Raw genomic sequence first — 229,770 nt, 5'->3', positions numbered from 1 at the left:
GGCTTGCTGACCGATCGCCAGCCGGATCTCTATGATTTCCAGCAGCGTCTGGCGCATTCCAGCGAGTCTCTGGCGCAGTGGGACTTCGACGCAGACTGGCCGTCGTTGCAGGACGTGGTGAGCAATGCCAGACCCACGGTGTTGATTGGCGTGTCAGGCAAAGCCGGTTTGTTCACCCAGCCGATCATCCAGACCATGCATGCGCATTGTGCGCAACCGATCATCATGCCGTTGTCCAACCCGACTTCGCAGATTGAAGCCCATCCCAAAGACATCCTGCAATGGACCGACGGGCAGGCGCTGGTGGCTACCGGCAGCCCGTTTCTGCCCATCGAGCTGTTCGGTAAAACCTTCCCCATCGCTCAGTGCAACAACTCCTACATCTTCCCCGGCATCGGCCTGGGCGCGATTGCCAGCAAGGCGACGCGGATTACCGACGGCATGCTCATGGCCTCGGCCCAGGCGCTGGCCGACAGTGCCGGGGCAGGGCAGATGTTGCCGCCGTTGCGGGATGTTCAGGCGGTGAGCAAGCGAATCGCCTTGGCGGTGGGCCTGGCTGCGCAGCGCGATCTGGTCGCCGAGCCAGGCTCTGAACAAGCCCTGCGGGAGGCCATCGACGAGCATTTCTGGTATCCGGTTTACCGGAACTACGAACGTCGCCCGGAATAAATCCCCGCGACAGAAAAATCCCGCCAGATCGGCGGGATTTTTTTGCGGCTCAAAAGCTCAGGTTTTGCGTTCCGGGTACAGCTATACAAGTGTCAGCGAGATCGCCGGTAAGCCCTGAATCCTACCTTGCACTTGCCCGGCACTTTCAGCCAGAAATATCCCGGTGTAAGAACCGGTGGTGATCACGAACTCCCTGGGCACTGTCAGCCCTTGGCCGGTGTGATGGTTAACCAGCCAAGGCAGCAGGCGACGCGGGTCACCCGCCGGATTGGCCACCGCCGACGGCACGATGCTGACGCCGTTCAGTGTCAGCTCAAGGGTTGGATTGACGAAATCGAAGCTGTCGTCGTAAGGCACAAATTCGCCAACGATCAACGCGCCGTGATTGAGCAGGTCGGCCAGTTGCGTCAGCGGTTCGATTTTCGGCCAGGCGGCAAAACGGCTGGAGACCAGTTCGATGGTGGTGGCCATTTCGCCGATGCCGGCCATGACCTCATCATCGCTGTAGGCCTCTTCGCGCGGGGTGAATGCGCGATTGAAGCGGAAGGCGATTTCCAGTTCCACACCCGGTGGCGGGTAAGCTGCGCGAGCAAACTCGCTGGCCGAAGCAAACAGGCAGTCCTGTGGCAGCGGCGAGCCCTGAATCGGGCCGGTAGGTGATTTGGAACCAATCTTCCAGCCGCCAGGCGTCACGCCGCGCAGGCGCAGGATGTCCTGCTGGATCTGGTACGCAGCGTTCTTGTCGGTTGGTTGTAAATCAGCGTTGAGTTCGCCCAGTGGGCTGCGTTCTCGGTGTGCATCGACTAGCAATTGCGCCAGGCGCGAAGGTGAAGTTGCTGAGTTCAAGGGGTCGCTCCATTTGCGTCCAGCCCCCGCCCGCAGGCGGAGGCTGGCTACCGGTTATTTGCTGATGATGGTCGAAGCTTGCGGATCGGGCGTCAGCGGGGTCGAAGGTTTCGCATACTCGAATTTGTTCTGCGGTTTCATGCGGAACGACAGAATCACCCCAATCGCCAGCAGAACGATGCTGACCAGGAAGGGTAGCTGCCAGTTGCCGAACTTGTCGATCAACAAGCCTGCTGCCACGGGGCTGACAATAGCAGCCATGGCCGAACCGGTGTTCATCATGCCGCTGGCCGTACCGCAATGGTCAGGCGCAATGTCCATCGGGATAGCCCACATTGGCCCAATCGTCATCTCGGAGAAGAAAAAGCCCATGGCCAGACAAGCCAGGGACACGTGCATGTCCTTGGTGAACATCAACGGGATCAGGGAAATCAGCGTTAGCGTCAGGCAGATGGCGACCATCCGACTGCGCGCCTTGTTGAGGTCTTTGGTGCGAGCGTAGATGCGATCGCTGACGATGCCGCCCAAGGTATCGCCCACCACGCCGCCGAAGAACACCGTCGAGGAGAAAATCGCGGTATTTTTCAGATCCAGGCCCATGTTCATGAAGTACATCGGTACCCAACTGAGCAGCAACCACAAGGTCCAGCCATAGCAGAAATACACGATCGTCACGGGTGCCATGCGCTTGAACAGTCGTCCCCAGGCCAGCGGAACCGTGCTTTTCACCTTGGGGGCCGGCAACACATCCAGCTCTTGTTTCGAAATGCGTGGATGGTCCTTTGGCAGTTCAGTGAAGACCACGGCCCAGAGGATTACCCAGACAAAGCTGATCCCGGCGCACACATAAAACGATTCCCGCCAGCCATAAGTCGCCATGACCGCGATCATTGCCGCCGGCGCCACGGCATTGCCAAGACGGGCGAATGCATGCGTGATGCCTTGGGCAAATCCGCGTTTCTCCTTGGGCACCCAGCGTGACATTGCTGCGGTGGCGGCGGGGAAAGTCGCACCCTCGCCGAGGCCCAACAGCACGCGGGCCACGATCAGCGAGATGAAACCACCGGCCAGTCCGGTCAGAACCGTGGCTCCGGCCCAGATCAAACCGCAGAAAATCAGCGTCCGTTTCGCGCCGAAACGGTCACTGACCCAGCCGCCGATGATTTGAAACACCAGGTAGGGGTAGGCAAACGCGGAGAAGACAATGCCAATCTCCGTTTTGGTGAGGTTGAATTCCTTGCCGAAACCGACCGCCGCCGTACTGACGTTGACGCGGTCCAGGTAAGTAATGAAGTACATGGCGCACAGCATGAACAGCACCACCGTGGTGGGGCGCAGACGTAAAAACTTCATGATCTATCTCCAGTTTCTTATTGTTATCGCTGACTAACGCGATGATTCGGGATAGTTGAGTCATATCGAGGAGCTGCGGCGTTTAAGTGACCGCAGCCCCTTTCACATCATTCGCGCCGCAACGGTACGGATTGCCCTCCGAGATAATCCATGGCCGCCAATACACCACTGGATTGCAGCTTGATCCCGGCCATTTGCAGGCCCATTTCGCAGCCGGTGAGGGTTGCCATCAGCATCAGATCATTGCAGTCGCCCAAGTGACCAATACGGAACATGCGGCCTTTCATCTTGCCCAGACCCGTTCCCAGCGACATATCGAAGCGCTCGTAGATGATCTTGCGCACGACGTCGGCATCGATGCCTTCCGGGGTCATCACGCCGGTGAGCACCGGGCTGTACACCGCTGGATCGGCGCACTGGATTTCCAGGCCCCAGGCATTCACGGCAGTGCGGCACGCCTGGGCCAGCCGGTTGTGGCGGATGAATACGTTTTCCAGGCCTTCACCCAGGATCATGTCCAAGGCTTCGGACAAGCCATACAACAGGTTGGTGTTGGGGGTGTACGGCCAGTAGCCGGTTTTGTTCATCTCGATGATTTCGTCCCAGGCCCAGAAGCTGCGGGGCAAGCCTGCAGTTTTGCTGGCTTCCAGTGCTTTGGGGGAGACCGCATTGAAACTGATGCCCGGCGGCAGCATCAGGCCTTTTTGCGATCCGGACACGGTGACATCGACGCCCCATTCATCGTGGCGGTAGTCGACCGAGCCAAGGCCGGAAATGGTGTCCACCAACAGCAGCGCCGGGTGCCCGGCGGCGTCAATGGCCTTGCGCACGGCGGCGATATCGGAGGTAACGCCGGTGCTGGTTTCGTTATGCACGACGCAAACCGCCTTGATGGCGTGACTGCTGTCCGCGCGCAGGTGCGTCTCGATCATTTGCGCATCGACACCGCCGCGCCAGCCTTCGATGCCCGGATGCCCGATGAATTGCGGTTTGAGGCCCAGACTCAACGCCATTTTCTGCCAGAGCGTCGCGAAGTGACCGGTTTCGAACATCAACACCTGATCGCCTGCGCTCAGCGTATTGCACAGCGCGGCTTCCCAGGCGCCGGTACCGGACGCGGGGTAAATCACCACCGGTTGACGAGTCTTGAAAATCTGTTTGATGCCGTCCAGCACTTTAAGACCCAGCTCGCCGAATTCCGGGCCGCGATGGTCGATAGTGGGATAGCTCATGGCGCGCAGAATGCGATCCGGGACCGGGCTGGGCCCAGGGATTTGCAGGAAGTGACGGCCGGCGGGATGGTAATCAAGCTTCAGCATGAATGACTCCTTCTTGTTTTTGTATTTTGAATTCAAAATACGTTAGCACGCCTTCCTGCTGTGTCAAACGCGATATTTGGGCTAATATTCGCCATTAGTCGCGCTGATATCGAATAAGGCGTCGCGCTCAAGCGATGCAGATGAGGATTTTGCATGCAAAATATTGAGGGTCTGGTCGAGCTTGGCAGTCCTCGGCCGATGGTCAAGGTCGAACGCCAACGCTTGCACGACACAGTCGTGGAGCACCTGCGCAGTTTCATCACTGAGGGCGTGCTACCACCCGGCAGAAAACTCAATGAGCGCGAACTGTGCGAAACCCTGGGCATTTCCCGGACGCCGTTACGTGAGGCGCTCAAGGTGCTCGCGGTGGAAGGCCTTATCGAGATCAATCCGAATCGCGGTGCCAGTGTCGCGCGCATGTCGGAACTGGAGATTCGCGAAACCTTCGAGTTGATGAGCGGCATCGAAGCCTTCGCCGGTGAGCTGGCCTGTGAGCGCATCACACCTGAAGAACTGGATGAGATCAAAGCGCTGCATTACGCCATGGTGGTCAGCAAGAACCAGAATGACCTGCCGGGCTACTATCAGCGCAATCGTGCGATTCACGATCTGATCAACCTCGCGGCACGCAATTCGGCGCTGCGTCAGGTGTACCTGTCCTTGAACCGTCGCATCCATGCGCTGCGTTTTCTGTCCAACCAACAGGCGCCGAAGTGGGAAAGGGCATTGCACGATCACGAAGAAATGATCGAGGCCTTGCAAGTGCGCGATGGCAAACGCCTGAGTAGCATTCTGCGTCACCATCTCCTGGAGAAACGCGACGCTCTGATGCTGATGGTGCGCGACGATTCCGAACATCCGGACTCTATTCGCCGTTAACGTTGGGCAGATTTCATCTGCACTGCGGGATAAATCATTTCAAAACATCAAACAGTCATGGACTATAGGCGTCTTTTTCTCGCCCCCTCCCGGTAGGGGGTGAGCGCAGGCCGCTCGAGGAGCCCATGAATGAGCATCAAGATTGAGGCGCTGATCGCCCGCAAGATCGGCTTCGCCTCCCACCAGAACGCCGTGCCGCTGGTACGTGAACTGAGCCTCTGGAACCAGAGCGAACAACCTTTTGAGGATCTGGTGCTGAGCCTCGGCACTGATCCGGCTTTTGTCGAGACCCGGACCTGGAACATCGATCGCTTGAATCCCGGCGATCGTCTGAGCATCAACGAACGCGATATCAAGCTCAACGCCGGTTACCTGGCTGGCCTAACGGAAAGCCTTGGCGCCGAAGTCGTGCTGCGCTTGTCGCGGGGCGACGAACTGGTCGTCGAACAACGCTTTGCCACTGAACTGCTGGCGCGCACCGAGTGGGGCGGTCTCAGCGCCATGCCTGAGTTGCTGGCCGCGTTCTGCATGCCCAATGATCCGGCGGTCGACCGGGTGCTCAAAGCCGCTTCGCAGGTATTGCGCCGCGCCGGCAAGAAAGACGGCATCGACGGCTATGAAAGCAAGTCGCGTACCCGGACCTGGGAACTGGCCTCTGCAATATGGTCTGCAGTCTGCGGGTTCAAGCTGAGCTACGCGCTGCCTCCCGCCAGTTTCGAGCAGCAGGGCCAAAGAATCCGGCCGCCGGGCATGATCCTCGAAAATGGCGTGGCGACCTGTCTGGACACCGCGTTGCTGTTTGCCGCCGCTTTGGAACAGGCCGGGTTGAATGCCTTGCTGATCCTGACCAAAGGCCACGCTTTCGCGGGTGTCTGGCTGCAGCCTCAGGAATTTTCGCAGTTGTTGACCGACGAGGCGTCGGCGGTGCGCAAACGTCTGGACTTGAAAGAACTGGTGGTGTTCGAAACCACTCTGGCGACTCAGGCTCCGGCGCCGGGTTTCAGTCAGGCAGTCGCCGCTGCTGAGCGGCAACTGGATGATGAACAGTTCATCATGGCCATCGACCTGCATCGCGCGCGGATGCAGAAGATTCGCCCGATAGCCCTGGCCCCCGGCCCGCATTCGCCAGCAGAGGCGGATGAGGCGCCCCCGGCTGTTGAAAGCCTGGAAGAAGCGCCGCTATTGCCTGGTTTCGATGTGGAAATCAACGACAGCAGCGATGGGCCAGCTGGCAAGCTGACGCTCTGGCAGCGCAAGCTGCTCGACCTCACCACCCGCAATCGCTTGCTGCACCTGCCGGACAGCGCCAAAGGCGTGCGTTTGTTATGCCCTGATCCGGCGGCTCTGGAAGATTTGCTGTCCAGCGGGCAGCGCATTCGCGTCCTGGCCGTGCCGGACCTGAACAGCAGTGGCCGTGATACCGCGCTGTACGAACAGCAGAATCATGCAAGTCTGGTCGACGAAGTCGCACGTCAGGCGCTGGCCCGTGGTGAAGTGCTCGCCAGTCTGGAAAAACCCAGGCTCGAAGCGACCTTGATTGATCTGTTCCGCAAAGCGCGCAGCGATCTGGAGGAGGGCGGTGCCAACACGCTGTTTCTGGCAATCGGTTTTCTCAAGTGGAAAAAAAGTGCCGACGACCCGAAAACCTACTCCGCGCCGCTGATTTTGCTGCCGGTCAAACTGGAACGCAAAAGCGCCTTGTCGGGGGTCACCCTGAGCTTGCTGGACGAAGAACCGCGCTTCAACCTGACGTTGCTGGAGCTGCTGCGCCACGATTTCGAGCTGGTCATTGCGGGGCTGGACGGTGATTTACCGAGCGACGACAGCGGCATCGATGTCGAGGGCATCTGGAATAAAGTGCGCCGCGCCGTGCGCGATGTGCCAGGGTTTGAAGTCAGTACTGAACTGGTGCTTGGCACCTTTTCGTTCGCCAAATACCTGATGTGGAAAGACCTCAACGCCAATGCCGCACAACTGCTGCAAAGCCCGCTGGTCCGGCACTTGCTGGAGCGCGATGCGGGCGGCGAAGCGTTTGCCGGCGCCGATGAGTTTCCGCGTCCCGAGCAGCTCGACGCGACCGTGACACCGGCACAGCTGTTTACCCCGCTGGCGGCAGACTCGTCGCAGCTCTCGGCAGTGGTGGCTTCTGCGGGTCAACACAGCTTCGTGCTCGACGGCCCGCCCGGTACCGGCAAATCCCAGACCATTGCCAACATGATCGCCCACAACCTGGCCCTCGGTCGCCGCGTGTTATTCGTGGCGGAAAAGCGTGCAGCGCTCGACGTGGTGTATCGCCGGCTGGCCGAGAAAGGTCTGGGCGAGTTTTGCCTGGAGCTGCATTCAAGCAAAGCGTCGAAGGTCGAGGTGCTCAAGCAACTGGACCGCGCCTGGGATGTACGCGACGCCTTGAGCGCCGAGGAGTGGCAACGTGAGGCCGACCGATTGCAGACGCTGCGTTCGCGACTCAATCAAATGGTCGAAGTGTTGCATCGACGCTGGTCGAACGGCCTGTCCCTGCATCAGGCTATCGGTCGTGTCGTGCGCGACCATAGCCCCGCAACGCCGCACCTTGGATGGTCGGCAGGTATTGAACACGATGCTGACCAGTATGCTGGCTTGCTGGATCTCGCCCGCCGTCTGGGGCTGAATGGCGCCGCTGCGCGAGACTTGTCGGGCAAATTCGGCGTGCTGAAGCAGACTCAATGGTCGAACGCCTGGCAAGCGCAGATCGTCAGCGCTGCCCGCGAACTGCCCCAGGCGCTTGATGCACTGATCAGCGCTGCTGAAAGAGTGCTGGCGCTGATGCACTTGCCGCTGCCGGTGACCGAAGTGGCGGACCTGCAACAGCTTAATGAGCTGACCGGTCTGCTCGTTGAGTGCCATGGCCTGAACCTTTCCTTCGCCTTTGCTCCAGACGCCACTGCGCGAATCGAAGCGGCCCGGCATGCCTGCCAGCTGCTCGCCGATTACCGCGAGCTGGAGGAGAGTCTGTCGTTGAACTACGCCGACGAAGCCTGTCGCCGGGTGCCGGTCGAGTCGCTGCGCAGGGACTGGCACGAGGCTGAGGGCAAGTTCTGGTTCTTTGCCAATCTCGCCAGGAAGAAGGTCGCTACGCAGCTGGCCTCGGTGGGTGGTGCTGCGGGTTTGCCGGACGTCCCGGGCGATCTGCTGATCCTGGAACGTTTGCAGGCGCAACTGCTGGAGCTGGACGGTCTGGCGCCCGAATTACAATCGATTCCCGGCTGGAACGGACTGGCCAGCGACAGCGCCCGCACGCTCAAGGCCGTGGTGCTGGCGGAAAGTTTGCGTGCCCGGCTCAGGGCGCTGGTGGAATCACCCGAGCAGTTGATCGCGTTGCGCAGTGCCGTCGCACGGCTGGTGATCGAGGCCAATGACATGCTCGGCGTGGGCGGCCAGATCGCTGCGGCGCTGGCGACATTGCAGCAAGCCGTGGCCCGTTATGATGCCGCCGCTCGGCTATTTGCCGAACTGGCTGCCACCGGTAGCGAAATGCTGCCGAACGTTGCCGAGCTTCGTGCGACCTGCGCCGCTATTGCGCAGCTGGAAGGACAGCTCAAGGCGTGGTGCGACTGGTGCCGGGTCCGCGAGCAGGCGGGCGGAGCAGGTCTGGCACCGTTGGCTCAGGCGCTGGAGCAGGGCAGTCTGCCGCCGTCGACCATCGAGGAGACATTTGTTACGGCGTATTCCCGCTGGTTCGCCACCGTGGGCATCGACGCCGAACCCTTGCTGAGAACCTTCGTCGCTGCCGAGCACATGAGCGATATCGCCACTTTCAATCGTCTGGACGACGAGCTGGCAACGCTCACCGTACGTTACATTCGCGCAAAGCTGTGCGGCCTCATTCCGTCGAAGAACGACATTGCCAAGAACAGTGGTTTTGCCATTCTCAAGCATGAGCTGCAGAAATCCCGGCGGCATAAACCAGTGCGTCAGCTGGCCATCGAGATGGGCGATGCGCTGAACCGTCTGGCGCCGTGCATGCTCATGAGTCCGCTGTCGATTGCCCAGTTCCTGCCGGCCGATCAGCCGCCGTTTGATCTGGTGATCTTTGACGAAGCGTCGCAGATCGCGCCTTGGGACGCTATCGGCTCCATCGCGCGGGGCAAACAGGTGATCATTGCTGGTGACCCGCGCCAGATGCCGCCCACCAACTTCTTCAACCGCAGTGCCAATGCCGAAGACGACGACACGGCCGAAGATATGGAAAGCATTCTCGACGAATGCCTGGGTGCCGGCGTGCCGAGTCACAGTCTCAGCTGGCACTACCGCAGTCGCCATGAAAGCCTGATCGCGTTTTCCAATCACCGGTATTACGACAGCAGCCTGATCACCTTTCCGGCCGCTGAAACCCGGGCCAGCGCGGTCGAATGGCGGCGTGTCGAAGGCGTTTACGCCAAGGGAAAAGGGCGTTGCAATCAGGTGGAAGCCGAGGCCATTGTTCAGGAAACGGTCAAGCGTCTGACTGATCCGGCGTTCATTGCCGCAGGTTATTCAATCGGCATCATTACCCTTAACTCCGATCAGCAGAAGCTCATCAACGACCTGATGGACGCGGCCCGTCAGCAATACCCGCAGATCGAACCCTTCTTTCAGGACAGCCAGACTGAGCCGGTTGTGGTGAAGAATCTGGAAACCGTGCAGGGCGACGAGCGCGATTTGATCATGCTCGGCATCGGTTACGGGCCTACCGAACCGGGTGCGCCAGTGATGTCGATGAACTTCGGGCCTCTGAACAAGGACGGCGGCTGGCGTCGGCTTAACGTCGCCATTACCCGTTCACGTCGCGAGATGCTGGTGTTTTCGTCGTTCGATCCGTCGATGATCGATCTCAACCGCACCAACGCTCGCGCGGTGCGTGATCTCAAGCACTTCATTGAATTCGCCCAGCGTGGTCCGAGGGCGTTGGCCGAGGCAGTGCAGGGTTCGGTGGGCGGTTACGATTCGCCTTTCGAGGAGGCAGTGGCGCAAGGGTTACGCAGGATGGGCTGGCAAGTGGTGCCACAGATCGGCGTGTCACGTTTCCGCATTGATCTGGGGATTGTTCATCCCGACCGTCCGGGCGATTACCTGGCGGGTGTCGAATGCGACGGGGCGACCTATCACAGCGCCGCGACTGCCCGCGACCGCGACAAGGTGCGCGGGGCGATTCTGCGCGGTTTGGGCTGGAGTCTGCTGCGTTTGTGGTCCACCGATTGGTGGGTCGACAAGGAAGGCGCTTTGCAACGGTTGCATGCGGAGTTGAGCGATCTGCTGGAGCAATCGAGGGCGGTGCCGGTCGCGCAGCACGTTGATTTTCCTGAGCCACTGGAGGTCAACGTGGAACCCGCCGGAACGCTATGATTTGCGCAGGACCGGCGTTAGCCGGGAGATCAATCTCCCGGCTAAAGCCGGTCCTGCGCAGTCTGCACGGATCGGGTGAATCAGAAGTCGATAGTGCCCGAGAATTTCACCAGACGCGGTTCGCCCTGAGTCAGATAACCGCCGTTGGCGGAAGCCCAGTAGTTCTTGTCGGTGATGTTTTCCACGTTCACGCGCAAGGTCAGGTCTTTTTGTTCAACCCGCATCTTGTAACGTGCACCCGCGTCGAAGCGGTTCCAGGTTGGCAAGCTCAGGTTGTTGGCCTGATCCGCGTACTGGCCGCCAGTGCGCAGCATCCGGGCGTTAAGCGCTGCGCCCTCCAGGCCGGGGATATCCCAGTCTGCGCTGGCGTTGAGCTGGAAGGTCGGCACGCCAATCGCGTGGTTGCCGTCGTTGAGGCCGCCGGAGGTGTTTTTCAGCTCGGAGGTCATCCGCGTGCCGCCAGCCATCAAACGCAGGCCTTCAATCGGCTCGCCAAACACGCTCAACTCAATGCCTTTGTTGACCTGCTCTCCGTCACGCACATACAGGCGGCTGGCGGCATCGACGAAGCCGTCGGTAGGGCGCTCGATGCGGAACACACCCAGATTGGCGCCGAAGGTCTGCATGTCCAGCTTGATGCCGGCTTCCAGTTGCTTGGTGCGACCCGGCGGGAAGGCTTCTCCCAGGTTGGTGATGTTGGTGCCGGATGCGACGGGCCCTTTGGCCAGACCTTCGATGCGGTTGGCGTACAGCGAAATGATATCGGTAGGCTTGTAGACAATGCCGTACACCGGCGTGGTGATGGCCTCGTCATAGATCGAGCTGCGGCTGCCGTCGTTGGCGGGGTTGGCCACGCCGTTAAAGGTGCTGCCGTCGTACAGGTAGTTTTCCACGCGCAGTTGCTGGCGACGCACGCCGTAGGTGAGCAGCAGGCTGTCGTCGAACAGGCCCAGAGTATCGGAGACCGCGAAGCTGCGGTTGCGGGTTTTGCCCGTGACGCCAGGATCGCCCATGTCGCCGCCGGTCAAGTAGCCGTCGGTGGGCTTCGCCAGTTTGTTCGCGTTGTAGATATTGGTATTGCCAACGGTAGGTCGATAAAACGTGTAGGCGTTTTCCTGCTCGGTCCAGATAGTCGAAGCGCCAATCGCGATCTGATGGCTGATCGGGCCCGTCTGGAATCGGCCATTCAGGCCAGTGCTAAAGCTGGTGTTGTTTTCATTGTGCGGAATTTCCGAGCCGCTGATGGTAGCGGTGCCGGTATTGCCCACCAGCGCTGGCGTGCCGTAAACCCCGGTTTCGCGGGTGTGCTTGACGCCACCGGCGAGGTAGGCCGTCCAGCTGTCGTTCAGATCCCAGTCGCCGCGCATCATGCCGAAGGTGTCTTCGGTTTCGGTGTAGGTCCAGCTTTGGCCATAGTTATGGCTGGCGTCAGGCGCGGTCGGAATACTGGTCGCAGTGCCCAGCTGCACGGTGTTGCGCAAATGGTTGACGCGCTGTTTTTGATAACCGAAATCTGAAGACACACGGAACTTGTCGCCGCGATAGTCCAGGCCGGCGACGAACAGCTTGGTGCGTTGATCCTGATCGTTGACCGCCGTTTCACCTTCACGCTGGCTGAGGTTGACGCGTGCGCCGAAGCGGTTGTCATCGCCGAAGCGCTGGCCGAGGTCCAGATGCTCGCCGATCCGACCGTCGGAGCTGATGTCCTGGGTATAACGACGAGTAGGTGTGTCGCCAGCGCGCTTGGGTTGCAGATTGACGCCGCCGCCCAGGCCGCTGCCGGTCGGGCTCACACCATTGATGAAGGCATTCGGGCCTTTGAACACTTCAACGCGTTCGATGGCGTCGGTGGAGAGAATCTGGCGTGGCAGTACGCCATACAGCCCGTTGTAGGAAATATCATCGCCATTCAGCGGCAGGCCGCGAATCACGAAGACCTGAGCCTGGTTACCGAAACCATAGGATTGGCGCACCGACGGATCGTTGAGCAGTACGTCGCCCACGTCTTCAGCTTGTTGGTCTTCGATCAGCTTCGAGGTGTAGCTGGTCATGACAAACGGCACATTCATGTTGTCCTGGTTGCCCAGCACACCCATTTGCCCGCCTCGTGCTACCTGACCGCCAGCGAAGGTTTCAGGCAGCGTGTTCGAATTGGCCTTGACCGCTTCGGCGTTGACATCAGTAGCGCCGAGTTCCACCGGAGCGGCGGCGTGGGCCATGAAGCTGACGGAACAGCAGAGTGCGAGCAGGGTTGGGCGCGACGGAAATGCGAAGACCATGGGGCGAATACCTGAAGTGCAGGAAAATGGTGAAGTGCCTCCATGGCAATACGACTGATTCTTAGGCGCAAATACTATCAGGCGTGATTGCAAATTGTTATCAGTCAATAACGAAATTTTCACATTTCTCAAACAACGCTCGTTGGAGCGAGGCTCGCCCGCGAAGAACGAACGCGGTAGAGCAGGGCTACCGAGACGTCTGATTCGCGGGCAAGTCGGAACGCCGCCCGCTGCAACGGGTGTCGGTTAGAGGTGGGGGAATCTTGCCCGCTTACTTCGCGAACGCGTACTCGCCGCCCCGGCTGATCGCCTTTTTGTAGGCCGGTCGCGCCTGAAACCGCTCTACCCAAGCCGCCAGATGCGGGTACGGGCCAACTTTGCCCTGGGCTTTGGCGAACTCGCCGATGAAGCTCATCTGGATGTCGGCGCCGCTCAGTGCTTCACCGACCAGATACGGCGTCAGGCCCAGGGCGGTGTTCAGGTAGCCGAGGTAATTATCCAGTTCCGAGTTGATGCGCGGCAGCAGCGGCGCACCCGCATCACCCAGGCGACCGACGTAGAGGTTGAGCATCAGCGGCAATATTGCCGAGCCTTCGGCAAAGTGCAGCCACTGAACGTACTCGTCGTAGGTGGCGGACGCAGGGTCCGGTTGCAATGCGCCATTGCCGTGACGGCGGATCAGGTAGTCGACGATGGCACCTGACTCGATCAGTACATGGGGACCGTCTTCGAGCACCGGGGACTTGCCGAGCGGGTTAATGGCCTTGAGTTCCGGCGGGGCGAGATTGGTTTTCGGATCACGCTGGTAGCGTTTGATCTCGTAGGGCAGGCCCAACTCCTCCAGTAACCAGAGAATGCGTTGCGAGCGGGAGTTGTTGAGGTGGTGGACGGTGATCATGAGGTCTCCAGCGACAAGTTTTAAGTGTCTTAAGCAGACTGCACGAGTGGCGACGAGTGCCCGGTATTTTTTGAACGGTTGCGTCTGCGCGCGCAGCAGTGGGTGGCATTGAGGGGATCGATGGGTAAAGATGGGGCTTCAATTCGCAATGATCTGAAGGAACCAGCATGCTTATTCGACGCTCACCCATCGCCGCCGCGCTCGCGTTTTCATTGTTGTCCTGTACGGCGTTCGCTAACGACCTGGCGCCGGCTCAATTGCTGAAAAAAGCCGAGGCTGAACAAAAGTCTTATCTTGCGACCGTCAAACAGCTGGTGGACATTGATACCGGAACCGGCCAGGCGCCGGGCTTGAAAACCGTCAGCGCAGTGTTGGTCGAGCGGCTCAAAGCCTTGGGAGCTGAAGTCACCACGACGCCTGCGACTCCATCCGCGGGTGACAACATCGTCGGCACCCTCAAAGGCACGGGCAACAAGAACTTTCTGCTGATGGTCCACTACGACACGGTGTTCGGGCCCGGTACGGCTGCGAAACGTCCGTTCAAAGTTGACGGCGAGCGGGCCTACGGTCCTGGCGTAGCTGACGCCAAAGGCGGGGTGGCGATGATTCTGCATTCATTGCGACTGCTGCAGGAGCAGAAATTCACGGATTTCGGCACCCTCACGGTGCTGTTCAACCCGGATGAGGAAACGGGGTCCGCCGGTTCGAAGAAAATAATCGCCGAACTGGCCCGCCAGCACGACTATGTGTTCTCGTACGAGCCGCCGGACCGAGACGCGGTCACCGTCGCCACCAACGGCATCAACGGTCTGATTCTCGACGTGAAGGGCAAGTCATCTCACGCCGGTTCCGCGCCTGAAGCCGGGCACAATGCGGCCATGGAACTGGCGCACCAGATGTTGCAGCTCAAGGATCTGGGCGATCCGGCCAAAGGCACCACGGTCAACTGGACGCTGATCAAAGGCGGTGAGAAACGCAACATCATTCCATCCAGCGCCGCGGCCGAGGCTGATATGCGTTACTCCGACCTGAGTGAAACCGACCGGGTACTTGCCGACGCCCAACGCATCGTGGCAAAAAAACTCATTGATGGCACTGAAGTGACGTTGCGCCTGGAAAAAGGCCGCCCACCTCTGGCGAAAAATCCGGGCTCCGAGCAGCTGGCAAAAACCGCCCAGGCGCTTTATGGCGAAATCGGTCACAACATTGAGCCGATCGCCATGCGTTTTGGCACCGATGCAGGCTATGCCTACGTGCCGGACAGCGCCAAACCGGCTGTGCTGGAAACCATGGGCGTCGTCGGTGCCGGCTTGCACGCCGATGATGAATACATCGAACTGTCGAGCATTGCTCCGAGGCTTTACCTGACCGTGGCGTTGATTACGCAGTTGTCTCAGGAAGATGCCGCGCCGTAATTTCGAGGGTTTCATCAGGTGTGGAACGCTTGAGCCTGGTCAGCCCCACGCGGCTGGCTGGGCCTTGGCCACTATGTCTCAGGTCGACGAGACTTTTCTGTGATCGCTTAAAAGCTCATGAAGTGAGCTGGCCATGCTGTTTAGCTGAGCCTCCAGTGCTTCAACTTCACGGCGATTGAAAGCGGTCACGCTCAATTCCTCCCCCGTACTCAGCAGGCGTTTTTCTGTTGCCTCATGTTTGCTATCAACCTTCAACATCTGCCGTAACAATCCATTGATCAGTGTCTGGTAGCCGATACCTTGCTCGTCGGCACGTTCCCGCGCCGCCTGAAGCACCACATCGTCCAGCATAATCGTGATGCGGCGCTTGCCCTTGACGGGTGCAACCGGTCCGCGTTTGGCGTTGCTAAAGTCGTAATGCTCTTTCATCAGTCATTGCCTTTGTAAAGATTGATTTCGTGGGCGCTAGCCTTCCTGGCTGAGATCAATCTGATGAAGTTCGGATCTCGATAGGTGTACGCCACCACCAGAATCTGCCCCGTACCGCTGTCTCCAATGGTGATCCAGCGCGGTTCGTCGTGATCGTTGTCTTCTACTGTCAGTGCATGCTCGTCGTACAAAACGGTTTCTGCATCAGCGAGGCGAACCTTGTGTTTAAGCAGGTTTTTTCGGGCTTTGGCAGGGTCAAACTGGATTCTGAAAATCATTATGCATATTCGATATGTATATTCAAAGTGTGCGGCGTGAGCAGGAAGAATGAAGGCCTGGGCCGATGAGCAGGCAGTAAGTATGTAGCGACTGCGACGGGCGTAGCAGCGGGCTTTCGGTTCGAAAGTCGATCCGGATCAGGCTTGGCAGCAGCATGAGTCCGACTGTAATAATTCCGTTACATACCGGGAGTAATTTGGCGCTTTCTCGCGGCTGGAAGAATCGTAGTGATGCGCCTGTTTTCTTCCTCGCTGAGCCTGTTGCGACTGCTCCTGGTGATGCTGTGTGTGGCCACGCTGGTATTTCTGTGGGGGCTGTTTTTCCAGCAGAAAGCTACTTCCCGTGACGAAGCGCTGGCAGCCAAGGCCGCCGAACATTTGAACCTGGCCACGATAGCCGCAGAAAACCTGCGCCAGTTGGTCGACCGCGCCCAGGCCATCGGCAAGGTTGCGCGCAGCGATATTGAAGACCGGGACCAACGCAGTTGGGGTTTGGTGCGCATGCTTGCCGAAGACCCTGTGCTTAAACGCATGAGCCTGTACAGCCGCGATGGCCGCCTGCTTTCCGGCACTCATGTTGACGAGCCACAGCAACTGTCCGGGGATTGGCTGGCGCAACTGCAACGTCACATTGATCGCAACGGCCTCAAGCCCTACCTGCCGGGCTTGTCCGACTCACCCAACGAATCCGCACCGCCGAGCTGGCGCCTGCCGTTCCTGTTGCCATTGGCCGATCCTTCGATGCGGGAGCTCGACAGCATCCTCCTGGTACAGCTGGATATCGGCTATTTGGCGGCACTCTTCGAGCACATTGATCTGGGACGCAGCGGCATGATGCGTCTGCTCGATAGCGGCGGCCACGAGCGCTTGCGGCTGACCAGCAGCGGCGTTGTGGTTTCCGGCGCGGTCCTCAGCCCGCAATTGCCGAGCAGCGGCAGTGAATCCGGGGAAATCAGCCAATATTCCTCCAGCGCGCAATTCCAGAGCCTGTATCGGCGCACTTCACAGCGCGGTTTCAGCGTCATCGTCAGTCAAGAGCGCGACGAAATCCTTGCTCCAGCGCAACTCACCTATGAGCGGCAGCTCTGGCTGAATCTCTGTATGACGCTGTTCATTCTGGGCAGCCTGATCTGGACCCTGCGCGTTTTGAACAGACGTCAGGAAGCGTTCGCGGCATTGGAACAGGCCCAGCAGATCAACCAGGACCTGATTACCCGGCTGGAGGAAGAGCACCGGCGCAGCAGCCATGCTGCCGCCACAGACCACTTGAGCGGTCTGCACAACCGGCGCCAGTTCATGGAGGTTGCCACACAGGTGCTGACCCGACAGCGTGGCAAACGGCAGTTGCTGGCGATTCTGTTCATCGATATGGACCGCTTCAAATCGATCAATGATTCCCTCGGTCATCGAACCGGTGATTTGCTGTTGCAGGCGATTGCCGGACGCATCAGTCGCTTGCTGGAGCCATGCGACGCAGCGGCGCGCTTTGGTGGCGACGAATTTGTCGTACTGTTGGCCGGAGAGCGAAGCGAAGAACAGATCGACGCCTGGGCTCGCATGCTGGTGGACAAGCTTTCAGCAGTATATTCCCTGGAAGAACATGAGCTCAGCACCAGTCCCAGTGTCGGCGTGAGTATTTGTCCACGCGACGGTCAGGACGTCGAGGGCATGATCCGCTGCGCTGATGCGGCGATGTATTCGGCGAAAAGAGCGGGGCGCGGACAATATCGGTACTTTGATCCTTCGCTCAACGTCGCAGACATCAAGGAGTTCACCCTGGAGCAGGCCTTCGCCGGGGCGTTGAGCGAGCGCCAGTTTGTGCTTCACTACCAGCCGCAGATCCGCCTGGACTCCATGCTCGTGGAAAGCTACGAGGCATTGGTGCGCTGGCAGCACCCCGACTTTGGATTGCTCTATCCGGATCGGTTTATCTCCCTGGCTGAACGCAGCGGTTTCATCATCGCCCTCGGCTGGGAAGTGCTGCGTCTGGCGTGTGAAGATCTGGAGCGCTGGCAGGCACAGGGCAATCGCGCACGACTGGCAATCAATATCTCGGCGCTACAACTGCGCCAGGCTGACTTCAGCCAAAAGCTCCTCAGCGAACTTGAACGCTACGACATCGAGCCGCAGCAACTGGAGCTGGAAATTACCGAGACCTCGGTGCTGGATCATGAAGGGCAGGGCATCGAGCACCTGAGATCCCTGCGTGCCGCAGGCCTGGCCATCAGCCTGGACGACTTTGGCCAGGGTTATGCCGGTTTCGCCCATCTGCAATCGCTGCCGCTGACCAAGTTGAAGATTGATCGCGCGGTGATTGCGCCGCTGTCCAACAGCCCGGACGACAATCCCATCGTCGCCTCGACCATCATTCTGGCCAAACGCCTGGGGCTGGAAGTGGTTGCCGAAGGCGTGGAAACCCGCGAGCAGGTCATTTGCCTGAAGCTGGCCGGCTGCGACATGGTTCAGGGCTATCACTTCAGTCGACCGCTGTCTTCGGCCCAGCTCGATGAATATCCCCCCTTTACCAATGCGATGGAAAAAGCATGCGCGCAGTAATTGCTTTAAGTGTTCTGCTGATATCGCTGCTGTCCGGCACCCTGGCTCATGCCGAGTGCGATCAACAGAGTCTGCGCTTCGCAATCATCCCCAAGACCAACAAGACCGTGGACGTCCTGGTGCTGGAGTATCAGCCGTTGCTGACGCGGCTGAGCACTGCGCTGGGCATTCCGGTGGAAATCGTCCCGGCTTCTTCCTATGAAAGCGTGATCGATGCAATTGTCTCCGGTGGCGTCGACATTGCCTGGCTTGGACCGGCGTCCTACATCCTCGCGCGCCAGCGCGACCCGCGCATCGAGCCGTTTGCCAGCCTGACCATAAGCCCCGGCTACTTCACCCCTGCCGGGCATCATTATCAGTCGCTGCTGCTGACGCGTCGCCAGGACGCCAGCAGCCTTGAGGGATTGCGCGGCACTCAGGTTGCCCTGAGCGACCCGGCGAGCACTTCAGGCAGTGTCGTGCCCAACGCCGAATTTTCGGCCCAAGCGGGGCTGCCGCTGACCCGGTTTTTCAGCTCTGTGGTGTATTCAGGCTCCCACGACAAATCTCTGGATGCGCTGCTGGACGGCAGGGTAGACGCGGCATTTGTGGCCAGCGTGCGGGTTGACGCATACCTCAACAGCGGGCGAATCACGCGCGACACGTTCAACGTGCTGTGGCGCTCGACGCCGATCTACTACGATCCGTACGTGTTCGGCGGCAGCCTGTGTCCGTTGCTGAAAGAGCGAATTCGCGCCGCGATGCTGAACGATCAGCAGGGCCTTGCAGCTTTTCTGAAAGCTCAGGACGCTTCCGGTATCGTCCCTGCCAGCCATGCGGAATACGAACCACTGCTGCAGTTGATGCGACAGAAGCCGATTACTCCATGAGGTAAAACGTTGGCAGTGGCTGTGTTTCAGATGATCGCGATCACCTTTGTTTAGACGTCTCTACAGGTTTCACGATAATCTTTGCCACCCCGTTCACTTTACCCGCTGACCGATGCCCAGATCTGAATTCTCCGTTGATATTGAAGCCGTCGGCTCTATTGAGGCTGTTCCGGTCATTTTGAGCATGGTCAAACACCTGACCGGCATGCGTTTCGCCGCTGTCGCCAGGGTCACCGAAAAAAGCTGGGTGGCGTGTGCCGTCGATGACTCAATCAATTTCGGCTTGGAACCCGGTGGCGAACTGGTGCTGGAGTCGACCATTTGTCATGAAATCCGGCAGCACCAAAAGCCGGTGATCTTCGGACATGCCAGCGCGCATCCGATTTTCTCGTCACACCACACCCCCAAGCTGTATGGGCTGGAGAGTTATATTTCCATCCCGATCATCAAAGGCAACGGTGAGTTCTTCGGTACGTTATGTGCGATTGATTCGGTGCCGGCAAATCTTGAATCGCCCGCCATCGTCAAGACCCTCACACTGTTCGCTCAGTTGATTGCCATGAGCCTCGATACCCAGAGCAACCTGGAAGCGACCCAGGCGGCATTGGTCAACGCCAATGAAACCGGCATGCTGCGCGACCAGTTCATTGCTGTGCTGGGCCACGACTTGCGCACGCCCTTGAGCGCAATCCGGATGAGCGCGGACCTGTTGCAAAGCAAAACAACGGAAAAGCGCTCACTCAATCTGATTTCAGCCATCCGCAACAGCTCGGTACGCATGGGCGTCCTGATCGAGAATGTCCTGGATTTCGCCCGTGGACGGATGGGTGGTGGCATTCCCGTCAAGCGCCAACTGGTCGACGATCTGGGGCACATACTCAAGTTGACGCTGGATGAAGTCCAGGCCTCGCACCCATTGGCAATCCTGGATCATTCACTGGACCTGCCCGCGGGTATCTACTGTGACGCGTTGCGTATCACGCAATTGCTGTCAAACCTGCTCGGCAACGCAGTGACTCATGGGGCAAACGGAACATCCGTCGAGGTTCGGGCCTATTCGGATAATGATGAGGTCGTGATCTGCGTGGTCAACCAAGGGCCGCCGATTCCAACGCAACTGATGCCGTTGCTGTTCGAACCGTTTACCCGTTCGCAAGCAGGCCAGCGCGGGGAAGGGCTGGGCCTGGGGCTGTACATCGCCTCGCAGATTGTCAGCGCACACGGCGGCAGCCTCAGCGTGACGTCGACTGTGGAGGCGGGAACAGCATTTGTCGCCCGATTCCCGGCGAAGATCAGGTGGGTGGTTTAAAACCCGCCTGATTGAAACATTTAGCTAGTTTCCCGGCGAGTTCAGATTCATCGAGCGCACCGCCCATTGTTCCGCTGTTTGCTGATCCACCGGCAGGGAGAAACGGAACGTCGCGCCGCGTCCGGGCACATCGACCAACTGAATATCACGTCCGTGCAATTGCAGGATGCGGTGCACGATACGCAACCCCAGACCGCCATCGCGACGTGAGCCGCCGATGTTGAACGGGCGCAGGAACAGGCCTTCGCGCAGCTCAGCGGCAATACCGGGGCCGGTGTCGCTGACGGTGACTTCGATAAAGGCGCCTTGCGGGCGCAGGCTGAGCTCGATCTCCCCACCTTCAGGCGTGTGGCGCAGGGCGTTGTCGACCAGGTTGGTCAGGACTCGCTCGATCAGCCCCAGGTCAGCGCAGGCCGCAGCGACGTTGGGGGCAAAGGAAGCCTTGAGTTCGACGCGCCGCGCCTCGGCGTTCAGTTCGAATTTCTGGAAAATGTCCTGCACCAGATCGGTCAGCGGGAAACGTTCCAGCACTGGCTGCACAAAACCATGCTCCAGCCGCACCAGTTCCAGCAACGATTGCGCCAGGCCGCCGACCTTGCGGCTCTGATCCAGGGCAATGCCCAGATAGCGTCGGCGATCAGCGGGAGACAAGGTTGCATCCTTGAGCGACAAGGTTTCCAGATAGCCATGCAGCGAAGCCAGCGGGGTGCGCAGGTCGTGGGAGATATTTGCAACCAATTCGCGGCGTTCCTGATCCTGGCGAGTCAACGAACTCCATTGCGCACTGAGGCGTGCCTGCATTTGCCGGAACGCGGCGTCGAGCACCGCTATTTCATCGTGACTGGCGGCGTGGTCGACGGGTGCTGCTACCGGCGGTGCGGCCGGAGCGCCATCGATATCGAACTGGCTGACGGTTTCGGTGAGGCGCCGCAACGGTCGGGTGATCAGAGCGAACGCCGTGAGGCCGGCGATCAGGCACAACAGCGCGACCAGTCCGATGGACAGCAAAGCGGTATTGAGCGCCGCGCTGGTGGCGCCGCGCTCGGCCAGGCGGTCATGTTCTTCACTGAGCAGCACCACGTAGAGATAGCCTGCCGGTTTGCCATCCACGGTCAGCGGCGCGGCGCTGAACACCTTGCGCGCCTGATCACTGCGCGGGTCGTCACCGAGTATGGGCAGGGCATCGCCTTGCAGTAAACGGTGGACGGGGGCCAGATCGATCCTGTCCCGGCGAATCCGGCCCTCGGGCGATGCGCTGCCGACGACCCGCCCGGCCGTATCAAGCAGATAGACTTCGACACTGGGGTTGACCAGCATCAGCTTGCTGAACAGGTCGCGGACCGCGCCCGGCATCATGCCTTTGCTGTCCATCAGCACGGTATCGCGGGCAATGTGTTGCGCCAGATCTCGCGACAGCCCTTGCACCACTTCCAGTTCATGCATCCGGTTGGCGCGCACCTGCATCCACGCGGACGTGCCGCAGCACACCAGCAGCAATACGGCGAACACCAACGACAGGCGTTTGGTCAGCGTCAGCCTCATGGCTGTTCCTCCGCAGCGGCAAATTTATAGCCTCGGCCCCATACCGTCAGGATGCGCGCCGGTTGTGCGGGATCGGCTTCGATTTTCGCGCGCAGGCGATTGATGTGGGTATTGACCGTGTGTTCGTAGCCTTCGTGGCTATAGCCCCATACCGCGTTGAGCAGGTCCATGCGCGAGAACACCTTGCCGGGCTGACGGGCGAAGAAATACAACAAGTCGAACTCCCGAGGGGTGAGTTCCAGACGCCGACCGTCCAGGGATACATCACGGGTAATCGGGTCGATATTGAGCCCGCCAGTGATCAGGCTGCCGGCGTCCATCTTCAGGTTGCGAGCCATGGCGTCCACGCGCCGCAGCAGCGCTTTGACCCGCGCCACCAGTTCGAGCATGGAAAACGGTTTGGCCAGGTAATCGTCGGCGCCCAGCTCCAGGCCGAGAATCCGATGCAGCTCGCTGGACCGCGCGCTGGTGATGATGATCGGCGTGTAGCGGGCCATGGCGCGGGCGCGGCGGCAGATTTCCAGGCCATCGACGCCGGGCAGCATCAGGTCGAGGATCAACGCGTCCCAGTTGCCTTGCTGCACTAGACGCATGCCTTCATCGCCATCGGCGCAGTGCACGACTTCAAACTGCTCATCGCGTAGATGCAGGCAAATCAGGTCGGCGATATGCACGTCGTCCTCGACCACGAGAACCCGCTTGGTCTGTTCCATTGAATTCAATCCTTCAGCGCAATGGCCCCATTGTGCGGGTTTTCCACGGCGCGAGTTATCACGAATTGTTTAACTTCGCGTGAGGATTTGGCGATCACTGCGCCCCTAAGCTGGGTTCCATGCCATCCACCTGGATGTTTCGGAGAAGATTATGTTTTCACGGCGGCGGTTTCTGATAGTGAGCGGCGGGGCAGGCCTTGCAGCATTGGCGGTCGGCGTGTCGAGCCGCTTCCCGATGCTGGTCGATGACGCCAGCGCAGCCCAGGTGTTCGAGGTAACCCGCAGCGATGCGCAATGGCGCGCCTTGCTCAGCGCCGAGCAATATCAAGTGCTGCGCGAACAGGACACCGAGCGACCTTACAGCAGCCCGCTGAACGACGAGCATCGTGACGGTGTTTTTGTCTGTGCCGGTTGCGATCTGCCGTTGTTTTCCTCCGCGACCAAGTTCGACAGCCATACCGGCTGGCCTAGTTTCTGGCAGCCACTGGACAAGGCTGTGGCGGTTCAGACCGACCGGTCTTTCGGGGTATCACGCGATGAAGTGCATTGCGCGCGTTGCGGCGGCCATTTGGGTCACGTGTTCCGCGACGGACCCAAACCCACCGGCTTGCGCTACTGCATGAACGGCGTGGCGATGAACTTCAAACCCCAGGCGGTTTGAATCGTTTTTTCATTCATTTTATGCAGGTCGAACTTATGTGGCTCCTGATCCTTGCTTATCTCGGCGGCGTGCTGACGATTGTCAGTCCGTGCATTCTGCCGGTACTGCCGTTTGTGTTCGCCCGCACCGGGCAGCCGTTCATGAAAAGCGGCTTGCCGTTGCTGGCCGGCATGGCGCTGACCTTCGCCCTGGTTGCCACGCTGGCAGCGGTAGGCGGCGGTTGGGTGGTGCAGGTCAATCAATACGGGCGCTGGCTGGCGCTGCTGTTCGTCGCCTTGTTCGGCCTGACGCTGGTGCTGCCAAAACTGGCCGAACGCCTGACCCGGCCACTGGTGGCGGTCGGCGGTCGGCTGTCCGAAGCTGCGGGCAACGATCCCCGGCCGCGTCCCGGTGCGTCATTTCTGATTGGTGTGGCGACCGGCTTGCTCTGGGCACCGTGCGCCGGGCCGATTCTGGGCCTGGTGCTGACCGGCGCGGCGCTGCAAGGCGCGAGTGTCGGCACGACCTTGTTATTGCTGGCTTACGCCGCAGGTGCCTGCACTTCACTGGCGGTTGCATTGCTGCTGGGCGGTAAGGTGTTCGCGGCGATGAAGCGTTCCATCGGTGCTGGCGAGTGGGTACGACGAGGCTTGGGTGTCGCCATGCTGGCTGGCGTGGCAGCGATTGCACTGGGGCTGGACACCGGAATTCTGGCCAAGGTATCGACGGCCTCTACCGGCGGCATCGAACAGGCACTGGTTGGCCGTCTGGCGGGTCAATCGCCGGGCAGCAGCGGGGCGATGATGGCGCAGAACCCGGCCAGCGGGAGCCTGATGAAAGCCGCCAGTCAGGCGTCGGACAGCTTGCCGATCGAGGGCAATCTACCCGCGCTGGACGGTGCCGTGCAGTGGCTCAATTCGCCGCCGCTGACCGCCGAGGCGTTGAAAGGCAAAGTCGTGCTGGTGGATTTCTGGACGTACTCCTGCATCAACTGTTTGCGCACGCTGCCTTATGTCAAAGCCTGGGCCGAGAAGTACCGCGATCAGGGGCTGGTAGTGATTGGCGTGCACGCGCCGGAATTTGCCTTTGAACGCAATGTCGGCAACGTCAGCAAAGCGATGAAAGATTTGGGTATCAATTACCCGGTGGCCGTCGATAACGACTACAAGATCTGGCGTGCTTTCAACAACCAATACTGGCCGGCGCACTATTTTGCCGATGCCCAGGGCCGCATTCGTTATCACCATTTTGGCGAAGGCGATTACGCAGAATCGGAACGGGTCATCCAGCAGTTGCTGCGTGAAGCGGGTGCCACCAAGGTTGCCGATGGCCTGATTACTGCCAACGCCCAGGGTGTGCAACAGGCGGCGGACATGCACGACGTGCAATCCCCGGAAACCTATGTCGGTTACCAGCGCGCGGAGCAGTTCGTCCCTGCCAAAGGCCTGCTGCCGGATACCGGGAAGACCTACAGCCCGGCGCCGCAACTGGCGCTCAACGACTGGAGCCTGGAAGGCAAGTGGAATGTCGGCGCCGAGCAGGCCACTGCTGACGCCCCGGCCAGTCGCATTGTTTACCGCTTTCATGCGCGAGACCTGCATCTGGTACTCGGGCCTGGAGCCGATGGCAAGCCGGTGCGCTTCAAGGTGCTGATCGACGGCAAGGCACCCGGTGACGCTCACGGTAGCGACGTCGCCTCCGACGGCAGCGGCAGCGTGACCGAACAACGTTTGTACCAGTTGGTGCGTCAGCCCGGCACCGTGCAGGACCGGACTTTCAGCATCGAATTTCTGGATCCGGGTGTGTCGGCGTATGCGTTTACTTTCGGTTGATCATCATTCATTGATTCAGGAGTCAGTCTCATGAAAACCCCATTTACGTTGCGCCGGATTGTGTTGCAACTGGCCGCCGCCGGCTTTATCGGCCAATGCTCCATCGCCGCCTTTGCCGCTGAGGAAGCGGTGCGTCTGGCCCCGCCGGCCGTGGACGAAGCCACCCAGGCCCACAGTGAAACGGCCGTGTTTGCCGGCGGCTGCTTCTGGGGTGTGCAGGGTGTGTTCGAGCATGTCAAAGGCGTCAAGCAGGCCGTTTCCGGCTATGCCGGCGGCGCGGCCGACACCGCACACTATGAGCAGGTCAGCGATGGCGATACCGGCCATGCGGAATCCGTCGAAGTCACTTTCGATCCCGCTCAGGTCAGTTACGGCACCTTGCTGCAAATCTACTTTTCGGTGGCCCACAACCCCACCGAACTCAATCGCCAAGGGCCGGATCGCGGCACCCAATATCGCTCGGCACTGTTCACCAAAAGCGGCGAACAGCAACGTGTTGCCCAGGCTTACATCGCTCAGCTGGACGCCGCGCATTCGTTCAACAAGCCGATTGTGACCCGACTGGAATCGTTCAACGGCTTCTACCCGGCCGAGGAGGAACACCAGGATTTCCTGACCCTTCATCCCATGCATCCGTACATCGTGATCAACGATTTACCTAAAGTGGCGCAGTTGAAGCAGTTGTATCCAGACCGTTATCAAGATGAGCCTGTGCTGGTCAAGGCGGGAATGTAGCCGGCGATAGCACGGCAATTCTTTGCAAAATGTATCGGGCCTGGGCGGTAAGAAACTCACCGCTGCCAGCCCCGAAAATGCCCGATTCAACTCCGCCAACCCCCGATTGATGATTTCCCCTCATAAGTCTATGTGGTTCGTGCCACGTAGTTACCTCTGCTGCCCTGGGTTACCGTCGCTCCGTTCTTGGCGCTGGTGCACAGGTTTCGATTGAATCCGTAGCGCTGGCGTCATGGACGTCTTTTCATCATCAGTCCAGGTGCCTACGCATGAAACTAGCCGGAGCCGCGCTCGCCACTTTATGTTTTGCCGCTGTTGCCGAGGGCAATCAGGGCGGCGGCAAACCCGACCCCAAGCCGTCGCCCGATGTTCTCGCGGTCACGCCGCAGTTGTATCAGTACACGACTGAATTGCTGTTTGGCGAAGTCTGGAAGCGCCAGGAGCTGGCGCCCCGGGATCGCAGCCTGATCACCCTTGCAGCGCTGGTGAGTGGCGGGCAAACCGCGCAGATGACCGGGCATCTCAATATCGGCCTGGACAACGGCCTCAAACCCAGCGAAATCAGCGCATTGATCACTCACCTGGCGTTTTATTCGGGTTGGCCCAACGCGATGTCGGCAGTCGGTGTGGCGAAAAAAGTCTTTACCGAGCGGGGCATACCTGCGGAACAGATCGTCCCGCCACCGACTGAACCGTTGACGCTGGATCCCGCCAGCGAGGTCAAGCGCAAAGCCGCAGTCGAGGCTGCTACCGGTGACGTGGCGCCTGCGCTCGGGCGCTACACCAACGAAGTGCTGTTCGCCGAGCTATGGCGACAGACCGACCTGACGGCGCGCGACCGCAGCTTGATCACCGTCGCCGCTCTGATTACGCAAGGGCAGGTCGCCCAATTGCCATTCCACCTGAACCGCGCGATGGACAATGGCCTGACCGAAATCCAGGCCGCCGAGGTGGTGACTCATCTGGCGTTTTACGTTGGATGGCCAAAGGCGATGTCGGCAGTCCCGGTACTCAAAGCCGTGTTTGAGTCGCGCCGCAATCAAGGCTGAACCCGGCTCGCTGAACTTGAGATAGCCGGTAACGATCAGTTTCTGTAGCGCAACGCGTCCACCAGCAAGGCAAACGCCGGCGAAGCCTGGCGTCGGCTGGGGTAGTAAAGATGGAAACCGGCGAATAATGGCGACCAGTCTTCCAGCACATGAATCAGGCTGCCGTCCTTGACGTAAGGGGCGATCAAATCGTTGGGAATGTAGCTGAGGCCGAAACCGTCCAGCGCCGCATGCAGCAGTTGGTACACGCCGTTGTAGGTGATCTGGCCGGTGACGCGGGCCTTGAGGCTTTCGCCGTCTTTGGCGAACTCCCAGGCGTACAGGCCGCCATTGGTGGGCAGGCGCAGGTTGTTGCATTGATGGTCGGTGAGGTCCCGGGGTGTCCGGGGCAAGGTTCGGTTGGCAAAGTAAGCGGGGGAGCCGACCACCGACATGCGCATGTCAGGGCCAATGCGCGTGGCGATCATTCCTTCGGCGACGTCTTCGCCCAATCGCACGCCCGCGTCAAAACCGTGGGCGGCAATGTCGACGAAGCCGTAGTCGCAACAGACCTCCACCGAGATGTCCGGATATTTGGGGAGGAATTGGTTGAGCACTGGCCGAATGATCATCTGCAGCACGTGATCGATGGCATTGATGCGGATGCTACCGGTCGGGGTGTCACGCAGGTCGCTGAGGCCCGCCAGCTCCATTTCGATTTCCTCGAAATGCGGGCCGACCTTTTTAATCAGGCGTTCGCCAGCTTCGGTGGGCGACACGCTGCGGGTGGTGCGGGTCAGCAGGCGCAAGCCGAGGCGTGCCTCCAGCCCGCGAATGGTGTGACTCAGCGCCGATTGGGAGACGCCCAGTTTGCCGGCGGCCTTGGTGAAGCTCCGCTCCCGTGCAACAGCGAGAAAGGCGAGCAGATCAGTGGCGTTTTCTCGGAGCATTGATGAGCACCTTGCATAAATATTTTAAGATTCTAGCGTCTAATCAACTCAATATGCAGCTGTTAAATTTGCGGTCCATGCTCGGTTAGCCATGGACCGAGGATGCGACCTGCCGGCTCCTAACCCTTGCATTGTTCAAGTGAGAACCCTTATGAAAAGCCTCGCCGCCACTGCGTTATTGCTGTCATTACTCGCTTTCGATTTACCTGCCGAGGAGAAATCCATGCTTGTCGTCAATACCAATGGCTCTCAGCCTTCAGCCAAGGGGCCGGCTGATTATTTCACCGGAACCGTACGTGTCGACGCGCCGTTCAAAGGCACGGACGGCGCCCGGGTCAGTGGCGCAACGGTGACGTTCGAGCCCGGTGCGCGTACGGCGTGGCACACTCATCCGCTGGGTCAGACCCTGATTGTCACGGCAGGCTCGGGTCTGGTGCAAGAATCGGGTAAGCCGGTGCGTTCGATCAAGCCGGGCGACACCGTGTGGATCCCGCCCAACGTCAAGCATTGGCATGGCGCTACCGCAACCACCGCGATGAGCCACATTGCCGTCGCCGAAGTGCTGGATGGCAAAGTGGTTGACTGGATGGAACAGGTCAGCGATGACCAGTATGCAGAGGCGCTCTGATTGTAGCCTTGCGGCCAGAGTCCCGGGTTTAGCGTTTGCTGCTGCTCAGGACTTTATGCAGCTTGGCCTGCAGATCGCTTTCGTTGAACGGCTTTTGGACCACCAGCGAGCCTTCCAGGCCCAGTACGTCGGTGTCGGCGTAGCCCGTCACAAACAGCACCGGGATTTCAGGATGGTTCTCATAGACAAGTGCCGCCAACTCACCACCGGTCATGCCGGGCATGGCGAAATCGGTCAGCACCAGGTCGATTGAATGATTCAGCATTTCCAGGGCTTCGACTCCGTCCTGCGCCTGTTTCACGGTGTAACCCATGGCATCGAGCATCTGCACGGTAACGGAGCGCACATCCGGGTCGTCGTCCACCAGCAGGATGGTGTGCGAACCTGCTTCGTGTGCCGGATCCGGTACTTCTGGCATTTCATTGCGGATGATCTCGGGCTTGGCCACACTGGGCAGATAGACCATCACTTTGGTGCCCACCCCCAGCTGACTCTCAATCATGACGCCGCCGCCTGACTGTTTGGCAAACCCGAACACCTGCGCCAGGCCCAGCCCTGAACCTTTGCCGACATCCTTGGTGGTATAGAACGGCTCGAATGCGCGCTTCAACGTCTCCGCGCTCATCCCGCTGCCCGAATCGCTGATGGCCAGAACGGCGTACTTACCCGGTTCCGGATCTTCGGGGCGCACGGCAGGCTCGGTGATTTCTGCGTTGAACGTCGAGAAGGCCAGCGGGCCGCCTTTTGTCATCGCATCCCGCGCGTTGATGGCCAGGTTGAGGATGATCATTTCGGTCTGCGTCGGGTCACCCATGGCGTACCAGAGATCGGTGGCCAGATCGGTTTCAATCCAGACACTGCCTCCCAATGCCCGGACCAGCAAAGTCCCCATACTGCGGATGGTGTCGTTCAGGCTGATCGCCACAGGTTGCAGCCGTTGCCGGCGCGAAAACGAGAGCAATTGAGCGGTGAGCCGCGCGCCGCGTTCCCCGGCATCCTTGACGTTCTGCAAACGGTTGACGGTCTTGTCCAGGGTGCCGCGCTCGATGTCGCGAATGGCGAAGGCGGTACTGGTCAGGATGACGGTCAAAAGGTTGTTGAAATCGTGGGCAACACCTGCGGTCAATTGACCGACCACTTCGAGTCGCTGCATCTGTTGCAGGTCGGCCTCTATGCGCTCTTTCTCGCTGATTTGCGCGCGAAGCAGTTTGTTGGCAGCGGCAAGCTCATCGATGACCGCGCGCTCTTCGGTGATATCGCGAACGGCGGCATACATCAGTCCGTCCTCGGGCACGATGGTCCAGGACAACCAGCGATAGTCACCGGATCGGTGTTTCATGCGATTGACGAAACGGGTCGAAATATTGCCGCGAGCAATGCTCTCGACTTCCTGGACCGTAGCGTCCAGATCCAGCGGGTGAATCAATTCCCATAGCCGCATCTGGCTGATCTGCTGATTGGACCAGCCCAAGGCCGCTTCCCACGCCGGGTTCAAGGATATGGGCGTCATGTCGAGCTGCAACACGGCCAGCAACTCCCGGGACAACTCCCAGGTGCGATCACGTTCACGGGTGCGCAGCTCGATGCGTGCGCCCAGCAGTTGGTTGAGTTCCACCAGTTCCCTGGTCGCCTGTTTACGCTCGCTGATGTCCTGCATCACACCGGTGAAACGCACACATTGGCCATTTTCAAAGACCGAGCGTCCATTGGAAAACAACCACCGCGACCGACCATTGGGCATCAGCGCCCGGTATTCGATCTGGTAGTCGGCTTCCTTTGACATGGCCTCGTTGATTTTCAGCTCAAGCAGCGCTCGGTCTTTCGGATGGCAGCGGGCCAGAAGAAAAGGCAGGTCGACCGGGCTATTGGGCAAGAGTTCGTACAAGGCGTTGCAGCGTTCATCCCACAGCAGCCGTCCGGTCAACGGCTCAAGCTCCCAGACGCCCATCATTGCCGCCTCGATGGCGAGCCGGGCACGAACTTCGACGTCTTGCAACGCTGATTCGGCAGCCTTGCGTTGCGCGCGTTCACGGACCTCCGAGACCGCGCGTTTGACGGCCTTGGGCAGCATTTTCAGGTTTTGCTTGAGGACGTAATCCACCGCCCCCAGACGCATCATCTCCACCGCCTGCTGCTCGCCGAAAATCCCCGACAGAAAAATGAACGGAGTCTTGGGTGTCAGCTGCTGAGCGATTTTCAGCACGTCTGCGCCGGAAGATCCAGGCAGCAGGAAGTCGCACAGAACGACGTCAAATACCTGTTGGCTCAGGGCTTGAGCCGCGCCGTGGTGATTGTGAACCAGCGTTGAGTCGACTTCGATGCCGCTGGCTTCCAATGCCAAAAGTGTCAGCTCCGCATCGTGCGGGCTGTCTTCAATCAGGAGAATTCTCAGTGTTTTAAATGGCATTAAGTCGACTGCGCTTATCAATAAAGGTCAGGAACCGGGACGACGTTGAGCTCTGACCGATCCGGGTGGCGGCTCGTTCAGCACGGCCCAGAAAATACCCAGGTCCGAAATGGCGCTGACGAACTCCTTGAACTCCACCGGCTTGACGACGTAGGCGTTGACGCCCAATTGATAGGCTCGCGACAAATCAGGCTCTTCACGGGATGAGGTCAGCATGACCACCGGGATACTGCGCAGCTCTTCCGACTGGCGCACGGCTTCGAGCACTTGCAGTCCATCGACCTTGGGCAGTTTCAGGTCCAGCAGCAGTACTGCGGGATTTCCATCGAGCCGTTGGGCGTAGCTGTCGCGGCGAAACAGGTAGTCAAGCGCTTCCGCGCCGTCACGGACAACGATCACTTCATTGGCAAGCTGGCTACGTTCCAGAGCGATCAGGGTCAGCTCCAGATCCTGAGGATTGTCCTCGACCAGCAATATGGGTTTGAGCATCGTGTTTTTCCTCAATCAGGCAACTGGACTCAAGGTTTGAATGGGTAAGGTGAAGGAGAAGACCGCGCCTTGGTCGAGGACACCTTGCGCCCGGACGGTGCCACCCTGACGTTCGATAATCCGTCTGACGTTGGCCAGGCCGATACCGGTGCCTTCGAATTCTTCCATGCGGTGCAGGCGCTGGAAGACTCCGAACAGCTTGTCTGCGTATTGCATGTCAAAGCCCACGCCGTTATCACGAATGCTGACTTCGACGAATTTTTCGCCCTTGATTGCATCGATCTCAATAGTGGCAATCGCTTTGGTGCGGGTGTACTTGATGGCGTTGGCGATAAGGTTGCGCATGGCCAGGTGCAGGAACGCAGGGTCGGCAATGATGACGGGCAGGTCGCGAACCACCCACTCGATCGTCCGGCCTTCATAGTCGGGTTTCATTTCAGCCCGAATCGATTCCACCATGGCAGTCAGATTGACCTCTGACTGACGCATGGCCGATCGACCCATCTGGGAGAAGCTGAGCAGGTTGTCCACCAGGGTGCCGGCAAATTTTGCCGACTCGCCAATGGTGCCCAGGAAGCGCTGGCCACGCTCGGTAAGGTTTCCCTGTTCCATATCCGTGAGCAACTCGGCATAGCCGGCAATGTGGCGCAGCGGGGCGCGCAGATCATGGGACACACTGTAGGAAAACGCTTCAAGCTCTTTGTTGCTGCGCTTGAGTTCGGTCGCCAGTTGGGCCATTTCCTCCGCTTTGCGCAACACAATCCCGAGCACGGCCAGGCGTAATTCGGCGACACCTTCCAGTTCGGTTGCATCCCAGCCCGTGGAGAAGCCTTCGACCTTCTGTTTCCAGAGATCAAAGCTCTGGCGGGGGCTCAACGATCCGCTTTGATCAACGGCTTTTTCCGGTTTCCCTGCCCACTGAACGGTACGGGCCTGCTCGCATTTGAACCAGATCAGGAAGTTCGAATGCAGCTCGGAGATGGAAACGGACAAAACGCCGCTCACTGATTTCGCAAGCCCGGGCAACTGAGGGATTTCCAGGCCGACATTGTCGGTGTGAAAGACATCCGGGCCATTGCGCCTGGTCAGCCACGCGGCGAGCGCTCGAACCTGTCCTTCCGGTGGCGTCTGGCCGTACAGGTCGCATTCGTTGTCAGAGACGACCGCCGCGCCGGTGGCACCGACAAAACGGATAAACGTGTCAGGCAGGGCTTTCAGCCCGTTGAATACGCTGTCTTGATCGGCCATGGCCGCGAGCATCTGGACGATGTCTCGTCGCAGGCCCAGCATGCGCTGATTGCGCAGGTGAGCTTCCTTGGTTTCCACCTGCAATGACAGAACTCGCCCCAGCAGTTCGCAGGCCGAGCGGGTCTGGAAGCTGACAGAGCGGGGTTCTGAGTTATGGCAGGAAATCAGCCCCCACAGTTGACCATCAACCACAATCGAGATGGACATGGATGCGCCGGTGCCCATGTTGCGCATGTACTGCAGATGTACGGGCGAAACACTGCGCAGGGTCGCATAGCTCAAATCCAGGGGGCGCTGCGTTCTGGGATTGATCGCCGGGATAATCGCGGAGGGCACGTAGTTGGCATCGGCAATGATCCGGATGCGATTGGCGCAGTAAAGCTCGCGCGCTTGCCGGGGAATGTCCGACGCCGGGAAACATAGCCCCAGATAACTGGGGTAGCCCTCGTTGGCCAGCTCGGCGTTGACCACGCCGTTGCCGTCTTTGTCGAATCGATAACTATTGACTCGCCCGAAGCCCGTAATGCGCTTGATGAAGCAGACAGAGCGATTGCACAGTTCGTCAACGCTTTCGTCTTCGCGCATCTGACTGATGAACGAACGCACCAACGGATACAGGCGACCGTGCGCCGCAGCGCTATCACCGGCGGGTTCAAATTCGGCAATCAAGACGTCGTCATTGCGATGGAGCAACATCGCGACGGGCTGGCCGGATTGATCGCCCTGAAGAAAAGTGACATCGCCGACATGGCAGGGCAGCGACGCATCGTCGTCCAGTTCGCCCAGTTGGTCCAGATACGCAGAGCCATTCTCGACGAGTGCATCCAGCTCCATGCCCAAGAGGGACGCCTGCTCGATATTCAGCCATTGCGCAATGTTTTCGCTGATCTGGACGATCTTCATCGTCGGTTCATCAATCACGATCAGGAAGCCTTGCGGCTGGATGCTGCCCGGGATGCGAATAGGTTCCCGAGCGCAATTATCGATGGCGGCTTGCAGGGATGCTTCAGTGTCGATAGCGGTCAAAATTTTTCCCTTTGAAGGCTTTTGTGACGGGTGAAGCAGGCTCAAGTGATGAGCGGAAAATCACCGCAATGCATTGGCGTCGAAAAATCCGATGACACAGTATCAAATTACTCAGGCTCGGTTTGTTTGAATGACGCCGAGTGCGGTGGTTCCCGATGACAGGATCAATCACTGATTTAAAGCCGAATGAGTGTTTACGACCGCAGAGTGTTATGAATGTTCTTCTGGAAACAGGCGCAACCCGGTCCCCAACGGGCAGGCGAATAAGTGTGCTGCACAAACCAAGGTGGAATTTGTCTCGATGGATTTACGCGACCTCTACTATTTCGAAACCATCGCCGATCTGGGCAATCTCGGTCGCGCCGGTGACAAGTTGCATCGTACCCAGCCTGCGCTGTCCAAAAGCATCCAGCGTCTGGAACAAACCCTCGGCACCGCGTTGTTTTTCCGCGAGGGGCGTCGGATGCGCCTGACTCCCGCCGGTGAATTGCTCTTGATGCGGGCGCGACACTTGCGTCAGGGCGTACAGGAAACCCGTCGGGAGATTCAGGATTTCGCCAAAGGCACGGTAGGCAATGTCCGCCTTGGCTGCGGGCCGACTGCTGCCGAATACCTGTTGCCAAGCCTGGTTTCACTGTTGCTGGAGACCGCGCCGGACCTGACCCTGGAACTGGTCACCGGACAGAACGACATGCTGCTCAACGCATTGCGTACGGGACAACTGGACCTGTTGATCTGTCCGTTATCGGCGGTGGACGTTGCGCAATTCGAGACGTTCGCGTTGTTGCAGGATGAAGTGGTGGTGGTCGCCAGCGTCGACCACGCGTTGTTCAAACAACCGATCAGCATGGCCGACCTGTGTAATTGGCGCTGGGTGTTGGCCGCGCCGACTGTGGCAACCCGCCGCTGGATCGATAACGCCTTTTTCAATCATCAACTGGATATGCCGCAGATCCAGATTCAGACCAACTCCATCAATATGATGCCGCGCCTGATCGCTCACACGCCGCTGTTGAGCTTCATTTCCAGGCATAACCTGGGTGTCGGCAAGATCGGCGCAACCTTGCGTGAAGTCCCGCTCGCAGAAACCACCATGAAACGAAGTTTCGGCCTGGTGATGCGCCGCGAGGCTTACGTTTCGCCGCCTGCCGCCTACATCGTTGACCTGCTCAAGCGGGAAGGCACGGCGTTGTTCACCGATCACTCCGATCACGATTGACTGTCCCGGCAAGTGTTACCCATTTCCCCAGCGTGGCCGAAGCATGGGTATTTCTATCAATAATATTCATAGTTGAATAACAAAGCGGAAATAGATTTATACGAAAAATAGGTTAAACATGGGTGCCATGGCGGTAGGCGACGGTCAATGAAGTCGATACCGATGCCAATAATCAAAACAAGGCGTCCACTATGACCTACACCATTCTCGTCACTGCAGAGCGCCTGGCCCCTGCTGGACTGAATGTCCTCAGCCAGCAGGATTGCCGCGTCTTGTTCGTCCGTCAGGGGCAGGAAGTCGCTGATATCGAGCGGCTGATGGCGACTGAGCCGGTGGACGCCGTGATCTCTCGCACCTTCGAGCTGAGTGAACAGGCGATTGCTTCGTGCCCGAGCCTGAAAGTCATCTCCAAACACGGTGTTGGCGTGAGCAATATCGATGTCGCGGCGGCCAGCGCCCGAGGCATTCCGGTGTATGTCACGCCGGGCGCCAACGCGCAGTCGGTGTGCGAAATGACCCTGGCTCTGCTGTTTGGCGCTGCACGCAAAGTCAGCTGGATGGACCGCGAAATCCGCGCCGGTCGCTGGTCCCGCGCCCAGGACGGCCTGCAGTTGCAAGGTCGCACTCTGGGGTTGGTGGGTTTCGGACAGGTCGCGCGCAAAGTGACCACGGTGTGTCAGGCGCTGGGCATGTCGGTAAAAGTCTACGATCCATTCCTCACCGCCGACAGCGACTTGATGGGCGCCGAACGCATGGGCTCGTTGGCGACTCTTTTGGCTGTCAGTGGTGTTCTGAGCCTGCACGTGCCGCTCACCGCGCAAACCCGAGACCTGATCGGCGCTGCCGAACTCGCGTTGCTTCCGGAACACGCCGTGCTGATCAATACCGCACGAGGTGAAGTCGTCAACGAAACGGCACTGGTCGACGCCTTGCGCAGCGGTCGGCTGTTCGCCGCCGGCCTGGACACCATGGCCATCGAACCACTGCCTGCCGACAGCCCGCTGTTGAGCCTGGACAACGTGCTGCTCACGCCCCATGTCGGCGGTTCGACGCCAGCAGCGCTGGCCGCCATGGCGCGTGACGCGGCAACCAACGTGACTGATTTTCTGCGCGGCAAACCCGTGCCGCGTACGTCCTGTGTCAACGCCGACATCCTTCCCCTCTGACCGGAGATATTCCATGACCGCTTCTGCTCTCAATGACTGGCCAACGGGCTACCGCATCAACCCGCGCAATGATGGCCTGGGCAGTGAACTGATTGAAGCGTTTCGCGCTATTCCGGTTGCTGTCGCCGGGGATTGTCTGGGTCGCAACATCGGCGCCCGGGGCTTGCGCATCTACCACGGCGACCTGGCGCTCAAGCTGTGCGGCCCGGCGTTTACCCTGCGTGTGCGGCCCGGTGACAACCTGATGGTGCACAAGGCGCTGATGATGGTGCAGCCCGGCGATGTGCTGGTCATCGACGGCGCTGGCGATGTCAGTCAGGCGGTGATTGGCGGTCTGGTGCGCACCACCGCATTGCGCGTGAAACTGGGCGGGATCGTTATTGATGGCGCCGTTCGTGATCTTGAGGAATTGGCCGAAGGTATCCTGCCGGTGTTCGCAGCGGGGCATACCCATCGGGGTCCAAGCAAGGACGGTCCCGGTGAAATCAACGTGCCGATTGCCTGCGCCGGTTTGTGCGTGATGCCGGGCGATCTGATGCTCGGCGACGCAGATGGCGTGCTGGCAGTGCCGCAGGCCGACGTTGCCGCGCTGCTGCCCAAAGCCCTTGCCCATCTGGATCGGGAAGCGGCCATCCGCGAAACCAACCGCCTCGGCACCGCCAACCCTGAACGATTCGACGCGCTGCTGCGAGCCAAGGGCTTGCCGGTCTGAGTTCATTGCACTGATACCCCGCACTCAACACGCTGTCGGTCATCGCCGCTGATGGCTGCCGGGTTGCACCCGCAAAACGTCACCCAGATAAAACTAAAAAAAAGAGGGAACCCATGCTGACGATCCTCAGCTATACGATGATCACCTGCTTCATGTACCTGGTCATGAGCCGCCGGCTCTCGCCCCTGGTGGCGCTGATGCTGGTGCCGGTGGTCTTCGCCTGCATCGGCGGTTTTGCCGCAGGGCTCGGCCCGATGATGATCGACGGGGTGAAGATGCTCGCACCCACCGGCATCATGCTCACCTTCGCGATTCTGTACTTTTCGATGATGACCGATGCCGGCTTGTTCAATCCGCTGGTCAAGCTGATCCTCAAGGTGGTCAAGGGCGATCCGCAGAAAATCGTGATCGGCAGCGCCATTCTCGGTATCTGCGTCGGCCTCGATGGCGACGGCGCGACCACCTACATCATCACCACCGCCGCGTTGTTGCCGTTGTACCGGCGCACCGGTATTCGCCTGCAAGTCATGGCGACCGTGTTGCTGCTGAGCAACGGCGTGATGAACATGCTGCCCTGGGCCGGGCCGTTTTCCCGGGCCGCGAGTGCCATGCATGTGGACGTCGCCAGTCTGTTCATGGAAATGCTGCCAATGATGCTCGCCGCGCTGGCGTGGGTGGTGTTCGTGGCGTTTTTGCTGGGCCGCATGGAGAAGCGTCGTCTGGGCGTGATCGAACTGCGTGAAGGCGAGGGCATGGATCATTTCAAGGAATCCAGACCTGGCGATTGGCGCTTCGCCTTCAATGCCGTGCTGACCATCACATTGATTGCCTGCATGGTCATGAGCGTGTTGCCGCTGCCGATTCTGTTCATGCTGGCTTTCGGCCTCGGCGCGGTGGTCAACTTCCCGAAAATCGAAGAACAGAAAGCCCTGATCGCCCGCCACGCGGATAACGTGATGCTGGTGTCGCTGCTGATTTTCGCGGCAGGGATCTTCGTCGGCATCATGACCGGCACGGGCATGATCAAAGCCATCTCGGAAAGCCTGATCTACATCATTCCGCAGTGGGCCGGGCAGTACATGTCGCTGATTACCGCACTGTTGAGCATGCCGGGCACCTACGTGCTGACCAACGATGCGTTCTATTTCGGCATCTTGCCGATCCTCGCCGACACCGCCAGCCACTACGGCATTGGTCCCATGGAAATGGCCGTCGCGGGGCTGATCGGTCAGCCGGTTCATGTGCTGAGTCCACTGGTGGCATCAACTTATCTGTTGTGCGGATTGCTGGATGTCGATTATGCGGACAACCAGCGTATCTCCCTGAAATGGTCACTGGGCACGGTCGGCGTGATGTTCGTGATGTCGCTGATGATCGGCGCGCTGTCCTTCCTGCACTGAGCGGCTGCGCCAACGCCCTGAACCCAGAAGAGGCTACACCATGCAAAACAATCCCGACATTGATGTGCTGATCAGCGAAGTAGGGCCACGGGACGGCCTGCAAAGCGTGGCGGCGACGATGCCGACAGCCCTGAAAATCAACTGGATTTCGGCTCTGGCGGCGTCCGGCCTGCGCGAGATCGAGATTGGCTCGTTCGTCCCGGCAAAGTTGCTGCCACAAATGGCCGATGCCGCACAGCTGGTGGCCCATGGCCGCACGCTGCCGGGGCTGTTCGTCACCGCGCTGGTGCCCAATCTCAGAGGCGCCCAGGCAGCGTTTGAAGCCGGCGTGCAGAAGATAACCCTGCCGATTTCGGTGAGCGAGCCGCACTCGCTGGCCAACATTCGCAAGACGCATGCGCAAGTGATCGAGGAAGTTCGCTCGGTCGTTGCCTGGCGCGACCAGAACTTTCCTCATGTGCAAATTGAAGCCGGACTCTCCACGGTATTTGGCTGCACCCTGCAAGGCGTCGTGCCCGCAGATGACGTGATCCGCATGGCACTGAAGATGGCCGAACTCGGCGTGGAGGAGGTGGGTCTGGCCGATACGGTCGGTTATGCCAATCCCACGCAGGTGCGTAGCCTGTTTACCCGCTTGCGCAATGAACTGGGGCCTGTGGCGGGCAGCGCGCACTTTCACAACACCCGTGGCCAGGGTCTGGCGAATGTGGTGGCGGCGCTGGACGCCGGCGTGACCACCATCGACGCGTCCCAAGGTGGCCTGGGCGGCTGTCCTTATGCGCCGGGAGCGTCGGGCAATATCGTCACCGAGGATCTGGTTTACCTGCTCGAATCCATGGGCCTGCGCACTGGCGTCGACATTGATCGGCTGGTTGCCGCACGGGAATGGCTGCGCCAAGGCCTGCCGGGCGAGCCGCTTTACGGCTTCATCCCGGACGCCGGGGTAGGCAAGAATTTTCGTTACGCAGGCAAGGATCTATGACTATGCAGCAAACTTCCGACAAGGCCCTGCCACTGGCGGGCATTCGTGTCATTGAATTCGTGCATATGGTCATGGGGCCGACTTGCGGTCTGGTCCTGGCGGATCTTGGCGCCGAAGTGATCAAGGTCGAACCGGCTCCGGCGGGCGATAACACTCGGCGTTTGCGGGGTTCGGGCGCGGGATACTGGATGACCTATAACCGCAACAAAAAAAGTTTCGCCGTGGACATGAAAACCGAGGAAGGCATGCAGGCGGTCCGTAAACTGATCGCCAGCGCGGACGTGGTCACCGAAAACTTTCGCCCTGGCGCCATGGAAAAACTCGCGCTGGGTTATGAGCAGGTCAAAGCGATCAACCCGTCGATCATCTACAGCTCGATGAAAGGATTTCTGCCCGGCCCCTACGACCAGCGCACAGCACTGGATGAAGTGGTGCAGATGATGACCGGCCTGGCCTACATGACCGGGCCGGTGGGGCGTCCGCTGCGGGCTGGCGCGTCGGTGAATGACGTCATGGGCGGCATGTTCAGTGCCATTTCAATCCTGGCCGCCTTGCACCAGCGTAATTCCACCGGCCTGGGCCAGTTCGTGCAGACCGGCCTGTTCGAAAACTCGGCCTTCCTCGTCGCGCAACACATGATGCAGAAAGTCGTAACTGGCAAGGCCGCCGCACCCATGCCCAATCGCATCTCGGCCTGGGCCATCTACGACGTGTTCACGACGGCCGATGATGAACAGGTGTTTCTGGGCGTCGTGAGCGACGGCCAATGGCAAAGCTTCTGCAAGGCCTTTGACTTCAGTGACTGGGCTGTTGACCCCACTTTGGCGCAGAATAACCAGCGGGTGCAGGCCCGTGAGCAGATCCTGCCTTTTGTCAGCCAGCGTCTGGGCGACATGAGCAAGGTTGAGGTCATGGCGCGCTGCGAAGCGGCAGGGCTGCCGTTCTCGCCAATCCAGCGCCCCGAGGATCTGTTCGAAGACCGCCACTTGAATGCTTCGGGTGGCATGGCGGCGCTGACGCTGCCTGACGGTGAAAACGTCAAGGTGCCTATGTTGCCCTTCGAAATGAATGGCCAACGCTTCGGCACACGTCTGAACGTTCCTGAGCTCGGCAGTCACTCCACTGAACTGCTGGCGCAGATGGGTTATTCCGACGCACAGATTCAGGCGTTACACGCTGCTGGAGTGGTCAAAGGCTAATGCTTGCACTTGGCCAACACCACTTCGCAGGTACTGGGTGTGCCACCGGATTGCCCGGCATAGCGCTTGCAATTAGCCAACGATTTTTTGCGCGCCATATTCATGGACGAGCCCCAGGCCAGGCCACCTGTGCCCGCCGTGGGCAATGCCTTTGCGTAGCAGTTCGAACCTTGGGTCGGCGTGGTGCCTGAGCATCCCGCGATCAGCGCCAGGTTGATGGCGAGCAAAGAGAGCAGGGCCCATGCCGAGCAGCGGCGCATTGTCATACCGGTCATTGCAGTTCCTGTGCATCGAGAGGTCGAGCCGTTTTTGAGGCCGTTTTATGCAGGTTAGACCGAGTCGCGGGGTCAAGGCGCTCGCTGAACCGTCGCCGCCATTGTGCGCCGTAAACGAACTGCTTCGATCACGTCTGCTTTGAGCTTGCCCGGTTTAGAGCGTTTCTAAAAAAGGCACTTGGCCAGCAAACGTGCATCTGACACTGGAAACATTTTTAAATACTTCACTTCAAGAATGGTTGTACGACGTCGTACCTACTATGTTCGACTGCGCCGGTTCCTACAAAAAAAATAACGGAGATCCACACATGCCGAGCACTCCTTCCGCTGAAGCGCAAGTCGCAGCGCCTTCAAAAAGCCCCATCTCGCGAATTTTGAAACTGTTGGGCCCCGGTATCATCGCCGTTCTTTCCTGGCTGGGCGCCGGTGACTTGATCACTTCGTCTGTAGCAGGGGCGAACTACGGATACGCAATGATGTGGGTGTTGGCGGTATCTCTGCTCTTGAGATATTTGATCGTCAACATCATTGCGCGCTTCCAGCTCTGCAATAACCAAGGGATGACCATCCTGCAAGGCTATGCCCAGTTGAACCCGTTTTTCGGCTGGTTCTTGCTGGTGTATGCCTTGCTCATGGGGCATTTGATGAATGCCTACATGATCAAAGGCGCTGGCGAAGCCTTGGCCATGCTCTTGAAGATTGATTACCCACTGTTGTGTTCTGTCGCTGTGGTGCTGGCCGTCTGGATGCTGGTCGGTCGTAATATTTACTCGATGATCGAAGGCGTCATGAAGGTCCTGCTGGCGATCATGACCTTGGCGTTTATCGCGCTGGCAGTGATGTCCGGACCGGATGTCATGGGCATTGTCAAAGGCACCATCGGTTTCAGCATTCCCCCGGATGAAGGCGTGCATGGCGCGCTGCTGGTCGCCGTTTCGGTCATCGGTGCGGTTGCCGGCTCGGTCGCCAACTTTGTTCACCCGTATGTCATGCGGCAGAAGGGCTGGACCGGTCCCGAACACAAGCGTGTTCAGCGTAACGATCTACTGTTCGCCGTGTTTATCGGCATCATCATTAACCTGGCGATCTGGATCGTGGGCGCGGAAATCCTGCGGCCGAACGGGATTGAAGTTAAAACCTTGAGCGACCTGGGCAAGGCTCTGGAAATCGTCTTCGGCCCGATTGGCTGGTACGTGTTCTTCATCGGCGTATTTGCCACGCTGTTTGCCAGTATCTCCGGCAAGACCACTGCTTTCCCGATGTTGATTACCGACGCCTTCCAGCACGTGAGCCCGAAACGTCGTGAGCGTTACGGCAAGGAATTCCATCATGACCCGATGCACAAGTGGTTCATGCTGTTCATTCTGGTAACCCCGTTGGTTTGGTCTCTGCCAGGCATGCCGGACTTCGTGACACTGACCATTGGTGTCAGCGCGTTGAACATTATCGGGCTGCCGGTCATTTCCCTGGGCCTGCTGATCATGTCCAACCAGAAATCACTGCTGGACAAGAAGTATCGCAACAACCTGTTCGAGAATATCGCTCTGCTGTTCGCAACAGGTCTGGCGCTGTGGGTAGCGTTCCAGTTGGGTGTTGATCTGTTCACCTGATCAATCATCCCGTCGTTCGCCGGCCGCAACGGACACACTGTTCGTTGCGGCCGCTTCGTTTCTGGCCTTTACATCTTGTTTCGGCGGGCGCTGTCAGTGATCGCCGCGCCGTCACCGCGCAGCGTGTTCAGGACCAGCGAAAAGGCCGGGGTCTGCAGACGACGGCTTGGGTAATACAGGTGATAGCCCGAGAACGAAGGGCACCAATCCTCCAGAACGCGTATCAAACGCCCCTCTTCAATATGCGGCGCAAATTCCTCCTCCGGTAAATAGGCGATGCCTAAACCATTGACTGCTGCGGCAGGCACGTGGGCACTGGTGTTGAGAATTATCTGTCCTGCGACACGCACGTTGACCTTGCGACCACGTTTTTCGAACTCCCAGGCATCCACTCCGCCACGAGTCGGGAAGCGAATGTCGATGCATGGGTGATCAAGCAGATCCTGCGGGGTTTTCGGTATTGGCTTGGTCGCGAAATAAGCGGGCGATGCCACGGCCGCCATCCGCACCTTGGGCCCGATGGGAACGGCGATCATGTCTTTATCGACTGTCGCGCCAAATCGTATCCCCGCATCGAAGCGGTCGGCGACGATGTCCCGAAAGCCGTAATTGATATCGAACTCGATGTTGATGTCGGGGTATTCGAGGAGCATGGGCGTGAGTCGGGGAAGCAGCACGGTCCTCAGGACGAAATCGCCGCAGGTAATACGGACCGTGCCCGCGGGCTTATCCCTGAGCGCTGTCAAGGCATCCAGTTCGGTCTCTATCTCGTCGAAGCGATGGCCGATGGCCTGCATCAGGCGCTCCCCCGCGCTGGTGGGGGAAACGCTACGCGTGGTGCGCGCCAACAGCCTTATTTCGAGTCGCTTCTCAAGGCCAGAAACCGTTTGACTGAGCGCTGACTGTGTGACGCCCAAATGGGCCGCCGCACGGGTAAAACTGCCCTCTCTGGCGACTGTTACAAAGGCCAGAAGATCGTTCAGATTGTATCGTGGCATCGAATTACGCCCGCGTTATTGATTAGCACTGCTTATTAGCACGAGAAGAGTTCATTAGATTATCAAACATGTCTTGCTGCCGGATAATAGCCCGAGCGCCAACTGTAGTCACAGGCTCGGTGCACACCTTCCTCTGATCCAGGCCGCAAACACGGGTTGATCAGTACCATCTACCGAATCGGGAGTATTGCATGAGACAACTCGTTGTGTTGCTCGGCCTTTTGATGGCGTCGCTCTCGGCACTGGGCGCAGACATGTCCAACGGAGCCGATAATTTCTACAAGAGTGAGAAGGTCAAGGTCCAAAAAGTGACCTTCAAAAATCAGTATCAGATGAACACAGTGGGGAATCTGTATATCCCTGAAGGCGTGAGCGCAAACAGCAAAAATCCGGCAATCATCGTTGGCCATCCCATGGGGGCGGTCAAAGAGCAGAGCTCCAACCTGTATGCGCAAAAGCTGGCGGAGCAGGGCTTTGTGACCCTGGCCGTGGACCTGTCGTTTTGGGGTGAAAGCGCAGGCCATCCACGCAATGCGGTGTCAGCTGAAATCTACGCTGAAGACTTCAGCGCGGCGGTGGACTACCTGGGTTCCCAGACATTCGTGGACCGAAACAGGATCGGCGTCCTGGGTATTTGCGGCAGCGGAAGCTTTGTGATCAGCGCGGCAAAAATTGATCCCCGCATGAAAGCCGTTGCCACCGTCAGCATGTATGACATGGGTGCGGTTAACCGTAACGGCTTGAAGCATTCGTTCACCGTCGAGCAGAGAAAGCAAGCCATCGCAGCGGCTGCCGAGCAGCGCTATGTGGAATTCACTGGTGGGGAAACGAAATACACCAGCGGCACGGTTCAGGCGCTGACGGACAAATCCACTGCTATCGAACGCGAATTCTATGATTTTTACCGCACGCCTCGCGGCGAGTTCACGCCCAAAGGGCAGTCGTCATTGCTGACCACTCACCCAACTTTGACCAGCAACGCGAAGTTCATGAACTTCTACCCGTTCAACGATATCGAGACCATATCCCCGCGCCCAATGCTGTTCATCGCCGGGGAAAATGCTCACTCGCGCGAGTTCAGTGAAGAGGCCTATCGCCTGGCTGGCCAGCCGAAAGAGCTGGTTATCATTCCGGGTGCGGGGCATGTGGACCTCTATGATCGGGTCGACCTTATCCCGTTTGCCAAGCTGACCGCATTCTTTCAAACCAACCTCAAGTGACATAACGCGCTGACCGCTCCGGCGACGGTGCCGGGCCCTGCTGTTGCGCAGGGTCTTGCGATTTGAGCCGGCTGCACAGTTCCGAACCTGTAAAACCCCCTGTAATCGCCTCTCAGGCCTGCACGCTGTGCAGGTGGTGGAGCTTTACGCGTTGGAGAAAATTTGATGAACAGCACCGCTTTTCCTGTTCAGGCTGCAAGTCGGCAGGTATGGGGAGCCGTCCTGGCGATGTCGTTGTGTGCCTTTGCCCTGGTGACTTCGGAATTCCTGCCTGTAAGTTTGCTCACCCCGATTGCGAGCGATCTTGCACTTACCGAAGGGCAGGCCGGACAAGCGATTTCAATTTCCGGCATTTTCGCTGTCCTCACCAGCCTGTTCATCTCCTCCGCAACGCGTCGGCTCGACCGAAGACCCGTGCTGCTGTTCCTGACCCTGCTGATGATTGGTTCTGGAACGCTCGTGGCGTTAGCGCCGAACTACTTCACCCTGATGGTGGGTCGGGCGATATTGGGCATTGCGATTGGTGGCAGCTGGGCCATGTCAACCGCTGTCATGATGCGGATTGCGCCGCAGAACTTTGTCCCCAAGGCAATCGCGGTCATGCAGGGTGGCACTGCGTTGGCAACTGCAGTTGCCGCGCCCATTGGTAGCCTCATGGGCGGACTGATTGGCTGGCGTGGCGCGTTCTTTTGTGTGGTACCGCTTGCCGCGGTAGCGCTGTGTTGGCAAGCGTTTACGCTGCCGAAAATGCCGGCCGACAATAAATCGGGATCCGCAACTGATGTGTTCCGGCTATTGGGCAGCGCCAAAGTTGCCTTGGGTATGGCCGCAGTGGCGTTTCTGTTCATGGGGCAGTTCACGCTGTTCACCTATCTGCGTCCGTTTCTCGAATCGGTCACCCGCGTCGATGTTTCCGGGCTATCCCTGTTGTTGCTGATTATCGGCATGGCCGGATTAGTTGGGACGATGGTGATTGGCTCGGTGTTGAACCGAAGTCTTTACCGAGTGCTGATGATCATCCCGTTTTTGATGGCGGTAATTGCCATCGCTCTGCTGGGTTATGGCAGCTCAATGTGGCTGACAGCGGTCCTGCTCGGGGCGTGGGGCTTGATCGCGACGTGTGCGCCGGTGGGTTGGTTTACCTGGCTGTCACGAATACTGCCACGGGATGCGGAGGCCGGCGGCGGGTTGATGGTGGCGGTGATTCAGCTGGCAATTACCCTCGGCGCAACGGTGGGCGGGTTGCTGTATGACGGCGTTGGCTACCAGGCGACGTTCATCGCCAGCGGGGTATTTCTCCTGGTAGCAGCCGTGCTGGCATTGCTTGTATCCCGCACGGCTATGCCGGTTGCACGATGAGCTGACAAGGCGTCATCGTGCGTCTGCGATGGGGTTCAGAAATCCCAACGAGTAGTGAGCATGAAGTTGCGCGGCTCGCCGTATGCCGCAGAATTGTAGAAGCCGATGTTGGTGTAGTAGGACTTGTCAAAGATGTTATTGGCGTTCAGCGTCGTCGAGAGATTTTCGCTGAACTGATAACGGGCCATGGCGTCCACCAGCCAGTAGGCTTTCTGGGAAAACTCCTCGTAGCCGCCATGCGGGGAGTTGTAGATATCCTGCCACGCAACGCTCTGCCAGCGGGTGCCGCCGCCGAGGGTGAGCCGGTCAAGATTGCCTTTGAGCTTGTAGGAGGTATACAGGCTGATTTGATCTTCGGGCTCGAAGGTGGAGATTTTTATGTCGTTGTCGTCACGCACGATCTTGTGCGTGTAGCCGGCCTGCAGCTGCCAGCCAGGCGCCAGCTCGCCGGACATCTCGATTTCATAACCCTTGGTGACGGCTTGGGTACCTTTGAACGCATAGTTGTCAGGGGTCGGCTGGCGATTGTTGTACTCGTCATCGGACACCGAACGATTGTCTTCATGAATTTCGAAGTAGGCAGCGCTGGCGTTCAAGCGTTTGTCGAAGAACTCGGCCTTGATGCCAAGTTCATAGTTCTGGCCTTCGTCCGGATCAAGGATCTTGTTATCGCGGTCGCGGTTGTAGTTTTCCTGCGGCATGAAAATGTCCGTGTAGCTGGCGTACACCGAATAGGTGTCGTTCAGGTCATAGACCGCGCCAGCGTAAGGCACAAAGCGCCCGGTTTCCTTGTAGGACGGGGTGATGCCAGTCAGCTGGTAGTTAACGACGCGCCCGCCGAGCAACACCTTCAAGTCGTCGGTGATGTTCAGGCGTGTGGTGACGTAGGCACCTGTCTGGCGCACGGTATCGTCGATCCACTGCGTCTGCGAGCCCCAATCAGGTTCGCGGAAGTTGCCGTGCCAATTGTTGAAATCGACGACATTCGGGCCGTAGGTGGTGTAATCCCAGTAGCCTTTGCCTTTCCAGGTAGACGTGGCAATGGAGCCGCCCACCACCAGTTCATGTTCACGCCCCAGCAGGCTGAAGGGTCCGGTGACGTACAGGTCGGCTGAGTCGCTGACGGTTTCACCGGTGTATTTGCCGGCTGTGATGGATGAGGTGCCATCGGCATTTGGCGTGCTGCCCTGAATGGAGCCCACGAGCGCGTGGTAGCCATTGATCTTGTGATCCAGCTGCAGCTTGCCGACCCAACCGTTATCGAAGTTGTGCTCGAGCATGGCGAATACGGTGCGCGTGTATTGCTCCCAGCTGCTCCAGTCGGCGCCGTTGTTGAACGAGCGCGAGATGTGATTGCGATCACCGTTGGCATCGATCAGCGGGAAACTCCCCGACCATGTGGACGCCTTGGGCAGGCTGTCCTGGTAGTCGCCGCCGACTGTGAGCATGGTGTCCGGTGACAGATCGAATTCCATGATCCCGTAGTACACCGGACTCTTGCGCGAATAGCGGTCCATGAACGAGTTTTTGTCCTGATAAGCGGCAACGGCGCGGCCACGCACATTGCCGGTTTCGGTCAGCGGGCCACTCACGTCCAGCTCACTGCGATAGTTGTCCCAGGAACCGACACCCAGGCTGGCATGCCCCTGAAAGTCGGCGGTGGGCTTTTTGCGCACCAGGTTGATGGTGGCGCCCAGCGATCCGGCGCCCGTCAACAGCCCGGTCGCGCCCTTGAGCACCTCGACCCGGTCGTAGATGGCCATGTCGCTCAGAGTGTTACCTGCGGAATAGCCGACGTTGCGGGACGTGGAGGGAATACCGTCGTACTGGAAATTATTGATGGAAAACCCGCGGGCATAGTAGTTGCTGCGCTCGGTGTCGAACGCCGACACGGTGATGCCCGGCGTATGGCGCATCACATCGTCGACGTTATTCAGGCCGAAGTCATTCATGTGCTGACGCGTGACGACGGTGATCGATTGCGGTGTCTCGCGCGGGGACAGGACCAGGCGCGTCGAGGTGGCGATGGTGCCCGGCGTATAGGACCCAGAGCCCTCGGTGATGGTCCCCAGTTCATTGGAGACGATCTCCGTGCGGCCCAATTCTATTGCCGAGGTCTGGGAACTTCCGGGGCTCAGGGAATAGCGCCCGTCGCTCTCCTGAATCGCCCGCAAGCCTGAACCAGCCAGCAAACGCTCAAGCCCATCAGTCATGGCGAATTTCCCGTCCAGCCCTGTCGAACTGAGCCCTCGCGTGAGCGCCGGGTCAAACGACAAGACCACACCGGCCTCGGCTGCAAAGCGGGTCAGGGCCGTGCCCAGATCGCCGGCGCTGATGTGGTACTCGCGCACGCTGCCTTCGGCGGCGTAAGCCGGCAACGAAGCGCCGATTCCCAGCAACGTAGAACACAGCAGGGCGCCGCGCAGACTCGTCGTGAGGCGGCCGGTCTTGAAGGGTATTTTCATCTTTGCATGTCTCGTCGTCTTGATTGGCAGGCGGGCTGTTTACCCTTCTGCTCTATGAGTCGAACGAGAATGAGAAAACCTATCATCAACAGTGAATTTTTTTAACGCGGCAATACGGTTACCCAATAGCGGGTCTTTGCTTCTACACGCACCGGCAAGCTGGTGGTCAGCGCCTGCAAGGCCTGATCAGTGTCGTTCAAGGCAAAGGCACCGCTGATGCGCAGGCCGGCAATGGCGGGATCACAGCGCAGCCAGCCGGAGCGGTAGCGGCCCAGTTCCGCGAGAAAACTGTCGAGGCGTTGCTCGTTGGCGACCAGCACGCCCTTGCTCCAGCTATCCTGGCCGGGCGTCACGGGGGAGGGGATTTGTGTCTGGCGACTATCGAACGCGCACTGCATCCCGGCATCCACTACCAGCGGTAAGCCCGCGAGCGGAGTAATGCGGACCTGATGCTCGAACACCGCAACGCGTGCAGCGCCGTTTTCACTGCGCACCGAGAATCGTGTGCCGAGCGCCTGGACGACACCTTGCGGGGTTTGCACGAAAAACGGTTGACCCGCCGGATCCGGGGCAGTCGTGACCAGAATCTCGCCCTCGCGCAGCATCAGCCGGCGACTGTTGGCGTCGTAGGCGACATCCACAGCGCTTGCGGTATCGAGTTGCAGCAGGGTGCCATCCGCCAGTACGGTTCTGAGTTGTTCGCCGGTCGCCGTACGATAATCGGCGGTCCAGCCCGCTGTGTGTGCGTGTCGATAGCCGCCATAGCTGAGCATGCCGCCACCGACCGCCAGGACCAGGCCCTTGAGTAACGTGCGGCGACCGCTCTGTTCCGGTTGATCGGCCAGACTGAACGCGCGTCCCGTCACACCTGTCGGCAGACCTTGCAGGCGCTGCTGCAACTGCTGCGCCTGATCCCAGGCCCAACGGTTTTCGCCGCAGCTGGCGAGCCATTCGCTCCAGACACCTTGATCCGCGCAGGTAACATCCTCGCTTTGCAGCTTGGTGAACCAGTTTGCGGCTTGCTCAAGCGCCAGTCTTTGCTGAGGGGTCAGGGTGGTCATTGTGATCAGCGCTCCACACCCAGGCTGTACAGCATGCAGTGCTGCGTCGCTTTGGCGATGTAGCGGTTGATGGTCACGACGGAGACGCCCAATTGGGCGGCGATGGCTTTGTAATTCATACCGTCGATCTGGGAAAGCAGAAACGCGCGCCGCACATTGGCGCCCAGGCCCGCGAGCATCGCATCCAGTTCGTAAAGGCTTTCAAGCAGAATCGCTTTGGATTCTTCGCTGATGGTCACCGCTTCGGGCTGTTCGGCCATAGCCTGCAACCAGGCCCGCTCAAGGCGCGCCCGGCGAAAATGATCAATCATCAGCCGCCGCGCGATAGTCGCCAGATAGCCCTTTGGCTCACGCACGGCTTCAAGCTGGACAGCGGCATCCTTGGCGGTCAGCACGCGGATAAAAACGTCTTGCACCAGATCAGCTGCCAGATCACGGCACTCGACGCGCGGGCGTAACCAGCCAAATAGCCAACGATGATGATCGCGATAAAAAACGCTGACCTGCTGCTTGAAAGGGGAAGGGCTGGGCATAGGGGCAAACTAATAATGCAATTAGGATTGATTATCATTCTAGGGTTGGCGGCGTTTGTTCTGCAAGCCTGTAGCGTGCGTTCGGCGTTTTCACCGGCGGGATCCACTGTCGCTTATGCATTGACAGACCTTTAGACGTATCCTTCGGGCGACGTATCGGGCTCGCGGTTCGTCGATACGATCCTCACCCTCTGCCCACGCCAACAGGAGTTTTGCGTGCAAAAGGATTACCTGGCGTTTTTCACTTCCTTGTTTCTGTCGCGGCTGGCGGATCAGATTCTGTTGTTCATCGTGCCATTGGTTGTATTCCAGACCACCAATAGCGCCGCCTGGGCCGGTTTGGCGTTCTTCGTCGAATCGCTGCCGCGCTTTCTGGCGTTTCCGGTCTGCGGGGCACTGTGCGACAGGTTCTCCCCGATCAGAATCCTGCACATCAGCCAGGTGTATCGAGCGCTGATCTGCGTTCTGGCGGTGATTCTGCACGCTGTTTTCGGCGGCATTTTCTGGCTTGTCGCGCTTTCGGCCTTGTGCGGTGTGTTGACAACTCAGGGCATCATGGCTCGCGAGGTTCTGCTGCCGTATATTTTCCAGCGCTACAGCTATACCAAGACCCTGTCGTACTCGCAGATTGCCGACCAGACAGGCCTGGTGCTCGGGCCTCTGGTTGCGGCTCTGCTGCTGGAAGTCTGGGCATGGTATTGGGTGGCGTTGTGCAGCGCCGGCCTGTTTTTGCTGGCGGATCTGGCCATGCTGGTGTGGCAGCGCAACTGCCGGATCACCCTGGAACTCCACCCGCAGCACGGCGACATCTGGTGGCGTCCGTTCAAGATCGCGGTCGGGCACATCTTCAAGCTGACGGAGCTGAAAAAAGTCATCACGCTGGCGGTGGGGGTGAACCTGATCGTGGGTGTCACGGCGGCGACTTCTGCAGCAATGATCATTGGTGAATTTGCCGCCGACAAGGCCACTTACGCAGGCCTGCAGATGGCCGGCGCGGTGACCACGATCCTGATTCTGTTCTGCCTCGCGAGATGGGTCCTGCCGTTACGGGTCCTGGGCAGCGTTGCCTACGTGATGATTGCTGGCGGGGCGTTTATCAGTGCCTTGAGTCCCAACCTGGGGGGCTATGTGTTGGGCTTCCTGCTGATTGTGGGCTTCGACAAAATGTTTAACGTCTATATGCGCAGCATTCGCCAGCGGGTAATTCCCGCCCAGGATTTCGGCAAGACGGTGGGCGTGATCACGCTGCTTAACAATCTGTCGCAGCCGCTGGCCGGACTGTTGGTCGCGGTGCTGGCGGCTCCGTTGGGTACGCAGCGGGTGATTCTGATTCTTGCCGCGTTGACCGCACTGCTGGGGGCGATGGCGTTACTGCTGTTCTCAGGCAAGACGGTTGTGTTGCAGTCGGGCGAGCTGAACGCGGACCCAGCCATCAAGGATCGATAACGCAGCGTCAAAGACCGGTCGAGTCGGTCACTTCAGCTATTTCGCAGAACGCTGTCGCCGGCATTCACCGGCAGCCGCATGACATCGACCAGCCCCAGAAGCCCCAAGGCGGCTACGCCCAGAAACGCAACGCGAAAGTCGAACGTCTGGGCGACTATATCCCCACCGCGCAGGGACATTGAGAAACGCAGCAGCAATGCGGCCACTGTCACGCCGATGCCCATCGCCAACTGGAAGAACATGCTGAACAGTGCAGACGCTTCGCTCATGCGACTTTTTTCAACATCAGCGAAGCCGATTGAGTTGTAGCAGGTGAACTGCATGGAGCGGGACAGCCCGCCGACGAACAGAATGACAGCGATCAACCACAAGGGTGTGGTCGCCGTGAAGCATGCACACGCTGCTATGGACAGGACGCCGATGATCCCGTTGAGCAACAGCACCCGCCGAAAACCGTAGCGCTGCATGATGGCGGTCGTGAACGGCTTCATCGCCAGGTTTCCGGCGAAGACGGCCAGCACCAGGGTTCCGGCTTCAACCGGAGATAGCCCGAAGGCAACCTGAAACAGCAGCGGCAGCAGGAAGGGTAACGCGCTGATCGCCATCCTGAACATCGATCCGCCGAAGACGCTGACCCTGAAGGTCTGGATGGACAGGGTGTCGAGGGCGAGGAGCGGGTTCGCGTGAGTACGACAGTGATGGATTGCCAGGACGGCAAACACTATCCCAGACGCCAGAACTCCCGCCCCGACCAATAACCCATCGCCGCTATGACTGCCGAGCCATTCCAGCCCGCCAAGAATCGTCGCGCAGGCTCCTGACAGCAGCACAAATCCTCTGCCGTCGAACTTGCGCACGTTCTCTTCCTTGCCGGCGGGCACCAGCCATAACGCGGCAATCAAGGCCAGCACACCCAAGGGCAAATTGAGGTAGAAAATCCATGGCCAGTCAAAATGGGTGACGATCAAGCCACCTGCGACCGGCCCGAGAATCGGCGCGACCAGGCCGGGCCAGGTGATCACCGCGATCATCTTGACCAGGTCCTTCTTGTCGGTATTGCGCAACACCGCAAGACGGCCAACCGGCACCATCAGCGCCCCGCCAATACCTTGCAGCACCCGGGATGCGACGAAGGCTTCAAAGCTTGTGCTCATGGCGCACAGCAGCGACGCGACCGTAAACGTCACGATGGCTGCGGTGAAGACCCGGCGCGCGCCGAACCGATCCGCCACCCAGCCTGACAGAGGTATGAAGATTGCCACAGCGAGCAGGTACGCGGTGATTCCGAGATTCATGTCGACCGGGCTCACCGCAAAATCAGCCGCCATTTTCGGCAACGCGGTCGCAATGACAGTCGCGTCCAGATTTTCCATGAAGAACGTGACTGCCACGACAATGGCGATGAGTCGGGTCTGCAGGCTGATGCCCGCGCCGACCTTCGCCGCTGACTCTTGAACCGGAGCAATCACCGTCGATGTCCTTTTAAGCGTTGAGAGCGATGGCTGTCCTTTTAGCAGAGAGCGGGCCTTGCTGCGACCACTAACCCGCCCAGGCCCGATCAATCCGCTGGTTCAGCTGTTGAGACTTGTGCGGCGAAGCAGGTCGTCGATGGCCCGCAGCGCCAGTGGATAACCGTCGGCGCCCATGCCGCAGATCACTGCATCGACAACGCCGGACATGATCGAATGACGATGAAGCTCATCTCGTGCATGGATGTTCGACAGGTGCAATTCAATCAACGGCCTGTCGATCATCTTCAAGGCATCCAGTACCGGGATCGAATGAAAGGACAGGCCTGCCGGGTTGATGATCAGTGCGGCGCCTTGTTCGAAGGCTTCTTGAATCCAGTCGACCATCACACCCTCGTGATTGGTCTGGCGAAACTCACAGGCCAGGCCCAGTTCCTCGGCCAGCATCACGCTGCTTTGGCGAATCTGCTCAAGCGTGGTGTGGCCATAGATGTGCGGTTCGCGACGACCCAGGAGGTTCAGGTTCGGGCCGTTGAGGATAAAGACGGTGCGGTTCATGGTCGTCCTGCTGATTTATTTGGAAAGGATGGCGCTGGAGGCGGTGTCGACCGGGTCTTGTGCGGCGACGGCGTTGAGGTCAACGCCTCGGGTTTCCGGGCCAATGACGATCATGGCCAGCGAGATCAGGTTGATGACGGCGCACAACGAGACCAATGGCCAAGGCGAGTTGCCGGACTGGCTCATTAACCAGACGGCGATCATCGGCATGGGCCCGCCGACCAGCAGGTTGGCGCCGGTATACGCCAGGGCCGAGCCGGAGTAACGCACCTCGGTCGGAAACGCTTCAGCGAAGGCCACTGGCTGGATCCCGCTCTGGAACTGGGTGAACCCCAAGAACAAGCCCATGATGGCCATGATCGCGGAAACGTTTTGCGTGTTCAGAATCGGGAAGTACACCATCAGGATCAGCAGCGTCATGCACGAGCCAAGGATCAAGGCCTTTTTGCGACCCCAGCGATCTGACAGATAGCCGCCCGCCAGTGCGCCGAAAATCGCACAGATGTTGGCGACCATCAGTGACATGAAACCCATCGACTGGCTCATGCCAAGGTGCTTGGTCAGGTAGCTCAGCGAGAAAATCACGATCAGATAAAACAGCGCGGCAGGGGAGCAGAAGAACAGCATCAGCCGCAGAATGGTTTTGTAATGGCTGCCCAGTGCGGATTTCAGCGGGCTGGTTGTCTGCTTGATCGGCGCTTTTTTCAGGGCAATGAACGCGGGTGTTTCAGAGACCTTGAGGCGGATGAAAATCGCCACGATCACCAATATGAAGCTCATCACAAATGGAATTCGCCAGCCGAAGCTTTCGAACTGTTCGCTGGAAAGCGTGGCGGCGAGCCCCAAAAGCACGGCATTGGCCAATATCTGGCTGAGCGGCGAGCACAAACCCAACAGGCCCGAGTAACGTCCGCGACGGTCAGGCGCGGCATGTTCCAGCGCCATGAGCTGCGCGCCCGTGGACTCACCGCCCAGGGCGAATCCCTGGATGATGCGCAGCAGCACCAGGAGAATCGGCGCCCAGACCCCGATCTGACCGTAAGTGGGCAACAGGCCCATCAGCACCGAAGCCAGGCCCATCATGGTGACGGTCGCCAGCATCAGATTGCGCCGACCCAACTTGTCGCCGAGGTAACCGCAAGTAATGGCGCCCAATGGGCGCGCCGCCAGGCCGACACCGAACGTTGCCAGCGAGGCGAGGAGGCCGGCTGTTGGCTCCATCGCCGGGAAAAACAGCTTGGGCAGAATCGTCGCCGATATCGCGCCATAAAGGGTGAAATCGAACCACTCCAGGGCGGTGCCGATGGTGGCGGCCGTTACCGCTTTGCGAGGCATGCGCAGGTCATGACTCTCGTTGCTGATCGTGCTCATAAGAGGTGCTCGTCATTGTTTTTATGGTTATGAGGTGCTCACACGATTCCGTTCGGACCACAAGATTGGCAGGAAGCGTCGAAGTCGGTAGACGTTAACGCATCCTGCTTGCAAAATAATTATCGAAATCTATACAAATGCATAAGCTGAACTTATGAGAGCGAGCTATGGAACTGCGGCACCTGAAGGCCTTCGTCGTGGCCGCCGACTTGCAACACTTCAGTCGGGCGGCCGAGCAGCTGGGAATCGCGCAACCCGCGCTAAGTCAATTGATGCGCACCCTGGAAACCGAGCTGGGCTTGGCACTGTTCAGACGCGAGAACCGCGGCGTGGTCCTGACCGCTGCGGGCATGGCGTTCCTGCCCCATGCGCGGCAATCCATCGAGTCCAGCGAATTGGCCAGTGCGGCGGCACGGCGTGCCAGAAGAGGAGAGGTGGGCGAAATCAACATCGGTTATCACTCGGCGCTGTTCGAGGCTAACTTGCCGCAATTGCTGCGGCATTACTTCAGCACCTTTCCCGAGGTCAAGTTGAGCCTGGTGGACGCCGGCATTCGCGAGCAACTTGAGATGCTGCTCGACCACAAGCTGGATCTGGCCTTTGCCAGGGTGTTCAAGGACCATCTGCCGGACCGCCTGCGCACCCATCCTTTCAGTCAGTCCAACCTTGTCCTGCTGCTGCCGGACAACCATGAGCTGGTGCAAAGTTTTACCGGCGACCTGGCGACGCTGCGGCACGAGAAGTTCGTTTTCCTCCAGGACCCGGCTGGCATCGGTCTGACTTCCCACACGCTTCAGGCATGCCGACAAAATCAACTGCATCCCGAGAACATCATGCACGTGCCTTCGCTGATGAGCATCCCGGGATTGGTGGCAGCGGGTATTGGTTTGAGCATCGTGCCCGAAGCGATGACCCGACTGACCATGCCTGGGGTGCGGGTCATACCGCTGGCCCAGACGGAAATGGTCAGCGAGCTTTCGCTGATTTCGCGCATCGATGAGCGCTCCAGTGCAGTGCTGCACTTCATTGAGGAGGCTCATGGTTGGGGATAGAGAATCATCCGGCTTTTTTCAGCGACCAGGTTGCGGCCGTCTCACAGCCGGAAGCGGCTGACCAGCGCATTGAATGAAATGGCCAGGCTGGATAGCTCCTGGGTCGAGGCGTTGGTCTGATGGGCGCCGGCCGCTGTCTGGGTCGACAGGTCCTGGATGTTGACCAGATTGCGATCAACTTCCCGAGCGACGTTGGCCTGCTCTTCGGAGGCGGTGGCGATGACCAGGTTGCGATCGTTGATCTGCGAAATGCCTTCGGCAATCAGCTCCAGCGCCTCGCCGGTGGCCAGGGCCAGCGACTGGGTATCGGTTACCAGCGACTGGCTTTTACCCATGGAGCTTACCGCCTGATCCGCACTGGCTTGCACGCTGTTGATCATGCCTTCGATTTCGCCGGTCGAGGCCTGGGTGCGTGCCGCCAGGGCACGAACTTCATCGGCGACCACGGCAAATCCACGACCCTGTTCGCCCGCCCTTGCGGCTTCGATGGCGGCGTTCAAGGCCAGCAGGTTGGTTTGTTCGGCGATCCCGCGGATCACATCCAATACTTTGCCAATGTCACGCACCTGGACGGCCAGCTCCTTGACCATGTTGGTGGACGCAGCAATTTCAGTGGTTGCGCTGTTGATCGAGGCGACGGCGCTGCGGGCCTGGTCGCGACCATTGCTGGCTTGCTCGCTGGTGGTTCGGGACGCTTCAGAAGTGGAGACCGCATTGCGCGCAACTTCTTCGACGGCCGAGGTCATTTGCGTGACGGCGGTGGCCGCCTGCTGGATCTCGTCGTTCTGGCGAACCAGGCCACGGCTGCCGTTGTCAGTGACCGCAGTCAGCTCCTCGGCAGCCGACGCCAGTTGGTCCGATGCGCTGGCAATCTGTTGAATCGTGCTTTTCAGGCTGCTCTGCATGTCGGCCAACGCCGTCAACAACTGGCCGGCCTCATCGCGGCCGGTACTGATGATGTGCTGGGTCAGATCGCCGTCGGCAATGCTGCGGGCGCTCGCGACGGCATTGGCAATGGGGCGGCTGATCAGGCGGCTGATAAACAGTCCGAGCAGGATGGCGGCAATGAACGCCACCGCGATACCGACATACAGCGAAGTCTTCGACGATGACTCCAGCCGGCTTGCTTCTTCGGCGCCTTCACCCACTTGTCGGTCGTTGGAATCGACCATGACGGTCAACCCGTCCATGACTGTGCGATAAGTCTTTTGCAGATCGCCCAACAGCAGGGCGCGGCCATTCTCCAGATCGCCGGCCTGCATCAGGCTGACGAACTTTTGTACCATCGCCTGATAAACGGGCCAGTCTTGCTGCATTTTGTCGCCAGCGGCACGTTCGTCGTCGGCCAGCGGCGTTTTTCGGTAGTCGGCGAATGCTTTCTCGCTGGCCAGTCGGTTGGCGTTCATCGATGCGATGAATTCATCTTTCACGCTTTGTGGCAAACCGGCGGCAGTGGCCAGGTACAACCTGTACAGATCGCGGCTTTGTCCGACGGCCTTGGTTTTGGTTTGCGCAGTGTTGGAGACAGACACCAGGTTGTTGGTGAACACCAGTTTCAGGCTCTCCGAAAGCCTGGAAACCCCCTGGCTGCCCAGGACGCCTACGCCCAGGGTGATGAACGCACACAGCGCGAAGGCTGTTATCAGTTTGGTCGAGAGTTTTGCGTCATTGATCCAGCTCATCGGGCATCCTGCTGACATATTTAGGGAAGAGGAAACTGAGCGGTCTCTTGGCGAGAAGTGGCTAGTTACCGGTTTCTCTATCGGCCATACTGTCAATGACTTTAATGTTACTTGAGATGTTTAGTGGTTGCGATGGCTCTGGAACGGGCTTTCCGGAGGGGTCGCTGCGTTGGCTCATGTACATAGGGGATCGCTGGACATGACAGTTGTGCATAAGGCTGCTCAATCAGGTTTCTCAAAAGAAGCAAGTACCTACACCCAAGGGCGCCCGGACTATCCCGGCGAAATACAGGCATGGCTTAGAGATACATTGGCTATCAGCCCTGGCGCTACCGTTATTGATTTAGGCGCCGGTACCGGGAAGCTCACGCGCCTGCTGGAAGCAATGGACATTGATGTCATTGCCGTCGAGCCGGTCGAGGCCATGCGAATCGAGTTTGCCAAACACTTGCCGAACACCAGGATTGTGCAGGGGACGGCCGAAGCTCTTCCACTTCAGGCGGGTACGGCTCAGGCACTGGTATGCGCCCAGGCGTTCCACTGGTTTGCCAATGAAACGGCGCTCGGCGAAATTCATCGAGTGCTTGAACCGGGTGGCCGGCTCGGACTGATCTGGAATGTGCGCGATGAGTCAGTGGACTGGGTGGCAGCCATCACCAAAATCATCACTCCCTACGAAGGCGATACCCCTCGTTTTCATACCGGAAACTGGCGACTGCCGTTCAAGGGGCGCTATTTCTCGGCGCCCGAACTGACCTGCTTCAAGTACACCCATGCCGGCACGGCCGAGACCGTCATCCTGGATCGTTTTCTGTCGGTGAGTTTCATCGCGGCCTTGCCATCAGCACAGAAAGAGGCGGTGGCTGATCAGCTGCGGACGTTGATCAGCACTCATCCGGCACTGCGCGGGCGTGAAACCATTGAATTCCCCTATCAAACCCAGGCTTATCTCTGTCGCCGGCTGGACTGAATCAATCCGTTTCGCGGAGCAAAGCCCGGCCATTCAAGCGGCGGTCGCCAGCCGCCGCCGCACCATCCGGGTCAGGCGTTCGCCCACTTTCTCGATCCCCTTGTTTTGCGCCACCACCTGGGCGCCTTCCATCAGCAGGGTAAGTTCTTCGGCAACCTGCTCCGGCTCGTTCAGCCCCAGCTGAGTGCAAAGGGCGACTAACCGGCGAAATTGCCGCTGTTTGTGGGTGTGAATCAGCTCTCGGGCCGGGTGCTCGGCATCTGGCAGTTCGGCCAGGGCATTGGTAAATGGGCAGCCCCGATAACCTGCGCGATCCAGGTCTGCAACCACGAAGTCGAGAAAACCCAGCAGTTGCTCGCGAGGGGATTCTGGATACTGCAGCGCCAGGCTGTCGAGCACATCGCTGTAGCTTTCCGTCAAGCGTTCGAGCCATTCCAGAACCAGCGAATCCTTGTTCTCAAAGTGGCGATACACGGTCATTTTCGTCGATGCCGCATGCGCTGCGATGGCGTCCACGCTGACGCGGGTGATGCCTTGTTCCATGAACAACGCCTGCGCGGCATCAACAATGCGCTCGCGAGGCGGCAACTGGGGTGTCCGTTCCGGACGCATGGGTAATCTCCGCTTGACAGCGATACTGGTAAGTATCGCATGATACTCATAGGTATCGTGTGATACCGAATAGTATCGATCATACCCATCTGGAGAACATCATGCACCTGTCCGAATACGCCGCCCAAGATGCGACGGCTCTGGCTCAACTGATCCGCGACAAGCAGGTCAGCGCCGAAGAAGTTCGTTCCGCAGCTGTTCAGGCTATGGAAGCACTGAATCCGCAGATCAACGCGTTGGTGGAAGTCTGGTCTGATGAGCCGGATTGCAGTGCCGGTGCGTTTCATGGCGTGCCGGTCTTGATCAAGGATCTGGGTATCACCGCTGCCGGACGTCGCAATGAATTGGGCAGTGCCCTGGCCTTGGGCTGCACCGCGCCAGGCGACTCGGAGCTGATGAGCCGTTTACGCCGTGCCGGGCTGTTGCCGCTGGGCCGAACCACCACACCTGAGTTCGCGGCGAGCACCACCACCGAAAGTCGGCTGTGTGGGCCCACACGTAATCCCTGGGATGTCGGTCGCAGCGCCGGGGGTTCCAGTGGTGGTTCGGGAGCGGCAGTGGCGGCGGGGATGGTGCCGGTAGCCCACGCCACGGATGGCGGTGGCTCGATCCGTGTGCCGGCGTCGATCTGTGGACTGTTCGGCTTGAAGCCCAGTCGCGGGCGAGTGCCCATGGGACCGGATGTCGACGAAGTGTGGAGCGGCCTTGCGGTTCATGGCGTGCTGACGCGTTCGGTACGTGACAGCGCGGCATTGCTGGACGCCATCCATGGCGGCGCACCCGGTGATCCGTTTCGTATTCCGTCCCCGGAAACCACTTTTCTGGAGCAATCCCTGCTTCAACCCGGTGCATTGCGTATCGGCGTGCAGACTCGCCCGCTGAACGGTCAAGCGCTGCATCCTGCCGTAGAGGACGCCTTGATGCAGACGGTGCGTAATCTTGAACTGCTGGGTCACCGGGTCGAAGAAGTGCAGCCGGACATCGGTCTGAGCTGGGATGCGTTCGTCGAGCTCAATGGCCGCTTCTGGTCCTCGAATACGGCCGCCTGGATCGACGCCATTGCCGCCGCTACAGGGCGCAGCATCGATTCCGACTATCTGGAGCCGGCGACGCTGGCGCTCTATCGGCTCGGGAAAACGCTGCGTGCCACCGAACTGCTGGGAGCACTGTTCGAGCGCAATATCGTTGCCCGAAAAGTCGGCGGTTTCTTCGAGCATTATGACCTGCTGCTGTCGCCGACCTTGCCGGGGCTCGCGCCGCTGATCGGTGCCTACAATGCCGGGCAGGAACATCTGGACGGGCGTGGCTGGATGAACCGGGTGTTCAATCAGTCGCCCTTCACCGCGCTGGCAAACGTGGTCGGCGCTCCGGCGATGTCGGTGCCTTTGGGCCACGACCCGCAGAGTGGATTGCCCATCGGCATGCAGTTCATGGGCACGTTCGGCGCTGAAGGCCTGTTGCTGGGATTGGCCGGGCAGCTGGAGCGCGAATTGCCTTGGGCAGGCCGTCGCCCAGCTGTTTGGGCGGGTCATCTCTGACAGGTCTGGCCGGGCTGAAAGCGGCGATCGCACAACGATCGTCGCGCCAGCAGACGATTTCCCCCGGCTATCACACTGGAGGCGTGAGCAGCGTGTTCACTTGCGACGCACTCGCGGTGCGATGCCGGTGAGCTGTTCGCGCATGCACGCCCACGCGGTGTAGAGGTTGTTGCGCAACGCTACGGCATCGACGGCCATGATTCGCAGCGAAACCCCACAATCGTTGGGCAATGCACTTACTCCCAGATAATTGTCGGGCAGCGCGGTCAAGGCATTGCGCAAGGCGGCTTTGAGTTGTTCGACAGGCAAGCCCTGACCGACAAACATGAAGGTCGCCAGTGCCTGGTAGCGACCACTGACGCCCGGTAATTGTCGCGACATGTCTTGCCCACACAGCGCCAGGCGATCTCCAGCCAACAGCCGACCGGAAGGGCAGCGCACTTCCAGATCCGCGCGGTAGAAATCGAAGATGCCATGGTTGTCCTGCGGGGCGTGCAGACAAAATGCATCACAGAGCATCACTCTGGCGCCGGGATGCAACGTCACCCTCACCTGACTGTGCAGTTTTGCCTGGGGAAACAGAATCGTTGCCATCGGCAGGTACTCCAGCAACGCTCCGCTTTCGGCAGTGAGGCTCACGGACTGCCGCGCCGATTGCTCAAGCATGCTGTGGGCGACGGTCGCCGCCCCGGTGCTGACATGGACCTGGCTGTCCGGCCCAGCATGCAAATTCACCTGCAAATCCTCCCCGGCGAAAATTCCGCCTGAGCATGACTGCAGATAGACGGCCGCCATGCCTTGGGGATCATCCGGCAGTTTCAGGGTTCGGCCCAGGTGAAAGGGATACCCCACGTGCTGCGCGCTGATATAGCTGGCCCCGGACGGCGCTTTACTGAAGACAATCCGCGCCTGTACGCGTGGGAATTCCTGAGGCGGAACGATCAAGGGTTGCAACAGCTCTTGCGGCGCGCTCATGGTTGGTCGAACAACACGGCGCGGCTGATCGCTTCGACCACTGCATCGACCCCTTCACCAGTGGCACAGTTGGTGAACAGCACGGGGCGTCCGTTGCGGGCTTCGGCGGATTCACGCCGCATGCGCGGCAAATCAACACCCACATAGGGCGCCAGATCGTATTTGTTGACCACCAGCAGGTCACAGCTCAACACCCCCGGGCCGCGTTTGCGCGGGATATCGTCGCCTCCCGCCACATCGATGACGAAGATCCAGTAGTCCACCAGATCCAGCGAGAACGTCGAAGCCAGGTTGTCGCCGCCGGACTCGATCAGGATCAGGTCCAGATTGGCGAAGCGTCCTTCCAGCTCATCGGCCATTTGCAGGTTCAACGTCGGGTCTTCACGGATCGCCGTGTGCGGGCAGGCGCCGGTTTCCACCGCGCAAACGCGCTGCGGGTCGATCAGGCCACTGCGGCGCACGCGTTCGGCGTCTTCACGGGTGGCCAGATCGTTGGTGATGATCGCCAACTCAGTGCCCCGAGCCAGAAAGCGCGGGATCAGTTGTTCCAGCAGGCGGGTCTTGCCTGATCCCACCGGGCCGCCGATCCCGACCCGCGCGGCGCCGGGATGGGGCTGTGGCTCGGAAAGAGGCAGTGCGGTCGCAGGTATGTTCATCTCGGAATCCTCGGGGAACAGGGTTCAGCGCAGCATGTAGCGCTGGGCCAGGGGTACTTCGCTGACGGGCTCGCACGTCAGGCGCTCGCCGTCGGCGTACACGTCAAAGGTCTGCGGGTCGACGCGAATGTCCGGGCAGGCATCGTTGTGCAACATGTCGGATTTACGCAGCGTTCGCGTGCCGAAGGCCGGCAGCAAGGCTTTCTTCAGGCCAAGCCTGGCCCCCGTGTCGGCCTCCACGGCCAGGCGATTGACGAAATTTACCGACAACGCTTGCTTGGCCTCGCCGAATGCGCCCCATTGCGGGCGCATGATCAGCGGCTCGCAGGTGTACAACGAGGCTGCGGAGTCGCCCATTACGCCATGCACGATGAAGCCGCCCTTGACCACCAGCTCCGGTTTGATGCCGAAGAACGCCGGCCGCCACAGCACCAGATCGGCGATCTTGCCCGGTTCCAGTGAGCCGATGTAGCTGTCGATGCCGAACACCCGTGCCGCATTGATGGTGTATTTGGCGATGTAGCGCTTGATGCGTTCGTTGTCGCCAAGGGCAGTGCTTTCTTCCGGCAGGCGACCGCGTTGATCCTTCATCTTTGACGCCAGCTGCCAGGTGCGACAGATCACCTCGTTGATGCGGCCCATGCCCTGGCTGTCGGAACCGAGAATGGAAATCGCGCCGGTGTCGTGAAGAATATCCTCGGCGGCAATCGTCTGCGGGCGCACCCGGGACTCAGCGAAAGCGACGTCTTCCGGCACATCCGGATTGAGGTGGTGGCAGACCATGATCATGTCCAGGTGTTCGTCGAAGGTGTTGACGGTGTAGGGGTTGGTCGGGTTGGTGGAGGAGGGGATGCAGTTGGATTTGCCCGCCACGCTGATGATGTCCGGAGCATGACCGCCGCCTGCGCCCTCGGTGTGGTACATGTGGATGGTTCGGTCGCCGATGGCGGCCAGGGTGTCTTCGAGGAAACCCGATTCATTCAGCGTGTCGGTGTGCAGCTGGACCTGGAAGTCATACTCGTCCGCCACTTTCAGGCAAGTGTCGATCACCGCAGGCATGGCGCCCCAGTCCTCATGAATCTTCAGGCCCAGGCAGCCGCCGCGCAGTTGGCCGAGCAGCGATTCAGGCTTGCTGGAATTGCCGCGCCCCAGAAAACCGAAGTTGATCGGCCAGGCTTCAGCGGCTTGCAGCATCTTGCCGACATTCCATTCACCGCCGCAGTCGATGCCCACGGTGATCGGGCCGAGTGAACCGCCGATCAGTGTGGTCAGGCCCGCCGCCAGGGCGTGGTCGCACAGCTGCGCCGAGTCGAAGTGCACGTGCACGTCAATACCGCCGGGGGTGACGATGAGTCCTTCGGCGTCGCGCACGGTGGTCGCCACGCCACAGATCAACTGGGGATGCACGCCGTCCATGACCTGGGGATTGCCAGCCTTGCCAATGGCGACGATCTTGCCGTCCTTGATGCCGATGTCACCTTTGACGATACCGATCACCGGGTCGATGATCAGCGCGTTGCAGATCAGCATGTCCAGGGCACCGTCTGCGCTGTCGTGACCGGGCATCAGGCCCATGCCGTCGCGCAGGGTCTTGCCGCCGCCGTGCAGGCACTCATCGCCAGGCACCGAATGGTCGAACTCGACTTGCGCCAACAGCGAGGTATCGCCCAGGCGCACCGCGTCACCGGTGGTTGGGCCATACATCGCCGCGTATTCCTTGCGTGTCATCGTTGCCATGCTTCAGGCCCCCTTGAAGAGTTGTGCGCGGGCACGTTCGAGTGCGATGGCCTTGCAGCCCGGATCGTGCAGGTTGCCGTTGGTCAAACCGCTGAAGCCGTGAATGTCGCCAGTGCCGCCAAACTGCACCAGTTGCACCTCGCGCAGTTCGCCGGGTTCAAAGCGCACGGCAGTGCCGGCCGGAATGTCCAGGTGCATGCCGAATGCGCGCTCACGAGGGAAATCCAGGGCTTTATTGACTTCGAAGAAGTGGTAATGACTGCCGATCTGAACCGGCCGGTCGCCGGTGTTGATGGCCCGCAAAGTCGTGGTTGGCCGCCCCGTATTGAGCTGGATATCACTGTCCGGCGAGATGATTTCACCGGGTGTCGGCAGTGCTGCCACAAGCAACAGACCGGGGCGTATCGGTTGGTGCACCGTCACCAGCTTGGTGCCGTCGGGGAAGGTGCCTTCCACTTGCAGCACCGGCAGCAAATCGGCGACGCCAGGCATCACGTCGTCGGTATTGAGGATGGTTGAACCAAAGCCAATCAGCTCAGCCACACTGCGGCCTTCACGCGCACCTTCGAGAATTTCGTCGGCAATCAGTGCCGACGCTTCGGGGAAGTTCAGGCGCAGGCCTTTGGCGCGACGTTTGCGCGACAGTTCTGCGGCGGTGTACAGCGTGAGCCGCTCCAGTTCAGTGGGGGTCAGCAGCATCGTGTAGCTCCTGTGACGGCGGCCGGGTTTTGGTCGGCCGGTTCAATTGGCAAAAAGACGCAGGGCCTGGGTTTCATGGCGCATCACCGCAATCTCGGCCAGGGGTGTAAAACCGCTGGCAGCGTCGGGTTCGGGCGGTGCGTGGGCGAGCAGTTCCAGGAGCAGTGGCTGGAGGTCGGTGAGCACCCGTTGCGCGTCCACATGACCCATCACGCCCAGGCGCACAGCGGCGCTGACCAATCCGGTGCACAGCCCGTGGGCGGCGGCGAGTTGGCAATGATCGCGTTGCATGCCCAATCGCTGCCAAAGCAAGCCCTGCACCACGGGCAGGTGCCCTGGGGTTTGCGCGGTCAGTACCTGTTGCTGATAAGCGCAGGCGCCCGGCGTGCCTAGCGCGACATGCACACCCAGCAACGACTGGCCAACGCGACGCGAGCCTTGGCGCAGCTCTTCGGCCAGGGTCAGTGCTTCAATCTGGTTGTCCAGTTCGACGAGCGTGGGCTGGTCGTTGGCGGCCTGCCAGGCGGCGCATAGAAAGGCCCGGTCAAAACTGTTCCAGCGATGGCGCAGCTGGCCTTCGACGAATGCCCGCACCGGAGCGCTTCGGTCACGATGAACACCCCGTTGCCGACGCTTGAGGGTGGTCACGTCGGTCAGGCCCAGGTGCCCATCGGCTACCAGTGTCTCGAGCCCCCATGACCAGGCCACGGCGCCGCCCGGGAAAAAACTGTCGGCCTGCTGCAGCGCCAGCAGACTGCTGCCCAGTTCGTTCATAGGCGCTGCACCCGACCGTCCAGCAACATCGGCGCCAGGCGTTCGAGATAATCGGCTTCGGGGCCGTTGAGCGGGATCTGCAACGTGCCTTCAGCAAAACGCACGGCCCAGTGCATGTTGCCGGCGAAATAGCCCAGTTCCAGTGCGGCTGCGGTATCGCGGGGTTGCAGGTCGAGGTAGCGAATATCCTGCATCTGCACGACGATGGCCCGCTGGCCGTCAAGCATCAGCACCGATCCATTGCGCAACTGTTGATGGCGCTCCAGGCGAATGGCGCAATCGGTGCCACGATCACTGGCCAGGCGCAGGCGATGGCGCTGAATATCGCTGGCCGACAGGCTGAGGATTTCCACCTGGCCGGCGTGGCTCAGGTCGTGCAGGCGATCGGCGAGGGCCGGGTCACTGACCTGGCCGACAATGCGGTCGAGTATCAACATGGCGATGTCTCCTGTGGCCGGGTTCAGATGGTCAGATAACGCAGGATGCGTTCGCGGTCGACGGTTGCGTGGACCTCGCTGTGCACGAACTCGCCTTTCTCGATGATCAGATAACGATCCGCCACCGCCATGGCGAACGACAGCACCTGCTCGGACACAATCAGCGAAAACCCCCGTTCTTTTTTCAGCAGATTCAAGGCCTTGGCGATGTCCTTGATGATCGACGGCTGAATGCCTTCGGTGGGTTCGTCGAGGATCAACACCTTTGGGTTGGAGACCAGCGCACGGGCGATGGCGAGCTGTTGTTGCTGCCCGCCGGAGAGGTTGCCGCCCTTGCGCCGGCGCATCTCAAACAGCACCGGGAAGTATTCGAAAATGTAATCGGGGATGGGCGCGGCAGGTGCCCCTTGCATCCCGGTGAGGATGTTTTCTTCGACGCTGAGGTACGGAAAGATCATCCGGCCCTGAGGCACGAACCCGACGCCTGCCGCGACCCGGTCGTAGCTCTTGCGCGATGTCAGTTCTTCTCCGGCCAGATTGATACTGCCGCTGCGCGCGGGCAGCATGCCGACCAGGCTTTTCAGCAGGGTGGTCTTGCCCATGCCGTTGCGGCCCATGATCGCCAGGGATTCGGCGGGTGCCAGTTCCAGGTCGAGGTTGCGCAGCACGTGGCTGTCGCCGTAATACACGTTGAGTTGATTGACGGTCAGCATGCTCAGTGCCCCAGATAGACGTCGATGACACGAGGATCGTTTTGCACCTGATCCATCGAGCCATAGGCCAGGGTCTTGCCCTGGTGCAGAACGGTGACCTTGTCGGCCACCGATTTCACGAATTCCATGTCGTGTTCAATGATCACCATGGCGCGGCCCTTGGCGATGCGTTTAAGCAGGCCGGCGGTTTTTTCCCGCTCGCCAGCGCTCATGCCCGCTACCGGCTCATCCAGCAATAACAGCTCCGGACGCTGCATCAGCAACATGCCGATTTCCAGCCACTGCTTCTGGCCGTGGGACAGCAGTCCGGCCTTGCGCTCCAGTTGGTCCTGAAGAAAGATCATCTCGGCGGTCTGCTCGATCTCTGCCTGAAGCGTCTTGTCCTTGCGGGCAAACAGGCAATTGAAGATCCCGCGTTTATCCGGAGAAGAAATGTCGAGGTTCTCGCGCACCGTGAGGTCTTCGTACACCGACGGGTTCTGGAACTTGCGGCCCACGCCAGCGCGGGTGATCTGGTACTCGATCATGTTGGCCAGTTGCAGATCCTTGAAGCGGATGCTGCCGGAGCTGGGCCGGGTCTTGCCGCAGATCATGTCGAGCAGCGTGGTCTTCCCCGCGCCATTGGGGCCAATCACCACGTGCACCTGGTTTTCCTCGACATAGAAATTAAGGTTGTCTACGGCTTTGAAACCATCGAACGACACGGTCAGGTCTTCGACACTCAGCAATATGGCGCTCATGACTGCACTTCCTTTTTGCTCAAGCGTTGCAGCAAGCCGGCAAGGCCCGTGGGCAAAAACAACACCACGCCCATGAACAGGAAGCCGATGAAGTACTGCCAGAAATTGACGAAGTTTTCCGACAGGTAGGTTTTTGCGACACCGATCAGCAACGTGCCGTAGACCGCGCCAACCAGTGAAAGACGGCCGCCCAGCGCGGCGTAGATGACGATTTCGGTCGAGGGGATAATCCCCACCAGCGACGGCGACGCCAGACCCACTTGCAGCGTGAACATCACCCCGCCCAGCGCGGAAATCAGCGCGGCCACGGCAAAGATAAACGCCTTGAACAGTGCGGTGTTGTAGCCGGAAAAGCGCACGCGGTCTTCGCGGTCACGGATCGCCACCACCACCTTGCCCAGCCGGCTGCGCAGGATGAATCCACACAGCGCCACGCAGGCCAGCAGCATCAGCGCAGTGATCAGGTAGAGGATCCAGGGCGTTTGCGGGGTTTGCAGGCTCAGGCCGAATGCCGTCTTGAAGTCGGTCAGACCGTTGACACCTCCGGTGTAGCCCTGTTGACCGATGATCATGATCGACATGATCGCCGCCAGCGACAACGTGATGATCGAGAAATACACGCCGCCCACGCGTTTCTTGAAATACGCATAGCTGAACAGGAATGCCAGCAGCGCCGGAAGGATGATGATCGCGGCAAAGGTAAAGGTTGCTGACTCGAACGGCTTCCACCACCAGGGCAGAGCGTCAACGCTGTTCCAGATCATGAAGTCCGGCAGCGCGGAGCCGTAGAAAGCAGCGAGGGCGCTGGCGGCTTCATCGGTGGCCGTTGCTTCGAGCTTGAGGTACATCGCCATCATGTAGCTGCCCAGACCGAAGAAGATCCCCTGGCCAAGGCTGAGGATCCCGCCGTAACCCCAGATCATCACCATGCCCACGGCGCAGAACGCCAGGCTCAGGTATTTGCCCGCCAGTCCCAGGCGGAAGTCGCCAAGGCCCAGCGGCAGCACCACCAACAGCAGGATCGACAGCCAGATCAGGCTGTAGCGCTCGATCATCGATAGCCAACCGCTCTTCAGCCAGCGCGGGGCACGCGCGGCGACCTCGGGCCGGGAAAAGGGCTTTTCAGTCATGTCATTCATTTCAGCGTCTCACTTTCGCGGCAAACAAGCCGTTGGGGCGGAAGAACAGCAGCACGATCACCACCAGCAGGGTGATGGCCTTGGCCATGGAGCCCGTGGTGAGGTATTCAAGCGAGATCTGCGTCTGGCCAATGGCGAAGGCCGAGAGGAACGTGCCCAGAAGACTCTCGACACCGCCAAACACAACCACGATGAAGGTGTCCACCAGGTACTGCTGGCCGCTGACGGGACCAGTGGAAGCCAGCATGGTGAACGAACTGCCAGCGATCCCGGCCAGGCCGCAGCCAAGAGCAAACGTCACCGCATCGACCCGTGCGGTATTGATCCCGGCAGCACCGGCCATGGCGCGGTTCTGAGTCACGGCGCGAATGCGCAGGCCCCAGCGGCTGCGGTACAGAAACAGAAACACAGCAGCGGCAATCACCAGCGTCAGGCCGATGATGAAAATCCGGTTGAGGGGCAGTTCAAGTCCTTCACTGATCTTCCAGGCGCCTTGAAGCCATTGCACCGTGGGCACGCTGACCTCCTTGGGGCCAAAGACCTGGCGAAACAATTGTTGCAGCACGATGGATAAACCCCAGGTCGCCAGCAACGTGTCCAGTGGGCGGTTGTACATGAAGCGGATAAAGCAGCGTTCGAGCAGGAAACCAAAGGCGAACGTCACCACAAAGGCGACGCCGATACCGACGATGAAGTACCAGCCCATGAGTTCGGGAAAATAGCGTTGGAATACCAGCGAAGTGACGTAGGTCATGTACGACCCCATCGCCATCAGTTCGCCGTGAGCCATGTTGATCACGCCCATCAAGCCGAAGACGATGGTCAGCCCGAGCGCCATCAGCACCAACACCGAGAACAGCGAGAACCCGCTGAAGACCTGCATCACCAAAATATCGAAAGTCATTGCGTCGCTACCTGTTGTTGCACGTTGGCGGGCCACGTGGGTGGAAAAGGGCGCGCAACCAGACGCGCCCGACCCTGCATCACAGTTTTGGAAATGGATTCGGCTCGATTGGCGCGGACTCATAGATCACGTCGACCTGGCCCTGGGCATTGATGGTGCCGATGCGGGCACGCTTCCACAGGTGATGGTTGTCCTTGTGAATCCTGATCTCGCCTTCGGGTGCGTCCAGGGTCAATTCGGAAGATGCGGCGATCACTGCCGGCACGTCGAAGCTGCCCGCTTTTTCCACCGCTTTCTTCCACAGATAAACCGCGGTGTAGGCCGCCGCCATCGGGTCGCCGACGACGCGTTTTTCGCCGTAACGCGCCTTGAAAGCGGCGACGAATTTCTCGTTGACCGGGTTTTTCAGGCTCTGGAAATAGCTCATGCAGGTCAGGAAACCCGTGAGGTTTTCCGCGCCAATGCCAGTCACTTCCTCTTCAGTCACCGCCAGGGCCATCAGCGTCTGGTTGCTGCTGTCGATGCCTGCGGCCTTGAGCTGTTTGTAGAACGCCACATTGGACCCGCCGACGATGGTCGACAGAACGATGTCCGGCTTGGCGGCCTTGATCTTGTTGATCACCGAGGAGAACTCGATATTGCCCAACGGCAGGTAATCCTCACCGACAATCGAGCCGCCCTGCTTGGTCACCGATGCCCGAGCGAGCTTGTTGGTGGTGCGCGGCCAGATGTAGTCCGAGCCCACCAGGTACACGCTCTTGCCCTTGTTGGCCATTAACCAGCTGACCGCTGCCAGGGTTTGCTGTGAGGCTTCGGCGCCGGTGTAAATGATGGCCGGAGACTTCTCCAGACCCTCGTAGAAAGTCGGGTAATAGAGCAAGCCCTTGTTGCGCTCGAACACCGGCAACACCGCTTTGCGCGACGCCGAGGTATAGGCGCCGAACGTCGCGACCACGTGATCGTTTTCCAGCAGCTTGCGCGCCTTCTCAGCGAAGGTCGGCCAATCACTGGCGCCGTCCTCGACGATAGGTTCGATGGTTTTGCCGAGCACGCCACCGCTGGCATTGATTTCGTCGATGGCGAGTTTTTCTGCGTCCACTACCGACGCTTCACTCATGGCCATGGTGCCGGTCAACGAGTGGATGATGCCGACCTTGACGGCTTCAGCTGCCTGCACCTGACTGGTCAGCGAAAACGGCAGCAGGCTGAAAGCACCCAGCATCAGGGCATGCTTGATCAAACGGCGTTTGTCGTTGTGCATTCACTTCTCTCCAGAAATTAAAAAAGCCCGACGTCCCGGTCAAATGAATAACCGGGAGGTCAGGCTTCTTGTGCCGAATCTGGCGGGACAACAGTGTCCGATCCAGTCGTACGCCGGGTGTTTCCCTACCTGCCAAGAGGGGCGTAGGGCAAACAGCTGGCGCGATGTCTCAGAAGGGTTATAGCAAGGGCGGTGCCAATGTCGGCGAAAGCGGTTTCACGGTGCCTGGAGGAGGGCGCACGGGATTTCTCTGCATCTATTGCACCCTTGCCAATGGTTGCGCTGCTTTGGCGCGACAGATCCGTGAATGCACCAAAATCGTGAATATTGGCGGGGTAAATCAGGCAGTGCAGCGGGACTGATCATGCCTCGCAACTTTTGGCAGATGGCCGCGAGCGCGTGACGACGAGCATGCAGGCGTTATACGAATGGGCGCATGGCCCGCTATCTGCATGAAGCTCGTATGACACCCTCGCAGGGTGCCTTGTCACACGCCCGTCCTCGGCAAGTGTGGAAGGCCCCTCGCATGACTGGCCCCGACAGCGTCGTCGCGCCAGCCCCAGGCACAATCGGCCTGAGAGCAACCGTTGCGATACACGGTATTTCGCTCAGTTATTCTCTGCACGGACTTTCAGACCCCCAGCCTTGAGCGGGCGTCTCATCTCACGCTGAACAAGGTTTATAGGCATGGCTGACCAGTCGATCCGCATAGGCGGTCTGTTTTCCGACACCGGCGTCACCGCTGCTGCCGAGTGCTCCACAATGCGCGGCGCGCAATTCGCCATCCAGCAGATCAACGCCGCCGGTGGCGTCGATGGCCGGCTTCTGGAACTGATCACCCGCAACCCCGATTCGACGCCTGCGCTCTATGCCATGCACATCGAGTCACTGATCCGCGAAGAGCACCTGCGTTTTTTCTTCGGCTGCTACACCTCTGCCGCGCGCAAGGCCGCATTGCCCATCGTCGAACGCTATGACGCGCTGCTGCTGTATCCGGTGTATTACGAAGGTTTCGAATATTCACGCAACATCATTTATACCGGCGCCACGCCGAACCATAACGCGTTGCCGCTGGGCAATTACATGCTGGATAACTTCGGCAACCGCGTGTTGATGATCGGCTCGGAATACGTTTACCCCTACGAAACCAATCGCCTGATGAGCGACCTGCTGTACGAGCGCGGCGGCACCAAACTGGGCGAATATTACCTGCCGCTGAAAAACGCCCGGCCGGAAGATTTCGCCAAGTTGATGGTCAAGGCCAGGGAACTGAAGCCGTCGTTCATCTTCTCGACGGTGGTTGGCGAAACCATGGGGCATTTGTACCAAGCCTACGCCGACGCGGGCTTTGACCCCGCCGTGATGCCCATCGCCAGCCTGACCACCAGCGAAACGGATATTCGGCAAATGGGCGCTCATCTGGGCGCCGGGCACATCTCGGCGGCCACCTATTTCCAGTCGGTCGACACGCCGAACAATCGCCAATGCATCGCTCAGTACCGCGAGCTGTTCGGTCAGCATCAGGTCACCGACCGATGCTGGGAAGCCGCGTACTTTCAGGTCCATCTGTTGGCTAAGGCCATCGTGCGGGCTGGCAGCACCGAAGTGGAGGACGTGTTGCAAGCCATGCGCGGCCTGGAATTCGAAGCGCCTCAAGGGCGCATTCGGGTCGATGCGGACAACCACCACACCTACCTGTTTTCACGCATCGGCCGGGCCAACGCCGAGGGCCAGTTCGATATCCTGTACGAGAGCCAGAGTGCCCTCAAGCCCGATCCCTATGCTATCGCGCCCAATTTCAATGATTGGTCCAGCTCTGCCGGGAGTCGACCATGACCTTGCGTGCCGCCAAAAAACGCCTGCGCAACGACAGCGCCAGCGGCATCAAGGATTTGCGCGATGTCAGTGTGCTGGTGATGCATCCGGATGACGAAGACGGCCGTAACCTGATCGAGCAGTTGCAGCGCATCGGCTGTCAGGTGCGCGTGCAGTGGCCGATCCCGGAACGGCTGGCCATCGAGGCGGACGTGATCGTGTTGGCGGTGTCGCCGGAAAGCCTCTCGACCAATACACCCTGGCTGCTGCACGCCAGCACACCGCCGATCATTCCGGTGATCGCCTACGAGAACCCGATCATCGTTGAAGCGTTGGTGCAGCTGAACGCCTGCTCGGTGATCCCGTCGCCTGTGAAATCCTTCGGCCTGCTGACGGCGCTGGCGATTACCTTGAGTCAGTCGCGCAAGGCACGCGAGCGTGAGAAACACGTCAAGCGTCTGGAAGGTCGCATGGCAGTCATGCGTACCGTGCAGCAGGCGAAAATCATTTTGATCGAAACCAAGGGCATGTCGGAAATCGACGCCTATAACGCCTTGCGTGATCAAGCCATGGCCAAGCGCGAACCGGTGGAGAAAATTGCCGAGGCGCTGGTCAAGGCCCATGAATTGTTTCAACGAGCCTGTTCCTGAACAGCCTTTGAGCATCAAGCCCCAGGCGGCTTGGTCCTCTTCTGCGTGGACGTTTGCCATACGCCCTTACCCGGCAGGTATGGAACACCGCGTGGCGACCGGCGTGGACAACGAAGTCCTCCGGAGCGAACCGCAGCCTGTGCATCGCGCATGGCCGGTTCGAGTCGATGATCGCCCGATTCCGGGCCATCCTTAACGTTATCTGGAGAACACCATGTCCGTAAAACGCCCCAGCAAAGCCGACTTTCTGATTGCCGCTGAAGACCACGGCTACCATCTTTCCGATAGCCAGATGGAGTCCTTCCTCAATCTGGCCGACGAAACCCTGAACTCTTACGAAGCCATCGACGCGCTGTATGCCGCCAACGTCGCCCAGCAACCGCCAACGCGCGAATACAGCAAGGCGGCGGACGCCGACAATGTGCACGGCGCGTGGTACGTAAAAACCCATATCGCCGGTGCAGCGCAAGGCCCGTTGGTCGGCCGGACGGTGGTGATCAAGGACAACGTCTCGGTGGCGGGTGTGCCGATGGCCAACGGTTCGTTGAGTCTGGACGGCTACGTCCCGTCCGAGGATGCCACGGTGGTCAAGCGCCTGCTGGCAGCGGGCGCAACGGTGGTTGGCAAATCGGTCTGTGAAGACCTGTGTTTCTCCGGCGCCAGTTTCACTTCAGCCAGCGGTCCGGTGAAAAATCCATGGGACCCGACGCGCAATGCCGGCGGTTCGTCCAGTGGCAGTGCGGTGTTGGTTGCCCTCGAAGAAGTCGATATGGCCATCGGCGGCGATCAGGGCGGTTCGATTCGCATGCCCTCGGCCTGGAGCGGTATCGTCGGCCATAAACCGACTTACGGCCTGGTGCCCTACACCGGCGCTTTCCCGATTGAACGGACCATCGATCACGTCGGGCCGATGGCCAATAACGTGCGCGATGTTGCCGTGATGCTTGACGTTATCGCCGGTGCCGACGGTCTCGATTCACGGCAAAAAAATCCGCCCTCGGTCAACTGCGTTGCGACTCTGGATGAAGGCGTGATCGGCCTGAAAATCGGCTTGTTGCGTGAAGGTTTTGCCATTCCCGGCATGTCCGAGCCTCAGGTTGATGCGCTGGTCAAGGCGGCCGTTGAGCAACTGGAAAAACTCGGTGCCACAGTTGGCGAAGCCAGCGCCCCATGGCACTCAGGGGTTGCCCTGGATCTGTGGAACGTCATCGCCACTGACGGCGCTGCATACCAGATGCTGCAAGGCAACGGCTATGGCATGAACGTCGACGGTTATTACGATCCGGACATCATGAGTTATTTCGGCGAGAAGCGTCGCGAACACGCCGATGCACTGTCCAGCAGCGTGCAGGCGGTTGCGTTGACGGGTCACTACAGTCTGAAAAACCTGCATGGCGCCTACTATGCCAAGGCGCGGATGCTGGTCCCGGAATTGACCCGCCAGTATGACGAAGCGTTCAAGGACTTCGATGTGCTGGTGATGCCAACCATGCCCTTTGTAGCGACCCCGCTTACCGCGCCAGATGCGCCCGTGGAAGAGTACGTCCACAGCGCCCTGAACATGCTTGCCAACACGGCGCCGTTCGACCTGACCGGACACCCGGCGACGTCGATTCCTGCCGGTCTGGCAGACGGCCTGCCGGTGGCGATGATGATTGTCGCGCCGCGCTTCAAGGACGCCCTGGCGTTGCGCGTTGCGCGAGCTTACGAACAGGCTCGCGGCGCATTCCCTAAACCACCGCGCGCGTAAGCGAATACCCCGGACGTGGCGCTGGCGACGGGTTCGCTGGCGCTTGCGTCGACTCAGAATACAGGAGCCTTTCATGCTGATGACTCGATCTACCCGCGTGGCCCTGTGCTGCGCATTGTCTGTGCTGCCGATGTTTGCTTTTGCCCATCCCGGACATGATCAATCAGGACTGCTGGCTGGGGTGGTTCACCCCCTGAGCGGGATGGATCACCTGTTGGCGATGTTTGCGGTAGGTCTTTGGGCGGCGCAGCAACAAGCCAACGCCCGCTGGATGCTTCCTGCGGTATTTGTCGGCTGTATGTTGTTGGGCGGATTGCTGGGTTTCACCGGATTTGCGCTGCCGCATCTGGAAAGCGGAATTGCAGCCTCGGTACTTGCCCTGGGTTTGCTGGTGGCCGTGGCGGCCCGTCCGCCGCTGGCCATGAGTATCGTGATCACAGGGCTTTTTGGTGTGTTCCACGGGATTGCCCATGGTCTGGAATTACCGGAGATGAGCAGCCCCATGGGATTTGCCGCAGGCTTTGTCATCGCAACATCCGCCTTGCACGCCGCCGGCTATGCGCTGTCGCGCTGGACGCCCGTCGCTGGCGTGCCCGTCATTCGCAGCATCGGCTTGGTCTCGGCTGGCATCGGCGGTCTGTTATTGGTGGGATAAAGTGCAATGCGTGGCGAGCTGGCCTCGGCTCATCCAGATGGGCGGTCGAGAGCCAGCCCCTTATCCACTTCCAGCCTACGGCGAATCCACTGCGTTTCTGGCGGCGTGACGTCGACTGAAAACGCTGAGGTTGTCGTCCCAAAGGCAGCTCAGTCCATTCGCGCTCCGCTGGCTTTGTCGAACACATGAATGTGCTCGCATCGCCCCCCCAAACGCACGGCTTGTCCTAGCTGCAGATCATCCCTTCGCGACAGCGCAGCCACGATTGCGGTGTCGCCGGAGCGGCCGTAGACATGACTTTCCGCGCCAGTGGGCTCGATCAGGTCCACGCTGAACGGCAGAGAGAATGCCGGACAGAGGATCGGCGCCAGGGTCAAATGTTCCGGGCGAATACCCATCACCACCGGCGTTGCTGCAGGCAGTTCGATGCGCCGTCCCAACGCGATTCGCTGGCCATTCACGCGGATGAGGGATGAGCCGTCTTCCTGTTCCAGCACGCCTTCTATCAGGTTCATCGCCGGCGAACCGATGAAAGTGGCCACGAACAGATTGGCCGGTCGGTCATAGACTTCGATGGGTGCGCCGACTTGCTCGATGCGCCCGGCATTCATGACGACGATCAGGTCGGACATGGTCATGGCTTCCATCTGGTCGTGGGTCACGTAGATGGCGGTGGTGCCCAGCCTGCGTTGCAAGGTGCGGATTTCGATGCGCATCTGCACCCGAAGCTTGGCGTCCAGGTTCGACAAAGGCTCATCGAAGAGAAACACCTGGGGATGACGCACGATTGCGCGACCCATGGCGACCCGCTGACGCTGCCCGCCGGACAACGCTTTGGGGTAGCGATCCAGATAGTTCGACAGACCGAGCATGGCCGCGGTTTCCAGCACCGCTTTCTTTATGCGTTCAGGCGAATCCTTGCGCAGCTGCAAACTGAAGCCCATGTTCTGCGCGACGGTCATGTGCGGATAAAGCGCGTAGTTCTGGAACACCATGGCAATGTCCCGGTCCTTGGGCGACAGGTCATTGATCACGCGCCCATTGAGTTCTATCGAACCGGAGGTGACCGATTCCAGGCCCGCGATCATGCGCAAAAGCGTCGACTTGCCGCAGCCGGAGGCGCCCACCAGCGAAACAAACTGGCCATCGGCGATGGCCAGGTCGATGCCGTGCAGCACCGGAATCGCGCCGTAGTTTTTACGAAGTTGCTGAATATTGACGGTTGCCATATCGGGAGAACTACCTATGCCGGACCCACTGAATCAGGAAAGACGCACAACCTTGGTGAGGTGGCGTGGCGCAGTGCTGTCCAGGTTTTTATGCTGGGCCAGACGTTCGCCAAACAGCTGCAACGCCGGCAGGATTTCCAGGCTCTGGTCAAGGCCGGTCTGGCTCACTTCAACGTACAGATCACCCGGTCCGCCGAAGCCGATGACCAGCGCGCCTTTTTCCTTGAGTTCGGCATACAGTTTTGCTTCTTCATCGCGGGTCTGCGGGCTGTAGATCAGCACCACGCACGTCTTGTCGTCCACCAGGCTGATCGGGCCGTGACGGTATTCCATCGGGTGGAACACCTGGGTGTAGGTCAGGCTCATCTCTTGCAGTTTCAACGCACCTTCGCTGGCCAGCCCGTAGTGCGCGCCACCGCCCAGATAGACAAAGTGCGAGCGCGACAGAATTGCGCTGGTCAGTTGCCGATCAAGTGCGTGCATGGCTTGCTCGGCCTGGTCGGGGAGGGCGGCATTCACATCGACAGCGGCCAGTCGCAGTCCCAACAGCAGCATGAGGCTGGCGGAGCTGCTCATCACGATGCCTTCCATCGTGTGGGTCGGGGCAAAGAGCACCTCATCGCTGCAGCGGGCCAGACTGCTGGCGCTTTCGCAGGTGATGCCCAGCGTCTTCAGGCCGCGCGCTCGACTGGCTTCTACGGCCTGCACGGTTTCGGTGGATTCGCCGCTGCGCGACAGGGCAATGACCTGCACATCGCGGATATCAGCCAGATAGGCCTCAGGACGCCGTGCCCATTCACCGCCGGGCACCGCTATGGCACGTTTGCCGTTCAGATTCAGCGCACTGGCAACGACCTGCGCCAGGTAGTAGGAAGTGCCGCATCCGACCACGACGAGGGTTGCAGCGTCGAGGGTTGGCAGCGGCTGGGTCAATGCGGGCCCCCAGAACGGGAACTGTTCGACGATGACTTGTTCAGTGGCGTTCATAAATAGGTTCCTTCAGAGGTTATTTGGTCGCGCCGGCAATCAGGCCGCGTACGAGGAAACGGTTGAGGAAAATCACCAGCAAGACAGGTGGCAGCATTGCGATGACGCCGGCGGCGTTCATCAGGCCGTAGTCGACGTAGTTGCGGGTCACGAATTCAGGGATCAGCACCGTCAGCGACTTGGTCGCCAGGGACGGCGAGAACACTAGCGGCACCATGAATTGCCCCCAGGCGCTGAGGAAGGTGAGGATTGCCGTGGCGATCAAGCCGGGCGCGGCCAGTGGCAGGACGATGCGCACCAGGGTGTAGGTGCGTCCCGCGCCATCCAGCCAGGCCGCTTCTTCCAGGGACACTGGCAGGGATTGATACACACTGCGCATCAACCACAGCGCCAGGGGCAGGAACGCCGATACGTAGATGAGCGTCACGCCCAGATAGGTATCGATCAGGTGCAGGGAAATCATCAGGCGGTACAACGGGATCATCACGGTGTACGCCGGAACCGCCATGCTTGCGACGACCAGCCCGAACAACAGATCCCGGCCCGGGAAGCGCAGCCTGACGAAGGCGTATCCGCCAAAAGCGGCGGCGACCAAAGTGACCAGAGTTGCGGCGACGGAAGTCACCAGGCTGTTGAGGAACGCCCTGGAAAACTGCGGCCAGACCGATTGCACTTCATTGCCTTGCGAGGAGCTGCTGGCACCGAACAACTTGGCGAAATGCTCAAGTGTCGGATGCTCCGGCCACAGGCTCAACTGTTCGCTAAGCATGTCCCGCGGGTCGGTGAAACTGGTGATTACCGCCCAGTACACCGGTCCGAGCGACCAAAGCAACAAGGCGAGCACGGCGAGGGCGAATCCTAGCTTGCCCAGATAATGCAGCGTGAGTTTGCGCATCAGTCGAACCTCGTTTCGCGGTAGACCTTGAGCACATAGATCAGCGAGACCACCAGCGAAGCGATCATCGCCAGCACCGACAAGGCCATGCCATAGGAGAACTTCAGGTTCTGGAACGCAGACATGTACACCTGAATGATCAGGCTGCGGGTGTCCAGGCTCGAACCATTGAGAATCCAGGCTTCATCGAACAGGTTGAAGGCAAACACCGTCGACTGGCTGAGGGCAATCGCCAGGCCACCGGCAATCAGCGGCAGGGTGATCATCCGAAAACACTTGATGCGCCCGGCACCATCAAGCTTGGCGGCCTCGTAGAGATCGGCGGGAATCGCCTGCAACGCGGCCAGCAAAATGATCGCGGTGAGCGGCAACATGCGCCAGACATGGACCAATGCCACCAGTAACAGCGCCGTATTGTGATCGTTGAACCACACCACATTCTCGTCGAGCAGTCCGACCGCCTTGAGCAGGTTGTTCAGCAAGCCGTAGCTCGGGTTGTAGATCCACAACCAGACCAGCGCATTAACCACGGGCGGCAGGCACCAGGGCAGCACCAGAACCGCCAGCAGCCATTGGCGGCCGCGCCGAACCTTGTTCAGCAACAAGGCGGCGCCCAGCCCGCCGCCGGTCTCCAGCAGCACGGCGATCACCACGTAAATCAGGGTATTCCAGGTGGCGTGCTGAACATTGCTGTCGGCTGCCAGATTCTGATAATTGAGCATGCCAATGAAGGGCGTGCCCGGCCGCATGGGGTCAATCCGGTACAGGCTGTCAAGCACCGTGGTGACCAAGGGTACGAAGACCAGACTGGCCATCACCAAAATGATCGGCAGCACATAGGCAAGCCCCAACCAGGTCTCACCCGGGACGGGCCGCAGCCGTTCCCTGATCGAGGATAGATTGATCACGGCTGCATGGCGCTCTGAGCTTGTTCGGCGATCTGCGCCACGGCCTGGGCCACGGTCAGCTGACCCTTGGCCGCCTGATTCAGGGCACTGGAAACGGCACTGGTAAATTGCGGATACCAGACGGGCGTGCCTTGTTTGAACAGCGGGTCGACCAGCCCGGCCTGCTGAAGAATGACGTCGCCGCTCTTGAGCTTGCCTTCACTGTTGAGCTGTTTGAGCACCGAAGTGCGCGTCGGCAGGTTGCCCAGCGTTGCATAGCTGTCGATCTGGTTCTGCGGCTTGATGAACCAGTTGATGAAGGCCTTGGCGCCTTCTTTGTTCTTGGCGGTGGCGGGAATACCGACGGCTTCCGGTAGACCAATAGTGCGTGCCGTGCCCGTGGTGGTCAGCATCAATGCGGCGGCGACATGTTCGGCAACCTGTGATTTGGCCGGGTCACTGTAAACCGCCACGTTGCCTGCCCAACCGGCGAGGTCGAACGAGGCATCACCCTTTTTGAACAGCTCCTGAACTTCGACATCTTTAAGACCTGTGGCCGCCGGGCTGATCAACCCCGCCTTGAGCGCTGCTATTTCAAACGCCATGGCCTTGTAACCGGCGGAATCGGGTTTGATGAATTGCGGCTCGTATTGGTCATTGAACAGCTCGCCGCCGAATACCTTGGTCAACAGATACCAGGCGGTGGCGCTGCCTTCGCTGGCCGACAACGGCAAGGCGATAGGGTATTGGCTGATGTTTTTGGCCTTGATCGCCTTGGCGTCCGTCAGCAGTTGTTCCGGGGTGGTCGGTGCCGCAGCGATACCGGCACGCTTGAGGTGGTCGCGGTTATAAATCAGCACCCGAAAATCGTTGGCGTAGGGCACTGCCAATAAATGGCCATTGAACATGAACAGCTTCGCCGAAGGGATATCCGCAATCGTGGCGGCATCCACTGCGCTCTCAAGCGGCTGATACCAATTGGCCGCTCCGAACTGCCCGACCCACGACCAATCGACCTCCGTTGTATCAGCGGGCGGGCTGCCGGCAATCATCGAAGTCGCAATCTTGGTCAGGATCTGATCCCAGCCCAATGTCTGGGTTTCCAGCGTCATGCCTGTCTCGGCCGTCAGACGGTCAGTCATTGCCTTGGGCAGGGTGCCCCAGGGTGGCAGCAGGACTTCAGTAACACTGGCGGTGGCGGCGCTGGCCATGGGAGCGAACGCCGGGAGGGCGAACGACAAGGGCAATAGCGCGAGCGAAGCGATCAAGTGGCGTCGGAGCATGGCAAAACCTCTACGTTGGGAAGGGGGAGGTTGATGGCAGTGCAAGAGTGCTGCGTAGGCTTGATGACAGGTGTTCAATCCAGCTGTTGTCGGGGTTCCATCCCGCGTTATGTGCAGCACGCCAGAGTGCTCCGCCAATCGGCGGCAAGCGTGGCGTTCGAGGCGCTGTGCCGAGGTGCCCGGCTACCCGGGCGGTGATCGAAGGGTTGGCAAATACACCGCCGGCATAACTCCAGGAAGGCGAACCTTGCTGACCGATTGCACGCCAGGCAGCGCTGATATGTTCGGCCAGGTGCCCGGCAGCGGCGTCCAATATGGTAATGGCGGCGCTGTCGCCTGCATCGGCCCATGCCGAAACCTGCAGGGCCAGCGCAGCAATGCTGGCGCGGCGGTTTGTCAGTCCGTAAACCCAACCGGCGAGTTGTTCGGGAGCCAGGCGCAGATGGTTCAACAAAGCGTTTGTCAGCCGATGTTGGGTGTCTCGTCCGTCGAGGCTGCGACTGGCAACGACTAATGCTTGCGCGCCGATCCAGTAAGCGCTGCCTTCATCGCCGAAGACGTCGCCCCAGCCACCGACGCGCACCTGCTGTGCCCCAGGATCGTTGCGGCTGGCCCAGGCCATCGACCCGGTGCCGGCCAATATCAGGACGCCGGCCGACGTCCCGATGAATGCGCCGTCGAAGGCGATCCGCACGTCGTTTTCCACTGTTACCGGACACCGCAGCGACTGCTGGGCAATGTCGTGCTGGACGATTGAGCATTCGCTCAGTTCGCCATGCAATGGCAATCCCAGTACCGCAGCCACCAGCGGCAGCTCAGCGGCGGACTGCAACAGCGCGCTCAATTGAGCTTGCCAGTCGTTATTGGCAATCGGGTCGAGCCCGTTGGCCGTTTCAAGTTTCAGCACCTGGCCCTGGCGATTGGCGATTGCCAAAAGTGTTTTCGAGCCCCCGCTGTCCAGTCCCAGAATGCAATCGTTCATGCCTTGAGATCCTCAACGGCAACCGTCTGGCTGGAGGCCTTCAACAGCGTGCAACCCAATTCCTTGAGCTTCGCTCGCCAGCTGGTCGGCAGCAGCTCATCACTGATGACTGTGAGTGAAGGGCTCAGCGGGGCCACGCGATAAGTGAGGCGTTGATCGAACTTGCTCGAATCGGCCAACAGCAAGGTGCTACCGGCCCGGGCCAACATCTTCTGATTCAGCTGCGCTTCGCTGGCGTCGAGACTGTAGATGCAAGCATCCGGAGCGATGGCGCCAGCACCCAGAAACAGCTGGTCGAACCACAGGTTCTCAATCATCGCTTCAGCCAGCGCACCTACCATCGAGGCATTTTCGGCACGCAATTGCCCACCGAGCAGAACGATGGTGATGCCCGGAGTATTCATCAGCAGCTGCGCAACATTCAGGCAATTGGTGAACACCGACAGTGGCAGCGGATCCAGGCGCAGGCGCCGGGCGAGCTGCAATACGGTGGTGCCGGCGTCGAGGAAGATGGTCGAGCCCGGGACAATCTGCTCGTAAGCCACTTCGGCAATGGCGCGTTTGGCGAACAGATTCTGGTTTTCCCGCAGGTCAAACGCCACTTCAACGCCAGCACTTTTGGCAATGCGCGCACCACCGTGGGTGCGATGGATCGTGCCGTCTGCTTCCAGGCTCAGCAAGTCGCGGCGAACCGTCGCCAGAGAGGCGTCCGCAATATCGGCAATGGTCTGGATGGTGCTTTCACCATGGCTGTAGAGGTGCTGACAGATCAGCGAGAGTCGCTCGTCTTTGGTCACTGTTGGTGCTCACTAGTGATTCATTGAATGGAAATATAGCGTCTAAAAAATCACTGTCAATCAAAAATATGATTGATCTTGATCGTTTCGTTCTCGTAAGGTTGCCTTTCAACGTCAATCGAGAGGCAGGCCATGCAGACGCATTATCTTCAGAAACTGGCGCAGGCTCACGCACAAGGTGTGCCGTCAGGCATCACCTCCCTATGCTCGGCGCACGCTTTGGTCATCGAAGCGGCTTTGCGCGAAGCGCAGGCATACTCAGGCCCGGTGTTGATCGAGGCAACCTGTAATCAAGTCAATCATGAGGGCGGCTACACCGGCATGACCCCGGCGGACTTTCGCCAGTTTGTTTCCGGCATCGTCGAGAAGGTGGGGTTTGCTCCTGAGCGTCTGATTCTGGGCGGAGATCATCTGGGGCCCAACCCCTGGAAAGATCTGCCTGCCGATCAAGCGATGAGCAACGCGGAGAAAATGCTGGAGGCGTACGCACGGGCGGGCTTTTCCAAGATCCATCTCGACGCCAGCATGGCGTGTGCGGGTGAAACCGATCCTTTGCCGGGCTCGTTGATCGCTGAGCGCGCAGCACGCCTGGCAGCCGTGGTCGAACAAACGGTGAGTAACGCCGGCCTGCCGCTGCCGGTTTATGTCATCGGCACTGAAGTGCCAGTGCCGGGTGGCGCGCTGGAAAAGGTCGAGGACTTGCAGGTCACCACGCCTGAAGCGGCACGCGAAACGCTTGAGTTGCATCGTACGGCCTTCAGCGCCCTCGGCCTGGAGAGCGCCTTCGCACGGGTGGTCGGGTTGGTGGTTCAGCCTGGCGTCGAGTTCGGCAATGAAAATGTGGTGACCTACGAACCGGAGAAGGCGCGCATCCTCAGCGCGGTTTTGCAGCTTGAGCCGCAGGTCGTATTCGAGGCTCATTCCACCGATTACCAGCCGGCCTCGGCACTGACTCACCTGGTCCGTGACGGTTTTGCAATCCTCAAGGTTGGCCCCGGCCTGACGTTCGCGTTACGCGAGGCGCTGTATGCACTTGATCAAATCGCAGTCACGATGAATTTGCTGCCGGAGCAGCAACAATTGCCTCGCGTCATGGAAACGCTGATGCAGGCGCAACCGCATTACTGGAACAAGTATTACCGGGGCGATGAGTCAGCGCTGGGTCTGCAACGCCACTTCAGCTACAGCGACCGGATTCGCTATTACTGGCCCTTCGAGGCTGCCACCAAAGCGGTCGACGCGCTGTTTCTGGCGTTGGGCGACAAATCCATCCCCGATACGCTGGTGAGCCAATACTTGCCGCATTTATATCCGCAAGTGGCGAACGGTCTGGGGGATAGCTCGGCGAGGGGATTGGTCATGGCGGCGATAGCCCATGTTTTACAACACTATCGTGCCGCCTGTAGAGCCACAGATTTTTAACGCCAGCTCGGGGTCAAGGATGACCTTTATTCAAGCCGTGTGAAGACCACTGCGTTCGAGCGATTTCCTGTCGCAACCTGAAAATCAAAAATTATTTATTGAAAAAATCCGCATGAGGACTACTCTCTGTAAAACGGTTTAGTAAAACGTTTTACTAAAAATAAAAAAACCATCGAGAACATTATGAATCTGACCCGTCGTCGTTTCGTTCAGTCGGCAGCCCTGGGCGCCGCTGCGTTATCTCTGCCAACCTTTAGCCGCGCTGCGACTCCCGTGCTGCGACTGTCTTCCACCATGCCGTCCGATCAGAACTCGGCGCATTTTCTGTTTTACCAGCGCTTTGCCGAGAATCTCCAACAAGCCTTGGGCGACAAAGTGCGCATCGATTTCTTTGCCAATGGCCAGTTGGGCAAGGAAGCCGACGTGGTGCAGCAGGTGCGTCTGGGGTCGATCGACATGATGGTCACCGGCAGTTCGATCTGGGCGACAGCGTTGCCTGAGTTAGCGTTGCTCGACCTTGGCTTTCTGTTCGACAGCTATGCCCATGTGGCCAAGGCAGTGGATAACGGCGTCGGCGACATCTACAACAAGTTGCTGCAGGAACGGACCGGTTGTTCGGTCATCGGCTGGGGCTCGCATTTCAGCGCGCGCAGTGTCTACACCAAGCCGCCGATCAAGGACCTGGCGGCCATGAAGAACGTCAAGCTGCGGGTATTGCCGACTCAGGCGTTCATCGAGACCTTCAAGCTGCTGGGCGCGATTCCTACCCCGATTGCGTTCAACGAGGTTTACACCGCCGTGCAGACCGGTGTCGTGGAAGGCTTCGAACACGATGCCGCCAGCGTGCTGGCCAACAAACTCGATGAAGTGGTGCGCAATTGCTGGCAAACCAATCACTTGTTCAGCCCGTGCATCGCCGTGATCGGCAAGCGTGGCCTGGCCAAGATTCCTGCTGACCTGCAACCGGCGTTTATCGCCGCCGCCCGGGACGCCAGCATCCACCAGCGCGAAACCGCGAAAATCAAGGGCGTTGAAGCGGTTGCCGCACTGGCCAAATCGGGCATGACTTTCTTCCCGATGGCGGACAGCGAGCGTGACGTCACCCGGCAGCTGATGCGCGAAAAACTCTGGGTGCCGTTCACTCAAAGTAACCCCGTCACGGCCCCGGTTCTGGCGGCCATCGAAGCGTCACGGAGTTGATCGCGGCTCACACAGGGTGCCGCGACTTCCATTGCGCAGCTATCGACAATAACAATCAGAGATACCCGTGATGAACCCATCCTTGAGCGTCACCGCTGCAGCGGATCAACCTGGGCAGGAAAGCCCGCTGGACGCTGCGGGCCTGCTCGTACCCACTCAGGAGTGGGGATTCAATAACCGGGCGGCCAGCGGTCGACTGCTCGCCACGCTGTGCACCTTCACCGAACGTCTCTGCGCCGTGGTGTTGGCGGTGGACGTGGCGGTGGTGTTCGCCTCGGTGATTCTGCGTTACTTCGTCCACCAGCCAGTGGATTGGGCAGAGGAGGTCGCACGTGGCTTGATGGTCATGCTGGTGTTCCTCGGCGGTGCCACGGTGCTCGCCCGAGGCAAGCACGTGCATGTCGATTTCTTTCGCGCCTTGTTGCCCGCTGGCTGGCAGCAAGTCGCGTTGCAGATCGGCGGCTGGGCGGTCGCGGGAACAGCGGCGGGGCTGGCATTCTCTTCCTGGTTGCTGCTTGAGGACTCGGCCAATGTTTCCACGCCGATGGGGCTGCCGCAGTGGCTGAATGTGTTGCCGGTGTTCGTCGGCGCGCTGCTGATGACCGTCGTCGGCGTTGCCAATGCCGTCAATGGCGCAACGCGCAGTACATGGTTGAGCCTGTTGGGTTGCATTGTCGTCAGCGCCGCCGTCTGGGGCTGGAACAGCCAATTTGAAGCCTTCGCCCTGCAACCCTGGACGCTGCTGCTGTTGGGCTTCGTCGGCGGATTGCTGGTCGGCGTGCCAATCGCCTTTGTTTTGGCCATGTGCGCGCTGTTGTATTTCATGGGCGACCCGTCGTTGCCGATGGTCATCTACTCCCAGCAAGTCATGGCGGGCATGGATCACTTCGTGTTGCTGGCGATTCCGTTCTTCGTCCTGGCAGGGCTGGTGATGGAGGTCAACGGGATGTCCGCACGCCTGATCGAGTTGCTCGTCAGGGTCTTTGGACGCGTGCGCGGCTCGATGAACCTGATCACTATTCTGGCGACGGCGTTCTTTTCCGGCGTGTCCGGCTCGAAGCTGGCGGATATCGCAGCCGTGGGCGGCATCGTCGTTCCCGCCGTGCGCCGCACGCGTCAGGATCCAAACGAAACCGCAGCCGTCTTGGCGGCCTCCGGGGTGATGGCAGAAACCATTCCACCGTGCATCAACATGATCATCATGGGCTTTGTCGCCAATATCTCCATTGGTGGGCTGTTCCTGGCCGGGATCGTGCCTGCTGTGGTGCTGGCCATGGGCTTGGCGACCCTGGCGGTGATCTTCGGGCGCAAGGTGGATCCCAACGAAGCGTTTCCCCTGCGTACGCCGTTGCTACGGCTGATGGGCGGCGCGCTGGTGGCGCTGATCATGGTGGCAATGATCGGCAAGGGCGTGACGTCCGGTGTCGCGACCTCCACTGAAGTGTCGGCCTTCGCCGTGGTCTACGCGCTGCTGGTCGGTGGCGTGACCTTCCGCGAGCTGACGCCTCGGGCAATTGTCGCGCTGTTCGTGCGTTCGGCAGCGATGGCCGCCGGCATTCTGTTCATTATTGCTGCTGCGTCCAGCGTGGCGTTCGCGCTGACAATCCTGCAGATACCGGCGATCATCTCCGATTTCATGCTCGCATTGGCACATGACTATGGTCCGCTGGCGTTTCTCTTCGCGTCGGTCATCATCATGGTGGTCTTCGGCGCGGTGCTCGAAGGCGCGCCCGCGCTGATCATTTTCGGCCCGTTGCTGGTGCCGATTGCGGTTCAAGTGGGTATTCATCCGTTGCACTTCGGGACCGTGTCAGTGATTGCCATGGGCCTGGGGCTGTTTTCACCGCCGTTCGGCCTGGGATTGTTCGCCACCTGTGCGATGACCGGGACCAAGGTCGAAGACGTGTCGCGGCGCATGCTCAAGTACTTGCTCTTGTTGGCGATGATGTTGGTTCTGATTGTTCTGGTGCCCTCGATTTCGTTGTGGCTGCCACGCACTTTTAATATGGGTTAAGGCAAAAAGATGGCAACGATTCATGATGTAGCAGCCTTGGCAGGCGTATCGGTCAGTTCGGTATCCAACGTCCTGAGCGGCCGAACCGACAAGTTGGGCGCAGAAACCTATCGCCGGGTCGAGGCGGCGATCAGCACCCTGAATTACCGGCCCAACCGGGCGGCGCGACAGCTCAAGACCGGCCATACACCGATGCTTGGCCTGCTGGTCCCGTCGACCGCCAACCCCATGTACGGGCAACTGGCCCTGAAAATCGAAGCCGCTGCGCAGGAGCGTTACGGCTACCGCCTGTTGTTGGCCAATACCCATCGTGACAAGCAGCACGAAGCACGGATGTTCGAAGACTTGCTTTCGTTTGGCGTGCAGTCAGTGATTGTGGTCTCGTCGATGGATGACGAGCGCCACCTTGAAGATGCGGTTTCGCGGGGGCTGGCGGTGGTCAGCTATGACCGCAGCATTGACCTGGCAGAGCATTCCCAGGTCGATCATATTTCGCCGGATAATTTTCGGGCCGGTTATATCGCCGCCGATCATTTGATTGCTCATGGGCATTCGCGCCTGGCATTTCTGGTTCCCGGCGGCAAAACCGTGAGTCGTTCCAATAAAATTGCCGGTTTCTTCAAGCGGGTCGCCGAGGCGGGATTGCAGGACAGCAGCGAAGTGATCGAAGGCCAGGTGGCCGAGATTTTCGGCGATTCCGAGCTGGCCAGCCTGGGCTTTGCCATGGCCAGCCAGATCAAGGCCATGCGCCCGATGCCCACTGGCATTGTCACTGTCAACGACCTGCTCGCCATCGGCCTGATGTCAGGCTTGCATCAAGCCGGCCTGCGCGTGCCACAGGATATTTCGGTGGTGGGCATGGACGGCTTGTCCATCGCGTCGTTCACCAACCCCGGCCTGACCTCGGTAGCGATGCCGGTCGATGCAATGGCCGATGCCATGGTTCAACGCGTGGTGGAGCGCTCCCGCCAGATGGAGCAAACCCCGGTCAACCTGATTTTCCAACCCGACCTGGTGTGCCGGCAGTCGGTAGCCGCTCCGGCCAATTCGTAAAGGGACTGAATGACATGACCACGATATTCCTGACGCACTCACCGCAAACCCTGGAAAACTATTACAGCAAGCGTGCACTTGACCAGCTGCGCGAGTGCGCGACGGTCAAGCTCAATACGTCGCGCCACCTGTTGCAGATTGATGAACTGGTTGAGGCGGCGCAAGGGTGCCAGATCATTGTGTCCAGCCGCGAAACGGCTGCGCCCGCCCAGTTGTTCGAACAGTTGCCGGGCCTGGCGGCGTTTTGTCGGGTGGCGGTGGATATCCGCAACATCGACGTCGCGGCCGCGAGTGCCCATGGCGTTCTGGTGACCCGTGCCACCCCCGGTTTCGATACTTCCGTGAGTGAATGGGTCATGGGCGTGATGATCGATCTGAGTCGCGGCATCAGTCGCGCCGCCGCGAGTTATTGGCAAGGCAAGATTCCCGCAGTCACCATGGGCCGGGAACTGCGTGGCTCGACCCTGGGCATCGTCGGCTACGGTTTCATCGGCAGGAAACTGGCAACCATGGCGCGGGCTTTTGACATGAATGTGCTGGTCTGCGATCCGTTTGTCTCGGCTCATGAACCGGGGATCAGACAGGCGTCGTTCGAAGAGGTGATAGCTGCCTCGGACTACGTCGTCTGCCTGGCGCCGGCCACCGCTGAAACTGCGAACCTGTTCGGTCGCAGGGCATTCCAGACCATGCAACCCCACGCCTTTTTCATCAATGCATCCCGTGGCGAACTGGTCGACGAGCAAGCGCTGGTCGCTGCCCTCGACCAGCAGGTCATTGCCGGTTGCGCGCTGGATGTCGGCCGCGCCGAAGATCAGATGCCCACGCCGGCAATCGCCGCTCACCCGAAAGTCATCGCCAATCCGCACATCGGCGGCCTGACCCCCGAGGCCAGCGAGCACCAGGCAATGGACACCGTTCGCCAGGTCCAGGCCCTGCTGGGCGGCAAAGTCCCGGCCGATGCAGTCAACCTTGAACACGCCAGCCGGGCCTCGCGCCTGTTCGGCGTTCGAAGCAACCCAAGTGTGGAGCTGTCCCATGAGTGAATCTGCTTTGAGCCCGATGCCGGGCGCTTGCGATTGCCACGTGCATATTTACGAGCCCGAACGTTTTACCCTGACGCAACGTATCGCTCGCGCGAGCTGGAGTGATTACCAGCAGGTGCAACGGCGCCTGGGTCTGGAGCGTGCGTTACTGGTCCAGGCTAACGGTTACGGCTTCGATATGGGTTGCCTGCTTGATGCCTTGGCACAAGCGGGGGACGCGGCGCGCGGGATTGCTGTGATTGCGCCTGATACCAGCGACGAAACCCTGGCCAGACTCCACCGCGCAGGCGTGCGTGGCGTGCGCTTCATGCTGATTCCCGATGCCCAGGGCGCTTTGGGTTGGGACGCGCTGGAGCCGATATCCGCGCGGATCGCCGAGCTGGGTTGGGTGATCAACCTTCAGGTTGACGGTCGACAGTTGCCCGACTTCGAGGCGCGTATCCGTGCATTGCCAAGCCTGGTGAGCATCGACCACACCGGCAAGTTTCTCGAACCGGTCGGCATTGACCACACGGGATTCAAAAGCCTGTTGAGCCTGCTGGATTCGGGCAAGGTCTGGGTCAAAGTGTCCGCGCCCTACGAGACGTCGAAATCAGGGCCACCCCATTACCAAGACGTGAGCGTGCTGGCGCGGACCCTAGTGCAAGCATTTCCTGAGCGCTGTCTTTGGGCGAGCAATTGGCCGCATCCGGGCCGCAGTCCCGCGCCTGATGACCTGGCCATGCTGGATTTGCTCAGCGAGTGGGCCCTTGATGACAGCGTTCGCCGGCGAATTCTGGTGGACAATCCAGCGCGATTGTATGGATTCAAACCGGTGTAACTCAGCAATGGGTCAGGCAGACAGCGCTTGAAAGCTATAGGATCTTGCGCACCTATAGCTTTGACGTACCTCTTAATGACTGCCTTTTACCTCAAGTTATTCATCACCCCGGCGCTGATGCTGGCCATCTCGCTGGCCGCCAAGCGCTGGGGCACGCAAATCGGCGGACTGCTATCCGGACTGCCCATCACCTCGGCTTTGGTCATGCTGTTTCTCAGCCTGGAGCAGGGCGCGCAATTTGCGTTGGCGGCAGTACCGGGTGCACTGGCCGGGCTGGCGGCGATCCAGGCGACTTATCTGTTTTACCTCCTGCTGACCCTGAGAGTTTCCACGTTTACTGGATGCATAACCGCCTTGGCGTTTTATGCCGCAATTGCCTTATTGATGAGCCGTTTGGGGCTGCTGGCACTTTCAATCACTGCAACGCTGCTGCTGGTCATCCTGATAATAGTCGCCACCTCCAAACAAACGCAGGCCAGCGCTGCGCCCTATGTCCCGGTGCCACGTTGGGTCATCCCCATGCGCATGTTGACGGCCACATTGCTGCTATTGGCTATCACCACAAGCGCAACGTGGCTCGGGCCTGTATTCAGCGGTTTGCTGGCGCCGATCCCGGTGATCGCCTGGCCTCTGGCGGTGTTCGCCCACGTCCAGGGCGGACGCCACGAATTGAGTGCAATCGTACGCGGCAACGCCATTGGCGCTGTTGGCGTAGTCGGGTTTTACCTGACCCTCAAACACGCGATTTTGCAGTGGGGCGTGGTTCCGTCCATCACTGCCGCCGTGGTGCTGGCTGTCGTGACGACTTTTGTGCTTGCGAGGGTGTTGAACAGACGGTCATCAAGGCGCGGCAATCAAGCCTGAAGAAATGACTTCAGCTCAATTGCCGGAGCAAGGCTGGCCCAAGAACCGGGCGCCTCGGTCGGCCTTTTTGTGGGAGAGGACTTGTCCTCGAGAGGTAGCCAACGACCGCGAACTGCCTGATCCCACTGCGTTGCTACAAACACCGCTATCGAGGACAAGTCCTCTCCCACAGGGTGTACGAGTAGTCATTCTTCGCGGGCAAGCCCCGCTCCAGAATCAGGGCGGTGATTAGCGCTTCGTGATGGGCTCCTGCTCTGCATCTCGCGCATCGCATGTCTTTTCAATTAATGGGCGACAGTAGTTTTAATAATTTTCAGCAACGGACCGCTACAGGTAACGTAATATGCTCGCGCTCTCACCTGGCTGCGGCCGGGTAACAGGCTCGGTTCAACTTGGATGTAGAACTTTCCGTCAGGTGCGCACTTGAAAAATGGTATCCGTCTTGCTGTCACTCTCGTTTCTGTCGTTTGTTTCTCCCTGGCGTTACTGACGGCGTGGACGGTATGGACGTCCAGAGCGCGCGTGCTGAATGAGGTAAAAGTCAATAGCCTTAACCTGACCCAGGCTTTGGATACCTATTCCGAGAGTGTCATCAAACAGAGTTCGATGCTATTGCTTGGCCTGGTAGAGCGCTTGGAGAACGAAGAAGTCGATGTGGCGCAAATCGAACGCATTCGCAAGTTGGTGAGCGAACAACAATATCTGCTGGCCCAGATTAATGGCATTACTATTTACGGCCGGAGCGGCGAATGGCTCATGGCATCCAGCGGCGAAGAAAAGGGCGCGTTTGCCAATAGCGGTGATCGGGCGTTTTTCATCCATCATCAAAACGACCCTTCAAGGGAGGCTTTTATCGGTCCGCCCATTCGCAGCCGCTCTACGCATAACTGGGTAATTACTGTCAGCAGGCGCATTGACAATCGACAAGGCCAGTTCGCAGGCGTAGTGGCAGTTACTCTGGGGATCAGAAACTTCCTGGATTTGTTCGGAAAAATCGACGTAGGGCAAGACGGTGCCATCGGGCTGACTTATACGGATGGCCAGATGCTGGTGCGTTATCCATTTAGAGAGCAGGACATGGAGCGCAACTTCTCCACCTCGCCGTTATATACGCAGTACCTGGTTGATCGCTCGGTCGGAACTGCATCTTATGTTTCCAGTCTCGATGGTGTAGCGCGGCTCTATGCATTCCGTCGAAATGAAAGTCTGCCGCTGGTGACGACTGTGGCAATTGGAAAGAACGAGGCACTGACTGCATGGCGGAGCGAGTCTCTGCTTTCAGCGGGAGTGGTTTTGGTCTTGTTGTTTGCGGTAAGCGGCATCGGTTGGCTTTTGATTAAAGATATTAAACGCAGGATCGAGGCTGAAGCTGATTTGGTGGATGCCCGTGAGGCGCTTCTTGAAATCAACAAACAACTTAAAGTACTTGCCTCCAAGGACCAACTGACAGGCATCGCCAACCGCAGAACCTTTGACGAAACCTTGGCCTCCGAATCCCATCGTGCTCACCGTGAAGGCAGCATGCTTGCGTTGTTGATGATTGATATCGATTATTTCAAACGCTTTAATGATACTTACGGGCATGTCGCCGGTGATGAGTGCATCAAGGCAGTAAGCGAGGCAATCAGGGGTTGCCTGAAGCGCACTTCGGATTTCGTCGCACGTTATGGCGGCGAAGAACTGGCGGTCATCCTGCCCAATACGGATGCTTCAGGCGCCGTTACTGTTGCAGAGCATATTTTGCAGACGCTAGCGGGGCTAAATATCCCGCATGCTGAAAGTCAGTTCGCAAGAGTTACGGCCAGTATTGGTGTGGCGTCGATGCCGGGGGCGCAGCTTCCGGGTCGACAACTTGAATTGATCGAAGCAGCAGACCAGGCCCTGTATAGAGCCAAGGCCGCCGGTCGCAATCAGTTGATGGTTGATACTGCTTACGGGGCGTAATAAAAGCTTCGGGCCCGGCGTAGAGCGTTATTACACCCATCTACCTGCTGCGTGGTTTCGCCGGGACTTTGCTCCTGAAAGATTATTGTCCGCTCTTCAGTGGCGCCATGATCCGTGGGGCAATTCGACCTGCCGCTGGGCTGCAGCCAGCGCGACCTTCAGGCCCTCCTTATCCAGCGGGATGCAGTAGGCGGGTTTAGCGCGTTCGAATCGCCAGCTTTCATCCAGACTACCCGCGTCGACTGAGTCGAAGCCAATGTCGTCCAGCAACTTGATCACCAGCGCCTTCGCCGCCGGATCATCCGCGGCCACCGGCAGTGCGCGTCGATCGGGCGCCGCTGTCGGGCGCGAGTGCTGCAGCAGGTCATCGGCGAGGATCGCATTGAACACCTTGACCACCCGGGAGTGGGGCAGGTGCTCGGCGAGCAGGCGGCTGGTGGTGCTTTCGAAGCGGTCGAGAGCGGCGATATGCCCGTCGCGGTCGGGGTAGTAGTTGTTGGCGTCCAGCACGATTTTGCCGTTTAGCCAGTCGGCGGGAATGCTTTTGTACTGCTCAAAGGGAATGGCCAGAAGTACAACTTCGCCAAAGTTTGCTGCGTCCTCGATAGTGCCAGCCTGACTGCCAGGAAGGTCACTGACCACGCTGCTCAGCGTCTGTGGCCCACGTGAATTGCTGAGCATCGCCTCGTGCCCGGCGGCGATAACCAATTGCGCCACTGCCCGCCCGATGAAGCCTGCTCCAATAATTCCGATGTGCATGTCATTGCTCCGTTGTTGGTAAGGAGCAGCGATGATGATTGCCCACCCGGCATGGATAAATAGTCACCGGTTACTGAGTCTCTCTACCAGCAGTGGTGAATGCCCAATCTTGCAGGGTAACGGGCGAAGGCCGATCAACTTTTGGCGTAGCTGTCCACCACGCGCTGGTACTGGCTCGGTGAAGCGCCGATGTGCTGGCGAAAGAAGCGCGTGAAATGGCCTTGCTCAGAGAACCCGAGACTGTCCGACAGCAGCCCGAGGGTGCCGCTGCGCTCGCGCTCCAGCCAGGTGAACGCGCGGCGCATGCGGGCGTCGTTGACCATCAGCGTCGGGGTCATGCCGGTGTCTTTCTTGAACAGCGCGAAGAAGTGCGCTCTGGACAAGCCACTGGCACGCGCCGCGTTGTCGATCAGGTCGGGTTCTTCAAGATGTTCGAGCAAGTAAGCCGTGCCACGGCGAATGCGTGCATCGCGAAATTCGCCATGGCTCGGCGCACCCTGGCGCCATAGTTGCCGCCACTGGGAAAAGTCTTCGATCAGCTGGATCAGGAAATCGAACAGCAGGAACTCGATGCGCTCCTTGGGCACCAACCCGTAGCCGTGCATCTCGGCAATCAGGATGTCGGCCAGGGTGCGGATCTGCAGTGACAGGTCAATGCATGGCTGCGGGAAGAAGTCCGGGCGTGCACTCAGCGCCAGGGATTGCTGGGCGGTGGCCAGCCATGCCGGTTCGATGTACAGCGCCAGAATCAGGGTATTGCCGGCCCCGGGTTGCGGGTCATAGAAGTGCGGCTCCCAGGCATTGACCAGCACTGCGCTGCGGTCGGCCAACGGGACTCGGCGTCCATTGACGTTGAAAAAGGTGTCTTCCCCGGAAACCTTGACCAACACGTGGCATTCGGAATGGGTGTGAGTCACCAAGGCCCGATCCATGTTGAGCAACGCAACACGGCCAAACTTGCCGTGAAACACTCGTTGGGCAATCGACATTGGGTAACTCCCTCGCTCGCTTGCAGCGGCTGTTATTTTGCGACTGCACCGCAGGAGTAGGGCAGTCGTTGTGCTGTTTGGTATGGCGTTGTCTTGTGCAGCTCTATTAGTGCAGATCGACAGCGCGGCCAGGGGTTCAATATCCCGTAGACCAAGGCCGACGTCCAGATCGATTTGGTTGGCAGGACGATCTTCTGCTCAATGGCCTGCACATCCTGAAGTTGCATGCCGGCTCACCTGACCCAAAGCGACTGCGGTAATCTTCATCTCTCGTTTTCAGTGTCAGTCCTCTCATGTCTTGTGAATCCATTACCTGCATCGGCCGCCTCGCACTTGGCGACATCAACCTTGAATACCGGCACTTGCCGGGAATCCCTGGCGGACGACCCACCCTGGTGCTGCTGCACGAAGGCTTGGGTTGCGCCGCTCAGTGGCGCGATTTTCCCGAGCGTTTGCGCAGCGCCACCGGTTGCGGCGTGCTGGTTTACAGTCGCCAGGGCTATGGCCGATCCAGTCCGGTGACGCGGCCTCGCGGCCTTGACTATCTGAGTCATGACGGTCCGGCGGAACTGGCCTGTCTGCTGGATGCGCTGGCGCTGCACGATGTGGTGTTGCTGGGCCACAGCGATGGAGCGTCCATTGTGTTGTATTACGCCGCGCTCAATGATCCCCGCGTGCGGGGCAGCATCGCGCTGGCGCCCCACGTGCTGGTCGAAGCGCAGACCCTCGCGGGCGTGCGCCAGACCACGGCGCTGTGGCAGGCGGGCTCGTTGCGCGAGCCACTGACGCGTCACCACGGTGACAACGCAACGGCTGCATTCCATGGCTGGAGCGACAACTGGCTGCACCCGGATTTCACTCTTGAACCGCTGGTGGCACGGCTCAAGGAGATTGCCCGGCCCTTGCTGGTCATCCAGGGCCGTGACGATCAATACGCCACGGCCGAGCAATTGGCGATCATCGAACGTCACGTGGGCGCAGCGGGTTGTTGCGTGCTGTTGGACGATTGCCAGCACTTTCCCCAGCGCGAAGCCACTGAACAGACCTTGCAGCTGATCAGCGACTTCGTTCTGGCCTTGCCGGATTGGCCAGCCCTCAATTGAAGTTGCCCTTGGTTTCCGGCACCACGAGGCTGCCGACCAGATAGATCAGCGATAGCACCACAGCGAAAATCGCCAGTACCTGAGGAATCTGCGCCGGGCTGCTGCTGGCCAGAGAAACGAAGGTCGGCATAGTCCCGCCCAGGGCGAAGCCGATATTCCACGACAGCCCGGTGCCGCTGGCGCGCAGCTCGGTTGCGAAGCGTTCGTTGAGGAAGATCAGGATCGGCGCAATGATCGCCCCGCCCATGAAGGCGATCCCTGCGCAATACAGCCCGGTTCGCAGCAGCGAGCCGGGTTCGGCGACGTGCAGAAACATCAGCGGCAGGCAGACCAGATTGAGCACGCCCAGGACAATGAAGGTCTTTTTGCGACCTATCAAGTCGCTGACATAGCCGAACACGAGTGAGCCGACGATGGTGCTCAGGGAGCCGTACATCAACAGTTGCGAGGTTTCCGTGTGGGGCACTTTGGCGACTACGTTGAGCAGCGTCGGCAAGTAACCGCAGGCCAGGTAATAAGTGGCGCCGCCACCAAACGTGATCAACAGGTTGATGAGCATGACCTTGCGGTATTCCAGGCCGAACAGGCGTTTGAGCGGCGACTGTGTCGGTTTCGCCGGGGCGTTCTTACGCGTTTCCTGCAATTGGCGCCATACCGGCGTTTCTTCCAGATAGCGAAACATCAGCAGGCCGAAGACGGTGCTGATCAACCCGCAGAAAAACATGCAGCGCCAGCCCCATACGTCGAACTCGGCACCCGGAAAGACTTCGGAAAGCACCAGGTACGCGAACGACGCCAGCAATGAACCCATGCCTGCACCGGCCCCGCCGATCAGGCCGGACATCAGACCCCGGTAACGCGGCGAGATGGATTCGGTGCCAATGGTATGAGTCGAGGCCACGATGCCGCCGACGAAAATGCCCTGGACGATGCGCAGGATCAGAAACAGCACCGGCGCTATAACGCCCACTTGAGCCAGGGTCGGCAGCACGCCGAACAGCGCTGTGGAAATACCGACGCCCACCATCGACACCATCAGCGCGCGCTTGCGCCCGTGCTTGTCCGCATAGGCACCAAAAATCGCCGAACCCAGCGGTCGCACCAGCAGCGCCACGGCAAAGGAGGCATAGACGGCGGCCAGAGAAAGGGTTGGCGTGTCCGATGGGAAAAACAGTCGGCCAATGATGGGTGCCACGTACAGCAGGATAAACAGGTCAAACAGGTCCAGCGCCCAGCCGAAGGTGGAAGCGAAGCCGGCCAGCAACGCCTTGCGTGCGGGCAGATAACCCGCGGCGGGCGCATCCTGCGGTGAGGCGCTTGAGTGTGTAGGAGGGCTGGTATCGATTGTTGCCATGACAGTGACTCCGATTTTTATAGTTATCAGGGAGAAACATACTCAAACATGCACTGACAAACGACGGTGGTGCAGGAGCCTCGCTGCTGCACCAGTATCGCCTGCGCCGGATCGGTCATTCGCCCTTGAACACGGCTGCTCGCTTAGCGTGAAACGCCTCGACGCCTTCCTTGAAATCCAGGGAGCTGCGCAGGCGGCTGTAGCAATGGCCTTCCATCTCGATGGCCACGGTCAGCGGCGAGTTTTCGTTGTCGTTGATCAGGCGCTTGGCGGTGCGCTGGGCCAGGGGCGAGAAGCGACACAGTTCCTCCACCAGGGCGTCCACCGTGTTTTCCAGCTCGTTATCCGGGACGCATTCAGTGGCGATACCCCAGTTGTAGGCCTGTTGCCCGCTGATGCGCTTGGCACGCATGACCATGTGTTTGGTGCGGGTGATACCGATCATTTTCTGCAGGCGGGCAGAGCCGCCCGAACCGGGAATCTGCCCCAGGTTCTGTTCCGGCAGTGCATAGCGGGTGGTCTCCGAGGCGACGCGGAAATCACAGGCCAGGGACAGCTCGAAACCCACGCCAAAGGTGTAGCCGCGATTGGCGACAATCACCGGTTTCTCACAGCGGGCAGGTGCTGCAACGTTCCAGGCCAGCTTGGAGACATGCTCCGGCGAGGCCTCCAGGAAACCCTTGATGTCACCGCCGCTGGAGAAGTGCTCGCCCTCGGCGCGCAGGACGATCACCCGGACTTGCGGATGTTCGTCGAGGGCCTCGAATACCTGGCGCAGCGCATCGCGCTGTGGCATGGCGATCACGTTCAGCGGTGGGCGGTTGAGAATGATGTCGGCGCGCTGCCGGGCGGTGTCGACCACAACCTGGAAGCCGTCGAATTCGGTGTCGAGAAATTGCTGGATCGATTGCAGTTGCATGTGAATGTCCTCCTGGGGATTAGCACGCGGTCTTCAAGGTTTTTGCCTGATGCTCTTCGAGCAGCACGCGACGCAACACCTTGCCGACTGGCGATTTCGGGATTTGATCGATGAACTGGTAATGACGCGGACGCTTGAATTTGGCCAGGCCCGAGGCGATGCAATGAGCATCGAGTTCGGCATGACTGACATCGCTGCGCAGTTTGATAAAGGCGGCGATGATCTTGCCCCACTGCTCGTCCGGCAGGCCGACCACCACCACCTCTTCAACGGCGGGGTGCAGCGACAGCAGGCTTTCGATTTCCACCGGGCTGACATTTTCGCCGCCGGTGATGATCAGGTCGTCGACCCGGCCGGTGACGAACAGGTCGCCGTCTGCATCGAAGTAGCCAATATCACCGGTGAAATACCAGCCATCGTGCAGCGCCTTGGCGGTGGCCTCCGGGCGATTGAGGTAGCCCTCGAACGCCTCGTCACTGGCCAGGTCGGCAATGATCTGGCCTTCTTCACCCTGGCGGGTCGCAATGCTTGGGTCAGTGCTATCCATCGGCACGATGCGGATGCGCTGATTGAGCGCGCCCCGACCTGATGAACCCGGTTTGTGATGGGCGTGCTGGTCGATGGTGAAGGTGTAGATTTCCGAACAGCCGTAATGATTGACGAACAACTCCGGCTCGAACGCTTGCTCGACACGTTTCATCAACCCGTCACTCATGGGCGCACCGGCAAAACCGATTTTTTTCACGCTGGCGACTCGTTCCTTGCGAAAGCCAGGATGCTCGATGAGCATGTGATACAGGGTCGGCACCAGGTACAGGTTGCTGACCTGCTGCTGCTCGATGGCTTGCAGGGTCGCCTCCACATCGAAGCGCGGCACACAGACGAAATGTCCGTCGATCAACGCCATGGACAGCAGCGAGCGCACGCCCATGGTGTGATACAGGGGCATTACGCCCAGCGTGCATTCGTCATGCCGGTACAGATTCTGCGCGACATGGGCTACGGCGGCCGCGCGCTCGGCACGGTGGCGGCGGGGCACGCCCTTGGGTTTGCTGGTGGTCCCGGAGGTATACAGCAGCAGGGAAAAATCCTCGGCCGTTGCGCGCAGGATGGTAGACGCCGGGGCTTCGGCGCACAGCTCCTCAAAGCTCAGGTCATCCGCTGCCACACGCTCGCCACTGGCGATACGGGGTAGCCCGTTGGCGCTGGGGCAGGCCGCCAATGCCGCAGCGGTGGCGTCGTCATAGGCGATAGCCTTGACTTGCGCATCGGCGATGCAATGGGCCAGTTCTTCGCCGGTGGAGCGCCAGTTCAGCGGAGTCACGACGATCCCGGAGAATTGGCAAGCCCAGTGCAAGGTTGCCATCTGCCAGCGGTTTTGCATCGCCACCAGCATCCGGTCGCCACGTTTCAGGCCCAGGCGTTCCAGGCCGTGGGCGGCGCGTTGAATGTCGTTGAACCACTGCTGGTAAGTTTTTTTCAGGGCTGCATCGCTGACCGCCACCGCATCGGGACGGCGTTCGACGGCAGCGAGGAAGCTGCGTCCGAGATCGAACATTATTGTTTTACCTCCTGGTTCGTTTGACGTTGTGATGCCACTTCAAGGACAGCCCGGACCATGCCGGTATAACCGGTGCAACGGCACAGATGCCCGGAGAGCATGTCGCGCACCTGGGTTTCATCCGGGGCGGGTACCCGTTCCAGGAAGTCCACGCAGGACATGAGAATGCCCGCCGTGCAAAAGCCGCATTGCAGGGCGTGATGACGACGGAATGCCTGCTGCAGATCACTGAGCACATCGTCCTCGGCCAGTGATTCCACGGTGTCGATGCGTCGCTCATGGCTCTGCACCGCCAGCATCAGGCACGAACGCATGGCCACGCCGTCCACCAGCACCGTGCAGGCGCCGCAGACGCCATGTTCGCAGCCGACATGCACGCCGGTGGCGCCCAGATCGTGGCGCAGGAAATCACACAGCTGGGTACGCGGTTCGGTGCTTGCCTGGCGGTCGCGACCATTGAGTTTCAGGTTGACGAGAAAAGCTTGGTCGGCATTGACGCGCATGATCAGACTCCTTCAATGAGGCGCTGCCCCAGTTCGCGAACCAGCTGGCGGCGATAGGCGGCGCTGGCGTGTACATCGTCCTGGGCGTCCAGCGACCAGGCCACTTCGTTCAACGCATCCTTGAGCGTGGCGTCACGGGCGAGACGTCGATGCTGCGGGCGGTCACTGACGCCCCCGATGCCGAACTCCACCTGTTCTTCCCCAATGGCTGCCGCAAGGGCGACCATGGCGAAGTCGCCGTGACGCATGGCGATTTCCTGGAAGCGGTAGGTAATGCCTTCACGCTTGAGGGGGAAGCGCACCTCGACTACCAGCTCGTCCGCACGCTTGTCGGTGGTCAGGATGCCCTGGAAGAAATCCCCGGCTTTGACGCTGCGCTGGCCTTTTTTCGATTGCAGAACGATTTCCCCGCCCAGGGTGACCAGGCACAGCGGCAATTCGGCGCTGGGGTCGGCGTGGGCGACGGAGCCGCACACCGTGCCGCGATTGCGGGTCTGGAAATGCCCGATCCACGGCATGGCCAGGGCCAGCAGCGGCACTTCATCGTTCAATGACGGGCGCTCCAGCAATTGCGCCTGGCGTATCGCCGCGCCGACTGCCAGGCAATCCTGGCGCCGCTCGATGAAATTCAGGTCGGGCACATGGTTGATGTCGATCAGCAGCTTTGGCTGGGCCAGGCGCATGTTCAGCACCGCCATCAATGACTGGCCGCCAGCAATGATCCGGGCCTCCTGGCCATATTCGGCGAGCAGGTCGAGCACCTCGCGACGGCTGCTGGCGCGTACGTAATCGAACGAGGCCGGTTTCATTGCGCACCTCCCTTGCCCAGCAGCGCGGCGACGGTGGCTTTCAGGCGTGTCCACCAATTGTCGCTGATTGCCTGGCCAGTAACCCGCTGGGACAGGCGGGTGAATATCTGCCCGATGATGACTTTCGAAGCACCTTGCAGCATGCGTCCGCCTACCGCTGCGACCTTGCCGCTGACCGATACCTGATAATGGTATTCCAGGCGTGTATGACCATTTTCCAGTTCGACGAAACGCACTTTGGCGTGGCCGATGGCCGAGCCCATCGAACTGTTGCCCGAGCCGGACAGACGCAGGGCGTGCGGCGGGTCCAGATCACTGAGGGCGACCTTGGCTTCGAAACGGGCGCGGATCATGCCCACCCCGACTGTGACATCGGCGCTGTAGCGGTTTTCGCCTTCCAGTTCCAGTGCATGGCAACCGGGGATGATCGCTTTGAGGGTTTGCGGATCCAGCAGGGTGTCGAACACCTGCTGCGGCGTGGCTGGAATCACCACTGAATCGCTGGCGCGCAGGGCTGAGCCACCGGCAGGTTCGGCCGGGAAACTGTCGTCCTGTTGCATGCCGGCGGGCCGTGGCGGCTCATCGATGCCGATGAGGGTGCGAACCCGTGACGGCGTCAGCGGCAAACGGATGTCGTCACGACTCAACGCATCGGCGACGGCATTGGCGATGCACACCGGCGTGCTCATGTTGTTGCCTTCGCCAACCCCCTTGGCCCCCAACGGGGTGAAAGGAGAGGGCGTTTCCATGTGCAGGATCAGCGGCTCGATGACTTCCGGGGCGGTGGGCACCAGATAGTCGGCGAAGGTGCCGGACAGGAAGCTGCCATCGGCGCCATAGGCGAACTCTTCCATCAACGCAGCGCCCAGGCCTTGGGTAAATCCGCCACGAATCTGGCCGTCCACCAAATCCGGGTTGAGCATGCGTCCGGCGTCGTGACTGGTGACGTAGCGATCAATATGAATGGCGCCGGTGACCGGATCGATTTCCAGGGCGCAGATATCGAAGACAAAGCCGTAGCACAGCGAGCTGTTGACCAGGTCCGCATCATCTGGCGCGGTCAGCTGCGGCGGCGACCAGAAGGCTGTTTCACGCATGCCGCCGGACTCGCCCTCGGGCAGCAAGCCTGGCGCCCAGTGCGCCGCACCGGCAATCCGGTGAAAGGGCGCGGATGGACCGTCCGCCACGAAGATTTTGCCACCGGCAAAGCGCACGTCCCCGGCGTCAACCTTGAGCTGCACTGCGGCGAGCCTGGCCAGACGATCACGAATCTTGATCGCCGCCTGATACACCACGCCGGCAACGGCCCCGGCAAAGCGACTGGAATAGTTACCCGAGGCAATCGACCAGGCGTCTTTCTGGGTATCAAGCTCGACGTTGACGATGATCGATTCCAGGGTCACGCCCAGCACTTCAGCCACCACTTGCGCGACGGCGGTCTGATGACCCTGGCCTTGAGGCGTGGAAGACACATGCACCGTCACGTCGCCCAGCGGCCCGACCGTGATGGTGGCGGTGCTCACCGCGCCGTTTTTCGGACCGGCTTTGCCGCGCTCTTCGACGGTCATGGCGGTGGTGATATAGCCCATGTTGGAAATCGACGGTTCGACCACAGCGGCATAACCAATGCCGTAGATCCGGCCTTCGGCGCGCGCCTTGTCGCGGCGCTGGATCAGTTCGCCCAGCCCGCCATCGTTGACCGCCAGGGCGATGCCCGCCTGGTAATCACCGGAATCCAGTAAAGCGCCGGCGGCGGCCCGGTAGGGGAAGGCGTCGGCAGGCACCAGATTGCGGCGAATGACTTCCAGAGGATCGAGCTTGAGCTGCACGGCGATGTGCTGCATCAGCCGCTCCAGGGCGAAATACACTTGCGGCCCACCGAAACCACGGTTCAAGCCGGTGGGCGTCTTGTTGGTCAGTACCACCCGGTTGCGCACCAGCAGATTGCGTATGGCGTAGGCCCCGGTGAGATTGCCGTGCATGCGATAGAACGTGGCCGGCTCCGGGGCGCGCAGGTAGGCTCCGCAGTCGTCAATCTGGTCATAGCGCAACGCCATCACCCGGCCATCGGCGTCCACCGCTGCTTCGATTTCAGTGACGCGGTTGGTGGCCGATGACGCGCCCTGCAAGTGTTCCAGGCGATCTTCGACCCATTTCACCGGCGCGCCGACCTTGCGTGCCGCCAGGCCCATCATCACCACATAGGGAAACACGCCTTGCTTGATGCCAAAGCTGCCGCCGGAGTCCTTGGGGGTGCGCAGGCGCAGGCGATTGCCGGGCACGTTCAACGCCCGCGCCATGACCGTATGCAGCGCGTACGGCCCCTGGAAATTGGCCATCACGTCGTACACGCCTGTGGTCCGCTCAAATTGCGCGAGGACCACATAACATTCGATGGGCGTGCAGGAACTGCGCGGGTACTGAACCTTCAGCGCGATCCGATGGGTTGCGGACTCGAAAGCCTGCTCGGGCTCGCCGTAGCGAAAATGCCGTTCATTGACAACGTTGCTGCCGACCGCTTCGTGGAGCAACGGCGCCTGTTCACGGGTCGCTGCCTCCGGATCGATGATCGGCGGCAGCGGCTCATAGTCAACGCGTACCGCTTCGATAGCGTCTTCGGCCAGATAACGATTTTCGGCAATCACCACCGCAACCGGCTCGCCGACGTAGCGCACCTTGTCGACCGCAATGCACCAATGCTCCATGGGTTGGCGCACGCCCACCGGAAACGGCAGCGCCCAACGTTTGACGTCGGCGCCGACCAATACGCCGTGCACACCTTGCATGGTCAGGGCTTTGGCGAAATCGATGGCGGTGATACGCGCATGGGCATGGGGCGAACGCACGATTGCCGCATGCAAGGTGCCGGGCGGGATAGCCGCATCATCGGCGAATCGACCCAAACCGCGCAGCAGGGCGGCGTCTTCGACACGTGCTTGCCGCGCACCGATATGGCCGGTGTTGGCGTGGGTATCAGGCAAATGACTGTTCATGTTTCGGGCTCTTGTTTTTATGCATCGCAGTCGTTGAACGTGCGATTGCTTTAGAGCCGAGTGTGAACAATGGGACCGAACAATGCCTTGCCTTGGCTGACGGAGTTCCGCGCAGGAGTCGGAAAATTTGCCCTGGAGTCTGATTAATCGTCAGCGCGGACTTCGTCAGCGGCAAGTCAAAGCGTTATTTCCTCCCTAGAGATCCAGGACCAAAGGCTGGATGCCGCTTTCGCTTTCGGCAGGCACTGCGCAGCAGATCAGCACCATGTCGTCTTCGGGCATTTCTGCCGGTGGGTTGGGATAGTGGACCTGACCGCTGATCCGCCGCGTTCTGCAGGTGCCGCACGACCCGCCGCGACAGCTGAAATCAGGGTTCAGGCCACGGCTTTCCGCCAGTTCCAGCAAACTGCCGTCTTGCGGGGTCCAGCGCGCTTCCTTGGCGGAAGTCGCGAAGTAAACCGGCACCGGCGAGCTGGCGGGTGGCGGCTGAATCAGCGCTGGACGCTGTGTATCGCCGTGGCGCTGTAGTGTCGAGGGTCCAAAAGCTTCGGCATGGATGCGCAGGTCCGGGATCTTCAGGCTGCGCAAGCCGTCGTACATGTCTTGAGTGAAACTTGCCGGGCCGCACAGGTAGAAGTCGTAATCGTCGAGCGGCAGGTTGGCCTTGATGTGCTTGAGGGTCAGGCGTCCCGGTATCTCGAAATCCACGCCCGGCTGTGTATTCTCGCCTGCGCTGCTCAGCGCGCGCCACAGGTGCAGCAGGCCCGAGGCCCGCTGCTTGAGTTGCTGGAGCTCGCTCTGAAAAGGCAGGTCGTGCAGGGTTTTGCCACCTTGAAACAGGTAGACGGGCTGACTCCGTTGCTGTTTGTCGATCTGCGCCACCAACTCCCGTGCCATGGATAACAGCGGGGTAATGCCTACGCCCGCGCCAATCAGCACGGCGGGCCGTTCGCTGTCAGTCTTCAGGGTAAAACTGCCCAGTGGATGGCGAATGTCCAGAACGTCGCCGACGTGCAGCTGCTCATGCAAATAGCGCGAAGCTGGGCCCTGAGCCTTGACGCTGAAACGCAGATAGTTATCGGAAGGAGCGCTGGACACGCTGTAGGTCCTGATCAGTACGTCACTGCCATTTGGCTGCAGGCGAACCGGTATGTGTTGCCCAGGCAGAAAGGCCACCGCCGCGCCATCCAGTGGCTCGATATACAGCGAACGGATGTCCATGGCTTCCTGTTCAACGCGCACCACGCGCCATTGATGCCATTGCCGACGTCGCTCGATGTCCCGCAGGCGCTGGTCGGCATCGGCCCAGGTCCCGGTCATCAGGCTGGTGGGTGAAAACTCCTCAAACTGCCACCGCAGCGACACCGCCTGCGGGCGATGCACGACCTGCTCCACATCGAAGGTCCACAGGCGCTCGGCGCCCTCGAAAGCGTTGATCATTGGACTCTCCAGGATCAACTCGGTCCGTCCGCTGAGCTGCAGCACGTCGCCGGTGCTGAAGTCGACGAACAGCAAACCTGCTTGGGGGTTGAGCTGCAGATTGCCCAAGGTATTGAAGTGCAGGTTGCCGGCGTAGTCGGGAATGATCAGACGATTGCCTTGCACCTTGATGAATCCGGGCCTGCCGCCGCGATGTGAAACGTCGACCGAGCGCTGCTGGTCGTCGTGCACCACGTAGCTGGCGACGAAGAAGGTGTCGGCGTTGTCGATCATCGCGACAGCGTGCGGGTCCAGCAAAGTCAGGTCCTGGCGTCGCGGCTTGGCCGCCATCTCACTTGAAACTCGCGCATAGGTACGACGCTGGATGTACTGCGGGCAGTTGCCGAATGCATGTTCGACGGCGATTTCCAGCTGTCGCTCTGAGGCCTGGGTGATTATCCCGTTGATACGGTTTCTGCGCCGCGTGTGCAGCTCGATGCCGAGCATGCCGATGGCATCGCCGGCTCGCAGCCCGGGCGCGGCCGGGTCTTGCGAGTCTGGCGCAATATCGAGCGTCAGGTGCTTCGGGTCGGGAGAGGAGACAAAGCCTTCCGGGCCCTCAAGCAGCGTTGCCCAGGGACGATTCTCGGCGTCCACCGCGCCCACGATCATGAACGGCAGTTGGTGATAGAAATCCCGGTGCTGATCGGGGAGGTAGTCGCGGATGAACTTCTGGCCAGCGGCCTCCATGCGTTCCGATGCGCCGATTTTTTGTTGCAGCGCGCGCTCACCGGCATGCCAGGGCGAACGGCGGTGTTTCGGGAGGGTTTCCATGAGCGGGTACTCCTTGTGGCTGCCGGAGCATGCCGGCAGCCTTGGTCCGGATTCAGCCCGCCAGCAGGCCGGCGGCGGTGGACTGCATGGGTACGAATCCAGGAAGCGCTTCGATCCTCGCCAGCCAGGCGCGCAGGTTCGGGTAGTCCTGCAGCGACACATTGCCTTCTGGCGCATGGGCGATGTAGGCGTAGTTGGCGACATCGGCGATGGTGGGTGCGTCGCCGGTGAGGAACTTTGTGGTGCCCAGCTCCGTTTCCATCATCTTGAATAACGAGTGGGCGCGGTTAATGACGTCATCGGCGTTGAGCGACGCACCAAACACAGTGATCAGCCGCGCGGCAGCGGGACCGAATGCCACCTGACCCGCAGCCACCGACAGCCAGCGCTGCACGCGCGCCGCCGCGACCGGATCTTCCGGCAGCCAGCGACCGTCGCCGTAGGTTTTCGCCAGATAGACCAGAATCGCGTTGGAGTCGCTGAGCACGGTGCCGTCGTCATCGATCACCGGCACCTGGCCGAAGGGGTTCAGTTTGAGAAACTCGACTTGCTTGTGGGCGCCTGTGGCGAGGTCGACGAACACCAGTTCGGTCGGCAGCTCAAGCAGCGAGAGCAGCAGTTCCACACGATGGGCGTGGCCGGAAAGTGGGTGGCGGTACAGTTTGATCGCGTGTTGAGGCATGTCGGAAACTCCGTATCCAGTGAGTGAGGCTTGACGCAGCAAGCCGGTCGGTGGTGATACGGCATGCTGCGCCCGGATGCGGCAGAGCAGAATCGCCATGACGGGCAATCCATGATTTCAGTTTCCGCAACAAAGGCGCTCGGGCCTCTGGCGATAGTCAGGCCTGCAAAGCCGGATGAAGGCGTAGGCGCGGCACTGCAAAGTCGATAAAGGTGCGCACCCGTGCGCTGGCTTTACGTCCTTCACGATAAATCATGTGCGCTGGCAGATCCGGCGCCTTGAAGTCTTGAAACAGGGGTTCAAGCTTGCCGGATTGCAGCTCCTGATGGACCTCGTAGCTCATGCAGCGAATCAGCCCCAGCCCGCAGGCTGCGGCGTGGATCGCACCTTGCTGAGTCGTGCAGGTCAGGACTTGCGTGGTCCTGACCGTGTGCATGGCGGTGTCGCCGTGCAAGCGCCAGTCGGGCCCGTGACCTGTGGATGTCGCAAGGAGGGTCCGATGCGCGCGCAGATCGTCGGCCGTTTCGGGTCGTCCCCATTGAGCAAGATAGGCGGGGGAGGCGCAGATGATCGGCCTGACGGTGCCGATCGATACGGCAAAATTGGATGAGTCGGGAAGGTGACCGACCACCAGCGCGACATCAATGGCTTCTTCCAGAAGCTTGGGCATGCTTTCCCGTGCGAGGGTCAGCAGTTGCACGTCGGGGAAGGTGTCCAGGTATTGCACGGCCAATGCAGTGAATACCTGGTTGGCCATCAACAAGGGCAAGGCGACCGTCAATTGGCCGTTGGGCTGGCTATGCAGGCCGGCGGCCGAGCGCTCAGCCTCGGCGGTTTCCTCCAGGATGAGTCGGCAACTGGCAGCGAACTGTTCACCCGCACGGCTCAGGCTTATCCCTCGGGGTCCGCGCAATAGCAGTACGGTTCCCAGGCGTGTCTCCAGTGCAGTCACGGTGCGCATGACAGTGGCCGGTGACAGCGCGAGGGCACGCGCCGCCGATGCCAGGCTGCCCGCCTGGACCACGGCGGCAAAGACTTCCATCTGGCGGTAGCGGGCCATCAGTTACGGCGTTCCCGGTTGCTGCAGTGCCGAATCGTCCAGCAGTCTGCTGTAACAATGGTCGACAAAGGTCCGCTCCCTGGCGGAAACCTGCCTGCCGCTCTGGTAAAGGATATGCACCGGCAGCGGCGGGGTGCCAAAGTCTGCAAGCACAATCTCCAGCTCACCCTTGGCCACGGCTTGCGCTACCTGATAGGAAAGCACACGGGTAAAGCCCCATCCCATGCGGGCGGCGTTGATGGCCGCCTGATTGGAGCTGACCACCAGACGAGGGTGCGGAGTGAACACGATGGCCTCATCCGGGCCGCCGAATTGCCAGTGGGTCAGCAAACTGCTGGCCGAGGACATGACAATCTGCGCGCCCTGAATATCCTGAGGGTGAGCAGGGCGGCCGACGCGATCAAGAAACGCGGGTGCGGCACAGATCACCGAGCGGATTTCCCCCACCTTCAGCGCATGGAAACTCCCTTCGGGGAGCTGTCCGATGCGTATGGCGACATCAACGCCTTCATCGGCCATGTTCACCAGCCGGTCCACCAGCAGCGCATTGACAGCCACTTCGGTGTGCGCCGTCAGGTATTGCGCAATCAGCGGGATCAGGAACAGTTCGCCGAACATCACCGGCGCAGTCACCGTCAAACTGCCCCGGGCGCGCAGGCTGCTGCCGGCTGCCAGCTCTTCGGCCTCTTCGAGCTCCAGCAAAATGCGCTTGCAGTCCTCGACGTAACGCTGGCCGGCTTCGGTTAGCCGAAGGGTGCGCGAATTGCGTGCGAGCAGCAGCGTGCCGAGGCGGCTCTCCAACGCGGCGATGGCGCGCGTCACACTGGACGGCGACATACCCAATACCTTGCCGCCCCCACCGAAACTCTTCGCTTCGGTAACGGCCAGCAGTACTTTCATTTCCTGGAACCTGTCCACGGCCATCTCCGCATTAAGTGTCAGCAGGAACAGAAGATTAGTGTGTCTGCCTGATGACGGTGTGCATTTCGCAGCGCTCAAGAGATTGAGCGCTGCGAGGGCTGCTGCTCATTGCCGCCAAGGCGGCTGTGGGATGAACTGATCCTGGAGGAAACGCAAGAAGTTGCGGGCTCGCGCGGGCAACCCCTCGCGTTGATGGGTCAGCGCCACGACGTTGGCATCCGGCAGCTTCCAGCCGGGCAGCAGTCTTACCAATGTCCCGTCCGCCAGCGCACCGGCAACGTCCCATTCAGAGCGCATGATGATGCCGTGACCTTCGCACGCCCACTGGCGAATGACACTGCCTTCATTGCAGCTCAAGGCAGGGCGGACGCGTACGCTGATAGTTTTACGCGAGCGTGTGAAATGCCAGAGCGTCACGTCTTCGTTGTTTTCGCGCAGTGCAATGCACGGCAGGCTTGCCAACTGCTCGGGATGTTCAGGCAGATCGTGTTGCTCAATGAAGGCGGGTGACGCGCATACGTAGCGGCGGTTCGGCGCAATGGAATGGCACACCAGGTTGGACGCGTGCAGTTCACCAATATGGATGACGACATCAAACCGATCGGCCACTTCGACCATTGGCCGTTCAGACAAACTCAAGGCTATCTCGACTTCCGGGTGCAGGCGTTGAAACGCTGCCACCGCCGGCGCCACATACTGGCGTCCGAAGCCGAAAGGCGCGTTGATTTTCAGTTTGCCAACAAAGCCACTGCGCCGCTCATGCAAATCCGCCAGCAGGTTATCGAATTGCTCGACCAGCTCTGCGCCCCGCAGGCACAAAAGCTCGCCTTCATCGGTAAAGCGCAGTTGCCGGGCCGACCGATCCAGCAAGCGGATGGACAGTTTCTTTTCCATTTGCTGCAGCCGCTGGGTGACTGCCGAGGGTGTCAATCCCAGCTTGCGCGAGGCGGCCAGCAAACTGTCACTTTCCCGGATGACCAGCAGAAAACGGATGTCGAGCGTTTCATTCATTAAGTTTCACTGAATATAAGAGTTAGCAAAGCTAAATTCTATTCCGAATTTGGCGGCTTACAATAGCGCCATTCCAGGAGCCCACTCATGTCAGCACTCAACTCTCTTCTCGAAACCCTCGAAACGCCCGCCTTGTTGCTGGACCGCGAACGTCTGGACGCCAACATTCAACGGATGCGCAATAAACTGGCGCCGTTCAATGTGGTATTGCGTCCCCACGTGAAGACCAACAAGTCGTTGGAGGTCACCGAGCGCCTGTTTGCCGGTGGGCGGGGGCCGATTACCGTTTCTACCCTGCGCGAGGCGGACTTCTTCTTTGACGCGGGGTTTAGCGACATCCTGTATGGGGTTGGCATTGCGCCCAACAAATTTGCACACGCTGCCGCGTTGATCGACAAAGGTGCGGCGCTCAAGCTGGTGCTCGACAATCTGCAGACCGCCAGGCAACTGGCCGAATTCGCCAGAACCACGGGGCATGTCTTTGATGTCCTGCTGGAAATCGACTGCGACGGTCATCGTTCCGGCCTGGGCCCGCAAGCACCCTTGCTGGTTGAAATCGCGCAGTTGTTGAGCGCCAGTGGCATCCGGGTCAGCGGCTTGATGACGCACGCCGGCAAGTCCTACGACAGCCAGTCAATCGCGCAAATCGAGGCCTGCGCCCGACAGGAGCGCGCGGCAATTGTCCAGAGCCGCCAGATGCTGGCCCATGCAGGTTTCGACCTGACGATCATCAGTATCGGTTCAACGCCCACGGCGCTGTTTACTCAGGATTTATCAGACGTAACCGAAGTTCGCGCGGGGGTGTTCGCGTTCTTCGATCTGGTCATGGCGGGGCTGGGTGTGTGTCAGGTGCAGGATATTGCCGTCTCGGTCCTGACGTCCGTCATCGGTTATCAAGCTGAAAAAGGCTGGATCATCACCGATGCGGGGTGGATGGCACTTTCGCGTGATCGGGGCACCGCCAAACAGGCGGTTGATCAAGGCTACGGCATTGTGTGCGACGTCGCCGGCCAGCCGATGGGCGACTGGATCGTCAGCGCAACCAACCAGGAACACGGAATCATTTCATCGCGATCCGGCAAGCTCGATCCCGCAAGTTTCCCGCCTTTGGGCACGCTGCTGCGAATCCTGCCGAACCATGCTTGCGCGACCTCGGCGCAGCATGCCGGATACCACGTGCTGAGCGAAGGAAACCCCCTGGGTTTCTGGCCGCGCATTTCGGGTTGGTGATTTCTTGCGTTTGAGTTCAGCACTTGCATCGCGATAGGAGGGCACATGAAGTTGATTACAGCAGAAAAACTGCCTGCGCCAGGTGGGCATTACTCACACGGGGTACAGGCAGGAAAGCTTCTATTCATTTCCGGCCAGTTGCCGTTTCTGCCAGGCGCGCAGGGATTCCCCGACGGCATACAAGCCCAGATCATACAAGCGATGGCCAATGTTGAGGCGGTGCTCCAGGCGGCGGGAGCTGCTTTGCATCACCTGGTCAATGTGCAGATTTACATCGTTGATGTGGATGACTGGCCTATCGTCAATTCGACTTATTCGGCGCTTATGGGCGCCCATCGACCTGCACGGGCGATCATCCCCTGTGGACCCCTCCATCATGGAGCCTTGGTGGAAGTTTCAGCGGTGGCGGAAATTGAATAACTTTGAAGAAGGGCAGTCGTTATGAACTCAACTGAAAGCACTATCCGGCAAGCTCCTGTCGAGCTCGTCCTGTTCGACTTGCTCACCGCGTTGCTGGATTCGTGGACGCTGTGGAACTCCGTCGCCGGCTCCGAGGAAATGGGGCGCACCTGGCGTATGGCTTATTTGAAAGCTACTTACGGCTGTGGCACCTATCGGCCCTATGAAACGCTGGTCGAGGAGGCCGCCATCAGTGTAGGGCTGGGAAAAGATGCCGCCGCACAGCTGGAGGCGCGCTGGACAGAGTTGCAGCCGTGGCCTGAGGCCAGGCGTGTGCTGAGCGAATTGGCCCCGCACTACAAACTGGGGGTCGTCACTAACTGTTCGGAGAAGTTGGGACGCATTGCGGCGGATCTTCTGGGCGTGCCGTTCGATGTGATTGTCACTTCTGAACAGGCTGGTTTCTACAAGCCTGATCCAGAACCTTACCGGCTCGCGCTGCAACTTGCGGGTGTCGAGCCGGCTCGCGCTGTATTCGTCGCCGGTTCAGCCTACGATCTGTTTGGCACACAGAAAGTCGGCTTGCCGACCCTCTGGCATAACCGGATAGGACTTGACGCTCCGGCAGGGGCGCCTGCTCCGTTATTCATGCGTCCGACACTCGATAGCCTGGTAGAGGACATTGCAGCCCTGAACGGGCAATACGCTGAACGGCACGACTGACCATGTGACGGGCTTTGGCATGCTCAGCGCTGGTTGAGCACTGTCACATAGGCGCTGAACATATCGGCCATGGCATCAGCGTAGGCAGTGATTTCTGCAGCAGTACGAGGGCTTTCCGAGAAGTGCTTGCCCACTGTACTGAAGGTCGTGGCAATCAAGTCGCAGGCTAGGGCGCGGGTTGCTTCAGGGGCTTGAGGGAGCAATTCAAGCATGAAGGTCTGAAAGATCTGCTCCCCCGTCGCCCGAACCTCATGCGCTTCGGGCGCGTCCCGGTAGAGCGGCGCGGCGTCGTTGAGTGCAACCCGCATCTGCGCTTCTTCGCACTCCGAATGAATAAAGGTATGCACCAGCGTCTGCAGCCGCTCAAGGGGCGGCTTGTCCCTGTCACTGAGGATCGCGCAAAGCATTTGCGTGGTTTGCTGCCATTCATCGCTCTGGAGCCGAAACAGAATGGCCGCCTTGTTGGGGAAGTATTGATACACCGAGCCGATACTGACGCCGGCCTTTTCCGCGACGCGGGCCGTGGTGAAACGTGCCGCACCTTCTTTGCCCAAAACCTGAATAGCCGCTTCGAGGATGGTCGCCACCAGCTCGGTCGATCGCGCCTGTTTGGGCTGTTTGCGTGAGGAAATCTGCGAGGTCTGGCGACTGGTCATAGGGCGTTCCTGCCTGGGTGCTAATGCGAATAGCGAATGTGACGAATTGCTCGCATAATTTTAATGCGACGAATTAGTCGCATATTAGCCCGGCGCCTTGAGGCGCTCAACCTTGAAACGGGAAGCGACCATGAACACCCTTACCGCAGCGCCAATGGCGCTGCTGATTGAACGTCTGTACGCCCGCGCCAACGCCACCACCAGTGACGTATTCAGCACGATGGCCGCTGATGAACGCGAACGCCTCATGCGCAGCAAGGCGGACTATCGAGAACTCTACGGACTGTTGAAAGACCTCTGGCTACCGATCTCGCGAGATACCGGCAAGCTGTTGTACATGCTGGCGCGCAGCGCAAAAGCGCGTTCCATCGTCGAGTTCGGCACCTCGTTCGGGCTCTCGACCTTGCACCTGGCCGCCGCCCTGCGGGACAACGGCGGCGGTGTGTTGATCACCAGTGAGTTCGAAGCGTCGAAAATCGCCCTGGCCCGCGAGCACTTGATTGAAGGCGGGGTGAGCGACCTGGTGGACATTCGCGAGGGTGATGCGCTTGTCACTCTGGCCACTGATCTGCCTGATGTCGTCGACCTGTTGCTGCTTGACGGCGCGAAGGCTCTTTATCGCGATGTGCTGAGCCTGGTCGAAAGCCGACTCAAGCCAGGAGCTGTGGTGGTGGCCGACAACACCGATTACTGCCCGGATTACCTGGCCTACGTTCGCTCGCCGAAAAACGGTTACCTGTCCGTGCCGGTCGGTGAGGACGTCGAGCTTTCCGTCCGGCTGAGCTGATGCCCTGACGATGGCGGGTTGAACCGTGGATCTCGATCAACCTGCCTATTCCACTTTCTGAAAGCACGCTTTTCATGACACAACACAGTAGCTAGCATGTTTCGGCTCGTGGCGTAGGTATTGCTTTTCAATACGCCGGGAGGAATGCGTCAGGCTTGAAATACGCGGCGTTGCTCGACAGAATCGCCCCCCGATCCGGTCGAACTTGCCGGACGTTAGTGAAAAGGGCTGCAGGTGAACCAACAGACATTGTCCAGGCGCCTGGAACGCGTGGCGGCGCATGTGCCGGCCGGTGCGCGCCTGGCCGATATCGGCTCCGATCATGGTTATCTGCCGGTGGCGTTGATGCATCGAGGCGCGATCGTGACAGCGGTGGCCGGTGAGGTGGCGTTGACGCCATTCCACGCGGCGCTACGCACCGTGCACGAGAGCGGCCTGGGTCAGCGGATCGCCGTGCGCCTGGCCGATGGCCTGGCGGCAATCGAACCGGACGATGCAATCACCGCGATCAGCCTGTGTGGCATGGGTGGCGAGACGATCCGCGACATACTCGACAGCGGCAAGGCGCATCTGAACGGCCAGGAACGCCTGATCCTGCAGCCCAACGGCGGCGAGCAGCCACTGCGTCACTGGCTGATGGAAAACGGCTACCGCATCCTTTGCGAAGAAGTGCTGCGGGAGAATCGCTTCGACTACGAAATCATCGTCGCCGAGCGTACCGGGCCGGCGGCATACACCGCCGAAGAACTGTACTTCGGCCCGTTGCAGATGCAGGCACGCAGCCCGGCGTTCCTGTTCAAGTGGCAGCGCATGCTGCGCTTGAAACAGCGAACCCTGACCCAATTCGCCCGGGCGCAGCAGGCCGTGCCCGAGGAGAAAGCACTGGAGGTCGCCCGGCATGTCCGGTGGATCACCGAGCTGTTGGCGTGAGCCGGGGCGAAGTAACGAGTAATTGGAACCGACCTTGATTCCCAGCCCTATCTGACTCGGATTGAGCCGGGGCGCTGCCAGTGTTCAAACGATGGGATAGCGTCGGAACAGTTCAGTCTGTTCCAGACTCTCGGCCAATGCGCGGATCGCGGGGAAGTCCTCAGGCCGCCAATGCCAGCCCCACGGTACGCAGGGCCGTGCCTAGAGCCTGTGGTTGCTGCGGCAACAGCTTGGCGGCCGGGGCGCTGGTGGCTTCGAAGTAGTCAATGATCAGCGTCGAATCCATCAGTACCGTACCGTCGTCGAGGGACAGTGTCGGCGCTTTGACCACCGGATTGATTTGGGCAAACGCCTCGAACGTGCTGAACACGGACAATGGCTCATGTTCAAATTCGATCCCGAACACGTCCAGGGAAATGGCGACTCGGCGAACATAGGGTGAATCCAGCATGCCCCAAAGCTTCATTTGTTACTCTCCGTCTCGTATGACCAAGTATTTACAACACCTTACCCTTATCCTTATTGGCTCGTCGTGCCCAATCAGGCGCGCTCGACATCGCGGCAACGTGATTTTTCCGAATGGTTGATCACAGAGGTTGATGAATACCTGAAGCCTGGGTCATCGACATATCATTGCCCGACCGGCTGCTGATACTGACGCTGGATACGCTCCAGTTCGCCCGAGTGACGCAGTTGCGCCAAAGCGTTGGCCCAGGCAGCGACCCGTTCGTCTTCACAGTCGCGGCTGAAGGCGATGTACAACGATGAGCGATAGAGCTCGATGGGAATCTGCCGTAACGTACCGGGCGCGATGTTCAACTGACGGCTGTAAAAAACCACCCCGGCATCGGTATCGCCGATGATGATGCTGGTGCGTCCGGCGAGAAGCATGCGGTAGAGCTGCAGGTTTTCCGTAGCACTTCTGTCGAGGTTGTTGAAACCCAGAGACTGCAGCATATCGGGCACCAGGCCGGCATGCCGGGTAGTGATTCGCGGCGCGTGCAGCAGTTGCTCCAGGGAATTCACCGGCGGCGCCTTGGCCAATTGATAGGCGTGGATGGATTCCTCGACGATTGGTCCAACCCACTTATATAACGGCTCGCGCTCGGCCGTGCGGAACATGGAATACATGATCGTCCGGGGCCGGTTTTGTAAGACACGGGTAGCTCGCATGCTGGGCAGCAGCACCACTTCAAAGTTATCCCCGGTCAGCGCCATGATGGCCCGGACGATTTCGGTGGTCATGCCGGTTAGCTGATTGTTCTCTTCGTAGTTGTACGGTGCCCATTCTTCGGTAACGACCTGATAGGGTTCGGCCCTGACACAAGTGCCGAGCAATACCCACAACGATGCTGCGGCGAGTGTCCAATGTTTCACGTTTTCTGCCTGATGGGCTGTTCGGTGTTCCAGGACGGAACGAACAGGCAAGACAAGCATAGACCGGGATGCTCGTCCTATGTCGGTGATGTAACGTAGCGGGGCAGCACTGATAGCGCCCCGTTTGTTCTGCGTTCGTACAATCGGCGGCTATTCTCGATAGACCCGACTATCCAGGAGCCCTGATCATGACCCACTCCGAACCACTGACCATCGCCGTATTGCTTGGCTCGGTACGCTCCGATCGGCAAGGGATAAAAGCCGCGCGCCTGCTTCTGGCGGCGCTTGAACAGCGCGGGCATGAGGCGGTGCTGGTCGACCCGATGGTGACTCGCTTGCCGTTGCTGGACCGCATGTACAAGGAATACCCGAAAGGCTCGGCACCGGCCGAACTGGAGCAGCTGGCGACGCTGTACCGTCGAGCCGATGGTTTTCTGTTGGTCAGCGCTGAATACAATCACGGTGTACCGCCAGCGTTGAAAAACCTGCTGGATCATTTTCTGGAAGAGTATTTCTGGCGGCCTTCGGCAATTACCTGTTACTCCGCCGGCAGATACGGGGGCGTGCGGGCGGCAATGCAGTTGCGGATGATCCTGGGGGAATTGGGCATGCCGAGCATTCCCAGCCTGTTTGCCATTCCCCGGATTGGTGACGCCCTGAGTGACGATGGGCAAGCCAAAGAGGAGCGCACCACCAGGCAGATGAATGGTTTTCTGGATGAGTTTGAATGGTATGCGCAGGCGCTAAGGCGTCAGCGAGCGAGCGGCACGCCTTATTAAGGTGGGCGGCATTGCCGACTGGCGATAGTGCTGGCGAATAACCTCTGCCATTTCCAGTGCTCCGGTGCCTGCGTGTTGCGAGACGTGCAGCTCGATGGCGAAATCCGGCAATAACGGCAGCCCGCAATCCGCTCCCAGCTCCCGGAAATCTTCGGGCACCAGCGAGCGCAGCCACGGCGTCAGCGCCAGGCCGCTGCGGACAGTGGAGAGCGTGGCATCGACCGAGGCATTTTCGAATACCACACGCCAACTGATGTGCGCCTGGCCGAGCATGGCAAAAACCGTGCGGCGAAAGGTGCAGGTTGGCGTCACGAAACACAGCGGCAATGGCCTTTGGCGAAACAGTTCGTCCGCAGTGCCGATCCACACCAACGGCTCCAGGCTCAGGCGTTCGCCAACGGCCTCGCTCTCAGGGCATTGGCTAATGGTCAGATCAACCAGACCTCGGGAAAAATCCTGCATCAGGTCAACCGAGGAGCCGGTCACAATCGTGACCTTTACGTTTGGATGGCGATGGGCATAGGCTTTCAGAATGGGGGCGAAATGCGCTCCGGCCATGTCGTAGGGTACGCCGACCCGCACTGTTTCTCCGCTGTGCGGCCCGGTCATTTCCTCGCACACACGGTCGTTGAGTTCGAGGAGACGGCGGGCTTTGGGCAGAAAGTCCGCCCCTCGATCAGTCAACTGCGTGCCCTGAGGATCGCGTTCCAGCAACAGACAGTCGAAAAACGTCTCCAGCCGCTTGACCTGTTGGCTGATACCGCCCTGGGTGAGGTGCAGCTGACGTGCGGCAGCGCTGATGCTGCCGGTCTGCGCAACCACGACGAAGGTGCGGATCAGAGCAAGATCAATGGTGCGAGATCTGGACATTGTGTGGGCCATTACAGTTGCTAATGGCAGCATTATAAACATTCGATACTGCCCGTCATTCCTGCCACGTAAATTGGTGATCCCTTATACGGAGTTCTGCTCATGATGCTCAGCGGCCACACCACAAACATCGAATCGGCCTTGGCCAGGATCAGCCAATACTGGTCGCCACAGGTCATCGGTCAGGTCAACGACCAGTACATCAAGGTTGCCAAACTCAAAGGCGAACTGATGTGGCATGCCCATGCGGATGAAGACGAGATGTTCATGGTGGTCTATGGAACCCTCAAGATTCAGCTGGAAGATCGGGACATCGTCCTCCAGCCCGGTGAGTTCTGCGTCATCCCCCGAGGCGTCCGGCACAATCCGGTGGCGACGGATGAATGCGGTATTGTGCTGATTGAGACGGTCACCACCCTGCATACCGGGGCTGAAATCAGCCCGAGAAGCGTGCCTGTCGAGCAACAGCTGCGCTAGAGGCCGACATTAAAGCGTGAGGGCGGGCTCAGATAGATTTCAACGCGGTAACAAAACTACAGGCGCGGCATAAAGCAGACATCTTCAGGCAAAAAAGCGCAGGCAGGATCGCCAGCAGTCCTTGCCGAGATGCCTTGCATGCCAATTATCAAATACGCTTCACCTGTTGTTCGCTCCACGCTTGCCGGTTTTGTTGCAGTGCTCGCCGCTGGTTGCGCAAGTGCGCCCTCTGCACCGGCTGGCCCCTGCGACGATGTGAGCTACACCCTGCATGACCCGGCAGAGCCGGTCAATCGTGGCATCTTCGCCTTTAACCGCACTGTCGACGACTACGCGCTGGCGCCGGTTGCCCGTGGTTATCTGCACTTGCCGGACTTCTTCCAGACGGGCGTTCACAACTTCGTCGCCAACTTTGGCGAGCCCAAGGTCTTTATCAACGACTTGCTGCAAGGCAATGGCGAACGTTCGGTGGCTACCTTCGGCCGGTTCGTGATCAACACCACCGCAGGCCTGGTCGGTTTGATCGACGTCTCCGGCAAGATGGGCATCGAGCGCCACAAGGCCGACTTCGGCCAGACCTTCGGCGTGTGGAACATCGCCAGTGGGCCTATCGTCGAGCTGCCGCTGTTTGGCACCAGCAATCTCAGGGATGCGACCGGCAAAGTGTTGAGCTTCGCGGTCGATCCTCTGGGCAGCAACAGCGACACCGTCAATACGTTGGGTACCATCAATACCGTTGGCGGCATTGTCGATGGCCGCGCCGGACTGTTGCCCGTCACTGACGCACTGCGCAAACAGCCGGATTATTACCTGGCATTGCGTGACACCGTGGCCCAGAAGCGCGCCAACTTTGTGGTGGAAGGCAAGAAAGGCAGCGTCGTCCAGCCCCTCGTGAGCTGCCCCGGCGTTGAGTCCGATGATGAATAGAAACGACGCCTTGGTACTGCATCGCAGAACGCGAGCGCCCAATCAGGTTTCAGTGCACTGCCGGGAAATCGAACTGCGCCTCGCCGACGACGGCCGCCACGTGATGCTTAGCCGCTACGTCGAACTGTACAGCGACGAGTGCGCTGCCTGGTGCTCGGTCCGCCACCATCGCATCCCGTTGATCAGCATGATCCGCTGGATAATCAGCAATGGAGAAGGGGTGCAGGTTTAGCGGCGTGGCGTGCTGGCTAGCGGCAAAAATAGTTCGAATCTGGCGCCGCCGAGTGGCGATGAGCCGAGGATGATTCGGCCGCCCTGGCATTCTATCGCGCGCCGGCTAATCGCCAGACCCAGGCCGAAGCCTCCGGTGTCGCGATCCCGGCTTCTGTCCATGCGATAAAACGGTTCGAATACACGCTCGCGCTCATCGACAGGTATCCCGATGCCGTCGTCCTCAATACTCAACATCAGGCCCTTGTCGGCGTGCTTTTGTGCGATGACCCGGACCTGGCGCTCACAATACCGAATCGCGTTGTTGATCAGGTTCTGGATTGCGCGCGCGGTCAGGCGCGGGTCAAGCACGAAACGCTCGGGCGTCTCGTCAAACTGCAGGATCAAGGTGAATTGTCGGCTGTCCTGTTCGTCGATAAATCCGCCCAGCACGCTGTCGAGGTAAGCCTGCATCGGCACTTCCTGTAACTCGGGGAGCTGATACGGGGATTGCAGGCGAGTGTAAGAGAGCAACTCGTCAATCAAGGCATCCAGCTCCCGAACATGTCCGAGCATCTGTTCGAGTCGCAGCCGGGTTGGCGCCTCCAGCGGGTCGGCCATGACCAGCGCCATACCGAATTCCAGCCTCGATAGAGGCGTGCGCAGTTCATGTGACACCGCATTGAGCAGCTCTTGTTGCTGGTTGAGCAGTCCTTCAATGTCCTGTGCCATTTTGTCGAACACCTGGGCCAGCTCGCCAATGTTCGAGCGTGGTGAAATCCGGGTGCGCTCTGTCAGATTGCCGTTGCCCAACATCATCGCGGTGCGCTTGAGCCGTTGCAGATCACGCCAGTGCGGCCATACCCAGATCAGCAGGCAAGCGAGTAGCGCTGCGCCAACCAGAATGTTCATCAGCCAGTAGATGATATTGATGTCGATCGGCGGATCCGGTGCCACCAGTTCGATCACATGATCATCGGGAAGTCGCGTCAGGGCGGTTCCCAATTCGCCGAAGTAGCCGCTGCGCACAGCATTCTTGCCCTGTTTGAGCGCCTGGCGTTCGCTGTCGGTCAAGCTGGGGTCCGCCAGCGAGATGACCCGCAGCTGCAGCGGTGCGAAGTCTGCTTGCAGCTCACGTTCCAGCGCCGGCCAGGCGTCTTGCGGCGTCTGACTGAAGCGCACCTGGATCAGCCGCAAGGTGCCCTTGGCCTGCTGTTGGTTGTAAGTGACAGTGCGCTCGTCGAACAGGCTCAATACCAGCCCCGGAACGGTGTAGAGCGCAACGCCGTAGGTTACCAGCATGATCAGGTACAGCCGAGCGAGCATTTTGAACATGGGGATTGATCAACCAGTGGAGTCGGAAGGGGAGCGTAACGTGCAGGAGAGCGAGCTATTCATCCCACTCGGAGCGGCTTAACAGGTAACCCTTGCCCCACACGGTTTTGATCTTGCGCGGTTCGCCGGGGTCGTCTTCGAATTTGCGGCGCAGCTTGGAGATGGCAACATCCACCGAGCGGTCAATTCCGTTGAATTCAATGCCGCGCAGCTGCTGGATCAACTGGTCGCGACTCAGGACTTCGCCCACGTGAGCCGCAAGCACCAGGAGCAGGTTGTATTCACCGGACGACAGGTCCACGTCCTGCTTTCGCCATCGCACCTGGCGCTCGGTCAAGTCGATGACCAGCTGGCCCAGCACGATTTGCCGAGGATCGCTGCGCTGGGTGGCGGCGGGTGTGCTGCGTCGCAATAGCGTGCGAATCCGTGCCAGCAGTACTCGAGGCTCGCAGGGTTTGGCCACGTAATCATCAGCGCCGGTTTCCAGGCCGAGTATCTGGTCGTCGCTCTGGTCACGGGCAGTGAGCATGATGATTGGCAGGCCGGGTTGTTCGTCCCGCAATTGCCGACAGACATGCAAGCCATCCAGCCCAGGCAGCATCAGATCGAGAATGACCAGATCAGGCCGCAGTTGATGCAGTCCTTCAAGCGCCCGGTCGCCACGGTTGATCACCGCGACATCGTATTCAAAGCGCTGCAGGTAGCTGGCAATCAGCTCAGAGAGAGCCGCGTCATCCTCGACAAGCATAATCCTGGTCATTGTTCAGGCCATTTCAAAAGTGGGCAGCATAACCAAGGCACACCCTGTTGGTGCGAAGCCTTAACACTTCTTCACATCTTCCCAACACTTGTTTACATGCACTTTAGAGAGTGTCTCTAGCATGGCGTGATCTTTGGGGGAACGCCATCATGCTGTCTTTTTTTCGTCTCGATCCATACCGTTTGCTGTTGTGTGTTGGTTTTGCCGGGCTGAGCGCCTGCGGTAAGCCGCCCGCACCACAGCAAATGCCGCCGCCTCAGGTCAGTGTGGAAACGGTAACGACCCAGCCCCTGACGATTACCACTGAACTCAATGGCCGTCTGGTGTCTCCGCGTACCGCTGAGGTTCGCGCACGAGTGGCCGGTATCGTGTTGCAACGGGTCTATCGCGAAGGCACTGACGTCAAGCAAGGTGATGTTCTGTTTCGCATCGATCCCGCGCCATTTCAGGCCGATGTCGAGAGCGCCGAAGCGGCTCTGCGCAAGGCCCAGGCCAACCAGTATCAAACCCGATTGCAGGCAGAGCGCTATGCCGAGCTGGTGACGATAAACGCCGTGAGCCGGCAAGAATCCGAGAACGCCCAAGCCGGTTTTTTGCAAGCCCAGGCGGATGTGGCATCGACCAAGGCTGCCCTGAAACGCTCGCGGCTGAACCTTGGCTACGCAACCGTAACCGCGCCGATTTCCGGGCGAATCAGTAGAGCCATGGTCACCGAAGGCGCGCTGGTCGGGCAGGGCGATGCCACGGCCCTGGCGACCATCCAGCAATTACAGCCGATTTACGCCGACATCAATCAATCGACCCGGCAAATCAGCGAACTGCGTAGCGCGTTACGCCAAGGCCGGTTGCAGCAGCTTGAGCGCGGACAGATCACCGCGACGCTGATTCAGGAAGATGGCAGCCCTTATCCACTGAAAGGCCAGTTGCTGTTTTCCGACCTGACGGTCGATCAGAGCACCGGCCAGATCGTGCTGCGCAGCGAGTTCCCCAATCCGCAAAACGAGTTGCTGCCCGGTAGCTTCATTCGCGTGCAACTGGATCAGGCTCGTTCGGCAGAGGGCATCACCATTGCCCAGCGCGCGGTGCAACGCGATGCCGGCGGCAAGCCTCTGGTCATGATTGTGGACGCAGAGGGGAAAACCCGAGAGCGCGCTGTCGAGCTGGGCGCCGTGCAGAACAATCGCTGGATTGTGAAAGCCGGGCTTGATGCCGGTGATCGTGTGGTGGTGTCGGGCCTGCAGCATGTGCAGCCGGGTAGCGCAGTAACCGCCGAAGAAGAGGGCATGCAATCGGCTGCTCAGGAGCAGAAGTAATGCCGCAATTCTTTATTGATCGGCCGATATTCGCCTGGGTCATCGCGTTGTTTATTGTTCTGGCGGGCTTATTGGCGATACCCAACCTGCCTGTTGCTCAGTATCCCAGCGTCGCGCCGCCACAAATCGAGTTGACCGCCACCTATCCCGGCGCGTCCACCCAGACCATCGACGAAAGCGTGGTGAGCCTGATCGAACAGGAGCTCAATGGCGTCAACCATCTGCTGTACTTCAGCTCCAGCAGCAGCCAGGGCCAGGCCACCATGACCGTTACCTTTCAGCCGGGCACTGATCCCGAGCTGGCCAAGGTCGACGTGCAGAACCGGTTGAAAGTTGTCGAACCCCGCTTGCCGCGTGCGGTCAGCCAGCAGGGTTTGCAGATCGAAGAAACCTCTGCCGGCTTCCTGATGATTGCGACGCTGACTTCAACTGATGGGCGTCTGGATGAAATTGCCCTGAGTGATTACCTGACCCGCAACGTGGTCAACGAACTGAAGCGGCTTGATGGTGTAGGTAAGGCGCAGTTGTTTGGTTCCGAGCGCGCCATGCGTGTCTGGATCGATCCGCAAAAGCTGGTGGCTTTCAATCTGACACCTGCCGATGTCAGCCAGGCTATTGCCGAGCAGAACGTTCAGGTCTCTGCCGGCAGTATCGGTGACTTGCCCTCTTCAACGGATCAGGAGCTGACCGCAACGGTCATGGTCAAAGGCCAACTGAGCAGCCCTGAAGAGTTCGCCGCCATCGTCCTCAAGGCCAATCAGAATGGGTCCAACGTGACTGTCGGCGACGTGGCCAGGGTTGAAGTCGGCGGCCAGAGCTACAACTTCGCGACTCGCCTGAACGGTAAGCAATCGGTCGCGTTGGGCGTCCAGCTGGCACCGGCGGGTAACGCGATGAGCACTGCCACACACGTGCGGGAAAAGCTCGACGAGTTGTCCAAATATTTTCCGGCAGGAGTCAAATACGACATCCCGTACGATACGTCGCCGTTCGTGAAAGTCTCGATCACCAAGGTCATTCACACATTGCTTGAAGCAATGGTGCTGGTGTTCATCGTCATGTTCGTGTTCCTGCAGAACGTTCGGTACACCTTGATCCCGGCCCTTGTGGTACCCGTTGCATTGATGGGTACGTTTGCAGTCATGTATGTACTGGGATTCTCCATCAACGTGCTGACGCTGTTTGGCATGGTATTGGCCATCGGTATTCTGGTGGATGACGCCATTGTGGTGGTGGAAAACGTCGAGCGGCTGATGGTCAAGGAAGGTCTTTCGCCCAAAGATGCCACGCGCAAGGCCATGACCGAAATCAGCAGTGCGATCATCGGCATCACGTTGGTGCTGACCGCAGTGTTTATCCCGATGGCGTTCATGTCCGGCTCGGTCGGTGTGATCTACAAGCAGTTTTCGATTTCCATGGCGGTTTCCATCGTGTTCTCGGCGTTCCTGGCCCTGAGCCTGACACCGGCCCTGTGCGCAACCTTGCTCAAGCCGATCCCGGCGAATTCGCATCACGAGAAAAAAGGTTTTTTTGGCTGGTTCAACCGTCGATTCGAGCAAATGAGCGACCGCTATGAAGGCTGGGTGAGTAAAGCGGTGCGCCAACTGGGCCGCTATATGCTGGTGTTTCTGGTATTGGTGGGCATCATGGCGCTGTTGTTCAGCCGTCTACCGTCTTCGTTCCTGCCGGTGGAGGATCAGGGTTACACCATCACGGATATACAACTGCCGCCGGGTGCCAGTCAGAACCGCACCATCGAAATCGCCAGACAGATCGAGGCGCACAACGCCCAGGAACCCGGTATTGCCAATACCGTGATGATTCTGGGCTTCAGTTTTTCCGGGAGCGGGCAAAACGCTGCACTGGCGTTCACCACCTTGACGGACTGGGCGGACCGAGGCGCAGAAGACTCTGCGCAATCCATTGCGGATCGTGCCAGCGCTGTATTTTCCGCCTTCAAGGACGCCATGGTGTTCAGTCTGCTGCCGCCTCCGGTAGAAGGTCTGGGCACCTCGGGTGGTTTTGAGGTGCGCTTGCAGGATCGCAGTGCGCAAGGTTATGAAGCATTGCGCCAGGCCCGTGACGAGCTGCTGAGTAAAGTCAGCGCAAGCCCGCTCCTGCAAAACGTGCACGAAGCCGCCCTGGCTGAAACACCTCAAGTCAACATCGAGGTGGATCGTCAGCAAGCAAACGCCATGGGTGTTTCGTTCGCCGCGATTGCCAACGTGCTGTCCACTTCATTGGGCTCGGCCTACGTCAATGACTTCCCGAATCTGGGCCGCATGCAACAAGTGATCGTGCAGAGCGAGGGTGATCGTCGCCAGCAGGTCGATGACATCATGAAGCTGGAAGTCAAAAATAACCAGGGACGCATGGTGCCGGTTTCAGCGTTCTCCAAAGTCAAATGGGAGAGAGGGCCGGCGCAGCTCAATCGTTACAACGGTTATCCCTCGGTGAGCCTGTCTGGCGAACCTTCCCCGGGGCACAGCACCGGTGAAGCGATGGATGAGATGCAACGTCTGGCGTCCGGCCTGCCAGCCGGTTTCGCTCTGCAATGGACGGGGCTGTCATTGCAGGAAAGCATTTCGGGTGGCCAGGCGCCGTTGCTGTTCGGCTTGTCGATGCTGGTGGTGTTTTTATGCCTCGCGGCCTTGTATGAAAGCTGGGCTATTCCAGCGGCAGTGTTGTTGGTCGTGCCGTTGGGAGTTATCGGTGCGGTGCTGGCGGTGACGCTACGCGGCATGCCCAACGATGTGTTCTTCAAAGTCGGGCTGATCACCATCATTGGTCTGTCGGCCAAGAATGCGATCCTGATCATCGAATTTGCCAAGAGTCTGCACGATCAAGGCATGGGCTGTGTCGAGGCCAGTATTCAGGCTGCACGTTTGCGCTTGCGCCCGATCATCATGACGTCGCTGGCATTCATTCTCGGCGTGGTGCCGCTGGTTTTCGCCTCGGGTGCCAGTTCGGCCAGCCAGCAGGCCATCGGTACCGGTGTGATCGGCGGCATGCTGACGGCAACGCTGGCGGTGGTTTTTGTGCCGGTATTCTTCGTAATGGTCATGGGGGGCGTGGAAAGGCTGAGGCCGGGTAAAACGTCCAAAGCTCAGGCTGAGAAGGGACCGGTTCATGAGTAAGTTGTCCTTGCCGATCCTGTCTCGCAGTGCTCCAAATCGTTGGCTGGTTCTGATGTCGGTCATGATGGCTTTTCTGCCGATTGTCCTGGATGTCACCATTCTGCATGTTGCGGTTCCTTCGCTGACCCTGGCGTTGCAAGCGACTGGCACTGAAGTGCTGTGGATCATCGATATCTATCCGCTGTTGATGGCCAGTTTGCTGATTCCCATGGGTACACTCGCTGATCGGGTTGGCCACCGCTGCATGCTGCTGATCGGCCTGGCCATCTTCTGCACCGGATCGATTCTGGCGGCATTTGCGCCGAGTGCTGTGGCGCTGATTGGCGCGCGTGCGTTCATGGCGGTCGGCGCTGCGATGGTCATGCCGTGCACCCTGGCCATCGTTCGTCAGACATTCGCCGACGAGGGCGAGCGGGCGATAGCGCTCGGTATCTGGGGCGCGGTCGCCTCTGCGGGTGCTGCCATAGGCCCACTGGCGGGCGGGGCGCTGCTTGAGCATTTCTGGTGGGGTTCGGTGTTCCTGGTCAACGTGCCGGTCATGCTTGCGGTCATTCCATTGGTCGTCGCCTACATCCCGCGCCGACCTGCCGTCGAAGGCGGGAATTGGACGATAGGGCAAGCGCTGATGCTGATCCTCGGCATCATGGCGAGTGTGTATGCCCTGAAATCAGCCTTTAAAACCGGTGGTTCACTTGCGCAAACCATGGCCTGCTTTTCGTTCGGGCTATTGATGCTGGGCTGGTTCGTTCGAAAACAGCTTCGCGCGCCAAATCCCATGCTTGATCTGAGCCTGTTTGCGATACCGGCAATCAGTGCGGGAGTAACCATGGCTATCGTGGTGATGGGGGCGCTGGCGGGGGTCGAACTGATGCTGGCCCAGGAGCTGCAGTTTGTCCTGGGCCGCACGCCGCTTGAGGCGGGAATATTCATGCTGCCGTTAATGGTTGCGTCCGCAATCGGTGGGCCGCTCTCAGGCATGATTCTGGGTGCCGTTGGCTTGAGATGGGTGGCGTGTGGTTCTCTGATGCTGTCTGCCTCCAGTCTTGTCGGCCTGGCGCTCACGGGTCTGGATAACGCCGGCGTCAGTGTTGTTTTAATGCTGGCCACGTTGGGACTCTCACTGAGTGTTGGCTTGACTGCCTCCTCAGTCGCAATCATGAGCAGCACGCCCGTGGAAAAGGCGGGTGCTGCCGGAGCGCTTGAGGCGACCAGCTACGACCTGGGTTCAGGGCTGGGCATCACCGCGTTCGGCATCCTTTTGGCCTCCACTTACGAACGCTCAATCCAGCTGCCCGGCGATATTCCTGCCGCGATGGCCGAAGCGGCAACCCGATCAATCGGCGAAACCATGATTGCGGCCAGCGCTCTTGGCGGGGATCGGGGCCAGCAATTGATGGCGGCTGGGCAAGCGGCTTTCAGTACGTCGCACAGCATGGTTCTACTTTCCGCCGCCGCGCTGATGGGGGTGTTGAGCCTGGTATTAGTCTTCGTATTGCGCCGCCAATGACAGCAAGCCAGGTGCCCGTCAAACGGTGTGCTGATTCGAGAATCAGGTTCTGTGCTTCAACGAACGTCAGCCCGTGGATGTCATCCCTTCTTAACACTAAGCCGTTCTAATCGAACTCAATCGCGGGAGCCTGGTATCAAGCCCGGCCCCCGTGTTTCTGCCGTTACGGCCCGGTTTGCACCAGTCTGACCAGTAGCGGAGCTTGCCCCAATCTGCGCAAGCCCGGTTGTCGCTGGACTTTTCTGGTGACCAATGGAAGGAACAGTCGATGAGCTCTGTCAGCAAGATCACTACCGAGAAACCTCAGGATCCGGTGGACATCAAAGCCTGGGAGCAGGCGGTCCAGCAATCGAAGGAGGCCGGCATCCAATGGGAGCGGCCTGCGGACGACAAGCGCACCGCGCAGGAAATTATCGACGATAACCCGTTGCTCAAGAGCGTGGGCGGGCGGGGTGACAGGGGCGAAGCCAGGGACAATCTAATCGCGCAGGTCGGTGATTACACCAAGGACCCGGACGCTGCATTCCGTGCCGTCCAGGTCCTCGAACACATTGAGACCTTTGACGCCAACGGTGATCGCCTGGCCAGTAACGACATCGGTAATGAGCGCATCGACGGCTATACCAGCAGCAGCGACGCCAGGCATGGTAGCGAGGCCGGGCGTCTGAAGGATTTTGGCAGGTCCGGTTTTTCCAACCTCAAGGGTGAGCTGCACGAGGTTCGATCCGCCGCTGATGACCCTGCCACTAAAGAGCAGGCCGAAAAGCTGGGCATTGAGTGGCAACGCCCGGAGGGTGATGATCGGTCGGCCAAGGACATCATCGAAAGCGACCCGTTGCTCAAGAACCTGGGCAATCAAAGTGACGTCAAGGACATGCTCAAGGAGCAGGTCGGCGATTTCGAAACCGATCCTGACGCCGCCTACCGTGCCACTCAGGTCCTGGCTCACATCGAGCAGTTCGACGGCAACGGCTCGCGCATCGTCGGTAATGACGTGGCCAACGGCAGTGTCGACGGTTTCACCAAAAGCGGCGAGGCGAAGAACGGCACCGAAGCGGGCCGCCTGCAGGATTTCGGCAAGGACGGTTTCGCCAGCCTCAAGGGCCAGATGACCAATGTGTCGGCCGCTGGCGACAACAAAGAAGCCCGCGAGCAGGCTGAGAAACTCGGCATCATGTGGGCGCTACCCAAGGATGACAAACGCTCGGCTCAGGACATCATTGACGACAATCCGCTGCTCAAGAACCTGGGTAACCAGAGCGGCGTCAAGGACATGCTCAAGGAGCAGGTCGGCGATTACGAGAAGGACGCGAACGCTGCCTTCCGCGCTGCTCAGGTGCTCGACCGGGTGACGATGTACGACGAAAAGGGTAACGCGCAGTCCGGCGGTCACGTTTTCAACAGCAGCGTCGATGGCTTCACCAAAAGCGGTGAGGCAAAACACGGCACTGAAGCCGGCCGACTGCAAGACTTCGGAAAACTGGGCTTTGAGGCTCTGCCAGAGCTGAAGAAGACCGAGGAAATCAGTAGCTACAAGGACTACCTCAAGGCCAATCCCGACGCCGACGACGCCTCGAAAAAAATCGCCAGATACACGGCGATCCTTGACGAAAACTACGAAGCAATCAAAGGCAAGACCGGCTCGGCCGACATGACCGCCGAGGCGCTATCCGACTACAAGAACAAGAATCCCCAGCTGGGTGACGAGGTTAAAGAAGCCCTGGACTTCTGGTCGCAATCCGGTGCCTTTACGCTGCTCGATAACGCCAAGAGCCCGCTGGAGCAGGGCGTTGACGGCAAGGCCAGCCGTGGCGACGTGCAAGCCTTTCTGAAGAATACGGCCCCGAAAGATGTTGGCGCAGTGGGCACGCTGCTGGAGGCCGTCGCTGAAGGCAACCTGCTCAATAAGGTCAACACCGACCCACTCAACAAGGACGTATTCGAACACCCGGAAAACTACACGGCAGAACAGAAGGCTGCGGTGCTTCAGGAACTCAAGGCCGCGCAACAATTGATCGTCCAGGGCAGCGGCGCCGGCATGTGGAAAGACGACAAATCGAAAGTCGCGATCGCCAACAATGTGCGCAGTCATCCCGACCCGCAAAAGCTGCTCGATGACGTCAACAAGCACGTCTCGGCCCTTGAGAAAGACCCCGAAGTGGTCAAGTTCTACAACGAGAATGCGACCAGTGAACTGGCCAGGGTGCTGGAGGGTAGCGACGGGCTCAAGGAAGCGTTGCAGAGCAGCTACGACAACAGCATCAAGACCGGCGATGCGCTGGATAAATTCTGGAAAGCCAATACCAAGGACGGCAAAACAGATCAGCAGACCGCGCTCGCCCAGTTCTACAGCTCGGCGCAGAGCGCGCAGGAGGCTCTGGGCATCAGCAACCCCGGCGAAATCCAGCAGGCTGTGCAGAAGTCCGAACACAACAAGGACTTCGAGTCGTTCTACGAAAATTCCCTGGTGACCGGTGATCGCCTGAAGGAGTTGCTCAAGACTGAAGGGTTCGAAAAGGCGGCCAGCCAGTTCAGCATGGAAGTGGCGATGTACAACGCCGCGCTGAACCCGGAATTCACCGGCAAGTTCGACGACAAGCTGACCGAAAACTACACGGCCATCGCTCAGGAGAATGTCTTCAAGGACGCCACATTCGAAGACCTGGAAAAGGCCTTCGGCAAGAATGGCGGCAAGGATCTGGATGAGGATAAGGTCAAGGCACTGATTGACGAGATCGGCAAGAGTAACCCTGAGTTATTGACCAATGCCGATGGCAAGGTCGCCACTTCTGACCAGATCCTGGCTGTGTTCAGAGGCAATTGGGACGTCCTGCGTCAAGGCACCAAGTCCATTTCCGAACTGGGCCTGTTTAGCGAGAATTCCTCGATCAAGGGCGCTTCCAATGCCGGTGTTCTGCATGGCGTCAGCGGCTTGTTCATGGCCGGTATTACCATCGCCAAGGGCGCAAGCGGCTCCGGCGCGCTGACCGATCGGCAGATCGTCGACATCAGTACCGGCTCGGTGCAAAGCGCGACGCTGCTGGTCGAAGGCGGGATCAAGAATTTCGCCAACAACTTCAAGGGCGCCGAAGACGTTATCGATCCGGACGTCTACAAAGACATTACGACCAATCTGTCGAAACTGGAAAACGGCGCCAAGGGCCTCGGCGGGCTGGCTGGCGTAGCAGCGGGCGCTTACGGCATTTTCGACGGCGTGCAGTCGATTCGCAAAGGCGAGCTGGTCGCCGGAGGCATGAACATCACTGCAGGTTCATTGGGTGCGATGGCTGGCCTGGCTTCAGCGGCTGAAGGTGCGGCCGGGGTATTCCAGCTGGCCGGTAGCGTCGTCCGCGCCTTGCCCCTGATTGCCGGGAGCCTGGGCATTGCGGCGGCCGGTATTGGCGCCTTGGCCCTGCTGATTCCTGGCTTGATCGAGGAAGGCAAGCAGGAAACCCGGGTCGCCCGCTTCTCCGACCACCTCAGCGACTACCTGACCCAGTACGAAATCGATGGCGTCGAGAACGGTGACCTCTCGGATGTGCCGTACGAAGAGTGGCCGGGCCCGGAGGAAAGCACCATCGCATCGTGATGGGTCCAGGCTGGGTTTCTACCCAGCCTGGCGTGTCTGGAAACGCCTTGCGGTCGGCACAGAGTCACTGCGGTGCTGTCAGAACGTCGGCGTGTATTTCACGCTGAACATCACATTACGCGGATCGCCGAAGTTGTTGTTGCCATTGAGCTGGTTGTAGCCTGCTGTGTAGTAATGCTTGTCGAACAGATTGTTGGCGTTCAGTGCCACGCCGATTTCCTTCGTCAGCTGGTAGCCGACACGGGCATTCCACACGGTATAGCCCGGTACGTTGAAGGTATGTTCGTAGCCCAGCGTGTGGCTTTGCGTGGTGAAGCCCAAGCCAGTGCTGACACGGTTCCAGTCGCCGCTGAACTGGTAATTGCCCCAGACCCGCAGCATATGTTTAGGCGTCCAGGTGCTGAAGACTTTGCCTTCGCTGTCCGGGTCTTCCAGGTATTTGGTGGTGTTGTAGGTGTAACCGGCAAACAGTTGCAGACCGGTGAGCACTTCGCCGCTGATTTCTGCTTCGACCCCCTGGCTGCGAACCTTCCCTGAAGGCGTTGAGCAGTACCAACCGTCGCAGGCAAAACCCGAAGCCAGGTCGTTGACGGGGCGGTTTTCCTGGTCATAACGGAACATCGCCAGGGACGTGTTGATCCGGCCATCCAGCAGCTCGCCCTTGAGGCCGATTTCGTAGTTGCTGCCGATCACCGGTTTGAGCATCGAACCGGCCGCGTCACGGGCGGTTTGTGGTTCGAATACGTCTGTGTAGCTGGCATAAACCGCCCATTCGCGGTTCAGGTCATAAACGATGCCGGCATAAGGCGTGACTTCCCCGGTTTCGTGGGTGGTGCTGTCCGCTTGCGGGATGGCCACGTTGCTGAATGCGTCCTGGGTCGATGACGTGTAGCTGTAGTCGTACCAGCTGACCCGGGAGCCGAGCACCAGCGTCAACGACTCGATTGGCTTGATCCGCCAGCTTCCGTACAGGCCTTTCTGCCGGACGTCGTATTTGCTCGGTGTCGCACGACCCCCAGGTGTATTGAGCAAACCGTCGTAGCTGATGTCCGGGCGGTTGTGATCAATGCCGAAGATCGTGTCGCTGCTGTTATTGAAGGTTCGGGCGAAGCGGTCGTCTGATTTCAATTTGGCGTAGTTGCCGCCCAGCATGACTTCCTGCTGCATGGACAGTGCTTCGAAGCGTCCGACGAGGTTCATGTCCAGACCGATTTTGGTGGCGTCGAAATCCGTCACGAAGTCGGCGTATTGCACGCCGCTGCCGTCCGCTGCGAGTCCAGAGCCGCTGGTTTGCAACCGCTGGTTTTTCGCCTTGTTGTCTTCCGTCATGCGTACGGCGCCGATCTTGAAGGCCCAGTCGTCATTGAAACGGTGCTCCAGATCCGCATACACAGTGGTGACATCAATCTCGGAATGATTCCAGCGAGCGCCGCTGTAGGTCGAACGCGACAGATCGACAGGTTTACCGTCGGCGTAGCGCGGCAGGCCACGGATCATCGGTCGTGATTCGCTATCGGAGCGGCTCACCGCCAGGCCCAGGGTCGTGTCCTCGCGCAGATCAAAATCCAGCGCGCCGTAGAGCGAGTGAGTCTTGCTCCATTCGTAGTCGATGAATGAATTGCTCTGATCTTCGTCGGCGACGAAACGGCCACGCACGGTGCCGGTCTGGTTCAAAGGCCCACCGGCATCCAGTTGCAGCCCGTAGTGATCCCAGGAACCGGCCTTGCCGGTCATGGTCACGGTTGGCGCGTTCTGGCCGCGCTTGCGCACCAGATTGATCGCGCCGCCGGGGCTGCCGGTGCCCTGAAGCAGGCCGGACGCGCCCCGCAGCACTTCCATGCGATCAAAGAAAATCAGGTCCTGGGTGGCCCAATTGCCCAGGGCATAGGTGTTGCGCGGGATCGGCACGCCGTCGTACTGCCAGTCATCGATCTGAAAACCCCGCGAGGTGAGGATCATGCCCTTGCCCACACCTTGAACGCCAACCAGTCCGGTGGTCTTGTTGGCGGCATCCTTGAGGTCGGTGAGATCCTGGTCATCCATTTGCTTGCGAGTCATCACGGTGATCGACTGCGGGATTTCCTTGAGTGTGTGCGTGCCTTTGCCGATGGTCACTGCCCGCGCGGCATAGGAGCCGGAGCCTTCGGTGGTGGCGTCGGTGCTGCGCTCAACAATGTTGGTGGCATCCAGTTGCAGCGCGTTGCTGTCGGCGACTGGCTCGACACTGAAATTGCCTTGGTCCGTCACCCGTAACTGCAAGCCGCTGCCCGACAGCGCCCTGATCATCGCTTGCTCGGCCGGCATCTGGCCGATCACCGCTGGCGCTTGTTTACCCTGCACCAGCGAAGGTTTCAGCGAAATGATGTGCCCACTCTGGCCGGCAATCGCATTGAGCGTACTGGCGAGCGGGCCGGCTGGCAGATTGAAGGTCAGGTTTTGCGCCAGGGCAGGGCTCGCCAGAGTTGCCAGGGCAACGGCGACGGAAAGGGCTTGGGGCCAGGTGTTGAACACAAAATTTCTCCTGTTTGTATGGAAGTGTCAGGAGATAGGTGGGGTGAGAAATGAAAACCAGACACAAACAAGATCGATTTTCAGAAAATAACGTTCGCCGCATTTTTCTGGTCGATCACTTCGAGCCAATCAGCGTCAGCCAGGGGCTGTAGCGATCCACGCGTATCGGCAGGGTTTCCGTTAAAGCACGCAAGGCCCGGTCGGGGTCGTCGAGCGGAAACACGCCCTGGACGCGCAAGCCGCGAACCTCCGGCGCCACGCGCACAAAACCTCGACTGTAAGGCCGCAGCGCATCCACCACGTGTTCAAGGGGTTCGTCCAGCACATTCAGCCTGCCGCTCAGCCAGTCGGCGCGTTGGCGCTGATCACCGCTGACGAGGTCAATCCGCCGGGCATGCAGCAGCGCCGACTGACCTTCTTTCATCACCTGTAGCGTGCCGTCGAATAACCGTGCTTCGACCGAGTGCTGCAACACCACGAGGCGGCTGGCATCCTGTTCCTGGGCAACGAGGAAGCGGGTACCCAGCGCGCGCACTTCACCTTGGGCAGTGCGCACCAGCAGCGGACGGCGCGGGTCTGGCGCGACCTCGATCACCAGTTCGCCATGGCGCAGAATCACCAGCCGTTGCCGGTCATCGAAGCGCAGATCCACTGCGCTGTTGGCGTTCAGGCTCAGGCGACTGCCATCGGCCAGATCAAAGTTCTGGCGCTGGCCGCGCCCGGTGTGCAGGTCCGCCAGCAGCGTGTCAGCCAGCTGCGTCCCGGCCCCCAGCCAGACACCGCCGCCAAGCAGACCCAGGCCAGCCATCACGCGCAGGGCATCGCGGCGTGAACCATGAGGGTGCAACAGCAATTGGCGAGCCTCGCCAGCGTGACCGGGCAAGCGTCGATCAAGAGCGAGAACCGTATCGAACGAACCGCCGAGCCGATCCTGCAATCTGGCCCAGGCCTGGCTGTGTGTCTGGTCCAACGCCAACCATGCGTCAAAGCGTTTCTGCAGCGCGGCATCAGGCGTAGCGGCGCGCAGTTTGACCATCCAGTCGATGGCCTGCTCGCTTGCCGGGTCCAGTCGCGGCTGCTTCATGGTGTCATTTCGCACAGATAGCACTGACGCAGTGCCTGTTTCATATAACGGCTGACAGTACGCTCCGACAAGCCCAGCTTCTGTGCAATCGCCACGTAGCTCAGGCCATCCAGCTGGCTGTAGAGGAAAGTAGCCTTGACGACCATCGGCAAGCCGTCGATAGCCCGGTCGATGGCCACCAGGGCTTCAATCAGCAGCAACTGTTCTTCAGGGGAGGGCGCCAGCGCCTCGGGCAGGACCGACAAACGCTCCAGGTAAGCCAGCTCCAGTTTGCGCCGACGATGGCGATCAAAGATCAGCCGGCGGGCGATGGTCGACAGGTAGGCACGAGGTTGTTCGATGCTGTCGGGATCGACGCGCGCCGCCAATATCTGACAAAACGTATCGGCTGCGGTGTCCTCGGCGTCCGCCCGATTGCGTAGATGCCGATGAATATGCGACAGCAGCCAACGATGATGATCGCTGAAAAAGAATCCCAGTTTGCTGGACGAAGGAGATTGCACTGGTTGGTTTTCCAGATCTTATTGAAAATCGTTCGCAATAATACCTGCGTGACGAGAGACAGTGCAATCCTGAGTAAAGCGCGGCCGCGCGCTGTGGGTCAGCTACCGCGCATGCCAGCCCAACTGGCGGGAAATCTGTTGTGTGGCTTCCATCAGCCGCTTGACGTAGTCCTGCTTGAGTTCTTCGCGAAAGCGAAAGCAGGGGAATGACACGCTCATGCCACCGATCACATGACCGAAGCGGTCGCGGATGGGAGCGGCCAGGCAGCGCATATTGTCTTCGAATTCTTCATGGTCCTCGGCATAACCCTGGGCACGAACCACTTCCAGTTCCTGCAGATAGGCCTCAATGCTGGTCAGAGTGTTGGCCGTGCGACGCTCGAAGCTTTCTTCCTGCAAATGGGCGATCAGCTCGGGCTGCTCCAGCCACGCCATCAGGACTTTGCCGATACCGGTGCAGTACAGCGGCGCACGTCGGCCGATGCGCGAGTACATGCGCAGGTTGTATTTGGAGTCGATCTTGTGCACGTAAACGATGTCGCCTTCGTCGAGAATGCCCAGGTGCACGGTCTCGCCGGTCAATTCATTGATACGCCGCATGCCCGGTTCAGCTTCACGGATGATGTCCAGATGGGGCAAGGCTTGCGCGCCCAGTTCAAACAGCCGAACGCTGAGCCGATAGCGATCTTCGGCATCCTGCACCACATAACCACGGGCCTTGAGCGACTGCAAAAACCGGTAAACCGTGCTTTTGGACATGTCCAGTTTCTGCGCGATTTCCGACACACCGCTTTCCTCGGGATGCTCGGCCAGGGCCTCAAGTACGGCCATGGTCCGGGCGACGGCGGAGACCAGTTCGTTGTTCTGAAGGGTGCTGTTGTCCATGAAGGCTCCAACGGGAACGGAAAACCCAAGGATATACGCTCGCGAATCAAAACGCTGTTTCATTTTTCTTGACGGTCCAGAAAATCTGACTAAACTCGGCCTCAAGCTTTTAAAATGAAACGCCGTTTTAAAAATAACAAAGGCGCGCAGTAATGAACGTAATTTCCGGGCAACGCCCGCAAACCGTTTCACCCCGTCCACTCAACGTGGCGCTGGTGGGCGAGTGCATGATCGAGATGCGCGGCGAACCAGCCTCAGGTTTCAGCCAGACCTTCGGCGGCGACACGCTCAACGCCGCGGTTTATCTTTCCCGACTGAATCCCGACTCGCAGATTGTCGCGGACTACATCACGGCCGTTGGCGCTGATAGCTTCAGTGACGCCATGCGTCAGTTGTGGCGCGAAGAAGGCGTCGGCGACCAACATGTGCGCGTCATCAAGGATGCGCTGCCGGGGTTGTATTTCATCCAGACCGATTCACAAGGCGAAAGGCGCTTTCTGTATTGGCGGGGCGAAGCCGCAGCGCGGAGCATGTTCGACGGCCCTGAAGCCGACGCCGTGTTGCATGCCTTGGCGGATTACGACTACGTCTATCTGAGCGGCATTAGCCTGGCGATCCTCACCGGCAATGGCCGCGAGCGGCTGATGCAGGCTTTGCGCCTGGCCCGTGAATCCGGCACGCGCATCGTCTTCGACAATAACTACCGTCCCCACTTGTGGCCCGATGCCCAGGCTGCGCGCCAGGCCTATGGCGCCATGCTGCGCCTGACTGACCTGGCGCTGATTACCTGGGAGGACGACGCCGCACTGTTCGGTTATGCCGATCCCGAGGCGTTGTTCCAGGCCTACGCAGATTTTGGCGTGGCCGAAGTAGCCCTCAAGCGTGGCGTCGCTTCGTGCTTGATCCAGTGCGCCTCAGGTCGTTTTGAAGTGCCCGCCGAGCAGGTGCGGCAGATCGTCGACACCACGGCGGCGGGCGACTCCTTCAGCGCGGCTTATCTTTCGTGTCGCCTGCAAGGCGGTGATCCACAACTGGCTGCGCGTTGGGGCCATCGACTGGCGGCCCAGGTCGTCCAGCATCGCGGTGCGCTGATCCCCTGCGCCGTCATGCCCAGCCTGCACATGCCTTCATTTTCTTCTGCCGCAGAGGCCTGATCTTATGAAAATCATTGACGCCCGCGTCATTGTTACCTGCCCGGGTCGCAACCTGATCACCCTGAAAATCGTTACTGATTCCGGTATCTACGGCATCGGGGATGCAACCTTGAACGGCCGGGAACTGGCGGTGGTCGCCTACCTGGAAGAACACGTGCTGCCAGCACTGATCGGTCGCGATGCCCAGCGCATCGAAGACATCTGGCAATACCTGTATCGCGGGGCCTACTGGCGCCGTGGTCCGGTGACCATGACCGCGATTGCCGCTGTGGATGTTGCGTTGTGGGACATCAAGGCCAAGGCCGCGCAAATGCCGTTGTACCAGTTGCTCGGAGGCAAAAGCCGCGAGCGGGTGATGGTCTACGGGCATGCCACGGGCAAGGACATCGAAGGTTGCCTGGACGAAGTCGCCCGGCATGTCGAGCTGGGCTACAAAGCGGTGCGCGTGCAATGCGGGATTCCCGGCATCGCCACCACCTACGGCGTGGCCAAGCGCAGCGGGGAACGTTATGAGCCGGCCGACAGCGACCTGCCCGCCGAACATGTGTGGGACACCGCCAAGTACCTGAACCATGTGCCCAAGCTGTTTGCCGCAGTGCGTGAACGCTTCGGCGATGACTTGCACATCCTGCACGACGTGCATCACCGCCTGACGCCTATTGAAGCGGGCCGCCTGGGCAAGTCGGTCGAGCCATTCAACCTGTTCTGGCTCGAAGACTGCACCCCGGCCGAGAATCAGGAAGCCTTCCGCCTGATCCGCCAGCACACCACCACGCCGCTGGCGGTGGGTGAGGTATTCAACTCCATTCATGACTGCCGCGAGCTGATCCAGGAACAGTTGATCGACTACATCCGCGCCACGCTGGTCCACGCCGGTGGCATCACCCATGTGCGACGTATTGCCGACTTCGCTGCGCTCTATCAGGTGCGCACCGGCTTTCATGGCGCCACCGACCTGTCGCCGGTGTGCATGGGCGCGGCGCTGCATTTCGATACCTGGGTGCCCAATTTTGGCATCCAGGAGCACATGCCCCACGACGAACGTATCGACGAAGTGTTTCCCCACGCCTATCGCTTTGAAGACGGCCACTTCACCCCCGGCGAAGTCCCGGGTCATGGCGTCGACATCGACGAGAACCTGGCGGCGAAATACCCCTACAAACGCGCCAGCCTGCCAGTCAATCGCCTGGAAGACGGCACGCTCTGGCACTGGTAAACGCTGTTTCGACTGATCAATAACGACAAGAACACAGGGCGTCACCGGCCCTGGCAGGAGTGACCCGATGAAAGCTTTTCAAGTAAGAGCACCTTTTGAGTTCGGCCTGGCGCAAGTCGACATGCCCCAAGTGGCGCCTGGCGAAGTCAAGGTCGACGTCGCCTACGCCGGCATTTGTGGGTCGGACATGCACATCATCCACGGGCAAAACGCCTTTGTGCGTTTTCCGCGAGTGACTGGCCATGAGTTCTCGGGCGTGGTGCGCGAAGTGGGCGAGGGCGTCGAGAGCCTCAAGGTCGGCGACCGCGTGTGCATCGACCCGGTCATCAGCTGTGGCACTTGCTACCCGTGCCGGATCAACCGGCCGAACGTCTGCACGCAACTGCAAGTGATTGGCGTGCATCGCGACGGCGGGTTCAGCGAGCAAGTCTGTGTGCCGGCCGAGAATGCCCACCGCTTGCCTGACTCGATGTCCCTGAGCCACGCGGCGCTGGTGGAGCCTTACACCATTGCTCTCAACGTGCTTGATCGCATGCAGCCCCACCCGGGCGACAGCCTGTTGATCTACGGTGCGGGCGTAATTGGCTTGACGCTGGTGCAGATGGCCCGGGCGCTGGGGATGACCGATATCACCGTGACCGACGTCCTTGATACACGACTGGAGGCGGCAAGGGCTCTCGGGGCCAGCCGCACCCTCAACGGCAAGGACGTCGACGTCGAAGCAACGATGCGCGAATTGACCCAGGGCGAAGGCGTTCCGCTGATAGTCGACGCCGCCTGCATCCCCGCGCTGATGCCGCAGATGGTGCGCCTGGCCTCGCCTGCGGGACGTATCGGCCTGCTGGGTTTCAATACCGTGCCGAGCGATCTGGTGCAACTGGAAATGATCAAGAAAGAACTGACGCTGGTGGGATCGCGCCTGAACAATCGCAAATTCCCAAAAGTGATCGAGCTGATCGCCAGCGGCAAATTGCAGGTGCGGGAACTGATCAGTCACCGCATTAGTTTCGACGAAATGCCGTCGGCCATCGACCTGATCGAAAGCCATCCCGAACAGACCCGCAAGGTCCTCGTGGAGCTGAACGGCGCTCTTCAATAGTCCGTTGTAGATACGCGTGCCCATCCGGGCACCCTCACCGAATAACCACAAAAAAGCGGGAGGTTCCAATGTTTGGTCAAGGTCGCACGTTAATCATCATCATGCTGTTCCTGGCAGGCGTCATTAATTACCTGGATCGCTCGGCATTGTCCGTTGCGGCTCCTTTCATCCAGAAAGACTACGGTCTGACGACGGGTGAAATGGGCATGATCTTCAGTAGTTTCTTCGTCGGCTATGCGGTGTTCAACTTTATCGGCGGCTGGGCGGCCGACCGCTACGGGGCGAAAACCACGCTGTTGCTGGCGATGGTGCTGTGGTCGCTATTCAGCGGTCTCACAGTGCTGACCATAGGTTTCGCGTCGCTGGTGTTCATCCGCATCCTGTTCGGTATGGGTGAAGGGCCGTTGAGCGTCACCACCAGCAAGATGGTCAACAACTGGTACACCCCGAAACAACGGGCGCGGGCGCTGGGGACTTCGATGTCCGGCACGCCCTTGGGCGGCGCGATTTCCGGGCCAGTGGTGGGTTTTATCGCCATCAGCTACGGCTGGAAGGTGTCGTTCATCATCATTATGGCGTTGGGCCTGATCTGGGCGCTGGTGTGGTTCAAGTTCGTCAAGGACAAGCCTAAAGGCAAGGTCGCCGAGGAGATTCTGCAGGCCGAGGGCAAGAGCGAAGTGGCGGCGCTGCCGGTTCATCCGCTGCGTTACTACCTCAAGCAACCAACCGTGCTGTTTACCGCGCTGGCGTTCTTTTCCTATAACTACACGCTGTTCTTTTTCCTGACCTGGTTCCCTAGCTACCTGACCATGGCCCACGGCCTGAACGTCAAGGACATGAGCATCGCGACGGTCATTCCCTGGCTGCTGGGTTTCCTCGGCCTGGCCCTGGGCGGTTTCATTTCCGACTTCGTGTTCAAGAAAACCGGGCGAATGATGTTTTCCCGCAAAGTGGTGCTGGTGACATGCCTGTTGGCCTGCGCCGCCTGTATCGCCCTTGCCGGGATCGTCAAAACCCTGTATCCGGCGGTGATTCTCGTTGCCCTTGCGGTGTTCTTCCTGTACCTCACCGGTGCCATCTACTGGGCGATCATCCAGGACACCGTGCCTGCGGCGCGTGTCGGTGGTGTCAGCGGCTTCATGCACTTTCTGGCGAACACCTCGGGCATCATTGGCCCGACCCTCACCGGTTTCCTGGTGGAATTCACCGGTTCGTTCACCAGCGCGTTCCTGTTGGCGGGGCTGTTAACCGTGATCGGCGCGGTGTGCGTGGCACGCTATGTCAAACCCCTTTCGGCGGCGGACACCGGTAGCGCGCAGGCAGCAAGCCCGCAACCAGGTTCGGCCTTGAGCCGTCCATAACCTGTCATGAACAGAAGGAGCGTGTCGATGCCTGTTGTGAAACGTGTGCCCTCTACCAGCCCTGTCGGTGAGATCGGCATCGTGCATCTCGGCCTGGGGGCGTTTCATCGCGCCCACCAGGCGGTCTATCTGCAACGCCATCTCAATCGCCATGGCGCAAGTGACTGGGGATTGTGCAGCGCCAACCTGCGCTCGAATCGCACATTGGTTGATCAATTGCGCGAGCAGGACGGCCGCTACCATGTGGCCGAGTATCGCGACCGCGAGCAGGTGACGCTGCGTGAGATCGGTGTATTGCGCCAGGCCTTGTATGTAGGCGAGGGCGGCCACGAGCTGGAGTTGCTGTTGCAGCGCATGGCCGCGCCGCAAACACGGATTGTCACGCTCACCGTCACCGAGAAAGGTTACTGCCTGAGTCCTGCCACCGGGCAGTTGCGCATCGAAGATCCGGCAATTGCCCACGACATCGCTCATCCGCAAGCGCCGCGCACTGCGCCCGGCATTGTCCTCGAAGCACTGCGTCGCCGCCGTGCCGCAGGCATTGCGGCGTTTACCGTGTTGTGCTGCGACAACATGCCGGACAACGGCCAGCGCACTCGCCAGGCGGTGAGCGCCTTGGCAGCGCTGCAGGACGAAGGCTTGACGCAGTGGGTCAACGAGCACGTGGCGTTCCCTGGCTGCATGGTTGACCGGATCGTGCCTGCCATGGATGGCGAGTCCTTCACCCGGCTGGAACAGCAACTGGACTGCCACGACCGTGCGGCGGTGGTCTGTGAAAGCTTCAGTCAGTGGGTGATCGAGGATCACTTTCCGCTCGGGCGTCCGGACTGGGAGGTGGAAGGCGTGCAGATGGTGGACGACGTGCGTCCGTTCGAAACGATGAAACTGCGCATGCTCAACGGCAGCCATTCGTTGCTGGCCTACGTGGGTTTGCTGATCGGCCACGAATCGGTATTCGACGCCATCAACGATGCGGATCTGGCGCAGTTCATCGAGCGCTACATGACCGAAGAAGCGGCGCCTACGCTGGACATGCCGGCGGGCATTGATCTTGCGGTCTATGCCCAGGATCTGAAGGCGCGCTTTGCCAATGACAGCCTGCAGCATCGCCTGCGCCAGATCGCCATGGACGGTTCGCAAAAACTGCCGCAACGCTGGCTGCTCGGCGCACAGCAGCTGCTCGGCGAGGGACGCGGGCTGGCCTGTACCGCGTTGGGTATCGCAGCATGGATCCACTATTGCACGCAGCCGCTGCCGGACGGTTCGGCGCGGGTTATTGACGACCCCTTGAGCGCAACCTTTGCCGATCTTGGCGGAAGATTTGCAGGCGCATCGTTGGTGGATGCCTTTCTCGATCTGGGCGAAGTGTTCCCGGCCGCGCTTTCCGATCGACCGGATTTTCGCGACGCCGTGCAACGCGCCTATGGCGCCCTGATTCGCGACGGCATGGGTAGCCTTTTACACACTTTTGCTGCACACAACTAACAAGAAAGGAGAACAACATGGAACAGACATGGCGCTGGTTTGGCCCCAAAGACCCGATCTCCCTGGCGGACGTCCGCCAAACCGGTGCGACCGGAATCGTCACCGCGTTGCACGACATCCCCAATGGCCAGGTCTGGCCGGTGGACGCCATTGCGGCGCGCAAACAGCTGATCGAGTCCGCAGGCTTGAGCTGGTCGGTGGTGGAAAGCATTCCGGTACATGAAGACATCAAGCGCGGCTGCGGTCGACGTGACGAATACATCGCCAACTACCAGCAAAGCGTGCGCAATCTGGCGAGCTGCGGCATCGATATCGTCTGCTACAACTTCATGCCGGTACTGGACTGGACCCGCACTGACCTGGCCTGGGAGCTGGCCGACGGCGGCTGGGCGTTGCGATTCGATCAAACCGCGTTTGCCGCGTTCGACCTGTTCATCCTCCAGCGCCCGGATGCGCAAGCCGAATACAGCGCCGAGGATATCCAGCAGGCCAAGGCCTACTTCGAGCAACTGACGCCAGCCCAGAGCGAAACCCTGGTCAACACCTTGATCGCCGGGTTGCCTGGCGCCGAGGAACACTACAGCCTGGAAGACTTCCGGGCCTTGCTGCGCACCTACTCGGAAATCGACGAAGCCAGGCTGCGTGAACACTTGGGCTACTTTTTACGTGCGGTGATTCCGGTTGCCGAAGAAGTGGGCGTGCGCATGGCGATCCACCCGGACGATCCACCCCGGGCGCTGCTTGGCTTGCCGCGCATCCTGTCCACCGCCGAAGACGCCCAATGGTTGCTGGACGCCGCCCCAAGCCCGGCCAATGGCCTGACGTTCTGCACCGGTTCTTATGGCGTACGTGAAGACAATGACCTGGTGGCGATGGCCAAACACTTCGCGCCGTTCATCTACTTCACCCACCTGCGCTCAACCCGCCGCGAAGCGGATCCGCGCAGCTTCCATGAAGCCCATCATCTGGACGGCGATGTCGATATGGTCGGGGTTATCGGTGCGTTAGTGGCAGAAGAGCGCCGGCGTGAACGCGAAGGCGGCCCACGCTTGCCGCTGCGTCCGGACCATGGGCATCAGCTGCTCGACGATCAGCACCGCAAAAGCAACCCCGGCTATTCGCTGATCGGGCGACTCAAGGGCCTGGCAGAAATTCGCGGTGTGGAATTGGCCGTGCGTCAACAGCTGGATTGAGACTCGGATTTTTTCTGCGAGATCTCTTCTTCCGGCTCCAGCGTTTTGAGCCAACGATTCTCCGAACGGCTCAAATGCTGGCGCATTGAGGTTTGCGCGCCGAGCACGTCTTTGCTGGCCACGGCGCGAAGTATCGCCTCATGCTCGACGACTGCAGCTTCCCAGGTCAGAGCGTTCTCGGAATGCTGGCTAAGGTGAGCCGAAATAGGGCTGTGTCGTTCATCGAAGAGGGCGGTGATGATTCGCACCAACGCGGAGTTGCCGGTCATTTTCGCCAGGCGATGATGAAACTTTCGGTCGTCCTCCAGCGGCGGCAGGCCGTTGGCGATGCTGGCGCGCATGGCGTCAATACATTCCTGCAAATAGCGATAGTCGCTTTTTTTGCCATGCAGACAGGCCAGAATCACCGACTCACCTTCGATCAATGCTCTGGCCTGCATCAGTTCCGATGGGCTCTCACCCAGGGTTGAAGCCTGATTTTTTCCGTCCAGGGTCAGGGCGCGGACGTACACGCCCGAGCCCATCTTGATTTCAACGCCGCCTTCAATTTCCAGAGCAATGAGCGCCTCACGAAGCGAAGGTCTGGAAACACCGAGAATTTGGGTCAAATCGCGTTCGGGAGGAAGTCTGGAACCCGGTTTGAAATCCCCCTGAAAGATGTAATCCCGCAGTTGATCAGCGATTTTCTGGTACGGCTTTCGCTCGGCAGAATGTGTCAGTGAAGCCATCGGCACGGCGTCCATCAGAGAGTTGGCGAAGGCTACCACAGTGACTGGCAGGGCGTTTCACATCACTGCGCCGATCTGCCAGGGCAGGAACTCGTTATCGCCCAGGCCGTTTTCTTCGCTGCAGGTCTGTCGTCCGGACGCGGTGTCCAGCATCAACTGGAATAACCGCTGACCGGCTTCGGCGACTGACTCCAGACCATCGACAATACCGCCGGCATTGAAATCCATATCCAGCTCCATGCGTTGGAACAAGCCGGTGTTGGTGGCGATCTTTAATGATGGCGTGGGCTTGCAACCGTAGGTCGAGCCACGGCCAGTGGTGAAGCAGATGAGATTCGCGCCTCCCGCGACCTGGCCGGTTGCCGATACGGGGTCGTAGCCGGGCGTATCCATGAACACCAGGCCGTGGGCATCGATCGTTTCAGCGTAGTGGTAAACGCCCATCAACCCGGTAGTTCCGGCTTTTGCCACGGCGCCCAGGGATTTTTCCAGAATGGTGGTAATGCCGCCAGCCTTGTTGCCCGGCGAGGGGTTGTTATTCATGTCACCGTCGTTGTGGTGTACGTAGGCTTCCCACCAATGGATCCGCTCCATCAGTTTCGCCGAAATATCGGCCGATGCGGCGCGGGCAGTCAGCAGGTGTTCGGCACCGTAGATTTCCGGCGTTTCCGAAAGAATTGCGGTGCCGCCATGCCGCACAAGCAGGTCGACCGCAGCCCCGAGTGCCGGATTGGCGGTAATGCCCGAATAACCATCCGAGCCGCCGCACTGCAAGCCTACGCTGAGATGGCTGGCCGCAACGGTGGTGCGCCGGAAATGGTTGATGACCGGCAGCATCTCTTCAATATGCGCTATGCCACGTCGTACGGCTTCGCGAGTACCGCCTGCTTCCTGAATGATCAGACTGGCCTTGAGCAGCGCTGAGCGATCCCCCAGTTCATTCATCAGCGGGGTCAGCTGGTTGACCTCGCAGCCCAGGCCGATCAACAGGACACCGGCAAAGTTGGCGTGATCGGCATAGCCGCGCAAGGTGCGTTTGAGGATGTCGATGCCTTCACCTTTCGCACCCATGCCACAGCCGCTGCCGTGGGTGATTGCGACAACGCCATCGACATTGGGAAAGTCTTTGAGGCGCTCGGAAGAGAATGCGTTGGCGATGTGCTTGCAGACGGTTGCCGAGCAATTGACGCTGGAGATCACCCCGATGTAGTTGCGCGTGCCGACGCGCCCGTCATCGCGGACATAGCCCTCGAAGGTCGCCGGTTCACTGCTGAACGATGTGGGTACGTAGATATTCTGCACGCTGTGTTCGGCGTTGGTTGTCGGCATGTCCAGGTTGTGGACGTGGACGTGATCACCGGGCTCGATGCCTTGGGTCGCCAGGCCGATGGTCTGGCCATACTTGAGCACCTGTTGACCTGCCGACACCGGGCGCAGGGCGATCTTGTGACCGGATGGAATCTGTTGCCCGGCGATCAGCGTGATGCCGTCGGCGCTGAGCTGTTGTCCTGCGGCGATGTCGCCTCGGGCCACGGCGACATCGTCACCGGGTGTCAATACAAGCAAGGATTGCGAATCGCTCATCACGCTGCTCCTAACACTCGATGATTGCTTTGACGACGCCTTGTTTCGGGTCGAGCAATGTAGTGAATGAGTGGGCGACAGCGCTTAGGGTCAGGCGGTGGGTATTGAGGGCGGCATCCGGAATCAACCCGTTGCGCAAGCATTCCTCCACATGACGGAAGTCTTCCTGGGTGGCGTTGCGGCTACCCATCAACGTGGCTTCACGCTTGTGGAATTCGGGGTCGGAGAAGGTGATCGAGTCCCGAACCACCGAAATCATCACGTAAGTGCCGCCGTGGGCGATGAATTCGAAGCCGCGCTCCATGGCCCGGGCATTGCCGGTGGCATCAAACACCACGTCGAAAAAATCACCCTTTGTGAGCTCAGCGAGGGTTTCCTTGTCGCCTTCGCCGATTTTTACCGAGGCGTGAATCTTCAGGTGTTCCTTACAGAACAAAAGACGATCGTCGCGGGTATCCAGAACGGTGACTTTCGCACCGCGCAAACCGGCAAAGATCGCTGCCGCCATGCCAATCGGACCGGTGCCGACCACCAATGCATGTTTGTCCGCCTGGACATTTGAACGACGTACGGCGTGAGCACCGATGGACAGAAATTCGATCATCGCCGCCTGATCAAGGGAAATGCCCACTGCCTTATGGACAAATTCGTGGGGAATGCTCAGGTACTCGGTAAAAGCACCGTCGCAGTGAACCCCCAACACTTGAATGCGGGTGCAGCAGTTGGTCTTACCCTGGCGGCAGGCGATGCATGTGCCGCAGGAAAGATAAGGCATCACATACACGACATCACCCGTGTCGAGATCGCTGGCGCTGTCGGTTTCCTCTACAAGCCCGGAAAACTCATGGCCCATCACCCGAGGGTATTCGAGGAACGGCTGATTGCCGCTGAAAATATGCAGATCGGTGCCGCAAACCCCGACGCGCTTGATGCGGATGAGGATCTCTCCTGGCTTTCTGACCGGTTTTTCACGCTCGATGGCGGTTAACGAACCGGGTTCGTTACAGATGACAGTCAGCATGTTGATGCTCCCTGGCTGTCGCAGACGATGTATGACGATAAGCGGGAGAGGGCACCGAGCGCCCGGCTGGCGGGGAATCTGAACATTCTGAGGATCTCTTTTTTGTTGTGAGCGAACAGTTGCCCGCCTGGAGGATCGAGAGCTCAAAAACTACACTTCAGGGAAAATATTGGCAAGACCAATCTATATAAAATCTTATTGGACAAACCAATCTGTCGAAATCGCCCATGGCTTGAAAAGCGGCTGCTGGCCTGAATGGCTTGTTCACTCGGTAACTACGCCTGGCGACCGTCATCTGCGGATTTGACGCCGCTCCGACTTCAGCATAGATTGCTCGCTTGTGATTGTTAATGCTCGTTCATGCAGGATTAATGGTTGATGACTTCTCCACACGAAGCGTTCCCTGGTGAACGCCAGCAGTTGATTCGCGAACGTCTTACCCGTTTCGGCCGGGTGATTGCCGCTGATCTGGCCGTTGAGTTCAATGTGTCCGAGCATTCGATACGGCGCGATTTGAGTGCCCTGGCAGTTGCGGGGTTGTGCAAGCGCGTCTACGGCGGCGCCATTCTGTTGCGCGCCGATGACGGACCGATTGCCGTCAGGGTGATGCAAGGCTCTTCGCGCAAAGACAATCTGGCCAGAGCGGCGGCCGCGCTTCTGAGCGCAGGGCAGCACGTCTTCATTGATGCCGGGTCGACGAATCTGGCAATCGCCTGCAGCATTGATCCGCAACTTCCATTGACCTTCAGCACCAACTCGCCGTTGATTGCCACGCAATTGATGAAGCTACCTTGTGTCGAGGTCATCATGTTGGGCGGGCGCGTGAACCCGGTGACTGGCGGTGTGAGTGGTCTGAGGGCCGTGCAGGAATTGCGGCAGTTCAACTTTGATCTGTGCTTTCTCGGCGCTTGTGCCATCGATCCGGACAACGGCGTGACGGCCTTCGGTCTCGAGGACGCCGACTTCAAACGCGCGATAGTGGCGGCAAGCGGTCAGGTAGTGGTGGCCGCAACCAACGAAAAACTGTCCAGCGTTGCGCACTATCAGGTCGCGCCCTGTGAAGAAGTCGCCACGCTGGTCGTTGAGCACGACGCGCCCCAGGAGCGACTGGCGCCCTTTTTCGAGCGGATAGCCAATGTCGTGAGCGCGACCGCCGGGCAGTGATCGCAGTGCGTGATTTGATGCGCCCCCGCGGGAAATACTTTCAGCGCCATTAACGGATGTGTACTATCGCCGCTGGCCGATGCTGCCCGCCGCTCGCTCCTGAAAGGAAAGGTGAAAGCATAGTTTTTCCAAACCCTATCGCATCTCTCTTGATAGTCGAGGTTTGGCAACGCGAGCACCAAAAGGCTTCGACTCCAGGAGAAGTAATGTTTTCAATCCAGAAAGCCAAGCAGATGGCCAAGAACCTGCGTGCTTCGTTAGAGAAGCGCGAGCAGGAAGTGTCTCACTCCACTGCACTCGAACTGGTCGCGCAGCAACTGGGCTACAAGGACTGGAACGTCGCAGCAGCGATGCTTGCAGATGAAAGTAGCCAGCCCGTGATTACGTTTGACAAAGCCATTCCGATATTGCGAATTTTTGACGAAGCCAAGGCACGCGAGTTCTATATCGATTTCCTGGGTTTCAGCGTCGAGTTCGAGCACCGGTTTGAAGCGGATCTACCGCTGTACCTGGGGATCAGTCGCAACGGGTTGCAGTTCCACCTCTCCGAACATCATGGCGATGCGAGCCCGGGGTCGACGATATTTGTCCCGATGCAGAATATCGAGATGCTGCGGGACGAGTTACTTGCCAAGCGCTACGGTTACGGACGTCCAGACATTGTTCAGCAAGGTTGGGGGCAAGTGCTGGAAGTCTACGACCCATTCGGCAATCGGATCCGGTTCTGCCAGAGCTGATTCTGCTATGAAACGGGGTCGACCGGTCCGCGTCGGACTGGCCGGCCCCGTCCAGGCTTCAAACGCCGTGGCTGCGGTCATACCCATTGACCGCAGGTGCAATCCAGCCTTGAGGTTGACGAACTGCCTCGTAGATTTCCACAAGGAGGGGATAGCACTTGGCTGTGTCAGATGAGTGTTCCGAGGAGCAATCCCCGCCGGGACAGGCTGAAAGGCAGCCGAGCAGATCCACTTCGGCAAAAAACTCCAGGTAATCGCCAGGTCGCACCGGGCTCGCTTTCATGAAGTATTGTCCCGTGTCCCTGGTGAAACCGGTGCACATGAAAACATTCAGCACATCGTGAATGTGGGCTTCAGCCTCATGCAGGGCGATCCCGGTGGCCCTGGACAATGCTCGGGTAAGGTTGGAGTGGCAACAGTGATGATACTGCCCGCCATCACTCAGTAGGTTATGGGTGTAAGGATCACAACGAGTCCCGATCACGTCATGTACCGACCCACCGAACTCATCAAAGCCATACCAGTCCAGGGAGTCATGCGTAATCGTGGCAATCGGGCGCAGGTAAGGGAAACTCGAATACAACTGATCGCCGAGGCCAAGATGGGTGCCATTCAGCGCGCGGGTTTTACCGGTATAAAGACGCTCATTCAAGTCGTGCAGATTGAACAGATTCAAGTCGCCCACCTGCGAGCCTTCAGTCGAGACAATACGAAAGAAATGTCCGGCGGGCACGGTAAATGTCGCGGCGTCGCGAGCAGGAACTGTCACGGTCTCGATCAGCCTCAAGTCGTCTCGAACCTTACGATAGCTGGCGATGTCCGGGCGCGGTAAACCGTCAACCGGGTAGCAAATGACGGGCTTTACGGCTTTGCGTTGAGCCGCATCTACCGGCGCTTCTGTAATAGGGGTTGGCTTCATTCCAGTCTCCGTTAATATGGCCCGGCTTACGCCGCTGGTTATCCGGTACAGCTACGATGGCTAGGTGCGAGAGAGCAATAGCTTTATTCCTGCGGCTCCAAAGACCAGTGCCAACGTTCCTTCTATCCATCGTCGGGCCTGACTATATGCCCGAATCATAGGTGCGGTGGAGAAGACGATCGCGTACCCACAAAAGATAGTGACGCTAAGCACCGCGCAACCAGCCAGGATAATGACGACGGTTGCCGATGATGCTTGCGGCCCTAGTCCAAGGGTCATGGTAGCGACCCAGCCGAGCAGCGCCTTGGGATTGGTGAGATGCATGAGCAGGCCGCGCTGGTAGAGTTTGAAGCCGGAAGCGTAGGGTGCCGCGGCAAGCGCTTTGGCGATCTGCTCGTTGGAATTAAGTGCCGAGCGGCCCGCTTTAATGGCCAGGAACAATAGATAAACACCCCCCACGACCTTGAGAACGCCCAGCGCTTGCGCATATTGCGTAAGGATGGCCGAGACACCCGTGGCTGCCATCGATCCCCAGAAAAACGAACCGCTTATGACGCCTGCCGCCAGCAATAGCGCAGGACGTCTGCCTTGGTGCATGGCGACGCCCATGATCCGCATATTGCTCGGGCCAGGACTCGCCGCCCCCACGATATACGCGGTAAATACCAAGAGCAGGTGATGGAAGTCGAATGACATTGATAGCCCTTCACTGGAATAAAGCGCCAGTCAGTGGCTCGAATTGCAGCGACTGCACGGCGAAAGGATTGACGCCGTAGAATGCCTCAGGCAAGTGGAATACGTCACGGTCCTGCTTGCAAAAAACGTCGGCTGTGGTCTGCGCTGGGAAGCTGGCAAGCGTCATACCTGCCAAACAGCCGGTAACGATTCTGGGCGATCCTGTCATACATCCAGTCGCGCATCCTTTCCGGCACAATGCGCCCGCTCCTCATCCAGCGCCAAGGCGCAGGCAAGCGTTCCATGATCTTGAACATCGCTTGCGAGCGGACGAAGAACCGGTTATCGCTGACCAGAACGATGGTGTTGAAATCGTCGGTGGGCAGGCCGGCCCAGGCCAGGAGTGCCTGGCCTTCCGGTGACTGAACTGCAGCAAGCTGGATACGATGCGCCTGGTCATGGTCAATGATGAATTTCGCCCAGCCATTACACAATTTGCAGGTGCCATCGAAGAGAACGACGGCTTCGCCTGGATGCAAAAATGGCGCAGGGCGGTGTGCATCGATATTCATAACGGCGGCCTAACCACCTAACGCTGGCGTACGGGGCGGAATCAAACGCTTGCTCCCTACCGACTCGTAAGCCGAGGCAAAGCGCAACAGATTCGAATCGTCATACGCGCGCCCCGCAAAGGTGAGTCCGACCGGCATGCCAATGTCGGCCACCACACCCATTGGTACCGTAACGGTTGGCACGCCCAAATGGCGGATGGCGAGATTGCCGTTGGCAACCCACACGCCATTACTCCAGGCGATATCGGCAGCTTGCGGATCGACATCGGCATTCGCCGGACCGACGTCGGCCACGGTCGGGAAAAGCACGGCGTCCAGGCCAAGTGTTTCCATCCAGTCTTCCAGGTCGATCCGTCGCGTCTGCTCCAGGCCACGAAGGCCATCAGGCAGGGTCGGGATCTGATCCCAGGGTGTAATGCCGCGCTCGGCCATGCGCACGTATTCGTCCATACCGGCGGCGAGGTCGTCCTCACGATTGGGTAACGTTCCGGGATCGTGAGGGAAGATCTTCGACCCCTCGACGTCAGCCAGGCGATTCAAGGCCGGATCCCCATTGGCCTGCAGGAAGTCATCAAAAGCCCAGGCCGACAAATCCCACAGTTCGTGATGCAGAAATTCCTTCGATACCAGTCCGCGAGTAAACACGGTTGGCGCGCCGGGACGATCCCCTTCGCAATTGGAGACCAGCGGGAAATCCACCTCAAGCACTTCGGCGCCAGCCGCTTCGAGCGCCTGGCGTGCGTCCTGCCACAGATCGATGACCGAGGCGCGGGTGATGATGCGTTGTCCGGTCGGACCTCCGATGCCTGGCTTGTCTGCCGTGCCCGCTTCCGGATCGGCGTTGATGTACATGCGCGGCACGCCGAAGCGTTTGCCGGCCAGAGCATCGCGACTTACCGCCAGTTCGGCATAGGCAGCGGGGCGTACCGAGGCAACGCTCGGGATCGGCACCCAAGGCTGCAGTCGCCACAAATCGCCGCGCGTGTCGGGATCTTGTGCAACAACGACATCCAGCACTTCGAGCAAATCTGCCATGGTTCTGGCGTAGGGGACGACAACGTCCATGGTCGGCGTCAACGGCCAGTTGCCGCGCACCGAGATCACGCCGCGCGAAGGGGTGTAAGCGCATAGGCCATTGTTCGAGGCAGGGCCTCGGCCGCTCGACCATGTTTCTTCCGCCATGCCGAACGCCGCGAAGCTTGCGGCGGTTGCAGTCCCGGCACCATTGGATGAACCCGATGCGAAGGGCGCCGTCAGGAAGTCAGCGTTATACGGACTTTCCGCGCGGCCATAAACGCCACGCTGCATACCGCCGTTGGCCATGGGCGGCATATTGGTCTTGCCCAGACAGATTGCCCCGGCAGCACGCAGGCGGCTGATCGTGAACGCGTCGCGCTGAGCGACCAGATTGACGAAAGCAGGACTGCCCGAAGCAGCGGTCAGACCTTTGACCAGATAGCTGTCCTTGGCCGTGTAGGGAATCCCGTCGAGCGGGCCGAGAATCTCACCTTTGGCCCGACGACTATCGGATGCCCGAGCTTCTTCAATCGCATCCGGGTTGCGAACCACCACGGCATTCAGCGCCGTAGATGTAGCGGCCCCGTCGTAAGCATCAATCCTGGCCAGATAGGCCTGCACCAGCTCGACTGCGGTTGCCTGCCCCGACTCAAGCGCGGCGCGCAGCTCGGCTATGGATACCTCTGTGACTTCGATCATCAGAATTCCTCTATCTTCCACACCGTCAACATTGCGTCCATCTTGCACCACCAACATCTTTTGCATAAAGCCGCATTGCGCGTTTCTCATCTGCAGTTCCCGGCTCTGCGATAGCCTGCTGCCCGGGCGTCAGACTCGGATTCAAACGACATCTGGTTTTTCGCAGCCACTTTGTCGTAGCTCGCGCAGCCGTGAGGCAAGTGATACACATGGCTGTTGCGGTTGCCAATAATCAGGCCGGTTGACGTTGAACGAGTGACAGGCGCTTGTGCTGCTGGCGGCGTAGCTCGGTCCGGGATCGGGCTGACTATCCCGTCGCCGACGGTCTTGTAACCTGCTGTCCAGGTGCGGTCATTGGTAACGAACGGGTTAGGGTGGCCCATGATTGCCGCAATCCTGGCATTGCGTTCCTTTTCCCAGGGCGTTACCGGGAACTGTCTGGCCCAGGCCATGAACAGCTGTTGCTGCTGACGTGACATGGTCAGGTTGTACCGGTCGAACATGTAGAATGTCGTCCTCGCCACGAGGCCTTTCACTTCGTCGCGTGGCTCGGCTGCGCGCTGCTCGAAGTCGACTTTGGTCTTGCATTGACCATATTGCGGAGCAACTCCAGCCGCCATTCCGTAGTTGAAATTGCTCCGGTCGCCATTGACTTCACCCACCGACGGGTAAAGGTTGAACAGGTCAGCTTCCATGGCTTGAAACACCGGATCGTCACTTACACAGTGTTCGCGACCACCATTCTGCCAGCACTGCCGCTGATGGCCGAATGTCCACGCTGGAACGATGTGTTCCCATTCGGTTCTGTCGGCACGGGTTTCTTGCTTTCGAGCTTTAAGGCCGCAGGAAGCCGCATCGATACGGCCACCCGATTTCCCCACCCAGGTCCATTTGCAGCCGCAATACAGGTCACCCTGCGCGCTGTTGGCCTGGTCGAGATAGACCTTCTGCCTGGCAATGACCTTGGCTTCGGAAAAGTTGGAGGGTGGGCTGGAGAAGGCGGGGCTGATGACTGCGATGGACAGCAATAAAACGTAAAGCAACGATTTCATGAGTGAGCAAATTCAGGTTTCAGGTGCGCCATTGTACTCATGTTCTGGCTGCGGGTTGACTCACAGCCGTTTTAGCAGTCGTTCAAGTGTCCCGTGTTCCCAGGTCGAGAGCAGGGCGATTGGGTCTGTACCGTATCGGTCGCCATTGTCGAACGACCACCGCCGACCCTCCGGGCAGACGCACGCTTCACAATAGTCGAGCACATCGCAGTCGTTGTAGATCGTGATACGCCACCCGTCGACGATAACGACGAACAAGCCGGCATGGATCTCATCCCAGGACTGATCGCCTGCCTTGGCCATGACGCGGCGCTCGAACGTGACCTCGCGCAGGATATGGCAAACCTCCCTTGCGGTCAGCGCCGCGCCGCAGTCATCAGTACGGTTGTCTGCATTCATGGTTTTTTCGAACCGCGGTCAGGCACGCGGGGCTGCTGTATGCCCCAGTACTTCTGCATCTCGATGAACAGGAAGGAGGCCGTCCAGGTAATCAGCACCAGGCCGGTAAGCGCTTCGAGACCGGTCAGGAATTTGAGCGGGCCAATCGGCGAGATATCACCAAAGCCGATGGTTGTGTAGGTGGTGAATGAAAAGTACACCGAGTCGATGAAACTCCCGTCAAAATTGCCGGTGAGCTTGCCCAGTCTTTCGGTTTTGTTCATCAGGTAATAGCCCAACGCAAAGACCCACACTTCAATGGCATGGGCGATCAGCGCGCCCATGACACCGAACACGATTCTGAACCGATGCCAGATGTTCAGCCGGGGCAGGAGCAGATTCAGGCGCAACAGGCACTCGTAGTGGATGACCACTGCGGTGGTGATGATCAGCATATTGATCAAGGTGACGAAGATCATGTGCGGCACTCGGCTGGGTGTTCTTGCATAACCATCTCATCAAAGATGCAGTTCAACCACGACGGCTATCAACGAGCTTGTTCCAGGCTGTCACGGTTGGCTGCCGCCCATCGGTTGCGACCCTTGCTCTTTGCCATGTAGAGGAAGGCATCGGCCGCTTTTATGAGTCCGTCGGCAGTGGCGTCTTCTGATGCCGGCAAGAAGGTAGCAATGCCGGCACTGGCGGTGACATTCCCAAGCGGGTGATCGCTGTGCTCAATCCCCAGCAGGCGGATACTGTCCAGGATCGTCTGCGTTACGCGGTAGGCTCCGCTGCTGTCGGTGTCGGGTAGCAGCACTGTGAATTCTTCTCCACCATATCGAACTGCCAGATCCGCCGGCCTGTTGAGAGACTGGCGAATGGCCTGCGCTACTCGACGCAGGCAGTCGTCGCCGGCGGAGTGACCATATTTGTCGTTGAAGCGCTTGAAATAGTCTACGTCCAGCATGACCAACGCCAGCGGCTTTCCCTCTCGTTTGGCGCGGCTGATTTCCTTGGCCAACACCAGGTCCAGCATCCTGCGATTGCCCAGGCCCGTCAGACTGTCTGTCAGCGCCATGTTTCGCACGGTTTGGTGGGCGCGCCGGATTTCACGCTCCATCGCCGTCCGTTGCCGTAAATGGCCGAGCACCACGAAGCCAAAGACCGCTAAACCCGCAATCAGCACCAGCAGGACTATGCCGGTTTTCATCAGATCACGACGCCATGGCCCGACGAAGGACTCCCTCGACAGGCCGGCTTCGACCACGAGAGGGTAACTGCTCAAGGCGCGATAGCCGTAGAGGCGATAAGTGCCATCAACCACGGCCTTGACCTCTGCAACACCCTGGTCGGAAACCGGAAGGTACTTCTTGAATATTTCGCTTTCAGCGAGGCTCTGGCCAATGACTGCGGCATTGTATGGACGCCGCACCAGGATCGTCCCGTCACGCATGGTCAAGACCAGCGCGCCTTTGTCATCGATTTTGAAGTCGCCGTAATAATCAACGAAGTAGCTGACTTTGATGGTGCCCAGCAGGACTCCGGCGAACGATCCGTCGGGGTTGTCCAGCCGACGAGAGATGGGAATGATGGGCTCACCGGTTGAGCGACTGTTCACGACCTTGCCGATGCGGACGTTTTGGTCTTTGTGGGTGCGATGGTAGATGAAGTAGTCGCGGTCGGCGTTGTTCGCGGCTTCAGGGTTGACCGGCTTATCCGTAACGATCCACTCACCATCAGGGCCGTAAATGAACAGCCCGTGTAGCTGGGGCATTATCCTGGCCTGCTGGATCATCAGCGCGTGTATTCGGGGCACGTCGATGTTCGCAATGCCATCGCCCTCTACGCGTTCACCGAGCGCAACGGTCAGAAGATCAACTTGCCGTACCGCGTCCTCAGCATGCTGGGCCGTAGCGCGTGCCAGGTTGGACGCTGAGTCGCGCGCTACGGCGAACGCCTGGCGATAATCTCTCCATGCCCGCCACCCTTCGACAGACAGAAAAGTGATGATCACCAAGGCAATGAAACATACCGTCAGACGAAATCCGGACGCAGCGCGACCTGCACCTAACGTCAAGGGCTCGGTGGACGTGTCCGATGGTGTTGCTCTCTCTTTGCGTCCCGGCATCGAGATACCTCAATGGAAAAACTGCGAACCGCCACACAAGGGCATGCGGACAATGGTATGACCAGCTTAGAGCCGATTAGCTCTTCATGGTTAAGAAAGCGAGCTCAGCGCCGCTGACCTTTCGCCAAATTGGCACACCCTTGCCGACTTGGGGCGTGTGGTCAATGGACAATCCAGGCCGCAGCAAGCGAGAAGGGGTCTTTTAAGTGACCGCTTTTACAGCATCACATCAACTTCCTGCTGAATTTAGTCTCCATCACGATGTGGGATGAGGTATGCGCCACGCCCTTGATCATGTTGATCCGCGTTAACTCGGCGTTGAGCTCGCTCAAGGTCGAGGTGGCGAGGTGGATGATGAAATCGGATTCACCGGACACCGCATATACCGCTTGCACCGCATCCATCTTGCGCAGCGAGGTCATGACATCGGTGTAGCTCTTGTTTGTGCAGGAGGTCATGGTGAAACAGTTGATGGTCTGTTGCAGCCGGTCCTGGTCGATACGCACGCTGTACCCGGTGATGACGCCAGCCTTTTCCAGGCGGCTGATGCGCTCCTGTACCGAAGACCGCGACACCCCGAGCTTGCGGGCCAGCGAGGCCGTGGGCTCGCGTGCGTTGGCCTGCAGCAGACTGAGCAGCTGCCTGTCCTTGTCGGTCAGGTTGAACAGTGGGCCGGGGTTCTGGGTCTCGATGGGCACTTCCTTGACCTCGCTCTGATTCAGTTGTGATGAGCCGCCTTGCGTTGCGAGCGCGTTTCCTGAAAGTAATCCATGATCTTCAGGCCCGCGTACACGGTTTGCGCTGCGGCAGGACCGAGGGGGCCGCCGTTCCATTCCAGGCCGTAGGCATCGAAGAGTCTGTAGCGATCAGTGACGCCGCAAATGGCTTCCGCGATCACGCGCCCGCCGATGGGCGCGGTGTTCATACCATGGCCGCCAAACGATGTGCAAGCCCACAGCCCGGTCCCGAGCGAGGCAATGTGGGGCATTTTGTGCCGTGCGTAGCCCATCAGCCCGGACCAGGCTTTGTCGATCCTGATACCCCGTAATTGCGGGTAGACGTCGAGGATGTCGGCGGTCAGCAATTGTCCCAGGCGCTTCTCGTCTTGCAGATTTTTGGTGGTGATTCGGCCGCCCCAGAGCAGGCGGTCGCCATCGACGATTCGGTAGTAGTCAGACGCCCTACGATTGTCGCCCACCGCGTCGGTGGTGTTCACCGCATCTGCCAGGCGTGGTCCCAGGCGTTCGGTCAGCACCGCGTAGGTCGCGATGGGCAGAAATGCCTGGCGTAGAGGGCCGAACTCAGGCCCTCCATAACCGCCGCAGCAATACACCACATCGCGGCAATCCACCGAGCCCTGATGAGTCACGACCCGATGCCCCCCGTCTCGATGCTCGACCCGGACCATGGGCGACTGTTCATGGATCTTGCCGCCGCCGCGCTCGATGAGCCCGGCCAGGCCGAGGCAATAATTCAAGGGATGGAAGTGAAAGCCATGATTATCGCGCAGCCCCTGGAAATACCGGTCGGTTTTCAGTCGCTCGCGTACCTCATGGCGATCCAGATAATCAAGATCAAAATCGAAGTCCGCTGCCATTTTGTCGCGCAGTCGCTTGAGGCTGTCGGCATCATCGTAGCGAATCACGCTCAGCTTTCCGGGCGTGGGTGCGCAGCCTGGCAACGCGTGGCGTGCGATGGTGTCGCGAACCATGTCGACGCCTTCGAGTGACAGCTTGAAAAGCGCGGCAGCAGTCGCTTTCCCACAGCGTTGTTCGATGGCAGATATTCCTTCGGACCAGCCTTGCAGCACGAACCCGCCGTTACGACCGGATGCGCCCCAGGCCACCCGGCCAGCGTCGAGCAACACAATGGACTTCCCCCGCGACAGCAACTCCCAGGCAGTGCTCAACCCCGCCAGTCCTGCGCCGACGATGCAGACATCTGCGCGAACGTTGCCCGACAGCGCGGCCCGCTGCGCAGTGTCCTGCATCGTGGCCGTGTAGTAGTTGTTGGTATAGGTGAACATTTAAACCGTTGTCCTTTTTTAGGGCGCAGGCGGGCAGGACGCCGCGTCAAGGACGGGCGCCTGCACTGCATGGGGGGGTTATTGCACTTTGGTGAGGTCGGCGCCGTACCATTTTTCGGAGAGCCGCTTGAGTGTCCCGTCGGCTTTCATGTCGGCAACGATTTTGGTCAGCGCGCTGTTGAACGCTTCATCGCCTTTATCCACCGCGATGGCCAGGGGTTCGTAATAGGCGGGGTTGCCTTCCACTCGCACGATGGGGTAGCCGTTCTTGATCGCCGCCACGATGGTCGGAAGCGCGGACAACGTGGCGTTCAGCCTCACGCCGTTACCCATGCGCAGATCGTCCAGCGGGCCCATGCTGTCGCCGTAGGTCTGTACCTGACCGGGAGTGATGTCGTAGGTGAAGGGAGGCACATCCGCAGCGTCGATCTTGAGTCGACGATTAATGTAGTCCTCCGAGGTCGTACCGGCTTCGACGCCGATGGTCTTGCCGTTCAGATCCGCCGGTTTGGCGCCGGCAGCATCCTTGTGTACCGCAAAGACGTACGGGGTGTAGTAGTAAATCGCGGGGAAATCGAGCACTCGGGCGCGCTCGGTGGTAGGGGTCATGGAGCCCACCGACAAGTCCCAGCGACTGGACCAGCGTCCTGCGGTAATGATCCCGTACTCCGGCGTTACGAATTCGGGCTTGCTGCCCAGACGCTGGCCTATCTCGTTCGCCACATCGATGTCGAAACCTTGCAGCTTATTGTCCGGACCGAGGAACGATTGCGGCGGCCAGTTGGCCGAGGTGGCCACCTTGATCACTTTCGTTTGGTGGATGCGGTCGAGGGTCGCGCCCGCCCAGGCGGCCCCGGTGGCAATCGTGACAGCGGTGGCGACGGCGGCAGTAGCGAAGAAACGCGTGAACGGGATCATGAGTAAGCTCCAGATGTCGTGCATATGGTTTTGTTTTTATCGGTGACGTTGCAAGGTACGACGATGCATCTCAGTGGCTGAGAATCTGCGACAGAAACTCCCGGGCACGTTCGTGTTGCGGGTTGTCGAAAAAATCGTTGGGTCTGGCCTGCTCGATGATGCAGCCGTGATCCATGAAGATGATTCGGTCAGCCACCCGTCGGGCGAAACCCATCTCATGGGTCACGCACACCATGGTGATGCCGTCCTGAGCCAGTTCGCCCATCACATCCAGCACTTCCTTGACCATCTCAGGATCGAGCGCCGATGTGGGTTCGTCGAACAGCATGATGCGAGGCCGCATGCACAGGGCGCGAGCGATAGCCACGCGCTGCTGTTGTCCGCCGGAGAGCTGACCGGGGTATTTGTCGGCCTGATTCCTGATCCGCACGCGGTCGAGGTACTCGTAAGCCAGTTCGCGGGCTTTGGACTCGCTGAGCTTGCTCACCAGACGCGGTCCCAGCATGAGGTTTTCCAGGACCGTCATGTGCGGGAACAGATTGAACTGTTGAAAGACCATGCCGATCTGGCGTCGAATGCCCGCCACGCAAGCGGCTTCACGGGTCAGCTCGACACCGTCAATGAACACGTGACCCTGCTGAAAGTCTTCCAGCAGGTTCAGGCAGCGAATCAATGTGGATTTGCCAGAGCCCGAGGGGCCGCACACAACCAGAATTTCGCCAGCGGCAATGTGCAGGTCGATGCCTTTGAGCACATGAAAATCGCCGTACCATTTATGCATCTCTTGAATCGATACGGCGGGGTACGAAGCCGGTGCCGGTGAACCTGAAGGCTGATTCATCGTAGTGCTCCTGATCAGCGATGGGCGCGGTTGAAGTGCTTTTCCAGACGTGCCTGAACGGTTTCCAGCACGATGGACAACAGCCAATACAGCACGGCTGCGGTGATGAGCATTTCCAGATGACGGAACTCGGCGCGGCCTTGGGTTCGCGCCAGAAACATCAGCTCCCAGACCCCGATCACTGACACCAGGGAACTGTCCTTGAGCATCGAAATGAACTGGTTACCTGTCGGCGGAATGATCAGTCGCATCGACTGCGGAAGAATGACCCGCGTCATCGTCTGGAAGGGTGTCAGGCCAATGGCCCGCGAGGCCTCCCACTGCCCGTTCGATATGCTGCTGATCCCGGCGCGAAAAATTTCCGTCATGTAGGCGCCATAACACAGCGACAGCGCCAGAATCCCCGCTGGAACCGCCCCGACGACATAACCAAGTTGGGGGATGCCCAGGTAAATCAGGTAAATCTGGATGAGCAGCGGCACGCCACGAAAAAACGAGGTGTAGAAGCTGGCGATGGCAATCGCGAAGCCGTTGGAGGACAGCCGGGCCGTTGCGCCCAACAAGGCCAGGACGAATGCGATAGCTATGGAAATGGCGGATACGTAGACGGTGGTGAAAACCCCTTGGGTGATCATGAAGCCGACTTTGGTCGCGATGAAGCTGTAGGACAGATTGAATGTGTCGAAGAACAGCAGGAACAGCACAAGCAATTCGCACCAGACCGTGATGATCTGCGCCCGTAGCGGGAAACGGCCCAGCATGAATAAGTTCAGCATGGCCGTGAGGGTGAATGTACCGCCCACCGCGATGTTGCGCGCCAGAGGCGATTCCAGATCAAGAACGATAGGCCCCATCAGGGCCGAAAGGCGGCCTTCGCCCACGCCGCAGATCAACGTGAGACTGAAAATGAGAACGGCGATCACGCCCATGACCACGACGCTGTCAGTGAAACGAGCCTTGACGATATGGTCTCTGTACATCGCTTGCATGCCTCCGGGTGAGCCCCGTTTATCGTTGTGAGGCCATTATGGTCTGGCGAAACGCCTGGAGACAGCCTGCGATACGTCGGTTTTCAGGGTTTTATTTTTAACATCGGCGGGTTTGAGCCCTACATCTGTCAAAAAGTGCTGAGCATTGTGCTCAGTGCATGATTTTCAGCCCTGGCGATAGTCCCTGGTGGTTTTACCTGTCCAGCGTTTGAATGCACGGCGGAAATTGGTCGGTTCGGAGAAGCCCAGCAGATGCGCGATATCGTCGGTGCTCATGATCGTTGTTCGAAGGTATTCGATAGCCAGCGAGCAGCGTACGTCATCGGTGATTGCCACGAACGATGTGTCTTCCTCCAACAGTTTTCGGCGCAGGCTGCGGGTGGTCATGTGCAGCCGTTCGGCGGTCATCTCCATACTCGGAAACTCACCCGGGGTCTGCATCATGATCTGATACACCTCGCCCGAAATCCCCGACGATACCTTCGCCTGCCCGATCAATCGATCACAGGTCTCTTGCAGCAACGTCGCTGTCAGGCGATGGGCCAGATGGGGTTTTTGCTCAAGGATCGAACTGTCGTAATGCAGTTCGCATTGGTCGTGATCAAAAATGCACGGGCAGCCCAGATAGAGCGAATAGATTTGCGCGTGCGCCGGGGCAGGGTAAGAGAAGCAGGCCTTGGTCGGCGGGCAACTCCTTCCAAAAACGTCCTGAAGATGGGTGACGTGCTGGGTAAACTGCTGCTCGATCCAGAACTGTTTGATTTCCCTGGACGGGCTTGGGTTGGAGGCATCCGGGAACGTCCATACAGCCTCATCCTCATGTTCGTGCCATTCGATGGTCAAGGTTGGCGTCGCCAATGAATGGTACTTAACGCCGAGCCTGAAGTAGTCGCGCAGTGACAGGCAGGACATCAGCGCGTAGCCATACATCCCGTAGGCGGACAAGTGCAGGCGGGCACCGGTTTTGAACGGCGTGGCGGGATCCTGCGAAAGCGCCACTGCGTTGCCGCACACGGCAGCGTATTGCCGAACCGAGGTCAGCACCGTCGCGTCGTAGATCTGATGCTCTTGTACGCCGCTGCCGCGCAAGCTGTCGGCCGCTGCAATGCCCTGTTCGCCGAGAACTTCAACCAGCGCCGCAATCTTGTAAGGGGCATAGATACGCTCATTGAAAAGCGGGATTTTTGGTGCCATCGGATGACTCCTTTCGATGTCCCTTAGAGATTCTTTACTGTCCGTTAATGATCTTACCGTTGTTTTGAAACTTCAATAAGCTTGATGGCACAAGAAGCGCCTGCACCCTCAGTCGATTTCGCACCGCGCTTGCCAAGTCCAATAACAATACAGGTCATCCCAATGAGTCTGCCGAGCCGAAAAATCATCATTTCCTGTGCGATCACGGGTGCGACTCACACGCCGTCAATGTCCGAGTACCTTCCACTGACACCCGTAGACATTGCGCAACAGTCCATTGAAGCGGCGCAAGCGGGGGCCGCCATCCTGCATCTGCACGCACGCGATCCTCACGATGGCCGGCCGACTCCGGACCCGGAAGTTTTCAGGCAGTTCGTCCCGGTAATCGCCCAGGAGACGGATGCAATCATCAATATCACTACCGGCGGCAGCACGCGCATGACGCTGGCTCAGCGGCTCGCTTATCCGCTGATTGCCAGGCCGGAGCTCTGTTCGCTGAATATGGGCTCGATGAATTTTTCGATTCATCCTGTCGCGCGGAAAATCTCCAGCTGGAACCATGAGTGGGAGAAGGACCACGTCGAAGGGATGGAAGATGTCGTTTTCAAGAATACCTTCAAGGACATCAAGGACATCATGCTGGAGCTCGGTGCGCACGGTACTCGTTTCGAGTTTGAATGCTACGACGTAGGCCACCTCTACAACCTTGCGTATTTCGTCGAGCAAGGCCTGGTCAAACCACCGCTGTTCATCCAGTCCTGCTTCGGCATTCTCGGTGGTCTGGGTGCTGACCCTGAGAACCTGACGATCATGCGGACCACGGCTGACCGCCTTTTTGGCCGACAGAACTACGAGTTCTCCATTCTCGGTGCCGGGCGGCATCAACTGCCCTTTGTAACCATGGGCGCGATCATGGGCGGTAACGTGCGAGTCGGCCTGGAAGACAGCATCTACCTGGCAAAAGGGGTGAAGGCCAAAACCAATGCTGAACAGGTAAGAAAAATTCGCCACATTCTCGAAGAATTGTCCTTTGAAATCGCAACACCTGATGAAGCCCGGCAGATGCTGGGTCTCAAAGGCAGACAGAACGTGCAACTGTAGGTTCTGCCTGGAACTGACCCAGAAAAATAACAAGAAGAGGTTCGCTATGACGATCATGCTCAGTACTCAGGAGACGCACATTCTGGCCACCCGGCGAGCGATGGCTCGACTCATTCCGCTGATGTGCGCCATTTACTTCATGTCCTATCTGGACCGCACCAACGTCGCCCTGGCCAAGGCGGCTTTGAGTGCCGATCTGGGAATCAGTGCCGCGGCCTATGGCTTGGGGGCGGGGATCTTCTTTCTCGGTTACGCGCTGCTGGAAGTGCCCAGCAACCTCTTGGCTCATCGCATCGGGCCGCGTCGCTGGATTGCGAGGATCGCCGTGACCTGGGGCACGCTGTCGTCGGCCATGATGTTCGTCCAGGGTGAATGGTCTTTTTACTTGCTGCGGGTTCTTCTAGGCATCGCCGAAGCCGGGCTGTTTCCCGCACTCATGTACATGGTCACGCTGTGGTTTGCGCCCAAGGACCGAGCCATTGCGATTGGCTGGATATACCTGGCACCGGCATTGGCGCTGGTCATTGGCAATCCCATCGGAGGTGCGCTGATGAAGATGGACGGAATCGGCGGGCTGCATGGCTGGCAGTGGATGTTTTTGCTGGAAGGCCTGCCCAGCATCATCGTCGGAGTGATTCTGTGGTTCAAACTGCCTGAGCGTCCTCGGGATGCGCGCTGGCTGACCAAGGAAGAGGCACAATCTCTGGAGACTCACGCGCTGCTTGCGGGACACGCTGACTCCCATGAATATTCGGGGCACTGGGTCAAGGCGCTGAAACGACCGACGACGATTCTCATCGGCTTGATCTATTTCTTGAACCAGGTCGCGTTCGTGGGCCTGGTGTTCTTTACCCCTTCGATCATTCAGCAGATGCAGATAACCTCGCCACTGACCGTCGGGTTGCTGTCCAGTAGCGTCGGAATCGGCTTTCTTGCCGGGGTGTTGGTCCTGCCCAGAATTCACCGCAAAATCGCCCGGGATTGCTATTGCCTGGGTCTGTTCACCTGTGGATTGATCGCCAGTTCCGTAGCGTTCACGTTAATCAGCGACGCCTCGGCGCGCATCGCATTATTCACCGCCACCGCGTTTTTCGCCGGCGGCGTGTTGCCAATCTACTGGGCAATTGCCATGAAGCGCCTGCAGGGCATTCAAGCCGCCGCCGGGCTGGCGTTCATCAACACCATCGGTTTATTAGGCGGCTTCGCCGGACCCTATCTGTTCGGACTGTCGGAAAAGGCCTCGGGATTAAGTTCCTCAGGTTTCTATGTGATCGTCTCAGCCGCAGTGCTGGGGTTGCTGCTGGTGCCTTTGCTGGCAAAAGCCATAGCGGCAGAGTCGAGTCCGTTGCTGCCACAGCCGGTTACCGAATAAAAACAAGAGGAAACGTTATGAAGATCATCGACCTGCTCAATCCCCCGGCGAATTTGAAAGTCGTCATAACCGGGGGCGCCGCCGGGATTGGCGCGGTCATCGCAAAGGCCTTTCATGAGGTGGGCGCGCACGTCTACATTTGCGATATCAACGCCAGTGCCGTCGACCGAATGAAGCTCGAATACCCGGGTTTGCAGGGCGGCGTGGTTGATGTCGGGATCAAGCAGCAGGTGGACCGGGTTATGGACGAGGCGCTCTCGCTGCTCGGTGGTCTGGACGTCCTGGTCAACAACGCAGGAATTGCCGGGCCTACAGGGAATATCGAGGATCTGGACGCGGATGAATGGGATCAGACCGTCGCTACCAACCTCAACAGCCAATACTACTTCGCGAGCAAGGCCAGTCCGTTCTTGAAGCAGTCCAGGCAGAACCCGCACATCATTGCCATGTCTTCGGTTGCGGGCCGCCTCGGGTACCCCTTCAGAACGCCTTATGCATCGACCAAGTGGGCAATTGTAGGACTGATGAAGTCGTTGGCGGCAGAACTGGGGCCGCACAATGTCCGCGTCAACGCCATCCTGCCGGGCGTGGTCGCCGGGGAGCGTATGGACCGGGTGATTGACGCGCGTGCGAAAACGCTGGATATCAGCTTCGAGTCCATGCGCGATCAGTACCTGGATAAAATCTCGCTACGCCGAATGGTAACGATGGAGGATATCGCCGCAATGGCACTGTTTCTGTCCTCGCAGGCAGCGGCCAACATCAGCGGTCAAGCGATCAGCGTCGATGGTAACGTCGAATACTTGTGACAGCGGATCACCTCAGGCTCGCGCGCTCCTCAGCCTTGAGGATCTGCCAAAGCCGGACGAGCGCTGCGTGACGCATCCCATAAAGTCATGATTTGCGTCACTGCATTGTCTATCGTTTCGAAGGGCACACCGTCTCGCGCAATGACCGAAATCCCCAGCAGAAAGCTGTCGAACACTGTGGCCAGCGCAGATGGCACGACCGTTGTCGGCAGTTCCCCACTTGCAATGGCTCGCTCGACACATGCCACTATGCCGGCGCGGTTCAAGGATCTTGCCTGAGCCAGCGGCTCAGAGATGGCCTTACTCTCGTCCGAGCAGGCACTCAAGAGACCAAGCGCCACCAGGCACCCTTTGGGATGGTCGGGTTCGCACTGCATTTTCGCTGAACGCCGCAGCGTGAGTTCAATCGCCTCCCTGGGCGGGAGAGTCGTATCAAACAGACTCTCGGTCACCCTGCCATGGGTATTCAGATATCGCTCCATAACCTCTTGGAACAGCGCCTGCTTTGAGCCGAACGCTGCGTAAAAGCTGGGCGCGGTGATACCGCCACCGATATTGGCCTTGAGCTGGCTGAGCGAGGTCGCATCAAAGCCATGCTCCCAAAACAAATGCAGGGCCTGAGTGATTGCCACGTCCCGGTCAAAGGTGCGCGGACGTCCCATCTGTGCCATGTGAACCTCCTCTCGAACTACATAAATACTAGTCGATACATAAGTCGTTGACTAGCCAGCGACTCATCCCTATATTTGTACCGATCAGTATATTAGTGGGGGTGCACAATGACGGAAGATGAGCGACAAGGCGGAAAGCTTCCGCTGGGTGCATTACTGGCGCTGGCGATGACCGGCTTCATTTGCATTGTGACGGAGACCTTGCCCGCAGGTTTGCTGCCCGAGATTGGCAGTGGCCTGGCTATCTCGCCATCTCTGGCGGGGCAGATGGTGACTGTCTATGCGTTGGGGTCATTGCTGGCGGCAATACCTCTGACCATTGCCACGCAAAACTGGCGGCGCAGGACGGTACTGCTGCTGACGATCATCGGCTTTCTGGTGTTCAATTCCATCACGGCGCTGTCTTCCCATTACTGGCTGACGCTGATTGCGCGGTTTTTTGCCGGGGTTTCAGCGGGGTTGGCCTGGAGCCTTATCGCCGGTTATGCACGGCGTATGGTCGCCCCTCGGTTGCAAGGGCGCGCATTGGCGGTAGCGATGGTGGGTACACCCATCGCGTTGTCATTGGGCGTGCCGATGGGAACCTGGCTGGGTGGATTCATGGGTTGGCGCATGGTCTTTGGATTGATGTCCGGATTGACCCTGGCATTGATCGCTTGGGTGTTGATCAAAGTGCCAGACTACCCTGGCCAGTCATCCTCGCAGCGCATAGCGTTACGTCAGGTATTTTTTACCCCCGGCGTACGCTCGGTCCTGGGTGTCGTGTTTACCTGGATGCTGGCCCACAACATTCTTTATACCTATGTCGCGCCCTTTGTTTCGAAGGCTGGGTTGACCCGCCAGGTTGATTTGGTACTGCTCGCATTTGGTGTCGCGGCGCTGGCCGGAATCTGGCTCACGGGGCGACTGGTTGATCGCCATCTGCGAACAGCAGTGCTGGCCAGCCTTGCAACCTTCGCAGCGGTTTCGATTTTCCTCGGATTGTTCTCAGGCTCCGCATCGGCCATTTACGCGGGTGTCTTCATCTGGGGGCTGACCTTTGGCGGTGCGGCGACGCTTCTGCAAACAGCACTCGCTGACGCTGCAGGCGAGGGCGCCGACGTTGCTCTCTCCATGAACGTAGTGGTTTGGAACAGTGCTATCGCTGGCGGTGGATTGCTGGGAGGTGTGCTGCTCGGCCAATGGGGGGTGAGTGCATTTCCGGGCGTGTTGTTGGCGTTACTGTTGATCAGCCTGGTCATTGCGTTTCGGGCAAGGGAGCATGGCTTTCCGCAAGGCAATCGGCATACCGCTCAGGTGGTTGTTGGTCATTGATTGGTGGACAGCATGCCGCCGCATCGTCGTGGCTTTCAGTTGTATGCAAGGCCATGGTTGACGCTTATCGAACTTGAGCCTTGCATTAAGCGTGCTCGCGCTCCGATTCTTGCTGCCGAAAGTGTTTCTTCAGCCCAACGCTTGCATCAGATGGTCCACAAAACAGCGCAGTTTCAAGGTCATTTGGCGGTCTGCCGCATACAGCAAGTGGACGGGGCGCACAGGTCCCTCGTAGCCGGGCAGTACGCGCACCAGGAGGCCGGATGCCAGGTCGCTCGCTAGGGCACGCTCGTAGCCGATCAAGATGCCAAAGCCATCACGCGCAGCGGCACGCAAGGCCTCCCAATCATTGACATGCAGGCGTCCGCGCACGGGGACCTCTGTGACCTGCCCATCTTGCTCGAAATGCCAATTGCGGCTGAGGTCGGATACCCAAGGGGCAAAGCCCAGGCACTCATGGTTGATGAGATCCGACGGCAGCTGCGGCGTACCGTGCGCCAGCAGGTACGCGGGTGATGCACAGGCCACCAGGCGATAGGCTTGCAAAGGTCTGGCAACCAGGGCCAGATCTTTTTGCAGCGGCCCGAGACGTACCACCGCTTCATACCCTTCTTCCACCGGATCGATCAGGCGATCCGACAGGGTCAACTCAACATCAATGTCGGGATAACGATCAAGAAAGCGTGTAACCAACGGTATTAATTCATGGCGCCCAAAAGTGACGGGCGCATTGATGCGCAGGCGACCTTGCGGTTTGGCGTGTGATGACTGGACCAGTGAGTCGGCCGCTTCCACTTCGTCGAGGACCGATTGGCATCGGTCCAGATAAAGACGGCCGAATACCGTCAAGCTTTGCTTGCGGGTTGTCCGATTCAATAAACGGGTTGCCACCCGTTGTTCAAGGCCCTCGATGTGTCTGGCCACCATCTGTGGCGACATATTGAGCTTTTCCGCTGCGGCAGCGAAAGACCCGTAGCGAGCCGTCTGGACAAACACCGTCATGCTGGTCAGTCGATCAAGCATTAACAATCACCCGTTGTTGAAAGAACAACATGCAGCGTTGCACCTTGATGGGGCTACCGGGTCTCAGGCGCGCTTCGGCAGTTTCCAGTTCGGCCGGATGAAGTGGCAGGTGTAGCCGTTGGGGATCCGCTCCAGGTAATCCTGGTGTTCCGGCTCCGCCTCCCAGAATGGCCCCGCCGGTTCAATTTCGGTAACCACGCGGCCAGGCCACAGTTGCGAGGCGTCGACGTCGGCAGCGGTGTCTTCGGCAACATCGCGTTGCTGTTCGCTGAGGTAATAGATCGCCGAACGGTAGCTGGGGCCGAGGTCGTTGCCTTGACGGTTGGGCGTGCTGGGGTCATGAATCTGGAAAAAGAATTCGAGGATCTGCCGGTAACTGATGACGGCAGGGTCGAAGACGATTTCAATGGCTTCGGCGTGATTTCCATGATTACGGTAAGTCGCGTTCGCCACATCGCCGCCGGTATAGCCGACCCGCGTTTGCAGCACGCCGGGGTAGCGGCGCAGCAAGTCTTGCATACCCCAGAAGCAGCCGCCGGCGAGGATGGCGGTTTCGGTTTGGCTGGTCATGGTCTGTCCTTCCCCTCGGGTGATGTCGGATATAGCCATTGTTATGAGGGCGCGCTGCGTGATTCCAAGGACGGGTTGTCATCTTTCCCGAATTCATTGCCGAGTCTGATGCTTACAGGCCCGGCCACGTGGGCTGTTCTATTCATTCAAACCAATGACTGAGCAACGCCGGAATTTCGTCCAGCGTGCGGACGGTCGCATCGGGTTGATAATCCGGCAGCAGTTGGCGACCGGTGCCACGGTCGACCCAGACACAGCGAAACCCCATGTCCCGCGCCACCGGATGATCCAGCTGCGGGCTGGCACAAATGTGCAGGACTTGATCAAGGGTTACCCCAAGTTCCCGATGAGCGTAGTCAAACAGGCGGCGGTCCGGCTTATAGGCGCCTGCCTGCTGGGCGGTGATGACACGATCTATATGGCCGCCAAGCTGGGCGACATTGCCCGCGATGATGTCGTCGTCGGTGTTGGAGACGATGCACAGCTTGTAACCAGCGGCCTTCAAACGGGCCAGTGTCGGCACGACCTCTGGAAACGGCGGCATGCGGGATATGCCTGAGGTGAGATATTCGCGGTCCAGTGCGCTGCATGAAAGCCCCAGCTCATCGAAGGCCATGCCCAGGCTCAACCCGCTCAGCTCGCGAAAGGACCTGAAAGGTGGTGTCTGCTCCAGCGCATGTTCATGACGATCATAGAGACGGATCAACTGTCTGGGGTCGACTTCGCCAAGCTGCTTGTCCCGCAGGATGTTCCTGACAGCGGCAAGCAGACCTTCATCCCACTGGATCAAGGTTCCGTAGCAGTCGAAGGTGAGCCATTCGGGACGAGGCGTAGCGATCAGTGGCATGACGAGATTCCTGTGATGAGCAAGTGAGCCCAGCATAGAAAAGCTGTTTCATATTTTGAAATTAAATTACTATCCGTTTGATAGTTGAATTTCAAATGAGTCAGTAAAGCCATGCTGGATCTTGAGCTGCTGAAAACCTTTGTCTGTGTGATCGACGAAGGCGGCTTCACACGCGCCGCCGAGCGAGTGCACAGAACTCAATCAACGGTCAGCCAGCAGGTTCGCAAACTTGAGGAGGTGCTGGGCCAGCCGTTGCTGCTGCGGGATCGAACCGGCAGCCAGTTGAGCCTTACCGAACACGGTGCGGTGCTGCTGCCTTACGCCCGGCGTCTATTGGCATTGGCTTCGGAGGCCGAGGAAGCTTTGCTCAGTGAAGTCACTCTGGAATCGCTGCGGTTGGGCGTGCCAGAGGATTTCGATGCATTGCGAATGACGTCGATACTCGCGGGTTTCAATCATGTCAGGCCAGGCGTAAGACTGGAGACCATCAGCGGCATGAGCATCGACCTGCGTCATAAGCTGGCCATCGGCGACATCGATATCGCCCTGGTCAAGCGTGAACCCGGAGCGGGTCCGAGCCTGGCCAGTTGGCCTGAAGAACTGGTATGGGTGAAGGGCCAAGGCGTGGGACTGGGGCAAGAGGCTGTTCCCTTGGCGCTCTTCCCCCAAGGGTGCATTTATCGCCAGCGTGCCATTCGGGCGCTGGACTCTATCCAGCGGCGCTGGCGATTGGCTTTTGGCAGCCATAGCCTGACGGGCATTCAGGCTGCGGTAGCTGGTGGTTTGGGGGTTTCCGTTTTGCCTGCCTCGGCCGTGTTGCCGCAGCATGTCATCTGTCGGGACATGCCGGCGGTGCCACCCTCCGAGATGGCGTTGCTCAGCACGGGTGCAACCCTCACTGCCGCCCAAGTGGCCTTGGTCAGATACCTGCGCGAAGCGCTGCACTGAAAGTATGTTGTCGAAAAGTAGACATCCCACTTTAAATTTTTGTGGGCCGGTCGCCATCAAGGGCCAGTTCGGGGTCATCCAGGTTGTCGATATGCCTGAAGCGCTCCACCAGGAAGTCGATAAGGCTGCGTACCCGCGCGGACAAATGCAGTTGCTGCGGATAGACCGCGTAGACGTCCGCTCGGGTGGGCGTCTGGTCTTCAAGCACCAGGCGCAACCGGCCACTGCGTACATACCGGGCGATGTCCCATTCCGCTCTAAGCAAAATGCCATAGCCTTCCAGCGCCCAGTTCAGGGCGACTTCACCGTCGTTGCAGCCCAGCGCGCCACGGACTTTGATGTTCTGCGTGCGACTGCCGCTGGTGAAACTCCAAACGCCATAGGGTGTTTCGTTTTGCCTGAGGAAAATGCAGTTGTGTTGCTGCAGGTCTGCCAGACGCTCGGGCACACCGTGCTTATCCAGATAGAGCGGGGAGGCGCACAGCAGACGCCGGTTGGAAGCAATCTTGCGCGCATGAAACGCCGCGTCGGGCAATGTTCCGAAGCGAATGCCCAGGTCGAAGCCGTGGGTGGCGAGGTCCAGCGGGTGGTCACTGATTTCCAGCTGGATTTCCACCTCCGGGTAGCGCGAAAAGAACGCGGCCAACGCGGGGCCGATGTAGCGCCGACCGAAACCGAGTGACGCATTGACCCGAATCAACCCTTTGGGCGTTGCGCGGCTGCTGCTGACCAGCTGCTCGACCTCGTCGATCTGGGTCAGGATCCGCGCAGCATGGGAAAAATACAGCTCGCCTTCTGCCGTCAGACTCATCGACCGGGTTGTGCGATTGACCAGACGAATGCCAAGGCGCGCCTCCAGCGCCGTCAGGCGTTTGCTCACGGCGGGCGGCGTCACGCCAAGCTCGCGAGCGGTGGCCGCAAGGCTGCCCTGATTGGCTAACAGGTAGAAAAAAGACAAATCCAGTGTCTGGCTCATTCGTAACTCAAAGTTATGGATGTAGTGATTTTCAGTAACTCACACTGTTATGGGCAATACATATACTCCGCTCACACCCCGATTGGACAGCCTTGTTCGACGGACAAAACAAAAATTGAGCGGGTAGGTACTGAAGATGAGCACATACAAAATTGCAGCGGTTCCAGGTGATGGTATCGGCGTAGAGGTCATCGCTGCCGGTGTGGCAGTACTCAAGGCCCTGTCGAAAAGGTCCGGTTTTGACATCGCGTTCAAAGACTTCGACTGGAATTCCGATAACTACCTGAAAAACGGCTACTACATTCCCGAAGGTGGCCTGGAAGAACTGAAGACCTTCGACGCTATCTTTTTCGGCGCGGTCGGTGCCCTGAACGTCCCTGATCATATTTCGCTCTGGGGGCTGCGCCTGCCGATTTGCCAGGGTTTTGACCAGTACGCCAACGTGCGGCCTGCCCGCGTGCTGCCGGGTGTGAAAAGCCCGCTGCACAATGGCGACCAGATCGATTGGGTGGTGGTACGTGAAAACTCCGAAGGCGAATACTCCGGCAATGGCGGTCGCGTTCATCGCGGTCTGCCGGAGGAGGTGGCAACCGAAGTGTCGATTTTCACCCGCACCGGGGTTGAGCGTATTCATCGCTTTGCTTTTGAGTTGGCCCGCAGTCGGCCGCGTAAGCACCTGACCATGGTCACCAAATCCAACGCGCAGCGTCATGGCATGGTGCTGTGGGACGAGATTTTCTACGAGGTCGCCAAGGACTTCCCGGATGTGAAAATCGATAAGGAGCTGGTCGATGCCGTGACCACGCGCATGGTGCTCAAACCTTCGACGCTGGACGTGATCGTCGCCACCAACCTGCATGCCGACATATTGTCCGACCTTGCGGCCGCGTTGTCGGGCAGCCTGGGCATTGCGCCCACCGCCAATCTCAACCCGTCACGCCAATTCCCGTCGATGTTCGAGCCGATTCACGGCTCAGCCTTCGACATCACCGGCAAAGGCGTCGCCAATCCAATAGCGACGTTCTGGACCGCTGCCATGATGCTTGAGCACCTCGGCGAGCCCGCCGCTGCCAAGCAATTGATGTCGGCTATTGAGGCTGTGACCGAAAGCGGATTGCACACCCCCGATCTCGGCGGCACAGCCACCACGCGTGAGATCACTGATGCAGTCATCGCGCTGATCAACCGCTGAGGCGAGCACGACTGCATCACGTTCTGCTGGTTCAAGCACTGCTGCGGCACTTCGCCTGGGGGACGATCAACGATTCGGCTCCTGGGCATTTCCTGACAACAATAAAAAATCAGGGCCCCGTCATGAAAACAATTTTTGGAAAGCTCTACGTACAGGTTCTGCTGGCCGTCATCCTCGGCGCCATTATCGGCGTATTGGTGCCCGAGACCGGCACCGCGCTCAAGCCTTTAGGCGACGCCTTCATCAAGCTGATCAAAATGCTCCTGGCACCGGTGATTTTCCTCACCGTGGTTACCGGCATCGCCAAGATGGAAAGCATGAAAGAGTTGGGGCGTGTCGGTTTTCGCGCACTGATCTATTTCGAAGTGGTGTCGACGCTGGCGCTGGTGGTCGGGCTGGTAGTCGTGAACGTGTTCAAGCCGGGTGTTGGCATGAACGTCGACATCGCAAGCCTCGACACCTCCAGCCTTGCGACTTACACCACCGCGGCCAGGCACGCGTCGTTCATGGACTTCATCATGAACATCATTCCCGACACCATTGTGGACGCCTTCGCCAAGGGCAACGTGCTGCAAATTCTGCTGTTTTCGATCTTGCTCGGCGTGGCGCTGGCCCAGGTCGGGCCACGGGGAAAAGTCTTTGTCGACACGCTCGACAGTCTGATGCAGGGCATGTTCAGGATCGTCAACATGGTGATGCGCCTGGCCCCGATTGGCGCATTTGGCGCGATTGCGTTCACCATTGGCAAGTATGGTTTTGGCTCGCTGTTCTCGCTGGGCAAACTGATGGCCTGCGTCTACCTCACCTGCGCGGTGTTCGTGATTGTTGTCCTTGGGCCGATCTGCCGCTACAGCGGCTTCAGCCTGTGGAAATTTCTGCGCTTCATCAAGGAAGAACTGTTTACGGTGCTGGGCACCAGTTCCTCCGAATCGGTGCTGCCGCAGATGATTTCGAAGATGGAAAAAGCCGGGGTCTCCAAGCCGGTTGCCGGGATGATTATTCCCTCCGGTTTGACCTTCAATCCCGACGGCCAGGCTATCTATTACACCATCGCCGCGATTTTCATCGCCCAGGCCACTAACACACCCTTGACCCTTGCGGATCAACTGATCGTGCTGGCGGTGCTGATGTTCACCTCAAAGGGCTCGGCGGGCGTGACGGGATCGGGCTTCATCATCCTTGCTGCCACGTTGGCGTCGTTGGGGACGATCCCGGTCGCCGGGATGGTCTTACTGCTGGGTGTGGACCGATTCATGTCGGAAGCCCGCGCGATCACCAACACCATTGGTAATGGCGTCGGCACGATGGCCATTGCCAAATGGGTAGGTGCCCTAGATAAAGACAAGATGAACCGCGCGCTGAACGGTGAGCCTGAACCTGTGGAAGGCGCTGTAGCGGTCCCAAACACTGGCGGGGCATCCTACGCCGCAACCACAGAAATAATGGGGCCGGTGGCAGGCCTGACGGTTTCGGCCAGCCGCGTTTGAAAACCCCGTCAAAGCTGGCCGTCGGCGTTATCTTGAGCTGACGGCCTTTTCGTTCAGGGTGAAATGACGTGCGAGCCTGCGGATCGAGTGTCGCGCGCGTCCGTGCCCTTGCGGCACCTAGAAGCTGTATTTAGCGGTCAACATCAAGTTACGCGGGTTGCCATAGCTGTCGCCGCCATAGCTCACGGAGTTGGCGATGGCCGAGTAGTACTTGCGGTCGAAGACGTTGTTGGCGTTGAGTTGCAGGTCCATGTGCTTGTTGACCCGATAGCCGGCCATCAGGTCGGTGATGGCGTACGCACCCTGTTCCAGGCGATGGCTGCTGCCGTCGGCCAGGTCGATGTCGTTGTACAAGCGGCTTTGCCAGTTGATGTTGCCGCCAACGCGCAGGTCTTTCAGCGGGCCCTGGAAGCGATAGGTGCTGGACAGCTTGAACATATGCTCCGGTATGTCGGTGTCGAAGCGCTGATTCACTTTTTCGGGGTTGGCCTCATCCTTGGTAGTGTGCGCACGGGCGTAGGTGTAGCCACCGCCAATCTGCCAGTTCTCGGTCAGCGCGCCTTGTAGTTCGATGTCGATACCCTGGCTGCGAATCTCCCCAGAGGCCTCATAGCAGCTTTCTTGCGGGCAGTTCGGTACGAACACCTGCACTGCGCGGTTTTCCTGGTCGACGCGGAACACCGCCAGACTGGCGTTTAGCGCGCCGTCGAAGTATTCGCCCTTGATGCCGATTTCGTAGTTCTTGCCCACAATTGGCTTGACCGGGGTCGCGGAAGTGTCCTTCGCGGTCTGCGGGGTAAAGATGTCGCTGTAGCTGGCGTAGACCGAGTGATGATCGTCCAGCTCGTAGATAAGTCCGGCGTAGCGGGTGACGTTGCGAGTGACTTTGTAGTCGCCGTCGCCATCGCGGTTATCGTAGTCATACCAGTCCAGGCGCCCGCCGAGGATCAGCTTCAACGGGTCGGCCAGGCTGAAGCGACTGGTCATGTATACGCCATCCTGGGTGGTGACTTCACGGGTGCTTCCAGCGTGGACGAAGTCGGGCTTGCCGGCATTCAGCGGCCAGTTGAGGTCGTATGGGCTGTAGTCATGGGAGGTCATGTCGTAGATGCGCTTGCTGGCACCCACCACCAGTTCGTGGGTCCGACCGAGCGCTTCGAAGGGCCCGCTGACAAAAGCGTCCAGACCCGCCTGATTTTCATCGTGGGCTGACTGGTAAACGGTCCGGGCCAGCGCGTTGTTGACCCAGCGTGACTGATAGGAACCAGAAAACAGCGCATTCTGCTCGGAATAATTGGCGTTGACCTGCAGCTTCCAGTCGTTGGCCAGACGCTGGCGAATCTCCGCGAACACGGTATTGATTTCCTGGTCCTTGTTTTCCCAGTCGGTACCGGGATTGTAGGAACGCGGCAGATCCAGGTGATGACCATCCTGACCGATCATCGACGAGCCCCAGAAGTAGTTGGTCTTGTCCTTCTGGTGAGAGAAACCCAGGGTCAGGGAAGTATCTTCACTCAGGTCTGCCTCGGTGACGGCGTAGAACAGGCCGTGGTCCTCATTCACGCCATCAATGAAACTGTTGGCGTCGCGATAGGATGTCACCACCCGGCCGCGCAGTGTGCCGCTGTCGTTGAGCGGACTGGAGGCGTCGAGTTCGCCGCGATAGCCGTCCCAGCTGCCAGCGGCGCCGGTCAGGGTGACTTTCTGCTCGGCCAGCGGCCGCTTGCGTATCAGGTTGATGGCCGCCGAAGGGTTGCCTGCACCCGTCACCAACCCGGTGGCACCGCGCACAATCTCGACCCGGTCGAACATCGCCAGATTGGGCTGGGCGCCGACCGTCACGCCGTTATAGCCGCTGGGGATGCCGTCGTACATGAGGTTGTCAATATTGAAACCTCGCGCCGAGTAGGCTTGCCGACCGGGCCCGCTGGAATAGTCGAGGTACAGTCCAGGAGTAGCTCTGACCACATCGTTGATGCTGGTCATGGCCTGGTCGTCCATGCGCTGGCGGGTAATCACGGTAACGGCCTGGGGTGTTTCACGCAGGGTCAGTGGCAACTTGGTCGCCGTGGACATTGAACCGGTGGTGTAGGAATCGGTGCCTTCGGTGGTGCTGCCCAGTTGGGTATTGGTGATCGCTGTTGCGCCCAGTTCGAGGGTAGCCCCCTTGGGTTTCTCCTGCGCGTCGCTGCTGTCATCTGCCAGGACCGGGGTCAGGGTTGCCATACAGACAGCCATGGCCAGAAGATTGCGGGACGGACTGAAAGAGCGCTGCGAAATAGGGCGCGACATAAAAGCTTCCTGACTCGTTAATGGTGCACAGAATGAGTGTGATAATCATTATCATTATTGTGTCAGGAATTGTTACGACGACAAAGCGCTTATACACAAAAATTTATTCAGGGAGAGAGGAGCAGGGCGGCCCTCCGATCAGCTGTTCCTGGCAAACTCTGTTGAAAACAAGCGCGGACATCGTTGACTTTGCCGGACCGATGGTCGCTCCCGCGTCAATCATCCACGAAAAAGCGGAATACCCCAGGGTGCGCCGGTAGTGCCACCATCGACGACAATCTCAGCGCCTGTCATGCCTGACGATGCTTCGGACGCGAGGAAAGCAACCGCCTGCGCCAACTCGTCTGCTTCGGCGAAGCGGCCCATGGGAATGCGCGGCGACATGGCTTTTTCAACGGCATCGACAGTGGCCCCGGAACGTGCGCCACGGCTCCAGATGGGTGTCCGGGTTGCGCCGGGAATGACCGAGTTGACGCGGATGCCCTTGGGCGCCAGTTCGGACGCAAATACTTTGGCCATCGAGGTAATTGCGCCTTTGCTGGCCGAGTACGCAGCAGACCCGGGCGAACCCAACTCACGCATCACCGAACCGTTGAGAATCACTGCACTGCCTTCCTTGAGCAGTGGCAGTACACCTTGCACGGTAAAAAACACCGCCGTCAGATTGGTCCGCACAATCCCTTCGAAAGCTTCCAGCGTGGTGCTGCCCAATGGCGTCGGCCCGGAAATGCCTGCGTTGGCAAAGACTACGTCCAGGGTGCCGAATCGTTCGCCTATCGCTTTCACCACGGCGTCAATTTCCGCCGGATTATTCAGGTCGGCCTGAATTCCCAGCACATCGCCGCCGAGCTCGGCCAGCGCAGTATCAAGTTTTGCCTGGTCGCGCCCGGTGATGGCAACGCGCGCGCCTTTTTCCAGCAGCAAGCGCGCAGTAGCGAGGCCAATGCCGCTATTACCGCCGGTGATCAAAACGGATTTGCCTGTGAGTTCCATGGTCGGTTCCTTTCATCAAACATGAGCAGCGTCGAAAAAAGAGGCATGTCGCCTCGGTAGGATTACGACCATACTCCTATAATATGGAGTTCGTCCATACGCCAGACTGATGTATTTCCAATATCATTTGGCGTATTGTCGTCTTCTTTATCAGGCCTTACGTTGGAGGAACCCATGTCGCGTTCACAGGCAGATAAAGCCGCCATTCATGAACAGATCGTCAATCTCGCCGCTGAGCGTTTCCGTGAGGTCGGCCTCAATGGCATCGGCGTCGCCGATCTGATGAAGGAGGCCGGGCGTACTGGCGGAGGGTTCTACAAGCACTTTGATTCCCGCGAGAAACTCGTGGAAGAAGCGTTGGGCTGCGCGTTCGAACAGCGCAGGACCAAGCTTGAGAAATACACTGCACCGGGCTCAACCCTGTCGCTTGGCGACTTCGTTGAGCGCTATCTGAGTGAACAGCACTTGAATGAACCGGGTTCAGGGTGCGCGCTTACGGCACTTGTGAACGACGTGGCTCGCAGTGGCGACTCTATCCGGGGCCTCTTTACCGAAGAAGTTGAAAGCGAACTGGCGGTTCTCGCCAGCCTGTTGAAAAGCAAGCAACCGGCGAAAAAGCGCGCTCAGGCACTGCTGGTCTTGTGTTCCCTGGTGGGCGCGATGGGGTTGTCTCGGGCAGTCAGCGATCCAACGCTGGTCGCAGAACTGTTGGCAACAGGCAAGACGCTGCTCAAGGCTGTCGATGCCTGAAGCCGTCACGATCTAAGGCACAAGCTTCAAAGCCTTGCTCGTGCTGGCACGGCAGCCTTAGTCAGCGCCCTGTAAAGCGCCTCGGATCAGTGACGCGAAAGCGCCTGTCACCTCATCCAGGCCATGCCTCCCGCGTACCAACGCGCCCGAAAGCGCTTCACCCGCGCCGACCAGACCGGTACAGCGTCGCTCCAGTTCGGCCGCTGACAAGGCTGTGTGGGGGGTGAGCACGGTCACGAACATCTGCACGCAGTTATCCAGTAGCTCCTGAAAAACCGCGGCCTTCTCGTTACTGCCAGCCAGCGCCGCGCCTACCGCATGGAATTCATCGGTGTTGTCTGCTGCGCACTGAATGTAGGCGCTGGCCAAGACCCGGGCAGTTTCCTCCAGACTCCGGGTGGTGCCGGACATCGCGTCACGGAAAGCGTGGACCCGCTCGGTATCAATCCATTTGTAGAGCTCGATCAGCAGGCACGATCGAGTGCTGAAATGATCGTAGACCACCGGTTTGGACACGCCTGCGCGGACGGCCAAATGGCCCAGGGTCAACCGGTCCGCGTCTTCCTCCCGCACGATCAGTAATGCCGTGTCCAGCAACTGACGCCGCCGATCCGCTTTCGAAAGCCGGCGCGTGGGTAAATGAGTGACGGCGTTCTCAATGTCTTTTTGCACTTTATCGGTTCCAGAACAATAAAACCTACCAATGGTAGGTTGAGGATGCGGTGCTCGTGTTAGTGTACCTACCAACAGTAGGTTGAACCCTGTAAACAAGGAGAACACACAATGTCACTTAATCCTATCCTGTTGATGGGCGGCTCTGGCGCCATTGGCCACCACACTGCCCAGGCACTGCGCGCTGCCCATCCCGACGTCCCGCTGTTGATCGGCGGCCGCGACCTTGCCAAGGCTCAGCGCGCCGCGGAACAACTCGGTAAAGCGCAGGCCGTCGTGATTGACCCCGCTGCAGACGACCTGGGCCTTGGTGATCGCCCGGTCAGCGGTGTGGTGGTCTTCTACATGGACCACGCCCTTGCCGGACTGCGTTACGCGCAAAAGCGCGGGGTGCCGCACCTCAGTATTTCTTCTGGTGTTTTCGAGATTGCTCCGGAAATCGCGACCTACATGCACACTCCTGACGCCGCGCCCATCGTCCTCGGTTATGAATGGATGGTAGGCGCAACGACAGTGTCGACGCTGAAGGTTGCCGAGGCATTCAGCCGGGTACACGACATCCGCATCACCGCGCTGGTCGACGAGCAAGACACCGGAGGCCCAACGGTAGCCACCGATTTCGAACACCTGAATCGAATGCTGCCCGCCGCGCTGACCCGGCGCGATGGTGTGTATGTCTGGCGCGAAGGCGACGATTCCGGGGTCAGCTTCCGCGCGGTGGACGGTACGGAAATGGCAGCTTCGGGCTTCTCGTCCATCGACGTCGTCGGTCTGGCGGCCGCGACGGGGGCCCCCAATGTCCAGTTCAACCTGGCCACCGGTATCAGCTCTGCTCGACGCCAGGGTAAGCCGATGTCGACGGAAATCATCATCGAGCTCGCTGGCGAGGACTTGCAGGGCGAACCGCTGCGTACACGTCACGCCGTTGTCCACCCGGCAGGCGCGGCACCGCTTACCGGCCTCAGCGTGGCAATGGTCCTGGAGCGCCTGCTTGGGCTGGACGGTCATCCACCAACCTCCCCAGGCCTGTACTTTCCTTATCAACTGCTGGACGCCGCCGCGTATCTGGCACGTCTGGAGCAAGAGGGTGGAGAGTTGCGCGAGCTGCCGGTGCAATGACTCAGGGAGGAATTGCCGGGCCTTGATTGACCCGGCAGGAGGCGGGTGCGGGAAGCACTCACGCGCCCTAAGCCTCCTGTTGCAAGGCCTGTCGCAGTTGTTGAACGACGAAGGCTTCGACAGCGCCTTCACTGGCGCCTGCCTCGAAAGTCGCGCAACAAGCCGATGTGTCGCCGTCGCAGGCACGGTATACCGCAATGACACTGCCAGGCCCGCAGCCGGTGTGTCCGCACAAGGACAAGCCGCCTTCAATCATGCCTTGCATCACACCAAGGCCATATCCAGGGGTAACCCATGGACGTCCGGGAAGCGGGCCACCCAATGTTCGTATTGTCTGCATTCCCCGCAGCAAATCCTTTGGGAGAAGGTCCGCGCTGAACAGTCGATCCAGGAAAAGCGCCGCTTGCGAAAGCGGGCCGATCAGCAAACCGTGATAGACCCAGGCGGGGTCATATGTAGTTTCGAGGTGGGTCTGTTGTAAGTCTGCTCGGGTTTTAGCGAAGCAAACGCTCGACACGCCTAAAGGTGTCAGTGCGCGCTGCGTCACCGCCTCTTCGAGCGTCAAATCAGTCAGTCTTTCAATAAGCCTCCCTATGAGCAAGTAACCCACATTGGAGTAGCGCCAACCGGTTCCGGGGCTGTATCGCAGGCGAGCGCCATCAAGGCGTAGCATCATCTCGCTTTCTGACCAGGCCGACTCGTTGTTAGCGACTGCGGCGTGATACTCCGCCAATTCGCCGTAATCGCCGAGGCCTGCTTCATGCCGCAGTAACTGGCGCAACGTGAAAGGTTGGCCAGCAATCGGGGCATCCAATTCGACCAGCCCATCACGCACCAGTGTCAGGGCGGTCACGGCCAGGACTGTCTTGGTAAAGCTCCACCACGGCACCATGGGTTCTGATTGGTCGGTCCGGGCCGACTGACCCTTTGCTACAAGTGAACTCAGCATTGAATTCCTGGAGTGTTGAGCGGATCACAGCTTGGCAAGATACCCCATTCCGGCTTCTCCGAGAGATTGAGCGAGCGCCAGGCTAGGGGTTTTGCCGCATCGGCATTTTATCAATGATGGCGAAGATTGCGCGGGCGTCCAGCGGCGCGTGTTGGTCAACTTTTGTGCCGCCGTCCTTACCCACCAGGAGCAGACGGGTCGGGCCATCAGGTTTTACGCCAAGTGTCTTCAGTAGCGCTGAGGTGGCCTGCGGGTCCAAGGCTTGATCGTTACGTTTGCCGACGCCATCGATCACGGTATACAGCACCATTTCACGTTCGATGAAGGCCTCGCGGTTGGCAGGTTTCATCAGGTCTTGCTGGAATTGACGCCAGGTTGCATCGTTGGCGTTGGGCGCTACCACGATCAACGGCCGGGAGTGCCAGCGCTCACTGTCCAAGGGGTTGGCCAAAGTGTCGGCCATCACTTGGCTGCCCGCGATGCCGAACAGCAAGGCCAGCGGGGTCATCAGGCTTTTCATTGGCATCTCCTCAGCAGAACGTGTGAGGTATCCGACTTCTGGCGTTGCCGGTCTGCTCGCGTTGACTGACCAAAGGTAGACACCTCATACAGTCTTCCCCAGTAAACCGACCGATGTCGAACTCAGTGTTGCAGGATCTTGGACAGGAAGCTGCGAGCCCGTTCGGAGCGTGGGGCGCCGAAGAATTCTTCGGATTTCACGTCTTCAATGATTTCGCCACCGTCCATGAACACAACGCGGTCGGCGACTTTACGGGCGAAGCCCATCTCGTGGGTGACGCACATCATGGTCATGCCTTCGCCTGCCAGCTCTACCATCACATCCAGCACTTCATTGACCATTTCCGGGTCCAGTGCAGAGGTGGGCTCATCGAACAACATCGCGATCGGGTCCATGGCCAGGGCGCGGGCAATGGCGACCCGTTGCTGTTGGCCACCGGACAGCTGAATAGGGTACTTGTGCGCATGTGCCTTAAGGCCCACGCGCTCCAGGAGCGCCATGCCCTTGCTGGTGGCGGTGGTGAGGTCGCGCTTGAGCACCTTGATTTGCGCCAGGTTGAGGTTCTCCACGATAGTCAGGTGCGGGAACAGCTCGAAGTGCTGGAAGACCATGCCCACTCGCGCGCGGAGTTTCGGCAGGTCGACACCGCGGCCGGTGACCGGTTGGCCGTCAATGAAGATCTCGCCTTCCTGCACCGGCTCTAACCCGTTCACGCACTTGATCAGGGTACTTTTGCCCGAACCGGACGGCCCGCACACGACCACCACCTCGCCGCGTGAAAGCTGGGTAGTGCAGTTTTTCAGGACCTGGAAATCACCGTACCATTTGCTCAGGTTTTTCATCTGGATCATGCAGTTCTCTCCGTGCTTCTTTTCAGGCGTTTACTCAGCCGGGACAGCAGGTAGCAGATCACCAAATACACCAATGCCACGAACAGGTACAACTCCACCAGGCGTCCGTCACGCTGGGCGAACTTGCTGGCCGCACCGGTAAAGTCTGCGATCGACAGCACATATACCAGCGAGGTGTCCTGAAACAGGATGATGGTTTGGGTCAGCAGCAACGGCAGCATGCGCCGCAGCGCTTGCGGCAGTATTACGTAGAGCATCGCTTGCGCCGGGCGCAGGCCCAGGGCCTGGGCTGCCTGCTTCTGGCCGCCGGAAATACTTTGGATACCGCCGCGGATGATTTCGCTGTAGTACGCAGCCTCAAACATGCAGAACGTCACGAAGGCGGTGACCACCGGGCCTATCTGCACCGGGCGTTCGGTGTGGAAGGCCATCTGCAGCAGCAGCGGCATCAAAAAGTAGAACCAGAAGATCACCAGTACCAGCGGAATACTGCGCATGACCGTGACGTAGCCCAGGGCGAAGCCACGCATCACGCGGTTGCCCGACAAGCGCATCAATGCCAGCAGGGTTCCGGCAACGATGCCCACTGACATCGCCACAAGCGTCAGCAACAGGGTGAACTTCAGGCCGTTCCACAGCGCCGGCATTGCCCGCACAATCACACTGGGGTCTAGATCGAACATGACTTACCTCGTCGCGCCGCGAACGGCCAGGGAGCTTTCGATACGACCCATGACAAACGTCATCAGCAGCGAAATGGCCACGTAAATCACCGTCGCCGCTGTAAAGGCTTCAAAGGTATTGAATGAATACTCGCTGACGTTGCGCGCCTGCGCGGTCAACTCCATCAGGCCAATGGTCAGCGCTACCGAAGAGTTTTTCAGGGTGTTGAGTGCCTCGGAAGTCAACGGCGGGAACACCACGCGGATCGCCTGCGGCAGCAGCACATTCAGGTACATCTGCGTGGGCCGCAGGCCCAGGGCCAGGGCCGCGCCGCGCTGGCCATAGGCGACCGACTCGATGCCGGCCTTGAATAGCTCGGAAAGCTTGGCCGAGGTGAACAGGGTCAGGGCCACCACGGCACTGAAAAAAGACGGGTAGGGCAGGTCTTGCTTGAGGTAGTCGCCCCAGGAAACGGGCAGCAGTTCAGGTACCACGAAGAAGCAGATGAACATCTGCACCAGCAAGGGGATGTTGCGAAATACCTCGGTGTACAGATTGCCCAGCCATACCAGCGGGCGCACCGTACTGGTACGCAGGGTACCGACCAGGCCGCCGATCAGAAACGCCATGATGAACGCGGCGAGAGTGGTCGCCAGGGTCCAGCTGGTGCCGGTGACCAACCATTGCAAATACGAAGCTGACTCTCCGGGAGCAAAATCCCAGAACACGCTCCAGTTCCAGTTGTAATCCATGCCAACACCAACGTTCAGGGAGAAGCAGTGCATGCGGCCAGGCGCACAACGGCGCGGCGCAGGTGCGCCGCGTCACTGCCTGGCGTGAAGGTGGCGGGTCAGACGCCGGTGTCGTTCGGGTTGGCGATGGCCTGCTTCAATGCATCGCTCATCGGCAGGTTGATCGTCGCGTTTTTCGGCGGGATCGGCTGCTGGAACCATTTAGGGTACTGGGTCTCGATCACACCCGTGCTGTACAGAGTGCGCAGCACATCATCGGCGAAGGTCTTGAACTGCGGGTCGTTCTTGCGAATGCCGATGGCGTAGGGTTCGGCTGACATCGCTTCAGGCAGCAAGGAGTAGGCGTCCGGACTGCGGCTTTGGGCGATGGTTGCCATCAACTGCACGTCGTCGTTGATATAGGCCACGGCGCGGCCGGTTTCCAGCATCAGGAAGGCTTCGCCGCCGTCCTTGGCGTTGAGGATTTTCAAGTCCAGCTGTTTCTCGCGGTCAAGGTTCTTGGTGATCCACTCGCCGCTGCCGCCGGTGATCACTACAACCGATTTGCCCTTCAGATCGGCCACGCTGTTAATGCCGGCGGTTTTCTTGACGGCGTATTTGGCGCTGGCGATGTAGCTGGTCAGCAAAAAGCCGATCTGCTTCTGGCGCTCGACGGTGTTGGTGGTAACGCCGCACTCCATGTCGATCGTGCCGTTGATCAGCAACGGGGTACGGGTGGCCGCAACCACCGATACGTACTCGGTTTTGAGATTCGGCTCACCGACCTTGACCTTGATCTGGTCGACGATTTTCTGGCATAGCTCGATGCTGTAGCCGATAGGCTGCTGGGCGTCGTTCAGATACGAGAAGGGCAGCGACGCATCGCGGTAGCCAAGCGTGACGGTGCCCAATTCTTTAATTTTTTTCAGTGTACCGGTCAGGTCGTCAGCCTGTGCAGCGCTTGCACCCAGGCAAACGGCGACAACCAAGGCAAGCAGCTGTTTCTTTTGATCGAGCATGGGGATCTCCGATGTTGTTATGGCAGCTTTGGCACAACGAAAAGCGAAAGCTTCAGCGCAAGGCTGAAAGCGCTTCGCGAATGGCAACGACAGCTTTGGATATCTGTTCGCGTGAGGTGGCAAATGACAGTCGAAAGTAACCAGGCATGCCAAACGCCACGCCCGGTACTACGGCGACACCGGCGTGGTCGAGCAGGTAGGCCGACAGCGCCACGTCGTCGCTGAGCACTTGGCCCTGCGCGGTGGTGCGGCCGAACAACTGGCTACATTCAGGGAATGCGTAGAACGCACCGGCCGGCGCGCTCAGGCGCAGGCCCGGGCATTGGCTCAGGCCGTCTACCAGCAGCTTGCCGCGCTGGGCGTATTCCTTGGCGCTGCTGCTGACGAAATCCTGTGGACCTTCGAGGGCGGCGCGGGAGGCTTCCTGGCTGATGGCGCTTGCGCCAGAAGTGCTTTGTGACTGGATCTTGCTGATGGCGGCGATCAGTTCCCTGGGACCTGCGCCGTAGCCGATGCGCCAGCCGGTCATGGCGTAAGCCTTGGCCACGCCGTTGATCAGCAGGGTGCGTTCGCGCAGTTGCGGGCAAGCGTTGGCAAACGACACGAAAGGCTGGTCGGCGAGCAGCACGTGCTCGTAGATTTCATCGGACATCACCAGCACATTGGGGAAATCTTCCAGCACCTTGCCCAGCGCCTGCAGCTCAGCTTCAGAGTAAATCGCGCCGCTGGGGTTGGACGGTGAGTTGAGAATCAGCCAGCGGGTCTTGTCGCTCAGCGCACCTTGCAGTGCCTGCGCCGTGAGCTTGAAGCCGGCATCGATGCCGCAGGGAATGATCCGCACCACGCCGCCGCTCAAGGTCACGATATCGGAGTAGGACACCCAATAGGGCGCTGGAATAACCACCTCGTCGCCAGGTTCCAGGGTCGCAACGAACGTGTTGTAGATCACCTGCTTGGCGCCGTTGCCGACGGTGATTTCATCAACGCCATAGGTGAGGCCATTTTCGCGCTGAAACTTGGCGACGATGGCCTTGCGCAAGGACAGCGTGCCTTGCGGTGCGGTATAGCGAGTGTGTCCGTCGAGCATCGCTCGGTGCGCGGCCTCGATGATATGGCCGGGGGTATCGAAGTCGGGTTCGCCCAGACTCATATCAACAATGTCGCGGCCCTCGCTGGACAGCTGCTTGGCGCGCATGGAAATGGCCATGCTGGGAGACGAAGAAATTTGGCGGACACGCTTGCTTTCAAAAATCATGAACAACTGCCTTCCTTATAGTCATGCGCCAGGGCCATCAAGACATCCTGTCGTCCTAGTTGTATGACGTAGTATGACATGGGCAAAACGCCATCTGCAATCGTCAAAAGGCGTAAAAATTCAGCACGTTGAAAAGGGTATTGCGAAGCAGTATGCGGGCAATTTAGCGGGGCGGCGGCTTGGGCTTGTCCTCCCGCAAGCGGTCGGCTGCCTTCTCACAAGCAGTTTGGGGAAACCGGATTGTTCAACATGATCGGCTGTTAGATGTACGCGCTAAGCAGCTGGGGAATGGAACTGAGCACGATGACAATTCAGGCACCAGACGACACCGATAAGCAGCAGTGCTATGGCCACCAACTCATACCCGTCGGGTAGCCGATGCTCCCATACGAACCCAAAAACAAGCGCCGCCAATGTCTCAATCACGAGCACTTGACCACTAAGTGCCAACGGCAAAAGTCGGCTCGCCTGGTTCCAGCACGCGCCTCCCACAACCGAAGATAAAAGGGCCACGCCACCCGCCACCAGGAAAAAATGCAGCCAGTCGGAGTTGCCATGCGTTTCGGCCTGAAAACCCAGGACAGGCGCTGCCAAAAGCAGTGACTGAGCCCCAGTCATGACCCCTGTCAGCAATGCCCAGTCATGGGAGGAAACGCTGGCGACCTGAACCAACCGCCGAGCATTGCTCACCGCGAACCAACTCCAGGTCACCAATGCGCCCGTCGCGCATAGAATCCCGGCGATGCTTGCAAATGTATCGGGCCGGTCGCCATTGATTAGCGCATGCCAGCTTATAAGCAGGACTCCACCTACGGCGCAGCACAGCGAGGGGACAAGCTTGCGCAACGAAACGGCGTTTGCGTCATTGCGACCTGCCAAAGTCACGAGCACGGGAATGAGTCCGACAATCAGGGATGTTGTGGCAATGCCAACCAGTTGCACACCGGTACCCACCAGCGCGTAGTAGATGAGATTCCCAATCAGGCTGAGCCAGAAAAGTGACTTCCAGTCGGCGATGGTGAGATTGGCGCAAACGCGCCGCCAGCGCGGCATAAGCAGGGCCGCCGAAATCGCGCCGTAGCAAAGGAATCTCAGGACTGCGAATTGCAGGCCACTCAACCCCGGCGTCAGCTGCGGGCCGAGGAAAATCACTCCCCAGCACAGCCCCGCGCAAACCCCGTAGAGGATGCCCTTCAGCAGTGTTCGATCAGCAAACATTTACCAGCGCTCCAACGCATAAAGGATGAAGTCTGGAGCAGCTGAAACGGGGAGTATTGTCGGTAACTGTGGGATTTTTTACCCAGACTGTTTTTGCGCTTTACGATAAACCGCCGGGGTCGTGGCGCTCACGCGTTGCATGGCACGGGTCAGCGATGCCTGGTCGGAAAAACCTGCACGCAAGGCAATCTCAGCTATGGGTAATGAGGTTCCACGCAACCATCGTTGGGCTTCTTGTATGCGTAGATCGGTTAACCAGGCTTGAGGACTCATCTCGAACAATTGCCGGAATCGCTGGTGCAGTTGACTCATGCTCATGTTTGCTACTTGAGCCATGACTTCGTTGCTCCAGTTCGCGCCAGGATTCGCCCGAAGACGGGCGAGCAACTGCTCCATGGGCTCTGAAAAACACGAGGTGTCCGAGCCAAGGGATGACAAAAGCAGAGGGCCCAGCTGTGAGGCCGCGATGGAGAGTTGCGCGTTGCCTATGAGCTCAGCGAACTCGATAAGCCGACGTGTCGCTGGGGGAATAGGCACATATATTTTCTGAGCAAGACGCCCGATCTGGAGTGTTTCCAGCGTCGTCGGCGTACAGTCCAAAACCAGAAAACGGCTATCGACGTCAGTGTGCTGCGAGTGCACCGAGCCCGGTGTCACAAGCGCTGCCAATGACTGATCAATGCAGCCCCCGCGACCACCTACGTCAATCTCCATTCGGCCACGAATCGGCAATACCAATTGAGCATGGTCATGGTGGTGGAGAGGGTTTTCCCGCTCGTAGCTGCGTACTTCAAGGCTTAGAAACATTGGCGCACCATTCGGCCATTCTGGTGATTCGGGCTCTGGCGCTCCACTGAAGGTCAGGCACGGGGCACCAGATTCTAACACCTGCCGATTTTGTTTCTGTACGCACCACTTTGAAAAACTCAGGAATGCTCAAGATCACTTTTGTTACTTACATCGGCCTGATCAGCAGGGCTGGGCTGCCGCGCTATTACTGACGTTACGCCCCAACACCAGCACCGTGACAAAACCGCAGCCCACCAGGGCCGTGGCCAGACTCAACAGCACCGAGCTTCCCAGATGGTCTACGATCTGCCCACCGAAGAACGAGCCCAACGCAATAATCACCTGGAACAACGCGACGAAGAGTGGCATGCCGCGTTCGACATCCTTGGGCGCTACGACAAACATCCAGATACTGGCACAAGCCGGGAAGGCGCCGAAAGCGAAGCCCCAGAGCGCGATCAGCATCGCTGCGCCGGTCATGCCGGTGGCGAAGTAGGGGAACAGCGCGGTGCTGATGCCGATCATCAGTGCAACCAGCAACAGAGTGTGGCGCACGCTGCGGTTGGCCGCGAAACCGGCGAAGATATTGCCCATCACCCCAGCCACGCCATAGAGCAGCAGCAATGAACCAATAGTCGGCCCATCGAAGCCGGCACTTTGTTTGAAGAACGGTGCGACGTAGGTGTACGCGGCAAAGTGCGCCAGGCCAATCAGCAATACAGCGATCAATCCAACCCGCGATTGTGGATTGATAAACAAGGCCGGCAGGTCACTGATGCGAATGGCTTTGTCCGGGTTGAGTCGCGGTAGCAGGAAGATCTGCGCCAGTAGCACCGGTACACCCACTAGCGCGGTTACCAGGAAAGTCATGCGCCAGCCCATCAGGCCACTTAGCCAGGTGCCTACGGGCACACCCAGCACGGTGGCCAAAGTCACACCGACCATGATGATCGAGGTGGCCTGAGCTACGCCCACTCCCTTGGGGGCCAGGCGGCCGCTGAGGGCAATCGCGGTAGCCCAGAAGCCGCCGATGCTGATGCCCAATAGTACGCGGCCGAACAGCAGCAGGCTGAAGTCGCTGGCGTAGGCCACGACCGAGTTGGCGATGATCATTATCAGCGTCAGGCCGATCAGCAGATAGCGTCGGTCCATCGCGCCAATGCCCACAGACAGTAAGGGCGCGGCGAGGGCGGCTGCTATGCCGGGCAAAGTCACCATCAGGCCGGCGTGGCCTGCACTGATCCCGAGGTCGCTGGCGACATCGTTGAGGACGCCCACGGGAAGGAACTCACTGGTAACCAACGCAAAGGCACCCACGGCGACCGAGAGAATCGCCAGCCACTGCTGTTTGACGCTCTGTTGACTATGTTCGGGGCGGTCGTGAGGGGCTGTGCTGGCGCTTGGCATAGTGCTGGATTCCAGGGGGAAGGTCGCCTGACGGCAGACGGGGAGCGGGGGGAGAAAACGGGAGGCGATTATAGGAGTCACGTTTGGCAAGCAGACAGACGGGCCTTTCGATAGTAATCATCAGCGCAATCGATGAGACGCCGTGAGCGGAGCCTCCGCGTTCGACCGACCCCCGTCCTCTTTGGATGTTGTTTTTCATGGCTGGATTGTAATGTCGATTGTATTTCACAAGTAAGTTTCTGTAAGTCACTTGCTTTTTGCAAGTGACAAGACCAGCATGGCTCGTACGTTGAGCGCGATCGCCGGATCTCCCACTCCGTCAAACACACCAGTTTCTCAATCGGCGTCAGCCTTCTCGGCTGAGTGCACTCGCAGAATTTATCGCATCACATCTGTTACAAGGAGCATCAACATGCACGTATTCGTCACTGGCGGGACCGGCCATTCCGGTCCGTACATCATTGCCGACCTCATCGCCGCCGGCCACGAGGTCACCGCCTTGGCCCGGTCGGACAGTGCGGCGCAGGCGCTCACCGCGCTCGGCGCAAAGGTGCGTCGCGGTGATCTCGATGATCTTGACGGGCTCAAGGAGGCGGCTGAAGCCGCCGACGGCGTGATCCACGTCGCGCACAGACAAGATCTGCTTCCGGTCGGTGGGATCGACGCTGTTGCCGCAGCGGAGGTCCGGATCATGCTCGCATATGGTGATGCCCTGGCTGGAACGGGAAAGCCGCTGGTCGTGTCGGGAAGCATCGGTTCGCCGACTACCGAGGGTTGGCCGGTTCCCGGGCCGCTCCAGAGCCGACCGGCGACCGAGGAGGATCCGGCTCTTTCTCCGGATGGCGACCAATATAAGGGCTCCCTGCGGGTTCGTAACATCGTGGAGCTCACCGTAATCGGTCTCGCAGAGCGGGGCGTGCGGTCTTCGGTCGTACGCATTTCTGAAATCATGCACAGCTCAACCGACAAGGCCGGCTTCCTTCAGGTCCTTATCGGGCAAGCAAAGGAAAAGGGCGTCGTTGGCTTCCCCGGCGACGGCGCCAACCGGTGGGCGGCAGTGCATGCCCGCGACCTCGCTACCCTGTTCCGTCTGGCTCTGGAGAAGGGGCCCGCTGGCAGATGCTGGCATGCGGTTGCCGAGGGGTCTATCCCGTACCGCGAGATCGCGCAGGCCATTGGCAGCCGTCTGAACCTTCCCGCCGTGCCCATCCCCGTGGACGTAATGATGGGGCCAGGTTTCTTCGGTTTCCTAGCGAACCTGGTGACGCTGGACACCCCGGCGTCGAACGCTATCACGCGCCAGACGCTCGGCTGGACACCCATGCAGCCCGGCCTGTTTGCCGATATGGACAACGGCCATTACTTCCCTGCCGCCTGAATGAACTGAGGCGGATGCGGCCTGGCACACACTGGCTATTTACCGGGGGAAGCCCGTTCAGAGACGGCGGGCAATACCCCAACTCATTTTTGGAGATTACACATGAGCACTATCAGCATCATCGGTTCAGGAGCAATGGCCGCGGCGATTGCCGGGCGTACCGCCAAGGCTGGATACACCGTTGAGGTGGTCAGCCGCGACCCCGCCAAAGCGCAGGCGCTGGCCGACAAGCTCGCAGCCGGAGCGACCACAGGGGAGTACGGGGCCACTCCGGCCGGCGACATCGTCATCCTCGCCGTGCCGTACACCGGTGCGGCGTCGGTGGTGGCCGACTACGGGGACGCGCTCGGCGGCAAGGTGATTATCGACATCACCAACACGGCCTCCCCGGACCTCACGAGCCTTGTCTCTCCCACCGGCAGTTCTGGTGCGCAGGAGATCGCCAGGATCGCCCCCGCCAGCGCACATGTCGTGAAAGCGTTCAACACTCTTTTCGGCCACGTCCTTGCCAAGGGTGGGCGCCTCGACACGTTCATCGCCGCCGACGATCCGCAGGCCAAGGCGCGCGTCTCGACGTTCATCGAGAGTCTCGGGCTGCGTCCGTTGGATGTCGGCGGTCTGCACATGGCCCAGACGCTCGAGGCGCTCGGCCTGATGATGATCGGCCTTGCAAAAAATGGCGCAGGCACCTGGGACATCGCCCTGAACGTCGATATCGGCTGAATCGCCGACACGACGTTCCTCGCCAGCATGTCCACAAGGCATCTGATTGGAACGGACTCGATCAGATGCGAGAGAAACGGAGAGATTTCGATGAACGCACAAAAGAATGTCCAGGTTGTTAAGGCCTTTTTTACAGCAATGGGCCGCAGCAATAGGCGAGATCTGTTGGCGCTGGTTTGCGAAGATATTGAATGGATCATTCCGGGCGAGGACTGGCCGCTGGCTGGCACGCATCGCGGGCACGCGGGATTGGCAGATCTGCTTCAGAAGGCTTCCGAAAAGATGGAAACATCAGTCATGGAGTTCCACGAATACGTGGCGCAGGGTGACCGGGTTCTGGTCGTCGGCTTCGCCAGAGGGAAAATCAAAGCCACTAATAAAACGTGGCAGGACGATTGGGTCTTCGCCATTACCGTGCGAAATGGAAAACTGACGAACATCCGGGAGTATGTCGATACACAAGCGCTGGCACGGGCCTGCGAGACAGACGCGGACTCAGGGTCCTGATCCGCAGGAATCGATACCACACGACACTATTCACGTTTGGACAGCGACAAAGTCATGCCGCGAGCACGAACCTATAACCAGGCCGTCGGCCGGCCTGGCTATCTGGTTGCGAAGAATGGGTACTGTCTTATTGAGTGCTGCCTCCTGAGTTTCCATTTCCGGGCGGCGTCACTGGCGCGGGCACCGGAGTGTCCAGCCCGTCACCGCTGGCCTGATCATCATTGCCGTTCATGGCCAGCTGGCGGGCGGTGACCTTGGTCGCGGTCACTACCGTAGGCGGCAGCGGATTGCTATTGGCGACTGACAGCGACTGGCGGTAAGGGCTGAGCAGGCGTGTCCTCAAACGGATGTCGTTGGATGCTGCACCAACGCCGATGTCGAAGGTGTCGCCATCGATCACCCAGTTACTGGTGGCAGGGTTGTAGTACGCCAGCGAGCGACCGTTAAGTTCGATCGTCACCCGCTGACGTTCGCCAGGCTGCAGAAACACTTTCTGGTAGCCCTTGAGCTCCTTGATGGGCCGTTCCAGACGCGGGTTGCGTTGGCCAACGTACAGCTGAGCGACTTCGGCGCCGGCCCGTTGCCCGGTGTTGGTGATGTCGAACGAGACCTGGACCGGTGTATTGCCCAGCGCCACCGCCGGCGTGATGCGGATACCGGAATAGCTGAACTGGGTGTACGACAGCCCGTAGCCAAAGGGGTAAAGCGGCGTTGTGCCTTTTTTCTCGTACCCGCGATAGCCCGATAGCAAGTCATTGGCGTAGCTGGTCTGAGTGATCACGCCTTCGTTGTCGAACTGCGGGAAGTAGGAGAACAGAGGGTTGTCCTGAATATCTCGCTCCAGGCTGATCGGCAGTTTGGCGGAAGGATTGACGCGGCCGAAAATGATCTCAGCCAATGCCTGCCCGCCATTCTGGCCAGGATAGAACGCATGCAGAAGGCCCGAGACCTGGTCGACCCAGTCACTGACTTTGAGCCCCGTCCCGCCATGCAGCGCCACGATGGTTTTCGGGTTCTGCGCGGCGATGCTCTGGATCATTTGGCCTTGGTATTCCGGCAACTCGAACATGTGGTCCCAGCCTTCGCCTTCGTACTCGTTGCTGTTGCCCGCCGCCACCACCACCGCGTCGTAGGACGCGATATCGTCCGGCGCCACCAGTGAAGCCCAGCTGAAGCGGACCCCGGTGTAACCGCCCAGGCTCGCGACATAAGCAGGCCTGCGCGAATACTCCAGCATCACGTCGTAGGTCTGGCCGGCTTCCAGCGTGTACTTGGTGTAAGCCGGAATAGTGGGTGGAATCGGGTTATTGGGCAGCGGTTCACCGTCGCCGTTATCGAGGATCTGCTGGCCGTTGATCCGCAGCCGGATCAAGCCGTCCGCCCGTACCTTGAACACATGCTCGCCGCTGATCGTCGGCGTGATCCTGCCGCTCCAGCGGATCGAGGTGTTGCGGTCGTTGCCGTCGGTGGGCAGATTCTCGTCGCTGTCCCAGTTGAGATCGACGTAGGTTTCGGTTCTGGTGGCTGCCGGGGTGCCGGACCAGTCGGGGTTGGTGAAGTACTCGGCGGTCATGCCCGGTACGGAGGTGGTGCCGTCACTGTCCAGGTGAGTCCATACCGCCGCTTGCGGATCCAGAGACAGGCTGTCGAGGAAAGTGACCTGCGCGTTCGAAGCGACTTGGCGCATGCCACTCACTTCACTGATGTAGTTGCGCGCCGACACATACGCGCTGCCAAAGCCAATGGGTGGTGCGTATTTACCCAGCACACCGACCACCGCAATCTTTCTCACCACATTGCGATCCAGTGGCAAAAAGTTATCTTTGTTTTTCAGCAATACGATACCTTCCCGCGCCACGTTTAAAGCCGCCTGGTTGCTGGCAGGATTGTCCATGTCGTGGGCGGTAGATGGCACGTAAGTATCAAAATCGAATAAATAAATCTGCCGGAGTATACGCAGTACTTTGTCGTCGATGGTGGCGACACTTAATACACCGCTCTCGATATAGGGCGTCAGTGTCGTGCTGTTCATTTGCACGCCGAACAGCATCTCTATATCGGTGCCACCCTGGGCAGCATTCAAGCCGTTGACGACCGCTCCATAATCCGATTGCACGAAGCCCTGATAACCCCAACCTTGCTTCAGGATGTCCCGCAACAAATGACTGTTTTCGCATACAAACTCGCCATTCACTTTCTGGAACGAGCACATCATCAAGGCAACTTTTCCGTTCTTGGACGCGGACTCAAAGGGCGGCATTGTCATCTCTCGCAAAACCCGCTCAGGCATGCTCTGATCAAGGACAAAACGATTGGTTTCCTGATCATTGGCGGCGAAGTGCTTGGCGTCCGCCCAAATACCTCGCGATTGAATACCGTTGATCACTGCCGGCGCCATGCTTGCGCCGAGGAATGGGTCTTCTCCAGTCAGGTATTCGAAGTTACGCCCTCCATACGGCATTCGATACATGTTCATGCCGGGGCCCGTGATGTAGTGATATCCGCCAGTGGCGGTGTCATAGCCCAAGGCCCGGCCGAAATCCACCGCCCGGCGCAGATTGAAAGTGGCCGCCAGATTGGGTCCGCTGGGGTAGACCACGCCTTGATCGTTACCCTGGTTGGTATAGCGCACGCCCAATCCGCCGTCGGCGCCGAGGATTTGCGGCAAATTGAAGCGGGGCAGCGGCTTGACATCCCAACCGCCGGTACCGCTTATGTAGCTGAATTTTTCCTCCAGGGTCATCTGGCTGAGCGTTTGTTGCGCCATGGTATTAGCCTGCCCAAGCGTTCGGGCCGAGAGCGGGCCGCTGTACACTTGTGCGACGCTGATAGCAAGAAGGGTGAAAGCTGTTGCAAGTTTAGGCGAGTTTGTTTTTCTCATTTTAATTACTCCCGCCGACGACCCTCCCGGGAGAGAGCCAGGCGCAATAATAACGACAACGAGGGCAAACTGTTAATCGGGCGATACAGACTTCAATCTTAGATGCCCTGATAAAGGCGCACGGCCTCATATCCACTTCATGGTCGGTTCCGTGCTGAGTGCTACTGATTGGATCCGTTTATCCCGCCTCGTATATCCGGTGTCATCATGCTTTCCGGACTGCGCCGGATAATGACGTTTGCATAGGACTCCCAAACATTAGGGGCTGTCAAACATATCGGGCGAAGCGGTTATTATGAATTCTTCTAAAGAGCCCCCCTTTTTTAAATGGCAGGCTATTTACGCCGAATTAGCGATTTCAAGTTGCGGATGGAACAACGGACGACTAAGGTTCTCTGTGCTTGAGTGGTGTGAAAAACAGTACATTCAAAGTAATTGCTTAGCTAACTAAGTTGGAGGTTTAAATGAGGCGCTCAATGCAGATGTGTGCAGTCTTCTGTGTGATCTTCGCTGTTTCAACTATTGCCAAGGGAGCCGATTCGACCAACACCTCAGGTGCTCCGGATTCGAAAGTCATGACCCAGACTCACGACAGCAAAGCGGCGGGCAACAAACATGGCGACGCTACCAAAGGAGGACGCCCAACCAGCCAGAAAGGTGCCGCGACCCGACCATGACGCGAGCGTTCTGGATGATTTATGCAACTGGCTCATGCTCAACGCGGGGCTCAAACCCGCCGATATAGACCGGGCATTACGCTTGTCACCGAACGGTGCCGAGCACAGCAGGTTGCCCAGCCTCCTGACCCGATTGGGGATCGTCTCTGAACTTGAGATGGCTCAGGCTTGGGCTGCAGTGCTCGACATACCGTTCACGAGCGCTACTGACGCGCCAATTTCCCTGGACCCGCTGCCAATGATCAGTGAGAGATTTCTGCGTCACCAGCATGTCGTCCCCGTAGGCTGGGAAGCAGGACACCTGCAACTGTTGGCCTGCGATCCGGGCGATCCGTATCCCGCGCGAGCAGTGGCGTTTGCATGCCGTAAACCTGTGCAGATGAGGGCTGGGACACGCAGCGAAGTCGACAATTTGATCGAGCGCTATTACGGTCAGGGGCGCACGGCCATGAGCACCCTGGTTGAAGACATCGACAGCAATAATGCCGCCCAGGCAGAAGATATCGAACACCTCAAGGACCTCGCCAGCGAAGCACCCGTCATCCGCATGGTCAACCTGATCCTGCAGCGTGCCGTTGAACAGCGTGCCTCGGATATCCATATCGAACCCTTTGATAACCAGTTCAAGGTCCGGTATCGGGTCGACGGAATACTGGTGGACAGCGAAGCGCCCCCACCCAGTTCGGCGCCGGCGGTGATCTCTCGCATCAAGATCATGGCCCGTCTGGACATTGCCGAACGAAGACTGCCTCAGGACGGGCGGATCATGCTGCGCATGCAAGGCAAGGAACTCGATCTGCGGGTCTCGACGGTGCCCACCAGCTTCGGGGAGTCGGTAGTCATGCGGCTGCTGGATCGCGAGACCGTAAGTTTCGATCTGCAGAGCCTGGGCTTCGATGACTTGCAACTTTCAGGTCTGCTGGCATTACTGGAACGCCCGCACGGCATCCTCCTGGTTACCGGTCCCACCGGTTCGGGCAAAACCACAACGCTGTACACCGCGCTGACCCGGCTCAATACTTGCGAGCGCAAGATCATTACCGTCGAAGACCCGGTGGAATACCAGATCCAGGGCATAAATCAGATTCAGGTCAAGCCGGCCATCGGCCTGGATTTCGCCATGACGCTGCGCTCCATCGTCCGCCAGGATCCGGACGTGATCATGATCGGCGAAATGCGTGACCTTGAAACCTGTCGCATCGCGATCCAGTCTTCATTGACCGGGCATCTGGTGCTTTCAACCCTGCACACCAACAGCGCGGCGGCGAGCATCACCCGACTGCTGGACATGGGCGTGGAGAGTTACATGATCGCCTCGACGGTAATCGGCGTTCTGGCGCAGCGACTGGTGCGCCGGCTTGACCCCCGGTATAGCGAGGCGTTCGAAGCGCCGCAGGCATTAGTGATGGCATATGGTCTGGAGCAGTTGACCGAGCGCCGTCCAATCTTGCTGTACCGACCTCGGACCGACGCGCCTGGTGGTGGTTATCACGGCCGTTGCGCACTCACCGAGCTTTTGGTGATGAACGATGAGCTGCGCAGCCTGCTGATGAGTCATGCCGACTCCGGGACCCTTGAACAGGCGGCGCGGCGTGGAGGTTTGCGCACCCTGTACGAAGACGGTTTGCGTCAGGCACTAGCGGGTGTCACGACGCTGGAAGAGGTGCTGCGCGTCACACGCAGCGAATAGGCGAACAAGAATAAAAAGACGAGGGCCTGAAATGGCTATGTTTCGCTACCGTATCGTGGACGCCGATGGCCGCGCGCGTCAGGGCGAGATGGACGCCGAGGACCGTCAGGAACTGGCCCTGCAGCTGCATCGCCAGGGGGCGCTGGTTCTACACATCGAACCGGCGAAGGGCCAGTGGATTCACTGGCGGCCCAGTCGCAGCCTGACCACTCGGGCGTTAATGGCGTTCACTCAGCAACTGGCGATTCTGCTCAATGCCGGCCTGCCGCTGGACCGGGCGCTGGGTATTCTCATCAAACAGGCCGGCGCCCGGCAGGGTCCGGCCCGTGCGCTGCTGGACCGGGTACGCGAACGGGTCAAGGCCGGGCAGCCTTTATCTGCGGCATTGGCACAGGAGCCCCATCAGTTCACGCCGCTGTATCTCAGCCTGGTACACGCCGGGGAAGCGGGCGGTGCACTGGAAGACAGCCTGCGTCAGCTTGCCGAGTATCTGGAGCGCGGTGAGACGCTTCGCAGCGAAATCATCAACGCCTTGATCTACCCGGCCTTTCTGGTGGTGGGCGTGCTCGGCTCGCTGGTGCTATTGCTGGCGTACGTGGTGCCGCAGTTCGTGCCGATTTTTCAGGACCTGGGCGTGCCGATTCCATTGGTCACCGAACTCGTCCTCGCCATGGGGCAATTCTTCAATCAGTACTGGCTGCTATTGGTTGCACTGACCGTGATGGGCGCGATGATCACCCTCCGTGCTCTACGCGATCCAGCACGACGGTTGCGTTGGGATCGCCGACTGCTGAACTTGCCGATCACCGGCGCGTTGTTGCAGCGCGTCGAAGCGGCGCGACTGGCAAGAACCCTGGGCACGCTGCTGCAAAATGGCGTGGCCCTGCTGGGTGCGCTGAAGATTGCCGCGGAGGTAGTCAGCAACCGGGCGGTGCGCGCTCAGGTCGAACTGGCCAGCGAACAGGTCAAGGGCGGTGGATCGCTGGCCCTTGCCTTGGGTCACGACAACCTGCTGCCGGAACTGGCGCTGCAGATGATTCAGGTAGGCGAAGAAGCCGGGCAGCTCGACACCATGCTGCTCAAGGTGGGGCAGGTGTTCGACGGCGAAGCCCGCCACAGCATCGCGCGCCTGCTGGCTGCGCTGGTGCCCACGCTGACCATCGTGATGGCGGTGATGGTGGCCTTCATTATGCTGGCCATCATGCTGCCGTTGATGAGCCTCACCAGTAACATTTGAGGGCCTTGATGATGCTGTCGCTCAGGCATACACGCGGTTTTACGTTGCTGGAGATGCTGGCGGTGATCGTGCTGTTGGGCATCGTCGCAACCATCGTGGTGCGCCAGGTAGGCGGCAACGTCGACAAGGGCAAGTACGGCGCAGGTAAAGCGCAACTGGCCAGCCTGAGCATGAAGATCGAAAGCTACGGACTGGACATGGGTTCGCCGCCCAAGGACCTCGCGCAACTGGTCAACAAGCCGGCAGGTTCGAACAGTTGGGCGGGGCCCTACGCCAAGCCTTCAGATCTCAAGGACCCGTTCGGTCATGGGTTCGGCTACCGCTTCCCCGGCCAGCACGGCAGTTTCGATCTGATCTTCTACGGTCAGGACGGCCAGCCCGGTGGCGAGGGCTACAGCGCTGATCTGGGGAACTGGGAGTGAACGCTCGCGTGTCGGTGGCCGGCTTCACTCTACTGGAGCTGTTGATGGTGATCGCCTTGATGGCCGTGGCACTCGGGGTGCTCGGCGTGGGGCTGAGCCGGGGACTGGACGCCAGCCGTGATCGACAGGCGTTACGCGAAATAGTCGCGGCACTGCGACAGACCCGAACCCAGGCGGTGCTCAGCGGTGCCCCCCTGCAATTGCGCTTTGACCTGCCCAAACGCAGCTTTCAGGCCCCAGGCCAGGATCCCCGGCATTGGCCGGGCAATCTGGCCGTGCAGTTGACCACCGCTGAAGCACTGGGCCCGGCCGTAGCGTTTTTCCCCGACGGCAGTTCAAGTGGCGGCCACTTGCTGGTGGAGCGGGCAGGGCAGCGCTGGCGGATCGATGTGGGTTGGCTCAACGGCAACGTGCGCTGGCAGGCTGTGCAATGAAGCACGCATCCGCAGGCTTCGGACTCCTGGAAATGATCGCCGCGCTGGTGGTACTGGCGCTGGGGAGCACGGTGCTGCTGGTTACGTTCGGACAAGCGGCACGCACGCTGGAACAGGTGCGGGCCAGTGACCGCCTGAGCCTTGCGGCGCGGACCCTGATCGACGATCAGCGTGACCAGCCGCTGCAAGTGGGGGAGCGGTCCGGGACCGAGCATGGCGTTCAATGGCATTTACAGGTCACACGCGAGCCAGGGCCTGCGTCGGCAATGCCATTGCTGCGCCTGCAACTGACGGTGGCTCAGCGCGGTCGCGAGTTGCGCTTGAGCACTCTGGCGGTGCAATCGGCGCCGGCCCTGAGTGCTAATCCGTGAGGTGCCTGTCCCGAGGTTTCACCCTGCTGGAAATGTTGCTGGCACTGGCCCTGCTGGGGGTGCTGACCGCGCTGGTGGCCGGTGCCTTGCTGGGGGCCAATCGTGCGTTGCTCAAGGGGGAACGCTATAGCCAGCGACTGGACGAATTACGCACCAGCCAGAATTTTCTGCACAAGGCGTTGCAGGGTGCCTTGCCGTTGGAGATACAGGCCTCCGAAGACGATCAGGTGATCATTTTCGACGGGCAGCCTCAGCGCCTGCGGTTTGCTGCCGGGCTGGACAATTTGCTGGGTGGCGGCATAGAGCTGCACACGTTCGAGGTGGTCGGCAGCGGCAAAGGCAACGCCTTGCAGGTGCGCTTCGAGCACTTGCAAAGTGCGGGCGGCGGGGCGTGGGGCCAGCCGCAGGTGTTACTCCGGGACGTGGGCGACGTGCAGTTCAGTTATCGCGGCCGTGACACGCGAGGCGCCCGAACCGGCTGGCTGAATACCTGGCCGTGGCCCGCCAGACTTCCCGAAGCGATTCGCATCGACCTGAACAGCGACGGCCCGGTGGCCTGGTTTCCACAAGTAGTCGCCCTGCGACTGGAACTCAGCGATTTGCAGGTGGTGCCATGAATCGTCAGCGTGGCATGGCCTTGCTGCTGGTGTTGTGGGCGCTGGCGCTGTTGACGTTGCTGCTCGGTGCCCTAGTGGTGGAAGTCCGCCAGCAGGTCGCTCTTGGGTTTTGGCAACGCGAACATACGAGGGCCACTCTCGCGGCCGAGGCCGGCATGAACCTGGCGGTCCGGGCGTTGAGCGATCCGGCAGCGAACCGGCGCTGGATCACCGATGGCCGCACGCAAACCCTGCGCTTTGACGACGCCAGCTTGCAGGTCAGCGTGCGCAGCGAGCGTGGCAAACTGGACCTGAATGCCGCTTCGGCAACCGATGTGTCGCGTCTGCTGACAGCCTTGGGCGCTTCGCCGACACAGGCGCGCACGGTGGCTGCCGCCCTCGATCAGCGTCGAGCGGTTGGTCAGCCGCCGCTGAGGGCCCTCGAAGAACTGCGCGACCTGGCCGGGATGAGTGCGCCGCTGTATGAGGGCCTGCTTGACCAGGTCACAGTCTGGAGCGGGATGGCCTTGCCAGATCCGGCCTTTGCCACGGGTGTCCTGCGGCGTGCGTTGCATTTGCCGGACATCCAGCCGCTGGGCGTGGACGCCGGGCCGATTGTGGGAATACGCAGTCAGGCTTATTTACCCGATGGGATAACCGCCGTGGTCGACAGCACCGTACTACTGTTACCCATGGACAGTGGCACCCGACCTTTCCGGGTCGTGCGCTACAACGAATGAGGCCGCAGCTCATGGGTTTTGAACTGTTCTGGCTCCTGCAGGCGCGGCTCAAGGCGCAATGGTCCGGTAAATGGTCCGGCAGCCGCGTCCAGGTGTTTCTCCAGGCCTGGCGTCTTGAGTTGTTCAACAGCTTGCCGTCGTGGCTGCAACGCTCACTGCGCCCCGGCAGCGCGCCACGACATTACCCTTGGCCGTTGCCCCCGAGCATGGGTGACGAACCGGCTGGCACCCATGTCGTGCTCGATCTGCCTGCCGACGTCGTGCTTCTGCACCGCGTACCCCTGCCACTGGCCGCCGCCCGGGACGTGCGCAGTGTCATGGCATTCGAGCTGGATCGCTTTACCCCCTTCGACGCCAGTCAGGTGTATTACGCGATCCGCCGCGATGGCATTCGTGATACTCAGGTATGGGTGACGTTGGCGCTGGTTCAGCGCGATTTCCTCGATCAATGCCTGCACCACTGCACGGCCACCGGGTTGGTGCTGGAGGCGGTGGAGGTACTCGATGATGTTGGCCAGCCGATGGGCCTGGACCTGTTACCCACCGGCTATGACGCTGCTGTTCAGCATCGAGGTCGACATCTGGCGATGGGGTTGGGTGTGGCCTGTGTCGCACTGGCCATTGCCTTGCACGGGGTGTGGCTACACAACCGCCAGATTGCATTGGCCGTCATGAAGACCGAGGTGCAGACACTGCGGCAACAGGCCAACGAAGACGCTGCCCTGCGCAACGCGTCAGGCGCCTCGCGCAGCGCCGTGCAGTTTCTCTTCGAACGACGCTTGAATCAGCCGTCCCGCGCGCTGTTGCTCAGCGAACTGACCCGCTGCCTGCCGCCCGACACCTGGCTGCAAACCCTGGAAATCAGCGCGGACGGGCAGGTCGATGTGGCTGGCTTAAGCACCCGGGCGAGTTCGCTGATCGCCTTGATCAAGGGCTGCAGCCAGCTGTCCGACCCGCAATATCAAGGGGTTATTCAACCTGACGAAGCCAGTGGCCGTGATCGGTTCTACATCCGCGCAAAAACCCGTGGGGAGTCTGGTGATGGGCCGCCCGCTGACTCCTCGTGAGCGGCGAGTCGGTGCCTGGCTACTGGTTGTCGTCATGCTGGCGGGCTTCCATTTTCTAGTCATCCAGCCTTTCTTGATCGCACCGTTGCAGGAGGTGGACGCGCAAATGGACACCCTGCGGAAACAACGTCAGCACTATCAGCGGCTGCTCGCCCTAGGCCAGCGCCTGCAGCAGGCCATGGAGAAATCGCCGGGCGAAGACTCGTTGCACAACGCGTTACTGAAGGGCGATGACCCCAGCGTGGTGGCGGCCGAACTGATGCAAAAGGTCGCGCAGATGGTCAAGGACAACGAAGCGCGGGGCGCGGGCTGCCAGGTGACGCAGCGTATGCCGATCTTGCCCCAGGGTCAGAGCCAGGAGCCGTTTCGCCAGATTCGCCTGAGCCTGGATCTGGAATGCGCCACCGAGCCGCTGGAAACCCTGTTGCACCAACTGGAGTCGAGCCAGCCATTGTTGTTCGTTGATGAGTTGAGAATCCGTCGCGCAAACAATGCGCCGGCCAATGGCGGTCCAGGACGCTTGAGTGTGCACCTGCTGGTCACTGGTTTTCTGGCTTCCGGCGCCTCGACGCCTGCAGAGGAGGGGTCTGCAGTAGGTCAGTCCGCATTGCAGGAACCGTCGCGATGAGTGCCTGGAGACAGCCGCTGATTCAGGTGTTGGCGGCTTTGGCATTGATGCTTGCGATTGGCCTTGGCTGGCTATCGACCGGGGTGGGCAGCGATCCTGAATGGTTGGCGATTCCACAAGCTGATGCCCCGCTGACCGCAACGCCGGTGCCGTTGCTGCCGACGCCCGTGCCGCTGGAGCAGCTCGTCGATACTTGGAAAACGCCGTTGTTCAGCCCCACGCGGGAACCGGACAAGCCCGTGCGCGCCGTAAAAACCGCGACGGATCTCGGCGGGTTGAAGCTGACCGGAGTAATCATTGACGGTAGCGTGCGTCACGCCCTGTTCAAGCAGGCCGATGGCCACGATCTGTCCTTGCGCGAGGGCGGACAACTGCCCAGCGGCTGGCGCGTGCAGCGTATCGACGCCCAGGCTGTGCAGTTCGAATTGGACGGCAGCACCCAGCGCCTGCAATTGCCGACCCCGCGCTTGCCTGAAGTGAAACGGTCGGGCGCGGCGCCGACCAATGCGCCGGACGCTCAGTCCCCTCGCGAACCTGTTACGGGAGGCCACTGAACCATGTCGCCCTGGACCTCGACCGTGATGCTGGTGATGTTCGCTGCCTTGTGTGGCTGTGCGCCGCATCCACTGAATGAGGACGACGACCTGACCCGGGAAGCCTTGCGCGGCACCGGCGCCCGGCAAGTGCCCGAGAACATAAGGATGCCGCCCGCCGCCACTGCTGGTGCATCGGTGCCCAGCAACGCGCAACGGCAGATCATTCAGGGTAACCAGCGCTTCATTCAAGGCCCCGGCACCCACGTCGGCCGCCCGGTGCCTGTAGGGGAAAACCAGGGGGATGGCAGCGCCGGGGTGATGTTCAACTTCAATAGCCAATCGATTGTCGCGGTGATCAACACCATCATGGGCGACTTGCTCCAGGAGAATTACAGCATCGCCCAAGGGGTCAGCGGTGAAGTGTCGTTTTCGACCTCCAGGCCCGTCAGCAAGACTGAGTCCATGGCCATCCTCGAATCGCTGCTGTCCTGGACCAACAACGCCATGATCCGCCAGGGTGACCGTTACCTCATATTGCCCGCCAGTCAAGCGGTTGCCGGTCAATTGGTGCCTTCCATTGGGTTGCGTCAGCCTGCAGCGGGCCTGTCGGTGAGGCTGTTTCCGCTGCGCTATATCTCAGCCCCTGAAATGCAGAAGCTGCTCAAGCCGTTCGCCCGTGATAACGCCTTTTTGCTGGTGGACCCTGCGCGTAATGTGTTGGGGATGGCAGGCACCAGCGATGAACTTGCCAATTACCAGGCCAGCATCGAGACCTTCGATGTCGACTGGCTGCGTGGCATGTCCATCGGGGTTTTCGGCTTGCAGCGTGCAACTGTGTCCGAACTGCTGCCCGAGCTGCAAAAGGTATTTGGCCCCGACAGCGGGACGCCGCTGGCGGGTATGTTGCGCTTCATGCCCATCGAGCGGACCAACTCAGTCGTCGCCATTTCCTCGCAGCCTCAATACTTGCAAGAGGTGGGCGACTGGATTCGAATGATCGACAACGGCGGCGGCAATGAACCGCAGCTGTACGTGTATGACGTGCGCAATATGAAGGCCACCGACCTGAGCCGCTACCTGCGGCAGATCTACGGCAGCGGCGCGATTAAGGAAGAGTCCGCCGCCGAGGTGGCGCCAGGACTGACCACCACCACCTTGTCTTCGCCGATTGGCGGTGGGCGCAGCGGCGGCGGGCTGGGCGGTGTGGGGCGCAATTCCGGGCTAGGCCAAAGCGGCTCTGGCATTCAAAACGGCATGGGGATGCAGGACTCCTCCGCACAGAGCCCCGCATCGGCTGAAGCGGCAAATGACGTCGACAGTGAAGTGCCAGAGGAGCCGACCAGCGAAGGCCGCAAGGGCCTGGACGAAAGCACCCGCATCACGGCGCAGAAAAGCAGCAACCAGTTATTGATACGCACCCGGCCCAGCCAGTGGGCCGAAATCGAGAGCGCAATCCGGCGCCTGGATAACCCGCCCATGCAGGTCCAGATCGAGACGCGCATCCTCGAAGTGTCACTGACCGGTGAACTGGATCTGGGGGTGCAGTGGTACTTGGGGCGACTGGCTGGCAACTCCACCACTCCCGGCATTGGTAATATCAGCGGCAGCCAGGGCGCTCTTGGCTTTGGCGGGGCAGGGTTGGGGGCCGCCGATACCTTTTTCTACTCCTTCGTCGGCAACAATTTGCAGGTGGCCATCCGGGCCCTGGAGGCAACGGGTAAGACCCAGGTCCTGTCGGCACCCTCTCTGGTGGTGATGAACAACCAGCAAGCCCAGATCCAGGTTGGCGATAACATCCCTATCAGCCAGACCACCGTCAACACCATCAATACGGACACTACCCTGAGCAGTGTCGAGTACATACAAACCGGGGTGATTCTGGATGTAGTGCCGCGTATCAATCCGGGCGGCCTCGTCTACATGGATATCAAGCAGCAGGTAAGCGATGCTGGTGCTACCACCGCTCCCGAGCAAAACCCACGAATTTCCACGCGCTCCATCGCGACACAAGTTGCAGTGCAGAGTGGCCAGACGGTGTTACTGGGTGGCTTGATCCAGCAGGACGATACCGAAGGTGTCAGCAAGGTACCCTATCTGGGCTCGATACCCGGCCTGGGCTGGCTTTTCGGTTCAACCAGCCGCAGCAAGGGCCGCACTGAACTGATCGTGTTGATCACGCCTCGGGTCGTGACCAGCAACAGCGAGGCAAGAGAAGTCACGGATGAATATCAGCGGCAGTTCAAGTTAATTCAGCCGCCCAGGTGAACCGTCCTGGCGTGGACCAGTGCTCGCTTTAAGTAAAAGAGTATGAGTCACTCAAAGTAGGTGGATTAACTCCTGCTGGCAGCTTTAGAAAGTAACCGGTAGCAGCCGTCAGCACTCCCGGGCAGTTTGAGTAGAGCGACTTTTGACAAGAACTGGTACCGATGCGGTGAAGATCAAGCAATTACGGCCCAGGGAGCGGCGACGCATCGCGCGACCTATTATTTAAATCGACCCCCCATAGAAAAGCCCGCACAGTCGGGCTGTTCTGCATTTGTGGGAAACCATCCTGGGCGTGACTCAAGTCGCGTTCCTTAACCCGCCGAGAGCTATCTTAAATCAACTCGTCAAACCTGGAAGTGACCTATTTGCTGCTGCAGTACGTTGCCCAGGGTTGCCAGGTTATTACTTGAATGGGCCGTTTTTTCGCACGATAAAGCTGAATCATCGGCAATATTGCGAACTGAACTAACACTGCGGTTAATTTCCTCGGCCACACAGCTTTGCTCCTCGCCTGCCGTTGCGATTTGCCTTACCATCTGTTGGATGTTGTCAATCATCTCGACGATGGTTTCAACCGAGTTTCCAGTGTTTGAAACCTGTATTACCGTTTCATCAGTCAGACCGCGACAGACTTCCATCATCCCGGCAGCTTCTTCAGCTATTTTTTGCAGATTGGCGGTCAGAGTTCCAATCTCCAGGGTTGCGCCCTGAGTCCGTTTGGCAAGCGTTCTCACCTCATCTGCCACCACCGCAAATCCTCGACCGGCATCGCCCGCCCTGGCAGCCTCGATAGCGGCATTTAGCGCCAATAAATTGGTTTGATCAGCGACTGATGTGATCACTTGCAATACACCGCCTATATTCAAACTCTCCGTTTTGAGTTGCGCCATGGCGGCGGCAGATTTTGCCACCTCAGATGCCAGGCGTTTTATTTGCGTGATTGCGTCTTTTGCCATGGTGCCGCCGGTCTGCGCTTGAAGGTTAGCGCTGAGGGCCGCATGGGCTGCCGCTTCGGAGTTGCGCGCAACTTCGAGGGTGGTTGCTACCATTTCGTGGATTGCGGTAGCGACCTGATCGATTTCAATTCTCTGGTTTTCCACGCCGATGCGGGTCTGCTCTGTCGCAGCGGAAAGATCTACGGCTGCAGTAGAGATGACTGTTGATGAAGTATTAACCTGACTGATAAGCGAGCTCAGACGTGACTGCATTTCGCTTAAGGAGGACAGCACACTACCGGCCACTGACATTTTCGCTTCGAGAATCGGGCGCAGGTCACCACTGGCAACGCGCTGTGCGATTGTAGACAACACAGTGGGCTCTGCACCAAGAGCACGTGATAATCCACGAACTATTAGAACTGTCAGCACCACCCCTATGGCAATTGCTATTGCGCAGAAAAACATCAGAAAGCTGCGATTGTTTTGATATTCGACCTGCGAGTCACTCACGCTGGCCTGTGCCGCCTTTGAGTTAAACTCTTTGTAGTTATTGACGCTGGCCACCAGCTTTTTCAGGAGTGGCAAGCATTCATTATTCATCATGTTGATGGCCGCGCTATTATCGCCACTCATGGCCAGCCGCGTGATCTCCAGGGCGACCGGGCCATAGATTTTCTCAATTTGCTCAATCTCGGCAACCAAACTCCGGGCATTATTGCCATTGGTGGATGAAGGCAATGCATTAACTCCAGCTACGAGTTCTGACAAAAGCCTTCCAACGTTCTTGTGTTCTGTGTTTATGCTGTCGGTCTCGGACTGTCGGCCAGTTGCAGAGGTGACCAGTACAAGATTGCGGGCGGAAATAGCACGCTGCTGTGCAGCGAGCAGCAAATCATTCATCAAGCCCATGCGCTTACTCAAACCATCGACATAGCTGGAGAAACGCAGATTCGAATCACTTAGGCTAATAACTGAAAGCGTAGAAACAAGAAATATAATCAATACCATCATGCCAAAACTTAATACCAATTTTGTCCTTACCGACAAGGAAGTTAGCATGTAGATACTCCTTTCATTTTTTAGTATTTTTGTAGCCAGAAATGTGGCGCATTGGCACTATGGGGCGTGCGCTGTGAATATTTCAAGGGATAAATCCAGTTTTGGTAAGAAATGTATAATTAGGAATGCAAACAATTCAATCGAATTGCTAGTGTATTTTCTGGTATCTATTCGGATGTTCTTCTGTTCCTGTGCAGTTACTATGCAGATAGGATTGTGAATAAGAAGCACTCTATAGTTAACTTAAATATATTTAATCGGTTCTTGTATAGACCGGGGACATAGTGGACACATGTACGGGGACATGGTTGACACATTATCGCTCCTTCTGCCGGTTGCTGAAATCGATTGTCCGCAGCCAGTGGCCACAGAAATAGACATCAAAGAGATCCTCCCGCTGGACACTTTGGCGGACAGCAACCACATGTCCACTCAATGCCTTAGCGATGCGGAAATACTCATTTTTGAATCTGATTCGACGATCATTGACCTTCGCCAACACATCGCCCGGAGCGTACTCAAACTCCCCCAAGAGCTGGGGGTAGGAGCGTGGACTAGCCTGATACCGATCCATGGGAACCAGATAATTTAAGGCTTCGTGAGGACGATGGTGATTGTAAATATCTCGCCACTGATCAAAGGCGTGCTGAGCTTCGATCAAATTCTTAAAGCTTCTCCCGCTTAACACCTCGGCCTTTAACGAGCGGTGGAAACGTTCGTTTTTGCCATTGGTTTGCGGGTGTCTTGGTCTGCTCCAAGTCACTTTGATGCCCAGACGAACGAGCCATATAGTTAGCGGCGTCAACTGGCCCGGACTGCTCGGTGATCCCCATGGAGCGCCGTTATCAGTGTTGATTTGTGCAGGCAGGCCATATTGGCGAAAGACTTCGGTCATATGCTCCTGCACCAGTACACCGCGTTGGTGGGGGCAAGCTTGAATAGTCAAGTTGAAGCGAGAATGGTCATCCAACATCGTTAAGGGATAGCAGGCCCCCTGATTCGTTTGGAAAAAGCCCTTGAAATCCATCTGCCATAGATCATTTGGCGCCTCATGCTCGAAGCGATGCCAAGGCTGCGATGCAGCGCTGTCGTGCGGCAGAATCAAATCATGGCGGTGCAGGATGTTAGTGATTGTGCTGGGCGCAACAGATACAGCCAGCTTATGACTGATCTTGCGGCCACCCCACTTGGGATGCTGCTTACGTAAAGCAATTACATCAGCTTCAAGATCAGGTTTGCACTGCCGGGGACTATTGAGCGGTCGTCGGGACTGTTCTAACAGCCCGGCTTGGCCGAGCGTTTCAAAGCGTCGCAACCATTTATAGCCGGTTTGCGGACTGATTCCAAAGCGGCGGCACAGCTCTCGCCGGTTCGCACCAGGCCGTAAAGCCAAGGAAATGAACTCTTCTTTCAGGCTCATAGCATCTCTCGTGTTCCAGGACATGATGAGTTCTCGGCAAGCTCGTCTTACCGAGAAGTGTCAACCATGTCCCCGCACACCTGTCAGCTATGTCCCCGGTCTATACAGGTTCTCATAAGGGGGTATTTATTAATTAGCCTCCTAATGAAGCCCATCCCGGTGGGCGTTATTTGCGCCCGCCGTTATCCGAGGACGCGCTGCATTGACTGGCAAGCCTGTCGCTCGTGGACGTAAGGGACAGTAGGTACGGCAATCCGCACGACGGAGCGTTGAGTCGCTGAACTTGCCAGGTCGAACGGACCCTGTCTTGATCGACTGAGCAGGCAGGCTGCCGTGACTGAAGCCCCCTAACCACGACGCAACTGCGCGGGACTGACACCAAGCCGCTGCCTGAAGGCGGTTGTCATGTGGGCCTGGGAGTTGAAGCCGCAGGTGAGGGCGATGTCCGACAGGCTGGCGCAGGAGTCGTGCATCAGAGCGCGGGCTTTGGCGAGACGTCGGTCGATCAGATAAGCGTGAGGGCTTTTGCCGGTGGCGGTTTTGAAGGCGCGGATGAAATAGCCCTCGGACAATCCGAGCAACTGCGCCATGGCTTTTACACTCAACGATCCGCCAAGCATCGCGTCGATGAACTCATCGAGCAAGCGCATCCGGGCACCGGTTATCGAGCCGGTGTGAGGTATCGGCAATGCGCCGTGACTGTGCGCCCGTTCTGCCAATGCAAGTGCCCAGCTTTCCCAGTCGTCCGCCACCGAGGCGTGCAACAGCGCGTTGCGCATGCGCGATGCGAGCCTGGTCGCCTGGAGATCAATGCGATTGTTGAAGGCTCGATCACCCCCCAGCGCCATGCCGTCAGTGCGGATCACCCGCAGGTATTCTCCACCCTGAGGGGATTCGGACAACACGTCACAGCCGGCCGGGACGAACGCCAGGCCGTTGGGGACGGCCGTGAAAGGCAGCACCCGGTCGCTGCCGATAGCGTGCACGCCCCGCTGGCTGTCGAAGGCGAAGCCAATTGCTGCCTGAGTCGGTATATATCGGGTTGCGTAGGCGCTGCCGGGTAGTAATTCAATGGTCCACGGCCCTGTTTCGACCCGACGGACCGGTTCAGGCAGGCGCGATGACTGTGGGCGATTGCGATGGCTCATGAATGCCATAGTAGCGAACAGGAGGCTGGAAAGTCAGGTCAGTTTTCTGAAAGCCAAACCGCTGCGCGCGTCCCTAGACTGGGCCAAACTTTCGGAGCACAAACCATGCACAGACTGACGCTTGACGATATTGAACAGGCCGCGCATCTGGTCTATCAGGTCATGCCTGCTACGGCCCAATACGCCTGGCCGTTGCTGGGTGAACGCTTGGGTTGCGAGGTGTGGGTCAAGCACGAAAACCACACACCTACCGGCGCTTTCAAGGTGCGAGGCGGCATTACCTTTATGCACTGGCTCAAACGCGAGCATCCAGCTGCGAAAGGGATCGTCAGTGCTACCCGTGGCAATCATGGGCAAAGCGTGGCGTTGGCGGCGCGCGCGCTGGGCTTACGGGCGTTAATCGTCGTGCCGCAAGGCAACTCCCCGGAAAAGAACAACGCCATGCGCGGCTTTGGTGGCGAAGTCGTGGAGTTTGGTCGCGACTTTGATGAGGCGCGTGAAGAGGCCGCCCGCCTGTCGCAGGTGCATGGGCTTTTTCTGGTCCCGCCATTCCATACCGAGCTGGTCAAAGGTGTCGCCACTTATGCCCTGGAACTGTTCAAGTCTGCACCAGATCTGGACACCGTCTATGTGCCCATTGGCTGTGGATCGGGCATTTGCGGGGTGATCGCCGCCCGCGACGCACTGGGCCTCAAGACTCAGGTGGTGGGCGTGGTGTCTACCGAGGCTGCTGCGGCAAAATTGTCGTTTGAGGCTGGAGCCATACGCGAGACTGCTTCGGCCGATACCTTCGCCGACGGTCTGGCCGTGCGCAAGCCGGTCCCGGACGCCTTTGCCATCTACGCGACAGGGGCGGCGCGGATCGTAGCGGTCAGTGACGCGCAGATCCGCGAGGCCATGCGCATCTATTATTGCGATACCCATAACCTCGCTGAAGGAGCCGGGGCGGCTGCCTTGGCAGCGCTCATTCAGGAGCGCGAATCTATGCCGGGGCGCAAGGTCGGTGTGATCCTGTCCGGTGGCAACGTCGACATGTCAGTCTATTCGAGGGTCATTGCGTAGATGGTTTCACTCTCCCGCGCTCATGTTCAGGTGTGACGGCGCGAACGGGGAAATCTGGAAGCCTTGCAGCACACTGTCGACCAGCAGGTCATAGGCCTTTTTCAGGTTTCCAGGTTGATTTGACCGAACGATCCAGATGTCCATCTTCAGCGAGAAGTCGTTGATTTCGACGATGGCCAGCTGATTTGAAAACGGACTGGTTTGCAAAAGCTGCCGAGGAATCAGGCCCAGCCCTAAACCGGCGGCAACCATCCGCATCTGCATGACCGCTCCCTGAGTGTCGACACGGAGCTTCAGCTTTTGTCCTTGTCCACCCATGGCCGCTTCCAAAGCTGAGCGATAGCCACATCCCTTGGGGTTCAAAATCCATTCGTTTCCAGACAAGTCTTTTATGTCGGTAATCGAGCCTGCAACGGGCTTTTCTTTGCTTTGAACGACGAGGATCTCAAGCGTGCTTGCCCGTTGGCCTTGCAGCTTATCGGGCAGGCTGCTGGGGGAGGGCAGCATCAGCGTTGCGGCGTCCAGCGCTCCATGCAGAACCAATTGCTGCAACTCGGAACTCCAGTCAGTCATCAGCTGCATGTCGAGATCGGGAAACTTCTCACGCATTCGAGTCACAACCTCAAACACCACCGCATCCGCGACGATCTGGGTAAATCCCACTCGGAATCTGCCGCTGGGCAACGCATCCTCTTCTGGAATACTTAGCAAGTATCGAGCATCCCGGAGCAAACCTACTGCGCATTCATAAATTCGGTAGCCCATTGCGGTGGGCACTGGCGGGCGGGTAGTACGATCAAACAAGCTCACATTCAGCACATCCTCCAGATGCTGGATTCGCCTGGAAACTGCCGATTGAGTGATGCATAACGCCTCGGCAGCCTTCGTCAGGGATGCACACTCAATCACTGCCACCAAGGCCTTGAGATCTTCGAATAGCATGCGTAACCCTCATACTTATTACGAGAATAATGCGCTTGATGAATCATGTCGTCCAGCCTAGCTTAGTACTGTCGGCCAAATCAGTAATGCCGAACATGCAAACAATTCCATTCAATGAGGAACGCCCGATGCCCTTGGCCAGAATCGATATTGGTGTGCAGGCTTCAGCAGAAACCGTCGCCGCAATTGGCGATGTTGTTTATGACGCAATGATCAATGTTGCGAATGTACCTGAGCATGACAAGTTTCAGATCATCCACCGTCATGCCCCGGATGAATTGGTCTACCCGCCTGCGGGGTATCTGGGTTTGACGTACACGCCGAACATTGTATTTATTCAGATTACCTGGGTGGCTGGACGCACGGTCGCGGTAAAAAAAGCCTTTTTCAGAGCAGTCGCAGACGGTATTCACGCAAAAACCGGACTGCGCAAAGACGATATCTGGATCAGTTTGATCGACGTGAAACGTGAGGATTGGTCTTTTGGTCATGGTGATATGCAGTACGAACCGAAAGAATAATTGCTACATGAAATAAGCAGTTGGAGGGAGCAGCGAGAGCTGCTCCCTTTTTTTTGCCAAGCGCAGTATTGGGTGTTTCAACGAGATCAACCTGTGAACTTGCCAATGGTGAAACCTGTTAAGGGCTAATTCTTCAGGACGGGGCGGGGTAGGTCTGGAGTCGGCGCTTTCGGCGGTTGCCGGCGGCCTGTCTGGACCACATACACACCCGCCAGAATCGCTGATATGGCGACGAGATCAATGGCATGCACTGGTTCATTTGCCACGAAGAAGCCGATCAGCAGTGCTACGACCGGTGGAATGTAGGTCACCGAGGCTGCTGCCAAGGCGCCCAAACGATGGACGATGTAGTAATAGAGAACGTAGGCGACACCTGTGCCGAGCAGGCCCAAACCCACCGATACGCCAATGAAGGCTCGTCGATCTTCCAGTATTCGACCCATGCCATGGAAATCCGTGAACGCCGCGATCACCAATAACGCCAGACCGATCTGATAAGTGGAGAGAGCGACCGGCGAGATGTTCAACCCGGTGAGAAAGCGCTTGGCGTAGACAAATGAGCATCCGACGCTCAGCGAGCCCAGGACCATATAGAGCACACCTTCGAGAGAAATGCTGCCAACCCCGGTAGCCCACGGACGGGCAATGAGCAATACACCGGAAAACCCCAGCAACACCCCTACGGCGGTACGTTTGGTTAAAGGTTCCTGGCGTAGAAACAGCAACGCGCACGCAAAGGCGAACAGCGGGATAGCACCACTCAACATACCCGCCACACTCGAAAGAAGCATAGATGTGCCTTTGGCAAACGCGTAGTAATAGAAAACCGTCGCCAACAAAGCCATTACCAGAAAGTGGTGTGCATAGCGCAGATGACTCATTCGTAGCGAGCGTGAGACCAGTGCGAACACCAGGATCGGCAAGAAGCCGAAGAAAATGCGCACCAGGACGATTTGTGATGGCGTGATCAATACCGCCGCCCATTTCATGAAGACGAAATTGGTACCCCAAATGACTCCCAGGGCAACAAATGCCAGATAAGCGATATTTTTCATAGGTACCGCCTGCCAAGGTGAGCGAGGAGCTGTCACGATGGCTGGATAAGTAATCGGTTAAACATCCGGGTGTGGCTTGGCGGGAATTACTATCGACAACTGAAGACAGATTGTCGACAGCGCAGTTGGTCAGATATCTACGATCACCTTGCCAGTAGCCTTGCCTGCACCAACAAGTGCATACGCGTCATATACATTGCCCAAGGTGAAGCGTCGTTCGTCCAGCAGAACCCGCAGCTGTCCTGCTTCGGCCATGGCTGTGGCTTGAGCGAGAATTTCACCGTGGTGTTTACGACCTTTACCGGTAATTAATGGAAGTAAGGTAAATACGCCGGAATAGGTCGCGCCGAGAAACGACAGCGGCGCAAGTTTGTGTTCGCCCCAGCCAAGACAACTGACAACGTGACCGGTGTACACTTTCACCGCCGTGAAAGAGGCATCCAGTGTCGCACCGCCGGCGGTGTCGTACACGATGTCAAAACCTTCGCCAGCGGTGTGCTGCTCAAGATAGTCCGCAGGTTTCTGAGTTCGATAATCAATGGCTGTCGCGCCGAAGCTTTCGATTACCTGGAGGCCATCGGCACTCCCGGTGGCAAAAACCTGTGCGCCTCGTGCAGTAGCAATCTGCACAGCCATATGTCCGACGCCACCTGCACCGCCTTGCACCAGGACCCGTTGCCCAGCCCGAACATTGGCTCGGTCTACCAACCCTTCCCACGCCGTTATGAATATCAGGGGCAGGGCAGCGGCTTCACGCATGCTGAGATTGTGCGGTTTAAGCGCCAGGAGATCGGCATCGACCGCGATGTACTCCGCCAGCGAGCCTTGCTGACCCCCGACGCCCCCCGCCATCCCGTAGACTTCATCGCCGACGGTAAATCGGGTAACGCCCGCACCGACCGCTTGAACTACACCAGCCAAATCCATACCCAAAATCGCCGGAAGCGGTTGCCGCGCATGCTGTCCTTGGCCGCTGCTTATCTTCGTGTCCAAAGGGTTCACGCAACTGGCGATAATCTTCACCAACACTTGCCCTGTCGTGATTTTGGGGACGGGCAGGTACTGAAGCTGCAGCGGGGTCCCGGCATGTAAAGCGATGGCAGCGCGCATAGTCTCGTGGCTCATGTGTGTAATTCCCTTTGAAGTGTTTTGCTCGTACTCGGCAATGCCAACAGTCTCGCGCAGCAGATGAATTCCGATAAGGAGCGAAATGGCTATAGTATTAATGCCAAAACACCGCTAAGTGAGTAGCAATGGACACGTTGGAAGCGATGGCGATATTTATACGGGTGGTGGAAAGGGGCAGCTTTTCAGCAGTAGCCCGGGAGGTTGGATTCAGTCAGCCCACGATCAGCAAGCAGATCGGTGCGTTGGAGAAAAGGCTGGGCGGCCGCCTGTTTGCCCGCAGCACGCGTAACCTTTGTTTGACTGATGAAGGTCAGCATTACTATGAGCATTGCCGACAGATTCTGGCGGCGGTGGACAATGCCGAGCACAGCTTTCAGACAGGTCAAGAGCGTGTCGCCGGACCACTTCGCATTGCTTCGTCAGGCAGCTTCGGACGAATACAAATAGCACCTCGGCTGCGCGGTTTCCTTCAGAGGTATGCTGACGTGTCTATCGACTTGCAACTCGCTGACGAGAACGTCGACCTCGTCAGCGAGGGGATCGATATCGCGGTGCGTATTGGCGAGTTGAAAGACAGCAGTTTAGTAGCCAGGCAAATAGGCCTGACGAAACGTCAAGTGTTCGCAGCGCCGGATTATCTGGAACAGTTCGGTGTACCGGCTACTCCGGATGAGTTGCGCGTTCATAACTGCCTTGTCTTCAATCAGTTGGAACATTTCGGCAACTGGCGTTTCGAGCACCGCCGTGAATGGATCGGCGTTCAGGTCAAGGGCAATGTGCGCAGCAATAACAGTGAGTCGATAAGGGAAATGGTCTTGAGTGGACTGGGCATATCGCTTTCTCCATCCTGGTTGTTTCGTGAGGATCTGCAAGCGGGGCGGGTGGTCGCGCTGCTGGACGGCTATACCCCTGCGTCACTTCCTATTCATGCGGTTTCCCCGGCCGATCGCAGGCAATCGGCCCGAGTCCGGGCATTCACCGATTATTTGAGAGACGCTTTCGCAATGGACAGCGACGTTTGCCTCAATTGAACTCGAACTCATAACACATTCAAGGAAGTGTATGGCCAAGCGCCGGGCCGGGTACGCAAGGGGATATTGGCTCGGCAACTTAGCTCACAAGTGCATTCGAGGACGCTATTTCTTCAGCGTGTCGTAAGCTTCCAGCGCTCGAAGTGAATAAATATACGCAGCACCTGCATTTAGCGAGATTGCGGTTGCCAGCGTAGCGGCGATTTCTTCCCGAGAAGCCCCGGCTTTGATAGCCGCGTCGGTGTGCACGCTGATACAGCCGTCGCAACGTGTCGTCACTGCGACGGCAATCGCAATCAACTCGCGGGTTTTGGCGTCCAGAATGTCGTTTTCGGCGGCGGCTTCACCCAGCGCGATGTAAGCCTTGACCATTTTAGGATTGCTTTTTTCCAAGGCAGCGAATGACCTCTGAATCGCAGGCAGCAGTTCGGACCATATGATGAACATTTTCGTTAACTCCCGTTTTGGTTGGGTAGACTGTTTCGACTGACACAGTCTTAACTTTTTTCCAAAAACAGGTTTCATCGATCCGCTCAGGTTTTTCTTCAATGCGCTCAAAGGTGTCGGGGAAGGTCATCGTATTGCGCGCCCATATAGCCGCTTCTTTTGTGTTCGGCGTCCGGTCTAGAGGGCGTGCACCGACTATCGGTTGAAAAAGGTTCTCAGGTCGGTAATCAAATCTGGCCCGGCAGGTTTCCAACCCAGCTGCATTTGGGTCTTGGTGCTCATGCTCGACATGTCTTTACCCACAAAGCTCGATAGCCAGCCGAAACTCGCCATCGCTTCGTTTGCGGGCACCGCCACTGTGGGCAGGCCCAGACCTTCCCCGATGGCTTCAGCAATGAAGCGAAAACCGATGCTGGATTCGGCGGTGGCATGGTAACGAGCGCCCGGCTGGTGCTTTTCCAGTGCCAGGCGATACAAGTGCGCAGTATCCGCAACGTGAGCGGCGGACCATCGATTAAGGCCTGCATCGATATAGGCTGAAACTTGTTTTTCCCGCGCCAGCTGGATGACCTCAGTGACCAGGCCTTGTTTGTACGGGTTGTGGATTTGGGAAAGCCGCATGACCACCACGTTGACACCGCGCTGTAATAACGCCTCCCCAGCCAATTCCGACGCGACCCGGGGATTGGGATGCTGTGGGTCAAAGTGATCCTCATCTGCGGGCTGTCCTGGTGCTGGCGAACCCATCGGCGTGCCGGAGGTGATGATCAACGGCCGCTGCGAACCTTGCAGCGCCGAACCCAAGGCCGCAATAACACGCGCGTCCTTTTGGCAGTTAGCGGCAAAATGTGCGAAGTCGTGATCGAACGCGGTATGGATGACGGCGTCACAGGTTTCAGCACCGCGTTGGAGGCTGGCGAGGTCTTCGATATCGCCCCGGTGGGGCTCGGCCCCCATTGCCAGCAACGTACGAGCCCCCGTATCGGAACGCGTCAGCCCCAGCACCTGGTGACCTGCGTTGAGCAACTCCCGTGCTACGTGGGAACCAATAAAGCCTGTTGAACCGGTGAGGAATATGCGCATGTCTGAAATCTCTCTTTGCGAAAGTCGGCAGAGTGCGCGTAACGTTTATCCGCTTAAAGACGTGACATTATCAGGGTATAAAAACTAACAGGATCACCATGGCAAGTCGGTCTGCTCATCTGTTGGGAACGTATTTGAAAGATTGCCGGGCGCGTCTGGATCCGGTGAGTTTTGGCTATTCCAGCGCGCGTCGACGTACGCCGGGATTGCGCCGAGAGGAAGTGGCGCACCGGGCGAATATCAGCGCTACCTGGTACACGTGGCTGGAGCAAGGACGCGGTGGTGCACCTTCCACGCAAGTGTTGAACCGCATTGCTCAAAGCCTGTTGATGACCGAATCGGAGCGGGAACACTTGTTCATGCTCGCCTTTGGTCATCCTCCCGAAGTTGTTTATTCTGCCCCTGATGGGGTGACGCTGCGCTTGCAACGAATTCTGGACACCCTCGAATTCAGTCCTGCCTTTATTAAAACCGCGACTTGGGATGTGCTGGCCTGGAACAGCGCGGCGGCGGCAGTGTTCACTGACTACAGTCTGCTGCCGGTGGGGCGGCGCAACATCTTGCGTCTGATGTTTTGCAACCCCGGCGCGCGGGCCAAGCAAGAGGATTGGCAGGCTGTTGCGCGGTTCATTGTCGCGGCGTTTCGGGCCGACGCTACCCGCGCCGGAGCTGCCGCTGAAGTCGTCAAGCTCGCCGATGAGTTGTGCAGCCTGAGCCCGGATTTCGCGGCACTGTGGCGTGACAACGACGTGCGTCTCCAGGGTGAAGGAACCAAGCGCCTGCGCCATGCAACCCATGGCGTCATCGAACTTGAATACTCCGGCTTTGCCGTTGATGGTCGCCCGGATCTTTCAATGATCGTCTATAACCCGGTTACGAGCGCCGATGCAGATCGCGTTCGGGCAATTGTGGCGGACCACTTGGCACCAGCATGCAAGCCTTCAGACTTGTTAAGCGAGATTTAGCAGTCGCCGGGTACTGATCATCGCCGTCTCGAAAGGCTGCATGCTGCGAGTGATCTTGACCATCACACTCGCGCCCACCCACAGCTGGTACAGACTCTGGGCAGTGGCCTGAGGATCCTCGCTGATGGCAAACGATCCTTCTGCAACGCCCGCTTCGATGGCATGTCCGAGCCGGCTGGTGATGCCCGATGTGCCGCGCTTGAGAACAGAGCGCATCGTCTCCGAAAGATCGGCAACTTCCACACCCAACTTTACGGCCAGGCATTTTCCCTGGCAGTCTTCAAAGGATTGGGTGTCTTGCCAGATGCGCCAGTAGTCCATCAGACGCTCGGCCATACTCATGCCGGGCTGGCCAAGTGTGCGGTCCAGTTCGGCCAGATAGTCCTCGAAATAGCTTTCCAGAATCGCCTCGCCAAAGGCGTCTTTGGAACTGAAGTAATGATAGAAAGACCCTTTGGGTACGCCTGCGGTCGCGAGAATCTCGTTCAGGCCGACCGCAGAGTAACCTTTGGCCGCCATGATGCGCTGGCCTACATCAAGAATATGTGAGCGAACATCGGAGGTTTTAAATTTGGTGGATGCACTCATATCGGTCAATTCACAGTTGAATAAAGGGTTTAGCTGAATAATGCAGGACTATCGCGGGCGACCAGCATCATCAGGATGCGCGCACTTGCGCGCTTACTCCTTTAGCGTGGGCTCTGTGCAGCCATTGATTACCAGTTCATTATCCACCTCCAGAAACTGTGCGGTCGTCATTCAAGAACGAAGCGGAAGTGGCAGGGCATACTAGCAACTAACTAGACTGGTCGTCTAGAAAGCTCGCGCTCATCAACCTCGCGCCGCCAGCAGTCCCGCCACTTCTGCACCGATGCCGGTGCTGCCGCTATGATCAGGACAACTGTCCTTCAATAGCTTTACTCATGACAGCACCTCTTCCTTAACGTCGGACTCAGATCTGCAATACACCGGATAATCTGTGAAGCCTTGTGCGCCGCCGCCATAGAGGGAGGCGGGATCGATTTTATTCAGAGGCCAGCCGTTGGCGATCCGCTGGGGCAGATCAGGGTTGGCGATGAATGGCCGCCCGAACGCGATGAAATCGCCAAGACCCGCCTCGATAATCCGAGCCGCCCGAGCTGCGTCATAGAGTCCTGCATAGATGATTCGGCCGCTGAATGAGCGCCTCACATCACGGCGAAAGGCCTCGGGCAAGTCGGGCGCATTCGCCCAGTCCGCTTCGGCAATCGACAGGTAAGCAACGCCTGCCTGCTCAAGCACTTTGATTGCCTCAATGTAGGTTTGATGTGGATCGTCCTCTACGAAGCCGATATAAACCCGGTCTTCGCTGGTGCTGGTGAACAGCGGTGTGAAGCGCACGCCGACGCGCTCCGGACCTGCAACCGCACTGACAGCCTGAACCACTTCTCGCAGAAAACGCAGGCGGTTATCCAGCGAGCCACCGTATTCATCGTCGCGCTGGTTTGCATGTGTCGAGATGAACTGGTTGACCAGATAACCGTTGGCCGAGTGAATCTCCACGCCGTCGAATCCGGCGCTCAGCGCATTTCGCGTTGCCTGGGCGTAGGCCTCGACCAACTCCTTGATTTGTGGAACGGTCAGTTCGCGGGGCATGGACGGCTCGACGAGTGTGCCAGCGCCTGGAGAGGTTTCGATGAAGGCCTTCACGTTCAGTGCCTGGATCGCAGAGGGCGCAATCGGCGCAGCATGTTCTGGCTGCAGTTCGGTATGAGAGACCCTGCCAACATGCCAAAGCTGCGCGAAGATCACGCCGCCTTCAGCATGCACTGCGTCGGTCACTTCGCGCCATCCGTCAATCTGAGCCTGGCTGTAAATCCCCGGCGTCCAGGCATAACCCTTGCCGCGCGGCTCGATCTGGGTTCCTTCGCTGACGATGAGGCCGGCGCTGGCGCGTTGCCGGTAGTAGGTGGCCATGAGAGAGGTGGGAACATCGCCGGGCTGACCGCTTCGCTGACGGGTGAGCGCAGGCATGACAATCCGGTTTTTCAGGGTATGAAAGCCCAATGTCACCGGTTCAAAGAGTGAGCTGTGGTGCATGATTCGATTCCTTTTGGAGCGTACTTCAGTCGCCGCGCAGTGTTTACCAACTGCGACAACTCAGGTGATCGGGAGGGAATGGTGGAAGGCGTAACAACGCCTTCCACCCAAGCTCATTCAGGCTGCCGGGTGGCTGAGCTGCTTCACAAGGACCTGGGCGGCTTCAGTTGAAGAGCCTGGGTTTTGACCCGTGATCAGCAGGCCATCGCTCACCACGTAAGAGCTCCAGTCCTCGCCTTTCGAATACAGTCCGCCGTTAGCTTTGAGTTCGTCCTCGACCAGGAATGGCACCACGTTGGTCAGGCCGACAGCCTCTTCTTCGGTGTTGGTGAAACCTGTGACGTGTTTGCCTTCGACCAGCGGTGTGCCGTCAGGCTTTTTCACGTATCGCAGGACGCCGGGTGCATGGCAGACGAGGGCCGCAGGCTTGCCGGAGGCCAGGAATGATTGAATCAGTTGGATGGAGTTCACATCTTCGGCCAGGTCCCAGAGCGGACCATGACCACCTGGATAAAAAACGGCGTCGTAGTCTGCCTGGGAGACGCTGTCCAGACGCACGGTGACTGCCAGTTTTGCATTCGCTTCGGCATCGGCCTCGAAGCGGCGGGTCAGATCGGTTTGAAACGACGGTTCATTGCTTTTGGGATCAAGTGGCGGCTGTCCACCTTTAGGCGAAGCCAGAACAACTTCTGCTCCCGCTGCCAAAAACGCGTAGTAGGGCGCAGCCAGCTCTTCCAGCCAGAAGCCGGTCTTACGACCGGTGTTGCCAAGGGTGTCGTGGGAGGTCAGGACCATGAGGATTTTCATTGGGTGATTCCTTAACAGGTAGAGGGTAGTGAGTAATGAGACAGCTTCTGGAATTAACACGTAGACCGGTCGTCTACGATTCGAATAAATTATTCAACGTGCAGCGCTACAGTGGGCGCTAACAGGGCTAACGAGGAAGCTGGGGTGAAAAACTTCAGTCCGGTATTCATGAAAGATTAGCGCTACTCGGTGAATGTGTGGCTAAGCTAACAGCAATTAGACCAGTCGTATAGTGGCGCTTCAATTTTTTTTGCTCCGCCTTGGGGGGGCAAATGGCGTAGCCTGCCTGCAGGTCCTGACCTTAGCGGATGGGAAGCCGCCCACGACATTTAGTCTGCACACAGAATCAGGAACGCTTTCCATGAAGCCAAGGGTCTTCGACACTCATGACATGGACTTTGACTTGGGGCCTGATGCCGCAGCCAACTGGTCTGACGTCATGCTTGAGCACCATGGGCTGTACTGTCGGTTTGATGAGTCACGCTCAAGCAGTTCCACATCGAAAAGCTGGACGCTGGGCAATATTGGCATGACCCAGGCTGACCTGGCGTCTGTCGTGTTGGCTCCCGTTGGGGAGGAGCAATCTTCCTGGCAGGGTGATTGGCTTTACCTGAAGTTGATGACCGGCGGGCATGTAGATATAGAAGAAGCTGGAAATCGGCATCGCTTCAAAACCGGCAGCATGTTTTTCATTGACCCTGAACGGCCGTTCCAGGAGTCGTTTACCGACCGCGGCCAAATGACCGTTCTGCGCATTCCCAAGCCCGGCTTGCGTGATCGAGGACTTCGATATTCATTGTCTGGATTGGTAGTCGCTGATATGAACTCGGCTGACATGCGCGCCACCCGCGAACTGATTAACTGCATCGCGCAGCAACAAATCGCGCCCAGCCCTTTGATCCGCGACTTGATGGGCCGACAGCTGTTCGAGCTGATAGACGCTATTCTGGGTAGTTCTGGGGATAAGGCAACATCTCGCAGTACCGACGTCGTACTGTTGCGAGCGAGACGTTACATCCACACATCTTTAAGTGATACCGGACTGGACACTACGGCGATTGCCGCCGCCGCGCATGTCTCGGTTAAACACTTGCAGCGCTTGTTCAGAAATCAGGACACTACGGTAATGCGTCATGTCTGGTACGTCCGCTTGCAGCGCGCACAACGGCTGCTGACCGCCACTCAAACGCTCAGACCCAGCGTCCAGGAAGTCGCGTGGCAATGCGGATTCGCCACCGCAGCCCATTTCAGTCGTGCCTACCGCGCGGAGTTCGGCATTTGCCCGTCCCAGGTTCAAGTTAACGCTTCTTGAAAATCTTTCAATAACGCTTTTCAACACTGTCAGTGAGATGAAAAGCGCCTCGCAGACATCCAGCAAGCGCCTTTCAGATAACGGGTGTGTTTCCTCTGGGCCATAGAATCAGTCACGTCGTCGCAGACTGATTTATCCCCGTAGCTGTTGCCTGGTCGCATCAGCCGTAAAACCCATTATTAGTCATTCGCTGTATTGATTGCGCTATTGCTCCTCGCCGTCAAAGCACAGCGATGTCCAGAGGCATCCCTATGAAAAGTTATATCGGCGCAACTGACAGCGCAGATGTTTCGCGTCGTATTGAAGAAAATCAGCGTCAGTTAAAAGCTAATCTCCGTGGCGCTTACGATTACATCGTATGTGGTTCCGGCACGTCCGGTTCGGTGGTGGCCCGGCGTCTCGCGGAAAATCTTGATGTTAACGTTTTGCTGCTTGAGGCGGGCGGTAGTGACGACGTACCAACTGTCACGGATGCAAGTACCTGGTTCGCCAACCTGGGCAGTGAGCGGGACTGGCAGTTTCAGGCTCAACCAAATCCCCACCTGAATGGCCGAGCCATACCACTTTCCATGGGCAAAGTGCTGGGCGGCGGTGCATCGATCAACGTTATGGTCTGGTCACGCGGTCACAGCAGTGATTGGGACTATTTCGCCAGCGAGTCAGGCGATACGGCCTGGAATTACGCGTCGACTCTGGCGGTTTATCGGCGCATCGAAGACTGGAAGGGCGCTCCAGATCCACAACGCCGAGGCACCGGTGGTCCGGTTTTCGTGCAGCCTCCGCCAAACCCCAATCCAATTGCACCGGCGATGTTGGGAGCCGCGGCAGAGCTTGGTATGGCTGTTTACGACGATCAGAACGGCGAAATGATGGAGGGCCCTGGCGGTGCTGCGTTAGCCAATGTGTGTCTGGAGAATGGTCGCCGTCGCTCGATCTTTCGTAGCTACGTGTACCCATTGATGGCCCAGCCCAACCTGACGGTGTTGACTCATACGCATGTTTTGCGGGTGTTGCTGGAGGGCAAGCGAGCGGTTGGGGTCGAAGCCCTCCATGATGGCAAAGTCATGACCTTCAGAGCCAGAGAAGAGGTTGTGCTGTCGCTAGGCGCGATCAACACACCAAAGGTCTTGATGCTTTCGGGAATCGGCGATGCACGGGAACTCACCAGACACGGTATCGCTGTGGTGCAGGATCTCCCGGGCGTCGGCCAGAATTATCAGGACCACATCATGGTTTCCGGGTGCATCTGGGAGTACCAGCAGGCCCATGCGCCGCACAACAACGCGGGGGAGTCGACGTTCTTCTGGAAAAGTGATCCATCACTTGATGTCCCGGACATCCAGACCTTCCTGGCGCAGATCCCCATCGCCACGCCCGAAGCCCAAGCCATTTTTAACCCGCCCGCTGCTGCATGGTCGCTGTTGCCAGGGCTGGTGCGGCCCAAAAGCCGAGGCTCGATCACTCTGTCGGGCGGCCATCCCATGGACCCGCTGAACATTGACAGCGCGGCGTTGGCCGATCCGGAGGATTTGCAGGCCTTGGTGCGCGCCGTCGAGTTTTGTCGGGAGCTTGGCAACAGCTCGACCATGCGCCCATTTGTCCGCCGTGAAGTCATGCCCGGAGCCATGAGCCGCAAGGCCTTGGAGTCGTTTGTACGCAATACCGCGTCCACCGTTTGGCATCAGTCCTGTACGGCAAAGATGGGTACGGATGCCCTGTCGGTAGTGGACTCGCAATTACGGGTCTATGGCATTAACGGCCTCAGAATCGCAGACGCCTCGATCATGCCGCGAGTAACTACCGGCAACACCATGGCTCCGTGCGTGATCATCGGCGAACGCTTGGGCACGCTGCTGACAGGCCAGGTTTGAGCTGGTAAGGAGTGTTAACGCCACATTGGTGTAAGCGTACGATGTTTGGCTGCATTCCACGTGCAGCCAGATGCCCGCGCGAGGATACTTGACTCTCGGCCTACCAGAAGGTAGGTTCGGCCCATGATCAAGCACTCAAACACCTTTTACGAGATTCTTAACTGCGCTCGCTCGCTTATTATTGCAGGCGGGTATAACGGTTTCAGCTATGCGGATATAGCCGAGTTTGTGGGTATTCGCAAAGCCAGTATCCACCACCACTTTCCTACCAAGGTGGACCTTGTACGCACGCTTGTCATTCGGTACCGAGAGGAAGCAGAAGCTGGACTTGGCGAAATAGAACGCCATTATCCCGCCCCGGAAGATCAACTGCGCGCCTACATGGGCTATTGGCAATCCTGCATAGGCGATGCAACAAAGGGCTACTGCGTCTGCGCATTGATGGCGACTCAGATTCCGGTATTACCCCAAGAGGTTGTGATCGAGGTGCGAACCCACTTTCGAGCATTATCCGCCTGGCTTACGTCCGTCCTTGAGCAGGGATTGAAACAAGGCAGTTTCACGTTGCGCGGCGATGCTCGCGTCGAAGCCGAGGCATTCATGGCGACCGTTCATGGCGCGATGCTTTCGGCTCGGGCATACGGCGATCCCGACATGTTTGGCGTGATTACCCTCCCGCTCATCGACAGGCTGGTCATCAAGCAATGATAGAAAAGGCGGCTCTTACCCGCCCTTGAAGATGTTCCATTTTCGCAATGCGCATATCCAGGATGCCCAGGGCGAGTTGGGCATGCATGACGGTGCGGAGCAGAAATTCTCCCGGAACTGCTCAAACCGCCTCGGACAAATCGCCAGCCTCGGGTGGATGGCTTGTTGAAAATCTGCGCGCCGCGATGAGAACAGGAAGCAGCTGGCGGCCCATCTCTGACAATTGATATTCGACACGCAGAGGCTTTTCATCAAAATCGATTCGCTCGATCAATCCATCGCTGGTCATTTCGCGAAGCTGGGCCGTCAGCATCTTCTGGGAAATGCCTGGCAGATCGCGCTTCAATTGCAGCGTGCGGATCGATGGATCAGCGTAGAGCCTGAACAGAATCGGTAGTTTCCATCGACTCTTGATCATGTCGACCACCCGGGCAACGTGCCAGGCTGAACCCTCAGGCCCAAGGCAAATCTCACGTTGTTCCTGACTGATAGGCACATAAAAGTGCGTACTGGTTTCATCCATCATCTCTATTTACCTTGCGACGTTAACAATACTTCAATGGGTGGTGAGTACATGGACTTGCAATTAGGTGGTAAGAAGGCGTTGGTCACCGGCAGTAGCAAAGGCATTGGCGAAGCGATCGCCAGAAAACTCGCTTTTGAGAACGCTGTGACCGTCGTGCACGGGCGGGACAGAGCGCAGGCAGAAAGAGTGGCCAAGGACATCATCAAACTGGGTGGCAGTGCCTTTGTCGTAGTGGGTGATCTGGTGGACGATGATCAGGTCCAGCGACTTGTCGACGCAGCGCAAAAACTCGTCGGTCCTATCGACATCCTGATTAATAACGCCGGCGGCTCCGGCGGGACAAAAGACAGTTGGAACTCTACCCGGCCTGAGAGCTGGACGGCTGCCTATGATCGCAATGTACTCTCGGCCCTTCGGGTCACCACGCGTTTATTGCCCAAGATGCGGGAAGCGCGATGGGGGCGAGTCATCAACATATCCAGTTTGGCCGCAACGATGCCACCTCCCACTGCGCCTGACTATTGCGCCGCCAAAGCCGCTATGAATGCAATGACCGCTTCCATGGCCAAAGCTGTAGCCGCAGAGGGTATAACGGTCAACGCCATCTCTCCCGGCACGATACACAGCGCCACCCTTGACGCTCGGTTTCGTGAGGTCGCCGAGGAACATGGCTTGGCGAGTAAAGACGCGCCATGGGATGAAATCGAGCGCGCGGTCTTGCCGATGTTTGCCCAGGTTCCTCTTGGCAGAGTCGGTCGTCTGGACGAGATCGCGGCCGCTGTCGCGTTTCTGGCAAGCCCTGTTGCGGGTTACATAACCGGGGTCAACTTACGTATCGATGGTGGTCTTTCTCCAGTTATCTGATACGTACATCGTAAACGCTCTTTTCCCCAATCCCGCCTTGCGCAAATGGAGCACCTCGGGCGGGTTTCGCAGTTGCCCTGAGTATCGACTACGGTTTAGGCTGCGCCGGAGCTCAGGGAACCCGCGCACATGGTCATTGAAAAAAAGCTAAACACCGCGTCGGTCCGCATGAAGTCGCTGCATCCACTCGATCATGCTCTTGAATTACTGCATTTCGGATTTCGCGGGCTGACTATCAAGGCCGATCAGTTTCTCGCGACGCGCGACCTGTCTCGCGTGCATCACCGTGTTCTCTACATCATTGCGCGGGCTGACGAGATCAATGTCGGTGATCTGGCACTGACATTAGGGGTCAGCAAGCAAGCGTTACATCGGCCTCTCAAGCACTTGATCGATCAGGATCTGGTGTTTTCCAGCCGCTGTCCGGAGCACCATCGTTTCAAACTCCTGCAACTCACAGAAGTGGGCAGGGCGGTGGAACAGACCGCCACTGAACTGGAGCGCCAGACCCTGCATCAAGCCTTTGGCAATGTAGGGGTCGAGGGCCGAGAGGCCTGGACGTCCGTCATGGCGTCACTGGCAGACAATCTGAACTGAAATCAGATGATGCATTCACGCACCATGATGCACTTGGCGAGTGGTTGCAGCAGCGCTTCGGTTGCCTCATCGGGCGAGATCACGGTCGGGCTTACCATCAGAGGGTCGCAGCGCCCGCTGCTGACGAGTTCGAACACCTTGGGGATGTGTGGACGTACATTGCAGAGCCCCACCGAGAGAGTGACGTCGCGCAGGTACATGCCGAAAAGGGGAATCTTCGGGTCGTCGAAGATTATTCCGATGCACGAGCAGTGGCCGCCCGGTGCCAGTGCCAGCAGCCCACGGTGCAGTGACTCATGATCACGGGTGGCGGATACGACAACGTCGTAACGCTCGTCCAGTATCGTGGGCAGATCAACGTTGGCACCGCTGCGCACAGCGAGATCCTGTCGATATTCATTGTCGTCCAGATAGTCGACGCTACCCGCGCCTGCGGCGACGGCCATCTGCACCGCGAGCACGCCGAGGCTTTCGGTGCCACCCACTATAAGAACCCGGGCGTCCGGCCTGGTACTGATTGGACGGCTGGTGGCAACCCAGGCATCTGTGAGGTTGTCACTGGCGCTTGCCACCGCCAACGGGTTGAGCCCCGCAGGCAAAGGGACGAGCATCGCGTCGGCGAATGGCACATCTACCACCTCCGAAAACAGCCCGCCCCAATGGCCGCCTGCAGGTACACCGTAGGCCGCATGGCGCGGTACTGTGGTGCATGCGGTGGCACGTCCGGCAAGGCACTGCGAGCAGGCTCCACACGCGATTTTCCACGGCACGGAAACCAGGTCGCCGCGACGCACTGTCGACACTGCCTCACCTACTTCCAACACCTGCGCAACACATTCGTGGCCTAGGGCGAAGGGCGGTTTGAAGGGCGTATTTCCGGCAATCAGCCGACGGTCCAGGTCACAGGAAGCGCTAGCGATAGGGCGCACCAGCGCGCTGTGGGGGCTGGATAGCTTCGGTGACGGAGCCTCGATCCACGCCAGTCGCCCGGCACTTTGAACATTCAGTACTTTCATTGGATCAGTCCCCGTTCAGGATTTCCGGTGATCCGGCAACTGACAACCTATACGCTGCGAGCGCTTCACGTCAATATGGTTGATGTGAGAGCCGTCGGAGCCGTATTGTCAGGAAGGGCTTCCTTGACACCTTAGCCTACCTACTAGTAGGATCAGGCTCGATTGAAGTCTGTATCAAGCCAAATCGGCGCATGAACAGGCCATGTGCAGGCAGCCTTGGCTGGACATGTGGGTCGTCGATATCGACCAGCTCAATTCGGCATTGGAACTTATCAGTGTCTGACCCCGTAGTCGCCGCAAGTGTGGCGCCGATCTTATTTGCCCTGAGAGGTATCCATGACGCAGCCTATGTCGTTTGCAGGCATCATCCACACAGTGATCAGCCTGATTCCTGTCATCGCAGGCATCTACAGCTTTGCCCGCTATAGCAAGATCGATAAGAAGAGACGTTCCGGCAACGTATATTTGGTGGGGTTAGTGTTAGCGGTTATCACGTCTTTTACAGTTTCAAGCACCGGAGGTTTAAACGCTGGACATGCGTTTGGCATCGTCGTCCTGCTTGCCGCTTTCGGTGGCGTGCTCGTGCACCGGTTTAGCGTTTTCGGGAAGCTTCGTCCCTATCTGTCTGACTTTGGGCTGTCGTTCAGTTTCTTCCTGTCGTTGGTGCCGGCCGTCAACGAAACGCTCACCCGACTGCCTGCTTCTCAGCCTCTGGCCGCAGGTCCAACTGCGAGCGTGGTGAAAATCACCTTGTTGGTCCTGTTCTGTTTATTTGTAGTGGGATTTGCTGCGCAATGCCGGATTGTGTACACACAGAATCGGGGGCTGGTCCGGACATAAAAATCGACGGCATCTCCACTCACGGATTTCGGGTTGCAGCCGACGGCCACGTGGATTGCGCCACGCGCAGGAAGTTCTCGCCGTATATGTTGTGAATATCCGACTCGCTGTAGCCCATCCGTTTCAATTCCTGAGCCACCTGTTCGAGTGCTGCTGGCGGCAACTGGCGCTGTCCGTTCATGTGTCCGTAATGTTGCTCTGGCCACCAATCGTTCTACAGCCCAACGGGGTCAAGCCGCCGCCCGCGCCGTGACAACCACCGGCGCAGCTGTTATCGCGGTTGTAAGCCAGCAACATTTGACGCACGCCGAGTCTGGCGAACAGCCCGACCATGGCAACGTCCTGCTGCAACATGTTCGAACCTTCGAGATCGAAAGAAACCGCCAGCTTGCGCGCGCTGTTGGCAGGAGAAATGCTGAAAACGTACAACCATCGCAGGGTCGCAACAGTACGAATGCAGAGCGCTGGCTCCGTTAATAATTCTGGATGTGAGGCACTACGTACCGATCATTTCACCTGCGAGATCCGCCAGGGCGCGGAGCCTGTCCATATGCCTCATGTCTTGGTGATACCCCATCCAGATATCGCGTCCCGGCGGCTCACTGCCGACGTCCACCCATCTCAAGGCAGTCAATTGATCGCCGAGCGCGCGTGGCAAAACCGCAACACCCAATCCGCGGCCACA

General features: G+C 59.1%; 206 protein-coding genes and 2 pseudogenes (2 of these 208 only partly in view). 92 read left to right on the top strand and 116 right to left on the bottom strand.

Annotated features, from left to right (window positions below; genetic code table 11):
• On the top strand, window positions 1–669 hold the 3' portion of the coding sequence (locus CFII64_RS19220; RefSeq protein ID WP_020292493.1) for an NAD-dependent malic enzyme. Its footprint begins 1,008 nt before the window's first position; only the last 669 of its 1,677 coding nucleotides appear in the window; its start codon lies off the left edge, out of view; it ends in the stop codon at window positions 667–669.
• 81 nt (window positions 670–750) lie between these two features.
• On the opposite strand, the gene CFII64_RS19215 is transcribed toward CFII64_RS19220, so the two are convergent.
• From CFII64_RS19215 to CFII64_RS19205, 3 genes are all read right to left on the bottom strand, one after another.
• Complete coding sequence (locus tag CFII64_RS19215; protein ID WP_020292492.1) at window positions 751–1,515, bottom strand: 2-keto-4-pentenoate hydratase; 765 nt, start codon at window positions 1,513–1,515, stop codon at window positions 751–753.
• 54 nt (window positions 1,516–1,569) lie between these two features.
• A complete protein-coding gene (locus CFII64_RS19210; protein ID WP_020292491.1) occupies window positions 1,570–2,868 on the bottom strand; it encodes an MFS transporter in 1,299 nt (432 codons plus the stop codon).
• Between the two features lie 107 nt (window positions 2,869–2,975).
• Window positions 2,976–4,187, bottom strand: coding sequence for an alanine--glyoxylate aminotransferase family protein (locus tag CFII64_RS19205; protein ID WP_020292490.1), 1,212 nt, complete (start codon window positions 4,185–4,187; stop codon window positions 2,976–2,978).
• Between the two features lie 153 nt (window positions 4,188–4,340).
• Here CFII64_RS19205 and CFII64_RS19200 point away from each other — a divergent pair, with 153 nt between their 5' ends.
• Window positions 4,341–5,066, top strand: coding sequence for a GntR family transcriptional regulator (locus CFII64_RS19200; RefSeq protein ID WP_020292489.1), 726 nt, complete (start codon window positions 4,341–4,343; stop codon window positions 5,064–5,066).
• A 129-nt stretch (window positions 5,067–5,195) separates the two neighbouring features.
• Window positions 5,196–10,427 (top strand): DUF4011 domain-containing protein, encoded by a 5,232-nt coding sequence (locus CFII64_RS19195; protein ID WP_020292488.1) that lies wholly within the window; start codon window positions 5,196–5,198, stop codon window positions 10,425–10,427.
• Between the two features lie 80 nt (window positions 10,428–10,507).
• Here CFII64_RS19195 and CFII64_RS19190 read toward each other — a convergent pair whose 3' ends face one another.
• Window positions 10,508–12,706, bottom strand: a complete 2,199-nt coding sequence (locus CFII64_RS19190; RefSeq protein ID WP_020292487.1) for a TonB-dependent siderophore receptor — start codon at window positions 12,704–12,706, stop codon at window positions 10,508–10,510.
• A 271-nt stretch (window positions 12,707–12,977) separates the two neighbouring features.
• Entirely contained in the window at window positions 12,978–13,604 is a 627-nt protein-coding gene (locus CFII64_RS19185; protein WP_020292486.1) for a glutathione S-transferase family protein, read from the bottom strand.
• A 167-nt stretch (window positions 13,605–13,771) separates the two neighbouring features.
• On the opposite strand from CFII64_RS19185, the gene CFII64_RS19180 reads away from it, so the two are divergent.
• Entirely contained in the window at window positions 13,772–15,019 is a 1,248-nt protein-coding gene (locus CFII64_RS19180; protein WP_020292485.1) for a M20/M25/M40 family metallo-hydrolase, read from the top strand.
• Between the two features lie 78 nt (window positions 15,020–15,097).
• On the opposite strand, the gene CFII64_RS19175 is transcribed toward CFII64_RS19180, so the two are convergent.
• Together CFII64_RS19175 and CFII64_RS19170 are read right to left on the bottom strand one after the other, a co-directional pair.
• The gene (locus CFII64_RS19175) at window positions 15,098–15,448 is read right to left on the bottom strand and encodes a BrnA antitoxin family protein (RefSeq protein WP_020292484.1); all 351 of its coding nucleotides are present in this window, start codon (window positions 15,446–15,448) and stop codon (window positions 15,098–15,100) included.
• Window positions 15,448–15,726 (bottom strand): BrnT family toxin, encoded by a 279-nt coding sequence (locus CFII64_RS19170; RefSeq protein ID WP_020292483.1) that lies wholly within the window; start codon window positions 15,724–15,726, stop codon window positions 15,448–15,450. Before CFII64_RS19170 ends, CFII64_RS19175 begins: the two co-directional genes overlap by 1 nt.
• A gap of 228 nt (window positions 15,727–15,954) precedes the next feature.
• Between CFII64_RS19170 and CFII64_RS19165 the strand changes: the two genes are divergently transcribed.
• The 3 genes from CFII64_RS19165 (at window position 15,955) to CFII64_RS19155 (ending at window position 20,460) form a co-directional block, all read left to right on the top strand.
• Entirely contained in the window at window positions 15,955–18,282 is a 2,328-nt protein-coding gene (locus CFII64_RS19165) for an EAL domain-containing protein (RefSeq protein ID WP_044901508.1), read from the top strand.
• The gene (locus CFII64_RS19160; RefSeq protein ID WP_020292481.1) at window positions 18,270–19,151 is read left to right on the top strand and encodes a phosphate/phosphite/phosphonate ABC transporter substrate-binding protein; all 882 of its coding nucleotides are present in this window, start codon (window positions 18,270–18,272) and stop codon (window positions 19,149–19,151) included. The genes CFII64_RS19165 and CFII64_RS19160 overlap by 13 nt, the downstream gene beginning before the upstream one ends.
• 112 nt (window positions 19,152–19,263) lie before the next feature.
• Entirely contained in the window at window positions 19,264–20,460 is a 1,197-nt protein-coding gene (locus CFII64_RS19155; protein ID WP_044901507.1) for a GAF domain-containing sensor histidine kinase, read from the top strand.
• Window positions 20,461–20,484: 24 nt separating this feature from the next.
• Here CFII64_RS19155 and CFII64_RS19150 read toward each other — a convergent pair whose 3' ends face one another.
• Together CFII64_RS19150 and CFII64_RS19145 are read right to left on the bottom strand one after the other, a co-directional pair.
• Window positions 20,485–22,002: a HAMP domain-containing sensor histidine kinase gene (locus CFII64_RS19150; RefSeq protein ID WP_020292479.1), complete on the bottom strand. Its 1,518-nt coding sequence runs from the start codon at window positions 22,000–22,002 to the stop codon at window positions 20,485–20,487.
• Entirely contained in the window at window positions 21,999–22,715 is a 717-nt protein-coding gene (locus CFII64_RS19145) for a response regulator transcription factor (RefSeq protein WP_020292478.1), read from the bottom strand. The genes CFII64_RS19150 and CFII64_RS19145 overlap by 4 nt, the downstream gene beginning before the upstream one ends.
• A 151-nt stretch (window positions 22,716–22,866) precedes the next feature.
• Between CFII64_RS19145 and msrB the strand changes: the two genes are divergently transcribed.
• The 4 genes from msrB (at window position 22,867) to CFII64_RS19125 (ending at window position 26,971) form a co-directional block, all read left to right on the top strand.
• Entirely contained in the window at window positions 22,867–23,376 is a 510-nt protein-coding gene (gene msrB / locus CFII64_RS19140; protein WP_020292477.1) for a peptide-methionine (R)-S-oxide reductase MsrB, read from the top strand.
• Between the two features lie 35 nt (window positions 23,377–23,411).
• Window positions 23,412–25,187 carry a cytochrome c biogenesis protein DipZ gene (locus tag CFII64_RS19135; protein WP_044901556.1) on the top strand — a complete coding sequence of 592 codons (1,776 nt, stop codon included), beginning with the start codon at window positions 23,412–23,414 and terminating at the stop codon, window positions 25,185–25,187.
• Between the two features lie 30 nt (window positions 25,188–25,217).
• Window positions 25,218–25,922 carry a peptide-methionine (S)-S-oxide reductase MsrA gene (msrA, locus tag CFII64_RS19130; RefSeq protein ID WP_020292475.1) on the top strand — a complete coding sequence of 235 codons (705 nt, stop codon included), beginning with the start codon at window positions 25,218–25,220 and terminating at the stop codon, window positions 25,920–25,922.
• 269 nt (window positions 25,923–26,191) lie between these two features.
• On the top strand, window positions 26,192–26,971 hold the full coding sequence (locus CFII64_RS19125; RefSeq protein WP_020292474.1) for a carboxymuconolactone decarboxylase family protein: 780 nt from the start codon (window positions 26,192–26,194) through the stop codon (window positions 26,969–26,971).
• 35 nt (window positions 26,972–27,006) lie between these two features.
• Here CFII64_RS19125 and CFII64_RS19120 read toward each other — a convergent pair whose 3' ends face one another.
• Window positions 27,007–27,900, bottom strand: coding sequence for a LysR family transcriptional regulator (locus tag CFII64_RS19120; protein WP_020292473.1), 894 nt, complete (start codon window positions 27,898–27,900; stop codon window positions 27,007–27,009).
• A gap of 223 nt (window positions 27,901–28,123) precedes the next feature.
• Between CFII64_RS19120 and CFII64_RS19115 the strand changes: the two genes are divergently transcribed.
• A complete protein-coding gene (locus tag CFII64_RS19115; RefSeq protein WP_044901555.1) occupies window positions 28,124–28,528 on the top strand; it encodes a cupin domain-containing protein in 405 nt (134 codons plus the stop codon).
• A gap of 28 nt (window positions 28,529–28,556) precedes the next feature.
• Here CFII64_RS19115 and CFII64_RS19110 read toward each other — a convergent pair whose 3' ends face one another.
• From CFII64_RS19110 to CFII64_RS19100, 3 genes are read right to left on the bottom strand one after another with little or no spacing between them, the layout of a single operon-like run.
• Window positions 28,557–30,935, bottom strand: coding sequence for a hybrid sensor histidine kinase/response regulator (locus CFII64_RS19110; protein WP_020292471.1), 2,379 nt, complete (start codon window positions 30,933–30,935; stop codon window positions 28,557–28,559).
• Window positions 30,936–30,962: 27 nt separating this feature from the next.
• Entirely contained in the window at window positions 30,963–31,424 is a 462-nt protein-coding gene (locus tag CFII64_RS19105) for a response regulator (protein WP_020292470.1), read from the bottom strand.
• A 15-nt stretch (window positions 31,425–31,439) separates the two neighbouring features.
• Complete coding sequence (locus CFII64_RS19100; RefSeq protein WP_156883233.1) at window positions 31,440–33,689, bottom strand: ATP-binding protein; 2,250 nt, start codon at window positions 33,687–33,689, stop codon at window positions 31,440–31,442.
• 310 nt (window positions 33,690–33,999) lie between these two features.
• Here CFII64_RS19100 and CFII64_RS19095 point away from each other — a divergent pair, with 310 nt between their 5' ends.
• The 6 genes from CFII64_RS19095 to CFII64_RS19070 all read left to right on the top strand — a co-directional run bounded on the left by CFII64_RS19095 (window position 34,000) and on the right by CFII64_RS19070 (window position 40,376).
• Window positions 34,000–34,917 carry a LysR family transcriptional regulator gene (locus CFII64_RS19095; protein WP_020292468.1) on the top strand — a complete coding sequence of 306 codons (918 nt, stop codon included), beginning with the start codon at window positions 34,000–34,002 and terminating at the stop codon, window positions 34,915–34,917.
• A gap of 191 nt (window positions 34,918–35,108) precedes the next feature.
• Window positions 35,109–36,083, top strand: a complete 975-nt coding sequence (locus CFII64_RS19090; RefSeq protein ID WP_020292467.1) for a hydroxyacid dehydrogenase — start codon at window positions 35,109–35,111, stop codon at window positions 36,081–36,083.
• Between the two features lie 13 nt (window positions 36,084–36,096).
• Entirely contained in the window at window positions 36,097–36,795 is a 699-nt protein-coding gene (locus CFII64_RS19085) for an RraA family protein (RefSeq protein ID WP_020292466.1), read from the top strand.
• Between the two features lie 113 nt (window positions 36,796–36,908).
• Window positions 36,909–38,195: a CitMHS family transporter gene (locus CFII64_RS19080; RefSeq protein WP_020292465.1), complete on the top strand. Its 1,287-nt coding sequence runs from the start codon at window positions 36,909–36,911 to the stop codon at window positions 38,193–38,195.
• A 40-nt stretch (window positions 38,196–38,235) separates the two neighbouring features.
• A complete protein-coding gene (locus CFII64_RS19075) occupies window positions 38,236–39,177 on the top strand; it encodes a hydroxymethylglutaryl-CoA lyase (protein WP_020292464.1) in 942 nt (313 codons plus the stop codon).
• Between the two features lie 2 nt (window positions 39,178–39,179).
• Window positions 39,180–40,376: a CaiB/BaiF CoA-transferase family protein gene (locus CFII64_RS19070; RefSeq protein WP_020292463.1), complete on the top strand. Its 1,197-nt coding sequence runs from the start codon at window positions 39,180–39,182 to the stop codon at window positions 40,374–40,376.
• Here CFII64_RS19070 and CFII64_RS19065 read toward each other — a convergent pair.
• A complete protein-coding gene (locus CFII64_RS19065) occupies window positions 40,373–40,651 on the bottom strand; it encodes a hypothetical protein (RefSeq protein WP_020292462.1) in 279 nt (92 codons plus the stop codon). The genes CFII64_RS19070 and CFII64_RS19065 overlap by 4 nt on opposite strands.
• A gap of 308 nt (window positions 40,652–40,959) precedes the next feature.
• On the opposite strand from CFII64_RS19065, the gene CFII64_RS19060 reads away from it, so the two are divergent.
• The gene (locus tag CFII64_RS19060; protein WP_020292461.1) at window positions 40,960–42,261 is read left to right on the top strand and encodes an Nramp family divalent metal transporter; all 1,302 of its coding nucleotides are present in this window, start codon (window positions 40,960–40,962) and stop codon (window positions 42,259–42,261) included.
• A gap of 68 nt (window positions 42,262–42,329) precedes the next feature.
• Here CFII64_RS19060 and CFII64_RS19055 read toward each other — a convergent pair whose 3' ends face one another.
• Window positions 42,330–43,259 (bottom strand): LysR family transcriptional regulator, encoded by a 930-nt coding sequence (locus CFII64_RS19055; RefSeq protein WP_044901505.1) that lies wholly within the window; start codon window positions 43,257–43,259, stop codon window positions 42,330–42,332.
• Window positions 43,260–43,450: 191 nt separating this feature from the next.
• Between CFII64_RS19055 and CFII64_RS19050 the strand changes: the two genes are divergently transcribed.
• Window positions 43,451–44,479, top strand: a complete 1,029-nt coding sequence (locus CFII64_RS19050; protein WP_020292459.1) for an alpha/beta hydrolase — start codon at window positions 43,451–43,453, stop codon at window positions 44,477–44,479.
• A gap of 165 nt (window positions 44,480–44,644) precedes the next feature.
• Window positions 44,645–45,838: an MFS transporter gene (locus tag CFII64_RS19045; RefSeq protein WP_020292458.1), complete on the top strand. Its 1,194-nt coding sequence runs from the start codon at window positions 44,645–44,647 to the stop codon at window positions 45,836–45,838.
• 35 nt (window positions 45,839–45,873) lie between these two features.
• On the opposite strand, the gene CFII64_RS19040 is transcribed toward CFII64_RS19045, so the two are convergent.
• The 3 genes from CFII64_RS19040 to CFII64_RS19030 form a co-directional block, all read right to left on the bottom strand.
• On the bottom strand, window positions 45,874–48,303 hold the full coding sequence (locus tag CFII64_RS19040) for a TonB-dependent siderophore receptor (RefSeq protein ID WP_020292457.1): 2,430 nt from the start codon (window positions 48,301–48,303) through the stop codon (window positions 45,874–45,876).
• Window positions 48,304–48,404: 101 nt separating this feature from the next.
• Window positions 48,405–49,364, bottom strand: coding sequence for a FecR domain-containing protein (locus tag CFII64_RS19035; RefSeq protein WP_020292456.1), 960 nt, complete (start codon window positions 49,362–49,364; stop codon window positions 48,405–48,407).
• A gap of 5 nt (window positions 49,365–49,369) precedes the next feature.
• Complete coding sequence (locus CFII64_RS19030) at window positions 49,370–49,897, bottom strand: sigma-70 family RNA polymerase sigma factor (RefSeq protein WP_020292455.1); 528 nt, start codon at window positions 49,895–49,897, stop codon at window positions 49,370–49,372.
• A gap of 216 nt (window positions 49,898–50,113) precedes the next feature.
• Here CFII64_RS19030 and CFII64_RS19025 point away from each other — a divergent pair, with 216 nt between their 5' ends.
• A complete protein-coding gene (locus CFII64_RS19025) occupies window positions 50,114–51,343 on the top strand; it encodes an MFS transporter (protein WP_020292454.1) in 1,230 nt (409 codons plus the stop codon).
• A gap of 32 nt (window positions 51,344–51,375) precedes the next feature.
• On the opposite strand, the gene CFII64_RS19020 is transcribed toward CFII64_RS19025, so the two are convergent.
• From CFII64_RS19020 to CFII64_RS19010, 3 genes are all read right to left on the bottom strand, one after another.
• On the bottom strand, window positions 51,376–52,767 hold the full coding sequence (locus CFII64_RS19020; protein ID WP_044901554.1) for a DHA2 family efflux MFS transporter permease subunit: 1,392 nt from the start codon (window positions 52,765–52,767) through the stop codon (window positions 51,376–51,378).
• A gap of 147 nt (window positions 52,768–52,914) precedes the next feature.
• Window positions 52,915–53,370 carry a type II 3-dehydroquinate dehydratase gene (locus tag CFII64_RS19015; protein WP_020292452.1) on the bottom strand — a complete coding sequence of 152 codons (456 nt, stop codon included), beginning with the start codon at window positions 53,368–53,370 and terminating at the stop codon, window positions 52,915–52,917.
• A gap of 15 nt (window positions 53,371–53,385) precedes the next feature.
• Window positions 53,386–54,741 (bottom strand): MFS transporter, encoded by a 1,356-nt coding sequence (locus CFII64_RS19010; protein WP_020292451.1) that lies wholly within the window; start codon window positions 54,739–54,741, stop codon window positions 53,386–53,388.
• A gap of 167 nt (window positions 54,742–54,908) precedes the next feature.
• Here CFII64_RS19010 and CFII64_RS19005 point away from each other — a divergent pair, with 167 nt between their 5' ends.
• Window positions 54,909–55,793, top strand: coding sequence for a LysR family transcriptional regulator (locus CFII64_RS19005; RefSeq protein ID WP_020292450.1), 885 nt, complete (start codon window positions 54,909–54,911; stop codon window positions 55,791–55,793).
• A 41-nt stretch (window positions 55,794–55,834) separates the two neighbouring features.
• Here the strand turns inward: CFII64_RS19005 and CFII64_RS30575 are convergent, their stop codons facing one another.
• Together CFII64_RS30575 and CFII64_RS30570 are read right to left on the bottom strand one after the other, a co-directional pair.
• Entirely contained in the window at window positions 55,835–56,698 is an 864-nt protein-coding gene (locus CFII64_RS30575) for a methyl-accepting chemotaxis protein (protein WP_371106457.1), read from the bottom strand.
• Window positions 56,693–57,475 (bottom strand): annotated as a pseudogene (locus CFII64_RS30570) (MCP four helix bundle domain-containing protein); the annotation flags it as partial. The gene CFII64_RS30575 and the pseudogene CFII64_RS30570, both read right to left, overlap by 6 nt.
• A 199-nt stretch (window positions 57,476–57,674) precedes the next feature.
• Between CFII64_RS30570 and CFII64_RS18995 the strand changes: the two are divergent.
• The gene (locus tag CFII64_RS18995; RefSeq protein ID WP_044901504.1) at window positions 57,675–58,445 is read left to right on the top strand and encodes a class I SAM-dependent methyltransferase; all 771 of its coding nucleotides are present in this window, start codon (window positions 57,675–57,677) and stop codon (window positions 58,443–58,445) included.
• Window positions 58,446–58,478: 33 nt separating this feature from the next.
• Here CFII64_RS18995 and CFII64_RS18990 read toward each other — a convergent pair whose 3' ends face one another.
• Entirely contained in the window at window positions 58,479–59,057 is a 579-nt protein-coding gene (locus CFII64_RS18990) for a TetR/AcrR family transcriptional regulator (RefSeq protein ID WP_020292447.1), read from the bottom strand.
• Between the two features lie 101 nt (window positions 59,058–59,158).
• Here CFII64_RS18990 and CFII64_RS18985 point away from each other — a divergent pair, with 101 nt between their 5' ends.
• Window positions 59,159–60,595, top strand: coding sequence for an amidase (locus CFII64_RS18985; RefSeq protein ID WP_020292446.1), 1,437 nt, complete (start codon window positions 59,159–59,161; stop codon window positions 60,593–60,595).
• A gap of 96 nt (window positions 60,596–60,691) precedes the next feature.
• On the opposite strand, the gene CFII64_RS18980 is transcribed toward CFII64_RS18985, so the two are convergent.
• The 11 genes from CFII64_RS18980 to urtA form a co-directional block, all read right to left on the bottom strand.
• Window positions 60,692–61,570, bottom strand: coding sequence for an urease accessory protein UreD (locus CFII64_RS18980; protein ID WP_020292445.1), 879 nt, complete (start codon window positions 61,568–61,570; stop codon window positions 60,692–60,694).
• Window positions 61,567–62,226, bottom strand: coding sequence for an urease accessory protein UreG (ureG, locus tag CFII64_RS18975; RefSeq protein WP_020292444.1), 660 nt, complete (start codon window positions 62,224–62,226; stop codon window positions 61,567–61,569). Before ureG ends, CFII64_RS18980 begins: the two co-directional genes overlap by 4 nt.
• Before the next feature lie 24 nt (window positions 62,227–62,250).
• Window positions 62,251–63,963, bottom strand: a complete 1,713-nt coding sequence (gene ureC, locus CFII64_RS18970) for an urease subunit alpha (protein WP_020292443.1) — start codon at window positions 63,961–63,963, stop codon at window positions 62,251–62,253.
• 3 nt (window positions 63,964–63,966) lie between these two features.
• Window positions 63,967–64,662, bottom strand: coding sequence for an urease subunit beta (locus CFII64_RS18965; RefSeq protein ID WP_020292442.1), 696 nt, complete (start codon window positions 64,660–64,662; stop codon window positions 63,967–63,969).
• A 42-nt stretch (window positions 64,663–64,704) separates the two neighbouring features.
• A complete protein-coding gene (locus CFII64_RS18960) occupies window positions 64,705–65,436 on the bottom strand; it encodes an urease accessory protein UreF (RefSeq protein WP_020292441.1) in 732 nt (243 codons plus the stop codon).
• A complete protein-coding gene (gene ureE, locus CFII64_RS18955) occupies window positions 65,433–65,873 on the bottom strand; it encodes an urease accessory protein UreE (RefSeq protein WP_020292440.1) in 441 nt (146 codons plus the stop codon). Before ureE ends, CFII64_RS18960 begins: the two co-directional genes overlap by 4 nt.
• A 23-nt stretch (window positions 65,874–65,896) precedes the next feature.
• Window positions 65,897–66,586: an urea ABC transporter ATP-binding subunit UrtE gene (gene urtE / locus CFII64_RS18950; protein ID WP_020292439.1), complete on the bottom strand. Its 690-nt coding sequence runs from the start codon at window positions 66,584–66,586 to the stop codon at window positions 65,897–65,899.
• Between the two features lie 2 nt (window positions 66,587–66,588).
• On the bottom strand, window positions 66,589–67,326 hold the full coding sequence (urtD, locus tag CFII64_RS18945; protein WP_020292438.1) for an urea ABC transporter ATP-binding protein UrtD: 738 nt from the start codon (window positions 67,324–67,326) through the stop codon (window positions 66,589–66,591).
• Entirely contained in the window at window positions 67,323–68,465 is a 1,143-nt protein-coding gene (gene urtC, locus CFII64_RS18940) for an urea ABC transporter permease subunit UrtC (protein ID WP_020292437.1), read from the bottom strand. Before urtC ends, urtD begins: the two co-directional genes overlap by 4 nt.
• Window position 68,466: 1 nt before the next feature.
• Window positions 68,467–69,369 (bottom strand): urea ABC transporter permease subunit UrtB, encoded by a 903-nt coding sequence (gene urtB, locus CFII64_RS18935; protein ID WP_020292436.1) that lies wholly within the window; start codon window positions 69,367–69,369, stop codon window positions 68,467–68,469.
• A gap of 79 nt (window positions 69,370–69,448) precedes the next feature.
• Complete coding sequence (gene urtA, locus CFII64_RS18930; protein WP_020292435.1) at window positions 69,449–70,630, bottom strand: urea ABC transporter substrate-binding protein; 1,182 nt, start codon at window positions 70,628–70,630, stop codon at window positions 69,449–69,451.
• Between the two features lie 687 nt (window positions 70,631–71,317).
• Here urtA and CFII64_RS18925 point away from each other — a divergent pair.
• From CFII64_RS18925 to CFII64_RS18910, 4 genes are all read left to right on the top strand, one after another.
• Window positions 71,318–72,466 (top strand): transporter substrate-binding domain-containing protein, encoded by a 1,149-nt coding sequence (locus tag CFII64_RS18925; protein WP_020292434.1) that lies wholly within the window; start codon window positions 71,318–71,320, stop codon window positions 72,464–72,466.
• Window positions 72,463–73,095 (top strand): ANTAR domain-containing response regulator, encoded by a 633-nt coding sequence (locus tag CFII64_RS18920; protein ID WP_020292433.1) that lies wholly within the window; start codon window positions 72,463–72,465, stop codon window positions 73,093–73,095. The genes CFII64_RS18925 and CFII64_RS18920 overlap by 4 nt, the downstream gene beginning before the upstream one ends.
• A 214-nt stretch (window positions 73,096–73,309) precedes the next feature.
• Window positions 73,310–74,845 (top strand): amidase, encoded by a 1,536-nt coding sequence (locus CFII64_RS18915; RefSeq protein ID WP_020292432.1) that lies wholly within the window; start codon window positions 73,310–73,312, stop codon window positions 74,843–74,845.
• 73 nt (window positions 74,846–74,918) lie between these two features.
• Window positions 74,919–75,500, top strand: a complete 582-nt coding sequence (locus CFII64_RS18910; protein ID WP_020292431.1) for a HupE/UreJ family protein — start codon at window positions 74,919–74,921, stop codon at window positions 75,498–75,500.
• Between the two features lie 149 nt (window positions 75,501–75,649).
• Here CFII64_RS18910 and CFII64_RS18905 read toward each other — a convergent pair whose 3' ends face one another.
• From CFII64_RS18905 to CFII64_RS18875, 7 genes are read right to left on the bottom strand one after another with little or no spacing between them, the layout of a single operon-like run.
• On the bottom strand, window positions 75,650–76,729 hold the full coding sequence (locus CFII64_RS18905; protein ID WP_020292430.1) for an ABC transporter ATP-binding protein: 1,080 nt from the start codon (window positions 76,727–76,729) through the stop codon (window positions 75,650–75,652).
• 33 nt (window positions 76,730–76,762) lie between these two features.
• A complete protein-coding gene (locus CFII64_RS18900; protein WP_020292429.1) occupies window positions 76,763–77,716 on the bottom strand; it encodes an SIS domain-containing protein in 954 nt (317 codons plus the stop codon).
• A gap of 19 nt (window positions 77,717–77,735) precedes the next feature.
• The gene (locus tag CFII64_RS18895) at window positions 77,736–78,611 is read right to left on the bottom strand and encodes a carbohydrate ABC transporter permease (protein WP_020292428.1); all 876 of its coding nucleotides are present in this window, start codon (window positions 78,609–78,611) and stop codon (window positions 77,736–77,738) included.
• Complete coding sequence (locus CFII64_RS18890) at window positions 78,611–79,519, bottom strand: carbohydrate ABC transporter permease (RefSeq protein WP_256208123.1); 909 nt, start codon at window positions 79,517–79,519, stop codon at window positions 78,611–78,613. The genes CFII64_RS18895 and CFII64_RS18890 overlap by 1 nt, the downstream gene beginning before the upstream one ends.
• Window positions 79,516–80,781 carry an extracellular solute-binding protein gene (locus CFII64_RS18885; protein ID WP_020292426.1) on the bottom strand — a complete coding sequence of 422 codons (1,266 nt, stop codon included), beginning with the start codon at window positions 80,779–80,781 and terminating at the stop codon, window positions 79,516–79,518. The genes CFII64_RS18890 and CFII64_RS18885 overlap by 4 nt, the downstream gene beginning before the upstream one ends.
• A 10-nt stretch (window positions 80,782–80,791) precedes the next feature.
• Complete coding sequence (locus CFII64_RS18880; protein WP_020292425.1) at window positions 80,792–81,763, bottom strand: N-acetylglucosamine kinase; 972 nt, start codon at window positions 81,761–81,763, stop codon at window positions 80,792–80,794.
• On the bottom strand, window positions 81,760–82,560 hold the full coding sequence (locus tag CFII64_RS18875; protein WP_020292424.1) for a DeoR/GlpR family DNA-binding transcription regulator: 801 nt from the start codon (window positions 82,558–82,560) through the stop codon (window positions 81,760–81,762). The genes CFII64_RS18880 and CFII64_RS18875 overlap by 4 nt, the downstream gene beginning before the upstream one ends.
• Window positions 82,561–82,692: 132 nt before the next feature.
• Between CFII64_RS18875 and CFII64_RS18870 the strand changes: the two genes are divergently transcribed.
• From CFII64_RS18870 to CFII64_RS18835, 8 genes are all read left to right on the top strand, one after another.
• Window positions 82,693–83,982 carry a D-tagatose-bisphosphate aldolase, class II, non-catalytic subunit gene (locus CFII64_RS18870; protein WP_020292423.1) on the top strand — a complete coding sequence of 430 codons (1,290 nt, stop codon included), beginning with the start codon at window positions 82,693–82,695 and terminating at the stop codon, window positions 83,980–83,982.
• 183 nt (window positions 83,983–84,165) lie between these two features.
• Entirely contained in the window at window positions 84,166–85,182 is a 1,017-nt protein-coding gene (locus tag CFII64_RS18865) for a TRAP transporter substrate-binding protein (RefSeq protein WP_020292422.1), read from the top strand.
• Between the two features lie 70 nt (window positions 85,183–85,252).
• Window positions 85,253–87,196 carry a TRAP transporter large permease subunit gene (locus CFII64_RS18860; protein ID WP_020292421.1) on the top strand — a complete coding sequence of 648 codons (1,944 nt, stop codon included), beginning with the start codon at window positions 85,253–85,255 and terminating at the stop codon, window positions 87,194–87,196.
• Window positions 87,197–87,205: 9 nt separating this feature from the next.
• Complete coding sequence (locus CFII64_RS18855; RefSeq protein ID WP_020292420.1) at window positions 87,206–88,249, top strand: LacI family DNA-binding transcriptional regulator; 1,044 nt, start codon at window positions 87,206–87,208, stop codon at window positions 88,247–88,249.
• A 14-nt stretch (window positions 88,250–88,263) separates the two neighbouring features.
• Window positions 88,264–89,292 carry a D-isomer specific 2-hydroxyacid dehydrogenase family protein gene (locus CFII64_RS18850; RefSeq protein WP_020292419.1) on the top strand — a complete coding sequence of 343 codons (1,029 nt, stop codon included), beginning with the start codon at window positions 88,264–88,266 and terminating at the stop codon, window positions 89,290–89,292.
• Window positions 89,285–90,112 (top strand): amidohydrolase, encoded by an 828-nt coding sequence (locus tag CFII64_RS18845; protein ID WP_020292418.1) that lies wholly within the window; start codon window positions 89,285–89,287, stop codon window positions 90,110–90,112. The genes CFII64_RS18850 and CFII64_RS18845 overlap by 8 nt, the downstream gene beginning before the upstream one ends.
• 75 nt (window positions 90,113–90,187) lie before the next feature.
• Complete coding sequence (locus CFII64_RS18840) at window positions 90,188–90,976, top strand: hypothetical protein (RefSeq protein ID WP_020292417.1); 789 nt, start codon at window positions 90,188–90,190, stop codon at window positions 90,974–90,976.
• Window positions 90,977–91,399: 423 nt separating this feature from the next.
• Window positions 91,400–92,920: a sensor domain-containing diguanylate cyclase gene (locus tag CFII64_RS18835; RefSeq protein WP_044901503.1), complete on the top strand. Its 1,521-nt coding sequence runs from the start codon at window positions 91,400–91,402 to the stop codon at window positions 92,918–92,920.
• 96 nt (window positions 92,921–93,016) lie between these two features.
• Here CFII64_RS18835 and CFII64_RS18830 read toward each other — a convergent pair whose 3' ends face one another.
• Both CFII64_RS18830 and CFII64_RS18825 read right to left on the bottom strand, forming a co-directional pair.
• On the bottom strand, window positions 93,017–93,679 hold the full coding sequence (locus CFII64_RS18830; RefSeq protein ID WP_020292415.1) for an NADPH-dependent F420 reductase: 663 nt from the start codon (window positions 93,677–93,679) through the stop codon (window positions 93,017–93,019).
• A 134-nt stretch (window positions 93,680–93,813) separates the two neighbouring features.
• A complete protein-coding gene (locus CFII64_RS18825; RefSeq protein ID WP_020292414.1) occupies window positions 93,814–94,668 on the bottom strand; it encodes an AraC family transcriptional regulator in 855 nt (284 codons plus the stop codon).
• 293 nt (window positions 94,669–94,961) lie between these two features.
• Between CFII64_RS18825 and CFII64_RS18820 the strand changes: the two genes are divergently transcribed.
• Complete coding sequence (locus CFII64_RS18820) at window positions 94,962–95,771, top strand: alpha/beta fold hydrolase (RefSeq protein WP_020292413.1); 810 nt, start codon at window positions 94,962–94,964, stop codon at window positions 95,769–95,771.
• Here CFII64_RS18820 and CFII64_RS18815 read toward each other — a convergent pair.
• The 11 genes from CFII64_RS18815 to CFII64_RS18765 form a co-directional block, all read right to left on the bottom strand.
• Entirely contained in the window at window positions 95,764–97,125 is a 1,362-nt protein-coding gene (locus CFII64_RS18815; RefSeq protein WP_020292412.1) for an MFS transporter, read from the bottom strand. The genes CFII64_RS18820 and CFII64_RS18815 overlap by 8 nt on opposite strands.
• Before the next feature lie 115 nt (window positions 97,126–97,240).
• Window positions 97,241–98,044, bottom strand: coding sequence for an enoyl-CoA hydratase/isomerase family protein (locus CFII64_RS18810; RefSeq protein WP_020292411.1), 804 nt, complete (start codon window positions 98,042–98,044; stop codon window positions 97,241–97,243).
• 19 nt (window positions 98,045–98,063) lie between these two features.
• Complete coding sequence (locus CFII64_RS18805; protein ID WP_020292410.1) at window positions 98,064–99,602, bottom strand: AMP-binding protein; 1,539 nt, start codon at window positions 99,600–99,602, stop codon at window positions 98,064–98,066.
• Window positions 99,602–100,108 (bottom strand): (2Fe-2S)-binding protein, encoded by a 507-nt coding sequence (locus CFII64_RS18800; RefSeq protein ID WP_020292409.1) that lies wholly within the window; start codon window positions 100,106–100,108, stop codon window positions 99,602–99,604. Before CFII64_RS18800 ends, CFII64_RS18805 begins: the two co-directional genes overlap by 1 nt.
• A gap of 2 nt (window positions 100,109–100,110) precedes the next feature.
• Window positions 100,111–100,917: a xanthine dehydrogenase family protein subunit M gene (locus CFII64_RS18795; protein ID WP_020292408.1), complete on the bottom strand. Its 807-nt coding sequence runs from the start codon at window positions 100,915–100,917 to the stop codon at window positions 100,111–100,113.
• Complete coding sequence (locus CFII64_RS18790; protein ID WP_020292407.1) at window positions 100,914–103,910, bottom strand: molybdopterin cofactor-binding domain-containing protein; 2,997 nt, start codon at window positions 103,908–103,910, stop codon at window positions 100,914–100,916. The genes CFII64_RS18795 and CFII64_RS18790 overlap by 4 nt, the downstream gene beginning before the upstream one ends.
• Before the next feature lie 195 nt (window positions 103,911–104,105).
• Complete coding sequence (locus tag CFII64_RS18785) at window positions 104,106–106,163, bottom strand: pyridoxamine 5'-phosphate oxidase family protein (protein ID WP_020292406.1); 2,058 nt, start codon at window positions 106,161–106,163, stop codon at window positions 104,106–104,108.
• 52 nt (window positions 106,164–106,215) lie between these two features.
• Window positions 106,216–106,845, bottom strand: coding sequence for a glutathione S-transferase family protein (locus CFII64_RS18780; RefSeq protein WP_044901545.1), 630 nt, complete (start codon window positions 106,843–106,845; stop codon window positions 106,216–106,218).
• Between the two features lie 157 nt (window positions 106,846–107,002).
• Window positions 107,003–107,905: a LysR family transcriptional regulator gene (locus tag CFII64_RS18775; RefSeq protein ID WP_020292404.1), complete on the bottom strand. Its 903-nt coding sequence runs from the start codon at window positions 107,903–107,905 to the stop codon at window positions 107,003–107,005.
• Window positions 107,906–107,908: 3 nt separating this feature from the next.
• The gene (locus CFII64_RS18770; protein WP_020292403.1) at window positions 107,909–108,805 is read right to left on the bottom strand and encodes a LysR family transcriptional regulator; all 897 of its coding nucleotides are present in this window, start codon (window positions 108,803–108,805) and stop codon (window positions 107,909–107,911) included.
• A 126-nt stretch (window positions 108,806–108,931) separates the two neighbouring features.
• The gene (locus CFII64_RS18765) at window positions 108,932–109,837 is read right to left on the bottom strand and encodes a LysR family transcriptional regulator (RefSeq protein ID WP_020292402.1); all 906 of its coding nucleotides are present in this window, start codon (window positions 109,835–109,837) and stop codon (window positions 108,932–108,934) included.
• Window positions 109,838–109,924: 87 nt separating this feature from the next.
• On the opposite strand from CFII64_RS18765, the gene CFII64_RS18760 reads away from it, so the two are divergent.
• The 3 genes from CFII64_RS18760 to CFII64_RS18750 are packed head-to-tail and all read left to right on the top strand — an operon-like array spanning window position 109,925 to window position 112,189.
• Complete coding sequence (locus CFII64_RS18760; RefSeq protein WP_020292401.1) at window positions 109,925–111,067, top strand: alanine racemase; 1,143 nt, start codon at window positions 109,925–109,927, stop codon at window positions 111,065–111,067.
• A gap of 45 nt (window positions 111,068–111,112) precedes the next feature.
• The gene (locus tag CFII64_RS18755) at window positions 111,113–111,487 is read left to right on the top strand and encodes a RidA family protein (protein WP_020292400.1); all 375 of its coding nucleotides are present in this window, start codon (window positions 111,113–111,115) and stop codon (window positions 111,485–111,487) included.
• A gap of 21 nt (window positions 111,488–111,508) precedes the next feature.
• Entirely contained in the window at window positions 111,509–112,189 is a 681-nt protein-coding gene (locus CFII64_RS18750) for an HAD family hydrolase (RefSeq protein WP_020292399.1), read from the top strand.
• 23 nt (window positions 112,190–112,212) lie between these two features.
• Here CFII64_RS18750 and CFII64_RS18745 read toward each other — a convergent pair whose 3' ends face one another.
• Complete coding sequence (locus tag CFII64_RS18745) at window positions 112,213–112,845, bottom strand: TetR family transcriptional regulator (protein ID WP_020292398.1); 633 nt, start codon at window positions 112,843–112,845, stop codon at window positions 112,213–112,215.
• A gap of 130 nt (window positions 112,846–112,975) precedes the next feature.
• Here CFII64_RS18745 and CFII64_RS18740 point away from each other — a divergent pair, with 130 nt between their 5' ends.
• Complete coding sequence (locus CFII64_RS18740) at window positions 112,976–113,632, top strand: O-methyltransferase (RefSeq protein WP_020292397.1); 657 nt, start codon at window positions 112,976–112,978, stop codon at window positions 113,630–113,632.
• A 234-nt stretch (window positions 113,633–113,866) separates the two neighbouring features.
• Window positions 113,867–114,562 (top strand): tRNA (adenine(22)-N(1))-methyltransferase TrmK, encoded by a 696-nt coding sequence (locus CFII64_RS18735; protein ID WP_020292396.1) that lies wholly within the window; start codon window positions 113,867–113,869, stop codon window positions 114,560–114,562.
• Between the two features lie 163 nt (window positions 114,563–114,725).
• Here CFII64_RS18735 and CFII64_RS18730 read toward each other — a convergent pair.
• Both CFII64_RS18730 and CFII64_RS18725 read right to left on the bottom strand, forming a co-directional pair.
• Window positions 114,726–115,028: pseudogene (locus CFII64_RS18730) on the bottom strand (glutathione S-transferase N-terminal domain-containing protein); the annotation flags it as partial.
• A gap of 164 nt (window positions 115,029–115,192) precedes the next feature.
• A complete protein-coding gene (locus CFII64_RS18725) occupies window positions 115,193–115,939 on the bottom strand; it encodes an ABC transporter substrate-binding protein (RefSeq protein ID WP_044901502.1) in 747 nt (248 codons plus the stop codon).
• A gap of 188 nt (window positions 115,940–116,127) precedes the next feature.
• Between CFII64_RS18725 and CFII64_RS18720 the strand changes: the two genes are divergently transcribed.
• Window positions 116,128–116,718, top strand: a complete 591-nt coding sequence (locus CFII64_RS18720) for an NADPH-dependent FMN reductase (protein WP_020292393.1) — start codon at window positions 116,128–116,130, stop codon at window positions 116,716–116,718.
• On the opposite strand, the gene CFII64_RS18715 is transcribed toward CFII64_RS18720, so the two are convergent.
• The gene (locus tag CFII64_RS18715; protein ID WP_020292392.1) at window positions 116,683–117,588 is read right to left on the bottom strand and encodes a LysR family transcriptional regulator; all 906 of its coding nucleotides are present in this window, start codon (window positions 117,586–117,588) and stop codon (window positions 116,683–116,685) included. The two genes, CFII64_RS18720 and CFII64_RS18715, sit on opposite strands and share 36 nt — an antisense overlap.
• Before the next feature lie 102 nt (window positions 117,589–117,690).
• Here CFII64_RS18715 and CFII64_RS18710 point away from each other — a divergent pair, with 102 nt between their 5' ends.
• The 3 genes from CFII64_RS18710 to CFII64_RS18700 all read left to right on the top strand — a co-directional run bounded on the left by CFII64_RS18710 (window position 117,691) and on the right by CFII64_RS18700 (window position 119,224).
• Window positions 117,691–118,065, top strand: coding sequence for a cupin domain-containing protein (locus CFII64_RS18710; protein ID WP_020292391.1), 375 nt, complete (start codon window positions 117,691–117,693; stop codon window positions 118,063–118,065).
• A 138-nt stretch (window positions 118,066–118,203) separates the two neighbouring features.
• Complete coding sequence (locus CFII64_RS18705; protein WP_020292390.1) at window positions 118,204–118,992, top strand: VacJ family lipoprotein; 789 nt, start codon at window positions 118,204–118,206, stop codon at window positions 118,990–118,992.
• A complete protein-coding gene (locus tag CFII64_RS18700) occupies window positions 118,985–119,224 on the top strand; it encodes a hypothetical protein (protein ID WP_020292389.1) in 240 nt (79 codons plus the stop codon). The genes CFII64_RS18705 and CFII64_RS18700 overlap by 8 nt, the downstream gene beginning before the upstream one ends.
• On the opposite strand, the gene CFII64_RS18695 is transcribed toward CFII64_RS18700, so the two are convergent.
• Window positions 119,221–120,537, bottom strand: coding sequence for an ATP-binding protein (locus tag CFII64_RS18695; protein ID WP_020292388.1), 1,317 nt, complete (start codon window positions 120,535–120,537; stop codon window positions 119,221–119,223). The genes CFII64_RS18700 and CFII64_RS18695 overlap by 4 nt on opposite strands.
• A gap of 55 nt (window positions 120,538–120,592) precedes the next feature.
• The gene (locus CFII64_RS18690; protein ID WP_020292387.1) at window positions 120,593–121,297 is read right to left on the bottom strand and encodes a response regulator; all 705 of its coding nucleotides are present in this window, start codon (window positions 121,295–121,297) and stop codon (window positions 120,593–120,595) included.
• Window positions 121,298–121,446: 149 nt separating this feature from the next.
• Between CFII64_RS18690 and CFII64_RS18685 the strand changes: the two genes are divergently transcribed.
• The 4 genes from CFII64_RS18685 to CFII64_RS18670 all read left to right on the top strand — a co-directional run bounded on the left by CFII64_RS18685 (window position 121,447) and on the right by CFII64_RS18670 (window position 130,843).
• A complete protein-coding gene (locus CFII64_RS18685) occupies window positions 121,447–122,610 on the top strand; it encodes an efflux RND transporter periplasmic adaptor subunit (RefSeq protein WP_020292386.1) in 1,164 nt (387 codons plus the stop codon).
• Entirely contained in the window at window positions 122,610–125,747 is a 3,138-nt protein-coding gene (locus CFII64_RS18680; RefSeq protein ID WP_020292385.1) for an efflux RND transporter permease subunit, read from the top strand. The genes CFII64_RS18685 and CFII64_RS18680 overlap by 1 nt, the downstream gene beginning before the upstream one ends.
• A complete protein-coding gene (locus CFII64_RS18675) occupies window positions 125,740–127,254 on the top strand; it encodes an MFS transporter (RefSeq protein WP_020292384.1) in 1,515 nt (504 codons plus the stop codon). Before CFII64_RS18680 ends, CFII64_RS18675 begins: the two co-directional genes overlap by 8 nt.
• A gap of 268 nt (window positions 127,255–127,522) precedes the next feature.
• Window positions 127,523–130,843, top strand: coding sequence for a type III effector HrpK domain-containing protein (locus tag CFII64_RS18670; protein ID WP_020292383.1), 3,321 nt, complete (start codon window positions 127,523–127,525; stop codon window positions 130,841–130,843).
• A gap of 78 nt (window positions 130,844–130,921) precedes the next feature.
• Here CFII64_RS18670 and CFII64_RS18665 read toward each other — a convergent pair whose 3' ends face one another.
• The 4 genes from CFII64_RS18665 to kdgR form a co-directional block, all read right to left on the bottom strand.
• Window positions 130,922–133,354 carry a TonB-dependent receptor gene (locus tag CFII64_RS18665; RefSeq protein WP_020292382.1) on the bottom strand — a complete coding sequence of 811 codons (2,433 nt, stop codon included), beginning with the start codon at window positions 133,352–133,354 and terminating at the stop codon, window positions 130,922–130,924.
• A gap of 115 nt (window positions 133,355–133,469) precedes the next feature.
• Window positions 133,470–134,438 (bottom strand): FecR domain-containing protein, encoded by a 969-nt coding sequence (locus CFII64_RS18660; RefSeq protein WP_020292381.1) that lies wholly within the window; start codon window positions 134,436–134,438, stop codon window positions 133,470–133,472.
• On the bottom strand, window positions 134,435–134,941 hold the full coding sequence (locus CFII64_RS18655; protein WP_020292380.1) for a sigma-70 family RNA polymerase sigma factor: 507 nt from the start codon (window positions 134,939–134,941) through the stop codon (window positions 134,435–134,437). Before CFII64_RS18655 ends, CFII64_RS18660 begins: the two co-directional genes overlap by 4 nt.
• A 102-nt stretch (window positions 134,942–135,043) precedes the next feature.
• A complete protein-coding gene (gene kdgR / locus CFII64_RS18650; protein ID WP_020292379.1) occupies window positions 135,044–135,826 on the bottom strand; it encodes a DNA-binding transcriptional regulator KdgR in 783 nt (260 codons plus the stop codon).
• 152 nt (window positions 135,827–135,978) lie between these two features.
• Between kdgR and CFII64_RS18645 the strand changes: the two genes are divergently transcribed.
• The 6 genes from CFII64_RS18645 (at window position 135,979) to uxuA (ending at window position 143,334) form a co-directional block, all read left to right on the top strand.
• A complete protein-coding gene (locus CFII64_RS18645; protein ID WP_020292378.1) occupies window positions 135,979–136,980 on the top strand; it encodes a sugar kinase in 1,002 nt (333 codons plus the stop codon).
• Between the two features lie 4 nt (window positions 136,981–136,984).
• Window positions 136,985–138,196 (top strand): D-mannonate dehydratase ManD, encoded by a 1,212-nt coding sequence (manD, locus tag CFII64_RS18640; protein WP_020292377.1) that lies wholly within the window; start codon window positions 136,985–136,987, stop codon window positions 138,194–138,196.
• 67 nt (window positions 138,197–138,263) lie between these two features.
• Complete coding sequence (locus tag CFII64_RS18635) at window positions 138,264–139,295, top strand: Zn-dependent oxidoreductase (RefSeq protein WP_020292376.1); 1,032 nt, start codon at window positions 138,264–138,266, stop codon at window positions 139,293–139,295.
• 68 nt (window positions 139,296–139,363) lie between these two features.
• Window positions 139,364–140,656 carry an MFS transporter gene (locus tag CFII64_RS18630; protein ID WP_020292375.1) on the top strand — a complete coding sequence of 431 codons (1,293 nt, stop codon included), beginning with the start codon at window positions 139,364–139,366 and terminating at the stop codon, window positions 140,654–140,656.
• 27 nt (window positions 140,657–140,683) lie between these two features.
• The gene (locus CFII64_RS18625; protein ID WP_020292374.1) at window positions 140,684–142,141 is read left to right on the top strand and encodes a mannitol dehydrogenase family protein; all 1,458 of its coding nucleotides are present in this window, start codon (window positions 140,684–140,686) and stop codon (window positions 142,139–142,141) included.
• 17 nt (window positions 142,142–142,158) lie between these two features.
• Window positions 142,159–143,334, top strand: a complete 1,176-nt coding sequence (uxuA, locus tag CFII64_RS18620; RefSeq protein WP_020292373.1) for a mannonate dehydratase — start codon at window positions 142,159–142,161, stop codon at window positions 143,332–143,334.
• Here uxuA and CFII64_RS18615 read toward each other — a convergent pair.
• From CFII64_RS18615 to CFII64_RS18605, 3 genes are read right to left on the bottom strand one after another with little or no spacing between them, the layout of a single operon-like run.
• Window positions 143,319–144,062, bottom strand: a complete 744-nt coding sequence (locus CFII64_RS18615) for a FadR/GntR family transcriptional regulator (RefSeq protein WP_020292372.1) — start codon at window positions 144,060–144,062, stop codon at window positions 143,319–143,321. The two genes, uxuA and CFII64_RS18615, sit on opposite strands and share 16 nt — an antisense overlap.
• Window positions 144,063–144,119: 57 nt before the next feature.
• Window positions 144,120–145,646, bottom strand: coding sequence for a UxaA family hydrolase (locus CFII64_RS18610; RefSeq protein ID WP_020292371.1), 1,527 nt, complete (start codon window positions 145,644–145,646; stop codon window positions 144,120–144,122).
• 10 nt (window positions 145,647–145,656) lie between these two features.
• Complete coding sequence (locus tag CFII64_RS18605; protein ID WP_020292370.1) at window positions 145,657–146,667, bottom strand: zinc-binding alcohol dehydrogenase family protein; 1,011 nt, start codon at window positions 146,665–146,667, stop codon at window positions 145,657–145,659.
• A 378-nt stretch (window positions 146,668–147,045) separates the two neighbouring features.
• On the opposite strand from CFII64_RS18605, the gene CFII64_RS18600 reads away from it, so the two are divergent.
• Together CFII64_RS18600 and CFII64_RS18595 are read left to right on the top strand one after the other, a co-directional pair.
• Window positions 147,046–147,831 (top strand): DeoR/GlpR family DNA-binding transcription regulator, encoded by a 786-nt coding sequence (locus CFII64_RS18600; protein ID WP_020292369.1) that lies wholly within the window; start codon window positions 147,046–147,048, stop codon window positions 147,829–147,831.
• A 206-nt stretch (window positions 147,832–148,037) separates the two neighbouring features.
• On the top strand, window positions 148,038–148,568 hold the full coding sequence (locus CFII64_RS18595; protein ID WP_020292368.1) for a glyoxalase superfamily protein: 531 nt from the start codon (window positions 148,038–148,040) through the stop codon (window positions 148,566–148,568).
• A 58-nt stretch (window positions 148,569–148,626) separates the two neighbouring features.
• Here CFII64_RS18595 and CFII64_RS18590 read toward each other — a convergent pair whose 3' ends face one another.
• The 14 genes from CFII64_RS18590 to CFII64_RS18525 form a co-directional block, all read right to left on the bottom strand.
• Window positions 148,627–149,487, bottom strand: coding sequence for a DUF1989 domain-containing protein (locus CFII64_RS18590; RefSeq protein ID WP_020292367.1), 861 nt, complete (start codon window positions 149,485–149,487; stop codon window positions 148,627–148,629).
• Window positions 149,488–149,547: 60 nt separating this feature from the next.
• The gene (locus CFII64_RS18585; RefSeq protein WP_020292366.1) at window positions 149,548–150,183 is read right to left on the bottom strand and encodes a LysE family translocator; all 636 of its coding nucleotides are present in this window, start codon (window positions 150,181–150,183) and stop codon (window positions 149,548–149,550) included.
• A 104-nt stretch (window positions 150,184–150,287) separates the two neighbouring features.
• Window positions 150,288–150,734 carry a thiol-disulfide oxidoreductase DCC family protein gene (locus tag CFII64_RS18580; protein ID WP_020292365.1) on the bottom strand — a complete coding sequence of 149 codons (447 nt, stop codon included), beginning with the start codon at window positions 150,732–150,734 and terminating at the stop codon, window positions 150,288–150,290.
• Window positions 150,735–150,743: 9 nt separating this feature from the next.
• Window positions 150,744–152,450 carry an amidase gene (locus CFII64_RS18575; protein ID WP_020292363.1) on the bottom strand — a complete coding sequence of 569 codons (1,707 nt, stop codon included), beginning with the start codon at window positions 152,448–152,450 and terminating at the stop codon, window positions 150,744–150,746.
• An 86-nt stretch (window positions 152,451–152,536) separates the two neighbouring features.
• A complete protein-coding gene (locus tag CFII64_RS18570; protein WP_020292362.1) occupies window positions 152,537–153,502 on the bottom strand; it encodes an endonuclease in 966 nt (321 codons plus the stop codon).
• A 60-nt stretch (window positions 153,503–153,562) separates the two neighbouring features.
• Entirely contained in the window at window positions 153,563–153,901 is a 339-nt protein-coding gene (locus CFII64_RS18565) for a hypothetical protein (protein ID WP_020292361.1), read from the bottom strand.
• A complete protein-coding gene (locus tag CFII64_RS18560) occupies window positions 153,898–154,359 on the bottom strand; it encodes a potassium channel family protein (protein WP_020292360.1) in 462 nt (153 codons plus the stop codon). The genes CFII64_RS18565 and CFII64_RS18560 overlap by 4 nt, the downstream gene beginning before the upstream one ends.
• 68 nt (window positions 154,360–154,427) lie before the next feature.
• Window positions 154,428–156,008 (bottom strand): sensor domain-containing diguanylate cyclase, encoded by a 1,581-nt coding sequence (locus CFII64_RS18555; RefSeq protein WP_044901501.1) that lies wholly within the window; start codon window positions 156,006–156,008, stop codon window positions 154,428–154,430.
• A 224-nt stretch (window positions 156,009–156,232) separates the two neighbouring features.
• Complete coding sequence (locus CFII64_RS18550; RefSeq protein ID WP_044901538.1) at window positions 156,233–156,700, bottom strand: Lrp/AsnC family transcriptional regulator; 468 nt, start codon at window positions 156,698–156,700, stop codon at window positions 156,233–156,235.
• A 26-nt stretch (window positions 156,701–156,726) separates the two neighbouring features.
• Entirely contained in the window at window positions 156,727–158,034 is a 1,308-nt protein-coding gene (locus CFII64_RS18545; protein WP_020292357.1) for an FAD-binding oxidoreductase, read from the bottom strand.
• Window positions 158,035–158,112: 78 nt separating this feature from the next.
• Window positions 158,113–158,952 (bottom strand): transporter substrate-binding domain-containing protein, encoded by an 840-nt coding sequence (locus CFII64_RS18540; protein WP_020292356.1) that lies wholly within the window; start codon window positions 158,950–158,952, stop codon window positions 158,113–158,115.
• Between the two features lie 70 nt (window positions 158,953–159,022).
• On the bottom strand, window positions 159,023–159,793 hold the full coding sequence (locus tag CFII64_RS18535; RefSeq protein WP_020292355.1) for an amino acid ABC transporter ATP-binding protein: 771 nt from the start codon (window positions 159,791–159,793) through the stop codon (window positions 159,023–159,025).
• Window positions 159,794–159,807: 14 nt separating this feature from the next.
• Entirely contained in the window at window positions 159,808–160,773 is a 966-nt protein-coding gene (locus CFII64_RS18530) for an amino acid ABC transporter permease (RefSeq protein WP_020292354.1), read from the bottom strand.
• A 174-nt stretch (window positions 160,774–160,947) separates the two neighbouring features.
• A complete protein-coding gene (locus CFII64_RS18525; protein WP_020292353.1) occupies window positions 160,948–161,976 on the bottom strand; it encodes an AraC family transcriptional regulator in 1,029 nt (342 codons plus the stop codon).
• A 162-nt stretch (window positions 161,977–162,138) separates the two neighbouring features.
• On the opposite strand from CFII64_RS18525, the gene CFII64_RS18520 reads away from it, so the two are divergent.
• Genes CFII64_RS18520 through CFII64_RS18510 form a run of 3 tightly spaced genes read left to right on the top strand, consistent with a single transcriptional unit; the run spans window position 162,139 to window position 165,258 of the window.
• A complete protein-coding gene (locus CFII64_RS18520) occupies window positions 162,139–163,077 on the top strand; it encodes a 3-keto-5-aminohexanoate cleavage protein (RefSeq protein WP_044901500.1) in 939 nt (312 codons plus the stop codon).
• 46 nt (window positions 163,078–163,123) lie between these two features.
• Window positions 163,124–164,449: an MFS transporter gene (locus CFII64_RS18515; protein ID WP_020292351.1), complete on the top strand. Its 1,326-nt coding sequence runs from the start codon at window positions 163,124–163,126 to the stop codon at window positions 164,447–164,449.
• Between the two features lie 17 nt (window positions 164,450–164,466).
• On the top strand, window positions 164,467–165,258 hold the full coding sequence (locus CFII64_RS18510) for an SDR family oxidoreductase (RefSeq protein ID WP_020292350.1): 792 nt from the start codon (window positions 164,467–164,469) through the stop codon (window positions 165,256–165,258).
• A gap of 29 nt (window positions 165,259–165,287) precedes the next feature.
• Here the strand turns inward: CFII64_RS18510 and CFII64_RS18505 are convergent, their stop codons facing one another.
• Window positions 165,288–165,929, bottom strand: coding sequence for a TetR/AcrR family transcriptional regulator (locus tag CFII64_RS18505; RefSeq protein WP_020292349.1), 642 nt, complete (start codon window positions 165,927–165,929; stop codon window positions 165,288–165,290).
• Between the two features lie 108 nt (window positions 165,930–166,037).
• Here CFII64_RS18505 and CFII64_RS18500 point away from each other — a divergent pair, with 108 nt between their 5' ends.
• Window positions 166,038–167,243 carry an MFS transporter gene (locus CFII64_RS18500; protein WP_020292348.1) on the top strand — a complete coding sequence of 402 codons (1,206 nt, stop codon included), beginning with the start codon at window positions 166,038–166,040 and terminating at the stop codon, window positions 167,241–167,243.
• Window positions 167,244–167,372: 129 nt separating this feature from the next.
• On the opposite strand, the gene CFII64_RS18495 is transcribed toward CFII64_RS18500, so the two are convergent.
• The 3 genes from CFII64_RS18495 to CFII64_RS18485 form a co-directional block, all read right to left on the bottom strand.
• On the bottom strand, window positions 167,373–168,266 hold the full coding sequence (locus tag CFII64_RS18495) for a LysR family transcriptional regulator (protein ID WP_020292347.1): 894 nt from the start codon (window positions 168,264–168,266) through the stop codon (window positions 167,373–167,375).
• Window positions 168,267–168,329: 63 nt separating this feature from the next.
• Window positions 168,330–168,836 (bottom strand): peptide-methionine (S)-S-oxide reductase MsrA, encoded by a 507-nt coding sequence (msrA, locus tag CFII64_RS18490; RefSeq protein WP_020292346.1) that lies wholly within the window; start codon window positions 168,834–168,836, stop codon window positions 168,330–168,332.
• Window positions 168,837–168,978: 142 nt separating this feature from the next.
• A complete protein-coding gene (locus CFII64_RS18485; RefSeq protein ID WP_020292345.1) occupies window positions 168,979–169,683 on the bottom strand; it encodes a haloacid dehalogenase type II in 705 nt (234 codons plus the stop codon).
• Window positions 169,684–169,794: 111 nt separating this feature from the next.
• On the opposite strand from CFII64_RS18485, the gene CFII64_RS18480 reads away from it, so the two are divergent.
• On the top strand, window positions 169,795–170,631 hold the full coding sequence (locus CFII64_RS18480) for a LysR family transcriptional regulator (RefSeq protein ID WP_020292344.1): 837 nt from the start codon (window positions 169,795–169,797) through the stop codon (window positions 170,629–170,631).
• 31 nt (window positions 170,632–170,662) lie between these two features.
• Here the strand turns inward: CFII64_RS18480 and CFII64_RS18475 are convergent, their stop codons facing one another.
• A complete protein-coding gene (locus tag CFII64_RS18475; protein WP_020292343.1) occupies window positions 170,663–171,607 on the bottom strand; it encodes a LysR family transcriptional regulator in 945 nt (314 codons plus the stop codon).
• A 136-nt stretch (window positions 171,608–171,743) separates the two neighbouring features.
• Here CFII64_RS18475 and CFII64_RS18470 point away from each other — a divergent pair, with 136 nt between their 5' ends.
• Together CFII64_RS18470 and CFII64_RS18465 are read left to right on the top strand one after the other, a co-directional pair.
• Window positions 171,744–172,799, top strand: coding sequence for a tartrate dehydrogenase (locus tag CFII64_RS18470; protein WP_020292342.1), 1,056 nt, complete (start codon window positions 171,744–171,746; stop codon window positions 172,797–172,799).
• Between the two features lie 122 nt (window positions 172,800–172,921).
• Entirely contained in the window at window positions 172,922–174,286 is a 1,365-nt protein-coding gene (locus CFII64_RS18465) for a dicarboxylate/amino acid:cation symporter (protein WP_020292341.1), read from the top strand.
• A 117-nt stretch (window positions 174,287–174,403) separates the two neighbouring features.
• On the opposite strand, the gene CFII64_RS18460 is transcribed toward CFII64_RS18465, so the two are convergent.
• Together CFII64_RS18460 and CFII64_RS18455 are read right to left on the bottom strand one after the other, a co-directional pair.
• Window positions 174,404–176,578, bottom strand: a complete 2,175-nt coding sequence (locus tag CFII64_RS18460; protein ID WP_020292340.1) for a TonB-dependent siderophore receptor — start codon at window positions 176,576–176,578, stop codon at window positions 174,404–174,406.
• A gap of 219 nt (window positions 176,579–176,797) precedes the next feature.
• Entirely contained in the window at window positions 176,798–177,571 is a 774-nt protein-coding gene (locus CFII64_RS18455) for an SDR family NAD(P)-dependent oxidoreductase (RefSeq protein ID WP_020292339.1), read from the bottom strand.
• Between the two features lie 174 nt (window positions 177,572–177,745).
• Between CFII64_RS18455 and CFII64_RS18450 the strand changes: the two genes are divergently transcribed.
• Window positions 177,746–178,321 carry a TetR/AcrR family transcriptional regulator gene (locus tag CFII64_RS18450; RefSeq protein WP_020292338.1) on the top strand — a complete coding sequence of 192 codons (576 nt, stop codon included), beginning with the start codon at window positions 177,746–177,748 and terminating at the stop codon, window positions 178,319–178,321.
• 57 nt (window positions 178,322–178,378) lie between these two features.
• On the opposite strand, the gene CFII64_RS18445 is transcribed toward CFII64_RS18450, so the two are convergent.
• Window positions 178,379–178,993, bottom strand: a complete 615-nt coding sequence (locus CFII64_RS18445) for a TetR/AcrR family transcriptional regulator (RefSeq protein WP_020292337.1) — start codon at window positions 178,991–178,993, stop codon at window positions 178,379–178,381.
• A 111-nt stretch (window positions 178,994–179,104) separates the two neighbouring features.
• On the opposite strand from CFII64_RS18445, the gene CFII64_RS18440 reads away from it, so the two are divergent.
• Entirely contained in the window at window positions 179,105–180,112 is a 1,008-nt protein-coding gene (locus CFII64_RS18440; RefSeq protein WP_020292336.1) for an NAD(P)-dependent oxidoreductase, read from the top strand.
• A 67-nt stretch (window positions 180,113–180,179) separates the two neighbouring features.
• Here the strand turns inward: CFII64_RS18440 and CFII64_RS18435 are convergent, their stop codons facing one another.
• The 10 genes from CFII64_RS18435 to CFII64_RS18390 form a co-directional block, all read right to left on the bottom strand.
• Complete coding sequence (locus CFII64_RS18435; protein WP_020292335.1) at window positions 180,180–181,061, bottom strand: serine hydrolase; 882 nt, start codon at window positions 181,059–181,061, stop codon at window positions 180,180–180,182.
• A gap of 82 nt (window positions 181,062–181,143) precedes the next feature.
• Entirely contained in the window at window positions 181,144–181,581 is a 438-nt protein-coding gene (locus CFII64_RS18430) for a DUF4174 domain-containing protein (protein WP_020292334.1), read from the bottom strand.
• 122 nt (window positions 181,582–181,703) lie between these two features.
• On the bottom strand, window positions 181,704–182,432 hold the full coding sequence (locus CFII64_RS18425) for an amino acid ABC transporter ATP-binding protein (RefSeq protein ID WP_020292333.1): 729 nt from the start codon (window positions 182,430–182,432) through the stop codon (window positions 181,704–181,706).
• A complete protein-coding gene (locus tag CFII64_RS18420; protein WP_020292332.1) occupies window positions 182,429–183,115 on the bottom strand; it encodes an amino acid ABC transporter permease in 687 nt (228 codons plus the stop codon). The genes CFII64_RS18425 and CFII64_RS18420 overlap by 4 nt, the downstream gene beginning before the upstream one ends.
• A 3-nt stretch (window positions 183,116–183,118) precedes the next feature.
• Window positions 183,119–183,847, bottom strand: coding sequence for an amino acid ABC transporter permease (locus tag CFII64_RS18415; protein WP_020292331.1), 729 nt, complete (start codon window positions 183,845–183,847; stop codon window positions 183,119–183,121).
• A 98-nt stretch (window positions 183,848–183,945) separates the two neighbouring features.
• Window positions 183,946–184,845, bottom strand: a complete 900-nt coding sequence (locus tag CFII64_RS18410) for a transporter substrate-binding domain-containing protein (RefSeq protein WP_020292330.1) — start codon at window positions 184,843–184,845, stop codon at window positions 183,946–183,948.
• Window positions 184,846–184,897: 52 nt separating this feature from the next.
• Complete coding sequence (locus CFII64_RS18405; RefSeq protein ID WP_020292329.1) at window positions 184,898–186,100, bottom strand: pyridoxal phosphate-dependent aminotransferase; 1,203 nt, start codon at window positions 186,098–186,100, stop codon at window positions 184,898–184,900.
• A 273-nt stretch (window positions 186,101–186,373) separates the two neighbouring features.
• The gene (locus CFII64_RS18400; RefSeq protein ID WP_020292328.1) at window positions 186,374–187,318 is read right to left on the bottom strand and encodes a DMT family transporter; all 945 of its coding nucleotides are present in this window, start codon (window positions 187,316–187,318) and stop codon (window positions 186,374–186,376) included.
• A gap of 78 nt (window positions 187,319–187,396) precedes the next feature.
• Entirely contained in the window at window positions 187,397–188,125 is a 729-nt protein-coding gene (locus tag CFII64_RS18395) for an AraC family transcriptional regulator (protein ID WP_020292327.1), read from the bottom strand.
• 162 nt (window positions 188,126–188,287) lie between these two features.
• Entirely contained in the window at window positions 188,288–189,514 is a 1,227-nt protein-coding gene (locus CFII64_RS18390) for an MFS transporter (protein WP_020292326.1), read from the bottom strand.
• Window positions 189,515–189,926: 412 nt separating this feature from the next.
• Between CFII64_RS18390 and CFII64_RS18385 the strand changes: the two genes are divergently transcribed.
• The 3 genes from CFII64_RS18385 to CFII64_RS18375 all read left to right on the top strand — a co-directional run bounded on the left by CFII64_RS18385 (window position 189,927) and on the right by CFII64_RS18375 (window position 192,122).
• Window positions 189,927–190,892, top strand: a complete 966-nt coding sequence (locus tag CFII64_RS18385) for an SDR family oxidoreductase (RefSeq protein ID WP_020292325.1) — start codon at window positions 189,927–189,929, stop codon at window positions 190,890–190,892.
• 102 nt (window positions 190,893–190,994) lie between these two features.
• A complete protein-coding gene (locus CFII64_RS18380; RefSeq protein WP_020292324.1) occupies window positions 190,995–191,615 on the top strand; it encodes an NADPH-dependent F420 reductase in 621 nt (206 codons plus the stop codon).
• Between the two features lie 90 nt (window positions 191,616–191,705).
• A complete protein-coding gene (locus CFII64_RS18375) occupies window positions 191,706–192,122 on the top strand; it encodes a nuclear transport factor 2 family protein (RefSeq protein WP_020292323.1) in 417 nt (138 codons plus the stop codon).
• 127 nt (window positions 192,123–192,249) lie between these two features.
• Here the strand turns inward: CFII64_RS18375 and CFII64_RS18370 are convergent, their stop codons facing one another.
• Window positions 192,250–195,003 (bottom strand): glycoside hydrolase family 3 protein, encoded by a 2,754-nt coding sequence (locus CFII64_RS18370; RefSeq protein ID WP_052026639.1) that lies wholly within the window; start codon window positions 195,001–195,003, stop codon window positions 192,250–192,252.
• 711 nt (window positions 195,004–195,714) lie between these two features.
• Here CFII64_RS18370 and gspE point away from each other — a divergent pair.
• From gspE to gspD, 11 genes are read left to right on the top strand one after another with little or no spacing between them, the layout of a single operon-like run.
• Window positions 195,715–197,370, top strand: a complete 1,656-nt coding sequence (gspE, locus tag CFII64_RS18360; protein ID WP_256208132.1) for a type II secretion system ATPase GspE — start codon at window positions 195,715–195,717, stop codon at window positions 197,368–197,370.
• A gap of 31 nt (window positions 197,371–197,401) precedes the next feature.
• Window positions 197,402–198,607 carry a type II secretion system inner membrane protein GspF gene (gspF, locus tag CFII64_RS18355; protein ID WP_020292319.1) on the top strand — a complete coding sequence of 402 codons (1,206 nt, stop codon included), beginning with the start codon at window positions 197,402–197,404 and terminating at the stop codon, window positions 198,605–198,607.
• Window positions 198,608–198,615: 8 nt separating this feature from the next.
• Window positions 198,616–199,029 carry a type II secretion system major pseudopilin GspG gene (gspG, locus tag CFII64_RS18350; protein ID WP_020292318.1) on the top strand — a complete coding sequence of 138 codons (414 nt, stop codon included), beginning with the start codon at window positions 198,616–198,618 and terminating at the stop codon, window positions 199,027–199,029.
• Window positions 199,026–199,463, top strand: a complete 438-nt coding sequence (locus CFII64_RS18345) for a GspH/FimT family pseudopilin (protein WP_020292317.1) — start codon at window positions 199,026–199,028, stop codon at window positions 199,461–199,463. The genes gspG and CFII64_RS18345 overlap by 4 nt, the downstream gene beginning before the upstream one ends.
• A complete protein-coding gene (locus CFII64_RS18340) occupies window positions 199,460–199,834 on the top strand; it encodes a type II secretion system protein (RefSeq protein ID WP_020292316.1) in 375 nt (124 codons plus the stop codon). The genes CFII64_RS18345 and CFII64_RS18340 overlap by 4 nt, the downstream gene beginning before the upstream one ends.
• A complete protein-coding gene (locus CFII64_RS18335) occupies window positions 199,831–200,451 on the top strand; it encodes a prepilin-type N-terminal cleavage/methylation domain-containing protein (protein ID WP_020292315.1) in 621 nt (206 codons plus the stop codon). The genes CFII64_RS18340 and CFII64_RS18335 overlap by 4 nt, the downstream gene beginning before the upstream one ends.
• Complete coding sequence (locus tag CFII64_RS18330; RefSeq protein WP_020292314.1) at window positions 200,448–201,170, top strand: type II secretion system protein GspK; 723 nt, start codon at window positions 200,448–200,450, stop codon at window positions 201,168–201,170. The genes CFII64_RS18335 and CFII64_RS18330 overlap by 4 nt, the downstream gene beginning before the upstream one ends.
• Window positions 201,171–201,181: 11 nt before the next feature.
• Entirely contained in the window at window positions 201,182–202,237 is a 1,056-nt protein-coding gene (locus CFII64_RS18325) for a PilN domain-containing protein (RefSeq protein ID WP_020292313.1), read from the top strand.
• Window positions 202,212–202,865, top strand: a complete 654-nt coding sequence (gene gspM / locus CFII64_RS18320) for a type II secretion system protein GspM (protein WP_020292312.1) — start codon at window positions 202,212–202,214, stop codon at window positions 202,863–202,865. The genes CFII64_RS18325 and gspM overlap by 26 nt, the downstream gene beginning before the upstream one ends.
• Window positions 202,862–203,419: a hypothetical protein gene (locus CFII64_RS18315; RefSeq protein ID WP_020292311.1), complete on the top strand. Its 558-nt coding sequence runs from the start codon at window positions 202,862–202,864 to the stop codon at window positions 203,417–203,419. The genes gspM and CFII64_RS18315 overlap by 4 nt, the downstream gene beginning before the upstream one ends.
• Before the next feature lie 3 nt (window positions 203,420–203,422).
• Window positions 203,423–205,666, top strand: coding sequence for a type II secretion system secretin GspD (gene gspD / locus CFII64_RS18310; RefSeq protein ID WP_020292310.1), 2,244 nt, complete (start codon window positions 203,423–203,425; stop codon window positions 205,664–205,666).
• 344 nt (window positions 205,667–206,010) lie between these two features.
• Here the strand turns inward: gspD and CFII64_RS18305 are convergent, their stop codons facing one another.
• The 3 genes from CFII64_RS18305 to CFII64_RS18295 form a co-directional block, all read right to left on the bottom strand.
• Window positions 206,011–207,663, bottom strand: coding sequence for a methyl-accepting chemotaxis protein (locus tag CFII64_RS18305; protein WP_020292309.1), 1,653 nt, complete (start codon window positions 207,661–207,663; stop codon window positions 206,011–206,013).
• Between the two features lie 316 nt (window positions 207,664–207,979).
• Window positions 207,980–209,107, bottom strand: coding sequence for an IS481 family transposase (locus CFII64_RS18300; RefSeq protein WP_044901497.1), 1,128 nt, complete (start codon window positions 209,105–209,107; stop codon window positions 207,980–207,982).
• Window positions 209,108–209,430: 323 nt separating this feature from the next.
• Window positions 209,431–210,231 carry an AraC family transcriptional regulator gene (locus CFII64_RS18295; protein WP_020292307.1) on the bottom strand — a complete coding sequence of 267 codons (801 nt, stop codon included), beginning with the start codon at window positions 210,229–210,231 and terminating at the stop codon, window positions 209,431–209,433.
• 105 nt (window positions 210,232–210,336) lie between these two features.
• Between CFII64_RS18295 and CFII64_RS18290 the strand changes: the two genes are divergently transcribed.
• Window positions 210,337–211,293 carry a threonine dehydratase gene (locus CFII64_RS18290; RefSeq protein WP_020292306.1) on the top strand — a complete coding sequence of 319 codons (957 nt, stop codon included), beginning with the start codon at window positions 210,337–210,339 and terminating at the stop codon, window positions 211,291–211,293.
• A gap of 6 nt (window positions 211,294–211,299) precedes the next feature.
• Here the strand turns inward: CFII64_RS18290 and CFII64_RS18285 are convergent, their stop codons facing one another.
• Window positions 211,300–212,235 (bottom strand): LysR family transcriptional regulator, encoded by a 936-nt coding sequence (locus CFII64_RS18285; RefSeq protein WP_020292305.1) that lies wholly within the window; start codon window positions 212,233–212,235, stop codon window positions 211,300–211,302.
• A gap of 38 nt (window positions 212,236–212,273) precedes the next feature.
• Here CFII64_RS18285 and CFII64_RS18280 point away from each other — a divergent pair, with 38 nt between their 5' ends.
• Window positions 212,274–212,756 carry a tautomerase family protein gene (locus tag CFII64_RS18280; protein ID WP_229635620.1) on the top strand — a complete coding sequence of 161 codons (483 nt, stop codon included), beginning with the start codon at window positions 212,274–212,276 and terminating at the stop codon, window positions 212,754–212,756.
• Between the two features lie 125 nt (window positions 212,757–212,881).
• Here CFII64_RS18280 and CFII64_RS18275 read toward each other — a convergent pair whose 3' ends face one another.
• Entirely contained in the window at window positions 212,882–213,811 is a 930-nt protein-coding gene (locus tag CFII64_RS18275) for a DMT family transporter (RefSeq protein WP_020292303.1), read from the bottom strand.
• A 129-nt stretch (window positions 213,812–213,940) separates the two neighbouring features.
• Window positions 213,941–214,936, bottom strand: coding sequence for a zinc-dependent alcohol dehydrogenase family protein (locus tag CFII64_RS18270; RefSeq protein ID WP_020292302.1), 996 nt, complete (start codon window positions 214,934–214,936; stop codon window positions 213,941–213,943).
• A 128-nt stretch (window positions 214,937–215,064) separates the two neighbouring features.
• On the opposite strand from CFII64_RS18270, the gene CFII64_RS18265 reads away from it, so the two are divergent.
• Window positions 215,065–215,970 (top strand): LysR family transcriptional regulator, encoded by a 906-nt coding sequence (locus CFII64_RS18265; protein ID WP_020292301.1) that lies wholly within the window; start codon window positions 215,065–215,067, stop codon window positions 215,968–215,970.
• 105 nt (window positions 215,971–216,075) lie between these two features.
• Here CFII64_RS18265 and CFII64_RS18260 read toward each other — a convergent pair whose 3' ends face one another.
• On the bottom strand, window positions 216,076–216,417 hold the full coding sequence (locus tag CFII64_RS18260) for a carboxymuconolactone decarboxylase family protein (protein ID WP_020292300.1): 342 nt from the start codon (window positions 216,415–216,417) through the stop codon (window positions 216,076–216,078).
• Window positions 216,418–216,612: 195 nt separating this feature from the next.
• Window positions 216,613–217,500, bottom strand: coding sequence for an SDR family oxidoreductase (locus CFII64_RS18255; RefSeq protein ID WP_020292299.1), 888 nt, complete (start codon window positions 217,498–217,500; stop codon window positions 216,613–216,615).
• Between the two features lie 98 nt (window positions 217,501–217,598).
• Here CFII64_RS18255 and CFII64_RS18250 point away from each other — a divergent pair, with 98 nt between their 5' ends.
• The gene (locus tag CFII64_RS18250) at window positions 217,599–218,465 is read left to right on the top strand and encodes a helix-turn-helix transcriptional regulator (protein WP_020292298.1); all 867 of its coding nucleotides are present in this window, start codon (window positions 217,599–217,601) and stop codon (window positions 218,463–218,465) included.
• Here the strand turns inward: CFII64_RS18250 and CFII64_RS18245 are convergent.
• The 3 genes from CFII64_RS18245 to CFII64_RS18235 form a co-directional block, all read right to left on the bottom strand.
• Window positions 218,451–219,053, bottom strand: a complete 603-nt coding sequence (locus CFII64_RS18245; protein ID WP_020292297.1) for a TetR/AcrR family transcriptional regulator — start codon at window positions 219,051–219,053, stop codon at window positions 218,451–218,453. The two genes, CFII64_RS18250 and CFII64_RS18245, sit on opposite strands and share 15 nt — an antisense overlap.
• A gap of 333 nt (window positions 219,054–219,386) precedes the next feature.
• Entirely contained in the window at window positions 219,387–220,544 is a 1,158-nt protein-coding gene (locus CFII64_RS18240; RefSeq protein ID WP_020292296.1) for an alkene reductase, read from the bottom strand.
• 117 nt (window positions 220,545–220,661) lie between these two features.
• The gene (locus CFII64_RS18235; protein WP_020292295.1) at window positions 220,662–221,351 is read right to left on the bottom strand and encodes a type 1 glutamine amidotransferase domain-containing protein; all 690 of its coding nucleotides are present in this window, start codon (window positions 221,349–221,351) and stop codon (window positions 220,662–220,664) included.
• A 361-nt stretch (window positions 221,352–221,712) separates the two neighbouring features.
• On the opposite strand from CFII64_RS18235, the gene CFII64_RS18230 reads away from it, so the two are divergent.
• The 3 genes from CFII64_RS18230 to CFII64_RS18220 all read left to right on the top strand — a co-directional run bounded on the left by CFII64_RS18230 (window position 221,713) and on the right by CFII64_RS18220 (window position 225,242).
• Window positions 221,713–222,663, top strand: a complete 951-nt coding sequence (locus CFII64_RS18230; protein WP_020292294.1) for an AraC family transcriptional regulator — start codon at window positions 221,713–221,715, stop codon at window positions 222,661–222,663.
• A gap of 251 nt (window positions 222,664–222,914) precedes the next feature.
• Window positions 222,915–224,534, top strand: a complete 1,620-nt coding sequence (locus CFII64_RS18225; protein ID WP_020292293.1) for a GMC family oxidoreductase — start codon at window positions 222,915–222,917, stop codon at window positions 224,532–224,534.
• Between the two features lie 123 nt (window positions 224,535–224,657).
• On the top strand, window positions 224,658–225,242 hold the full coding sequence (locus CFII64_RS18220) for a TetR/AcrR family transcriptional regulator (RefSeq protein ID WP_020292292.1): 585 nt from the start codon (window positions 224,658–224,660) through the stop codon (window positions 225,240–225,242).
• A gap of 121 nt (window positions 225,243–225,363) precedes the next feature.
• Here the strand turns inward: CFII64_RS18220 and CFII64_RS18215 are convergent, their stop codons facing one another.
• Window positions 225,364–225,768: a helix-turn-helix domain-containing protein gene (locus tag CFII64_RS18215; RefSeq protein ID WP_020292291.1), complete on the bottom strand. Its 405-nt coding sequence runs from the start codon at window positions 225,766–225,768 to the stop codon at window positions 225,364–225,366.
• Window positions 225,769–225,816: 48 nt separating this feature from the next.
• Between CFII64_RS18215 and CFII64_RS18210 the strand changes: the two genes are divergently transcribed.
• On the top strand, window positions 225,817–226,632 hold the full coding sequence (locus CFII64_RS18210) for an SDR family NAD(P)-dependent oxidoreductase (protein ID WP_044901527.1): 816 nt from the start codon (window positions 225,817–225,819) through the stop codon (window positions 226,630–226,632).
• A gap of 129 nt (window positions 226,633–226,761) precedes the next feature.
• Window positions 226,762–227,229 carry a MarR family winged helix-turn-helix transcriptional regulator gene (locus tag CFII64_RS18205; RefSeq protein WP_020292289.1) on the top strand — a complete coding sequence of 156 codons (468 nt, stop codon included), beginning with the start codon at window positions 226,762–226,764 and terminating at the stop codon, window positions 227,227–227,229.
• A 2-nt stretch (window positions 227,230–227,231) separates the two neighbouring features.
• On the opposite strand, the gene CFII64_RS18200 is transcribed toward CFII64_RS18205, so the two are convergent.
• Entirely contained in the window at window positions 227,232–228,245 is a 1,014-nt protein-coding gene (locus CFII64_RS18200; protein ID WP_020292288.1) for a zinc-binding dehydrogenase, read from the bottom strand.
• Between the two features lie 336 nt (window positions 228,246–228,581).
• On the opposite strand from CFII64_RS18200, the gene CFII64_RS18195 reads away from it, so the two are divergent.
• Entirely contained in the window at window positions 228,582–229,085 is a 504-nt protein-coding gene (locus tag CFII64_RS18195; protein WP_020292287.1) for a hypothetical protein, read from the top strand.
• A gap of 177 nt (window positions 229,086–229,262) precedes the next feature.
• On the opposite strand, the gene CFII64_RS30295 is transcribed toward CFII64_RS18195, so the two are convergent.
• A complete protein-coding gene (locus CFII64_RS30295; RefSeq protein ID WP_256208114.1) occupies window positions 229,263–229,439 on the bottom strand; it encodes a membrane dipeptidase in 177 nt (58 codons plus the stop codon).
• Between the two features lie 142 nt (window positions 229,440–229,581).
• Window positions 229,582–229,770: the final stretch of a LysR family transcriptional regulator gene (locus CFII64_RS18185; protein ID WP_020292284.1), read on the bottom strand. The gene runs 663 nt beyond the window's last position; 189 of the gene's 852 nt are visible here — the last part of the coding sequence; the start codon falls outside the window, past its right edge; the stop codon is at window positions 229,582–229,584.

It is taken from the genome of Pseudomonas sp. CFII64 (genome assembly GCF_000416235.1).
Taxonomy (GTDB): domain Bacteria; phylum Pseudomonadota; class Gammaproteobacteria; order Pseudomonadales; family Pseudomonadaceae; genus Aquipseudomonas.
This window is presented reverse-complemented; position numbering and strand designations above follow the sequence as displayed.

Excerpts from the sequence above, each read along its gene's own strand:
- CFII64_RS19210 (WP_020292491.1), bottom strand. The coding sequence starts at position 2,868 with ATGAAGTTTTTACGTCTGCGCCCCACCACGGTGGTGCTGTTCATGCTG.
- CFII64_RS19205 (WP_020292490.1), bottom strand. The coding sequence starts at position 4,187 with ATGCTGAAGCTTGATTACCATCCCGCCGGCCGTCACTTCCTGCAAATC.
- CFII64_RS19200 (WP_020292489.1), top strand. The coding sequence starts at position 4,341 with ATGCAAAATATTGAGGGTCTGGTCGAGCTTGGCAGTCCTCGGCCGATG.
- CFII64_RS19195 (WP_020292488.1), top strand. The coding sequence starts at position 5,196 with ATGAGCATCAAGATTGAGGCGCTGATCGCCCGCAAGATCGGCTTCGCC.
- CFII64_RS19190 (WP_020292487.1), bottom strand. The coding sequence starts at position 12,706 with ATGGTCTTCGCATTTCCGTCGCGCCCAACCCTGCTCGCACTCTGCTGT.
- CFII64_RS19185 (WP_020292486.1), bottom strand. The coding sequence starts at position 13,604 with ATGATCACCGTCCACCACCTCAACAACTCCCGCTCGCAACGCATTCTC.
- CFII64_RS19180 (WP_020292485.1), top strand. The coding sequence starts at position 13,772 with ATGCTTATTCGACGCTCACCCATCGCCGCCGCGCTCGCGTTTTCATTG.
- CFII64_RS19175 (WP_020292484.1), bottom strand. The coding sequence starts at position 15,448 with ATGAAAGAGCATTACGACTTTAGCAACGCCAAACGCGGACCGGTTGCA.
- CFII64_RS19170 (WP_020292483.1), bottom strand. The coding sequence starts at position 15,726 with ATGATTTTCAGAATCCAGTTTGACCCTGCCAAAGCCCGAAAAAACCTG.
- CFII64_RS19160 (WP_020292481.1), top strand. The coding sequence starts at position 18,270 with ATGCGCGCAGTAATTGCTTTAAGTGTTCTGCTGATATCGCTGCTGTCC.
- CFII64_RS19155 (WP_044901507.1), top strand. The coding sequence starts at position 19,264 with ATGCCCAGATCTGAATTCTCCGTTGATATTGAAGCCGTCGGCTCTATT.
- CFII64_RS19150 (WP_020292479.1), bottom strand. The coding sequence starts at position 22,002 with ATGAGGCTGACGCTGACCAAACGCCTGTCGTTGGTGTTCGCCGTATTG.
- CFII64_RS19145 (WP_020292478.1), bottom strand. The coding sequence starts at position 22,715 with ATGGAACAGACCAAGCGGGTTCTCGTGGTCGAGGACGACGTGCATATC.
- msrB (WP_020292477.1), top strand. The coding sequence starts at position 22,867 with ATGTTTTCACGGCGGCGGTTTCTGATAGTGAGCGGCGGGGCAGGCCTT.
- CFII64_RS19135 (WP_044901556.1), top strand. The coding sequence starts at position 23,412 with ATGTGGCTCCTGATCCTTGCTTATCTCGGCGGCGTGCTGACGATTGTC.
- msrA (WP_020292475.1), top strand. The coding sequence starts at position 25,218 with ATGAAAACCCCATTTACGTTGCGCCGGATTGTGTTGCAACTGGCCGCC.
- CFII64_RS19125 (WP_020292474.1), top strand. The coding sequence starts at position 26,192 with ATGAAACTAGCCGGAGCCGCGCTCGCCACTTTATGTTTTGCCGCTGTT.
- CFII64_RS19120 (WP_020292473.1), bottom strand. The coding sequence starts at position 27,900 with ATGCTCCGAGAAAACGCCACTGATCTGCTCGCCTTTCTCGCTGTTGCA.
- CFII64_RS19115 (WP_044901555.1), top strand. The coding sequence starts at position 28,124 with ATGCTTGTCGTCAATACCAATGGCTCTCAGCCTTCAGCCAAGGGGCCG.
- CFII64_RS19110 (WP_020292471.1), bottom strand. The coding sequence starts at position 30,935 with ATGCCATTTAAAACACTGAGAATTCTCCTGATTGAAGACAGCCCGCAC.
- CFII64_RS19105 (WP_020292470.1), bottom strand. The coding sequence starts at position 31,424 with ATGCTCAAACCCATATTGCTGGTCGAGGACAATCCTCAGGATCTGGAG.
- CFII64_RS19095 (WP_020292468.1), top strand. The coding sequence starts at position 34,000 with ATGGATTTACGCGACCTCTACTATTTCGAAACCATCGCCGATCTGGGC.
- CFII64_RS19090 (WP_020292467.1), top strand. The coding sequence starts at position 35,109 with ATGACCTACACCATTCTCGTCACTGCAGAGCGCCTGGCCCCTGCTGGA.
- CFII64_RS19085 (WP_020292466.1), top strand. The coding sequence starts at position 36,097 with ATGACCGCTTCTGCTCTCAATGACTGGCCAACGGGCTACCGCATCAAC.
- CFII64_RS19080 (WP_020292465.1), top strand. The coding sequence starts at position 36,909 with ATGCTGACGATCCTCAGCTATACGATGATCACCTGCTTCATGTACCTG.
- CFII64_RS19075 (WP_020292464.1), top strand. The coding sequence starts at position 38,236 with ATGCAAAACAATCCCGACATTGATGTGCTGATCAGCGAAGTAGGGCCA.
- CFII64_RS19070 (WP_020292463.1), top strand. The coding sequence starts at position 39,180 with ATGCAGCAAACTTCCGACAAGGCCCTGCCACTGGCGGGCATTCGTGTC.
- CFII64_RS19065 (WP_020292462.1), bottom strand. The coding sequence starts at position 40,651 with ATGACCGGTATGACAATGCGCCGCTGCTCGGCATGGGCCCTGCTCTCT.
- CFII64_RS19060 (WP_020292461.1), top strand. The coding sequence starts at position 40,960 with ATGCCGAGCACTCCTTCCGCTGAAGCGCAAGTCGCAGCGCCTTCAAAA.
- CFII64_RS19055 (WP_044901505.1), bottom strand. The coding sequence starts at position 43,259 with ATGCCACGATACAATCTGAACGATCTTCTGGCCTTTGTAACAGTCGCC.
- CFII64_RS19050 (WP_020292459.1), top strand. The coding sequence starts at position 43,451 with ATGAGACAACTCGTTGTGTTGCTCGGCCTTTTGATGGCGTCGCTCTCG.
- CFII64_RS19045 (WP_020292458.1), top strand. The coding sequence starts at position 44,645 with ATGAACAGCACCGCTTTTCCTGTTCAGGCTGCAAGTCGGCAGGTATGG.
- CFII64_RS19040 (WP_020292457.1), bottom strand. The coding sequence starts at position 48,303 with ATGAAAATACCCTTCAAGACCGGCCGCCTCACGACGAGTCTGCGCGGC.
- CFII64_RS19035 (WP_020292456.1), bottom strand. The coding sequence starts at position 49,364 with ATGACCACCCTGACCCCTCAGCAAAGACTGGCGCTTGAGCAAGCCGCA.
- CFII64_RS19030 (WP_020292455.1), bottom strand. The coding sequence starts at position 49,897 with ATGCCCAGCCCTTCCCCTTTCAAGCAGCAGGTCAGCGTTTTTTATCGC.
- CFII64_RS19015 (WP_020292452.1), bottom strand. The coding sequence starts at position 53,370 with ATGAACCGCACCGTCTTTATCCTCAACGGCCCGAACCTGAACCTCCTG.
- CFII64_RS19010 (WP_020292451.1), bottom strand. The coding sequence starts at position 54,741 with ATGAGCACGATCAGCAACGAGAGTCATGACCTGCGCATGCCTCGCAAA.
- CFII64_RS19005 (WP_020292450.1), top strand. The coding sequence starts at position 54,909 with ATGGAACTGCGGCACCTGAAGGCCTTCGTCGTGGCCGCCGACTTGCAA.
- CFII64_RS30575 (WP_371106457.1), bottom strand. The coding sequence starts at position 56,698 with ATGCAGAGCAGCCTGAAAAGCACGATTCAACAGATTGCCAGCGCATCG.
- CFII64_RS18995 (WP_044901504.1), top strand. The coding sequence starts at position 57,675 with ATGACAGTTGTGCATAAGGCTGCTCAATCAGGTTTCTCAAAAGAAGCA.
- CFII64_RS18990 (WP_020292447.1), bottom strand. The coding sequence starts at position 59,057 with ATGCGTCCGGAACGGACACCCCAGTTGCCGCCTCGCGAGCGCATTGTT.
- CFII64_RS18985 (WP_020292446.1), top strand. The coding sequence starts at position 59,159 with ATGCACCTGTCCGAATACGCCGCCCAAGATGCGACGGCTCTGGCTCAA.
- CFII64_RS18980 (WP_020292445.1), bottom strand. The coding sequence starts at position 61,570 with ATGAGCGCGCCGCAAGAGCTGTTGCAACCCTTGATCGTTCCGCCTCAG.
- ureG (WP_020292444.1), bottom strand. The coding sequence starts at position 62,226 with ATGAACATACCTGCGACCGCACTGCCTCTTTCCGAGCCACAGCCCCAT.
- ureC (WP_020292443.1), bottom strand. The coding sequence starts at position 63,963 with ATGGCAACGATGACACGCAAGGAATACGCGGCGATGTATGGCCCAACC.
- CFII64_RS18965 (WP_020292442.1), bottom strand. The coding sequence starts at position 64,662 with ATGCTGCTGACCCCCACTGAACTGGAGCGGCTCACGCTGTACACCGCC.
- CFII64_RS18960 (WP_020292441.1), bottom strand. The coding sequence starts at position 65,436 with ATGAACGAACTGGGCAGCAGTCTGCTGGCGCTGCAGCAGGCCGACAGT.
- ureE (WP_020292440.1), bottom strand. The coding sequence starts at position 65,873 with ATGTTGATACTCGACCGCATTGTCGGCCAGGTCAGTGACCCGGCCCTC.
- urtE (WP_020292439.1), bottom strand. The coding sequence starts at position 66,586 with ATGCTGACCGTCAATCAACTCAACGTGTATTACGGCGACAGCCACGTG.
- urtD (WP_020292438.1), bottom strand. The coding sequence starts at position 67,326 with ATGAGCGCCATATTGCTGAGTGTCGAAGACCTGACCGTGTCGTTCGAT.
- urtC (WP_020292437.1), bottom strand. The coding sequence starts at position 68,465 with ATGAATGACATGACTGAAAAGCCCTTTTCCCGGCCCGAGGTCGCCGCG.
- urtB (WP_020292436.1), bottom strand. The coding sequence starts at position 69,369 with ATGACTTTCGATATTTTGGTGATGCAGGTCTTCAGCGGGTTCTCGCTG.
- urtA (WP_020292435.1), bottom strand. The coding sequence starts at position 70,630 with ATGCACAACGACAAACGCCGTTTGATCAAGCATGCCCTGATGCTGGGT.
- CFII64_RS18925 (WP_020292434.1), top strand. The coding sequence starts at position 71,318 with ATGGCTGACCAGTCGATCCGCATAGGCGGTCTGTTTTCCGACACCGGC.
- CFII64_RS18920 (WP_020292433.1), top strand. The coding sequence starts at position 72,463 with ATGACCTTGCGTGCCGCCAAAAAACGCCTGCGCAACGACAGCGCCAGC.
- CFII64_RS18915 (WP_020292432.1), top strand. The coding sequence starts at position 73,310 with ATGTCCGTAAAACGCCCCAGCAAAGCCGACTTTCTGATTGCCGCTGAA.
- CFII64_RS18910 (WP_020292431.1), top strand. The coding sequence starts at position 74,919 with ATGCTGATGACTCGATCTACCCGCGTGGCCCTGTGCTGCGCATTGTCT.
- CFII64_RS18905 (WP_020292430.1), bottom strand. The coding sequence starts at position 76,729 with ATGGCAACCGTCAATATTCAGCAACTTCGTAAAAACTACGGCGCGATT.
- CFII64_RS18900 (WP_020292429.1), bottom strand. The coding sequence starts at position 77,716 with ATGAACGCCACTGAACAAGTCATCGTCGAACAGTTCCCGTTCTGGGGG.
- CFII64_RS18895 (WP_020292428.1), bottom strand. The coding sequence starts at position 78,611 with ATGCGCAAACTCACGCTGCATTATCTGGGCAAGCTAGGATTCGCCCTC.
- CFII64_RS18885 (WP_020292426.1), bottom strand. The coding sequence starts at position 80,781 with ATGCTCCGACGCCACTTGATCGCTTCGCTCGCGCTATTGCCCTTGTCG.
- CFII64_RS18880 (WP_020292425.1), bottom strand. The coding sequence starts at position 81,763 with ATGAACGATTGCATTCTGGGACTGGACAGCGGGGGCTCGAAAACACTT.
- CFII64_RS18870 (WP_020292423.1), top strand. The coding sequence starts at position 82,693 with ATGCAGACGCATTATCTTCAGAAACTGGCGCAGGCTCACGCACAAGGT.
- CFII64_RS18865 (WP_020292422.1), top strand. The coding sequence starts at position 84,166 with ATGAATCTGACCCGTCGTCGTTTCGTTCAGTCGGCAGCCCTGGGCGCC.
- CFII64_RS18860 (WP_020292421.1), top strand. The coding sequence starts at position 85,253 with ATGAACCCATCCTTGAGCGTCACCGCTGCAGCGGATCAACCTGGGCAG.
- CFII64_RS18855 (WP_020292420.1), top strand. The coding sequence starts at position 87,206 with ATGGCAACGATTCATGATGTAGCAGCCTTGGCAGGCGTATCGGTCAGT.
- CFII64_RS18850 (WP_020292419.1), top strand. The coding sequence starts at position 88,264 with ATGACCACGATATTCCTGACGCACTCACCGCAAACCCTGGAAAACTAT.
- CFII64_RS18845 (WP_020292418.1), top strand. The coding sequence starts at position 89,285 with ATGAGTGAATCTGCTTTGAGCCCGATGCCGGGCGCTTGCGATTGCCAC.
- CFII64_RS18840 (WP_020292417.1), top strand. The coding sequence starts at position 90,188 with ATGACTGCCTTTTACCTCAAGTTATTCATCACCCCGGCGCTGATGCTG.
- CFII64_RS18830 (WP_020292415.1), bottom strand. The coding sequence starts at position 93,679 with ATGCACATCGGAATTATTGGAGCAGGCTTCATCGGGCGGGCAGTGGCG.
- CFII64_RS18825 (WP_020292414.1), bottom strand. The coding sequence starts at position 94,668 with ATGTCGATTGCCCAACGAGTGTTTCACGGCAAGTTTGGCCGTGTTGCG.
- CFII64_RS18820 (WP_020292413.1), top strand. The coding sequence starts at position 94,962 with ATGTCTTGTGAATCCATTACCTGCATCGGCCGCCTCGCACTTGGCGAC.
- CFII64_RS18815 (WP_020292412.1), bottom strand. The coding sequence starts at position 97,125 with ATGGCAACAATCGATACCAGCCCTCCTACACACTCAAGCGCCTCACCG.
- CFII64_RS18810 (WP_020292411.1), bottom strand. The coding sequence starts at position 98,044 with ATGCAACTGCAATCGATCCAGCAATTTCTCGACACCGAATTCGACGGC.
- CFII64_RS18805 (WP_020292410.1), bottom strand. The coding sequence starts at position 99,602 with ATGTTCGATCTCGGACGCAGCTTCCTCGCTGCCGTCGAACGCCGTCCC.
- CFII64_RS18800 (WP_020292409.1), bottom strand. The coding sequence starts at position 100,108 with ATGCGCGTCAATGCCGACCAAGCTTTTCTCGTCAACCTGAAACTCAAT.
- CFII64_RS18795 (WP_020292408.1), bottom strand. The coding sequence starts at position 100,917 with ATGAAACCGGCCTCGTTCGATTACGTACGCGCCAGCAGCCGTCGCGAG.
- CFII64_RS18790 (WP_020292407.1), bottom strand. The coding sequence starts at position 103,910 with ATGAACAGTCATTTGCCTGATACCCACGCCAACACCGGCCATATCGGT.
- CFII64_RS18785 (WP_020292406.1), bottom strand. The coding sequence starts at position 106,163 with ATGGAAACCCTCCCGAAACACCGCCGTTCGCCCTGGCATGCCGGTGAG.
- CFII64_RS18780 (WP_044901545.1), bottom strand. The coding sequence starts at position 106,845 with ATGCCTCAACACGCGATCAAACTGTACCGCCACCCACTTTCCGGCCAC.
- CFII64_RS18775 (WP_020292404.1), bottom strand. The coding sequence starts at position 107,905 with ATGGCCCGCTACCGCCAGATGGAAGTCTTTGCCGCCGTGGTCCAGGCG.
- CFII64_RS18770 (WP_020292403.1), bottom strand. The coding sequence starts at position 108,805 with ATGAAAGTACTGCTGGCCGTTACCGAAGCGAAGAGTTTCGGTGGGGGC.
- CFII64_RS18765 (WP_020292402.1), bottom strand. The coding sequence starts at position 109,837 with ATGAATGAAACGCTCGACATCCGTTTTCTGCTGGTCATCCGGGAAAGT.
- CFII64_RS18760 (WP_020292401.1), top strand. The coding sequence starts at position 109,925 with ATGTCAGCACTCAACTCTCTTCTCGAAACCCTCGAAACGCCCGCCTTG.
- CFII64_RS18755 (WP_020292400.1), top strand. The coding sequence starts at position 111,113 with ATGAAGTTGATTACAGCAGAAAAACTGCCTGCGCCAGGTGGGCATTAC.
- CFII64_RS18750 (WP_020292399.1), top strand. The coding sequence starts at position 111,509 with ATGAACTCAACTGAAAGCACTATCCGGCAAGCTCCTGTCGAGCTCGTC.
- CFII64_RS18745 (WP_020292398.1), bottom strand. The coding sequence starts at position 112,845 with ATGACCAGTCGCCAGACCTCGCAGATTTCCTCACGCAAACAGCCCAAA.
- CFII64_RS18740 (WP_020292397.1), top strand. The coding sequence starts at position 112,976 with ATGAACACCCTTACCGCAGCGCCAATGGCGCTGCTGATTGAACGTCTG.
- CFII64_RS18720 (WP_020292393.1), top strand. The coding sequence starts at position 116,128 with ATGACCCACTCCGAACCACTGACCATCGCCGTATTGCTTGGCTCGGTA.
- CFII64_RS18715 (WP_020292392.1), bottom strand. The coding sequence starts at position 117,588 with ATGTCCAGATCTCGCACCATTGATCTTGCTCTGATCCGCACCTTCGTC.
- CFII64_RS18710 (WP_020292391.1), top strand. The coding sequence starts at position 117,691 with ATGATGCTCAGCGGCCACACCACAAACATCGAATCGGCCTTGGCCAGG.
- CFII64_RS18705 (WP_020292390.1), top strand. The coding sequence starts at position 118,204 with ATGCCAATTATCAAATACGCTTCACCTGTTGTTCGCTCCACGCTTGCC.
- CFII64_RS18700 (WP_020292389.1), top strand. The coding sequence starts at position 118,985 with ATGAATAGAAACGACGCCTTGGTACTGCATCGCAGAACGCGAGCGCCC.
- CFII64_RS18695 (WP_020292388.1), bottom strand. The coding sequence starts at position 120,537 with ATGTTCAAAATGCTCGCTCGGCTGTACCTGATCATGCTGGTAACCTAC.
- CFII64_RS18690 (WP_020292387.1), bottom strand. The coding sequence starts at position 121,297 with ATGACCAGGATTATGCTTGTCGAGGATGACGCGGCTCTCTCTGAGCTG.
- CFII64_RS18685 (WP_020292386.1), top strand. The coding sequence starts at position 121,447 with ATGCTGTCTTTTTTTCGTCTCGATCCATACCGTTTGCTGTTGTGTGTT.
- CFII64_RS18680 (WP_020292385.1), top strand. The coding sequence starts at position 122,610 with ATGCCGCAATTCTTTATTGATCGGCCGATATTCGCCTGGGTCATCGCG.
- CFII64_RS18675 (WP_020292384.1), top strand. The coding sequence starts at position 125,740 with ATGAGTAAGTTGTCCTTGCCGATCCTGTCTCGCAGTGCTCCAAATCGT.
- CFII64_RS18670 (WP_020292383.1), top strand. The coding sequence starts at position 127,523 with ATGAGCTCTGTCAGCAAGATCACTACCGAGAAACCTCAGGATCCGGTG.
- CFII64_RS18660 (WP_020292381.1), bottom strand. The coding sequence starts at position 134,438 with ATGAAGCAGCCGCGACTGGACCCGGCAAGCGAGCAGGCCATCGACTGG.
- kdgR (WP_020292379.1), bottom strand. The coding sequence starts at position 135,826 with ATGGACAACAGCACCCTTCAGAACAACGAACTGGTCTCCGCCGTCGCC.
- CFII64_RS18645 (WP_020292378.1), top strand. The coding sequence starts at position 135,979 with ATGAACGTAATTTCCGGGCAACGCCCGCAAACCGTTTCACCCCGTCCA.
- manD (WP_020292377.1), top strand. The coding sequence starts at position 136,985 with ATGAAAATCATTGACGCCCGCGTCATTGTTACCTGCCCGGGTCGCAAC.
- CFII64_RS18635 (WP_020292376.1), top strand. The coding sequence starts at position 138,264 with ATGAAAGCTTTTCAAGTAAGAGCACCTTTTGAGTTCGGCCTGGCGCAA.
- CFII64_RS18630 (WP_020292375.1), top strand. The coding sequence starts at position 139,364 with ATGTTTGGTCAAGGTCGCACGTTAATCATCATCATGCTGTTCCTGGCA.
- CFII64_RS18625 (WP_020292374.1), top strand. The coding sequence starts at position 140,684 with ATGCCTGTTGTGAAACGTGTGCCCTCTACCAGCCCTGTCGGTGAGATC.
- uxuA (WP_020292373.1), top strand. The coding sequence starts at position 142,159 with ATGGAACAGACATGGCGCTGGTTTGGCCCCAAAGACCCGATCTCCCTG.
- CFII64_RS18615 (WP_020292372.1), bottom strand. The coding sequence starts at position 144,062 with ATGGCTTCACTGACACATTCTGCCGAGCGAAAGCCGTACCAGAAAATC.
- CFII64_RS18610 (WP_020292371.1), bottom strand. The coding sequence starts at position 145,646 with ATGAGCGATTCGCAATCCTTGCTTGTATTGACACCCGGTGACGATGTC.
- CFII64_RS18605 (WP_020292370.1), bottom strand. The coding sequence starts at position 146,667 with ATGCTGACTGTCATCTGTAACGAACCCGGTTCGTTAACCGCCATCGAG.
- CFII64_RS18600 (WP_020292369.1), top strand. The coding sequence starts at position 147,046 with ATGACTTCTCCACACGAAGCGTTCCCTGGTGAACGCCAGCAGTTGATT.
- CFII64_RS18595 (WP_020292368.1), top strand. The coding sequence starts at position 148,038 with ATGTTTTCAATCCAGAAAGCCAAGCAGATGGCCAAGAACCTGCGTGCT.
- CFII64_RS18590 (WP_020292367.1), bottom strand. The coding sequence starts at position 149,487 with ATGAAGCCAACCCCTATTACAGAAGCGCCGGTAGATGCGGCTCAACGC.
- CFII64_RS18585 (WP_020292366.1), bottom strand. The coding sequence starts at position 150,183 with ATGTCATTCGACTTCCATCACCTGCTCTTGGTATTTACCGCGTATATC.
- CFII64_RS18580 (WP_020292365.1), bottom strand. The coding sequence starts at position 150,734 with ATGAATATCGATGCACACCGCCCTGCGCCATTTTTGCATCCAGGCGAA.
- CFII64_RS18575 (WP_020292363.1), bottom strand. The coding sequence starts at position 152,450 with ATGATCGAAGTCACAGAGGTATCCATAGCCGAGCTGCGCGCCGCGCTT.
- CFII64_RS18570 (WP_020292362.1), bottom strand. The coding sequence starts at position 153,502 with ATGAAATCGTTGCTTTACGTTTTATTGCTGTCCATCGCAGTCATCAGC.
- CFII64_RS18565 (WP_020292361.1), bottom strand. The coding sequence starts at position 153,901 with ATGAATGCAGACAACCGTACTGATGACTGCGGCGCGGCGCTGACCGCA.
- CFII64_RS18560 (WP_020292360.1), bottom strand. The coding sequence starts at position 154,359 with ATGATCTTCGTCACCTTGATCAATATGCTGATCATCACCACCGCAGTG.
- CFII64_RS18555 (WP_044901501.1), bottom strand. The coding sequence starts at position 156,008 with ATGCCGGGACGCAAAGAGAGAGCAACACCATCGGACACGTCCACCGAG.
- CFII64_RS18545 (WP_020292357.1), bottom strand. The coding sequence starts at position 158,034 with ATGTTCACCTATACCAACAACTACTACACGGCCACGATGCAGGACACT.
- CFII64_RS18540 (WP_020292356.1), bottom strand. The coding sequence starts at position 158,952 with ATGATCCCGTTCACGCGTTTCTTCGCTACTGCCGCCGTCGCCACCGCT.
- CFII64_RS18535 (WP_020292355.1), bottom strand. The coding sequence starts at position 159,793 with ATGAATCAGCCTTCAGGTTCACCGGCACCGGCTTCGTACCCCGCCGTA.
- CFII64_RS18530 (WP_020292354.1), bottom strand. The coding sequence starts at position 160,773 with ATGTACAGAGACCATATCGTCAAGGCTCGTTTCACTGACAGCGTCGTG.
- CFII64_RS18525 (WP_020292353.1), bottom strand. The coding sequence starts at position 161,976 with ATGGCACCAAAAATCCCGCTTTTCAATGAGCGTATCTATGCCCCTTAC.
- CFII64_RS18520 (WP_044901500.1), top strand. The coding sequence starts at position 162,139 with ATGAGTCTGCCGAGCCGAAAAATCATCATTTCCTGTGCGATCACGGGT.
- CFII64_RS18515 (WP_020292351.1), top strand. The coding sequence starts at position 163,124 with ATGACGATCATGCTCAGTACTCAGGAGACGCACATTCTGGCCACCCGG.
- CFII64_RS18510 (WP_020292350.1), top strand. The coding sequence starts at position 164,467 with ATGAAGATCATCGACCTGCTCAATCCCCCGGCGAATTTGAAAGTCGTC.
- CFII64_RS18505 (WP_020292349.1), bottom strand. The coding sequence starts at position 165,929 with ATGGCACAGATGGGACGTCCGCGCACCTTTGACCGGGACGTGGCAATC.
- CFII64_RS18500 (WP_020292348.1), top strand. The coding sequence starts at position 166,038 with ATGACGGAAGATGAGCGACAAGGCGGAAAGCTTCCGCTGGGTGCATTA.
- CFII64_RS18495 (WP_020292347.1), bottom strand. The coding sequence starts at position 168,266 with ATGCTTGATCGACTGACCAGCATGACGGTGTTTGTCCAGACGGCTCGC.
- msrA (WP_020292346.1), bottom strand. The coding sequence starts at position 168,836 with ATGACCAGCCAAACCGAAACCGCCATCCTCGCCGGCGGCTGCTTCTGG.
- CFII64_RS18485 (WP_020292345.1), bottom strand. The coding sequence starts at position 169,683 with ATGCCACTGATCGCTACGCCTCGTCCCGAATGGCTCACCTTCGACTGC.
- CFII64_RS18480 (WP_020292344.1), top strand. The coding sequence starts at position 169,795 with ATGCTGGATCTTGAGCTGCTGAAAACCTTTGTCTGTGTGATCGACGAA.
- CFII64_RS18475 (WP_020292343.1), bottom strand. The coding sequence starts at position 171,607 with ATGAGCCAGACACTGGATTTGTCTTTTTTCTACCTGTTAGCCAATCAG.
- CFII64_RS18470 (WP_020292342.1), top strand. The coding sequence starts at position 171,744 with ATGAGCACATACAAAATTGCAGCGGTTCCAGGTGATGGTATCGGCGTA.
- CFII64_RS18465 (WP_020292341.1), top strand. The coding sequence starts at position 172,922 with ATGAAAACAATTTTTGGAAAGCTCTACGTACAGGTTCTGCTGGCCGTC.
- CFII64_RS18460 (WP_020292340.1), bottom strand. The coding sequence starts at position 176,578 with ATGTCGCGCCCTATTTCGCAGCGCTCTTTCAGTCCGTCCCGCAATCTT.
- CFII64_RS18455 (WP_020292339.1), bottom strand. The coding sequence starts at position 177,571 with ATGGAACTCACAGGCAAATCCGTTTTGATCACCGGCGGTAATAGCGGC.
- CFII64_RS18450 (WP_020292338.1), top strand. The coding sequence starts at position 177,746 with ATGTCGCGTTCACAGGCAGATAAAGCCGCCATTCATGAACAGATCGTC.
- CFII64_RS18440 (WP_020292336.1), top strand. The coding sequence starts at position 179,105 with ATGTCACTTAATCCTATCCTGTTGATGGGCGGCTCTGGCGCCATTGGC.
- CFII64_RS18435 (WP_020292335.1), bottom strand. The coding sequence starts at position 181,061 with ATGCTGAGTTCACTTGTAGCAAAGGGTCAGTCGGCCCGGACCGACCAA.
- CFII64_RS18430 (WP_020292334.1), bottom strand. The coding sequence starts at position 181,581 with ATGAAAAGCCTGATGACCCCGCTGGCCTTGCTGTTCGGCATCGCGGGC.
- CFII64_RS18425 (WP_020292333.1), bottom strand. The coding sequence starts at position 182,432 with ATGATCCAGATGAAAAACCTGAGCAAATGGTACGGTGATTTCCAGGTC.
- CFII64_RS18420 (WP_020292332.1), bottom strand. The coding sequence starts at position 183,115 with ATGTTCGATCTAGACCCCAGTGTGATTGTGCGGGCAATGCCGGCGCTG.
- CFII64_RS18415 (WP_020292331.1), bottom strand. The coding sequence starts at position 183,847 with ATGGATTACAACTGGAACTGGAGCGTGTTCTGGGATTTTGCTCCCGGA.
- CFII64_RS18410 (WP_020292330.1), bottom strand. The coding sequence starts at position 184,845 with ATGCTCGATCAAAAGAAACAGCTGCTTGCCTTGGTTGTCGCCGTTTGC.
- CFII64_RS18405 (WP_020292329.1), bottom strand. The coding sequence starts at position 186,100 with ATGATTTTTGAAAGCAAGCGTGTCCGCCAAATTTCTTCGTCTCCCAGC.
- CFII64_RS18400 (WP_020292328.1), bottom strand. The coding sequence starts at position 187,318 with ATGTTTGCTGATCGAACACTGCTGAAGGGCATCCTCTACGGGGTTTGC.
- CFII64_RS18395 (WP_020292327.1), bottom strand. The coding sequence starts at position 188,125 with ATGTTTCTAAGCCTTGAAGTACGCAGCTACGAGCGGGAAAACCCTCTC.
- CFII64_RS18390 (WP_020292326.1), bottom strand. The coding sequence starts at position 189,514 with ATGCCAAGCGCCAGCACAGCCCCTCACGACCGCCCCGAACATAGTCAA.
- CFII64_RS18385 (WP_020292325.1), top strand. The coding sequence starts at position 189,927 with ATGCACGTATTCGTCACTGGCGGGACCGGCCATTCCGGTCCGTACATC.
- CFII64_RS18380 (WP_020292324.1), top strand. The coding sequence starts at position 190,995 with ATGAGCACTATCAGCATCATCGGTTCAGGAGCAATGGCCGCGGCGATT.
- CFII64_RS18375 (WP_020292323.1), top strand. The coding sequence starts at position 191,706 with ATGAACGCACAAAAGAATGTCCAGGTTGTTAAGGCCTTTTTTACAGCA.
- CFII64_RS18370 (WP_052026639.1), bottom strand. The coding sequence starts at position 195,003 with ATGAGAAAAACAAACTCGCCTAAACTTGCAACAGCTTTCACCCTTCTT.
- gspE (WP_256208132.1), top strand. The coding sequence starts at position 195,715 with ATGCTCAACGCGGGGCTCAAACCCGCCGATATAGACCGGGCATTACGC.
- gspF (WP_020292319.1), top strand. The coding sequence starts at position 197,402 with ATGGCTATGTTTCGCTACCGTATCGTGGACGCCGATGGCCGCGCGCGT.
- gspG (WP_020292318.1), top strand. The coding sequence starts at position 198,616 with ATGATGCTGTCGCTCAGGCATACACGCGGTTTTACGTTGCTGGAGATG.
- CFII64_RS18340 (WP_020292316.1), top strand. The coding sequence starts at position 199,460 with ATGAAGCACGCATCCGCAGGCTTCGGACTCCTGGAAATGATCGCCGCG.
- CFII64_RS18330 (WP_020292314.1), top strand. The coding sequence starts at position 200,448 with ATGAATCGTCAGCGTGGCATGGCCTTGCTGCTGGTGTTGTGGGCGCTG.
- CFII64_RS18325 (WP_020292313.1), top strand. The coding sequence starts at position 201,182 with ATGGGTTTTGAACTGTTCTGGCTCCTGCAGGCGCGGCTCAAGGCGCAA.
- gspM (WP_020292312.1), top strand. The coding sequence starts at position 202,212 with ATGGGCCGCCCGCTGACTCCTCGTGAGCGGCGAGTCGGTGCCTGGCTA.
- CFII64_RS18315 (WP_020292311.1), top strand. The coding sequence starts at position 202,862 with ATGAGTGCCTGGAGACAGCCGCTGATTCAGGTGTTGGCGGCTTTGGCA.
- gspD (WP_020292310.1), top strand. The coding sequence starts at position 203,423 with ATGTCGCCCTGGACCTCGACCGTGATGCTGGTGATGTTCGCTGCCTTG.
- CFII64_RS18305 (WP_020292309.1), bottom strand. The coding sequence starts at position 207,663 with ATGCTAACTTCCTTGTCGGTAAGGACAAAATTGGTATTAAGTTTTGGC.
- CFII64_RS18300 (WP_044901497.1), bottom strand. The coding sequence starts at position 209,107 with ATGTCCTGGAACACGAGAGATGCTATGAGCCTGAAAGAAGAGTTCATT.
- CFII64_RS18295 (WP_020292307.1), bottom strand. The coding sequence starts at position 210,231 with ATGAGCCATCGCAATCGCCCACAGTCATCGCGCCTGCCTGAACCGGTC.
- CFII64_RS18290 (WP_020292306.1), top strand. The coding sequence starts at position 210,337 with ATGCACAGACTGACGCTTGACGATATTGAACAGGCCGCGCATCTGGTC.
- CFII64_RS18285 (WP_020292305.1), bottom strand. The coding sequence starts at position 212,235 with ATGCTATTCGAAGATCTCAAGGCCTTGGTGGCAGTGATTGAGTGTGCA.
- CFII64_RS18280 (WP_229635620.1), top strand. The coding sequence starts at position 212,274 with ATGAATCATGTCGTCCAGCCTAGCTTAGTACTGTCGGCCAAATCAGTA.
- CFII64_RS18275 (WP_020292303.1), bottom strand. The coding sequence starts at position 213,811 with ATGAAAAATATCGCTTATCTGGCATTTGTTGCCCTGGGAGTCATTTGG.
- CFII64_RS18270 (WP_020292302.1), bottom strand. The coding sequence starts at position 214,936 with ATGAGCCACGAGACTATGCGCGCTGCCATCGCTTTACATGCCGGGACC.
- CFII64_RS18265 (WP_020292301.1), top strand. The coding sequence starts at position 215,065 with ATGGACACGTTGGAAGCGATGGCGATATTTATACGGGTGGTGGAAAGG.
- CFII64_RS18260 (WP_020292300.1), bottom strand. The coding sequence starts at position 216,417 with ATGTTCATCATATGGTCCGAACTGCTGCCTGCGATTCAGAGGTCATTC.
- CFII64_RS18255 (WP_020292299.1), bottom strand. The coding sequence starts at position 217,500 with ATGCGCATATTCCTCACCGGTTCAACAGGCTTTATTGGTTCCCACGTA.
- CFII64_RS18250 (WP_020292298.1), top strand. The coding sequence starts at position 217,599 with ATGGCAAGTCGGTCTGCTCATCTGTTGGGAACGTATTTGAAAGATTGC.
- CFII64_RS18245 (WP_020292297.1), bottom strand. The coding sequence starts at position 219,053 with ATGAGTGCATCCACCAAATTTAAAACCTCCGATGTTCGCTCACATATT.
- CFII64_RS18240 (WP_020292296.1), bottom strand. The coding sequence starts at position 220,544 with ATGCACCACAGCTCACTCTTTGAACCGGTGACATTGGGCTTTCATACC.
- CFII64_RS18235 (WP_020292295.1), bottom strand. The coding sequence starts at position 221,351 with ATGAAAATCCTCATGGTCCTGACCTCCCACGACACCCTTGGCAACACC.
- CFII64_RS18230 (WP_020292294.1), top strand. The coding sequence starts at position 221,713 with ATGAAGCCAAGGGTCTTCGACACTCATGACATGGACTTTGACTTGGGG.
- CFII64_RS18225 (WP_020292293.1), top strand. The coding sequence starts at position 222,915 with ATGAAAAGTTATATCGGCGCAACTGACAGCGCAGATGTTTCGCGTCGT.
- CFII64_RS18220 (WP_020292292.1), top strand. The coding sequence starts at position 224,658 with ATGATCAAGCACTCAAACACCTTTTACGAGATTCTTAACTGCGCTCGC.
- CFII64_RS18215 (WP_020292291.1), bottom strand. The coding sequence starts at position 225,768 with ATGATGGATGAAACCAGTACGCACTTTTATGTGCCTATCAGTCAGGAA.
- CFII64_RS18210 (WP_044901527.1), top strand. The coding sequence starts at position 225,817 with ATGGACTTGCAATTAGGTGGTAAGAAGGCGTTGGTCACCGGCAGTAGC.
- CFII64_RS18205 (WP_020292289.1), top strand. The coding sequence starts at position 226,762 with ATGGTCATTGAAAAAAAGCTAAACACCGCGTCGGTCCGCATGAAGTCG.
- CFII64_RS18200 (WP_020292288.1), bottom strand. The coding sequence starts at position 228,245 with ATGAAAGTACTGAATGTTCAAAGTGCCGGGCGACTGGCGTGGATCGAG.
- CFII64_RS18195 (WP_020292287.1), top strand. The coding sequence starts at position 228,582 with ATGACGCAGCCTATGTCGTTTGCAGGCATCATCCACACAGTGATCAGC.
- CFII64_RS30295 (WP_256208114.1), bottom strand. The coding sequence starts at position 229,439 with ATGTTGCAGCAGGACGTTGCCATGGTCGGGCTGTTCGCCAGACTCGGC.